Genomic DNA, 229,583 nt, shown 5'->3' on the forward strand with positions numbered 1-229,583 from the left:
ACAAGCGCTCGAACGCCGCACGGCACTCGCCGTAGTTCCGGTACGTCCTCGCGGCCACGGCGACCACCCGCCCGTTCGTGGCAGTGAGCCGCCACGAGTAAGTGCCATCTGCACCTATATCTATTTGGCAGCGCGTGCCCGGTACGGCCGCGCCCCCCATTCTTGCCGCCATCCATCCACACTCCCGTATCCCCATATCAGGAAGCCGCATGAGTCGACGCGGATTCGTCGGTCATGCGGCACACGCAGATTAGTGAGACTAAAGAGAAACTTGATCCACACGTGAAACACATTTCACGCGAAGGTTGCCCCTCGTTCATGCAGTCGACCATCAGGTCACCTCAAGAGAGTGCGAATTCACCGACGCGCCGGCGGGGTGTCGCCCCCCAGGGCGCCCGCCCTCCCGGCCCGCCACGAAGAGGGGCGGTACGCGTAGGTGGCCTCCAGGTCCGCTGAAATTTGAACCGAATTTCCCCTTCGGCTTTCCACGGAAACGGCGCACTCGATACTCGCGCGCATTCCATTCGCCGGGAAATCAGCGACTCACCCAGCCCTCAAACAAACGTTCCGAAATCCCATGGCAACGAGTACGCTGCACACGTCAATTCGGGCCTGCCGGTGTGAAATTCACAGGCCGCGGCATTCACATTGGGGAATTCGCATGCGTATCAGTTCAGCTGTCGCCGCTGCGTGTGGCGTCGTCGCTCTGTCCGCCCTCGCCGTTCCGTCCGCGCACGCGGACGAGAGGTTCGGCGACACCGACATCACCGGCGTGGTCGTCAACGACGGCAACCCCGTCGTCGTCGGCACCGGCGCGAGAACCGTCACCGCCGTGGTCACCGCGACCGACCCGTCCGGTCTCCAGCAGGTCAACGCCACGCTCTACCACGGCCCGTTCGGCACCCCGGACAGCACCGTGGCCTCGACGGCGGCCTGCGGTCCGACGGTCGCCACCACGACCACCTGCACCCTGACCTTCACCCTGACCCCCGGCACCGCCCCGGCCGACGACTCGCAGGCCGGTGACTGGCACCTCAGCGCCTACGCGATCGCTCCCGACAGCGACGCCGTGTTCCTGGACAGCGCCGCCACCGTCACCGTGCTGCGCGACAGCCAGGTGACCGTCGAGGCCACTCCCAAGCCGGTGAAGTGGGGCCGCGTCCTCACCGTCACGGGCGGCGTGCGCAACGCGGACTGGGCGAGCGGCACGTACATCGGCGCCGAGGCCGGCCGGCCCGTGAACCTGCAGTTCCGCCCCAAGGGCAGCAGTACCTACTGCACGCTCAAGACCGTGCCGACCGCTGCCGGCGGCACCCTCTCCACCACCGTCCGCGCCTACACCGACGGCTCCTACCGCTGGTCCTACGCCGGCACGGCCGACACCGCGGCGGCGGTGTCGGCGGGCACCTTCGTCGACGTGGTGGGCTGACCCCGAGCGAGCGGCGCCGGGCACCCCTCGGGGGCGGCCCGGCGCCGAACGGGGCCGGGAACACGGGCGCATGACGGCGTACGGGGTCCGGAACGCGGGCGACCTGGATGCCGAGCGGGGCCCGGAACACGGGCAGCCTGATGCCGTACGGGGCGACAGGTCAGGACCCGCCCCGCGCGACGACGGACACCGGTCCACCGAACCGCCCTGGCGTCACCCCACCGCCAGCAGGATCACCAGGACCACGGCCCCCGCGAGCGCGGGACCCATGACCTCGTACGCCCAGCGCACGCTCACCTCGCCCTGCGCGCCCTCCGTGGCCGCCCGCGCCTCGGCGAGCTCGCGCAGGTCGTCCATGACCTGGTCTGGCTGGGAACGCGTGGAGCCGCTCGCCACCGAGGAGGTGCGGCCGCTGCTGTCGGCGGCGGCGTTGCGCGCCTGCCGTCGGGCCGCGGCCTTGCGGGCACGCAGCGAGACGGGGATCGCCCACAGCTGGTACTTGGCGCCCGAGGTGTCGACCACCTCGTTGGAGTACCCGGAGCGCAGTGAGCCGACCTTGCTCCAGGGCAGCACGACGACGCGGAACGGATTGCGGACGCGCAGCCGGTCCTCGTTGGCGTAGACGGCGGGGCGCAGGGTGAAGGCGGCCACCAGCGGAACCAGGAGGATCAGCGCGGCGAGGGCCAGCCAGGGGGTGCGGCCGTGGCCCGAGACCAGCGCGTCGATGCCGAGCCAGCCCGTGATGGCGAGCAGCAGTACGCCACCCGCGATGCCGGCGTGCGACCGGTAGATCCGGTCCTTCGACTCGGGTCGCGAGGCGTCCGGCACGGGTGGCTGGTCATCCGGGGTCGTCATGCCCCCGATTCTGCCCGACGCCCCCTGAACACTTCCTTCACCCCCGCCCCACGCCGCCGCGTCGCCACGGGGGTCCAGGGGCGGAGCCCCGGCGGGGTCGAAGGGGTGGAGCCCCTGGGGATGGGACGGGTAGGGGCGGCGGGGGCGACGAACCCTCGGCGTGCACTCCCCCACACCCACCCCAGGGGCTGTACAGCCGCTACGCGCGTAGATATGCTCCCCTCGTGACCATGCCCACCACTGCACCCGCACACGCACTCGGCGACGTGACCGCGTCCGACAGCACGCTGCGCCGCTTCCTCCACGGGCTCCCCGGCGTCGACACGGTCGGCCTGGAGGCGCGCGCCGCCTCGCTCGGCACCCGTTCCATCAAGACGACCGCGAAGGCGTACGCCATCGACCTCGCCATCTCGATGGTCGACCTGACGACGCTGGAAGGCGCGGACACCCCGGGCAAGGTCCGGGCGCTCGGCGCCAAGGCGGTCCACCCCGACCCCACGGACCGCACGACGCCCACGACCGCGGCCGTCTGCGTGTACCCCGACATGGTGGCCACCGCCAAGGAGGCCGTCGCCGGCTCCGGCGTGAAGGTCGCCTCGGTCGCCACCGCCTTCCCGGCCGGCCGCGCCGCCCTCGACGTGAAGCTCGCCGACGTCCGCGACGCGGTCGCCGCCGGCGCCGACGAGATCGACATGGTCATCGACCGCGGGGCGTTCCTCGCGGGCAAGTACATGAAGGTGTACGACGAGATCACCGCCGTGAAGGAGACCTGCGGGACCAGCGCCCGTCTGAAGGTCATCTTCGAGACCGGCGAGCTCTCGACGTACGACAACATCCGCCGCGCGAGCTGGCTCGGCATGCTGGCCGGCGCGGACTTCATCAAGACCTCGACCGGCAAGGTCGCCGTCAACGCGACCCCGGCGAACACGCTCCTCATGCTGGAGGCGGTCCGCGACTTCCGCGCCCAGACCGGCGTCCAGGTCGGCGTGAAGCCCGCCGGCGGCATCCGCACCACCAAGGACGCGATCAAGTTCCTGGTCCTGGTGAACGAGACCGCGGGCGAGGACTGGCTGGACAACCACTGGTTCCGCTTCGGCGCGTCCTCGCTCCTGAACGACCTGCTGATGCAGCGTCAGAAGCTGGCCACCGGCCGCTACTCCGGCCCCGACTACGTGACGGTGGACTGATCACCATGGCATCCGCATCCGCATCCGCTTTCGAGTACGCACCGGCGCCCGAGTCCCGCTCCGTCGTCGACATCGCACCCTCCTACGGCCTGTTCATCGACGGCGAGTTCACCGAGGCGGCGGACGGCAAGGTCTTCAAGACCGTCTCCCCGTCCACCGAAGAGGTCCTCTCCGAGGTCGCCCAGGCCGGTCCCGAGGACGTCGACCGCGCCGTGAAGGCCGCCCGCAGGGCCTTCGAGAAGTGGTCGGCGCTGCCGGGCTCCGAGCGCGCCAAGTACCTCTTCCGCATCGCCCGGATCATCCAGGAGCGCTCCCGCGAGCTCGCCGTCCTGGAGACCCTCGACAACGGCAAGCCGATCAAGGAGACGCGCGACGCCGACCTCCCCCTGGTCGCCGCGCACTTCTTCTACTACGCGGGCTGGGCCGACAAGCTCGACCACGCCGGCTTCGGCGCGAACCCCCGCCCCCTGGGCGTCGCGGGCCAGGTCATCCCCTGGAACTTCCCGCTGCTGATGCTGGCGTGGAAGATCGCCCCGGCGCTGGCGACCGGCAACACGGTCGTCCTCAAGCCCGCCGAGACGACCCCCCTGTCCGCCCTGTTCTTCGCGGACATCTGCCGCCAGGCGGGCCTGCCCAAGGGCGTCGTCAACATCCTTCCGGGATACGGCGACGCGGGCGCCGCGCTCGTCGAGCACCCCGACGTGAACAAGGTGGCCTTCACCGGCTCCACCGCCGTCGGCAAGGCGATCGCCCGCCAGGTCGCGGGCACGGACAAGAAGGTCACGCTCGAACTCGGCGGCAAGGGCGCGAACATCGTCTTCGACGACGCCCCCATCGACCAGGCCGTCGAGGGCGTCGTCACCGGCATCTTCTTCAACCAGGGCCAGGTCTGCTGCGCGGGCTCCCGCCTCCTCGTCCAGGAGTCGATCCACGACGAGCTGCTGGACTCGCTCAAGCGCCGTCTGTCGACGCTGCGCCTCGGCGACCCCCTCGACAAGAACACGGACATCGGCGCGATCAACTCCGCCGCACAGCTCTCGCGCATCACCGCGCTCGTCGAACAGGGCGAGGCGGAGGGCGCCGAGCGCTGGTCCCCGGCCTGCGAACTCCCCTCCTCCGGCTACTGGTTCGCCCCGACGCTCTTCACGAACGTCACCCAGGCGCACACCATCGCCCGCGACGAGATCTTCGGCCCGGTCCTGTCCGTCCTCACGTTCCGGACTCCCGACGAGGCCGTCGCCAAGGCCAACAACTCCCAGTACGGCCTCTCCGCCGGCATCTGGACCGAGAAGGGCTCCCGGATCCTCGCCGTCGCGAGCAAGCTGCGCGCGGGCGTCATCTGGTCCAACACGTTCAACAAGTTCGACCCGACCTCGCCGTTCGGCGGTTACAAGGAGTCGGGCTTCGGCCGCGAGGGCGGTCGCCACGGCCTGGAGGCGTACCTCGATGTCTGAGAAGACCGACAAGACCGAGCAGCAGCGACTGAGCGTCTTCAAGACCTACAAGCTGTACGTCGGCGGGAAGTTCCCGCGTTCCGAGAGCGGCCGGGTGTACGAGGTGACGGACTCGAAGGGCAAGTGGCTGGCGAACGCGCCCCTTTCCTCCCGCAAGGACGCCCGTGACGCGGTGGTCGCCGCCCGCAAGGCGTTCGGCGGCTGGTCCGGCGCGACGGCGTACAACCGCGGTCAGGTCCTCTACCGCGTCGCCGAGATGCTGGAGGGCCGCAGGGACCAGTTCGTCCGTGAGGTCGCGGACGCGGAGGGTCTGTCGAAGTCCAAGGCGGCCTCGGTCGTCGACGCGGCCATCGACCGCTGGGTCTGGTACGCGGGCTGGACCGACAAGATCGCCCAGGTCGTGGGCGGCGGCAACCCGGTCGCGGGCCCCTTCTTCAACCTCTCCACCCCGGAGCCGACCGGCGTCGTCACCGTCCTCGCCCCCCAGGAGTCGTCCTTCCTGGGCCTGGTCTCGGTGATCGCCCCGGTGATCGCGACCGGCAACACGGTGATCGTGATCGCCAGCGAGAAGTCCCCGCTCCCGGCGCTGTCGCTGGGCGAGGTACTGGCCACGTCCGACCTGCCGGGCGGCGTCGTCAACGTCCTCTCCGGAAAGACGGCGGAGATCGCCGCTCCCCTCGCCGCACACCAGGACGTCAACGCGATCGACCTCGCGGGCGCGGACGACGTACTGGCGAAGGAGCTGGAGATCGCCGCGGCCGACAACCTGAAGCGGGTCGTCCGTCCACAGCCTGTGGATTATTCACGGACGCCCGGCATCGAGCGCCTGACGGCCTTCTTGGAGACGAAGACGGTCTGGCACCCGACGGGCGCGCTCGGCGCCTCCGGCTCGTCCTACTGAGTAACTTCCCCGCGCCCCGTTTCTTGTTTCGGGGCGCGGGGAGACTCACGAACCCCCCAGCAACCCCAGCGCCTGTCCCACCACCGGCACACTCCCCACCGACGGCGCCTGCGCCAGCGGCCCCGTCAGCGCCCGCGAGGTCAGCGGCTTGAAGTCCGCGAGCTGGGTGCCCACCCCGTTGTCGAGCGGGTCGACCCCGGTGCTGGCGAGCGGGTTGGGCTTGAGGCCCGCGAGCGGACCTGTGGCATATCCCACCGTGCCGGTCAGGGCGCCCAGACCCGCCTGCGGGTCGAGGTTGCCGAGCGAGGTGGGCTGGGTGCGCATCAGATCCACGGCGGGGGCCGCGTCCGCGACGGCCGGGGTCGCCGCGGCGGCCGCACCGGCGGCGACCACCCCGGCCGCGACGGCGATGCGCGCGGTGGTGCGGGCCAGGGCGGTCTGCTGACGTGCGTGTCGCGCCATCGGATGTCCTCTTCGGTGAGCGTGAACGAATTGCGGGCGGAGAGCAACGGGATTCGCACGCAGAGTAGTTGACCCGGATGCCGTTCCGGGCGGCGATGACGGCGGGTTCACCCGTGCGGGTCACGTGCGGGTCAACAGACATACGGACGTAACCCCGATAATCCTCCGGGATAATGTCCCGGAGGCCTGCCGAAGCGCGGCGGGGCCCGGCCGAGTCACAGAAGGTACAGAGAATTGGGTTCCCATCCTCCGATACCCACCCGTGTGGTGCTGCTCTGCGGCCCCTCCGGCTCTGGAAAGTCCCTTCTCGCGGCCGACTCCGGGCTTCCCGTGCTGCGCCTCGACGACTTCTACAAAGAGGGCACCGACCCGACGCTTCCCCAGGTCGAGGGGCCCGACATCGACTGGGACCATCCGCAGTCGTGGGACGCGGACATCGCGGTCGCGGCGATCGAGGAGCTGTGCCGTACGGGACGTACGACCGTTCCCGTCTACGACATCGCGCTGAGCGCCCGTACCGGCGCGGAGGCGCTGCACATCGAGCGGACGCCGCTGTTCATCGCGGAGGGCATCTTCGCCGCCGAGATCGTCGAGCGCTGCCGGGAACTGGGCCTGCTGGCCGACGCGCTGTGTCTGTCCCGCGGGCCGGTGACCACGTTCCGCCGCCGCTTCCTGCGGGATCTGCGAGAGGGCCGCAAATCGGTCCCGTTCCTGCTGCGCCGCGGCTGGCGTCTGATGCGTGCCGAGCGTTCGATCGTGGCCCGGCAGAGCGCGCTGGGCGCCCACCCCTGCGACGAGGCCGAGGCCCTGGGCCGACTGGCCGCGGCGGCCGCCGGACGCTGCACGACACCGGCGTAGTCGCGGGCACCGCACGCGGAAACACAAAAAGAGGCCGGACACGAAAAGAGGCCCAGGCGGACCCCCCGTCCGCCCGGACCTTTTCTCGTTTCCCCCGTGATCCCCCGTACTCCCCCGTACTCCGCAGGGGTCCCCCGACCCCGTTGGTTTCCCCCCGGTACTGCTCCCCCGTACTACCTGTTACCTACTTCCCCCCACAGACCTTCAGGCGACGAGCTCCCCGAAGGACTCCTCCTCGTCACGGCCGAAGCTGAGGACCTCGTCCTCACGCATCCGGCGCAGCGACCGCCAGATGCTCGACTTCACCGTGCCGACACTGATGTCGAGGATCTCCGCGATCTCCGGGTCCGTGCGGCCCTCGTAGTAACGGAGGACCAGCATGGTGCGCTGGAGTTCGGGCAGCCGGGCCAGCGCCTGCCACAGCACGGCGCGCAGCTCGGTGCCGCGCATCGCGTCCGTGTCACCGGCGGTCTCCGGCAGTTCCTCGGTCGGGTATTCGTTCAACTTGCGGCGGCGCCACGCGCTGATGTGCAGATTGGTCATGGTGCGGCGGAGGTAGCCCCCGACCGCGGCCTTGTCACTGATCCGGTCCCAGGCCCGGTACGTCGAGAACAGCGCGCTCTGCAGCAGGTCCTCGGCCTCGAAGCGGTCCCCGGTCAGGTGGTAGGCGGTTGCGTACAGGGAGGCGCGGCGCTCCTGGACGTAGGCGGTGAACTCCGCCTCCGACACCGAGCGACGTTCCCCCGTGGCCTCCCTGTACGCGGCTCCCCCGTGAGCTCCCCCGTTACCGCTCTCCCCCGTGAAGGCGTCAACCACCGTCATGTACGCGGTGTGCTGACGCCCGGCGCCGCGAGCGCACCCCCGCCCGCTCACGGCACCGGACTTCTCCGAACCCCTGACGTCGTGGAGCCGCGTGACAACTGCGCTAGTGCTGGTGCTGTGCAGCGTGTTCATCTCGCGCCCCCCGTCGTGGAGTTCCGGTTCTTCTGTTCGTTCCGTCGTGCTGTCGTGCCGTCTTGCTCTCTTGCTTGTGTCGAAAAGCTTGCCCGGGCCACTTCATGGCCGTGTCCGCCGACTGTCACAGACCTGTCACAGGGCCCCCTCCCCAGGCGCGTCACGGCACGATCACAGCAAGGTCTCAGAGGAGAGCGGTAGGGCTGCGCGGATGCCCTTCGGACGCCCCCCTTCTGTGCGGGAGATGGGCGGGAGCGCTCCAACTGTCGAAAGACTCCCTCACCATGGGCCAGAATGACGTCCGTGCCTTCCCTGTTGCTGATCGAGGACGACGACGCCATCCGTACGGCCCTGGAGCTCTCTTTGACGCGCCAGGGACACCGGGTGGCCACCGCTGCCACCGGCGAGGACGGTCTGAAACTGCTGCGTGAACAGCGGCCGGATCTGATCGTCCTGGACGTGATGCTGCCCGGCATCGACGGGTTCGAGGTGTGCCGGCGCATCCGGCGCACGGACCAGCTGCCGATCATTCTGCTGACCGCGCGCAGCGACGACATCGACATCGTGGTCGGGCTCGAGTCCGGCGCCGACGACTATGTCGTCAAACCTGTGCAGGGGCGGGTGCTCGACGCCCGGATCAGGGCCGTGCTCCGGCGCGGGGAGCGCGAGGCCAACGACTCGGCGACGTTCGGTTCCCTCGTCATCGACCGGTCGGCCATGACGGTCACCAAGAACGGCGAGGATCTGCAGCTGACGCCCACCGAGCTGCGCCTGCTCCTGGAACTGAGCCGCCGGCCCGGACAGGCCCTGTCCCGCCAGCAGTTGCTGCGGCTGGTCTGGGAGCACGACTACCTGGGCGACTCGCGGCTGGTGGACGCGTGTGTCCAGCGGCTGCGGGCGAAGATCGAGGACGTGCCGTCCTCGCCCACCCTGATCCGTACGGTCCGCGGAGTCGGCTACCGACTGGACACCCCTCAGTGACCCCACCGCACGACGAGCTCCGCGGCTGGGCCGCGGCGCGCAGGGCGATCCTGGCGGGGCTGCGCTTCACGAGCCTGCGACTGCGGCTGGTGGTGGTGTTCGGACTCGTCGCGCTCACGGCCGCCGTGTCGGCGTCGGGCATCGCGTACTGGCTCAACCGCGAGGCGGTGCTGACGCGTACGCAGGACGCGGTGCTGCGCGACTTCCAGCAGGAGATGCGCAACCACGCGAGCATGCTGCCGATGCATCCGGCGCAGGACGAACTGCAGCGCACGGCGGGCCAGATGGCCAACAGCAGCCAGCGCTTCAGCGTGCTCCTCGTCGCCCAGGACGACAACGGCAAGACCGTCATCGGCAACTCCGCGCTGGACACGTTCACGCTGGACGACGTACCCAAGTCCCTCCAGAAGGCCGTGAACAAGGAGCAGCCGCTCTCCTCGAACAACAAGTCGGCCTATCACCTGTACTGGCAGCGCATCACCGACCACGACAAGCCGTACCTGGTGGGTGGCGCGAGGGTGATCGACGGGACGACGACCGGCTACATGCTCAAGTCCCTGGAGCCCGAGGCCAAGGACCTCAACTCGCTGGCCTGGTCACTGGGTATCGCGACCGGCCTGGCCCTGATCGGCTCGGCACTGCTCGCCCAGGCCGCCGCGACGACCGTCCTCAAGCCGGTGCACCGTCTCGGTATCGCGGCCCGCCGTCTGGGCGAGGGCAAGCTCGACACCCGGCTGCGCGTCTCGGGCACGGACGAGCTCGCGGACCTCTCCCGCACGTTCAACCACACGGCGGAGGCCCTCGAGAAACGCGTCGCGGACATGAGCGCCCGCGACGAGGCGTCCCGCCGTTTCGTCGCGGACATGTCCCACGAACTCCGTACGCCGCTCACCGCGATCACCGCCGTGACGGAGATCCTGGAAGAGGAACTGGACGCGGAGACCGGCAGCGTCGACCCGATGATCGAACCGGCCGTCCGGCTGGTCGTCAGCGAGACCCGCCGCCTCAACGACCTCGTCGAGAACCTCATGGAGGTCACCCGCTTCGACGCGGGCACCGCCCGGCTGGTCCTCGACGACGTGGACATCGCCGACCAGATCACCGCGTGCATAGACGCACGCGCCTGGCTGGACGCCGTCGACCTGGACGCCGAGCGCGGCATCATGGCCCGTCTCGACCCGCGACGCCTGGACGTGATCCTGGCGAACCTCATCGGCAACGCGCTCAAGCACGGCGGCAGCCCGGTCCGTGTCTCGGTCCGCGAAGAGGCCGACGACCTCCTCATCGAGGTCCAGGACCACGGGCCCGGCATCCCCGAGGACGTCCTCCCGCACGTCTTCGACCGCTTCTACAAGGCGAGCGCCTCCCGCCCCCGCTCCGAGGGCAGCGGTCTCGGCCTCTCCATCGCCCTGGAGAACGCGCACATCCACGGTGGCGAGATCACCGCGGCCAACTCGCCCAAGGGAGGCGCCGTCTTCACGCTCCGCCTCCCGCAGGACGCGTCGGAGCTGCTCGCCGACGACGAGCGAGGGCGGAACGGGAACGGTACGGAGGGCAACGCCGGATGACGACCGCGGTACGAGGCCGAGAGGGGCGCCGACGGACGCCTCTCGCCTCCCTCTCCCTCCTCTCCCTCCCTCTCCTCGCCGTCCTGCTCGCGGGCTGCGGTATCCGCTCCACCCAGGTCCCGACCGACTTCGGCCCCGCGCCGTCCCGGGTCCCGTGCGCGATGTCCGGCCCGGACATCTCCACCCAGACGTCCGGTGGCATCCCGGTCCAGGTCTTCCTGCTCTGCTCCGGGCAACTGGTGACGGTCGACCGGTCGGTGCGGATTCCCGACGGTACGGCGGAGGGGGCGCGGCGGGTTCTGGTGGCGCAGGGGCTTCTCGACGAGCTCGCCGAGACGCCCTCCACGCCCGAGCAGCAGGCCGGCTACACGACCGACGTGCGCGGCGGGATGACGGTGAGCGGGCCCCGGCGCAAGGACCCCGAGGACGCGCTCCGCCTCAGCACTCCGCCCCAGGACCTGACCCCCGCGGCCCTCGCCCAGATCATCTGCACCTTCTCCGACTCCGCCGCCGCGCAGGACGACGGTTCGGTCATCCTCGGCGGCCCCGACACCGCCCCGCTGCGCCGCTACGAGTGCCCCACCGACGTCCGGGCCAACCCCACCGCCAAGTCCCCCCCGTCCACAACGGTCTCCACCACGTAACCGTTCGCGCAACTGTTTCCTCGCCCCCGTTCCGCGCCGCACGTGTGGCGCATCCCTCACCCCCCAGCCCCAAGCTCACCAATAACCCGGAACCGATCCTGCCGACCCCAGCGTCTTGGGAGGCGTGCAACGTCAAGGCGAAGGCGGCGGCAGCGCCGTGACCCGCGTCCGTGCGGCAGGAGCTCTCCTCCTCGTCGCACATCTCGCGCTCGTCGCCTGGATCACCCTGCGCCCTCTGGACGTCCCCTGGGTGAGCCCCGCCAACTTCCGCCCGTTCGCCGGCATCAGAGCCGACCTCGCGCTCGGCCCGGCGGAAGCCGCCCGCCGGATAGGCGAGGGCCTCGGCCTGCTCGCCCCCCTCGGCGTCCTGCTCCCCATGGTCGGCGGCAGGCTGACCGCGTCCCCGCTCGGCTCCCTCGTCCGCACGGTCGCCGCCGGCGCCCTGCTCTCCCTGGGAATCGAACTCCTGCAGACCGGCGTTCCCGGCCAGGTCGTGGACGTGGACTCCCTGCTGCTCAACACGGTCGGTGTCGCCCTGGCCCACCTCGCGATCGTGCCGGTCGCCAGGCCCAGGCTCCGCCGCCGGGCCGAGACCCGGCGCCGCGCGGCCCTCCCCCGGGAGGACACGGTTCAGGGTCGGACCCCGACGATTCCCAGGGTCGGTATCGCCCCGTAGAGCGACGCTTCGCCCGCTTCGTCACCGTAGCGTTGAAGACATCGAGGAAGACCTCGGTGCCCCAACATCCCGGCATCCAGCCACGGTTCACGAAGGAGCCAGCATGACCGCCCTTGCCCGCCCCACCAACGGCCGTATGATCGGCGGAGTGTGCGCAGCGCTGGCGCGGCGCTTCGGCACCTCCGCGACCACGATGCGTGTGATCTTCGTTCTTTCCTGCCTGCTCCCGGGCCCGCAGTTCCTGCTCTACATAGCGCTGTGGATCCTGTTCCCCTCCGAGGACAAGGCCCGCACGGCCTGGTAGGCCCTGACACACGTGTGGGGCGCACCCCCATCGGGGTGCGCCCCACCGGCGTTCGTACAGGCGAAGGCCGAGCCAAGCGGAAGGTGTCAGCCGAGCGGCAGCCCGTTCAGCGGCAGACCGTGCGTCGGCAGGCCCTGCAGCGGCAGTCCGCCGAGCAGTCCGGCCACCGGCGCCGCCGGTCCGTCGGCGAGGAGCTTCGCAACGGCGGGCTGGGCCGCGGCCGCCCCCGCGCCGAGCGCTCCCTGCCCCTGGGTGACCGCTTCCCCCGCACCCGGGAGCGCCGCCGCGACGTTCTGCGCGGGCAGCGTCTGGGTGACGGTGTCCAGCGCCTGGGAGGCGTCCGGCACGGCCGGGGCGGCGTTCGCGGCGCCCGCGCCGACGGCGGCGAATGCGGCACCGAGAGCGGCGACGCCGAGGGTCTTGGCAGCAGACTGCTTCATATTGAATGCGTCCTTGGATCCGTGTGACGGGGATGTGAGCGGTCCAAAAACGTAAACACGCAGAGCCACCGTCCGCAAACATCGAAAAGCAGCCGAGTCATGGAGAACAAGTGAAGACCCGGCCGCTTTTCGCTCCTCCGATCAGCCCTGTTACCCCAAGGAACCACTGGTGGAGGCGGTCTGCTGGAACAGCCATTCGGACTTCAGTTCTGCATATCCGGGCTTGATCACGTCATTGATCATCGCCAGCCGTTCATCGAAAGGAATGAATGCTGACTTCATAGCATTGACAGAGAACCACTGCATGTCGTCGAGCGAATAACCGAACGCGTCGACCAGGTGCTCGAATTCGCGCGACATGCTCGTCCCTGACATGAGCCGATTGTCCGTGTTCACGGTCGCCCGGAAGTGCAGGCGCCGCAGCAGACCGATCGGGTGCTCGGCGTAGGAGTCGGCGGCGCCGGTCTGGAGGTTGGAGCTGGGGCACAGTTCCAGCGGGACGCGCTTGTCACGGACGTACGAGGCCAGCCGTCCGAGCTTCACCGACCCGTCCGCCGCGACCTGGATGTCGTCGATGATCCGCACGCCGTGGCCGAGCCGGTCCGCGCCGCACCACTGGAGCGCCTGCCAGATGGAAGGCAGCCCGAAGGCCTCGCCGGCGTGGATGGTGAAGTGGTTGTTCTCGCGCTTGAGGTACTCGAAGGCGTCGAGGTGACGGGTGGGCGGGAAGCCGGCCTCGGCGCCCGCGATGTCGAAGCCCACCACTCCCAAGTCGCGGTAGCGGTTGGCCAGTTCGGCGATCTCCAGGGCGCGGGCCGCATGCCGCATGGCGGTGAGCAGGGCGCCCACCCTGATGCGGTGGCCGTTCTCCCGGGCGAGCCGCTCGCCTTCCCGGAAGCCCTCGTTGACCGCCTCGACGACCACTTCGAGGGTGAGCCCGGACTCCAGGTGCTGTTCGGGCGCGTAGCGCACCTCGGCGTAGACGACCCCGTCCTCGGCGAGATCCTCGGCGCACTCGGCGGCGACCCGCACCAGCGCCTCACGCGTCTGCATGACGGCACAGGTGTGGGCGAAGGTCTCCAGGTACCGTTCCAGCGACCCGGAGTCGGCAGCCTCGCGGAACCAGACGCCGAGTTTGTCGGGGTCGGTCTCAGGGAGCCCGGAGTAGCCGGATTCCTGGGCGAGTTCGACGATCGTCCCGGGACGCAGGCCCCCGTCGAGGTGATCGTGCAGCAGGACCTTGGGTGCCCGGCGGATCTGTTCCGAGCTCGGGGTGTTCTGGATCTGGCTCGTCATTTTCGCACTGTAGCCCCTACGCGCGTAGATCTCCTGTCGTGCCGCCCGTCGATACGTAACGGTGACCCGGCGGACGGGTGGCGTACACCGTCACTTCTGACACTGTTCTGTCATGGCACAGCAAGCGACGCCGGTTCGCAGGGCCCGGCTGGGGAGGGCGATCGGCCCGGAGCCGACGGGGGTCAGCGGCGTGGTTCTGCTGCTCCCGGGCGGCGACGAGGTCTCCTCGCGCAGACCGTCCCCGATGTTGGCGACCGCCTCCGTACGCGCGCTCGGGCGCCGCCTCATGCGCGCGGGACGTACGGAAGGCCTGGCCACCCACGTCGTGCACTACCGCTTCCGCGGCTGGAACGGCGGCGAGGCGCATCTCGCCGGCGACGCGTCCTGGGCCGCCGACGAGGTGATACGCCGCTACGGAGACGTGCCCGTGTGCCTCGCCGGAGTGGGGATGGGAGGCCGGGCGGCGCTGCGTGCGGCCGGGCACAGCGCCGTCAACTCCGTTCTGGCGCTCGCCCCCTGGCTGCCGGAGGACGACGTGGCGGCGCCACCCGAACCGGTGAAGCAGCTCACCGGGCGGCGCGTGCTGATCGTGCACGGCACCAACGACGAGCGCACCGACCCGGAGTTGTCCTTCCGGCTCGCGGCACGGGCCAAGAAGTCCAACCGGGACATCTGCCGGTTCGAGGTCCACTCCGACGGGCACGGGTTGCACCAGTACCGGTCCGAAGTGCACGCGCTGGCGGAGGACTTCGTGATGGGGGCGTTGTTCGGACACGGGGTGTCGCGCCCTCTGGAGGACGCGTTGGCCGCGCCGCCGCCGTTGGGGTTGCGGATGCCGCTCGCCTCCGGCTTCGGGAAGGCGTTGCGTCGTTAGGTTGGGTTTTGTCTGCGGCGTAGTGGGGGCTGGTCGCGCAGTTCCTCGCGCCCCTAAAAGCGGGGCGCGTCTGCCCCTCAGTCCGGTAGCAGGTGGCCCCTCCTCGACAGTAGGAACTTCTTGAAGGCTGCCACCGGTGACGTGTCCTGATGGCCCTCCAGCCAGGCCACGCCGATCTCGCGGACCGCTCGCGGGGCCGTGACCGTCAGTTCGACGACTCCTGGGCGGGCCACGGCCGGCGGCGGCAGGAGGGCGACTCCGAGGCCGGCGGCCACCAGGCCCCGTAGGGTCTCGGCCTCCTCGCCCTCGAAGGCGATCCGGGGCTTGAAGCCGGCCTCCTGGCAGAGGTCGTCGGTGATGCGGCGCATGCCGTAGCCGGGTTCGAGGGTCACGAAGGTCTCCTCGGCGGCCTCGGCGAGGCGGATGCGTTTGCGGGCGGCGAGGCGGTGGTCGGCCGGGACGACGAGTCTCAGCTTCTGTTCGTCGAGGAGGCGGCCCACCAGGTCGGGCGCGTCCGGCACCGGCGAGGTGAGGCACAGGTCCAGCTCGCCCGAGCGCAGCCCCTCCAGCATCGCCTCGCCGTAGTTCTGCACGAGGCTGAAGCGGACCCGCGGGTGATCGGCGCGGAAGGCGCGGATCAGGCCGGGGACGGTCTCCGACCCCATGGTGTGCAGGAAGCCGAACGCGACCTTGCCGGTGGCCGGGTCGGCGTCCGCGCGCACCTCCTCGGCGGCGCGCTCGATCTCGGCGAGGGCCCGTTCGACCGAGGAGAGGAACGTACGGCCCGCGGGGGTGAGGGAGACCGTGCGGCCCCGGCGTGCGAACAGGTCGACACCCAGGTCCTGTTCGAGCCGGATCATGGCCCGCGAAAGGGTCGACTGGGGGACCCGCATCTCCTGCGCGGCACGCGTGACGTGCTCGGTGCGGGCGACCCCGGCGAAGTACGCGAGGCGTGGGGCGAGCAGCCTGGACATGCCCGCGCTGTCTTCTGTGTCACTGGACGGTGACAGGTGAGCCTGTGACCTCTGCTGATGCGCCATGGGAACGATTATGGCGATTCCATGCATTGGACGGATGAGCGGCGCTTCTTTAGTTTCGAAGCATGCCTTCCGCCAGTACCGGGGCGTCCACCACCGTGGCCGCCACCTCCACCGTCACGTCCTCCGCCGCCACCGTCGACTCCCGTCTCACCCCGGGTGGGCCCGGCTACCGCCGGATGAGCTTCGCACTCTTCCTCGCGGGTGTGGCGACCTTCGCGCTCCTCTATTCCACGCAGGCCCTCCTCCCCCTCGTCTCCACGGACTTCGGGGTCAGCGCGAGCGAGGCGAGCTGGACGGTGTCGGCGGCGACGGGTGCGCTGGCACTGTTCGTCCTCCCCATGAGCGCGCTGTCGGAGCGGTTCGGACGGCGTACGTTGATGACGGCGTCGCTGGCGGTCGCGGTGACGGTCGGGCTCCTGGTCCCCTTCGCCCCGTCGATCGGCGCCCTGGTCGTGCTGCGGGCGGTGCAGGGCGCGGCGCTGGCGGGCCTTCCGGCCTCCGCGACGGCCTATCTGGCGGAGGAGGTCCGCCCCAAGGCCCTGATCACGGCGATCGGTCTCTTCGTGGCGGGCAACAGCGTCGGCGGGATGAGCGGCCGGGTCATCACCGGCTGGGTCGCGCAGGAGTGGGGCTGGCGGGTGGCCGTCGCCACGATCGGGATCATCGCGGTGGCCTGCGCGGTCGCCTTCCGGCTCCTGCTGCCCGCGCCGAAGCACTTCACGCCCGGCTCGCTGCGGCCTGGGGTACTGGCCCGTACGGTCCGTGACCACCTCGCGAACCCGCTGCTGCGTCGACTGTACGCGATCGGCGCGCTGTTCATGATGGTCTTCGGCGGGGTCTACACGGTGATCGGCTATCGCCTGACCGAGGCCCCCTTCTCCCTCCCCCAGGGCATCATCGGCTCGATCTTCCTGGTGTATCTGGTCGGTACGGTGTCGGCGTCCACGGCGGGCAGGCTGGTCGCCCGCCTGGGCCGGCGCGGCTCCCTCTACCTGGCGGGCGGCACCACGACCTCCGGCCTGCTCCTCTCCCTGGTCGACTCCCTGCCCCTCGTCCTGCTCGGCCTGGTGCTGATCACCGCGGGCTTCTTCGCGGGCCACGCGGTGGCGTCCTCGTCGGTCAGCCACACCGCCAAGCAGGGCCGCGCCCAGGCCTCCGCCCTCTACCAGTCCGCGTACTACATCGGCTCCAGCGCGGGCAGCACGCTCGGCGCGATCGCCTTCCACGCGGGCGGTTGGGCCGGAACGGTGACGCTCGGCCTGTTCGCGGTCCTCGGCGTCGTCACGATCACGGTGTTCGGCTCCCACGCGGCCCGCACCCAGGCCCGACGCGAGCCGGCCCTGGCGCACTGAGCGTCCCAGCCGCTCCCCCGTTCCCCCTGGTCGGACCCCGTTGTCAGTGGTGGCACCTAGCCTCCACCCGGTCAACTGGCCCGAACAGGGGGATCTTTCATGGAGTTCCGCGCCGATCGCGACGACCTCGCCGAGGCGGTGGCCTGGACGGCCCGCACCCTGCCCACCCGCTCACCGGTACCGGTGCTGGGTGGGCTGCTTCTGGAGGCCGGGCCGCAGCGGCTGGGCATCTCGGGGTTCGACTTCGAAACGGCGGCGCGGATCGAGATCGATGTCGAGACGGGGGCCGGCGGTCGGATCCTCGTGCTGGGACGCCGGCTGCTGGACATCTGCCGGGTGCTGCCACCGGGTCAGGTGAGCTGCTGGGACCCGGGCGGCGGGCGCTGCTCAGCGGGGCCGGAGCCGAAACGGGCGATGCGTACCGGCATTTGCTCATGTCCGTGAAGCAATTGGTCTGAGCCCCGCTTTTTCCCACTCCGGGGGTCATTGTCAGTGGGCTGCGGTAGCTTCCGAAGTGCCGGCGCAACGAGGCGACGGCGCGACGGGAACGGCCACAGGGGCGGGTTGGCTATGAGCGACGGTGCGACGACCACAGACCTGGACGTGCGGCTGGAGAAGCACCGGGTCGAGCTGACCGGGTACTGCTATCGGATGCTCGGCTCCTCCTTCGAAGCCGAGGACGCGGTGCAGGACACGATGGTCCGCGCCTGGCGGAGCTACGACACGTTCGAGGGCCGTTCCTCGATGCGGTCCTGGCTGTACCGGATCGCCACCAACGTGTGCCTCGACATGCTGAACGCGGGCAACAGGAGGGCTCGTCCGATGGATCTGAGCGGTCCCTCACCCCTGGCCCAGGCGGCGCTCGTCCCGCGCCCGGACAACACCTGGCTGGAGCCGATGCCCGACGCGCGCGTGCTGCCCACGGTCAGTGACCCGGCCGAGGCCGCGGTGGCCAAGGAGTCGGTGCGCCTCGCCTTCATGGCCGCCCTGCAGCAGCTGCCGCCCAAGCAGCGCGCCGTGCTCATCCTGCGCGAGGTCCTCGCCTGGAAGGCGAGCGAGGTCGCCGAACTGCTCGGGACGACGGTCGCCTCGGTCAACAGCGCGCTGCAGCGGGCCCGCGCGACCCTCGCGGAGAGCGACAGCGCCGAGGCCGCCGCCATCTCCGACCCGCTCGACGAGGAGCAGCGGAAGCTGCTCGAGCGCTATGTGGCCGCGTTCGAGGCGTACGACATGACGGCCCTGACCGCGCTGCTCCACGAGGACGCGATCATGACGATGCCGCCGTTCGACCTGTGGCTGCGCGGCACGGGCGACATCACCGGTTTCATGACGACCCTCGGCGCCTCCTGCGCGGGTTCGCGCCTGCTGCCGGTCGCGGTGAACGGTCTGCCGGGATTCGCGCACTACAAGCCGGATCCGGAGGAGGGCGGCTTCAGTGCCTGGGCGATCCAGGCCCTGGAGATCTCAGACGGCCGCATCACCGGTTTCCACTGCTTCCTCGACACCAAGCGCTGGTTCCCGCTCTTCGGCCTCCCCCTCCACCTCGAAGCGGAGTCCGACTAGTTCGAGAAGCTGGAGGAGGGGTGGGGCCGCGGCGCGCAGGCGGATACGGCCCCCGGCCCGGCGGGCGGCGAGCTGCATCCTGGCCAGGACGTCGACGGTGGCCAGGCCGGGCGGGCCGAGCCCCGCGACGTCGCAGACGACGACCCCGGCCGCGGTCGACTCCAACCGGGCTCGCACGTCGTCGCAGAGGCTCGGCACCTGGTCACGGGTGAGGGGGCCGGGCAGCACGAGTACGGCGGGTGTCGTGGCGTCCACGGTCAGTAGACCGGCCGGGGACACGGAACTCATCGGGAAGAGCGGACCCGTTCAAGGCGCGCGCCCGCGCAGGATCACATTGACCTGCACCCCTCCCTGCCCAGAGGGTTGGGTGTATGCCCCATGAATCAGTGCCTCCCGCGATACCCGACGGCCTTCTCCACGCGAAGGGGGCGCCGTGCAGGGGGTGCTGACGGGCTTCGCGGTCATCGCCGTCGTCATCGGGGTCGGGTACGTCATCGGACGGCGCGGCTACCTCGGGGACAACGGGCGGGAGGTGCTGACGAAGCTCGCCTTCCATGTGGCCTCCCCCGCGCTGCTGTTCACCACGCTCGCCCGGGCCGACCTGTCGGTGATCTTCTCCAGCCGGCTCCTGGTGACGGCGATGAGCACGGCCGCGGCGGCCGGCGTCTTCGTCGCGATCGGCGCCCTACGCGGCTGGGGCGTGGGCCGGACGACGATCGGCGCGCTGTGCTCCAGTTACGTCAACTCGGGAAACCTCGGCATCCCGATCGCGGTGTACGTGCTGGGTGACGCCTCGCTCGTCGCGCCCGTGCTGCTCTTCCAGCAGATCATGGTCACGCCCATCGCCCTCACGGTCCTCGATCTGTCGGGGGACGGCGAGAAGGGCCCCCTGTGGCAGCGGCTGATCACTCCCCTGCGCAATCCCATCGCGGTCGGCTCGCTGAGCGGGGTCGCGGTGTCGGCGACCGGTCTGACGTTGCCGGGACCGGTCATGGACCCGCTCACGCTGATCGGCAACATGTCGGTGCCCGCGGTGCTGCTGGCGTTCGGTATCTCGCTGTGCGGCAGCACGCTGCCCGGCCGTGGCCCGGACCGGCACCCGGTGCTGTTGTCCGTCGCGCTGAAGTCGGTGGGCCAGCCGCTGGCGGCCTGGGCGCTGGCCGTCGGCGTGTTCGGGCTGCACGGGGCGCCCCTGCTCGACGTGGTGGTCACCTCGGCGCTGCCCGCCGCCCAGAACCTCTTCACGTACGCCTCGCGCTACCGGGTCGGCGAGACACTGGCCAGGGAGTCGATCCTGCTGTCGACGATCCTGTCCGTGCCGGCGCTGGTGCTGATCGCGGCGGTGCTCGGCTGACGGTGGATGAACCGGCGTACGCGAGCGGTCGGCGCACCAGAACTGGGCGCCGCCCCTCGGATACGTCAGTCGACGGGGAACACGGCGGTGTCGAGGGTGAGGTCGAAGGGTTCCGGCAGGGTGATCACGTCGCCGAACTTTCCGGCGTGCAGGACGCGGTAGACGTCGCCCGTCGGTTCGCCGTACAGCGTCACCGTCGGGCCGCCGGCCGCCCATCGGTCGACGAGCAGGTAGAGGGGGATGCCTCCGGCGGCGTAGGCGGCGGGCTTACTGACGCGGTCATGCACGGCGTTGGACTTCGAGGTGACTTCCACGACGAGTTCCGCCATGCCCGCAGGGATGTGACTGCTCAGGCCTTCCCCGTCGACCACAGGCGCTACGACCAGGTCGGGGATCAACATGCCCCGCCGGGAGGGCACTGCGACGGCCAGGGTTTGAAAGACCTCCCAATCTTCGGGGATGCCGGAGAGCAGGCGGCGGTGGATTCGCGCTGCGATCACGTTGTGGTGGTATGCGGGAGCGGGTGACACGGTGACGATCCCCTCGATGATCTCCACCTTGCTGCCCTCCGGCCACTCCATCTCCTCCCAGAACCGGACGAGGTCGTCCCAGCTCAGCTCGGGGTCGTGGTCGACGGTGAGTGCGGTCATGGCGGTCTCCAATCGGTGCGTCACCGAGTCCAGCATGCCGAACGGGACCGGTGGAGGTCCACCGATCCCGTTCACCCGTACGAGGAAAGCGCAGGTCAGGCGATACGTTCCAGCACCACCGGCGTGGCCTTGAAGTCCGTGCCCGCGGCCGCGATGTCGTAGGAACCCTCGACCGACTCCAGGGCGTACTCGAAGCGCTCGGGGGTATCGGTGTGGAGGGTCAGCAGCGGCTGGCCCGCGATGACGGTGTCGCCGGGCTTGGCGTGGAGTTCGACGCCCGCGGCGGCCTGCACCGGGTCCTCCTTGCGGGCGCGGCCGGCGCCCAGGCGCCAGGCGGCGATGCCGATGTCGTAGGCGTCCAGGCGGGAAAGGACGCCGGAGGACGGGGCCGTCACCACGTGCTGCTCCCGGGAGGTGGGGAGCGCGGCGTCCGGGTCGCCGCCCTGCGCGGCGATCATGCGGCGCCAGACGTCCATCGCGGAGCCGTCCGCGAGGGCCTTCGCCGGGTCGGCGTCCTTGATGCCCGCCGCGTCGAGCATCTCGCGGGCCAGGGCGAGGGTGAGCTCGACGACGTCGGCCGGACCGCCGCCCGCCAGGACCTCCACCGACTCCCGTACTTCCAGCGCGTTGCCCGCCGTCAGGCCCAGCGGGGTCGACATGTCCGTGAGGAGCGCGACCGTCTTCACGCCGTGGTCGGTGCCCAGGCCGACCATCGTGGAGGCGAGTTCGCGGGCGTCCTCGATGGTCTTCATGAAGGCACCGGTGCCGACCTTCACGTCCAGGACCAGCGAGCCCGTGCCCTCCGCGATCTTCTTCGACATGATGGAGGAGGCGATCAGCGGGATCGCCTCGACCGTGCCGGTCACGTCGCGCAGCGCGTACAGCTTCTTGTCGGCGGGGGCCAGGCCGTCGCCCGCCGCGCAGATGACCGCACCGGTCGTGTCGAGGACGTGCAGCATCTCCTCGTTCGACAGCAGGGCGCGCCAGCCGGGGATCGACTCCAGCTTGTCCAGCGTGCCGCCGGTGTGGCCGAGGCCGCGCCCGGACAGCTGCGGGACCGCCGCACCGCAGGCCGCCACCAGCGGCGCCAGCGGGAGCGTGATCTTGTCGCCGACACCGCCCGTGGAGTGCTTGTCGGCGGTCGGGCGGGAGAGGGAGGAGAACTCCATGCGCTCGCCGGAGGCGATCATCGCGGCGGTCCAGCGGGCGATCTCGCGACGGTTCATGCCGTTGAGCAGGATCGCCATGTTGAGGGCGGCCATCTGGTAGTCGGCGACCTCGCCGCGGGTGTACGCGTCGATGACCCAGTCGATCTGCGCGTCGCTGAGCTCGGCGCGGTCCCGCTTGGTGCGGATGACGGAGACGGCGTCCATGGCCATGGCTTTCCTTCCGAAGACTTCCGAAAATCCGCGGCCCCTCCCGACCGGTCGTTCATCGTCCGGTCGTCGGGAGGGGCCGCGCAGGCGTTACTTGGTGAGATTCTCCGGCCCGAAGGCCTGCGGCAGCATCTCGGAGAGCGGCAGGATTCCGGCCGGGGTCTCCAGGAGCAGATCGGACCCGCCGAACTCGTAGAGCAGCTGGCGGCAGCGCCCGCAAGGCACCAGGATCGCGCCGTGTCCGTCGACGCAGGTGAAGTGCGTCAGCCGGCCGCCCCCGGTGTTCTGCAACTGGGAGATCAGACCGCACTCGGCGCACAGGCCGAGCCCGTACGAGGCGTTCTCGACGTTGCAGCCGGTGACGGTCCGGCCGTCGTCGACGAGGGCCGCGACACCGACCGGGTAGCCCGAGTAGGGGGCGTACGCCCGGGACATGGCGTCCCGCGCGAGCTCCCGCAGGGCCTCCCAGTCGACGGCCGTGGACCCGGCGCCGGCGGACGTCACTTGCCCTGTCCTCTCCGGTACGGCATGCCGTCCGCCTTCGGCATCCGCAGATGCTGCGCGGACAGCGAGAGCACGAGCAGCGTCACGATGTACGGCGTCGCGGTCACGACCTGCTTGGGCACCTCGTTGGTGGAGGTGTACCAGACGAACATCAGCGCCGAGATCACGGCGGTGATGACGGCCGGGGTGTAGCGCTTCTTCCACACCAGGTAGGCCGCGCCGAACACCAGCAGGATCGCCAGCAGCAGGATCAGCGCGTGGACGTTCGTACCGCCGCCGCGCAGGTTGAGGCTGTCGGTGTAGCCGAACAGGCCCGCGCCGAGGGCCAGGCCGCCCGGCATCCAGTTGCCGAAGATCATCGCGGCGAGACCGATGTAACCGCGGCCGGCGGTCTGGCCGTCCAGGTACACGTTGGACGCCACGATCGACAGGAACGCGCCGCCGAGGCCGGCGAAGCCGCCCGAGATGATCACGGCGATGTACTTGTACTTGTAGACGTTGACGCCGAGGGACTCGGCGGCCACCGGGTTCTCACCGCAGGAGCGCAGCCGCAGGCCGAAGGCCGTGCGCCACAGCACCCACCAGGTGATCGGTACGAGGGCGACCGCGACGACGGTGAGCGGCGACAGGTCGGTGATCAGACCCGCGAGCAGACCGGCGATGTCCGAGATCAGGAACCAGCCCTTGTGGTTGAGCGTGTCCAGTCCGCTGGACAACCCTGGGATGGAGAACGTGCCGAGCGAGTCGACCGGGGGCGACTGCTTGGAGGAGCCCTGCGGGACGCCCTCGAAGGTGAACTTCGACAGATAGCGCGTGGTGCCGAGCGCCAGGATGTTGACGGCCACACCGGAGACGATGTGGTTGACGTTGAAGGTCACCGTGGCGATGGCGTGCAGGATGCCGCCGAGGCAACCGCCGATGATGCCGAAGGCGACACCGGTCCACGGGCCCCACTGGTAGCCGGCCCAGGCGCCGAACCAGGTGCCGAGGATCATCATGCCCTCGAGGCCGATGTTGACGACGCCCGCGCGCTCGGCCCACAGACCGCCGAGGCCCGCGAGTCCGATCGGCACCGCGAGGCGCAGCGCCGTGGACATCTGTCCGGTCGAGGTGATGCCGTCCGCGCCGGTGATCAGGCGGACGACCGAGGTCAGGATCAGTACGCCCGCGATGATCAGCAGGAGTACGGGGAGCGAGAATCGGCGGCTGCCCTTGCCGGGCTGCTGCGCCTGCGGCTTGGCGACGGTCGCGGTGCTCATCGGGCAGCCACCTCCTTCGGGGAGTTGTTGTTGGCGGCGGCCGCGGCCAGTTCCTCACCGACCCGCTTCTGCTGGCGGCGCAGGCCCCAGACGCGTACGGCCTCGTAGGAGATGACGACCGCGAAGACGATCAGGCCCTGCATGATCGTGGCGATCTCCTTCTCGTACGCCACCGGGGTCGCGTAGTCGAGCGCCGGGGACGCCTTGTCGAGGAAGGCGATCAAGAGGGAGGCGAAGGCGATGCCGACGGGGCTGTTGCGACCGAGCAGGGCGATGGTGATGGCGGTGAAGCCCAGTCCGGTCGGGAAGGTCAGGCTGTAGGTGTGGGCGTCGCCGAGCAGCAGCGGCAGGCCGGAGAGGCCCGCGACCGCGCCGGAGATCAGCATCGCGGTGAGCACCATCCGCTTGGCGTCGACGCCGGAGGCCGCGGCGGCGGTCTCGGAGGCGCCGGTGGCGCGCAGGTCGAAGCCGAAGCGGGTGCGGTTGAGGACGAGCCAGTACAGGACGCCCATGAGGATCGCGAGGAAGACCAGGCCGTAGATCTCGCCGACGTCCGAGCCGAGGTTGATACCGGGGAACCAGCCGGACTTCTTCATGACACCGGTCGTCATGTTGTTGCCGAGCTGCACACCGAACTTGTCGGAGAGGGTGAGGTAGCCGATGACGCTGGTGGCGATCGCGTTCAGCATGATCGTCGCGACGACCTCGCTGACGCCGCGGGTGACCTTGAGAACGCCCGCGATACCGGCCCACATGGCGCCGGTGAGCATGGCGACCAGCAGGAGCACGGGAATCTGCAGGAAGGACGGCAGCGCGAGGTGCGCGCCGACCACCGCGGTCATCATCGCGGCGAGGCGGTACTGGCCGTCGACGCCGATGTTGAACAGGTTCATCCGGAAGCCGATGGCCACCGCGAGCGCGGCGACGTAGTACATCGAGGCCTGGTTGAGGATCAGCACCTGGATGTCGGAGTACGTCGCCTGTTCGAGCATCAGCGAGTACGGCTCGAACGGGCTCTTGCCCGAGGCGAGCAGCACGATCGACGTCAGGGCGACCGCCGCGACGAGCGCGATGACCGGGCCGGCCACCGCGAGGAGCACGCGCTCCTTGTCGAACTTCTTCATCGGGCCTCGTCCTCCGGGGCGGCGCTTTCCGCTACGTGCTCCAGGTGTCCGGAGGCGGCGCCGGTCATGGCCGAGCCGAGTTCCTCCGGGGTGATGGTCGCCGGGTCGGCGTCCGCCACGAGCCTGCCGTTGTAGATCACCCGCAGGGTGTCCGACAGACCGATCAGCTCGTCCAGGTCGGCCGAGATCAGCAGCACGGCCAGGCCCTCGCGGCGGGCCTCGCGGATCTGGTCCCAGATCGCGGCCTGCGCGCCGACGTCCACACCGCGGGTGGGGTGGGCGGCGATCAGGAAGCGCGGCTTGTGGCTCATCTCGCGGCCGACGATCAGCTTCTGCTGGTTGCCGCCGGAGAGCGAGGCGGCGGTGACGTCGATGCCGGGGGTGCGGACGTCGTACTCCTTGACGATCCGCCTGGTGTCCTCCTGGGCGCCCTTGATGTCGAGCCAGAAGCCCTTCGCGTTGGGGGCCTCGGTGACATGGCCGAGGATGCGGTTCTCCCAGAGCGGGGACTCCAGCAGCAGGCCGTGGCGGTGACGGTCCTCGGGGATGTACCCGATGCCCTTCTCACGGCGCTTGCGGGTGGCCCACCCCGTGATCTCGTCGCCGAGGAAGCCGATGGAACCCGAGTCCGCGTTCTTGAGGCCGATCAGCGCGTCGATGAGCTCGGTCTGGCCGTTGCCCTCGACGCCGGCGATGCCCATCACCTCACCGGCGTGGATGGTGAAGGTGACGTCGTCGAGGACGCGTTTGGCGGCGCCGGGGGCGGTGGCCTCGGTGAGCACGTCGGCGCCCGGCGTCGCACCGGCCGAGCCGGGGGTCGCGGTCTCGGGCTGCGCGCCGACCTCGCCGAGGGAGGCGCCGCCGCTGGCGTAGACGGTGAGGTTCTTGACGGTGAGCACGGCCTTGTCGGTGACCGTGGACTCGGCGGTCTCCGGGGTGGGGAGCTCGCTGCCGACCATCATCTCGGCGAGCTGGCGGGGGGTCGTCTCGGCGGGGACGGCCGTGCCGACCGTCGTACCGCGCCGGATGACCGTGATCTCGTCGGCGACCGACAGGACCTCGCCCAGCTTGTGCGAGATGAAGATGACGGCCAGGCCCTCGGACTTGAGCTCGCGCAGGTTGTCGAAGAGTGCGTCGACCTCCTGCGGCACCAGTACGGCGGTGGGCTCGTCCAGGATCAGGATGCGGGCGCCGCGGTAGAGGACCTTGAGGATCTCGATGCGCTGGCGCTCGGCGACACCGAGGCTCTCGACCAGGACGTCCGGGCGCACGTTCAGCCCGTACCGGTCGGAGATCTCCTTGATCTTCTTACGGGCGCCGCCACCGATGCCGTACAGCTTCTCGCTGCCCAGGACGACGTTCTCCAGGACGGTGAGGTTGTCGGCGAGCATGAAGTGCTGGTGGACCATGCCGATGCCGCGCACGATGGCGTCGGCGGGCGACGAGAAGCCGACCTGCTCACCGTCGACGGCGATCGTGCCCTCGTCCGGCTTCTGCATGCCGTAGAGGATCTTCATCAGCGTCGACTTGCCGGCACCGTTCTCGCCGACGAGGGCGTGGACCGTGCCCTTGCGGACCGTCAGGTGGATGTCGTGGTTGGCCACCACACCCGGGAAGCGCTTGGTGATACCCACCAGCTCGACCGCGGTCGACTGCGCGGTGAGCGGAGGGCTGCTGGACGCGTCGATGGCGCACTCTCCTTGAGAAAGGGGCCTATCTACGCGCGTAGCGCCCCTGCTTTAAATAGTGCCCGGACTGGCCGGACTCGATTCGATGTCGATCTCGATCGGGTTCGATCACGTTCTCGATCTGATTCGGCCAGGTCCGGTCCGAGCATTCTGCCGCGCGAACGGGGTGCGGGAAGGTCATCCTCCCCACACCCCGTTCCGTGGCCGTAACGCTGCCATTACAGCGTTGCCTTGGCCATGGTTTCGACGTCCAGTGATGGCGAGTGTTTATCGCCCGGTGATGACGTCTTGACCTTGGCCGGGAGTCATGAGCGCGTTCAGGAGGTCTTGACCGTGATCGAGCCGTCCTTGATGCCCGCCTCGGCCTTCTTCAGCGCGGCCTGCAGGTCGGCGTTGTTCTTGAACACCGGGTTGGAGTCGGCGAGGCTGACACCGCCGGTGGCGAGGCTGGCGCGGACGACACCGGTCTCCGGCTTGCCGTCGTGCACCGACTTCGCCAGGTTGTACACGGCCCCGGCGACGTCCTTCATGGCCGAGGTCAGGATGGCGTCCTTGTACTTCGCCAGCGCGTCCTGCTTGTACTGGTCGGAGTCCACGCCGATGGCCCAGACCTTGTCCTTGGCCGCGGTCTGGATGACACCCTGGCCGGACAGACCCGCGGCGGCGTAGACGACGTCGGCGCCGGCGTCGATCTGGCCCTGCGCGGCGCTCGCACCCTTGTCCGGGCTGGAGAAGCCGCCCTCGGCGGCGGTCTCGGTCAGGTACTGCGACTTGACCTTGACACCCTTCTTGGTGTCGGTGACGCCCTGCTTGAAGCCCGCCTCGAACTTGTGGATCAGCGGCACGTCCACGCCGCCGATGAAGCCGACGGTGTTCGACTTGGTGGTCTTGGCGGCGGCGACACCGGCGAGGTAGGAGGCCTGCTCCTCGTGGAAGACCAGGTCGGCAATGTTGGCCGCCTTGTCCTGCTCGTCGTCGATGATGCCGAAGGTGATCTTCGGGTACTTCGCCGCGACCTCCTTGACGGCCGGCGCGTAGGCGAAGCCGACGCCGATCACCGGGTTGAAGCCCTGCTTGGCGAGCTGCTCGAGGCGCTGCACCTTGTCGGCGTCCGACTCACCGTCGGTCGGCTCGACGGCCTGCGAGGTGTAGCCGAACTCCTTGTCGGCCTTCGTCATGCCGACGGTGGCGGCATCATTGAAGGACTGGTCACCCTTGCCGCCGACGTCGTAGGCGAGGGCGAGACCCTTGGACTTGCCGCCGCTGGAGCTGGAGCTGGTGGCGTCGCTGGACGTTCCGCCACAGGCGGAGAGAGCAACGGCGAGGGTAGCGGTCGCAACGCCCGCAACTGTGATTCGGGACACCCGGCGCATGGAACTTGACTCCTTTGTGCAAGCGCCCAAACCAGGCGCTGGTTCCGCCGCAGCGTAACGCGCGTAGACCAGACGGAAAACCCCTTCTGTCCGGTCCGTTACCGACCTGTGGCCGCAGCTGCCGTCCAGATTACGGAATGCGGCGGGGCGCTTGCGGGAGGCAAAGGGGGAGGGGGCTGGGCGAGGGTATGGGGGTGCGGGAGAGCGGCGGCGCGCAGTGGGCAGAACCTGCGGGACGGGCCCACAGAACGGGCCCTCAGGGATATCCGTAACCCGGCTCTCTCTCCCACGCCCTTACTACGGACACCCGCCCCTCAGGAGTACATCCCGGGGTACGCCGGTCATGGCCGCGTCCGTGTCGTGACAGCGCCCCGCCCCCGGCGTGCCCGTGGGGGCGCGTCCGGGGGCGGGGCGTCGTTGATGTCTGCCTGACCGACGGAGTTGCTCCGCCTGACTGACGGAGTTACTTCGTGTTGACGGTGACCTTGCCGTCGATGATGTCCTGCTTGGCCTTGTCCACGGCCGCGACGACGTCCGTCATGGCCTTGTACTTCGGGTTGGTGTCCGCGAAGCCGACACCGCCGGACTTCAGGTCACCGCGCACGACGCCCGTGAGGGGCTTGCCGTCCACGACCGACTTCACCAGGTTGTAGACCGCGCCGCCGACGTTCTTCAGCGCCGAGCCGAGGATGTAGTCCTTGTACTTGGCGAGCGCCGACTGCGCGTACTGGTCGGAGTCGACGCCGATGGCCCACACCTTCTTGGAGGCGGCCTCGGAGATCACGCCCTGACCGGACAGGCCCGCCGCGTGGTAGACCACGTCGGCGCCCTTCTCGATCTGGCCGGCCGCCGCGTCCTTGCCCTTGTCGGGGCTGGAGAAGCCGCCCTCGGCGGGGGTCTGCGTCAGGTACTGCGACTCGATCTTGATGCTCGGGTTGACCGACTTCGCGCCCTGGTCGAAGCCCGCCTCGAACTTGTGGATGAGAGGGATGTCCACGCCGCCGATGAAGCCGATGTGGTTCTTCTTGGTCGCCTTGGCCGCGGCCACGCCCGCCAGGTAGGAGGACTGCTCCTCGGAGAACACCATGTCGGCGACGTTGGCCGCCTTGTCCTGCTCGTCGTCGATGATGCCGAAGGTGATCTTCGGGTACTTCGCGGCGACCGTCTTGATGGCCGGCGCGTAGGCGAAGCCGACGCCGATCACCGGGTTGTAGCCGGTCTTGGCGAGCTGCTCCAGGCGCTGCACCTTGTCGGCGTCCGACTCGCCGTCGGTCGGCTCGAGGTCCCGGCCGCTGATCTTGAACTCGGTCTCGGCCTTCTGGAACCCGGCGTACGCGGCGTCGTTGAAGGACTGGTCGCCCTTGCCGCCGATGTCGTACGCGAGACCGATGCCCTTGCCGGTGTAGCCCGACGAGCCCTTGGACGAGCTCTTGTTCGAGTCGCTGTTCGCGTCGGTGCTCGACTTGCCACAACCGACCGCCGCGAGGGCGATGACCGAGACGGCCACCGCTGCTTGGGAGAACCTGGTCCTCCGAGACATCAGACGCACAGCAAGCACCCTTCATCCCCACGGCCGTCGCCGGTCCGCTTCCCCAACACGCCGCCGACGCAGCGATTTCGGCGCACAGTAACGCGCGTAGAAGGGGAGGGGAACGGTGTTTCTCGTGGCCGTTATCGAACCGTGCCGCCGCCGGGTTACGTTTGCGCGCCGGCCGTTACGCCCGGGTGACGCAAGCGGACGAAGGGGTGCCGATCGGGGCATCGACCAGGTCGATGACCGTATCGCCCGGGTCGACCTTCGGAGCGCCCCTACGTCACTTGCGCGCCATCTGCGACAGGGCCTAGCGGATCGCGTCCAGCAGGGCCGCCGCGGTGAAGAGCTCGACTCCGGCCGTGATGGCCGACTCGTCCGCGTCGAAGTCGCCGCGGTGCAGGTCACGGGTGGTGCGCTCGCCCGGCGTACGGACGCCGAGGCGGGCCATGGCGCCGGGCACGTGCTCCAGGTACCAGGAGAAGTCCTCGCCGCCGAGGCTCTGCTCGGTGTCCTCGACGGAGTGCGGGCCGCGCCGCGAGGTCATGGCCTCGTGGAGGAGCTCCGTGACGGCCGGGTCGTTGACGACCGGCGGGACGCCCCGGATGTAGTTGATCTCGGACTTGGCGCGGTACAGGTTCGCGATCTCGTCGATGGCCGCGTGCACCAGGTCGGGCGCCTGTCGCCAGGCGTCGAGGTCGAGGCAGCGCACGGTCCCGGAGAGCTCGGCGTGCTGCGGGATGACGTTGCAGGCGTGCCCGGACTCGATCCGTCCCCAGGTCACCGCGAGTCCACTGCGGGCGTCCACACGCCGAGCCACGAGGGACGGCACGTCGGTGACGACACGCGCGGCGGCGGTGACGAGGTCGGTGGTGAGGTGGGGGCGCGCGGTGTGGCCGCCGGCGCCGTCGAGTGAGACTTCCAGCCGGTCGCAGGCGGAGGTGATGGGACCGTGGCGCAGTCCGATCCGCCCGGCGTCGACCTTCGGGTCGCAGTGCACGCCGATGATCCGCCCCACGCCGTCCAGCACTCCGGACTCGATGGCGTCGGGCGCGCCCCCGGGCAGGACCTCTTCGGCGGGCTGGAAGATCAGTCGTACGGGATGCGGCAGCAGCCCCTGGCGGTGCAGCTCGGCGAGGACGAGCCCGGCGCCGAGGACGACGGTCGTGTGCACGTCGTGGCCGCAGGCGTGCGCGCGGCCGGGCACGGTCGAGCGGTATTCGCAGTCACTCTTCGTGTCCGGGATGGGCAGCGCGTCGATGTCGGCGCGCAGGGCGAGCATGCCGCGTCCGCCGTCGACCGCACCGTCCCGTGCGCCCGTCCGCACGCCGGCCCGTTCCCCGTCCCCGTCGCCTTCACCGGCGTCGAGCCCGATGTCACAGATGAGCCCGGTCCCGATGTCGAGCACGCGGGGCTTGAGGCCCGCCTGCTCCAGGCGTGCCTTGAGTGCCGCGGTGGTGCGGAACTCCTGGTTGCCCAGCTCCGGGTGCATGTGCATGTCGCGACGGAACGCGATCAGCTCGGCACGCAGGGCGTCGGACAGGGCGCCGGGGAGCGCTGCTCCCCCGGGGACATCGGCCTCATACTCTCGGGACATCAATTGGTTCACCCTTTGAAGGGTAGGGCGACGGGGTGGCCAACTGACCCACGATCAACAAAACTTCAGCCCGTCAGGGGAAGAAACTTGGCCACGCGACGCATAGGTTTCAGGGGGGATGGGTAAGCTCGCCCGTCTTTCCGGACGATGGGATCTTGAGCCAGACGGTATTCACATCCCGCCCGAGCCGCATCCGGACCGAAGACCGACTGCCACGACCGGGGCGACGGCCGACTACGGTGACGGCCTGTGACGACGGATCGACGCGAGCCCTTGATACGGGCCGCCGACCCTCTCTCGATCCAGTCCGCCGGGGCTGCCCGCGAACTCCCATAGGGGAACGCTCGGGGTGTCCGAGCCCATTCCCGTGCCCTACGGTCCCACAGACCTGAGCAAGATCATGCGCAAGGACGCCTGGACACCACTCCCTGTCGACCCGGCCCCGAGCGGCCGCCGAGGTCCGCGCCCGGAGGGGCGAGGGGACGATCCAGGGACCCTGATCCGTTGACGGGGTCGGACAGCCCCGTGGGCGAGGGCGCACTGCGCCAGCTTGTCGGCGGCCGCGAGGTCATGCGCGTACAACTGGCGCACCTGGCGGAGGCGTCCCGTCTGCCCAATGTCAGGCTTCAGGTGCTCCCCTTTCTCGCCGGTTCCCATCCCGGGATGACCAGTGCCTTCAGTGTCGTCTCGTTCGCCGAGTCCGGCGCGATGGACGTGGTCTACATGGACACCACCTCGTCTACCCTGTGGCTGGAGAGCGAGGCCGACGCCGCGCGCCACAACGCCACATTCGAGCGGATCGCCCGGAGCGGACTCGCTCTTCGCGATTCCACCGCCCTGATCGAACGTATCCGCAAGGAGCTGTGAGCCGTGCCGCACTTCGAGTTCGCCAAGTCCAGCCACAGCAGCGGCAATGGCGAGTGCGTCGAAGTCGCCCGCAACATCCCCGGTACCGTCGCCGTCCGGGACTCGAAAGACGTGACGGGGCCCATGGTCGTGGTCGCCCCGTCCGCCTGGGTGGCGTTCGCGGTGCACGTGGGGCAGCGGGCGAGCCGCGCACCTCACTGACCGGCTCCCTGCCCGTAGTCCGCGCGCGGTGCCGAGAACGGCGGCGGTGGCGAGCCCGGATCGGGCGGTGGGCCGGGCGACGTGCCAGACGGTGCGCCGAGCGCTTCGGCCGCTTCGGTCAAGGTCCCCGGCACCGGCCGCAGCACGACGTCCGACGCGCGAATCACGATCGGCAGCATCATCACGCTGATCGCGAAGCCCGCCGCGAGCGCGACGGCGGCGATCAGCAGGGTGCCGGTGAGTACCTGTGTCCCGCCGGGACCGGGCCGCCGCCGCGCACTCAGTCGTGGAGCCTCTCGATCCTTGCCAGGAGAAGTTCGAGATCCCGCGTGGCACGGATGCAGAAGTCCTGGTCCCCGTGCTTGAGGTCGGACAGGACACCCGGGTACCCCGGAGCGGCTCCGGAGAGTTCGTCCCGCACCCTCCGTGGCTCGAGGTACCAGTTCTCGGCCGAGACGTCCGCGACCCACCCGACGTTTCCCTCGAACGTCTCGACGGCCGGCGGGATCGCCAGGCGTACCCGGTCCTGCGGGTCGGCGTAGCGCCAGACGACCCATGGCGGACGGACGAGGGAATCCAGCGGATCCACCCCGGCCGAGATCCGGAACCACGCAATCGTTCCGTGAGCCCGCAGTGCCCGCAGCACCTCCGCGGAGCCGATCACGAGAACGGCCCGGCGAAGCCTGGAGACCTCGACCTCAAACCCGGATCGATCGACTTCATCAGTCTCCTGTAGTGACTCGCCGGACGGTGCACGGCCTGCCTACGCCGAAGTCACCGCCGACAACCGGTGTACGTCCCGTGCCGTTCCCGTCACCCCGGACAGGAAACCCTGGGCGCGCGGAGAGGCGTTCTCCGTCAGCCAGGCCGGGTCGATGTCACAGACGGCGACGCGGACCTCGGTGCCGACCAGGGCCAGCGGCAGGGTGTGGACGACGGTCGAGGGAAAGCTGAGGATCGTGCGGCCGATGGGGCCACGGCGGGCGATCAGTTCGAGGGGGAGGTCGGGACGGACGATCTCCAGTCCCGTCTCCGCGGCCAGCCGGTGGAGTTTGTCGGCGCTCTCGCGGCGGTGGGCGAAGTAGCGGGTCGCGCCGTGGGTCCTGGCGAGGGCGCGGACCGCCTCCAGGTAGCGGTCCGGGTCGACCACGCCGGTCTCGACCAAGGAGGTGCCGACCAGGTCCGCGCCCTTGGTGATGCGGGGCGGGCCGAAGCGTGCGCGGGTCCAGGAGAAGTCGTTGGCGGTGACTCGCACACCGTCCGGGACGGAGTCGATGGGCATGGAGGAGAAGACCTCGACCGTACGGCCCTTGGCGGGCGTGAGACGGCGGCGGGCCGAGGCGGAGACGGGGGCGAACAGCACGTCCCGGGGACCGGGGCGGCCACCGCGCCGGTGCCAGCGCACCAGGCGTTCGCCCTGGGCGAGCTGGGCGACGAACTCCATCGTCGCCGTTCCGTCGTCGACCACGACCAGGTCGGGGGCGCGGGTGATGGTCAGGAGTAGCTGTACATAGCGGGAGAACGGGTCTCCCATGACGATGCGGCGGGCCCTGCGCAGCAGCGGGGCGAGACCGCCGATGGTGTGGAAGGGCGCCGTGGTGCCACCGCGCGCCTCCTCCCAGCGGACCGAGTGGCCCTCGTCGCGGGCCAGTTCGGCCATGCGGCGCAGTTGGCCACGGGTCATCGGGTCGTTGGGGGACAGGACGACGAGGGTGAGCCCCGCGCCGGGCGCCGTGCCGTGTTGGGCAGACGTGTGTGCCCATTCCAGCACGTTCAGGAGCTGTACCGGACTCTCGACGAAGGCGAGAGTGTGGGGGCCGGTGGATCCGGCGCGGGGGCTCATCGACGTACGACCGTCCTGTCGTAAGGAGTTGTCGTAGGGAGGTGGGAGGTAACGCGTGGGGGGTTCTGGAGGTCAGGACCTCAGACCGTGACGGGCTCGCCCGCGGCCGCGGCGATCTCGGACTCGGCGACGACGCCCGTGACGCGGCGCAGCTTCTTCATGGGGCCGAGCTCGGACTCGTAGACCTTCTTGACACCGTCGCCGAGGGAGGCCTCGATGGTGCGGATGTCGCGGACGAGGCGGGTCAGGCCCTGCGGCTCGACCGAGGCGGCCTGATCCGAGCCCCACATGGCGCGGTCGAGGGTGATGTGACGCTCGACGAAGGTGGCGCCGAGGGCGACCGCGGCGAGGGTGGTCTGCAGGCCCGTCTCGTGGCCGGAGTAGCCGATCGGGACGTTCGGGTACTCGGCCTGGAGGGTGTTGATGACGCGGAGGTTGAGCTCCTCGGCCTTCGCCGGGTACGTGGACGTGGCGTGGCACAGGAGGATGTTGTCCGAGCCCAGCACCTCCACCGCGTGGCGGATCTGCTTCGGGGTCGACATGCCCGTGGAGAGGATGACCGTGCGGCCGGTGGCGCGCAGGGAGCGCAGCAGCTCGTCGTCGGTCAGGGAGGCGGAGGCGACCTTGTGGGCGGGGACGTCGAACTTCTCGAGGAAGGCGACGGCCTCGGTGTCCCACGGGGAGGCGAACCAGTCGATGTTCTTGCTCTTGGCGTACTCGTCGATCTGGCGGTACTCGTCCTCACCGAACTCCACGCGGTGGCGGTAGTCGATGTAGGTCATGCGGCCCCAGGGGGTGTCGCGCTCGATGTCCCACTGGTCGCGCGGGGTGCAGATCTCCGGAGTGCGCTTCTGGAACTTGACGGCGTCGCAGCCGGCCTCGGCGGCGGCGTCGATCAGCTTGAAGGCGTTCTCGAGCTCGCCGTTGTGGTTGATGCCGATCTCGCCGACGACGTAGACGGGGTGGCCGGGGCCGGCGGTCTTCGAACCGAACGTGCGCAGACGGGAGTTGGTGCTCATGGTGGAGAAGTTCCTTACTTGTCGAGGGAGTCGAGAGAAGGGCCGAGGATCCAGCTGGCGATCTCTCGGATCGCGCCGTCGCCGCCGGGGACGGTGGTGACCGCGCGTGCGGCGCCGCGCACGACGTCGTGGGCGCTCGCGACCGCCACGGGCCAGCCCACGAGGGCGAAGCACGGGAGGTCGTTGACGTCGTTGCCGACGTAGAGCACGCGCTCAGGCGCGATGCCCTGCTCCTCGCACCACTGCTTCAGTGCGAGGTCCTTGCGGTCGATGCCGTGCAGGACCGGGATCTTGAGCTTCCGGGCCCGGGCGGCGACCACCGGGTTCTGTTCCGTGGACAGGATGAGCATCGTCAGCCCGCTCTTGCGGAGGGCGGCGATACCGAGGCCGTCCCCGCGGTGTACGGAGACGAACTCCCGTCCGTCGGAGTCGATCAGCACCCTGTCGTCGGTCTGGGTGCCGTCGAAGTCGAGGACGACCGCGTCGATGTCTTCGGCGGTCGGCAGCGAACCGGGTCGGTTCGCGTCGAAGAGGGGGGCCAGCGCGCGGGCGCGGGCGAGGTCGTGCGGGTCGTCGATCTCCAGCACGCGGGCCGGGTCGGTGCGGACGAGCTCCGTGCGGCCGAAGAAGCGGTGCTGGTGCTTGCGCAGGCCCGCGGCGTCCATGGCGTAGGCCGCGCCGGTCTCCAGGAAGTCCTGGGGCCGGTCCTGGCGGCGGGGCCGGAAGGACTTGTCGTGGTTGACGCCGTTGCCGCCCTCGGTGGACTCGTCGGCGGCGTCGCGCCAGATGAAGCCGTGGAAGTTGGCCACCGTCAGCGCGGTGTCCGCACCGTTCTCGGCGACCGCCCCGGCGACCCCGTCGATGTCCTCCCGCGTGATGAACGGGCTGGTGCACTGGACGAGCAGGACGACGTCGACCGGGGAGCCGTGCAGGGCCTCGTGGGCGTCCATGGCGTGCAGGACGGCGGCCTCGGAGGTGGCGGTGTCGCCGGCGATGGCGGCGGGGCGCAGGACGACCTCGGCGCCGGCCTCGCGGGCGGCGGCGGCGATCGCCTGGTCGTCGGTGGAGACCACGACGTCCGTGACGAGCCGCGTCGCCCTGCACTCGCGCACCGCGCGGGCCACCAGTGGCACTCCGCCGACCGGGAGGAGGTTCTTGGCGGGGACGCCCTTGGAGCCGCCGCGCGCGGGGATCACCGCGAGCACCCGGCGCACCGGCGCCGCGTGACCCGCTTCCGAGTTGGTCATGCGCTGTTCTCCTTGACGAGGGACACGGGGAAGGCTTGAGGGGTCGGAGGGAGCGACGGTGGTCACAGCTCCCCCATCCGCCGGATCACGGGAGCCACGCGCTGCACTCCGTGGCGGTAGGCGCCGCGGGCCGCCCGGCGGACGATCTGCCGTACGGGGCTGGGCTCCTTGTCGGCCGCGGGGGCGCCGGGCAGCGGGCTGCCGTCCGGGGCGAGGTGGTGGCGGGCGAGGATCCCGGGGAGGTAGCCGGGGGCGGTGACGGGCGTGTAGTAGGGGGCGAGGGGCAGCAGTCCGGGGGCCGCCAGCAGGCCGGTGATCCGGGCGCGCGCCTCGTCGAAGGCCGTCTCGTACCGGCCGTCGGCAGCGACACCCTGCCGGGCCACCCACGCCGGGTCGGGCGCCGGCTCGTACCCGGCGTCGAGCTGGTCCCAGGAGGCCAGGCAGCCGGAGCCCACGAAGTGGTGGTTGCCGAGCGCCTCGCGCACCCCGAGGTCGCTGAGGACGACGGTGGGGATGCGGCGGTGCAGGGACTCCAGGGCCGCCGTGGAGCTGATGGTGACCAGCAGGTCGGTGCGGTCGAGCACCTCGCCCATGTGGCCGTACACCAGCCGGAAGTTGGCGGGCAGGTCGGTCTTCTGCGCCAGCTTCTGGTAGGGCAGCTCCTCGATGTGCGTGGTGTGTTCGCCCGGCTTGGAGCGCAGCTTCAGCAGCACCTCGCGGTCCGGGTGGAGGCGGGCGTGCTGGATCAGCCGGTTCAGCAGGTACGTACGGTCCTTGCGGTTCTCCGGGACGGAGGGCTGGGCGGCGAAGACGACCGTGTACGGGTCGTGCTTCTCGTAGGCGGCGCCGCCCAGGAAGGGCAGTGCCACCTCCGTCACCGAGGAGGCGTCGGCGCCCACTCCCTCGTACACGGCCCGGAACCGGTCCGCGTCCTGGCGGGAGTTGGCGAGGACGAGGTCCGCGCCGTGCCGCAGCAGCAGGCCGTCGGCGAGCTTCTCGTAGACGACGCCGACATAGCCGGTGACGACCACGGGCCGCTTGCTCCGCCCGTCCCATACGTGGGCGAGGCCGTGCAGGATCGCCTGCACACCGCCGCCCACGAGGGCGACGACGAGGATGTCGTACGACTCCCGTTCCATGGCGCGCAGGAACTCGACGGCGGTGACCTCTTGGAGGGAATCCGCGCGGACGCCGACTTCTTCGAGCTGGCGGGCGGTGGGGGTGGCTCGGCCACGCAGGAGAAAACCGTCGAGGTGAATGTCCGATTCGACCGGTGAAATGCGATTCGCGGTGAGCGAACCCCATTTCCACCGGGTGTCGGAATCCGCGAGAACGGCGACCCGCAGGGACTTCCTGGTACTTGCTGGCACGTCCAAGACGCTAGGAAGCCATTCCGAGTTGCGGCCCAACCTGAATGCAACAAACGGTTAACAGCACATCGACGAATGGCGAATCGGGCCACGATCCAGCCGGAAATCAGCTGGGTTCACGGCTTCGCCACGCGTCGTTCACCTGACATCTCACCAACGGTCAAGACGAATGCCGGGCCGCCGCCTAACGTCACATGGGTGGTCAAGCTCTCCGTCATCGTGCCGTTCTACAACGTGCAGCAATATGCACCCGACACCTTGAAGAGCCTGCGCGCGAACGCGCGTAAGGACTTCGAATTCGTTCTCGTGGACGACTGTTCACGCGACGAGACACCGGACATTCTCGCGCGCGCGGAGCGCGAGCTCCCGGGCGCGGTGTATGTCAGACACGAGAAGAACGGAGGACTGGCGACCGCGCGCAACACGGGCATCGACGCGGCGCACGGCGAATACCTCACGTTCCTCGACGGGGACGACTGGCTCGCCCCCGGCTATTACGAGCAGCTCGTCGCCTCCATCGAGCAGTTGGGCTGCGACTTCGTCCGTACGGACCATGTCCAGTGCACCGCGCGGGCCCGCACCATCCACCGGGTCCCGCACGGCCGGCGCGGAGTCGTACTGAACCCCCGCGACGCGATACTGCCCGCCGACCGCTCCACCTCCGTCGACTACGCCTACGCCTGGGCGGGCATCTACCACCGCCGGCTGGTCGACCGGGGGCTGCTGCACTTCACCGACGGCCTGCGGACGGCCGAGGACCGGCCCTGGATCTGGAAGCTGCACCGGGAGGCGGAATCCTTCGCCACGGTGGGGCTTCTCGGTGTGTTCTACCGGCGTGGTGTGGCCTCCTCTCTCACCCAGATCGGAGACGTGCGCCAGCTCGACTTCATTCGCGCGTTCGACCAGGTGGTGGCGGAAACCGCCGCGGACCGCGACGCGGAAAAACTCCTGCCCAAGGCCGTGCGCACGTATTGCGCGATTATTTCCCATCATCTGGGATCCATCGAAAGGTTCGAGCCGGCAGTGGCACGGAAACTGAAGTCGATGAGTGCCGTCGCCCTGCGGAACATGCCGCAGGACGTGCTCGACGACGCCCTCGACTCGATGGACGTCCAGCGCGCGACACGGCTGCGCCGGCTGCGCCGCCGTCCGGCTCCCACCACGGGGGTGGCCGCGTGACCACCCAGATCTTCATGGCGTCCACGCTGTACGGCACGGCCACGCTCGCCGCGGCCCTGGACAGCGACTGTTTCCGGCCCGCCGACCGGCGCGTCCTGCTCGTCTCCAACAACGCGGCGACGCCCGAGACGACGCCCGGCCTCGACGAGATGCCCGGGTTCGAGCAGCTGCGCGGCCGCTTCGACGACGTGATCTCGTGGAACGAGACCATCTCCCCCTTCCACCCCGGCGGCTGGACCCCGCGGCTCGACGACGTTCCCCTCTGGGAGCGGCATCTGCGGCTCGCCTGGAACCTCGGCGACGACGACATCGAGCTGGCCGTCGAGTCGATCCAGGTCAACCCGGCACTCGGCATCTCGCAGATCTTCATGGGCGCGCCCGTCACCGTGTACGCGGACGGCCTGATGAGCTACGGCCCCACCCGCAACAAGATCGACCCGCTGGTCGGCACGCGGGTGACCCGTCTGCTCCACCTGGACCTCGTCCCCGGCCTCAAGCCGCTGCTGCTCACCGAGTTCGGCGTCGAGCCGGAGATCGTGCCGACGGACGCGTTCTCGAAGGTGCTCGCCGAACTGGTCGACACCGGGGACGAGCTGCCCTTCGTCGACGAACCGGCCCTCCTGCTCGGCCAGTACCTCTCCGCGCTGGACATCCTCACCGCCGAGGAGGAGGAGAACCTCCACGTACGGATGCTGAAGGGCGCCCTCGCGCTCGGCCACACGCGTGTGGTGTTCAAGCCGCACCCCTCGGCTCCGGCCCGCTGGTCGCGCCTGCTGGAGAAGGAGGCCGAGAAGCTCGGCGCCGACCTCACCGTGCTCGACACCCCGGTCCTCGCCGAGGTGCTCTACCAGCGGATGCGCCCCGCCCTGGTGGTCGGCTGCTTCTCCACCGCGCTGCTCACCGCGTCCGCGCTGTACGGCCTGCCGGTCGCCCGCGTCGGCACCGGCCCCCTCCTCGACCGTCTCACGCCGTACGAGAACAGCAACCGCGTCCCCGTCACGATCGTGGACGCTCTGCTGCCCGAACTGACGGACGAGTCCGCGGTCAACGAGCAGCGCCAGGGCATGGAGGTGGCGGAACTGACGGACCTCGTCCGGGCCGTCGGCTTCGCCATGCAGCCGAAGATCTACCCGGATCTGCGCCCGGCCACCGAGGCCTACCTGACCCGGCATCTGAACCACCACACCCGGCGCTACTTCAAGCGCAAGCGCCTCACCTCGCTGGCGCTGCCCGGCGCGGTCCCGGCGCAGCTGGCGTTCATCCCGCGCAACGCCACCGTGCGCCGGGTGGCGCGCCGCGCCCGCTCGCTGAAGCGGGCGGTGGGTCGCTGATCGGGTTCCCGGGCCGGGCCGTCGTGGGCCGGCCCGGGAACCCGAAGCGACGTACAGGTGAACGAGCACCGGCCGTCGGGCGAATCGTCGTTCGGACGGCCAGGTAAACCTTATTAATCGGATTAGTGTGCTGTGGGTCCCATGAGTCCCGCTGAGGGGAAACCTGTGATCGACTCGCGCGAGGCCGTCCAAGTGGCCTCCACGGGCACCGTGGCCCGCACCGTCCTGCCGCCCACGGAGGCACCGCCCCCCGCGAAGCCCGCCAAGCCCCGGGAGACGCGGCTGCGCGCACTGGACGGACTGCGGCTGGTCGCCGCGCTGATGGTGGCCGCGTACCACTACGGCGGGCGTGACGGCGAGGTCGCGAAGGCCTGGGGCACATCGCCGCGCCACCAGTTCCCCGTGCTGCACGGGTACTTCGCGTACGGCTGCCTGGGCGTCCAGGTGTTCTTCGTGATCAGTGGCTTCGTCATCTGCATGAGCGGCTGGGGCCGCCCGCTGCGCTCGTTCTTCGCCTCCCGCGCCTCCCGGCTGCTGCCCGCGTACTGGGCCGCCATCATCCTGGTGACGGTGGTGTTCGCGCTGCCGATGGTCGCGTTCAAGACGGTCTCGCCGAGCGACACCCTGGTCAACATGACGATGCTGCAGTATCCGCTCGGCGTCGACCGGGTGCTGGGCGTGTGCTGGACGCTGTGGGCGGAGGTCCGCTTCTACGCCCTCTTCGCGCTGTGCATCGTGCTGCCCGGCGCGAACCGCCGCCGCGTGATCATGTTCTGCGCCGGCTGGACGCTGGCCTACGCCATCGCCCAGGGCGCCAAGATGCCGCTGCTGGACATCGTCCTGATGCCCGAGTACGCGCCGTACTTCATCGGCGGCGTCGGCCTCTACCTGGTGCACCGCGACCGCAAGGACGTGTACGCCTGGGGCATCGTGGCGGTGAGCTGGCTGATCGGCCAGCACTACGCGGTGCAGGGGCTGTGGCACGCCCCGCAGGCGAACGGCTTCTCCTACCGCACCAGCTACGGCATCGTCCTCGTCGTCACCTTCGGCTACGTCGCCGTCGCCGCGATCGCCCTGGGCTGGCTGCGCTGGGCCAACTGGCGCTGGCTGACGGTCGCGGGCGCGCTGACGTACCCCTTCTACCTCGTCCACGAGCACCTGGGCTGGGTCGTCATCAAGGCCCTCCACCAGGGGCTGCACATCCCGTCGTACGCCACGTTCCTGCTGACGGCGGCGAGCATGCTGCTGCTGGCCTGGCTGCTGAACCGGTACGTCGAGAACTGGCTGACGCCGAAACTGCGCACGGCGCTGGCGAAGCCCCGGCCTCAGCCGATCCCGTAACGCGTCCCGATCCCCGCGATCACCAGGGCCAGCCCTTCTTCGAAGTGCCGGTCGTAGTCCTCGAAGATCTCCGCGCCCGCCGCGGCCGACAGAGGGAAGTCGGCCATCCGGCGGGCGCGGTCGTCCACGTCGTACCCCTCGCGGCGCTCGCCGGGCAGCGGCTGGACGCCCTGTTCCTCGGTGACGAACCCGAGGGTGTAGAGGTAGGCCGTCGTGGCCGCCCGGACCGCCTGGGCGAGGGTGAAGCCCGCGTCCGTGAACAGACGCAGGGTCTTTTCCATCTCGACCGCGTGCAGCGTGCCGGTGAAGCGTGAGCCACTGAAGACCCTGGCGCCGTCGCGGTAGCTCAGCAGCGCGGCGCGCAGCGCGCGGTTGGCCGTCAGGAGCCGCTGCTGCCAGGTGGCGTCGGGGTCCGCCGGCGCCGCCTCGGTCATCCGGCGGTACATCTCCGTCGCCATCTCGTCGAGCAGCGCCTGTTTGTCCTTGAAGTGCCAGTACAGAGCGGGCGCCTTGACGTCCACCTCCTTGGCGATGGCGCGCAGGCTCAGGCCCTCCAGGCCCACCTCGTTCAGGAGTTCCAGGGCGGTGTCCGCGACGCGCTTGCGGTCGAGCGGCGCTCGTCGTTCCGTGCTCACGCTTGACAACTTAACACCGTTAAGGCAACTCTGGAGAACGCCAGCACTTAACAGCGTTAAGGAGAGTGGAGTCATGACGGCCCAGGTGGCGGACACGGGCGTGAGCGCGGGCCGGAACGCGGACGTGGACGTGGACGTCCTGATCGTGGGCGCGGGCCCCGCCGGTCTCGCCCTCGGCGTCGACCTCGCCCGGCGCGGGGTGGACGCGCTCGTGGTGGAGCGGGCCGACGGCCTGTTCCCCGGGTCGCGCGGCAAGGGCATCCAGCCGCGCACGATGGAGGTCTTCGATGACCTCGGCGTACTCGACGCGATCCGTGCGGCCGGTGGCCCCTACCCGGCCGGGATGATCTGGCAGGACGGGAAGCGTCAGGGTGAGCACCGGATGTTCGACCCGGCCGAGGCGAGCGACGACTCGCCCTACGCCGAGCCGTTGATGGTGCCGCAGTGGCGCACGCAGGAGATCCTTTTCGCGCGCCTCGTGGAACTGGGCGGGAGCGTCGCCTTCGGGCGCGAACTGCTGGCGGTCACCCAGGACCGGGACGGGGTGACGGCCGAGTTCGCCTCCGGCGCCCCCGTCCGCGCGCGGTACCTCGTCGGTGCCGACGGCGGCCGCTCGACCGTGCGGCGCGCGCTCGGGATCGCTATGACCGGCGAGACGGTCGACCCGCATCCGGCGCTGGTGGCCGACGTCCGCGTCACCGGCCTGGACCGCGACCACTGGCACGTGTTCCCGCCGCGGGACGGCGACGACGGCTTCCTGGCGATCTGCCCGCTCGCCGGAACCGAGGACTTCCAGCTCGCCGCCCGGTTCCCGGAGGGGACCGACCTCGACCTGTCCCTGGAGGGCGTACGGAAGGTCGTCGCCGCCCGCTCGCACCTCGCCCCCGAGGCCGTGACCGAGGTGCGCTGGGCCTCGGACTTCCGTCCGCGGGCGGCGCTGGCGGACCGCTTCCGCGCGGGGCGGGTCTTCCTCTCCGGGGACGCGGCACACATCCACTCCCCGGCTGGCGGCCAGGGCCTCAACACCAGCGTCCAGGACGCCTACAACCTGGGCTGGAAACTGGGCTCGGTGCTGCGCGGCGGCGCCCCCGAGGCGCTTCTCGACTCCTACGAGGAGGAACGGCGGCCCGTCGCCGCGCGGATGCTCGGCCTGTCCACGGCCATCCACCGCGGCGAGGCCCGGCGCAGCGTGCGGACGACGGGCCAACTCGGCCTGGGCTACCGGGACTCGCCACTTTCGGCGGACCTCCGCGAGGGACTGCCCAAGGACGCCCTCAGGGCCGGCGACCGCGCCCCGGACGGCTCCCTCCCCGACGGAACACGCCTCTTCGGCGCCTTCCGCGGCCCCCACTGGACCCTGGTCGCGGCCGGCCCGGAAACCCAGGCACCGGCACTGCCCGTCCCCACGGCCAGGATCCCGGCACACGAGTCGTACGGCACCGGTCTCTTCCTGATCCGCCCCGACGGTTACGTGGGGTGGGCGGGCGGCACGGCTTCGGGGCTGCGGGAGTACGCGACGCGCCTGGGCGTCCTCGGCCAGGCCCTGTCCCAGGATCTGCCCCAGGACCTGGCCTAGGCGCTGGCCAGGGTGAGCTTCACGGCGAAGCCCAGGAACAGGGCGCCCGCCGCGGTCGTGGCCCCCGCCGACAGCCGCTTGCGCCGCCGGAAGGCCGCCGCCAGCTTCGTCCCGCTGAAGATCAGCGCGGTGAGGTACAGGAAGCTGGCGAGCTGGGCGAAGGCGCCGAGGACGACGAAGGAGAGGGCCGGGTAGGCGTAGCCCGGGTCCACGAACTGCACGAAGAAGGCGACGAAGAACAGGATCGCCTTCGGGTTGAACAGGCTGATCACCAGCGCCCGCCGGAAGGGCCGCTCCTCGGCGGCCAGCCCCGCGGCCGCCTCGTTCTCCGCGACCCGCTCGTGCCGGGTCCGCCACATGCCCCACGCGGCGCGCAGCATCCCGATCGCCAGCCATGTCAGATATCCGGCCCCGGCGTACTTCACGATCCCGAACAGCACGGCGTTGGCCTGCAGCAGCGAGGCGACTCCGGCCGCGGACAGGGTCATCAGTACGGTGTCCCCGCACCAGACACCCGCGGCGGCCGTGTATCCCGTGCGTATGCCCTTGCGGGCGGCGACGGACAGCACGTACAGCGAGTTCGGCCCGGGAAGCAGAACGATCAGCACGAGTCCCGCGAGATAGGTCGGGAGGTCGATAACACCAAGCATGAGGTGGAGTGTCGCACGAGAGTACGACACTCCACCTCGGAGTTTCGTGAGGCGGGACGGTCAGCCGTCGAGGAGGGTGTCCACGTCCAAGGTGACCTTGACACCGATCGAAGGCGGCAGGGCGACGGACTGGCCTCGCTTGAAACGCTCGGGGTCGCCATACGCGCCGTCTGTGGGGTCGGTGTAAAGGAGGACCTCGTCGTGCTTACGGTCCGCGATGAGGTAGACCGGAAGGCCCGCCTGGGCATAGCACTCGACCTTTGGACCGAGGTCGTCGGACCAGTTGGAGGAGGTCACTTCGACGACGAGGCGGAAGACATTGGGCGCGTAGTAGTTCTTCTTCACATGAGCGCCGTCGAAGTCCTCATCCACAACAGAGAGGTCGGGGATCGCGAAATCCTCTGGCATCGTGGGCAGCCAGAGGCCGATGCCCTGGATCCATTCAGCCCCGCTTCCCTCAATGCCTGCGCGCTCCAACGCCCTGCAAAACTTCGTCAATGACCGCCCGTGCGGGCCATCCGGCGGCGGTGTCACAGTGAGCCTCCCCTGGAGAATCTCCACGCGGTGCCCAGGCAGTGCACGGGAGAGCTGTTCGGCGGCTTCGCCCAGCGTCAGCTCGTGTTGCAGTACGGCCACGGCATCCTCCTTTTCAGGGGCTCACTCTTCACGAGAGTAACCGGGGCCGATTGAACTCCGCCCCTGATCACTCATACGGAGTAACCGCCCAGCTCAGAACACATCGCTCGGCACATACGTCCCCCAAACCCCCCGCAACGCGTTGCACACCTCGCCCACCGTCGCGCGGGCGCGCAGGGCGTCCTTCATGGGGTAGAGGACGTTGTCCGTGCCTTCGGCCGCCTTCCTGAGGTCGGCGAGGGCCGCGTCCACCGCCGACCGGTCGCGCTCGGCGCGGAGCCTGGTGAGGCGTTCGGCCTGCTGGGCCTCGATGGCGGGGTCGACGCGGAGGGGCTCGTAGGGCTCCTCCGCGTCGAGCTGGAAGCGGTTGACGCCGACCACGACCCGCTCACCGGAGTCGGTCTCCTGCGCGATCCGGTACGCGCTGCGCTCGATCTCGCCCTTCTGGAAGCCGTGCTCGATGGCGGACACCGCGCCGCCCAGCTCCTCGACCCTCGCCATCAGTTCGACGGTGGCCGCCTCGACGTCGTCGGTCATCTTCTCGACGACGTACGAGCCGGCGAAGGGGTCGACCGTCGCCGTCACGTCCGTCTCGTACGCCAGGACCTGTTGCGTCCGCAGCGCCAGCCGGGCCGACTTGTCCGTCGGGAGCGCGATCGCCTCGTCGAAGGAGTTGGTGTGCAGGGACTGCGTGCCGCCGAGGACCGCGCCCAGGCCCTGGACCGCGACGCGCACCAGGTTCACCTCCGGCTGCTGGGCGGTCAGCTGGACCCCGGCCGTCTGGGTGTGGAAGCGCAGCATCAGCGACTTGGGGTTCTTCGCGCCGAACTCCTCGCGCATCACCCGCGCCCAGATGCGCCTGGCGGCGCGGAACTTGGCGACCTCCTCCAGGATCGTCGTACGAGCGACGAAGAAGAAGGACAGACGGGGGGCGAAGTCGTCGACGTCCATGCCGGCGGCCACGGCCGTGCGGACGTACTCGATGCCGTCGGCGAGGGTGAACGCGATCTCCTGCGCGGGCGAGGCACCGGCCTCGGCCATGTGGTACCCCGAGATCGAGATCGTGTTCCACTTCGGGATCTCGGCCCGGCAGTACTTGAAGATGTCCGCGATCAGCCGGAGGGACGGCTTCGGCGGGAAGATGTACGTGCCGCGCGCGATGTACTCCTTGAGCACGTCGTTCTGGATCGTGCCCGTGAGCTGGTCGGCCGGGACGCCCTGCTCCTCCCCCACCAGCTGGTACATGAGCAGGAGGAGGGCCGCGGGGGCGTTGATCGTCATCGACGTGGAGACCTTGTCCAGCGGGATGCCGCCGAACAGGATCCGCATGTCCTCCACCGAGTCGATGGCCACGCCGACCTTGCCGACCTCGCCGTGCGCGATCGACGCGTCCGAGTCGTGGCCCATCTGGGTGGGCAGGTCGAAGGCGACCGACAGGCCCATCGTGCCGTTCGCGATCAGCTGCTTGTAGCGCGCGTTCGACTCCACCGCCGTGCCGAAGCCCGCGTACTGACGCATGGTCCAGGGGCGGCCCGTGTACATCGACGGGTACACACCACGGGTGAAGGGGTACCCGCCCGGCTCGCCCAGCTTCTCGGCCGGATCCCAGCCCTCCAGAGCCTCGGGCCCGTAGACCGGCTCGATGGGCAGTCCGGACTCCGACTCGCGCGCCATTGCTGTGCCTCCCACTGAAGTTACCGACCGGTAGGACCGACCTCCGCCACGGACTGTAGCGGCGGCCGTGCGCGGGGTGGAGAGAACCGCGCTGGGACCTTGCTCACAGGCTTCATCACCCGCAGGCTTCATCGCCACAGGCTTCATTCCCCAGGATGGCGCCTCGTTCGCAACCGGGCGCGCCTGGGGAGCATCTCAGGGGACACGACGACGCACCGGGGGTTGGAATGCGTACGACTGGTATGGGGAGATCGCTGGCCGCCCTCGTGGCGCTCGCCGCGGTGAGCGGCTGCACGGCTCAGGCCGTGGACGCACACGGGAACACGCAGGGGAGCACCCAGGGCGGCACGCACGGGAGCACGCGGGGGAAGACGCCGCCGTCCGCCTCGAAGACGGACCGTTCGGCCACGCCCGGGGACGACAAGCCGAGCGGCGCATCACCGTCCGCCGCCCCCAAGGTCCTCTGGTCCCGCGGTGACAAGGGGAACGACGTGCGGGAGGTCCAGGCCCGGCTGCACCAGGTGGCCTGGCTCATCCCGGCGCCGACGGGGACGTACGACACCCCCACGGTCGACGCGGTGAAGGGGTTCCAGGGCAAGCGCGGGCTGCCGCGGACCGGCGAGCTGGACGCCGTCACCTGGCAGCGGCTGCGGGGGATGACGCACAAGCCGGCCGCGTGGGAGTTGTACCCGTACGGCGGACAGCCCGCCGCGCGGCCCGACCCGCGCTGTATGACGGGCCGGGTGCTGTGCGTCAGCAAGACGAGCCGCACCCTGCGCTGGATGATCGACGGGAGGACGGTCTCGGAGATGGACGTGCGGTTCGGCTCGCAGTACACGCCGACCCGCGAAGGGGTCTTCAGCGTCTACTTCAAATCGCGCTACCACGTGTCGACGATCTACCACACGTCCATGCCGTACGCGATGTTCTTCAGCGGCGGCCAGGCGGTCCACTACTCCCCCGACTTCGCGGCCCGCGGCTACTACGGCGCCTCGCACGGCTGCGTCAACGTTCGGGACGAGGGGAAGATCGCGGCGCTGTTCGCGCAGGTCCGGGACGGGGACAAGGTCGTCGTCTACTGGTGACGGCCGGCCCGGAGGGCTGATGGGCGCGGGCGGGACCGGGGGAACGTGTCCCGCCCGCGCCGATGTGCACCAGGCCCGGGTACGGGGGGAACCCCGGCTCGGTGCAACGGCCGATGACCAGTCGGCTCACCCATTACTGCGTCGGTGCGGCCGAAAACGTCACACCCGGGCGGAAAAAAATCTGACGGCATAGGAAATCGCAGGTCAGAGCGGGTATGGGAGGGGTTCCGGGAGCCGGTTTGGCTCAGAACGCACCCGGGCCGGTTGGCCGAAAGCTCTCTCAGAGGGCCGTCAGCAGCGGCAGCGCGCTGTACGTCGAGCCGGCGTCCGGCGTCGGAGCGGTCGAGGACGGCGAAGCGTGCGGCCGCAGCGGCGCGAGGACCGCGTGCGGTGACGGGGCGAGGATCCCGTTGCCGCCGTGGTGGCCGCCCTGGCCGCCCGAGCCTGTGTGGCCGTCGCCGTCACCGCCGTTGTCCCCGCCACCGGACCCGGTGCCCGAGCCGCCACCGAGCCCCTGGCCGGAGCCGGAGTCCGAGCCCTTGTCACCCTGCTGGTCCTGGCCGCCCCGGTCGTCGCGCCCGGCGGCGCCCGTCTGGTCCAGGACGCCCTTGCAGTACTTCTTCACGCGCCTGCCGCCGCCCGCCGCGTCCACCAGGACACGTCTGCGGCCGGACTCCAGGTTCTTGCCGCCCAGCACGTCACGGCAGTACGCGCGTGTTCTGGCCCACCACTCGCGGGAGCGGGCCGGCCGGCCCGCGTCGGAGGAGCTGGGCTGTCCGCTCGGCGCGCCGGAACCCTGGGCCTCGTCGTCGCCGGAGCCGGCATCGGCCGGCGCGCTCGTGGTGGCACCCGGGATCGGCGCCTCGGATCCGTAGGCCTTCGACGCTCCCGGCGACGGTGACAGGAGCGGCTGTCGCGGTGTCTGCGCCGCGGAAATCGTCGCCGCCGGATTCGGCGAGTCGTCACGGAACGGAGTCGGCAGCACTCCGGTTCCGGCCGCGACGGCGACCCCGCCGATCATCCCCGCGGCCAGCGCGGCGGCGATCCCCAGGCGCACCGGACGGCCCCAACGGGTCCCCCGGCTGCCCGGCGCCGGACGGCCCAGCCGGACGAGCCCCGCGTCGGCGGAGTGCGCCGCGGCCCCCGGGCGCCCCCGGCGGCCGAGCTGGGCCACCTCGCCGTCACGGCCCGCGCGCGCCTGTCGGAACGCGGCCAACGCGGCCGCCTCGCCGGGGAGTTCGGCACTGCTCGGCGCGGGCTCGGGAGCCAGCGCGCCGAGCGCGTCGGCGAGCCGCTTGGCCCGGCCCTGGGTGTCGGCGTCGACGGCTTCCAGCGGCTCACCACGCAGCAGACGCTCCGCGGCGTCACGGTCCAGCCACTTGTCCTGCTCGTCGGCCATCACATGTCCTTCTGCGTCCGCGAACGCGTATGCGTCACACCCGCGGACGTCACCGCGCGTGTGCGCGACTCTCGTTGTGGGGGAACGGCACCGAGGCCGCCGGCGGATTCCGGATCCGCGCCGAGCAGCTCCGCGAGCCGCTTGAGACCGCGGTGCGCCGCGGTGCGGACGGCTCCGGGGCGCTTGCCGAGCGTCTCGGCCGCGGTCTTGGCGTCGAGGCCGACGACCACGCGCAGCACGACGGCCTCCGCCTGGTCCTGAGGGAGCTGGGCGATCAGCGAGAGGGTGCTGTCGGTGGCCAGCGCCTCGATCGCCTCGCCCGCGGTGTCGGAATCGCCGGCCTTGCCGGTCAGCTCGGTCTCGTCACCGCCGATCGCGGGGCGGCGCCCGCGCATGCGTATGTGGTCGAGGGCGCGGTTGCGCGCGATCCGGGCGGCCCAGCCACGGAAGCGGTCCGCGTCTCCGCTGAACCTCTCCAAATCACGGGCGATCTGCAGCCAGGCCTCGGACGTGACGTCCTCCGCGTCCGGGTCGCCGACCAGCGTGCGTACGTATCCGAGCAGCCTTGGGTGCACCGAGCGGTACACAGTCCGGAACGCGGTCTCGTCCCCGTCCTGTGCCGCAAGCACCGCGGCGGTCAGCTCCGCGTCGTCCCCCAGCACCCGCACCCCTTCTGCGCCTGAACCGGCGCCGCTTTCGCGGACGTGGTTGCTCGCCATCGTGGTCACTCAATTGATGGTTGCGGTCCCAGGGTCCTTGGGTGGGTGACCCTGCTCCGCGGTCCGGCGCGAATGGCACGTTACGGCCTGAAACCACTCCCCGTCCATGTTGGTACAGCATGCAACTAACTCGTGACACAGCGAGGTGTGACAGAAAACGCAGCCGCGGCGCTGTAGAGAGTACGGGTCGCCGCGCGGCCCGTACCGCGCGACGGCCGGGGCCTCTCCTGTGGGGGGTGGCGGCCCCGGCCGTCTCCGCGGTGTACCGGCCCGGGACGATGCGCGCCGTCGCCGACCAATGTGGCCAATACGTGAACAACCGCATGAAATGCCCATTCGGGGCCCCTACTTCTCCTTGAGCTCGCGCCCCGGTCGGCGCCGCCCGTCCCCGGCCGGCCACTTCCTGGCGCTCCCGCCGAATCCCCCGGCGTCCAGTGGCCGTTGGGCGTCACATCCCGGGCTCCCCCTCGGCTCCGAGCTGCTGCGCGAGGCGCTTCAGGCCACGGTGGGCGGCGGTGCGGACCGCGCCCGTGCGTTTGCCCAGGACGCGGGCGGCGGCGGGGCCGTCGAGGCCGACGACGACCCGCAGCAGTACGGCCTCGGCCTGGTCGCGGGGCAGCCGCGCGACCAGTTCCAGGGCGCGCTCCGTGGAGAGGGTCTCCAGCGCCTGGTCGTTGGTGCTGTGGGTGCCGGGCAGTTCCAGGACGTCGTTCTCGAGCCCGGTCGCCCGGGGCCGTACCTTCTGCCTTCGCAGGTGGTCGAGCGCGCGGTGCCGTGCGATGGTCGCGGTCCAGCCGCGGAACCCCGCCCCGTCCCCCCTGAACCTCCCGAGGTCCCGGGCGATTTCCAGCCAGGCGTCGGATGCCACGTCCTCCGCCTCGTCCCCGACGATCCCGCGCACGTACCCGAGCAGTCCGGGCTGCACGATCCGGTACGCCAGCGCGAAGGCCGCCTCGTCCCCCCGCTGTGCCCGCGCCACGGCCGCACCGAGCTCACCGTCGTACGCCTGTACGCGGCGGGGTTCCCCTCCCTGGCCCAACGCTGTCCTCGTTCGCACCGAGTCGGTCAGAATGCGCACCGTGCGACACGGTCGGCCGTGTCGACGCCCACGTGGTCATCAGCGTCGGGTCCCACAGAAATGTCACAGCCCGTCAGGCGCCCCGTGCGCCCCTCGGGACGCGTTCACCGGTGGGCCGGTTCAGCCCTTGGTGTCCACCGGTTCGGGCAGCGGAGCCGGCCGCTCCCGCGGGGCCGGCATCCGGTCCGCGTCCACCACGATCCCGGCGATCAGCGCGGCCAGCAACAGCGCTCCCATCGCCCACCAGGTGGCCACGTTGAAGCCGTGCACGGCGGCCCGGGAGGCGAGGGCGCGACGGTCGACGCCGGGGCCCGCGTGCGCGGTCGCGTACCGGGTCGTCACGCTCGCGGCGATCGTGTTGAGCAGCGCCGTACCGATCGAACCGCCGACCTGCTGGGCGGTGTTGAAGGTGGCGGAGGCCGCGCCCGCGTCCTGGGGGGCGACGCTCGCCGTGGCCAGCGAGATGGAGGTCATCATCGCCGTGCCCATGCCGAGGCCGAGCATCAGCATGCCGGGCAGGATGTGCGAGGCGTACGCGGGTGCCACCCCGACCTGCGCGATGATCGCCATCGCGCCGGCGGCCAGCAGCAGCCCGGGGACGATGAGGGCGCGCGGCGGGACCCGGTTCAGGAGGCGGGCCGCGACCTGCGTGGAGCCGGTGATCATGCCGACGGTGATGGGGAGATAGGCGAGCCCGGTCTTCATCGGCGAGTACCCGAGCACGCGCTGCATGTAGTAGGTGAGGAAGAGGAAGACCCCGAACATCCCGATGGTCACGAAGAGAATGGTGAGGAACGCCCCGACCCGCTGCCGGTCCCTGACCACCGACATCGGCAGCAGCGGCACCCGGGCGCGGGTCTGCCAGAACCCGAACGCGGCGAGCAGCACGACCCCGGCGGCCAGCAGTCCGAGGACCATTCCGTCTCCCCAGCTCCTCGACTCCGCCTCCGAGAAGCCGTAGACCAGCGAGAGCATTCCGGCGGATCCGAGCACCGCGCCCGGCACGTCGAGGCGGGCGTCCTCGTAGCGGCCGCCGCCGCTCAGCACCGCCAGAGCGCCCGCGAACGCGACCAGGGCGATGGGGACGTTGACGTACAGGCACCAGCGCCAGTCCAGGTACTGGGTGAGGAAGCCGCCCGCGAGCAGTCCGAACGCCGCGCCCGCGCCGACGATCGCGCCGAACACACCGAAGGCCTTGCCGCGTTCCCCGGGGTCGCTGAACGTGGTCGTGAGCAGTGACAGGGCGGCGGGGGCGAGCAGCGCCGCGAACACGCCCTGCAGGGCGCGCGCCCCGAACAGCATCCCGGAGTTCACGGCGGCGCCGCCCAGCGCGGACGCGGCGGCGAAGCCCAGCAGCCCGATCATGAAGGTGAGTCGGCGCCCGGCCAGGTCGGCGATCCGGCCGCCGAGCAGCAGCAGTCCGCCGAAGGCGAGGGTGTACGCGGTGATGACCCACTGCCGGTTGCCGTCCGACATGTGCAGGTCGGTCTGGGCGGAGGGCAGGGCGATGTTCACGATGGTCATGTCGAGGACGACCATCAACTGGGCGAGCGCGATGACGACGAGCGCCCACCAACGGCGGTTGTCGGCCACGAGGCCTCCCGGGTCCGGCGGTTGTCCTCATGTTCACTCCGGAGCCCGCCGTTTGGGAACGGTCGCGTACCTTAAGAACGGGCAATCTCGCCGCCCTTCGGCGCGCCGCCGCCGGACCGGCCCTACCTCACGGCCTCGCGGCACAGCAGCCGCAGTGAGCCGTCGCCCTCGTAGCAGCGGCGGGCCTCGTCGACGGGGTCCCACAGGCGCCCGTCGGGGGTGCGCAGCCAGTGCTCGCCGCCCGTCTCCCACCATTCCGCGCCGGCGCACCGGACGATGACCTCACCGGCGTACGCGCCGAAGCCGCGCAGCACGGTGTGGACGGCGGCGTACGGCGCCCCCTCCCGGCGTATCTCCTCGATCAGCCGGTCGACGCGCCACAGGCTCTGCGCCGAGTAGTCCAGGCGCAGCCGGGCGCCCTCGCGCATCGTCGCGACGGTGTCCGCGGCCCAGCGCACGGGCTTGGTCGCGGCGGAGGGCCTGGTCGCCCGGGTCGGGTTCGCACTCGTTGCGTTCACACTCGGAAGAGCGTCTTCCGGGCGGGATTCGTCACGCGTTCCGGACGCCTTCGCGACACCGGCCCAGGACCCCCGTCTCCGGCCCCAGGACAGTCACAGGAACCCCCCAGAGGAACAGGTTTACGACCGGCCGCGCGCCCGGCGCGACACCACCGCGCGCAGGACGCGCCGCCCCTCCGTCGACACCTCCAGGGCCGGGCGCAGTCCGCCCGCGCCGCGGCCCGCGAGCAGTTCCAGGACGGCGACCTGACGGCGCAGTTCGGCCGCGACGAGGGGACCGTCGCCGTCGGCGGCGACATCGAGGAGCCGGTGGATCTGCAGGGCCGCCGCCGAACAGGCGTCGGCCCAGGGGCGCAGGGCGGACGTACAGGGGTCGTCGGGAGCGGCGGCGAGCATACGGCGGGCGAGTAGGGCGGCCTGGTCCTCGTCACCCGCCGCGGCCCCGGCCTCGGGGCCGGATCCGGAGTCGGGCTCGGCGGAGTCCAGTTCCGCCCGCGCCTCGGCCAGCCGTTCGGCCCAGGCACCGCCGCCCGCGCCGCCGTCCGCGAGGCTCGACCAGAGCGGCCGCAGGACCTCGTCGTCGCCGCCCAGCAGGGGCACGCACCGATCCAAACAAGCCAGTCCGCTCGCCGCCAGACCACGCTCGTCGGCCTGAGCGATCAGGTCCACCAGGCTCATCACGCCTCCCTCGACAGCGCGCTCCCGCTTACGGAGCACGCATTTCCCCTTACTGCGTGCTTCGGAGCGGGAGTGTCACAGGGGCACCACCCCGAGCCGGTCGAGGAACCGGAAGAGTAGGTTTTCGGCCAATGGATCGGCGTCCGCGGTCAGCACGGCGAGCAGGGGTTCGGCGACCACGGTGTGCCCTGCCTCCGCGGCCCAGGCGACGGCCCGTGCGGCGGCGTCGGAGGGCTCCAGGAAGTAGTCGTCGACGGTGAGCCCCTCCTCGCTCTGCCCGAGGTGCGCGGCCATCGCCGTCCGCGCCAGACAGGTCGTCCACGCGCCGCTCCCCGGCCCGGCGGCCTCGACGACCACGCAGTCGCTGTCCATGACGTACCCGAAGAGCGCGGGCGATCCGGTCTCCCGGGCGAGCGTGTTCATGCTTGCGACGTCGCCGTCACCGCTCGGGTACTCCCACACCTGCCAGCCGTCGGGCGCCGTGGTCCGCAGCAGCATCCCGTGCGCTCCGCCCAGCGCGTCCAGCTCGGCGAGCGGCCGCTCGCTTCTGCCCACGACGTAGTAGCCCCAGTAGCCCATGCCGGTTTCCCCCCGGTGGTGTTTCGGTTCGGCCGCGCCGAATACACCACAGCGGTAAGGGAGTTGGCCAGGGAATCGGCCGAACCGGCGCGCCACCTGCCTCCAACGGCCCAACGCCGGCTGTCAGCCGTGGTCCCTGACGGGCGCCGGGACCGGCTCACCGGGCGGGACCGGCCCGCGCAGGGCCTTCTCGTTCTGCATCCGGGTCAGCCGCAGGACGACGAATACGGCGAGGACGGCGGCCACGAGGCCGGTGACGTCCGCGAACAACACCTCGCCCGCGGCGCCGTAGAGATCCGCGGCGGTCTCGGCCTCGCGGTAGCTGACGAACCCGGCCCGGCCGACGACCAGCGTGCTGATCCACATCGCCCACCAGGCGTTGACGAGCCCGTGCGAGGTGCGGGAGCCGGCGGGGCGGCTCGCGTCCCAGATGTTCAGCATGATGCGACGCGGGAACCAGAGGTTCACCAGCGGCACGAACCAGCCCCAGCCCGTCCAGGCGCGCCCCATTTCGTGCCCGAACGGGTCGAACACCTCGGCGTTGATCCGCACCCGGTAGAACCAGACGAGGTAGACGACGACCGTGGCGGTCAGGGAGACCAGTTGCACGACGCCGACCGCGGCCATGACCGAGTCCGCGTGAACCGCGTCCCGCTGGAGCGCCTCGCCGGCCCCGTCGTCCAGGATGGTGCCCGTGACGTCGTACACCCTGACGCCCGCCCAGATCGCGAAGAGATCCACGGCGACGACCACGCCGAGCAGCACCGCGACCGCTCGCCCGAGGCCCACCGGCGAGCGCAGCCAGGCAGCCCCGTGCGGCGGCGCCATGGCGCCCCCGGGCACGGGCATGGGCGTACTGGACATGAAAACCCCCCGGATCACCGGCACATGAGACCGCGCCGGCACAAAGAGCCGGGCGCGCCCCTCCCGGAGGCACGCCCGGCACACGAATCAGAGGGAAGATACGCCTCAGCCCAGCCGGTTCGCCAGGCTCTTGAAGTCCGTCCAGGACAGCGTGGGCCGGCCCGGATCCCACAGCTTCTGGATCGTGGCGCGCAGCGGCATCCTGATCCCCGCCGCCACCTGGTCCTGGGTCTGCGCGTTCGCGAGGTCGGACCAGACGGCGAAGCTCCCGCCGAGGATCTGGCCGTCGTACTTCGCGGGGACCGGGGTGGTGCCGCGCAGGACGAGCGGGGTCCACTGCTCGTAGATGCGCTGCCCGGTCGGGTAGACGAAGGTCTGCGGCTCACCGAGGACGTAGTAGAGGTACTCGTCGTTGTAGTTGATGAGCTTGCGTCCCGCGCTCAGGTACTCGACGGGCGGGCGCGCTCCGAGCTCCTTGCCGGTCCAGTACGCGACCTCCAGGCTCTTGTCCGCCTGGACCGTGCCGCCGCGGAAGAACCCGTCGTTCCAGGCCCGCAGGGTCCGGTCGTGTCCACGCATCACCTGGGCGCGGTCGTTGAGCCAGCCGGTGGTGAGGTCCGCGACGGTGGCGCCGGGGCCGAAGGCCTGCTTGGCGGCGGCGGCCAGCTGCGGGAAGGAGGTCGACGGGCTGGCCACGGTCAGCGCCTGGTACTCGTCGCCGCCGAGGTGCCAGTACGGGCCGGGGAAGAGACCGGCGTACTCGTTCAGCAGGTCGTCGACGATGGCCGCCGCGGCGGGCTTGGAGATGTCGACGGTGCCGCGCGGGGCGGTTCCCGAGGCGCTGCGCAGCTGGAGGTCGGGGTGGGCGGCGATCACGGCGCCGAGGTGGCCCGGCGAGTCGATCTCGGGGACGACGTGGATATGGCGGCTCTCCGCGAGGGCGACGATGTTGCGGACGTCCGTCTTGCTGAGGTGGTCCTTCGACACGATCTCCGGGTGGGTGTCCGACTGGATGCGGAAGCCCTGGTCGTCGGAGAAGTGCAGACCCAGCTCGTTGTACTTCAGATCGCCCAGTTCCCGGATCCGGTCCTCTATCCAGGCCGCGGAGTAGGGCTTGCGCGCGATGTCGATCATGAACCCGCGGCGCGGCTTGGCGGGCTGGTCGCGCACGACGCCCTCGGGCGCCGTACCGCCGCCGTGCACCTCCTGCTTGAGGGTGCGGGTGCCGTAGAAGACGCCCGCCTCGCCGGGCGCGGAGATGGTGACCCGGCGGTTCTTGACGGTCAGTGTGTACGACTCCGGGTCGGCGTTCGTGGTGTTCAGACCGAGTTCGACATCCCCGTCCTTGGGCGCCGTCTGTCCGGCGTACGACAGTTTCAGCTCGCCTGCGAGCAGCTTCCCCTCGTCGGCGAGGCCCGCGTCGTCGACGACCACGCGGGCGCCCGCGGCGGGACGCCAGCCGGGGCCGCGCGCCGGGGTGTGCTCACGTACGGCGGGGATGGTGCGAGGGGTCTGGGAGAGGGGGTACGTCCGGGTCGGCGTGGGGGACGGCGGGGGTGTGGCCGAGGCCCGGCCCGGGGTGACGCTCGCCCCGGTCGGCGTGCCCGCGTCGGCGGACGGCCACAGCGCGACGGTCGCCACCACGGCACCCGTCACCACCGCCACGCCGACCGCTATCTGTACCGGCCGCCTCCCGTCCCGCACCGGCGCCCGTCGTCGCCTGCCCGTGCTCACCGCACCACGCCCTTCGCTCGGGTAATCGAGGCCCACACCCTGTCGTACGCATCGGGTGCCTCGTACACCTCACGTCGTACACCCCCGGATGTTCCACGGTCCCCCTCTCCACGTCACCCGTCCACCGCAGGTTCCGAAACTCTCCCGTCCGGGTGAAATTCGGGCATCCGTCGGGCAGGTCCCGTCAATCGTGGATAACGTGGCGGCACAACTATCACTTCTTCCCCCGCCTCACCACACGTGACGGTCACAGGACGTCACGGCATCCCGTCGACATCCCACCGCCGAGGACCCACGCTGCCTTCGCACCGTCTTCCACGCCTCCCCGGCCAGGTCGCCCTACCCGAGCAGAAGAGCGTGCCGTCGTCCCCGGCGCGCCTGGAGCCGTTCAACTCCGCGCCCGCCGACTCCGCCGTGCAGGCGCTCCTGACCTGCTGCCACAGCCTGCGCTGGGCCCACCGGCTGGCCGACCACCGGCCCTACCCGGACTTGGACGCCCTCCTCGCCGCGGCCGACGAGGCGGTGTACGACCTCACCCCGGCCGACCTCGCCGAGGCCCTCGCCGGCGAGTCCCTCACGCCGCTCCCGGACGGCGCGTACTCCGCCGCCCACACGGCCCTGAGCGCGGCTCACGCGGCCTACGAAAGCCGGTTCGGACACGTGTTCGTCGTCTGTCTGGACGACTTCTCCCCGGACGAGGCCCTGGACCACGTACTCGCCGGAATACGGTCACGACTGACACACGATCCCGAAGAGGAACGGCTCATCACGTCGGAGGAGCTGCGCCGCCTGGCCAGGGGCCGCCTGACACGCCTTCTGGGGGAACCGGGTCCCCGACCCGCCCGGAATAGCCCGAACGTGCCTGATTGATTGCCAGTTTGATCACATAGATAGGGCCGCTGTAAACGTTCCGACAACTCGTCGCTACGATGGCCAGGGCCGGTGGACCGTACCCGGCCGGGCCGACCGACACAGAAGCCGGCAGGCCCCAATCCCCGCTCCCGGAGGGTTCTTCCGTGCCGGCTGGAACGCTGTACCGCGGCCGGGAAGGAATGTGGTCCTGGGTGGCTCATCGAGTCACCGGCGTCCTCATCTTCTTCTTCCTGTTCGTACACGTGCTGGACACCGCTCTCGTCCGTGTCTCCCCCGAGGACTACGACAAGGTCGTGTCCACGTACAAGACGCCGATCGTCGCGCTACTGGAGTACGGCCTCGTCGCCGCCATCCTCTTCCACGCGCTCAACGGCCTGCGTGTCATCGCCGTCGACTTCTGGTCGAAGGGCCCGCGCTACCAGAAGCAGATGCTCTGGTCCGTCGTCGGTATCTGGGTCGTGCTGATGGCCGGGGCCCTGTACCCGGTCCTCGGTCACGCATTCCGCGAAGTCTTCGGGAGCTGACGCAGATGTCCACTACTGAGACCGCCGCTTCCGGTATCGGCCCCGTCGAGGGCGCGGGAGAGTTCTCCGCGTACAGCGTCGACAACCCGGCGCCGCTCATCGAGGCCCCGCGCAAGCGCACCAAGAAGACCCCGAAGTCCACCCGCGGCAACTTCGAGATGTACGGCTGGCTCTTCATGCGCCTGTCCGGCATCGTCCTGGTCGTCCTGGTCATCGGCCACCTGCTCATCCAGCTCGTCCTCGACGGCGGTGTCTCCAAGGTCGGCTTCGCGTTCGTCGCGGGTCGCTGGGCTTCCCCGTGGTGGCAGGCCTGGGACCTCGCGATGCTCTGGCTCGCGATGCTGCACGGCGCGAACGGCCTGCGCACGGTCATCAACGACTACGCGGAGCGCGCGAACACCCGCCTGTGGCTCAAGGGCCTGCTCTACACCGCCACGGTGTTCACCATCCTGCTGGGCACGCTGGTGATCTTCACCTTCGACCCGAACATCCGCTAGGCACGGGGCTGAGGTAACCGACTCATGCAGATCCACAAGTACGACACCGTCATCGTGGGCGCCGGCGGCGCCGGCATGCGCGCCGCCATCGAGGCGACGAAGCGCAGCCGCACCGCCGTGCTGACGAAGCTCTACCCCACCCGCTCCCACACGGGCGCCGCGCAGGGCGGCATGGCCGCCGCGCTGGCCAACGTGGAGGAGGACAACTGGGAGTGGCACACCTTCGACACGGTCAAGGGCGGTGACTACCTGGTCGACCAGGACGCCGCCGAGATCCTGGCGAAGGAGGCCATCGACTCGGTCCTCGACCTGGAGAAGATGGGCCTTCCCTTCAACCGGACGCCCGAGGGCAGGATCGACCAGCGCCGCTTCGGTGGTCACTCCCGCAACCACGGCGAGGCCCCGGTCCGCCGGTCCTGCTACGCCGCGGACCGCACCGGCCACATGATCCTCCAGACGCTGTACCAGAACTGCGTCAAGGAGGGCGTGGAGTTCTTCAACGAGTTCTACGTCCTCGACCAGCTGATCACCGAGGTCGACGGCGTCAAGCGGTCCGCCGGTGTGGTCGCCTACGAGCTGGCGACCGGCGAGATCCACGTCTTCCAAGCGAAGTCCGTGATCTACGCGTCCGGCGGCACCGGCAAGTTCTTCAAGGTGACGTCCAACGCGCACACCCTGACGGGTGACGGCCAGGCGGCCGTCTACCGCCGTGGGCTGCCGCTGGAGGACATGGAGTTCTTCCAGTTCCACCCGACCGGCATCTGGCGCATGGGCATCCTGCTGACGGAGGGCGCCCGCGGTGAGGGCGGCATCCTCCGCAACAAGGACGGCGAGCGCTTCATGGAGAAGTACGCGCCGGTCATGAAGGACCTCGCGTCCCGTGACGTCGTCTCGCGCTCCATCTACACGGAGATCCGTGAGGGCCGCGGCTGCGGTCCCGAGGGCGACCACGTCTACCTCGACCTCACGCACCTCCCGCCGGAGCAGCTCGACGCCAAGCTCCCGGACATCACGGAGTTCGCGCGCACCTACCTCGGCATCGAGCCCTACACGGACCCGATCCCGATCCAGCCCACCGCGCACTACGCCATGGGCGGCATCCCGACGAACGTCCAGGGCGAGGTGCTCAGCGACAACACGACCGTCGTCCCGGGCCTGTACGCCGCCGGTGAGGTCGCCTGTGTGTCCGTGCACGGCGCCAACCGCCTCGGCACCAACTCGCTCCTGGACATCAACGTGTTCGGGCGCCGCGCCGGCATCGCCGCCGCCGAGTACTCCGCGAAGGCCGACTACGTCGAGCTGCCCGAGAACCCGGCCTCCCAGGTCGTCTCGCAGGTCGAGCACCTGCGCAACTCCACGGGCACGGAGCGGGTCGCCGCGCTGCGCCTGGAGCTGCAGGAGTGCATGGACGCCAACGTGATGGTGTTCCGCACGGAGCAGACGATCAAGACGGCGGTCGAGAAGATCGCCGAGCTGCGCGAGCGCTACCGGAACGTCTCGATCCAGGACAAGGGCAAGCGGTTCAACACGGACCTGCTCGAGGCCATCGAGCTGGGCAACCTGCTCGACCTGGCCGAGGTCATGGCTGTCTCCGCGCTCGCCCGCAAGGAGTCCCGCGGCGGTCACTACCGCGAGGACTACCCGAACCGAGACGACGTCAACTTCATGCGCCACACCATGGCGTACCGCGAGGTCGGCGACGACGGCACCGAGTCCATCCGTCTCGACTACAAGCCGGTCGTCCAGACCCGCTACCAGCCGATGGAGCGTAAGTACTGATGGCTACCCCGACCCTCGACAAGGCGGACAGCGCCGGCCAGCCCGAGGCGGGCTTCGCCGACTCGCCGTACATCACCGCCACCTTCCGCATCCGCCGCTTCAACCCCGAGGTCTCGGCGGACGCGGTCTGGGAAGACTTCCAGCTGGAGATCGACCCGAAGGAGCGCGTCCTCGACGCCCTCCACAAGATCAAGTGGGACCAGGACGGATCCCTCACCTTCCGTCGCTCCTGCGCGCACGGCATCTGCGGCTCGGACGCCATGCGGATCAACGGCAAGAACCGCCTCGCCTGCAAGACGCTGATCAAGGACATCAACCCTGACAAGCCGATCACGATCGAGGCCATCAAGGGCCTGACGGTCCTCAAGGACCTGGTCGTCGACATGGACCCGTTCTTCCAGGCGTACCGCGATGTGATGCCCTTCCTGATCACGAAGGACACCAACGAGCCGACGCGCGAGCGACTGCAGTCCGCCGAGGACCGCGAGCGCTTCGACGACACCACGAAGTGCATCCTGTGCGCGGCGTGCACGTCGTCCTGCCCGGTCTTCTGGAACGACGGCCAGTACTTCGGCCCGGCGGCCATCGTGAACGCGCACCGCTTCATCTTCGACAGCCGTGACGAAGCGGGCGAGCAGCGCCTCGAGATCCTCAACGACAAGGACGGCGTGTGGCGTTGCCGCACGACGTTCAACTGCACGGACGCCTGCCCGCGCGGTATCGAGGTCACGAAGGCCATCCAGGAAGTGAAGCGCGCACTGATCACCCGCCGCTTCTGACGCTGCTGAGCAGCACTGAGGGCCCTGTTTCCGCTGTGACGCGGAGGCGGGGCCTTCAGTTGTTGTGGCCTGTTTCCGCAGCTACTGAGGAGAGGATTCCGCAGTCACACTCCGCATCAAGGGGCGGTTTACTCAAGGGGGATCATGGGCCTGTTGCAAGCACCTGTGCCGCTGGGCTACGGACCCGCATCAAAAGAAGCCCACTCGGTCGCCGCACCGCTTCTGGTGGGAGCGGCTCTGGCCCTTGCCGGAGTCGTCGCCGGAGCGAACGAGAGAATCTTCCGCTGGCCCGGGATCAGCCTCCTGCTGCTCGTCGCCACATCCATGGCCCTGATCGCCAGCATTCAACTGCACTACTTCGCCCGCCAGTACCTCTACTCGCGCCAGGACATCCACGACTGGTACGGGAGCGACAACGAGGCACAGTTGAAGAGGTTGTACGCATGGCAGGGCGACGACTACGGCGTGTGGGCCCGGTACCAGAACCTTGCCGTCCACTGCTTCAGCATGGGAACCGTCCTGCTGGGGCTGGGCGTCGCCGCCGCTCTGGTTCCACCGGACGGCGGCCAACAAGCCTCATGGCGGTGGGCCGCCGGCGGACTGGTGCTGTTGTGCACCGCCGTCGAGGCGGTCTGGACCATTGCCATCTACCGGAAGAACGTGCACCTGGGCGTCAGTCGCGGGTTCGCGCTCAGCGCGATCGCCAAACCGAGGGAGAACGCATGACCACCCATGCAATGACCCTGCCGGGCAACGGCCTCTCGCATAGGGGTGGCTGCCGAGGCACAGGCTGCGAGGTTGTCATTCGCGCCGAGGACGTGCTCGCGGGGGACACGCTGGACGCCTGGCATGCTGCGATCAAGGTGGGCTCCACAGCGATGGATGCCTACCTGGCCACGTACAACGCCCGGTTCGCGGGCGCGCACGCCGTGACCTGCGAATTCAGCACCCTGCCTCCAATCGTCCATGTGGCGTACCACCACTCCTACGATTCCCTTGAGGCAGAGCTCGAGCTGGCGAACAGCATGCGCTACAACCAGTAGCCGACCCGCCCCAGGAGGCCGCCTCGCCGCCCCACTACGATGGCGCGCGTGGCGGGCACAGGGGGTGGGAGGGAGCAACGCTCCCGCCTGTGGCTCGGCCTGACCGTCCTGGCCGTCGGCAGTTTCACCGTCGGCGACAGCGCGCACCGGGTCCGAGCCGCCGCGGACTGGCTCACCGCCTGGTGGCCCTGGCTCCTGCTGGCCATCGCCCTGCTGAACCTGCTGCGTTCGGTCATCACCCCCGGCTCGCTCATCGCGCCCGGCCTGCTCGGCACCGTGGCCTTCGGCGGGCTGGCGGCAGCCCACGGCATCAGCACCCGCGCCCTCGCCGACTTTGCCGCACCCACCGCCCTGATTCTCGTCGGCCTGGCGCTGCTGCTCTCCTCCCGTGAGGCAGACTCCCACCGGTGGACGCGCGTGCTGGCGACAGGCCGGGTCCGTACGACGGATGCGCTCGGCAGCCGCCGTGACACACCTCAGGTGGTGCTCCGCGCCATAGCCGGTGAGGTGCGTGCCGATCTGACCGGCTCCTTCCTCGACGGCAGCCTGTCCGTCCAGGTGACGGCAGTGGCGGGCCATGTGCACCTGACCGTGCCCAAGGAGTGGCCCGTCACGGTCCGTACGGCCGGCACCGTCCTCACCCGCGTCACCGACACGGGCGCGCGTGAGGGCACCGACGCGGATGCCGCTCGCGAAGTCGGGCTACACCTTCTCGGGCTGTGCGGGGCCATCAGTCTCGTCCGGGCGTGAACTGCCGTGGGCGTACGGCAAGTTCACTCGCTGCCCCGCGAACCGGTCCGAGAGCCGCTGGAAGAGCGCCCACTCGCCGTCGCGGTCCGGCAGCGGGTGGTGCAGGGCCTCAACCAGGTCGAACCGGTGCAGGTCGTACACGACATGCATGAGCCCCGCGTACGACTGTGCCCCGACCACAGCTCCCTTGTACGCCACCGCGGCCATCACCAGCGCGAGTGCGACCAGCCACCACTCCCCAGGTTCGTCGTAGCAGGCGGCCGCCATGACGACAGCACAGGCGAGGAAGGCATGGCAAAGGTTGACCGCCGTGTCCAACATGTCCCGGGCCGAGCTCAGCGCCTGTGCGAGCGGGGCGGACACCTGCGGATAGATGCGCGGCCACGAGGCGAGGGTCGTGAGTCCGTAACGCTCGCCCGCGCTGAGTTCGCCCGCCCTGAGGGCGTTCCCGAGTGCGGTGGGCAAAAGAACGTCCTGAGGCGGTCCGGCCCCCAAGCGTCTGGAGGCGTCTGCCGCGACTCGCCGGGCGTCGGGTCCGGCATCGGCCGCGACGTCGGCTCGATCAGCGAGGGTCTGCCCGCGGCGGCGCTGCCATTCCATCAGCACCCCGGCGAATCCCGCCGTGACCGGCCACCGGTCCCAGTACCCCTCCAGCACCCGCACCGCCCGCACTTGAAAAGGCTGCAACAGCATTCCGAGTAGGGCGGCGCAAGCACCGATCAGAAGAAGGGACCCGGCGGTGACTACCAGGCTCGACGGCAGGACGGCGGTCCAGTCGCTACGACCCGAGAAGCTCCCCGCCCTGACCAACCCGTAGAGGCAGGTGACGAAGAGCGCACACGGCACGAAGTGCACCGCCAACAGCCGTCGCACGAAGCCCACCCTCCCCATACTCACCTGAGCACTCCTCAGTATGACGCTCCGGCAGGCCTTCGGCCCTGGACGTCCCGTCCGGGCCGCCGCACACCGCGGGGCACGGCACGCGTCCGCCGAAAAGCCGGCGCCTGATGCGTACGGGCGGTCCTGGGGCTGGGGAATGGGCAACTCGCACACGGCCGCCGTCCTCACCACGGCCGCAGGAGCCGGAGCCCTCGCCCGCTCTCGGCATCAGGGCCCGTCCCCATGCGTCCGGGCATCATGGTCTGCATGGGACTGGTGTGCTTCGGGCTACTGATGATCGGCACGGACTGCGCGTGCGTGCGGGGCGAGGACTGCCGGGGCCTCAGGGGACGTGCGGTCGGCGTCACTTCGTGCCTCGCCCCGCGGCTCCGCCGCGCCGGGACCGTCGGCGCCGGACCCGCCAGGGTCTCCGCGTTCGCCGTCCTCGCGCCTCGGGACGGGGCTGCCGATGCCTAGGCACGACAGCACCGAAGCGGCCCGCGCCCTGGAGCGCTTCCTGCTGGCCGACCCCGGACAGTGGGGCGAGCTGGCGCCGCGCGTCGTCGACGCCGTGGGCGACCGGCGACTGCACGAAGTGGTCGGGGCGACCCTCGCCCACGTGGGAGACCTGCGCTCGGTCACGGACGGCCCGGACGGGCTGGTGGTCCAGGGAACGGCGGGGCGGACCCTGGCCTTCGCCGCCGCGGACGCCGGCGGACGGCTCACCAACCTCCGCCTCGCCCCCGGCCCCTACCGGCCGCCCCGGCTGCGCGTCCCGGCCGGGGCCCGCGTCGCCGTGGGCTGGACCCTGTGGTGCGTGCTGCTGGCCGTGTGCGTCGCGACGTGCTGGACCGCCTCGTCGGTGGCCGGCTGGTGCGGCAACGTCCTCATCGTGGCCGCCGCGTACCTCCTCACGGAGGGGCTCCTCACACCCGCCCGGCTGCCCTGGTGGCTGCGCCGGGCCATGGAAGCGGGCGGGCCCGTGGCGCTCGTCTCCGCCTGGCGGCTGCCCTCGCTGCCCGCCGGTCACCTCGCTACGGAGCTCGTGACCGGTCTCGTCCTGCTGGGCGGCGTCGCGGGCTACCTGGGGTGGGCGCGACGCCACCGCTGGGGGGCCGAGCTGTCGGCGCCCCTGTGCTTCCCGCTGCGCGACGGCACCTGGCTCATCGCCCAGGGCGGCGGCCCCGGCCTGAACCACCACGCGCCCCACCCCGAACAGCGCGGGGCGATCGACGTCATCGGCGTCGGCGCGCGCGGCGCCCGGCTGCGCTCCGGTGCCTCGCCGGACGCCTACCGGATCTACGGCGCGAAGCTGTACGCCCCGTGCGACGGGAACGTGGTCTCCGCCGCCGACGACTACGCGGACCAGGTCCCCGGCACCATCCGCTACGAGCCCCCCTACGGCAACCACGTGTTCATCGACACCGGCAGTGAACTCGTCAAACTCGCGCATCTGCGGCCGGGCACCGTGACCGTGGCCACCGGTGACCGGGTGCGCGCGGGCCAACTCCTCGGCGAGGTCGGCAACTCGGGCAACACCACCGAGCCCCACCTGCGCCTGCACGCCGAGCGCGACGGACTCGGTCTCGACCTCCGGTTCACCGGCATCACCGGAACGCCGCACCGAGGACGCACGCTGCGTACCTGAAGGACCCGGCGTGCACGGCATGTGCGGCATGTGCGGCTGTCACGCGGCGCGCTCGGCCTTGCACCACCTGGGGGACCCGCGCGGTCAGCCACCGGGCTCCCGGGGTGGCCCGTACCTAATCTGATGGCATGTCAGATGATGTGTCGTACGAGCTGCTCGGTTTCGACAACGTACTGCTGCCCGTCGGGAACCTCGGCGCCGCGGTGGAGTTCTACGGGCGGGCCGGGATTCCGGTGGCCTTCCGGCTGGACGAGGCCGGGATCGCACTGCTGAAGGTGGGCAAGGAGACGCCGGGGCTGCTGCTGCAGCTCGAGGAGGAACTCGGTCCGCGACCGCCGGCGTGGGCCTCGGCGCGGGTGTGGCTCGAGGTCCGGGACGCGCGGGCCACGGCCGACGCGCTGGCCTCGGCGGGCATCCAGCCGCTCGCCCCCGCCTTCCAGGTCGCCACCGGCTGGACCGTCGAGGTCGCCGACCCCTGGGGCAACGTCATCGGCTTCACGGACTACGGCAAGCGGCCCGAGTTGGGCCGCCCCCAGGCGTGACCCCTCTCACTCCACCCTTCACCCCACCCTGACTTGAACATGTTCAAAAGCAGGTCTAGATTCCTTCTCGACAGCGTTTTGAACGCGTTCAAGAAGGGGTGGGGACATGGACCTCACGGTCGTCGCGTACGTCATCTATCTGCTGGTCAGCATCGCGCTGACCATCTGGGTGGCACGCACACTCAGCCACAACGGGCGGATCTTCCTCGCCGACGTGCTGCACGGGAACGAGAAGCTCGCCGACGCCGTCAACCACCTGCTGGTGGTGGGCTTCTACCTCGTCAACCTGGGCTTCGTCGCGCTCTATCTGAACGGCGACGACGACATCGCCAACGCCCGCGGGGTCTTCGAGGCCCTGTCGACCAAGCTCGGCGTCGTCCTGCTCGTCCTCGGGGTCATGCACCTCGGCAACGTGTACGTGCTCAACAAGATCCGGCGGCGGGGCGTCATGGAGCGGGAGCAGCTGCCGCCCGTCGCGCCGACGGACTGGGTCGCGCCGGCGGCCGGGGCGTGAGCACCATGACCGGCCTCGAGGCCGGCCCTGACCGGGACGCCGCGCGCGTCCCGGTCCTCGGGCTCACCGTCCTCTACGACGCGCGGTGCTCGCTGTGCGCCTTCCTGCGCGACTGGCTGGGCAAGCAGCCCCAGCTGGTGCCGCTGCGGCTCGTGCCCGCCGGTTCCGAGCACGCCAGGTCGCTCTTCCCGGCCCTCGACCACCGCACCACCCTCGACGAGATCACCGTCGTCGGGGACGGCGGCCAGGTCTATCGCGGGGCCGCCGCCTGGGTCGTCTGCCTGTGGGCGCTGCGCGAGCACCGGCCGCTCGCCCACCGGCTGAGCACCCCGGCCGGGGCCCTGCTCGCCAAGGGCGCGATGCTCGCCGCCGCGAAGTGGCGCTCCGGGCACACCCAGCAGGGGTGGGGCGGGGGCGCGTACCGGCGGGGGGACGGATGGGTGTACGAGCCGAGCGTCGGGTGGACGTACGAGCCTCCCGGCTGTGACAGCGACTCCTGTTCGACTCGTTAGGCTCTGTTTTCGTGCCAGCACCGACAGACAGCCCCGGCCCGGACGACACGAGCGCGCCCGGAAAGGCCCAGGAAAAGAACCCTGCCAAGAGTGAGCAGACCCGCGCCCTGATCCTGGAGACCGCGCTGCGGCTGTTCCAGGAGCGGGGGTACGACAAGACGACCATGCGGGCCATCGCCCAGGAGGCCGGGGTCTCCGTCGGCAACGCGTACTACTACTTCGCCGGCAAGGAGCACCTCATCCAGGGCTTCTACGACCGGATCGGCGCCGAGCACCAGGTGGCGATCCGGCCGGTCCTGGAACGCGAGAAGGATCTGGAGGCGCGGATCGCGGGCGTGTTGAAGGCGTGGCTGGACGTGGCGGAGCCGTACCACGAGTTCGCGGCGCAGTTCTTCAAGAACGCCGCCGATCCGGAGAGCCCGCTCAGCCCCTTCTCCCCCGAGTCGACGGGGCCGCGCGAGGAGTCCATCGCCATACACCGTGAGGTGCTCGCCGGGTCGAAGGCGAAGGTCCCGGAGGAGCTGAGGGATGTCCTGCCCGAGCTGATGTGGCTGTCGCAGATGGGGCTCGTCCTGTACTGGGTCTTCGACCGCACGGAGGGACGCGAACGCAGCTACCGGCTCGCCGAGCGCGGCGCCCGCCTCACCACCCGGGGCGTCTCACTGGCCCGCTTCCGGGTCCTGCGGCCACTGGTCCACGAGGTGCACGAACTGTTCACGGACTTCCTGCCGGGGATGACGAAGATGCTGCCGGATCCGGGGCGGGGCTCCACGATCGGGTGAAGCAGGTGATACGGGGCATGGGGGAGGGATGCGGCCTACGATGATGTCCTCGACACCAGCCCATGGGAGGCACGTGATGTCCGCAGCAGCTGTCGAGCGACCGCACGAGGACCGGCCGCTGATCGCCGAGGCGAACCGCATCATGGACCGTCTTCCGGGCCGCCGCGTCGAGATCATCGGAGGCCAGATCTTCGTGACGCCCTCTCCTGACGTCGCTCACGCGCGGGCGCTCAAGAAGGTGACTCGCCCCTTCGAATCAGCAGGTCTCGATGAGGGTGAGACCGAGGTGCTCCAAGGCATCGGCATCTGGCTGCCGGGCGGTCCCGAGGATTACGCGATCCCCGACTTCTGCCTCGTCGAAGCCGACATCGACGAGCACCTCATCGAGAACAACGCCTACGACCCCGTGGCGTTCCGCCTCATCCTCGAAGTCACCTCCAGCAACTGGAGGACCGACCTCCGTGCGAAGGTCACCGCCTACGCCGAAGCCAAAGTCCCCGTCTACGTCATCGTCGACCGCGAACACCAACGCCTCCACGTCCTCACCGACCCCGCCGGAGACACGTACGCAACCCATCGCGTGCACGCCCCCGGCGAAATCGTCATCCTTCCCCGCTCCATCGGCGCCGAGGTCACTCTGGACGTCAACGAGATCCTCAAAGCCGGGCAGCCGAAGGCTAGTTGACGGCGTCCACCTCCCCCTTCGTCAACTCCAGGTCGTGCACGAGCGGTTCGTCGGTCACGACGACATGCCGGGCGCGGGCGCCGTACGACGAGGCCGTCGCCGACAGCAGGTAGGTGCCCGGAGTCGGCACCGAGACGATGTACGAGCCGTCCGCCAGTGAGGTCACCCGGTCCAGTTGACGTCCGCCCTTGCTGAGCAAGGTGAGGACCGCCCCGTCGACCGGCGCGCCCTCAGCGTCACGGACGAAGCCGTGGACGACCGACGATCCTCCCGCCGAAGCCCGCGGCAGCGACTCCGCCTCCTCGGCCGGCTCCACCGCCAGGTGCGGCAGCCGCTTCTCCAGACCCGCCGGCAGCCACCAGTTGGACTTGCCCAGCAGATGCATCGCGGCCGGCACCAGCGCCGTACGGAGAATGAACGCGTCCAGCGCGACCGCCGCCGCGAGGCCCACGCCCGCCATCGCCGCCCCCGAGTCTCCGCTGAGGACGAAGGCGAGGAAGACGCAGACCATGATCAGGGCGGCGGAGTTGATGACACGGCTGGTCTCCGCGAGGCCGACCCGGACCGCGCGCGCGTTGTCCTTGGTGTGCACCCACTCCTCGTGCATCCGGCTCACCAGGAACACCTGGTAGTCCATCGAGAGGCCGAAGAGGAGGGAGAGCATGATGACGGGCAGGAAGGCGTTGATCGGGCCCTCCTTGCCGAGGCCCAGCAGGCTCAGTCCCCAGCCCCACTGGAAGATCGCGACGAGGACGCCGAAGGACGCGGCGGCCGCGATCAGGTTCATCAGGGCGGCGGTGAGGGGCACCACCAGGGAGCGGAAGGCGATCATCAGAAGCAGGAAGCCCAGGCCGATGATGGTGGCGATGAAGAGCGGCAGGCGGTCACCCGTGACAGTCGAGAAGTCCTTGGAGATCGCCGTCACGCCACCGACGTGCGCCTGAGCCCCCGCGTCCGGGATCACCTTGTCCCGCAGGGTGTCGATGAGCTGGTCCGTCTTCTCGGACTGCGGTGAGGTGGTCGGTACGACCTGGATCACCGTGACGCCCTGGGCGGGCGGCAGCGCCGCGACCTGGGCGACGCCCGCGGTCGAGCGGATGCCCTGCACCAGCTTGTTCGTGTCGCCGCCGGTGGAGACCACCTGGAGCGGACCGTTGAAGCCGGGGCCGAAGCCCTCCGCGAGGAGGTCGTACGCCTTCCGGGTCGTCGTCGACGCGTCGTCGTTGCCCTGGTCGGTCGCGCCGAGCCGCAGCGACAGCACCGGGATCGCGAGGATCGCCATGACGACGAGGGCCATCACGGCGATCGAGCGCGGGCGCTTCTGGACGCTCGCCGACCAGCGTGCCGCGAAGCCACTGGCCCGCTCCGGCTCGGGGCCTTCGGCGGCCAGCTTGCGCCGCTGGCGGCGGCTGAGCACCCGGGAGCCGAGGAAGCCGAGCAGCGCGGGCAGCAGCGTGACCGCCGCGAGCACGCTGAACACCACGGTGAGGGAGGTGCCGATGACCACGCCGTCCAGGAAGCGCAGGTTGGTCACGAGCATGCCGGCGAGCGCGATGCACACCGTGCCGCCCGCGAACAGCACCGCGCGGCCGGAGGTGTTGAGGGCGATGACCGCCGACTCCTCCGGGTCCATGCCGCGCAGGATGCCGCGCCGGTGCCGGGTGACGATGAACAGCGCGTAGTCGATGCCGACCCCGAGGCCGATCAGCGTGGCGAGCAACGGGGCCAGGTCGGGTACGGACGTGACATGGCTGAGCAGTTGGGTGGAGAACAGGCCCGTGCCCACCCCGAAGATCGCGATGCCGATCGGGAGGAGCATCGCGAACAGCGAGCCGAAGGCGAGGAAGAGGACGACCGCCGCGGCCAGGATGCCGATCATCTCGGCGAGTCCGGTGGGCGGTTCCTGGACCCGCTGGATCGCCTGGCCACCCAACTCGACGTGCAGTCCGCCGCGTTCGGCGCCCTGCGCGGTGTCGACCACGTCCTGCACCAGCTGCTTGGGCACCGCGTTCGCCTGCTCGGCGAAGGTGATCTGGGCATAGGCGATCTTGCCGTTGGCGCTGATCTGCGCCGCGCCCCGGTCGCCCGCGTACGGGCCGGTGACGCCGCCGACCCCCGCCATCTTGCCGATCTTCTCCAGCGCGGGCTGGATCCGGGACTGTACGGACTGGTCCCGGACGGTTCCCGTGTCGACCTTCCACACCACCGTGTCGGTGTCGCCCGCGCGCTCCGGGAAGGCCTTCTCCATCTGGTCGTACGCGCGTTTGGAGTCCGTGTTCGGAAGGGAGAAGACGTTCGCGTAATCCGTGCCCGCGGTCGAGGCGGCGGCCCCGAGCCCGAGCAGCGCCCCCACCCACAGCAACAGGACCACCAGCCGGTGCCGATAGCACCACCGTGCCAATGTCGCCACGCTCAACGCTCCTTAGTCGACCGGCCATCCGGCCGTTCGGTTGTCGGTTGGTCCCCCAGGTCCTGGACCAACCATCAACCGGCGCGCTCGAGCGACGACACAGACCGCCCATGACTCTCAAGGAACTCCAAAGGGCGAGCCGCCCCCTGGCGCGACCCGCGTGCGGATACTGGGGGCATGACCGCTCACGAGGGTGCCACCGTTCTCGTCGTCGAGGACGAGCCGAGCATCGCGGACGTCCTCGCCATAGCCCTGCGCTACCACCGCTTCGAGGTGATGACCGCGGGCACCGTCCGCCAGGCACTCACGCTCGCCGAACGCACCCGCCCCGACGCGGCACTGCTCGACGTGATGCTGCCGGACGGCGACGGACGGGCGCTGGGCCGTGAACTGCGCCTGCGTCGGCCCGACCTGGCGATCGTCTTCCTCACCGCGCGGGACGCGCCCGCCGAGATCGTCGGCGCGCTCGGCTTCGGCGACGACTACATCACCAAGCCGTTCAACATCGACGAGGTCGTCGCCCGGATCACGGCCGTCCTGCGGCGCACCCGCCCCGACGACGTCCTTCCGCAGCGCCCGCCCCTTCGCTACGGCGAACTCGAACTGGACGAGACCACGTACTCCGTACACCGCGGGGACCGCACGGTGGAGCTCACCCCCACCGAGTACGCCCTGCTGCGCTTCCTCGTCCGCAACGGCGGCCGGATCGTGCCCAAGGATCAGCTCCTGCGGCATGTCTGGCAGTACGAGCACTCCGCCGAGTCGACCGTCGTCGAGACGTACATCAGCTATCTGCGCCGCAAGCTCGAACCCCTCGGCCCGCCGGTGATCCAGACCCGCCGGGGCGTCGGATACGGCCTCGCATGACCACCCCGGCACCCCCGGACCGGGGCGAGGTCACGGTGCGTGCGGAGAATCCCGCCCTCCCGGAACCCGTACTCCGGGCCGAGTACGCCGTCTGTGCGGGGATTCCCGCGTATGTGAGTGTGCGGCGGGCCCGGCGTCACCACGGGATCCACTCGTTGCGCGGCAAACTGACGCTCGCGAACGTGGGGTTGCTGGCGCTGGGCATCATCGTGGCGACCGCCGTCAGCCTGATGGGCATGCGGCACTATCTGCTCGACCAGGTCGACACGGAACTGTCCAAGACGCGGGAGTCGCTGACCGGTTCGCGGCTCACCCTCCACCAGGTCGACTCGCTCACCGCGCTCGCCTTCGTGCGCGACCGGATGGCCCCTGGCGCGGACCGGTCCGACAAGCCCGACTCGATCTTCGCGGCGGTGGACGGCCACGGGACCCCCCTCAGTGTCGGCGGTTTCAAGCCCACCGAGATCCAGCGCGCGCTGGTCGCCGCGGTGGACGACCCGAGCGCCCTCGCGCACGACCCCGCCCTGCACGACACCACCGTGCACGGCGCCTCCTACCGGGTCACCGGGGCCCGGCTCGCCGATGGCACGTACGTGCTGCTCGCCGCCTCCACCGACGCCCTGCACAAGGGCATCGCCAAGGCCCTCAAGCTCGACCTGGGCGTCGGAACCCTGCTGTTGGCGCTGCTCGCCGTGCTGACCATGATCAGTGTGAGCCGCCGGATGCGGCCGCTGGAGGACATGGTGGAGACCTCGTCCGCCATCGCCGAGGGAGACCTCACCCGACGCGTGCCCTCCAGCCACCATCCGACCCAGGAGGTCGAACAACTGCGGCTCGCCCTCAACTCCATGCTTCACCAGGTGGAATCGGCGTACCGGACCCGCGAGCGCAGCGCGACGCAGCTGCGCCGGTTCGTCGCGGACGCCTCGCACGAGCTGCGCACCCCGCTGTCGGCGATCCGCGGCTACCTCCAGCTGTACGAGAAGGGCATGCTGCGCGAGCCGGGTGAACGCCGGCGGGCCTGGGACCGGGTGAACGCCGAGGCCGACCGCATGGGACGCCTCGTGGACGAACTGCTCATCCTGGCCCGCCTCGACCAGAGCCCCGAGCTGCGCTTCAAGAACGTCGACCTGAGCCGTCTCGTACGGGACGCGGCCGAGGATCTGCGGGCCCAGCAGCCCGGGCGTCCGGTGACCGTGGGCGCCGACGGGACGCTGCTGGTGCACGCCGACGAGTCGGGGCTGCGGCAGGTGCTGGGCAACCTCGTGGCCAACGTACGCACCCACACGCCCGCCGACGTGCCGGTGCGGCTCGGTCTCGAACGGGAGGACGGGATCGTACGGCTGTGTGTCGCGGACCAGGGGCCCGGGCTGGCGGAGGAGGACGCGGCGCGCATCTTCGACCGGTTCTTCCGGGCGGGCGGTGGCGCGGGGAGCGGGCTGGGGATGGCGATCGTGCAGGGAGTGGTGGCCGCGCACGGGGGCGAAGTGACGGTACGGACGGCGCCGGGAGCGGGGCTCGATGTCACGGTGACGCTTCCGACGCGGTGAGCTGCTTTAACAAGCGCAGTGAGGTGCTTGAACAAGCTCGGTGACTCGCTTGAACATAAGCAAACCCGGATGATTGAACACCGGCCGGTACGACCTCGTACCCAACAGATGAAGGCGGCCCCGACCTCAGCCTGGTCCGCCGCGCCACCACCGGGCTTCGCACGGAAGGACCGCCGGGTTGTCGTTCAACACGAGCTCTCGACAGCTGCCGAAAACGGACGAGGCACCCGAGGACATGCCCTCGCAGGAGGCCACGCCCCTGGACGCCCCCGAGCCGAAAGCCCCGGAAGCGAAGGCCCCGGAAGCCAAGGCCCTAGAAGCGAAGGCCCCGGAGACGGAGACTCCCGAGGCGGAGGCTCCCGAGGCGGAGACACCTGAGACCGGGACAGCTGAGACCGAGACACCTCAGACGGAAGAACCTGACGCGGAAGCCTCGGACGCGGAAGCTCCGGAAGCCTCGGACGCCGAAGCCTCGGACGCCGAAGCCCCGGAAGCCCCGGAAGCCCCGGACGTCGAGGTTCCGGAGCAGGCCGCCGCCGTGTCCGACACCGGCGCCGCCGCGCCCGAAACCGACGGCGACGGCGACGGCGACGGCGGCGGCGGCGACACCCCCGCCGCCGCTCCCCGACCCCGCCGGTGGCGGCGCGTCCTGGGTGGGTGGCGGGAGAAGTACCCGGTCGCGGCCCGCGTCCTCGCGTGGGCCACCACCGCCGTGGCCCTCGCCGTCGTGGTCGTCGCGCTGCTCATGCCGACCCAGGCGGACAAGTTCCGGGTGGCCGCTTTCGTGCGTCTCCCGGTGGAGGCGATCTTCGGCGCCGCCCTGCTGATCGTCCTGCCCCGCAAGCCGCGGATCGCCGTGGCGGTGTTCGCCGGGCTCGGCCTGGGCGCCCTGACCGTCGTGAACTTCCTCGACATCGGTTTCAACGAATACCTCGGGCGAGGCTTCAACGTCGTCCTCGACTGGTCGCTCTTCAGTGATGCGCAGGGATACCTCCAGGACACGTTCGGCAAGGGTGGCGCGCTCGGCATCGCGGCCCTGGCCGTGACGCTCGTGATCGCCGTACTCGCCCTCACGACGATGTCGGTGATCCGACTGGGCAACCTGGCGGCCCGGAACACCGAGACGGCGACCCGCACGACACTGGTGCTGGCCATCGCCTGGGTCACCTGCGCGGCGCTGGGCGTGCAGTACGCCGCGGGGATACCCATCGCTTCGGAGCACACCATGCAGGCCCTCCAGTTCAAGGCGGACCAGGTGCGGCGCACGCTTCGGGACGAGGCCGAGTTCGCCAAGATCGCGAAGAAGGACGACTTCGCCGACACGCCGCCCGACCAGCTGCTCACCGGGTTGCGCGGCAAGGACATGATGATCACCTTCATCGAGAGCTACGGCCGTAGCGCGATCGAGGACCCGGTCATGGCGCCGGGCGTCGACGCGACGCTCACGGCCGAGAACGAGAAGCTGACGCAGGCCGGGTTCGCGGCCAAGAGCGGCTGGCTGACCTCGGCGACGTACGGCGGAAGCAGCTGGCTCGGCCACTCCACCTTCATGTCGGGCCTGTGGATCAGCAACCAGCAGCGCTACCGCACCGTCACCGCGGGCGAGCGCCTGACCCTCCCCGGCGCCTTCAAGAAGACGGGCGCCTGGGACACGGTCGGTGTCATGCCGGGCATCCAGAAGGCCTGGCCGGAGCAGAAGTTCTACGGCATCGACAAGCTCTACGACTCCCACAACCTCGGCTACAAGGGCCCGAAGTTCAGCTGGTCGACCATGCCCGACCAGTACGCCCTGACCGCGTTCGAGCGCCTGGTGCACAGCAAGAAGCACGACAAGCCGCTGATGTCGACGATCATCCTGACCTCCAGCCACCAGCCCTGGGCGCCGATCCCCAAGCTGGTCCCGCAGGACCAGGTCGGCGACGGCTCGATCTACGACTCGATCGAGAAGGCCGGCAAGAAGCCCGCGGACATCATCACCGACTCCACCAAGTCGAAGCAGGAGTACGGCAAGTCCATCCAGTACTCGGTGTCGAGCCTCATCAACTACCTGGTGAAGTACGGCAACAAGAACACCGTGCTGATCTTCCTCGGCGACCACCAGCCCATCGCCCGGGTCAGCGGCAACCACGCCAGCCGTGATGTGCCGGTCTCGATCGTCGCCAAGGACCCGAAGGTCCTGGACAAGATCGCCGACTGGAACTGGGCGGACGGCCTGCAGCCGAAACAGGACACCCCGGTCTGGAAGATGAACGCGTTCCGCGACCGCTTCCTGACGGCGTACGGCTCGACCCCGGCGCCGTGATTCGGGGAGCCGGGGCCGCCACGAGGGACCACACGGTCTCGCCGTGGCGGCCCCGGCTCCACACGGGGTGGGGTGCCGCCCCGTGAGATCGCGTCACGTGTCAGATCCAGTTGAGCCGCCACAGGCGGAAGACACCGGTCCCGTCCGACAGATACTGGCCGCCTCCGACGTCCTCACTGCTGAGCACGTACTCCTTGCGCTGCCACAGGGGAATCAGGGGAACATCGCGGGCCACTCTTTCCTGTAGTGCCCGGAAGTCGTCGGACACTCGGCTGCGGTCCTCATAGTGCTGGCTGTCCTGAATCAGCCGGTCCACGTCCTTGCTGCTGTACCCGTTCTTCATGCTGTTGCCGGTGCCGACGAGCGGGGTGCTGAAGGTGTCCGGGTCGGGGAAGTCGGCGACCCAGCCGACCGCCCAGGCGTCCAACTTGCCCTCGGCGTACCGCTTCTGGAAGTCGGTCCACTCGTAGCCCTCGATGTCCACCTTGAACAGGCCGCCCGCCTCCAGCTGCCGCTTGAGCTCGGCGGCCTCCTCACCGGCGGCGCCCCGCCCCTCGGCGTATCCGTAGGTGAAGCGCACCGGCAGGGACACCCCGGCCTCGGTGAGCAGGGCCTTCGCCTTCTCCGCGTCGGGCTTGGGATAGGCGTCGAAGAACGACGTCGAGTGTCCGGTGATGCCCGCCGGGATCAGCCCGTACAGCGGCTCGGTCGTCCCCTTGTAGGTCTGGCTGACCAGTTGCTCTCGGTTGATCAGAGCGGCGACGGCCTGGCGTACGAGGAGGTTGTGCAGCGGCGAGCTCGCGCGGACGTTGAGGACGAGGTTGCGGGTCTCGGCGCTGTCGGCCTCGGTGACGTGCTGGTCGGGGTCGCTCGGCGAGAGGGCGGCGAGCGTCGCGGGCGTCAGCTGACGCGTCGCGACATCGACCTGCTTCGCCTTCCACGCGCTCTCCAGGGCCGCGGGGGTGGCGTAGTAGCGCAGCACGGTGGGCGTGCCGCTCCCCTTGACGGCGCCTCTGTAGTGCTTGTTGGGCGCGAGAACGGCCCGCTTGTCCTTCGTATACGTCTTCAGTACGTACACCCCGGTGCCGTCGGCGCCCGCGTCCTTGCGCAGGGCGTGCTTCGCGTAGCGGGCGTGGTCGACGATCGACCCGGCTCCGGTGGCCACCTTGAAGGGGAAGGTGGCGTCCGGCGAGGACAGGTGGAAGGTGACCTTGAGGCCCTTGGCGTCCACCGAGCCGAGGGTGGAGAACAGGGACGCGGGCCCCACCTCGGAATTGATGGCCTTGACCCGGTCGAAGGAGAACTTCACGTCCTCGGCGGTCACCTTGCTCCCGCTCGGGAAGGTCAGGTCGTCGCGCAGGGTGCAGGCATAGGTCCGCAGCCCGCTGCCCACGAACCCGCAGCTCTTCGCCGCGTCCGGCACGGGCGCCGCGCCACCGGGCTCGAACGTCAGCAGTGACTGGAACACATTGCTGAACAGGGCCCAGGAGCCGGCGTCGTACGCGCCGGCCGGGTCGAGCGAGGTGACGGCGTCCGTCGTCCCGACCGTGATGGTCCTGTCGTCGTTCATCTTCGACGGCAGTAACTGCCAGCCGCCCACTCCCACGGCCACCAGTACCGCCAGCACCGCGAGAATCCGTATGCGAACCGATCGCATCGGCGCCCCTCCCCAGGCCACGCCCCGTGTCACTCCCCAGTGACGCGGATCACCCAACCACAGGTGTTTCGTCTGAGGGAAGAGGTGTTCGAAGAATCAAACGGGGTATTGGGAGAGGCCGTTTCGCCCCTGTTTCACAGCCGGTTCTCAGGCTTGCGGGGACGCCAGTTCCACGACGGTGATGTCCGACGGCGCGCCCACCCGGGTCGGCGGCCCCCACGCACCCGCGCCCCGGGAGACGTACAGCTGCGTGTCGCCGTACCGCTCCAGCCCCGCGACCGTGGGATTGGCCAGTTCCGCGATGTAGTTGCCGGGCCAGAGCTGTCCGCCGTGGGTGTGCCCGGAGAGCTGAAGGTCGACACCGTGCTTGACCGCGTCGTGGATCTGGACCGGCTGATGGGCGAGCAGCACCACGGCCCGCGAGGTGTCCCGGTCCCCCAGCGCCCTGCCGAAGTCGGGCCCGTGCCCCTCGCTCTCCCCCGCGACGTCATTGACGCCCGCGAGATCGAATCCGGCCATTTCCGTCCGCGCGTTCTCGAGCGGGTGCAGACCCAGTTCCCGTACTTCCCGTACCCATTGCGCGGCGCCGGAGTAGTACTCGTGGTTGCCCGTGACGAAGTACGAGCCGTGCCGCGCCCGAAGCCGCGCGAGGGGCGCCGCGGCGGGTCCGAGGTCCTTCACACTCCCGTCGACCAGGTCCCCGACCACCGCGATCAGGTCGGGCTGCGTCGAGTTGATCGTGTCGACGACCCGCTGACAGAAGTCCCTGCCCAGGACGGGCCCGAGGTGGATGTCGCTCACCACGGCGATCCGGTAGCCATGAGCGGACCGAGGCAGTTTGGCGAGCGGCACGGTGACCCGCTTCACCCGGGGCCCGCGCAGTACCCCGTACGTCCCGTACCCCACGGTCCCCACGGCGACGGCCGCGGCCGCCCCGCCGACGGCGCGCGAGACGAAGAGCCGCCGCGAGGGCGTGGTGACGGGCCGTGACGGTTCGACAGGTGGGAGCTCTTGGGGTTCCTGGGGCTCCCGGGGTGCCGCTCCCGTCGGTACCGACTCCGTGTGCGGTACGGGTGCCGTGTGCGGTGCGGCCGCGGAGGGGGCCCCGCGCCGTTCCACGACCCGGCGCAGCAGCGGTCGTACGACCTCACCCGCCACCGCGCCCAGCAGCAGATAGATCGACAGCGCCATCCACAGGAACCCCGGCCAGGCCAGCACCCGCTGGAGCCAGAAGGGCGCACCGGCGCGCTCCGCGGCGACCGCGGCGATCATCAGCACCGGCCCCGCGACGAAGACCACCGTGCCCGCGCGCCGGGCGAGCCCCGGACCGGACGTCGTGTCGCGCACCAGACGGCGCCACACGTACCAGTACAGCCCCGCGACCGCGGCGAGGGCGAGCAGTCCCACCAGTACGAAGACGATGACCAAGACGCCGTGCCCCCCGTTGCGTTCCGTGGTGTTCGGTTGCCCCCCGTTCGTCCCCTGTTGTTATGACGTCTGGCGCAACGCGCGCAGTCCGCGGAACCCGATGCCCCCGACGACCGTCCCCAAGACAAAGGAGACGACGGCGAGCGTCAGGTGCACCCAGAAGTACGCCGTCGGATCCCCCGCGTCGTTGAACGCGAGCCCGCTGCCGTCCTTCCACAGGTTTTTGACGAAAGTGACCCAAATGACCCAGCTCCACACTCCGAAGGCGAGCAGGAACCAGGAGACGGGGCGGCTGAGTTTCACGCGAAGGGACCTTTCATCACCATGCCGGGCACCCGAAGCCGACCCAACGGGCCGGGGGTCCGGGGGTTGTCCCCCGGGTGGGCACAGCATGGGTCCAGTATCGCCGTCGCCGGCCGGGACCCGGCGCCGGGGTGGCCGGGACCTGGGGACTCCACGGTCCGGTGAGGGGACTTCCCAGCCCACGCCCTGTACTTTCTCGACCGTGCCCGTCACCAAAAAGACCATCCGGCGATCGATGCTGGTCACTTCCGCCACCCTGTTGTCTCTTTCACTGACGACAACCGTCCCCGTCTTCGCGGCCGGCAAGCCGTCGTCGTCGCCGTCACCGACGGCGAGTCCGAGCGCCACTCCACCGGCGAACATGTCGACGGTGGGTGGAGCGCGGCTGGGACAGGCCGGGACCCAGGTGGATCTCGGCGCGGGCGCCCCGGTGCTGCCCAAGGAGGTGACCGCACGCTCCTGGATCGTCACCGACGCCGAGTCGGGTGACGTGCTGGCCGCCCACAACGCGCACTGGCGGCTGCCCCCGGCGAGCACCCTGAAGATGCTCTTCGCCGACACCGTGCTGCCGAAGTTCCCCGGGACCGAGCGGCACAAGGTCGCCGTCACCGACCTCTCGGGCATCGGCGCGGGCTCCAGCATGGTGGGGATAAAGGAGGAGGAGACGTACACCGTGCACGATCTGTGGCTCGGTGTCTTCCTGCGCTCCGGCAACGACGCCGTGCACGTGCTGTCGGCGATGAACGGCGGCGTCGACCAGACGGTCAAGGACATGCAGGCGCACGCCGAGGACCTGCAGGCCCTCGACACACATGTGGTCAGCCCCGACGGCTACGACCAGCCGGGCCAGGTGTCGTCGGCGTACGACCTGACGCTGTTCGCCCGCTCCGGGCTGCAGAAGAAGGACTTCCGGGAGTACTGCTCGACGGTGCGGGCGAAGTTCCCGGGCGAGACGAAGAAGAACGACAAGGGGAAGACGACCCGCGAGACCTTCGAGATCCAGAACACCAACCGCCTGCTGACCGGCGACACCGACGTCTCCACGTACCAGGGCATCGCGGGCGTGAAGAACGGCAACACCACCAACGCGGGCGCCACCTTCACCGGTGTCGCCGAGCGGAACGGCAAGGTGCTCCTGGTCACCGTGATGAATCCGGAGAAGGACGAGCACAACGAGGTCTACAAGGAGGCCGCGCGGCTGCTCGACTGGGGGTTCGGCGCGACCGGCAAGGTCACGCCGGTGGGTGAGCTGGTGCCGCCGAAGGGCGTCGACACCGGCGCGCAGGCGGGTGCGTCCGCGTCCGCCGGATCCGACGCACCGACGTCCACCGGGGGCCGCGGGGACAAGGCCTCCGCCTCACCGGTGGCCGCCTCCGCGGCGTCGAAGGACGGCACCAGCGGGATCGGAACCGCCCTGGCCGTCACGGGCGGCCTGCTCGTCCTGGTCGCCGGCGCCGTCTTCCTCGTCAACCGCCGCTGGCCCCTCCCTGACCTGATGCGCCGCCGCCGCTGACCTTCTCGGGCTCCTCGGGGGCGTCGGGCTCTCCGGGCTCGTAGGGGGCGTCGTCGCGTTGTTTCGGGCCGGAGTCGGCATGTCCCGTGGCCGTCCAGGCGGCGCAGAACAGCACCAGCTTCGCGGTGAAGTTGATCCACAGCAGCAGCGCGACGGGCACCCCGAAGGCGCCGTACATGCTCTTCGACGCCACCCCCCGCATATAGCTGCTGAGCAGCAGCTTGAGCAGCTCGAAGCCGACGGCGCCCATCAGCGCGGCGACGACGAGCCGGTGGCGCGGCGGCTCGACGCCCGGCAGCAGGGTCAGGACGTACAGGAGCACCAGGAAGTCGGCGAGCACGGCGACGGCGAACGCGGCGGACTGCAGCAGCACGCTCCCCCAGTCGTGTTCGCCGATGCCGAGCTGCCGGGCCGTCCAGCCCACCATCGAGGACGCGACCGTGGAGACGGCGATGGTGACGAGTACGGCACCGCCGAGTCCGACGAGGATCCCGGCGTCCAGGAGCTTGCGCAGGAGGGGGTTCTCCTCCCTGTCGGGCAGCTCCCAGACCGCGCGCAGACAGTCCCGCATGGAGCCGACCCAGCCGATGCCGGTGAACAGCAGGACGGCGCCCGCGATGAGCCCGATGGTGCCGGCGTTCTGGACCAGCCCGTTGATGTCGAGCTGGTCGGAGATGCCCGGCACCTGATCGGCGATCTTGTCCTGAAGCTCCTTCTGCCGCTGGCTGGTGAGGGTGGCGGCGGCGATCGCGGCGCCGACGGTCAGCAGCGGGAAGAGCGCCACGAAGCTGATGAAGGTCATCGCGGCGGCGAGCCGCGCCCACTTCACCCGGTCCAGACGCTCGTACGACCGCCACGCGTGCGTGGCCATCAGGCGGGTGACCAACGGCCCCACGCCGGGAAGCTTTTTCAGCCAGTCCATGATCCGACTCTGCCCTCGCCTCGGAAGACCAATGTCCGGGTACCCCAAAAACGCAGGACCGTGGCGAGTGCCATACCGATCCCGGCACCGGAGACCGTGTCGGCGCGCCGCGAGGTGAGCCCGAGGCCATGGTGGCTGACGGCGATGCACAGGAGCTGGACGAGGGCGCCCGCGAGGTTCACGGCGAGGAACACCAGGAAGTCGCGGCACCGCCGGGGCCCCCGCACGGGGTGGTGCCGGTAGGTGCCGAGCGCGTTGCCCGTGTACGCGACCGAGCAGCCCGCCGCGAAGGACAGCGCCTTGGCGGTGAACGGGTCGAGGCCCACGGGGCCGCGCAGCCAGAGGAAGAGGCCGAGGTCGGCGGCGTAGGCGAGGACGCCGACGGTGGCGAAGCCCAGGAGCTCCTGGGTCAGGGGCCGCTGGGCCGGGCTCACCAGTTCACGACCGCGAGCCCGTACATCGCCAGCCACACCACTCCGATCAGGGCGAGCGCGCGGTCGCGCAGGACGACGTCCTCGGGTTCGCCCGCCGTGCCCCGGTCGGCGAAGACGGCGTAGCGCAGGACGGCCAGGATGAAGGCGACCATGGACAGTTGGCGCCAGGGCAGCACCCCGGCGCCGGGCACATCGCCGTCCTCCAGGGCCCACAGGCAGTAGGCGAGGACGGCGACCCCGGCGGCCAGCTGCCAGACGAAGCGCAGATAGCCGGTGGTGTACTCGGTGAGCAGCGCGCGGGTGGCACCGGGGCTCCCGGCCAGCTGGACGGCCTCGGAGTACCGTTTCGCCGCCACCATGAAGAGGGCGCCGAAGCCCGTGGTGATCAGGAACCAGCGGGAGAGCGGGATGCCGAGGGCGAGCCCGCCGATCATCGCCCGCATCAGGAAACCGGTCGTCACGACGGCGAGGTCGACGACCAGGACGTGCTTGAGGCTGACGCAGTACGCCAGTTGCATACCGAGGTAGGCGGTCAGCACTGCCGCGGTGACCGGAGAGGACAACAAGGCGGCGGCGACCGGGGCGAGGACGGCGAGGACGCCCCCCGCGGCATACGCGAGGGAGACGGGGACCTGGCCCGCGGCGACCGGGCGGCGGCGCTTGACCGGGTGGGCGCGGTCGGCGTCGGCGTCCCGGGCGTCGTTGATCAGGTACACGGCGGCGGCGCAGGCGGTGAACAGGACGAAGACGAGCGCGAGTTGGATCACCGCATGCCGGGAGAAGAGCTGGCCCGCCGCCGCCGGGGCCGCCACGACCAGCAGGTTCTTCACCCACTGACGGGGACGGGTGGTCCTGAGGAGCCCCCGGGCGAGGCCGGTGAGAGTCCTCTCGGGCGCCGGGGCGGTCGGCGTGGGCTCCAGGAGCACCGTGCGCTCAGCCATGGCCGGCCTCGATCCAGCGGGCGCCCAGACGCGCCGTCAGGGCGCCCAGGGCGGCGCCCGCGACCACGTCCGAGGGGTAGTGCACGCCGGCCACCAGCCGGGAGAGGCACATCGCGGCGGCGAGCGGGAGCAGCGGGCGGGCCCCGAGCGCGCCGAAGGCCACCGCCGCGGCGGTCGCGGCCGTGGCGTGGGAGCTGGGGAACGAGTGACGTCCGGCCGTGCGCACCAGCGGAACGATGTGCGCGGGGCGTGGACGGCGCACGATCCGCTTCACACCCATGCTGGCGAGGTGCGCGGTGGCGGTGAGTGCCGTGCCGCGCAGCCACGCGCCGCGCCGCTCGCGGTCGACCACCGCCCCCGTGAGCCCGGCCCCGAGCCACAGCGCGCCGTGCTCCCCGGTCCAGGAAAGGGTACGAGCGACGGCCGCCACGCGTGGATCCGTGCCGCGCTCATAAAGGGCCGACAGCAGCCGACGGTCCATGCCGTCCCAGCGTCGGCGGTCCATGTCGTCAAGGTCGTCCATGTGATCTCACTCTTCTAGGGAGTGGCCACAGAATTACGGAAATCTTGTACGACATCCCATTAATCACCCATTTCGGTGAGGAGCCGCGAAGACGGGAGAGGTGAGGGCTTTATGCACCTTTTTCGCCGATACGGTCACGGTCATGCCTTCCGACGCCGTCTCCGACCCGGCCGAGCCCGCCTCGGACCCGGCCGGATCCGCCTCCGACCCGGCCGAGTCCGTCTCCGTCACGGGCTGGGGCCGCACCGCCCCGACCACCGCCCGACTGGTCCACCCGCGCACCTACGAGGAAGCGGCCGCCGCCGTCCGCGCCTGCGGGGCCCGCGGAGGCATCGCACGGGGCCTGGGCCGGGCGTACGGGGACGCGGCACAGAACGCGGGCGGGGCCGTGCTCGACATGACCGGCCTCAACCGCATCCACGCGATCGACGCCGCCGGCGGGACCGTACTCTGCGACGCGGGCGTGAGCCTGCACCGGCTGATGGAAGTCCTGCTCCCGCTCGGCTGGTTCGTGCCGGTCACGCCCGGGACCCGCTATGTGACGGTCGGCGGCGCGATCGGCGCGGACATCCACGGCAAGAACCACCACGTGTCCGGCTCGTTCGGCCGCCACGTCCTCTCCTTCGAGCTGCTGACCGCGGACGGCGCGATCCGCACGGTGCGCCGCGACACCCCTCTGTTCGACGCCACCACGGGCGGCATGGGCCTGACCGGGGTGATCCTCACGGCGACCGTCCGGCTCCGGCCCGTCGCCACCTCACTGATGTCCGTCGACACCGAACGCGCGGCGGACCTGGACGACCTGATGGCCCGTCTCACCGCCACGGACCATCGCTACGGGTACTCGGTCGCCTGGATCGACCTGCTCGCGCGCGGCCGCTCGACAGGACGCTCGGTGCTGACCCGTGGGGAACACGCGCCCCTGGACGCGCTCCCCCCTCGCGCGCGTCGGCGCCCGCTGGCCTTCCGCCCGGCACGGTTCCCGTCCGCGCCCGCCTTCGTACCGGAGGGGCTGCTCGGCCGCGGAACAGTGGGCCTCTTCAATGAGCTCTGGTACCGGAAGGCACCTCGCGCGCGCGCCGGGGAACTGCAGCGGATCTCGGCCTTCTTCCACCCGCTCGACGGGGTGCCGCACTGGAACCGGGTCTACGGGCGCGGCGGCTTCGTGCAGTACCAGTTCGCCGTCGGACACGGGCGCGAGGAGGCCCTGCGGCGCATCGTGCGGCGCATCGCCGAACGCCGGTGCCCGTCCTTCCTCGCCGTCCTGAAGCGCTTCGGCCAGGGCGATCCGGGCTGGCTCTCCTTCCCGATGCCGGGCTGGACCCTCGCCCTGGACATCCCCGCGAGCCTGCCGGGCCTCGGCGCCTTCCTCGACGAGCTGGACGAGGAGGTGGCCGGGGCGGGCGGGCGCGTGTACCTGGCGAAGGACGCGCGACTGCGGCCGGAACTGCTGGCCGGGATGTATCCACGGCTCACCGAATTCCGGCGACTGCGGGCCGAGTTGGACCCACGCGGGGTGTTCACGTCCGACCTGTCCCGCCGCCTCGACCTCTAGAACCGTCCCGCCTCCTCACCCCTCCCCTCTAGGAGTTGTCATGAAGGACGCCTTCGGAGCCCCCCAGTCCCTGCTGGTCCTCGGCGGCACGTCCGAGATCGCGCTGGCCACGGCGCGCCGTCTGATCGCCCGGCGCACCCGCACGGTGTGGCTCGCCGGACGGCCCTCGCCGGCCCTGGAGCGGGACGCCGAGCACCTGCGCGCACTGGGCGCGGACGTCCGTACCTTGTCCTTCGACGCGCTCGACCCCGAGTCCCACGAGACGGTCCTCGGCAAGGTCTTCGCCGAGGGCGACCTCGACATGGTGCTGCTCGCCTTCGGGGTCCTCGGCGACCAGGCCCGGGACGAGCGGGAGCCGGTGGCCGCCGCCCGGATCGCGCAGACCAACTACACGGGCGCGGTGTCGGCCGGGCTGGTGTGCGCGCGAGCCCTCCAGACACAGGGGCACGGTTCCCTGGTGGTGCTCTCCTCGGTCGCGGGCGAGCGGGCCCGCCGCTCCAACTTCATCTACGGGTCCAGCAAGGCGGGCCTGGACGCCTTCGCCCAGGGCCTGGGCGACGCGCTGCACGGCACCGGCGTCCATGTGATGGTCGTACGCCCGGGGTTCGTCCGTACGAAGATGACCGCGGGGCGCACCGAAGCGCCCATGGCCACCACACCGGAAGCGGTCGCGACGGCCATCGAGGTGGGGCTGCGACGGCGCTCGGAGACGGTGTGGGTGCCGGGGGCGCTGCGACTGGTGATGGCGGCGCTGCGGCACGTACCGCGGGCGGTGTTCCGGCGCCTGCCGATCTAGCTCGACCGCCCCTAGCGGCTGGCGATGGTCCCGCGCTCGATGTCCATGTGGCCCGCCTGCGGTGGCACCACGGTTCCCCCGAAGGCGAACTCCCGGAGCTTGCGCCACACCCCGTCGGAGCCCTGCTCGTAGAGCGCGAACCCCATGCAGGACCACTCGGCGTCGTAGTCGGCGAGCTCCTGGAAGGCGCGGTCCATCGCCGCGTCGTCGATGCCGTGCGCCACCGTGACGTGCGGGTGGTACGGGAACTGCAGCTCGCGTGCCACCGGACCGGAGGCGTCGCGGACCCGCTGCTGGAGCCAGGTGCAGGCCTCGACGCCCTGGACGACCTTCACGAACACCACCGGCGACAGGGGCCGGAAGGTGCCGGTGCCGGACAGTCGCATCGGGAAGGGCCGGCCGGCCGCGGCGACCTCGGTCAGGTGCGCCTCGACGGCCGGCAGGTCGGCGGCGTGGACCTCCGTCGGTGGCACCAGGGTGACGTGCGTGGGGATGCCACAAGCCGCGGGGTCGCCGAAGTCCGCGCGCCGCTCCTGGAGCAGGCTGCCGTGAGGCTCCGGGACCGCGATCGACACGCCGATCGTTACGGTCCCCACGTCGTCTCCTGTCGTCGTGTCCGGTGCGTTGTCGGTCGCGTTGCCGGTTGCGTTGTCGTTCGCGTCGCCGGGCGCGTTGTCTGGTTCGTACTCAGCCGTCCGGCTATCGACTGTAAGGCCCCGGCTGTGTTGTGGGCAGGCGCAGCCATAGTGATGTGCGGCGCTCTGCCCAGCGGTACGTGTGTGCGGTCGTACGCCTCAGTGCTTGGCGGGCAGGAAGCCCACCCGGTCGTACGCCTGCGCGAGCGTCTCCGCGGCGACGGCGCGCGCCTTCTCGGCTCCCTTGGCCAGGATCGAGTCGAGCGTCTCCGGGTCGTCCAGGTACTGCTGGGTGCGCTCCCGGAACGGCGTCACGAAGTCGACCATGACCTCGGCCAGGTCCGTCTTGAGCGCACCGTAGCCCTTGCCCGCGTACTTCTCCTCCAGTTCCGCGATACCGGCACCGGTGAGGGTCGAGTAGATGGTCAGCAGATTGCTGATACCCGGTTTGTGCTCGCTGTCATACCTGATGACGGTGTCCGTGTCGGTGACCGCGCTCTTGACCTTCTTGGCGGTGGTCTTCGGCTCGTCGAGCAGGTTGATGAGGCCCTTCGGCGTGGACGCCGACTTGCTCATCTTGATCGACGGATCCTGGAGGTCGTAGATCTTCGCCGTCTCCTTGAGGATGTACGGCTTCGGGATCGTGAAGGTCTCGCCGAAGCGGCCGTTGAACCGCTCGGCGAGGTCGCGGGTCAGCTCGACGTGCTGGCGCTGGTCCTCGCCGACCGGGACCTCGTTCGCCTGGTACAGCAGGATGTCGGCGACCTGGAGGATCGGGTACGTGAACAGGCCGACGGACGCGCGGTCCGAGCCCTGCCTGGCGGACTTGTCCTTGAACTGGGTCATGCGGGAGGCCTCGCCGAAACCGGTCAGGCAGTTCATGATCCAGGCGAGCTGGGCGTGCTCGGGGACATGGCTCTGGACGAAGAGCGTGCAGCGGTCCGGCTCGAGACCGGCGGCGAGCAGCTGCGCGGTGGCGAGCCGGGTGTTCGCCCGCAGGTCCGCCGGGTCCTGCGGCACGGTGATCGCGTGCAGGTCGACGACCATGTAGAAGGCGTCGTGGGACTCCTGCAGGGCCACCCACTGGCGGACGGCGCCGAGGTAGTTGCCGAGGTGGAACGAGCCTGCCGTGGGCTGGATTCCGGAGAGCACGCGGGGACGATCAGAGGCCATGTTCACCATTCTCTCAGGTGCACCCGGGAGCTCGGGAACAGGTGGGAGCAGAGCACTCCCCGGAGGGGGGACCCGGGCGGATACTCGAGGCAGGTGCCGGGCGGACGGGGGACACGCATGGCGGGCCGAGGCAGACGGATGAGATCGGGGATCGTCGTGTTGTCGGGTGTGGTGCTCGCCGTGGCGGCGGCGCACCCGGCGGGGGCTCTCGCACCGGCCGCGGGGCCGAGAGGGCCGGACATGGCCCTGGTCATCGAGGGCGGCACGGGGCGGACGACCGCGCTGCACTCCGGGGAGCGGGACTTCACAAGGCTGTGGAACCTGCTGACTCCCACCTTCACGGGGACCGAGCGGGTGCCGGACGCGTGGGCGGCGGGCGACTTCCCGCCGGTGCGGGCCACCGTGGTGTGGGGGCTGAGCGGGGTCGGGGGCTGGCCGCAGACCGACAGCGCACCGGGGGGCGACATCGCCATGGCCCGCCAGGACCAGCTGTTCGTGGCCGCGGACGGCACGCCCTGGGTACGCACGGACCCCGCGCCCGATGTGGTCGACGACGACATCCGCTGGCATCGCGTGGCGCGCTCGGTGTACGAGCGGGTGGTCGAGCGGGGGAAGCTGCTCGACGCCGCCGCAAGCGCACCGGGCTCGAAACGGGGTGTCGAGGAGCGTGCGCGGTGGGTGCTGCCCGGGCTGGGCGCGGGTCTGCTCCTCGGGGCCGGCGTCGCCTTCCTCGTACGCCGCGCGGCGGCCCGGCGGGAGGGAGCCGGACCGCCGCGGGAACCACGACAGGAGCTGATCGACCTCTGACCCAGGAGGCCTCTGGACCAGGAGGCCTCTGAACCAGGAGGTGGGTCAGCCGAGGTCGATCTCCGGGTAGAGCGGGAACGGGGCCAGCAGGTCGGTGGCGCGGTGGGAGACCTCGTCGGAGATCTTCGCGTCCAGGACGTGCTGGGCCTTGGACGGGGCGCCCTTGGCGGTGGTGCCGGGCTCGGCGGCGGTGAGGACGCGGTCGATGAGACCGGCGATCTCGTCCATCTCGGTGGTGCCCAGACCACGGGTGGTCAGCGCGGGCGTGCCGATGCGGATGCCGGAGGTGTACCAGGCGCCGTTCGGGTCGGCCGGGATGGCGTTGCGGTTGGTGACGATGCCCGAGTCGAGCAGCGCGGACTCGGCCTGGCGGCCGGTGAGGCCGTAGGAGGAGGCGACGTCGATCAGGTTGAGGTGGTTGTCCGTGCCGCCGGTGACCAGGGTGGCGCCGCGCCGCATCAGGCCTTCGGCGAGGGCGCGCGCGTTGTCGACGACGGCCTGGGCGTAGTCGCGGAACTCGGGGCGGCGGGCCTCGGCGAGCGCGACGGCCTTGGCGGCCATGACGTGCGGGAGCGGGCCGCCGAGGACCATCGGGCAGCCGCGGTCGACCTGCTCGGCGAGGCTCTCGTCGCACAGGACCATGCCGCCGCGCGGGCCGCGCAGCGACTTGTGCGTGGTGGTGGTGACGATCTGGGCGTGCGGGACCGGGTCGAAGTCGCCGGTGAGGACCTTGCCCGCGACCAGACCGGCGAAGTGCGCCATGTCGACCATGAGGGTCGCGCCGACCTCGTCGGCGATCTCCCGCATGATCCGGAAGTTCACCAGGCGGGGGTAGGCGGAGTAGCCGGCGACGATGATCAGCGGCTTGAACTCACGGGCCGACGCCCGCAGCGCCTCGTAGTCGATGAGACCGGTGGCGGGGTCGGTGCCGTACGAACGCTGGTCGAACATCTTTCCTGAGATGTTCGGGCGGAAGCCGTGGGTGAGGTGGCCGCCCGCGTCCAGGGACATGCCGAGCATGCGCTGGTTGCCGAAGGCCTGACGCAGCTCGGCCCAGTCGGCCCCGGAGAGGTCGTTGACGTTGCGGACCCCGGCCTTCGCGAGGGCCGGGGCCTCGACACGCTGGGCGAGGACGGCCCAGAAGGCGACCAGGTTGGCGTCGATGCCGGAGTGCGGCTGGGCGTAGGCGTGCTCGGCGCCGAAGAGCTCGCGGGCGTGCTCGGCGGCGAGGGCCTCGACGGTGTCGACGTTGCGGCAGCCGGCGTAGAAGCGGCGGCCGACGGTGCCCTCGGCGTACTTGTCGCTGAACCAGTTGCCCATCGCCAGCAGGGTGGCCGGGGAGGCGTAGTTCTCGGACGCGATCAGTTTGAGCATGTCGCGCTGGTCGGCGATTTCCTGGCCGATGGCGTCGGCGACGCGGGGCTCCACGGCCCGGATCACGTCGAGGGCGCTGCGGAAGGCGGTGGACTCGGTGGAGAGGGGCTCGGGCATGGAAGGCCTCCGGACGTGGCGTTCAGCGTTCACGAGTCGGCCCAGGCGCACGGCACACAGTTCACGAGCCGCTCCCCGATGGTCGATCCCATCCCAGCGCGCCAGTCACGGCCCGCCGCCAGCCTACCGGGCGCGCCGGATCGCCGGGTTCCGGCGTCCACCATGCGAGCGACGATAAGAAGGGGGCCACGAGCCCGCCCCTCCCCGTGCGGCAGCGATCCCCGCGCTGCAGGAAACGGAGATCCCGTGACCACCACCGAACGACTCATCGCCTCCGCCGACGCGCACGGCGCGCACAACTACCACCCGCTGCCGGTCGTCGTGGCGACGGCGGACGGGGCCTGGATGACGGATGTCGAGGGCCGCCGGTTCCTCGACCTGCTGGCCGGCTACTCGGCGCTCAACTTCGGTCATTGCAACCGGCGGCTCATCGACGCGGCCCGGGCGCAGCTGGAGCGGGTGACGCTGACCTCGCGGGCCTTTCACCACGACCGGTTCGCCGACTTCTGCGCGCAGCTCGCGCAGTTGTGCGGCATGGAGATGGTGCTGCCGATGAACACGGGCGCGGAGGCGGTGGAGACCGCCGTGAAGACGGCCCGGAAGTGGGGGTACCGCGTCAAGGGCGTCCCCGACGGCCGGGCGAGGATCGTCGTGGCGAGCGACAACTTCCACGGCCGTACGACGACGCTCATCAGCTTCTCCACGGACGCGGAGGCCCGGACGGACTTCGGGCCGTTCACGCCGGGCTTCGACATCGTGCCGTACGGGGACCTGGCCGCGCTGCGGGCCGCGGTCACCGAGGAGACGGTCGCGGTGTTGCTGGAGCCGATCCAGGGCGAGGCGGGCGTGCTGGTGCCGCCGCCCGGCTACCTCGCCGGGGTGCGGGAGGTGACGCGGGAGCGGAACGTCCTCTTCGTCGCGGACGAGATCCAGTCCGGTCTTGGGCGCACGGGCCGCACCTTCGCGTGCGAGCACGAGGACGTGGTGCCGGACGTGTATGTGCTGGGCAAGGCGCTCGGGGGCGGGGTCGTGCCGGTGTCGGCGGTGGTGTCCAGCAGGGAGGTGCTCGGGGTGTTCCGCCCCGGTGAGCACGGGTCGACGTTCGGCGGGAACCCGCTGGCCTGCGCGGTGGCCCTCGAGGTGATCGCGATGCTGCGGTCGGGCGAGTACCAGCGGCGCGCCACGGAACTGGGTGACCATCTGCACCGGGAGCTGGGGCTGCTGACGAGCACGGGGCATGTCACGGCGGTACGCGGGCGGGGGCTGTGGGCGGGTGTCGACATCGCCCCCGAGTACGGCACGGGGCGCGAGATCTCCGAGCGGCTGATGGACCGGGGCGTCCTGGTCAAGGACACCCACGGGGTCACGGTCCGGATCGCCCCGCCGCTGGTCATCAGCAAGGAGGACCTGGACTGGGGGCTGGCTCAGCTGCGTGCGGTGCTGGGCGCCGAGTGAACGCCTGGAGGATCACGTGGGGTGGGAAACCTGTCCCGGGAAGATCACGTGGGGCAAGAAGCGGGCGTACTCGTCGGTGATCAGCCCGGACGACTCGCGGATGCCGAGCCCCGCCGACTCGTCGTCCACGACCCAGGCGCCCAGGACGACGTGGTTGCCGTCGAACGTCGGCAGCGGAGCCAGCTCCTGGTAGCAGCACGGCTCGTCCTCGCGTACGACGGGAGCGGCGCCCGGCGCGTGCACGGTCACCCCCGCGCCCTCCCGGCCGAGGAGGGGCTTGGCGACGTACCCCTTGGTGGCGGCCAGCTCCCGGGGGCCGTCGAGGTGGGCGGGGAGGAGGTTGGGGTGGCCCGGGTACAGCTCCCAGAGGACGGCGAGGAGGGCCTTGTTGCTGAGGAGCATCTTCCAGGCGGGCTCGATCCACAGGGTGGTGCCCGTACCGCCGCCGTTGTCGAGGGTGTCCAGGACGTGGTCGGCGAAGCGGTCGGTGGTGAGCCACTCCCAGGGGTAGAGCTTGAAGCAGCTGCGGATGAAGCGGAGCTGGTTGTCGACGAAGCGGCCGGAGAGGGGGTCCCAGCCGATCTCCTCCACCGAGATCCAGTCGGTGTCGAGGCCCGCCTGCTCCGCCGTCTCCTTCAGATACGCGACGGTCATGAGGTCCTCGCCGAGTTCGTCGGCGGCGGAGTGCGCGAAGTAGAGGGGGCTGCCCGGTGGGAGGAGGGCGGCCTGCTTCTTCCAGGCGGCGACGAGGCGTTCGTGGAGGGAGTTCCACTGGTCGGCGCCGGGGAAACGGTCCTCCATCCAGAACCACTGGGGGCTCGCCGCCTCGACGAGGGAGGTCGGGGTGTCGGCGTTGTACTCCAGCATCTTGGCGGGGCCCGTGCCGTCGTACCGCAGGTCGAACCGGCCGTAGACGGAGGGGAGTTCGTCGCGGCGCCGCCAGGCCTCGGCGACCGCCCGCACGACGCGCGGGTCGGTGATGCCGAGGTCGGCGAAACGGTTCTCCTTGACGATGTGCTCGGCCGCCGCCAGGCACATGCGGTGCAGTTCCTCGACGACCTCCTCCAGCGCCTCCACCTCCGGGAGCGAGAAGGCGTAGTACGCGCTCTCGTCCCAGTAGGGGCGCAGGGAGTCGTCCGGGTAGCGGGTCAGCGGGTAGATGAGGCCCTGGTGCTCGACGGTCTGCTGCCAGCCGGGGCGGGGCTCGATGGTGCGGCGTTCCATGGCGTACGGGTCCGATCGGTGCGGGGCGCGTCCTACAGGTGTGGTGACGTAGGGGACGCTCAGCCGCCGGAGCTGCCCTTGCCGCTGCCGAAGCCGCCGCGGTCGACGGAGTGATGGCTGCCGCCGCTGGTGCTGCTGCCGGATCCCTTGCTCGCCTTGGTGAACGAACCGCCGTCGACCCAGCCGCTCTTCTTCTTGCCGCCGTAGTACCAGCCGCTGCCGACCGAGGTCTTGGTGGTCTTGCAGTTCTTGTCGGCGACGACCTTGTAGCCCTTGGCCGAGGTGTAGCTGTCGCGGTCGACGCAACGCTTGTCGGGGTCCGAGGAGCAGGCGGTGAGAGCCGCCGCGAGAAGTCCCATGCCGCCGAGTACGACCGTGCCCGAGCGCAGTTGCCGTCGTGTGTCTGCCATCTTCTGTCCCCCGTTGTCCTGACCGTGCGTATTGCTTGGCGCAAGCGATCAGATTAGAGACCCATTGGGCAAGGTGGGTGAGGCCCCCCTTCGATTCGGCGTCCCCTACAGTCACTTCGTGCTCTTTGGAATGGTGTGCGCACTTGGTGCGGCGGTCTGTTTCGGTACGGCGACGGTGTTGCAGGCGATCGCCGCGCGGGCGGCGGCCGACAGCGGCGGCTCGGGCGGGGACGCGGCGCTGCTGCTGCGGGCGCTGCGGCAGTGGCGGTATCTCGCGGGCCTGGCGCTGGACGGGCTGGGCTTCCTGCTGCAGATCGCGGCACTTCGCTCCATCCCCATCTACGCGGTCGGGGCGGCGCTGGCGGCGAGCCTCGCGGTGACGGCGGTGGTCGCCGCGCGGCTGCTGCACGTGCGGTTGAGCGGGATGGAGTGGGCCGCGGTGGGGGTGGTGTGCGCGGGGCTCGGAATGCTCGGGCTGGCGTCCGGCACGGAGGGCGGCGAGGCCGGGTCGACGGCCCTCAAGTACTGGATGCTCGGGACCGCCGTGGTGGTGCTGCTGCTCGGTCTGGTGGGCGGGCGGATGTCCGGGCGGGGGCGGGCGCTGGTCCTCGGACTGGGCGCCGGGTTCGGGTTCGGGGTCGTAGAGGTCTCGGTACGGCTGATCGACGACCTGGCGCTCGGGCCGCTGGTCCGCAATCCGGCGACGTACGCGTTGCTCATCGGCGGAGGAGCCGCGTTCATCCTGCTGACCTCGGCGCTGCAGCGCGGCTCGGTGACGACGGCCACGGCGGGGCTGGTCATCGGCGAGACCATCGGACCGGCGCTCGTGGGCGTGATCTGGCTGGGCGACCGTACGCGCGAGGGCCTGGCCTGGCTGGCCGTGCTGGGATTCGTGGTCGCGGTGGCGGGGGCGTTGGCGCTGGCACGGTTCGGAGAGGCGCCGGTGGAGGAGGGGTGACGGGGCGACGGGGCTGAGCCCGGGAGTGACCGACTCAGGCATCCGGAACAGCCACATCCAGCCATACTCCTCTTCGGAGCAAGGCCCACAACGCACAACCTGGGGAAGTCCGAGCGGCGGAACCGCTGATCACGGCAGCGTCGGCAGCAGCCGCACCTCGGCTTCGGGGAGCTTGGCCCACCAGTGGTGGTAGCGGCTGTAGACCGCCGCTTCGCGCTCTGCGAGCAGCGTCGTCAGGGACCGGGCCTCGGTGGCGAGTCCGTCCCAGACAGCGGGCGGGAGGGGACGGAACGCGGTGGCCTCGATGCCGCCGTCCACCGGCCGCCACACACCGGCGACGTAGCCGTCCACCAGCAAGGTGGGCAGTACGTCGCCGTTGTTCCGGATCACCACGGAGCGGTAGGCGGGGGGTATCACCCGGCTGCGGTCGGCGTAGGCCAGCAGAATGCTGTCCCACATCGCCATGAGCCGGGGCGGCGCGGGGGTGTCCGCGGGCGGCCGAAGGGCTCCTGGCAGGTCGTACAGCGTGACGCCGTCCGGCCCTTGGAGCTGCTCGACGGCGCCGTCCAGAGCGCGGAGCGCCGCACGGACAGGTGCCCGCTGCACCATGGCGAACTGCCCGACGTCCGCCACCGACGCGGGCCCGAACCCCGCGAGATAGCGCAGGATCAGGGTCCGCAGCGCCTCCGGGTCCACCTGCCGCCCCGTGGGCACGGGCCCGGTCCCGGCCGCGACGAAGGACGCTTTGACACCGAACGACCACGGCGCGCCCGTCGGGGCATGGTGCAGCGGCGCGTACGCCTTGAGCCCCCACCACGCCCCGTCCTTCTCCTCGGAGCCGAGTCGCTCCTCGACCCATGCACTCATTTCGGCCGCGGTCCGCGGGCGGGCGGCGAAGGCCAGCAGCTCCGCCATCACCGCCTCCGCGTCCGCCGGCGTGCGCCTCCCCGCAGCGAAGCGGGACCCGAGGCGAGAGCCGTACAGGACCGGTTGCATCGCCGCACGGAACATCTGGTAGTCCTCGGCGTGCACAGCGTGCAGGGTGATCCGCATCAAAGTCGCCTTGACCACCGAGCGCCGGGTGAAGGCGGCATCCAGTTCGGCCGGGTCGAAACCGGAGAGACGATTCCAGAGTGCGAGATACGGCGAGGCCGGTTGCTGCGCCTGAAGCGCGACGATGCGCCGCACTCCGTCGGGGACGGACAACGGCTCCCGCTCCAGCAGTAGTTGGCGGCTGAGGGTGGCTCGGTTGAGCTCGCGCGCGGTCATCTTCACGACGCGGGATTCTGCCGCACCCCGGGCGGGAGAAGCCGGGCGCAGCCCCCTCCCTGGAGACCGTTTCGGCCGCGCACCCCTCCCGAACTCAGGCCATCGCCTCCACGATCCCGTCCCACAGCCTGACCCTCGCCTCGAGGGCCAGCGTCGCTGTCTCCACCGCCTCCTGCCAGCGCGTGTCGTCCGTGCCGCAGAGGTCGGCGACCATCTGCATGGCCATGGGGGTGTGCTCCTCGCCGTCGACCTCGATATGTCGGGCCAGGTAGTCGCAGAAGAGCGGGAAGCGGTCGGTGCCCTCCTTGTTGATGACCTGATCGAACATGTCGGGGATGAGGTCCTCGCGGGAGAAGGCGAACGCGGCGGCCCGACAGTGCAGCGGCCGGTCCGCGATGATCTCGAAGGTCGTGCGGACGAACTCGACCGCTGGGGCTGGGACTTGGGCGACGCGGAGTGCCGAGGGCACGTCGTGGCCCTCGGTGACCAGGGCGAGGAAGGTGTCGATCCTGGTCACGTCGGCGTCCGCCTCGGTCATGCCCGCGCGATACAGCTCGAAGTGGCTGGTGAAGCCGCCGTTCAGCTCGTCGCTCTCCTCGACCAGGACGATGTCGTTGATCAGGCGCCGGCTGACCTCCGTGCCGCGCGGCACCCAGGGGACGTCGACACAGGTCAGTTCCCGTTGGAGGGACTTCAGGAGTGACATGAAGTCCCATACCGCGAACACATGGTGTGCCATGAACGTCGCCATGTCCTCCCGGCTGTTTATCCGCTGGTAAATCGGGTGCGTGGTGACCTCTTTACGGGCGGGTTCGATCACGGAACGCGCCCGCTCGATTCCCTCGTGGTTCACGTTCCAGTCGTACCTGGACATGGGATCTCCTTCTTGGGGACGGATGGGGGGACACCTCGGCGGTGGATGGCGATCGTGCAGCTTTACCGAGGGACCTCGCAAGCACTTTCTAGAATTACGGGAGAGTTACCAGGAGTATCGATCGACAGAAGATGTCAAGATAACTGAAAGGTAAACAAACGGTCACGATCCGGACACTCGAAAAACTTCGTTGAATATTTGAACGCGCTGTATGCGCTTTCCGTACTCGGTAGCGTGACCAGGAATCCCGTAACCGTCACCGTGGCGTATCACGTGATCCCGGGCCGCGAGACCGACTTCCACTCCTGGGGGTGGGCCGTACTGCGGGCGAGCTCGCGCGAACCTGGCTTCCTAGGGGGTGGTGTTCTTGCCGACGGAGAGGCGGAGTGGCATGTGGTCTACCGCTTCGACAGCGAGGGGTCGGCCCTGGCCTGGGAAGACTCGATCATCCGGGCGCAGTGGGCCACCCGCGCGGACCCGTTCGCCCGGGAGACGGGGCGCCGCAGCGTGCGGGGCTCCAAGAGCTGGTTCGACGCCCAGACCGGCGCACCGAAACCGCCGGCCGCGCCGCTCCCGCCCGCGAAATGGAAGCTTTGGTTCGTGAATATGAGCGCGGTCTTCCCGCCGGTTCTCTTATTCAATCTGCTCGTGATTCCGTATCTCGGAGGTCTCAATCCGCTGATCCGTACGCTGCTGCTGTGTCTCTGCGTGACGGCCCTCGTCACGTGGATTCTCATGCCGCGACTTCAGCGATTCTTCAAGAAATGGCTGTACCCACCGCTCCAGGCACTCCGCGGACGTCACAAAAGACGGACCGCGTAGGCCCGAGAACGATCAAAGGGAGGTGGGCGGGTGAAGACCCTGCTCATCGACAATTACGACTCGTACACGTACAACCTGTTCCAGCTGATCGCCGAGGTCAACGGCGAGGAGCCGGTGGTGGTCCTCAACGACGCCGCCCCCGACGGAACAGACGGAAGAATTCCGGATCTCTCGGAATTCGACAATGTGGTGGTGTCGCCAGGACCGGGGCACCCGGCCGAATCCCGTGACTTCGGGATCAGCGCCAGAGTGCTCGCGGAGTCCACGATCCCGGTGCTCGGCGTCTGCCTGGGCCACCAGGGCATCGCGCTCGGGGAGCGGGGCCGGGTGCTGCCCGCCCCGGAGCCCCGGCACGGGCATCTGTCGAGGATCCGGCACGACGAGCGGGACCTGTTCCAGGGGCTGCCGCAGCACTTCACCGCGGTCCGCTACCACTCACTGTCCGTGCACGAGCCGCTGCCCGGGACGCTGGAAGCCACGGCCTGGTCGGAGGACGGCGTCCTGATGGGGCTGCGGCACCGCACCCGGCCGCTGTGGGGCGTGCAGTTCCACCCGGAGTCCGTCCTCACCGAGTACGGCCACCGGATGCTCGTGAACTTCCGCAACCTCACGGCGCGCCGCGCCCGTAAGACCCGTACGAAGAACACCGCGGTCACCCCGTCCGCGGCGGCCTTCCCCGCCCCGGCCCCACCCTCCCGCCCCGCGCGGACCGTCCGCCCCGCCCACCGGCTGCACACGCGCCGCATCGCCACCGCCGTCGACGCGGAGGCCGCCTTCACCCGGATGTACGCCGCCTCCCCGCGGGCGTTCTGGCTGGACAGCGCGCGGGTCGAGGAGGGGCAGTCACGGTTCTCGTTCTTCGGTGACGACTCCGGGCCGCTGTCGGAGTTCGTCCGGTACGACGTCACGAGCGGCCGCTGCGAGATCGAGCGGGCCGGGCGGCCGCCGCGCAAGGTCCGGGCGAGCGTCTTCGACTACCTCAAGCGGCAGTTGGCGAACCGCCACGTGGACGCCACCGGACTGCCCTTCGACTTCACCGGCGGATACGTCGGCTACTTCGGGTACGAGACCAAGGCCGACTGCGGCTCCCCCAACCGCCACCGGGCCGAAACCCCGGACGCCTGCTGGCTGTTCGCCGACCGGCTGATCGCGGTGGACCACCAGGAGGGCTTCACCTACGCCGTCTGCGTGGCCGAGGACACCCCCCAGGCCACCCGGGAGGCCACCGACTGGCTCGACGGCGCGCTCGCCCAGCTCACCTTCGTCGGCGCCGACCCGCAGCCCTTACCGCCCGCGCCCGTGTCGGCCGAGCCGGACCTCGGCGCCGCCGAGCCGTGGCTCGTCCGCGACCGGGACACCTACCTCGCGGACATCGAGGCCTGCGCGCGGGAACTCCACGCGGGCACCAGCTACGAGATCTGTCTGACCAACGCCGCCCGGCTGCCCGCGCCGCCCGACGCGTACGACTTCTACCGGGTGCTGCGCCGCGTCAACCCGGCGCCGTACGCGGCCTTCCTGCGGTTCGGCGACCTCGACGTGGCGAGCGCCTCCCCCGAACGCTTCCTGCGGATCACCCGGGGCGGCGTCGCCGAGGCCCGGCCCATCAAGGGCACCGCTCCCCGGGGCTCCACCCCGCAGGAGGACGCGGCCCTCAGGGACGCGCTCGCCGCCGACGCCAAGACCCGCGCCGAGAACCTGATGATCGTCGATCTGCTCCGCAACGACCTGGGCCGGGTCTGCCGGACCGGGACGGTACGCGTCTCCCGGCTCATGGCCACCGAGACCTACGCCACCGTGCACCAGCTCGTCTCCACCGTCGAGGGCCGGCTGCGCCCGGACACGGAAGCGGTGGACTGCGTCCGCGCCTGCTTCCCCGGCGGCTCGATGACCGGCGCGCCCAAGCTGCGCACCATGGAGATCATCGAGACGCTGGAGACCGAGGCGCGCGGGGTGTACTCCGGGGCCCTCGGCTACCTGGGGTGCAGCGGCGGCGCCGACCTCAACATCGTCATCCGTACCGCCGTACTCGCGGACGGGCTGATGCATCTGGGCGCGGGCGGCGCGATCGTCCTCGACTCCGATCCGGCCGCGGAGTACGACGAGATGCTGCTGAAGACGGCGGCGCAGATGCGAGCCCTGCGGGAGCACCAGGAAGCCACCCCGACAGGGGTGAGCGCCCGTCGGGCGGACACCCCCCGCCGCGCCGCCGTAGAGGAGCCCGCCCGGTGACGATCCCCACCTCCACGCCGACTCCGCAGTCGCCGACCGGCACCCACGCGGACGCCGAAACCCCCGGCAACCTCGCCACCCATCTCGCCGCGCTCGCCGAGCGGCGCGGCTGGGGTGAGCGGGTCGCCTTCCACCAGGGCCACCGGGCCTGGACGCACGGCGAGGTGCACGAGCTCGCGGGCCGTGCGGCCAGTGTGCTCGCCGCGCACGGCGTGGGGGCGGGCGACCGGGTGCTGCTCGCGCTGCCCGACTCGATCGCCTGGGTGGCGGCCTTCCTCGCCACCGCCCGGCTGGGAGCCGTCGCGGTCCTGGTCAACCCCGAACTGCCTCCGGCCGACCACGCGTTCATGGCCGAGGACGCCAAGGCCGTGCTCTGCGTGACCGGGCCGGGCCTGGAGGACCGCTTCACCGACCGCGTGCGTCTCGGCGCCGATCAGCTGATGGCGCTCACCGCCGCGGCCGAGCCGGCCGCCGCCCAGCCGGTCGACGCGCACACCCCGCTCTACGTCCAGTACACCTCCGGCACCACGGGCCGGCCCAAGGGCGTCGTGCACTGTCACGGCGACCCGAAGACGTACCACGACCTCATCGGCCGTCGGCTGCTGCAGATCACTCCCGACGACGTCACCCTGTCGGTGTCGAAGTTGTACTTCGCGTACGGCTTCGGCAACGCCTTCGTCTTCCCGCTCTTCTCCGGCTCGTCCGCCGTCCTGGTGGACCGGCGTCCGAACCCGGCCGCGGTGGACGAGTTGGTCGCCCGGCACCGGGTCACCCTGCTCTACTCCGTGCCCTCCGCGTACGCCGCCCTCGTCGCCGACCGGGGCAGCGGCCACGTGGCCTGCTTCGCCTCCGTACGTGCCGCGGTGTCGGCCGGGGAGGGCCTGCCCGAGGGGCTGGGGAAGCAGGTCACCGATCTGCTGGGCGCGCCGGTCCTGGAGCAGATCGGCTCCACCGAGGCCGGTCACGCGTTCTGCGCCAACAGCCTCGAGCACAACCACCCGGGCACGGTGGGCCGTCCGGTCCCCGGCTTCGAGGTGGAACTGCGCGACGGCGCCGGCGTGCCGGTGGAGGACGGCGCGGAGGGCGAACTCTGGGTGCGCGGGCCGACGCTGACGCCCGGCTATCTGAACCGGCCCGAGGAGACGGAACGCACCCTGGTCGGCGGCTGGCTGGCCACCCACGACCGGGCGCGCCGCGAGGAGGACGGCAGCTACCGGCACCTGGGACGCACCGACGATCTGGAGATGGTCGGCGGGATCACCATCTCCCCGCTGGAGGTGGAGGCCGTACTGCGGGCCCATCCGGCGGTGAAGGAGGTCGCGGTCGCGGCCATGACCGACTGGCGCGGCTTCAGCCGGCTGCGGGCGTTCGTCGTCCCCGTCTCGCCCCTGCCGCCCGGCCTCTCGGGGTTGTCCGGTCCGTCCGGTCTGGAGACCGAACTCGTGGGCCTGGCGCGCGAGCACCTCGCCGCGTTCAAGGTCCCCAGAGTCATCAGCTTCGTCCCGTCACTGCCCCGCACCGCGACCGGAAAGCTCCGCCGCCACCTCGTCCGTCAGGGCGCCTGGTGACCACGGCCACAACCGCAGCTACGGCCATGTCCACAGCTACAACCACAGCCACAGAAGGGAACGGGCACATGCGACAGCAGCAGCCCCTGCTCGCCGACCGCGGTTTCTACCTGGGCCCGATGTTCCGGCACGCGGCGGACCGCCACGGAGCCGTCTTCGTGACCCTGGACCGGCCGCTGGACGTGAACCCGGGTCTTGGGGTCGACCTCAGCTACTCGGTACTGGCCGAGGTGGTCGAGGAGCTCTCCGGACGGCTGTGGGAGGCCGGAGTCCGGCCCTCGGAGGAGGTGGTCGTCCACAAGACGGACAACGTCGACATCGTCCTGCTGACCTGCGCCGTCTCCCGCATCGGGGCCGTGCCCGTCCTTCTGTCCCCCGCGCTGGCCGGTCCGGTGGTGGGCCGGCTTCTCGAACGGCTCCACCGACCGTGGCTGATCACCGACAGAGCCAAGCTGGAAGGCCCGCTGGAGGACGTCGACGTCTCCACCCTCGTACGCCGCACGCTCACCGTGGACGACGCGCCGGGGGCCGAACCCCTGGAGAAGTACGCCGGGGCGGACACCCCCTCTCCCGTCCGGCTGCATCCGCGCGAGCCCGCCCTGATCACCCACAGTTCGGGCACCACCGGTCTGCCCAAGCTCGCCGTGCACTGCGCGAACACCATGTGGAACCGGCTCGTCCCGCAGAAGGCGATGGGCTGGCCCACCCGTGGCGAGACCGCCGCGCTGCACATGTCGTTCGTGCACTCGCGCTTCTACCATCTGCTCGGCGTCCTGCTGCACTTCGGCAGCCCGCTCGTGCTCATCACCGACCCGGACCCGGCCACGGTGGGACCGCTGCTGACCCGGCACCGCCCCGGCATCGTCGAGACCCACCCCAACACTTTCGTGCTGTGGGAGGAGCTGGCCGACGCGCCCGGAGCGCCGCTGTCGCGGGTCCGCTCGTACGGCTCCACGTTCGACGCGATCCATCCGCGCACCGTACGGCGGCTGCTGGGCGCCTCGAAGCGGCGCGCGCCCTGGCTGATCCAGCTGTACGGGCAGAGCGAGACGGGCCCGGTGGCGTTCCAGTGGTTCACCCGGCGCAGTGCCGCCCGCGCGGACGGACGCCGGGTCGGTACCGGGATCCCCGGCTTCACCCGGATCCGGGTCACGGACGACTCCGGCGGGCGGGCCAGGCCCGGCACGCCCGGCCGTATCGAGGCCCGCACCCGGGGCCGGATCCTCACCTACCTCGGTGCCCGGGAGCAGTACCAGCGCCAGCTCGACGGCGACGGCTGGTGGCAGATGGGCGACATGGGGTACCAGAGCCGGCTGGGCGGGCTGTATCTGATCGACCGTGAGATCGATCGGATCGACTCGGTGCACAGCAATCTGGAGGTCGAGGACGCGCTGATGGACCGGCTGGAGGAGCTGCGCGAGGTGGTCATCGTGCCCGGCGCCGACCGCGAACCGGTGCCGGTGGTGTGCGTGCGCGGCGAACAGCCGCTGGACCCGGCGCGCTGGCGGGAGGCCACGGCCGATCTGCCGCCCCTGGCCGAGCCCCGGCAGTGGCGCTTCGAGGAGCTGCCGATGACCGCGACCTGGAAGGTGAAGCGGGTGGAGATCACCCGCATGCTGGCCCAGGGCGCGCGTACGTGAGCGGCGCCCCCGGCCGTCCGGTCCTCGTGGTGGGTGCCGGGCCCGTGGGCATGTCGGCGGCGCTCGGGCTGCGGGCGCACGGGCTGCCGGTCGTGCTCCTGGAGGCGGACCCCGAGGAGCGTGAACGCCCGGGCAGCCGCGCCCTGTTCGTGCACCGGGAGACCCTGCGGCTGCTCGACGGGATGCGCCCGGGGCTGGCCGCCGAGATCACGGCGTACGGGCGCACCTGGCACACCAGACGGACCCTGTACCGGGGCCGCGAGGTGTACGCCCGCACCTTCCCGCCGCCGTCCACGCCCGGCCTTCCGCCCTTCACCAGCCTGCGCCAGGTGGACACCGAGCGCTTCCTGCGCGCCGCGTGCGAGGAAGCCGGGGTGGACTTCGTGTGGGGGGCGCGGGTGGCGGGGGTGCGCGTCTCGTCGTCGGAGGTCGTGCTCACCGGTGCGGACGGCCGGGTCTGGACCGGTACCCACGCCGTCGCCGCGGACGGGGCGCGCTCGGTGGTCCGGGGCGAGCTGGGCATCCCGATGGAGGGGACGCGCGCGGACGGCTTCCACGTCGTCGTGGACGTCGCCGATGTGCCGGGCGCCGAGCTGCCGTTGGAGCGGGTCTTCCACTACGAGCATCCGGGGGTGGGCGGCCGCAGTGTGATGCGGGTGCCGTTCACCGGGGGCTTCCAGGTCGACCTGCAGTGCCGGGACGACGACGCGCAGGACGCGTACGGGACCGAGGAGGCCGTACGGGAATGGCTGCCCGCGGTGGTGGGCGACGGGTACGCCGAGCGGATCCTGTGGGTGTCGACGTACCGCTTCCTGCGCAAGGTCGCCGCCTCGTTCAGCGACCCGCACCGGCGGGTGCTGCTCGTCGGCGAGGCCGCCCACCTGTTCCCGCCGTTCGGCGCGCGCGGGATGAACAGCGGGATCGCGGACGCCGCGGCGGCCGCGCGGGCGATCGCCGACGGGACGGTGGACGCCGTCGCCGATTTCGCCGAGGTCCGGCGGGCGGCGGCCCTGTTCAACAGCGCGGCCGCCGGCAACGCGCTGGACCATCTGCGGCCGCACCGCCGGATCGTCCGGGTCAAGCAGCGGGCGGCCGCGGCGCTCGCGCCCGTGCTGCCGTGGTGCGGTTCCTGGCTGGAGCACGCGCCGTACGGGCCGCGCAACGGTTCGCCCGCTGTCGCGGGCCGCAAGTACTGAGAGCGAGAGGGGAAGGCAGTGACACAACCGGCTGTCGTGGAGGAGCTGTTGGCGTGGGCGCCCGGCCGTGGGCTGGCCTCCGGTCCGGCCCCGGGCGCGTGGCCGGGCGGGCGGCTGCTCGTCGCGGACTCGTGGCTGCTGCGCGACGGCCGGATGCGCGGCCTCGACCGGCACCGGGAGCGCTTCCTGCGGGCCTGCGGCGACTGCGGCGGGCCACCGCTGGAGCGGCTCGTCGCGTTCTGGCGGGACATGACCGCCGCGCTGCCGCGCACCGGCGAGTGGTTCCCCCGGGTCGAACTCGCCTCCGGCTCCATGGAGTTGCGGCTGCTGCTGCGGCACGCGCCGCCGCTCGGCGCGGGCGTTCGGGTCTGGGCGGCGGGGCAGAGCGATCCACGGAGCGTCCCCCGCCGCAAGGGGCCCGACCTGGACACCCTCGCCCGGGTGCGGCGGCGGGCGGCCGGGGAGGGCGCGGAGGAGGCGGTGCTGATCGCGTCCTCCGGTGTGGTGCTGGAGGCGGCCACGGCCAGCCTGCTGTGGTGGGAGGACGACACCCTGTGCCTGCCCTCGCCGCGGCTGCCCGTCCTCGCCGGGGTGACGGCCGGCCTCATCCAGGAGCGGGCCCACCGGTCCGGGATCCGTGTCGCCCACCGCGAGCGGACCGTGGCCGAGCTCGACGGCCGTGAGGTGTGGCTGGTCAACGCGCTGCACGGGATCCGGCCGGTGACGGCCTGGACGGCGCGGCCGATGAGTCCGGCGCCGGCGGTGCGCGCCCCGGAATGGCGGAATTGGCTGGACGACATCATGGAGCCGCTGCCGGTCGACTGAATTCAGGAGTCGACCGGATTCCGGACGGGATCACCGGAACAAAAAGCGCCGGGCCGAATTGAATTCGACCCGGCGCTGCTTCTCGTGCCCGAATTCAGCTTTTCTTCTGGACGGGCTGATAGGCGCCCGGAACCATACGGGTCGCGATCGCGATCCGGTTGTACGCGTTGATGACGGTGGCCGCCCAGATCAGCGCCGCGAGCTGCGCCTCGTCGAAGACCTCCGCCGCCGCGGCATAGACCTCGTCCGGCACGTGTCCGTCGTGGACCAGCGTCACGGCCTCGGTCAACGCCAGTGCGGCACGCTCCCGTCCGGTGAAGAACGGGGTCTCCCGCCAGGCGCTCAGCGCGTAGATCCGCTGCTCGGTCTCGCCCCCGGCGCGGGCGTCCTTGGTGTGCATGTCGAGGCAGAACGCGCAGCCGTTGAGCTGCGAGGCGCGAATCCTGATCAGCTCCAGGAGTTCCGGTTCGACCTTGGCGTCCTGGGCCGCGGAAACGGCGGCACCGTGCAGGGCGCCCATGGCACCGGAAACCTCGGGGGTAATCTTCTTCAGGGCCGCACGGGACAGGGCTTCAGTATTACTCATGAGGCAACTCTATTCCATGAGAAAGACCGCCGCCTCCCTCATTGTGGAAAGTACCGTTGAAAGGCAGTGCCGCGCACAATGCGTCCAGCGCCCCCGACCACCCGTGGTCCGGCGGCGTGCCGTACCCCACCACCAGCGCGTCGGACCGCTCGGCGGTCGACTCCGGGTGGCGGTAGCGGTCGAGGCCGTGCACCGCGAGCCCATGCCAGGCCGCCGCCCGCAGCGTCGCCTGCTCGGTTCCGGGCGGCAGGCGCAGCACCACGTGCAGGCCCGCCGCGATGCCGGTGGCGCTGACCCCGGGGGCCCGTTCGGTGAGCCGTGCCACCAGGGCGTCCCTGCGGCGCCGGTAGCGCAGCCGGGACGCGCGGACATGGCGGTCGTAGGCGCCCGACGTGATGAACTCCGCCAGGGTGAGCTGGTCCAGCACCCCGCACGCCCAGTCCACCCCGCCCTTCGCCGCGACGACCTCCGGGGCGAGCGACGGCGGCAGCACCAGCCAGCCCAGCCGCAGGCCCGGCGCCAGGGACTTGCTGGCCGTACCCACATGGACCACGTGCTCGGGGTCGAGCCCCTGGAGGGCGCCGACCGGCTGGCGGTCGTAGCGGAACTCCCCGTCGTAGTCGTCCTCCAGGATCAGACCGTCGCCGCGCCGCGCCCAGTCCACCACCTGCGCCCGCCGGTCGGGGTGCAGCGACGCGCCCATCGGGAACTGGTGCGCGGGCGTCATCAGCACCGCCCGTACGCCTCCCAGTGCGCCTCCACCCTGCGCACCGGCGGCCAACTCCTCCGTACGCGTACCCAGTTCGTCGAATCCGAGCGGCACCGTCCGCAGCCCGGCCGCCTCCAGCAGCCGCCAGTGGACGTCGAGCCCGTACGACTCCACGGCCAGCGAGGTCAGTCCCCGCCCGCGCAGTACCTGGCCGAGCAGCATCAGGCCGTGCACGAAGCCCGAGCAGATGACGATGTGCTCCGGGTCCGTGCGGACGCCCCGGGCGCGGGCCAGATAGCCGGCGAGCGCGGTGCGCAGTTCCACCCGGCCGCGCGGGTCGCCGTAGTCGAGGGCCTCGGACGGGGCGACGGTCAGCGCGCGACGGGAGGCCTTCAGCCAGGCCGCGCGGGGAAAGGAGGACAGGTCGGGGGTGCCGGGGACCAGGTCGTACGCCGGGCGGGCGCGGGCCGGGCGGCCGGGGGCCGAGGTGGCGGCGGGCGCCGGCACCGGGCTCCCCCACTGCCCGAAAGGCGTGGGAGGTACCCCCGGTGCGACGCTCGTGCCCGAGCCCTGGCGGGCGGTGAGCCAGCCCTCCGCCACCAGGTCCGCGTACGCCTCCGCGACCGTATTGCGGGCGATGCCCAGGTCGGCGGCGAGCGAGCGGGACGAGGGCAGCCGGGTGCCGGAGGCGAGACGGCCGCTGCGGACCGCCTCGCGGAGGGCTTCCGTCAGACCTCTGCGGACGCCGGGTCCGGTCGGCTCGACGTGGAGATCGACTCCGAAAGTGGCCCAGGATTTCGCCATGTAAATGGACCATACTCCTGGGCTGCTTCGCTCATAGAGTCGAGAGCATGACGACGAACGACACCACCACCGCCACGACCCCCACCAGCGCCGCGTACGCCCCCGAGCACAGCCCCCGCCTGAACTGGGCCAAGCACGCTCCCGACGTCTACAAGGCCATGGTCCGGCTGGACATGGCCGCCCAGCAGGGACTCGACCCGAAACTGCGCGAGCTGGTAAAGATCCGTACCTCGCAGCTCAACCACTGCGCGTTCTGCCTCGACATGCACACCAAGGACGCGCTGGCGGCCGGGGAGAGCCTGGAGCGGATCATCCAGCTCAGCGCGTGGGAGGAGTCGAAGCACTTCTACACGGCCAAGGAGCTGGCGGCGATCGAGCTGACCGAGGCCATCACCGTCCTCACCGACGGCTTCGTACCGGACGAGGTGTACGCGAAGGCGGCGCAGCACTTCGAGGACGCCGAGCTGGCCCAGCTGATCGCCGCGATCACGGTGATCAACGCCTGGAACCGGTTCGGCGTGAGCACCCGTATGGTCCCGGGCCACTACCAGGCGGGCCAGCACCACTGACGGAGCACGCCGACACCACGAACGCCCGCTGAGGCCGGGGTCACGGCAGCCACGCGTGCCATGTCGACGCGTGGCTGTCGACCCACTTCTTCGCCGCCTCCTGCGCCGACAGCTTGTCGTTCGCGATCATCAGGGAGACCTCGTTCTGGTCCTCGGTGGTCCACTGGAACTTCTTCAGGAAGGCGGCCGCCTTGCCGCCGCTCCTCGCGAAGTCGGCGTTCAGGTACTTCTGGAGCGGTGTGTGCGGGTAGGCGCAGGCGACCTTGGCCGCGTCGGCGTCGCAGCCCTCCTTGTACGCGGGCAGCTTCACCTCCGTCATGGGGACCTTCTTGAAGAGCCACTGGGGCGAGTACCAGTAGGTGAGGAAGGGCTTCTTCTCCTTGGCGAACTGCTTCATCTGGGTGATCTGCGCGGCCTCCGAACCGGCGAACACCACCTGGTAGTTCAGCTTCAGGTTGGCCACCAGGGCCTTGTCGTTGGTGACGTAGGAGGGCGAGCCGTCCATGAGCTGGCCCTTGCCGCCGCTCTCCGCGGTGCGCATGAGGCCGGCGTACTTGTCGAGGTTCTTCCAGTCGGTCACGTCGGGGTGCTGCTTGGCGAAGTACGTCGGGACGTACCAGCCGATGTGCCCGGTGACACCCAGGTCCCCGCCGGGGGCGATGGTCTTCTTGTCCTCGACGTACCGCTTCTCCTGATCGGGGTGGCCCCAGTCCTCCAGGATGGCGTCGACCCGGCCCTGGCTGAGCGCGTCCCACGCGGGGACCTCGTCGACCTGGACGGTGTCGACGCGATAGCCGAGCTCGTGCTCCAGCAGGTACTGCGCGACGGCCACATTGGCCTGCGCGCCCACCCAGGACTGGACGGAGAGGGTCAGGCTCTTCGCGCCCCGCGCGTTCGCGAAGGGCGAGGCCTGCTTGGTCATGTCGACGGCGCCGCAGCCGGTCAGCGTCAGCAGCGCGGCCGCACCGGCCATCACCGAAGTCGTACGAAGGCGCATGTCACGCTCCCTTCTTCGTGGTCCGTGCGGTCGGCTGGGTCACCCGGTCGAGCATCAGGCCGAGACAGACGATCGCCGCGCCGGCCACGAGACCGGTCGCCAGGTCGCCCTGCGCGAGGCCGAACACGACGTCGTACCCGAGCGCGCCACCGCCGACCAGACCGCCGATGATGACGACGGCGAGGACGAGCACGACGCCCTGGTTCACGGCGAGGAGCAGCGACCGGCGGGCCAGCGGCAGCTGGACCTGGCGCAGTTGCTGGGCGCCGGTGGCGCCGAGCGAGCGGGCCGCCTCCAGCGCGGCCGGGTCGACGGCGCGCAGGCCCTGGGTGGTGATGCGGACGACGGCGGGCAGCGCGTAGACGACCGCGGCGGCCACGGCGGGCGCGCGGCCCACGCCGAACAGCGCCACCACCGGGATCAGGTAGACGAACTGCGGCATCGTCTGGAAGACGTCAAGCACCGGCCGCAGCAGCCGCTCGACGCGCTCGCTGCGCGCCGCCGCGATGCCGGTCGCGAAGCCGAGCACGAGGGTCACGGCGACCGCGGCGAGGACCTGCGACAGCGTGTCCAGGGACGGCTTCCACACGCCGAGCACCCCGATCGCGGCCATCGCGAGGACCGCGGTGAGGGCGGTGCGCCAGGTGCCGATCAGCCAGGCGAGGGCGGCGACGATCAGCAGGACCGACCACCAGGGCAGCCACTGGAGGCCGTCCCGGACGGGGTCCAGGACCCAGGTGGTGAAGTGGCCCGCCCAGTCGGCGGTGCCGTCGATGTAGGGGACGCCGGAGTAGAGGTGGTTGGTCATCCAGTCGACGACGCGGTTCACGGGCTCGGCGATGTGGAGGGTCCAGGAGACGGGCCAGTCGAGACGGCCGGTGAGGCGTCCGGCCAGCGCCACGACGAGGGCCGCGGCGGCGGCGTACACCCAGCGGCGCGGTGCCGTCGCCCCGGAGTCCGAGCCCAGGCGCTCCCCTGCCGCGCCCGTGACCCGGTCCAGGACGACCGCGAGCAGCACGATCGGGATACCGGCGGCGAGGGCGGCGCCCACGTCGACGGAGGCCAGGGCCTGGTAGACGCGGTCACCGAGGCCGCCCGCGCCGATCACGGAGGCGATGACCGCCATGGACAGGGTCATCATGATCGTCTGGTTGAGGCCGAGGAGGAGTTCCTTGCGGGCCAGCGGGAGGCGGGCGGTCAGCAGGCGCTGGCGGGCGGTGGCGCCGAGCGAGGTGACGGCCTCCATCACCCCGGCGTCGGCGTCGCGCAGGCCGAGCGCGGTGAGACGGGCCATGGGCGGGGCGGCGTACACGACGGTGGCGAGGACGGCGGCGGGCACGCCGATGCCGAAGACGAGGACGACGGGCAGGAGGTACGCGAACGCCGGCAGCACCTGCATGGTGTCGAGGACGGGACGCAGCGCGCGGTAGGTGCGGTCGGACAGCCCGGCGGCGAGGCCGAGCAGCGTGCCCAGCAGGACGGACGCGAGGACGGCGACCACCATGAGCGCGAGGGTCTGCATGGTCGGCACCCACATGCCGAGCAGTCCGCAGGCGAGGAACGCGGCGGCCGTGCCGAGCGCGAGCCGTACGCCCGCCGTGCGCCAGGCGACGAGTGCCGCGAGGGCCGTCACCCCGGCCCAGCCCGCCGCGAGCAGCACCACGTAGACGGCGCGCACGGAGAGGACGACGGCGTTGCTGACGTACCCGAAGAAGTACAGGAACAGGGGGTGGCTGTCCCGGTTGTCGATGATCCACTCGCTGGCTCGGCCGAGGGGTGCGGAGAGGTCGACGGTGAGGGCGCCCGGCCAGGTGCCGCTCGCCCAGTGGGAGTCGAGGACCGGGACGATCACGGCCGCCGCGACGGCGAGCAGCAGCAGCTTGCCGACGGTCCGGTGTCTGCCGAGGTTCTTGAGCAGCGCGGCGACGCCGGAGTGACCGACGGTCGCGGTGACGGTGGCCATCAGGCGGCCTCCCCACGGGGGCCGTCCGGCGCCCCGGCGGCTGTCGTGTCCGCTCCGGCGGGTGTGTGCGCTCCGGCGGGTGTGTCCGCGCCGGCCACCACGCCGAGCAGCGCCGCGGAGTCCACGACGCCGACGCAGCGTCCCTGGTCCATCACGCGGGCGGGGTCGCCCGAGCGGGCCACCGCCTCGATGGCCTCGGAGACGGTCGCGTCGGGTGCGAGCGCCGGGCCCCGGCCGGCCTCCCCGGCGGACGCGGCCCGCATGGCCGTACGGACGGTCATGACCTGTTCGCGCGGTACGTCCCGGACGAACTCGCGGACGTAGTCGTCGGCGGGCGAGCCGACGATCTCCTCCGGGGTGCCCAGTTGGACGACGCCGCCGTCGCGCATGAGCGCGATGCGGTCGCCAAGACGCAGCGCCTCGGTGAGGTCGTGCGTGATGAAGACCATCGTGCGGCCCTCGTCGCGGTGCAGCCGGATGACCTCTTCCTGCATGTCGCGCCGGATCAGCGGGTCGAGCGCGCTGAACGGCTCGTCGAACAGCAGGACTTCGGGGTCGACGGCGAGCGCGCGGGCGAGTCCGACGCGCTGCTGCTGGCCACCGGACAGCTGGCCGGGCCTGCGCTGTTCCATGCCCTCCAGGCCGACCTTGGCGACGACCTCGGCGGCCTTCTCGCGGCGCTCCGCCTTGCCGACGCCCTGGATCTCCAGGCCGTACGCCACGTTGTCGAGCACCGAGCGGTGCGGGAGCAGGCCGAAGTGCTGGAAGACCATCGCTGCGCGGTGGCGGCGCAGTTCCCGCAGCCGGTTCTTGTCCATGGCGCGTACGTCCTCGCCGTCGATGACGATCGCGCCCGCGGTCGGCTCGATCAGCCGGGTGAGGCAGCGGACCAGCGTGGACTTGCCGGAGCCGGACAGCCCCATGACGACGAAGACCTCGCCCTTGCGGACGTCGAAGCTCACGTCCCGGACGGCGGCCGTGCAGCCGGTGCGGGAGCGGAGTTCGGCGGGGGTGAGGGCGGCGAGTTCGGGGTCGGCGGGGACGCGCTCGGCCTTCGGTCCGAACACCTTCCACAGGCCGTCGACGGAGAAGACGGAATCAGTACCCATCACGCACCGCCCCCGATCAGCTCGGCGCATTTCTCCCCGACCATGAGCACCCCGATCATCGGGTTCACGGCGGGCATCGTCGGGAAGACGGACGCGTCGGCGATCCGCAGACCGTCGAGGCCGCGCACCCTCAACTCGGGGTCGACGACCGCCAGTTGATCGTCCGTGGCGCCCATACGGCAGGTGCCCGCCGGGTGGTACACGGTGTGCGCGACCTGACGGGCGTACGCGCTCAGCTCCTCGTCGTCGGTGACCTCGGGGCCGGGGCACACCTCGCGCTTGAGCCAGCCGGCGAGCGGTTCGGTGCGGGCGATGCGGCGGGCGATGCGGATGCCGTCGACGAGGGTGCGGCCGTCGTAGTCGTCCTCGTCCGTGAAGTAGCGGAAGTCGAGGGCGGGCTTGACGGAGGGATCGGAGCTGGTCAGGTAGAGGCGGCCGCGGCTGCGCGGCTTGGGGATGTTGGGGGTCATGGAGACGCCGTGCGCCGGACGCTCGTAGCCCAGCCGCTCCGGGTTGTCCGTGAACGGGATCTGATAGAAGTGGAACATCAGGTCGGGGCCCGCGTGTTCGGGGTCCCGGCGCACGAACAGGCCCGCGTCGGAGTCCATCGCCGAGTTCTCCGGGATCGGCCCGTTGGTCTCCCAGACGATGACCGACTCGGGGTGGTCGAGCAGGTTCTCGCCGACGCCGGGCAGGTCGAGGGCGACGGGTATGCCGAGCTCCGCCAGGTCACGGGCGGGCCCGATCCCGGAGTGCAGCAGCAGCCGCGGCGAGTCGACCGCGCCCGCGCACAGCAGGACCTCGCGCCGGGCCCGTACGAGGCTCTCCGTGCCGTCCTTGGCGCGGACGTGCACGCCCGTGGCGCGCGCCCCCTCCAGCTCCAGCCGGTACGCCCAGGTCTCCAGCAGCAGCGTGAGGTTGGGCCGTTCGTCCATCACCGGGTGCAGATACGCGACCGACGCGCTGGAGCGTTTGTTGTTCTCGGGATGGTAGGCGAGGTCGAAGAAGCCGGTGCCCTCGTCGAAGGGCTTCTTGTTGAAGCCCTCGACGCGGGGCACCCCCAGCGCGCCCTGCGCGGCTTCGACGAAGTCGCGGGCGATGGCGTTGCGGTCCTTCTCGTCCACCGGGACGATGTTGTTGAGGAGCCGCGCGAAGTACGCCTCCATCGGCACCGCGCCCCAGCCCTTGGCGCCCGCCGCCTCCCACTCGTCCCAGTCGGACGGCAGCGGCTTGAACGCGATCAGCGTGTTGTGCGACGAACAGCCGCCGAGGACGCGGGCCCGGCTGTGCCGGATGTGCGAGTTGCCGCGCGGCTGCACGGTGGTCGGGTAGTCGTAGTCCAGCTCGCCGCCGAGCAGGCCCATCCAGCGGCGCAGGGTGAGGACGTCCTCGCGGCCGACGTCACTGGGGCCGCCCTCGATGACGGCGACCGTGACGTCGGCGTTCTCGGTGAGACGGGAGGCGATGACGGACCCTGCGGTGCCGCCGCCGATGACGACGTAGTCGTACTCATGGGGGGTCTGGGACATGGGGGTACTACTCCAGGGGGTCGAAGGAGGGTGGGTCAGCCCGCGAACCAGCGGACCGGCTTCGGCGCCAGGTTCTGGTAGACGTGCTTGGTCTCGCGGTACTCGGCGAGGCCCGCCGGGCCCAGTTCGCGCCCCACGCCGCTCTTCCCGAAGCCGCCCCACTCCGCCTGCGGGAGATAGGGATGGAAGTCGTTGATCCAGACGGTGCCGTGCCGCAGTCGGCCGGCGACGCGGCGGGCGCGGCCCGCGTCGGTGGTCCAGACGGCGCCCGCGAGCCCGTACTCGGTGTCGTTGGCGAGCGCGACGGCCTCGTCCTCCGTGCGGAAGGTCTCCACGGTCAGGACGGGCCCGAAGACCTCCTCGCGGACCACCTTCATCTCCCGGTGGCACTGGTCGAGCACGGTCGGCTCGTAGAAGTACCCGGTGGCGGGCCGTTCGGCGGACGGCTCGGGGCGCCGGCCGCCCGCGCGCAGCACCGCGCCCTCCGCGAGCGCGGAGGCGACGTACGCCTCGGTCTTCTCGCGCTGCCCCGCCGACACGAGGGGGCCGCACTCGACGCCGTCCTCGGTGCCGCGGCCGAGCCTGATCCCGCTCGCCCTGCGGGCGAGTTCGGCGACGAAGCGCTCGCGCACGGACTCCTCGACGATGAGCCGCGATCCGGCCGAGCAGACCTGGCCGCTGTGGATGAAGGCGGCGTTGAGGGCCTGGTCGACGGCGGTGTCGAAGTCCTCGTCCGTGGCGCAGGCGTCGGCGAAGACGACGTTGGGGTTCTTGCCGCCGAGTTCCAGGGCGACCTTCTTGACGCTCTCCGCGGCGGCCCGCGCCACCTTGGTACCGCTGACCAGGCCGCCGGTGAAGGAGACGAGGTCGACGTCGGGGTGCTCGGCGAGGCGGGCGCCGACCGTGTGCCCCGGGCCGGTCACCAGGTTGGCCACCCCGGTGGGAAGCCCGGCCTCGGCGAGCAGCCGTATCAGCGCGACCGTCGTCAGCGGGGTGATCTCGCTCGGCTTGACCACGAAGGTGTTCCCGGCGGCGAGGGCCGGCGCGATCTTCCAACTGGCCTGCAGGAGTGGATAGTTCCAGGGGGTGATCAGCGCGCAGACACCGACGGGCTCGTGCACGACGACGCTGTGGATGTCGTCGGACCCGGCGTCGACGACCCGCCCGCCGCCTTCCCCGACGACGAGGTCGGCGAAGTACCGGAAGGCGTCCGCGACACAGTCGATGTCGACCCGTCCCTCTTCGAGGGTCTTGCCCGCGTCGCGGCTCTCCAGGAGTCCCAGCTCCTCGCGGTCGCGGACGAGGAGGTCGGCGACGCGGCGCAGCAGCGCGGCACGCTCGGCGACGGGGGTACGGGGCCACTCCCCCGTGTCGAAAGCGAGGCGGGCGGCGGCGACGGCCGCGTCCGCGTCGCGCCCGTCACCCTCCGCGACCACGGCGAACGGCTTGGCATCCGCGGGATCGAGAATCTCACGGGTGGCACGGGAGACGGCCTCCCGCCACTCTCCGCCCGCGTGAATGGTCTGTTGTTCCTGCTGCTGAGCCTGGTGCGCCTGGTGTCCGGCCATGGTCGGTGTTGCCTTCCGTTCCTGTTCCGTGCCCCTGAGTGCCCGCGCGTCACACGCGTGTCACTCTCGGGGACCGGGAGCGCCTGCCCCTCACCCCGGAATGCATGCACGACCAGTGACCCAAAGTGCGCGGCGTCACTGAGAAAACGGAAGAAATACACCGAAAACGGCAAAGCGTACGCCGAGAGTGATCGGCACCCCGGAGGTGACGGAACTCGCCGACCCCTCGCGGAGCACGACACGGAAGGCCCTGCGGGTCAACACACCTGGCTAGGTGCCGCTCGAGCAGTTCGTGTCGGTGGGGCAGAAGGAGTTCAGGGCCGTGGCGAGCGGGCCGGTCATGTCCACGCCCTCGGGACCGCTCGCGTTGATCGCGTAGAGCGTGCCGTCGGCGGCCCGGAAACGGTGGTCGACCACGTGCGTGGCGCCCTTCTGCGGGCTGTCGTAGCGGTAGGTGACCTGCGTCCAGTCGAAGCCGCTCTGCCGCTCGATGAGCCGGTACCCCGGGAGCTTCTGCGAGATCTCCTCGGCCTGGGACGACGACTCGGCCAGGGAGCTCTCCTTGACCTCGAACAGCATGAGCCGGCTGCTGCCGCCGGGGGCCGTGTACGTGACGACCGGCGCCAGCTTGCCCTGTACCTCCTCGCGCACCCAGCCGTCCGGCACGTCCACCGTGTAGCCGACCGGATCCACCGACCTGCTGTAGCCGGGCGACGGATCCGGGGTGGTGGGCCCCGTCGCCGGGTCGCTGGACTCGCCCGGCCCGGCGTAGGTGTCCGGGCTCCCGGAGGTGTACCCCGTGTCCGGGGAAGGAACGCTCTGGGTGGCCGTGACCGTCACCGCCGGGCCCGTCGGGTCGGCGCCGGTACGCCCGGACGAGTCGTCCTTGGTCAGCGCCCACACCGCGCCTCCGACACCACCCGCGAGGACGGCGACGGCCACGATCACCAGCAGCAGCCGGCGCGAGTCCGTGGGGCCCGGGGTCCGGCCGCCGCCGGGAGTCCCGCCGGGCCCGGACCACGACGGTGGCGGCAGCGGCGTCTCGGGCGGGCGCGGCGGCCCCGCCTGAGTCGTCGCCGAGGCCCACCACTGCTGCTCCGCGTCCGGCGGCACCCCGCCACCGCCGGCCCCGCTCCCGCCCTGTCCGCCGGCACCGTCGTCGTCGACCCACCGCTGGCGGTCCGCGTCCCACCGTTGCGCCACCTCGTCACCCCGTTCCCACTCGACCGATCCCGCGCCGCCGCTATCCGGCCAGCTGCGCGATCACCTGCACCACGGCCGCCGTCGACGCCAGCCCCGCCACGGCCGCGGCGGCGGTCTCCAGCCGCATCCGCAGCCGGCCGAGCCGCGCCGGGTCCGCCTGGCCCGTTCTCTCGATCTCCCCCTGCACCACGGCCAGTTCACCGTCGAGACCGGTCGTGTCGTCGGTCTCCATGAGCAGCCGCAGATGATCGCGCAACGTGCGGACGGCCTCCAGGAGCGCCGCGGTCGTCTCGTCGGCGGCGGCCGCGGGCGGCGCCTCGTGATAGTTCGCGGTGCCGTGGTCGCCGAAGTTCACCGCACTGCGCGTGATCCGGTCGACCCGCCCGCCCGAGCCCTCAGTCATCTCTGCTCCCCTCGTTGTACGACGCGCCCCCGCTGCCCATGGAGACGGCGCTCTTGCTGATCCGGCCCACCGCGGTGCCGCCGCTCATCTGACCGATGAACTGGCCGCCCGCGGCCACGTTGAAGATGTTCTGCTCGAAGCTGCCCGTCTCGCAGCCGCTGCGCCGCAGCGCCTCGCGCACCCCGCTCGCGATGCGGTCCTCGACGGTCTTGATGTAACGGCTGACGTCCATCTCCTGGAACAGCGACAGCCGGTCGGTGCTGCCCATCTCCCGCACGGACACCAACGGGGCGTCCGGCGGGGCCTGTTCGGGCCTGGCCAGCCAGGTGCGCAGGCACTGGACGAGGGTGCGCACCATGGAGAACCCCGCCAGCACGCCTGTCGCCGGGGCGGACAGCACCGTGCGCAGCACCTCGCGCGCCGTCGCGCCCTCCTCGGAGGCCGCGATGAAGTCCACGCGCCGGTACTCCTCGAAGATCGGCCCCAGCACGTGCGGTACGACCTCCAGGACCAGCATCCCGCCCTGCGTGTGGACGCGGACCAGCACCGAGACCACCACCTGCTCGTCCCAGGCACCGACCCTGATGCGCAGGAAGTGACGGCGCGCCTCGCCGCCCTCGTCGACCGCCCCGTCCAGGTGCAGCCGGGCCGACGCCGGCTCGTACACACCCTGGTGCCGCCCCACGCCGTACGGCAGGTAGACGAACTCCTCCACCTCCAGATCCTTGAGCCGGTCCCGGCTGGTGCGCGCGGCGGACTCCCGCAGCGCCTCCAGCTTCGGTACGACCAGGTCGAGGATCTGCCGGTTGGTCAACTGCACCGGAGTGCGGTGCCCGTTCGCCGAACCGTCGCCGGTCTGCTCGGGCAGCTTGCCGTTCAGGCCGTCGAACGGCTTCTTGGCGGGGGTGATCTCCATCGCGAACGACCAGGGCTCGTACGGCTTTCCCGCGCCGACGAACGGCCGGTGGGCGTCGTAGAGTGCCACGGACGCGTGCTGCTCCCAGGTGACGGCCCGCGCGACCCGGAGCTGACGCTCGCTGCCCATGGGCAGTGCCACGGCCGTACGGGCGAAGGCGTCCCGGGAGAGTTCGACGCTCATGACCGCGGCCACCTGGGCGCGATGGGCGCCGATCACGAAGGTGAGCAGAAGCGGGAAGATCACCAGAAAGGGGTCGTGCAGCAACTGGCTGAAGGCGTACGCCCAGTAGCCGATCTCCGCGGCCCGCGCCATGAAGGTGAGCCCCCAGGCGGTCGCCCTGCGCGGCAGACGCAGCCGGGCGGACTCGTCCCGGCTCGCGGCGTACATGCTCGTGCCCCACCCGGACGCGGCCCGCGCGGACCACAGCAGAAAGCAGACGGCGGCGTAGAAGAACACCGCTACGGCGCCGAACAGGCCCTCGAAGCCCTGAACCCCGGAGTCCGAGACGCTGGTGGCCGCCCTAACCATCTCCACCAGGAAGAACACGATCCAGATGGCCAGCAGCCCGAGCCCGGTCAGGGCCTCCCTGCGACGCGCCCGCAGCGCGTGCGCGAGCACGGCGACCACGTCGACACCGAGGGACGGTGCCGCGGGCCGCTCCTCGTGCCCTATGAGTTCGTCGATGACCCGCGCCCGGAACACGGTGTCCAGATGCACTCCGGCACACAACAGCCGTGTCGCCTCGCTGTGCGCGTACCGTCTCTCCGATTCCGTCACTGGGACCACCCCCGTGTGTCTCCCACGGTCGCGCCCCAACTCTCTTGAGCAGCCCTGCGCTCCCCTGGCGGACCGTACGTCACGACGATAGCGAGAGTTACTCCCCGTGCGCCCCCGCATACAGCGAGAAAGCACCTACGTTCGATGCGTACTTTCTGTACGCATGCGTCGGCCCCGCCCGGGACACATCCCGGACGGGGCCGATGAGTTGCGAGTGACTCAGGTGAGTCGGATACGCCAGATCCGATCCGGATCAGATGAGACCGAGACCGCGGACCGCGTCGCGCTCCTCCTCGAGCTCCTTGACGGAGGCGTCGATACGGGCGCGGGAGAACTCGTTGATGTCCAGGCCCTGGACGATCTCGTACTGCCCGTCCTTGGTGGTGACGGGGAAGGAGGAGATGATCCCCTCGGGCACGCCGTAGGAACCGTCCGACGGGATACCCATGGAGGTCCAGTCACCGTCGGCGGTGCCGTTGACCCAGGTGTACACGTGGTCGATGGCGGCGTTCGCGGCGGAGGCGGCGGAGGACGCGCCACGGGCCTCGATGATCGCGGCACCGCGCTTGGCGACGGTCGGGATGAAGTCCTCGGCGAGCCACTTCTCGTCATTCACGACCTCGGCGGCGTTCTTGCCGGCGACCGTGGCGTGGAAGATGTCCGGGTACTGGGTGGCGGAGTGGTTGCCCCAGATGGTGAGGCGCTTGATGTCCGCGACGGTGCTGCCCGTCTTCTTCGCGAGCTGAGTCAGCGCGCGGTTGTGGTCCAGACGGGTCATCGCGGTGAAACGCTCCGCCGGTACGTCCGGAGCGGCGGCCTGGGCGATGAGGGCGTTGGTGTTGGCCGGGTTCCCGACGACGAGGACCTTGATGTCGTCCGCGGCGTGGTCGTTGATGGCCTTGCCCTGCGGCTTGAAGATGCCACCGTTGGCGGAGAGCAGGTCACCGCGCTCCATGCCCTTGGTACGGGGGCGGGCGCCGACGAGCAGCGCGACGTTCGTGCCGTCGAAGGCGACGTTCGGGTCGTCCGTGATGTCGATCCCCGCGAGCAGCGGGAAGGCGCAGTCGTCGAGCTCCATCGCGGTGCCCTCGGCGGCCTTCAGCGCCGGCGTGATCTCCAGGAGGCGCAGCTTGACCGGCACGTCCGCGCCGAGCAACTGGCCGGAGGCGATGCGGAAGAGCAGGGCGTAACCGATCTGGCCGGCCGCGCCGGTGACGGTGACGTTCACGGGAGTGCGGGTCATGGCGTTCTCCGTATGACAGCAGGCGGTGGGGCGTCCCTGCCCCGGGGTGCAGGATCGTCTTCTGCGTCCACCGCAATGATCGATCAAAGGAACCGATGATCGATCTCTCGGCGTCAAGAGAGATCCGCCGTCAGGCTATCGCGCATCCGGGATCGCGGATGGCCGGGTCCCGTGTGGCCCAGCCCACAGACCTCCGACGGGGCGGCCGTCGGGTCCGGGAGAGAACGACCCGACGGCCGCCGTCGGGGTGACCGGCCGGGGCCGGATCCCGTGGGGGTACGGTGCGCCTGCCCCGACGACGCCGGAACATTCCTGGGATTCGGTTTTGGTGGGTGGGTCCGTGGGTGGGTTCTTCGACTGCGGGCGGGGCCCACCCCCCGGCCGACCCGCACCACCAGCCCGTCCGCCGTTCAAGGACGAGACCGAAGGCCGATGCCCCACCCACCCCCGGCCCGCACCATCCAGCCCGTCCGCCGTTCGAGGACGAGACCGAAGGCCGATGACCCACCCACCCCCGGCCCGCACCAGCCCGTCCGCCGTTCGAGGACGAGACCGAAGGCCGATGACCCACCCACCCCGACCAGCCCGCACCATCAGCCCGTCCGGCGTTTGAGGACGAGGCCGTTCAGGCCGATGCGGGGGTCCAGGGGGCGCAGCGCCCCTGGCGGGGTCGAAGGGGCGGAGCCCCTGGGGATGGGACGGGTAGGGGCGGCGGGGGCGAGGAACCATGCCGCGTGTGCCCACCCCCCCAGCCCCCCGCCACGCCCCCTCCCCGCTACTTCACGTCGTGCAGCCCTTCTGGCCCGACTTCAACGTGACGCACGCCTTCGCCTCGGCGGCATCCTTGACGGCGACCATCGGGGTGTACGCATCGGTGGCGTTGTCGACGGTGCCCGTCTGCTTGGCCGCGGTCCCGGCCGTCACCTGCACCGAGTCACCGATCACGGCCTGGGTGATACGGGCCCAGGCCGCGGCGCAGGTCTTGCTGTAGCGCACCTCGACGAGGGTGGTACCGACGGTGATGCTGGTGCTGGTCGTCGCCAGTTGTCCGCCGCACCCCATGTTCTCCGGGTCCTTGCCCGTGCAGTCGGCGCCACTGCACTTCACTCCGGCCGGCAGATCGGGATTGACCGCGGCGGACGTCGAGGGCGTCTTGGGCGCGCTCTGCGTCTTCTTGTCGTCGCCACCCCCGGTGAGGTAGACGGCCACGGCTATCACCACGAGCGCACCCACCACCCCCGCGAGGAACATCGTCACCCGCCGCTTGCGCCGCGCCGCCCCGTCCCCCGAACCCCCCGCGGGCGCGCCCGGCCCGCCGGGACCGACACCGGCGGGCCCGACACCGGCGGGCCCAGCCGCGCCGACAGGTCCGCCGGCCCCCACGGAACCGCCCGGACCCACCGCCCCCGCCGGAGTCGCCGGAGTCGCCGGAGTCGCCGGAGTCGCCGGAGTCGCCGGAGTCGCCGGACCGTACCGCCCCGCGTCACCGGACGGCGTGGCGACGACCCCCCAGCCCCCGCCACGCGAGCCCCCACCGGACGAGGACCCGCCCGAACCGGACCCGCCGTACCCGGCACCCCCGCGCGCCCCACCCCCGAGCGACGACGAAGAGCCGTACGACGAGTCCTCCACCTCCGTGGCGGACGGCTGCGGCGGAACCGTCGGCGACACCCCCGCGGGTCCGGCGATCCCCGGCGTGATCCCGGGCGTCGCGGTCGCGCTGCCGCCCTTGCGGGCCTGCTTGCCGCTGCTCCCCTTCGCCGGGGTCGCCCCGAACTCCCCGAGCGCGGCGCGCGCCTGGGAGATCCGGATCGCTTCCATGGTCATGTCGTGGCGCATCTCCGAGCGGCTCCACGCACGCTCGGCAAGCTCCCACATGGTCGTCAGATGGATGGGATTGGTCCCGGTCACCTCGGCCAGGGCGACGATCGCGCCCTTGGGCGCGAGGAGCCGACCGTTGAGGTACCGCTCCCAGGACGTCTTGCTGTAGCCCGTACGGTCGGCCACCGCGGCGATGCTCAGCCCGCTCCGGTCGACCAGCCGGCGCAGCTGGCTGGCGAACTCCCTGACCTGCGGATCGAGTTCATCCGGCAAGTCCCTCCAACGAGGCATTACTGCTCCCCCCTGCTTCTTTCCCCCCGTACGTGCCTGACTGTTCCCCCGTGTGTTCGGCGCCCTCCGCCGAGTTCCCGCCAGTCCCGTTGGTCCCCGTTCTGGCTACCCACAGGGATGCGATCGGTCAGGATCTCAGTTCCCGGGATGGGGGCGCACGGGAGCATTCGGGCCGGGGCAAGCACCGTTGCACGCCCCGCGGGCCGCGGTCCATTGTCCCATCGACGTCGTACCCGCCGACCGGACCCTCGTCCTCCGCGACAGGACGTCCGGTACCGTCCCGATTGGCCACGCTAACCGGGTTGTTGGGGCGGATCAGGCTAAATCCTCGAACTTGTCAAGACATCGACACAACGGGAACACAGGTGCGACCTCACCCGTCACGAGAACACTCAGCTCACCCGCGGGTGACGGCGCCCACGACGGCGGCGAGGAGGAGGACGACGGCCAGCAGGGCCGCGTAGAGGAGAAGGCGGGGCGTACGGGGCGCGGCGGGCTCCCGGGACGCCCGGGACGACTCCTCGTCGAGCAGGTCCCACCACGGGAGCGTGGGGTCCTCCTCGTAGCCGTCACGGCCGTGCGCGGCGGGGAGGGAGACTTCGGCGCCGGGAGCGGATTCGCCGCCGGGGCCGGGGACGGGGCCGCCCGCCGGTACCCGTACGGGCGGCGCGGGCTCGCGCGGCCAGGCCCGCACCGCCAGTTCCCAGCGCACGCCGAAGCGTTCGGTCTCCTCGCCCGCGAGACCCGCGACCCGGCACAGGGCGACGACCGCCTGCCGGGGCGGCGGCTGGCTCGCGTTGAGGTAGCGCTGCCAGGAGGACTTGCTGTACGCGGTGCGTGTGCCCAGCGCGACCAGGCTCATCCCGGTGCGGTCCTTGAGCAGCCGCAACTGCTCGACGAAGTGCCGTACCTCCGCCGGAAGCTCCTCCGGCAGCGGCTGCCAGGCACCCATCGCTCACCCACCTCCCGCGGGGCTTCCCAGTCGCTCCCGTGTCGTCCCTCGTGAGCGATTGACGAAGCCGGGCGGTGGACGGTTCCCGTCACGCGGAGCGCACACCGTGGCGGAATGGTCACTTCCGTGCCACAGGGAACTGCCGGCTGTTGAACAGGCGGTGCCTGTACAGAAGGGTTGACCCGGGCGGTCCTGCCGCCCGGCCGCGGCCCGTCCTTACTCGGGGGAGGGGACGGGCCGCGCCATGCGCGGAGGTCTCAGCGGACCGTGAAATGCAGCGTGTCGTCCAGGAACGGGATGACCAGCCACGGGTTGGGCTGTGCCATCAGCGAGAGCAGCACGATGGCGACGCCCAGCACGCCGTACGTGAGCATGTCCGTGAAGCGGGAGCGGACCGCGAGCATGCCCACGTCGGGCAGCATCCAGCGCATCACGGCACCGGCCAGCAGCGCGGCGCCGATCAGGATCGTGCCGAGCCGGAACACGTCGAGCGCGGTCAGCAGCAGACCGAGTCCGACGGCCGACAGGACGGCGAGAATGGGCCACTGCCGGGCCGGGGCCGGGGCGTCGCCGCCCGCCGCCCGGCCGCCGCCCTCGGGCCGCGCGGTGTCCCGCGTGAACAGGGGGAAGCGCCGCGTGGTGCGGCGCGGCTTCCCCTCGGCGTCGAGCGCCCCCTCGGCGTCGAGCGCGCTCGGCTCACCCGCGGCCCCCTCCGCCTCCCGCACACCAGCCACCCCGTTCACGGCCGCCGCCTTCCGCGAACCGGCCTCACCTGTCACGGCCCCCACCTTCCGCGAACCGGCCTCACCTGTCACGGATCCCGCCTCCCGCACGACGGACTCATCCTTCACGGCCCGCGCCCTGCGCGCACCCGCCGCACCGTTCGCGGCTCCTACGGCCTCAGTCTTCGGCGCGACGGAGTCGCCCTTCGCGGACCCCGTCCCGCGCGCGGCCGACCCGCCGTTCGCGGACGCGGCCTCCCGTACGGCCGACTCCGCGTCGGTGTCGGTGTCGATGTCGGTGTCGCGGGCCGCGGTGTCCTCGGGCCCGCCGTCAGCCGACACTGCGCTCCGCCGCTTCCACCACGTTGACGAGCAGCTGGGCGCGGGTCATCGGGCCCACTCCGCCGGGGTTCGGGGAGATCCACGCGGCGACCTCGGCGACGTCCGGGTGGACGTCTCCGACGATCTTGCCCTCGGCGCTGCGCGAGACACCCACGTCGAGGACGGCGGCGCCCGGCTTCACGTCCTCGGCGCGGATGAGGTGGGCGGAGCCCGCCGCGGCGACGATGATGTCGGCGCGCTTCAGGTGCGCGGAGAGATCACGGGTGCCGGTGTGGCACTGGGTGACCGTGGCGTTCTCGCTGCGCCGGGTCAGCAGCAGCGGCATGGGCCGCCCGATGGTCACCCCTCGGCCGACGACCACGACCTCGGCGCCCTTGATCTCCACGCCGTAGCGGCGCAGCAGGGTGAGTACGCCGTTGGGGGTACAGGGCAGCGGGGCCGGCTCGTTGAGGACCAGCCGCCCGAGGTTCATCGGGTGCAGGCCGTCGGCGTCCTTGTCCGGGTCCATCAGTTCCAGGATGCGGTTCTCGTCGATGCCCTTGGGGAGCGGGAGCTGGACGATGTAGCCGGTGCAGGTGGGGTCCTCGTTGAGTTCGCGCACCACCGCCTCGATCTCCTCCTGCGTGGCGGTCGCGGGCAGTTCACGCTGGATGGAGGCGATGCCGACCTGGGCGCAGTCGCGGTGCTTGCCCGCGACGTACTTCTGGCTGCCGGGGTCGTCGCCGACCAGGACGGTCCCCAGGCCGGGCGTGACGCCCTTCTCCTTGAGGGCCGCCACGCGGGCGGTCAGATCGGACTTGATCGCGGCTGCGGTGGCCTTGCCATCGAGAATCTGGGCGGTCATGTACCCATCCTCGCGGATGACCCGCTCCCGGTTCCAATCCGGGCGCCTCTTCCGCCCCGCAATCAGCTTCGATCGGCAGCGATCAGCCGTGATCAGCGATGTTGCGCTTACACAACACCTGCACAACACAATCGGAAGGACCCTGGACAAATTAGTAAGGCATTGAGAACGATGAACATCACAGTGCCGCGGACAGTACCGGGGGGACGGACCGCTCTGTAGAACTCTCCTCCGCACCTTGCCGCGCGTCCCCGCACCAGGCAACGGAGGAACACCCGCCATGAGTTTCGGCGACCCGAACAACCCCTACGGTCCCCCGCAGGGCCAGCCGGCCGGCTACCCGTCCCAGGGCCAGCCCGGCTACGGCTACCCCCAGGGCGCCCCGCAGCAGCCCGGTTACGGCTACCCGCAGGCCCCGCCGCTCGGCCAGCAGGCGTACGTCGGCTACCCCGGTGGCCCGATGGAAATGCCCGGCACGGTCAAGGCCGCGCGCGTGATGCTGTTCGTCATCGCCGGCTTCCAGGTGATCGGTGCCGTCCTGATCGCGATCTCGGCGCTCGCCGTCTCCGCCGCGAAGAACAACGCGGACCTCAAGGACGACGTCCAGTTCCAGCAGCTCGCGGACTACTCGGCCGGCGCCCTGTGGGGCGTCGCGGTCGCGGTCCTGGCCTGGGGTGTCTTCGCGATCTGGCTCGGCGTCAAGTGCGCGAACGGCGGCAGCGGCGTCCGCGTCGCCGCGCTCGTGTTCGGCATCCTCACCGCGGTCCTCGGTATCTACCCGTTCATCATCGTCGGTCTGGTGCACACCGTGCTCGCCATCCTCATCGCGGTGTTCGTCGGCAAGGCGGACGGCGCCGCCTGGTTCGACCGCCCGAAGTACGCGGCCTGAGGCCACCGGCGGCACAGCCGTCGCGAGGCCCGGTTCGAGGCCCGGTTCGAGGCCGACCGCCATGCCGGCTGCGAGGCCGACGTCCCAGCGACGACGGCGACTTTCCGCCATTCACTCCGAGGGCCGTGTCACACCCCGCGCAAAGGGGGACACGGCCCCGATGCCTCTGTCTGCCGTCGACCAAGGGATACGGCGGTGGCTTCCGACCCTCCCCCGAGGGGCCGGAAGCCACCGCCGCGCACGTGCACCAGGACTCAGCCGCAGTTACCGGTGATCCACTGGTGCGACCGCACCTTGTACGTACCGGCGAGGTTGCCGCCCTGCTGCTGCCGGGTGCAGCCGATCCGGTCGTTGTAGTTGGTGCTCGCGTAGAAGGCCACGCCGCTGTACGACCCGGTGCCGGCGTTCCACACCGACTTCACGTTCGTCGTGGCGGCCCAGGAACACTTGATGGCGCCGCTCTGCCAGTCGGGGTCGGCGACGCTCCACGAGCACTTGCTGCCGGTGAAGTTGAACCCGGTCCAGAAGCAGACGTTGCCCGACGCGCAGTCCACGGCGGCGGCCGAGGCGGGTGCCGCCGACGCGGAGGCGGGCAGGGCCAGCGTGGTGGCGGCCGCCGCGCCGACGGCGAGGGTCGCGAGCAGCGGGGAGAGGCGGCGCGGACGACGTACGGAAAGGTTCATGGGTCTGTTTCTCCTTGCGATGCGGCTGCTGGTGGTCGGACAGCCAGAAGGTGGCAACGCGGGTCCCGGCCGGGCAAGGAGACCCGACGGGATGGGACGCCGGGACGGCCGGACGCCCGCTACTTGGCGTGTTCTCTAACCTCTGGGACGACCGTGGGACGGCTACTCTGGCCAGCCATTGGAACGTCTGACCAACGTGCCGTATGTGCCAGGGGGGAACAGCGATGCCCGCGTGCCCGGAAACCGAACGGTTCGCCGCATTGTTGCGTTCGCTGAAGAACCGGTCCGGTCTGAGTTACGAGGCCCTCGCCAAGAAGACCGGCACGGCCGGATCCACCCTGCACCGCTACTGCCGCGGCACTTCGGTGCCCCAGGACTACGGAAGCGTGCACCGGTTCGCCACCGCCTGCGGCGCGACCCCGGACGAGCTGCGGACGCTGCACCGGCAGTGGGCCCTGGCCGACGCCGCCCGGACGGAGGCGGGGGCGGAGGCGGGGACGGAGGCCGACGCGGGCCTTGTCGAGGTCGTCGATCCCGTGGCCGGCGACAACGGCAACGGTGCCGAGGAGCCAAGGGTCGAGGAGCCAAAGGTCGGGGAATCGGCGGTCGGGGAATCTGGGGCCGAGGAATCGGAGACCGTGGAGGTCGGGCCCGTTCAGCAGGTCCGTCAGGGTCGGTTCCGTCTTGACCAGTTCCGTCGGGGCCGGACCCGTGTCGTCGTGATCGGCGCCGTGGCCCTGACACTCGGTGTCTCCGCCTGGGCCCTGACGACCGATCACCCGTCGTCCGGCACCGGCAGCGGCAGCGGCAGCGGCAGCGGCAGCGGATCCGTGGCGGACGGCCGTCTGCTCTTCTCGGCCGCCTGTCAGCCCGTGGTGGCCATGGGCCAGCACGACGCGTGCGTGGGGGAGGTACAACGGCTGCTGCACGCCAAGGGCGCGGACATCGACGTCGACTCGGACTTCGGACCGCAGACGCTGCGCCGGGTCACCGCCTTCCAGGTGTTCACCGGCCTCCAGCCCAACGGAGTCGTCGGGGACGCCACCAAGAAGGCGCTCTACACCTCGGACATACGCATGACCGTCTGGTCGCCGGCGAAGGTGCGGCAGCACATCCGCGCGGTCTTCACCGAGGTACCCGACGCGGCGGTCGCCATCGCGGACTGTCAGTCGTTCCTGGACCCGCTGCACATCCTGCCCAACACCAACGGCACCCGTAACTGGGGTCTGTTCCAGATCTCCGACCTGCGCCTGCGTGAACTGGGCGGTACCCCGCGTCAGGCGCTGGACCCGGAGTGGAACATCAGGGCGGCCAAACGCCTCTGGAGCAAGAAGCGCGACTTCCACGACTGGCCGAACTGCGCACGCGCGGTCAAGGGCGCGACCACCACCGCGCCCGCACGCTAGCGGCGGCCCACCGGAACCCCGGTGGACCGCCGCCCACGCATCGACTTGCCGCGGATCAGTGGAAGAAGTGCCGCGTCCCCGTGAAGTACATGGTGACGCCCGCCTTCTTCGCGGCCTCGACCACCAGTTCGTCACGGACCGAACCGCCGGGCTGGACCACGGCCCTGACGCCGGCCTCGGCGAGGATCTCCAGACCGTCGGGGAACGGGAAGAACGCGTCCGAGGCGGCGTACGACCCCCGGGCCCGCTCGGCGCCCGCCCGCTCGACCGCGAGCTTCGCGGAGTCGACACGGTTGACCTGGCCCATGCCGACGCCGACCGAGGCACCGTCCTTGGCGAGCAGGATCGCGTTGGACTTCACCGCGCGGCAGGCCCGCCAGGCGAAGGCCAGCTCGTCGAGCTCGCCCTCGTTCAGGGCGTCACCGGTCGCCAGGGTCCAGCTCGCCGGGTTGTCGCCGTCGGCCTGGAGGCGGTCGGTGACCTGGAGCAGCGCGCCGCCGTCGATCGGCTTGAGCTCGGCCGGGTTCGCGGGCGCCCGGTGGGCGCGCAGCACCCGGATGTTCTTCTTCTTGGTGAGGGCTTCGAGGGCGCCGTCCTCGTACTCGGGCGCCACGATGACCTCGGTGAAGATCTCGGCGACCTGCTCCGCCATCTCCTTCGTCACCGGCCGGTTGACCGCGATCACACCGCCGAACGCGGACAGCGGGTCACAGGCGTGCGCCTTGCGGTGCGCCTCGGCGACGTTCGAGGCGATCGCGATGCCGCACGGGTTGGCGTGCTTGATGATCGCGACGCAGGGGTCCTCGTGGTCGTACGCGGCACGGCGCGCGGCGTCCGTGTCCGTGTAGTTGTTGTACGACATCTCCTTGCCGTGCAGCTGCTCGGCCTCGGCGAGACCGCCGGCGCCCGAGGTGTAGAGGGCGGCGGGCTGGTGCGGGTTCTCGCCGTAGCGCAGGGTGTGCGCGCGCTCCCAGGTGGCGCCCAGGAAGTCGGGGAACCCGGAGGCGTCGACGGGGGCGTACTCGGAGGCGAACCAGGAGGCGACGGCGACGTCGTACGCGGCCGTGTGCTGGAAGGCCTCGGCCGCGAGCCGCTTGCGGGTGGTGAGGTCGAAGCCACCCCTCTTGACGGCGGCGAGGACGTCGCCGTAACGGACGGGGCTGGTCACGACGGCCACGGACGGGTGGTTCTTCGCGGCGGCACGGACCATCGAAGGCCCGCCGATGTCGATCTGCTCGACGCACTCGTCGGGCGTCGCGCCCGAGGCGACGGTCTCACGGAAGGGGTACAGGTTGACGACGACGAGGTCGAACGGCTTGACGCCCAGCTCTTCCAGCTGCCGCTGGTGGTCGGGCAGACGCAGGTCGGCGAGGATGCCGGCGTGGACCTTGGGGTGCAGGGTCTTGACGCGGCCGTCGAGGCACTCCGGGAAGCCGGTCAGGTCCTCGACCTTGACGACGGGGACCCCGGCCGCGGCGATCTTGGCGGCGGTGGAGCCGGTGGAGACGAGCTCGACACCGGCCTCGTGGAGCCCGCGGGCAAGTTCTTCGAGCCCGGTCTTGTCGTAGACGCTGACGAGCGCGCGCCGGATGACCCGCTTGGTGCCCTCGGTGCTCTCGGCCGTGACTGTGCTGTCGGCGGTCACTGGATAACTACCTTTCGTCCCTCAATGCGATAGCCGTTGCGGGCGAGCCGCCCCACGACATCGACGAGCAGCCTTCGCTCGACTTCCTTGATGCGCTCGTGCAGAGCGCTCTCGTCGTCCTCGTCCCGGACCTCGACCACGCCCTGAGCGATGATCGGTCCGGTGTCGACGCCGTCGTCGACGAAGTGGACGGTGCAGCCGGTGACCCTCGCGCCGTACGCGAGCGCGTCGCGTACGCCGTGGGCCCCCGGGAAACTGGGCAACAGGGCGGGATGCGTGTTGACGAACCGTCCGCCGAACCGGGCGAGGAATTCCTTCCCCACGATCTTCATGAACCCCGCGGAGACGACGAGGTCGGGCTCGTGGGCGAAGACGGCCTCGGCGAGAGCGCGGTCCCACTCGTCCCGGGTGTCGTAGTCCTTGACGCGGCGGACGAAGGTCGGGATCCCGGCCCGCTCGGCCCGGGCCAGCCCTTCGATGCCGTCGCGGTCGGCGCCCACGGCCACGATCTCGGCCCCGTAGGCCTCCGGCCCGCCCGCGGCGATGCCGTCGAGCAGTGCCTGCAGATTCGTGCCTGATCCGGAGACCAGCACGACGAGGCGCTTGGTCTTGGCCACGACGGGGCCCTTTCTCGGGGGAGCGTTTGTACGGTCGTACGAATGCTTCGCGCCCCTGGATACAGGGAAGTCTACAAACCGGCCGACCGTCAGCAACGATACCGGCACACCGGGCGGCCCCCACGGGACGGGGGCGTGGCCGGAAGGTAGCGTCTGCGGTGGATCCTCCCGGGAACACCGTTCAGCACGGGGAACGCCCTGTGCGCGTGGGACGTTGACCTGGGACGGGTAGAACGTTCGGGGTACGAGCCCTGGGGGCGAACGTCCGGGGCGCTGACCTCGGGCGGAAGACCCGGAGCACGGACTCCGCGGAGCGGTGCCCGGGGTGCGAACCCCGGGTCCTGATCCTGAAAACGAACGCCTGGGGCGCGAGCCCCGGGCAGGACGCTCGGGGCGCGCGTCGCGAGCACGATGCCGTGTGGACACGCCGCCCGCCAGAACCACCAAGGGGAAGACGCACACCTGATGCCGGACCGCAGTCTCCGACTCCCTCCGCTCCTGCTGCGCGAGCGGCGCCCTTCGCCTACCCCGCCGCGGGAGAGCGGGGACACGCCCGCGGGTGGGAACGGTTCCGCGGACGGACGCGGCCCTGACACCGAATCCGGCTCGGGCACAGGCTCCGGCTCCGGCTCCGACGACAACCCGTTCGCTCCGCCGCCGGAGGGGACGCCGGACCGCCCCTGGCAACCTCGACGTCCCGCGTCCGGCCAGAACCCGAACGAGAACGACGGTTCCGGATCCGACCCCGGACAGTCCCCCTGGGGCAGTCAGTGGAGCGACCGGCAGCCGGGGCGTTCGTCCGGCGGCGGTTTCGGCGACCGCCCCGGGACTCCGCAGGGTCAGGGCGGCCCGGAAGGTCCCGGCGGCGGTCCGGGCTCCGGAATGCGCTGGGACCCGACGGACCCGGTCCAGCGCCGCGCGCGCTTCGCGCTCCTCTCCGGAATGTGGGCGTTCTTCTTCGCCCTGTTCAGCTGGCCGTACGTGGCCCTGCTGCTCGGCGCGCTCGCCCTGTACTGGGGCGGCAGCGCCCTGCGCGCCAAGCCCCGCACGCAGGACCCGGACACCCCGGCTCCCGACCAGAACAACCGCCCCCAGACGACCGCCGCGGTGAGCGGCCTCGTCACCGCGTCCCTGGCCATCCTCATGGTCGCCGCGACCTTCACCGCGCAGCTCGTGTACAGCGACTACTACTCCTGTACGAACGACGCCCTCACCAACGCGGCCAAACAGTCCTGCAACGACCTCCTCCCGAAGGACCTGAGGGGCCTCCTGGGAACGCACGGCTGACCGGCTGGGGGCGGCGGGGACGAGGAACCCCGGGCCCCCTCACTCGCCCCGTTCAGGCAGCTCCGGCAGCTCCGGCAAGGACAACGCCTCCAGAGCCGCATCGGAGGGCAAGAGGTCGTACGGCTCCAGGCTCGGATCCGGATCGGGAGCCCCAGCCGGAGCCGGAGCCGCCACCACGGTCGGAGTCGGCTCCACCTGACCTCCGTCTCCACGCGACCGCCCCGCCGACCCCCACGAGAGCCACGACCGGCCCGCCCCCCACAACCCCCACGAGAACCACGACAACCACCCCGGCCACGAAACCCCACCTCGCCGCCAAAGCCTCCACTCCCGCAACCCCACCCCCACCGGAACCCCCACCCCCACCGTCCAACCAACCACCGCACCCCCCACCTGCCACCACACCGGCCCGAAGCGAGCCAACGCCGCCACCCCCAACGGCCCACCCGCCACCTCGGCGAGCACCGCCATCACCACCCCGCACAACACGGCCGCGAACCCGACCCCCACCACGACGCGCCCCCGCGACCAGACCTCACGGCCCTCCCCCGACTCCCCCGACTCTCCCGCGGTCACCAGGAACCACGCCACCGTCACCCCCGCCGCCACCGGCACGATCACCCCCGCCTCGCTCCATGCTGCTCCCGCCCCCGGCACCGGCACCGCCGCGAGCAGCGGAAACGCCGGAAGCAACGGCTCCGGCCCCGCCGCGGACAACGGCCCGGCGACATGCCCTGCCCCCAGGACGACCCCGGGCCCCAGCCCGTACGCGGCCCCCCACACCGCCGCGTTCGGCACGAGCGCCAGGCAGAGCAGCAGTACCGCGAACCGTCCCGACCAGACCTCGGTGAGCTGCGCGAACGAGTCCCGGGCGGCATCGCCGTGCCACACCAGCGACACCGCCACCAACAGCGAGCCACCCCCGACGAGCACCGCGGCCCCGCCTCCCGCCGCCCGCGCCGAAGCCCCGAGGAGTTCGGGCGAGCAACGGCGCACCCAGGCGGGCAGCCCGGCGAGCCACCGCCGGACCCGCGCGGGCGCGGGGAAGCCGGCGCGGCCGTACGTCACCCACACCCCCACCCCCGCCGCACTCCCGGCGAGCGACGGCAGGCACCCGGCGGTCCACATCCACGAAGGCCGCAGCTCCCCGCCCGAGCAGTACAGCGCGGCCGCCAGTCCGACCGTCAGATAGCCCGCCACGATCCCGGTCCACACCGTGCCCGGCTCCGCCTCGGCCTCGGCGTCCGCCACACCGCGCGCCGCCCGGTACAGCAGCCACACGGGCAGGACGACCAGCAGCAGCGGTGTCACGCCCACCGGCATGGGCAGGTCCGACAGGGTTTCGGTACGGATCAGCTCCACACCGTGCGCGAGCAGCCACAACGCGGCGGCCACGTGCAGCGCTCCGCCCATTCCGCTGTCCGGATAGGGCGAGCTGATCCACAGCATCATGACGAGGACGGCGAACGAGCCGAGTCCGAGCCCCGCCGCGAGGGCGCCACCCAGGAGGCTGGCGCCCAGTCCGGGTGATCGGTGGCGCATCCGGATGAACAAGGGCGACAACGACAGCCTGCGGTCGGTCATTTGGGTCACGTCCGCCATGCTCCCAACGACACGCGCTTTCTCGTCGTAACAGGCGAAGCTCGGATGTGTCGCTCAATATGCAGCTATGTACTTTTTCGTACTGAGGGGCACCCTGTGGGGTCCGACATGACACGCACCCCTGCGACCCCGCTGCCCTCCCCCAAGGAGCGCCGCCGCCTGCGCGAGGCCAAGTCGCTGAGCCAGGACGACGTCGCGGCCGCGGTGGGCGTCACCCGTGCGACGGTGCGCTCGTGGGAGAACGGCCGTACGACGCCGCGCGGCCACAAACGGGAGGCGTACGTGCGGCTGCTGACGGGCACTGAGATGACCGCCCATCAGGAGAACTCGGCTCCCGCCCTGGTCGGCGCCGCCACGGGCCCCGTACAGGCGTCTCCCGACCGCGCCGAACCCGCCCCTGAGCCGCCCCCCGAAGCCCCGTCCACCTCCGAAATCGCCCACGAACCCGAGCCCGAACGCGACCCCGAGCTCCGCCCCGCACTCCGACCCGAGCTCCAACCCCCGCTCGAACCCCTTTCGGCCCCCCTGACACCCGATCAGGCCTTCGACGCCCTCTACGCGTTCTGCGCCCCCGCCCTCGCACGGCAGACCTATCTGCTCACCGGGCGGCGCGAGCTGGCGCGCGAGTCGGTGGAGCGGGCCTTCCAGCTGGCCTGGCACCGCTGGCCCGAGGTGGCCCTGGACCGGGATCCGGCGGGGTGGGTGCGGGCGACGGCGTACGAGTTCGCGCTCTCGCCCTGGCACCGGCTGCGCCCCCGGCACCGCAACCCGGAGCCGCCGCCCACCGCCCCCGCGGACCGCGCGCTGCTCGACGTACTCCTGACGCTGCCGCCCGTGTACCGGCGGACCCTGCTGCTCTACGACGGGGTCGGTCTCGACCTGCCGGAGACCGCGGCCGAGACGGAGGCGAGCACGCCCGCGGCGGCCAACCGGCTGCTGCGCGCGCGAGAGGCCGTGGCCGCGCGGCTGCCGGAACTGGCGGTACCGGAGGAGTTGCACCGGCGGCTCGCCCAGGTCGCCTCCACGCAGCGGCTGCGCCCCGCGAGACCCACCATGGTTCGCTGGGGCGGGGAGCAGCGGGCCCGGCACTGGACCAGCGCCGCCATCGCCTTCACGGTCGTCCTCATCGGCGTCACGACGCTGACGCTGCGCACGGCCCCGGACCACTACGAGCCGCCGCTGGCGCCCGGCACCACGGTGCAAGGAGTACCACCCCGGGTCGCGCCGGGGCCGCTGTCCGCGGAGGAGCTGGCACTGCGCGCCAAGCTCAAGAGTGAGACGGTCAGCGGTCCGCAGCGGCTGGTTCCGGAGCCGGGCTGAGCCGGGTACGACGACGGGCTCGCACCCCCGTGCGGGGATGCGAGCCCGTTCGGCTTGGTGAAGGTCAGCCGGCGAGGATCTCGCGGGCCAGCTTCGCCGTCTCGGTCGGCGTCTTGCCGACCTTGACGCCGGCGGCCTCGAGGGCCTCCTTCTTCGCGGCGGCCGTGCCGGAGGAGCCGGAGACGATGGCGCCGGCGTGGCCCATGGTCTTGCCCTCGGGCGCGGTGAAGCCGGCGACGTAGCCGACGACCGGCTTCGTCACGTTCTTCGCGATGAAGTCCGCCGCACGCTCCTCGGCGTCGCCACCGATCTCGCCGATCATCACGATCAGGTCGGTGTCGGGGTCGGCCTCGAACGCGGCGAGCGCGTCGATGTGCGTCGTGCCGATGACCGGGTCGCCACCGATGCCGACGGCGGACGAGAAGCCGATGTCACGGAGCTCGTACATCATCTGGTACGTCAGCGTGCCGGACTTCGAGACCAGGCCGATGCGGCCCGGCTTCGTGATGTCGCCCGGGATGATGCCGGCGTTCGACTGGCCCGGGGTGATGAGACCGGGGCAGTTCGGGCCGATGATGCGGGTCTTGTTGCCCTTCGACTTCGCGTACGCCCAGAAGGCGGCGGAGTCGTGGACGGCGATGCCCTCGGTGATGACGACCGCGAGGGGGATCTCCGCGTCGATCGCCTCGACGACGGCGGCCTTGGCGAACGCCGGCGGCACGAAGAGGACGGACACGTTGGCGCCCGTCTTCTCCATGGCCTCGGCGACCGTGCCGAAGACCGGGATCTCGGTGCCGTCGATGTCGACGGACGTGCCCGCCTTGCGCGGGTTCACGCCACCGACGATGTTCGTGCCGTCGGCCAGCATGAGCTTGGTGTGCTTCATGCCCGTGGCACCGGTCATGCCCTGGACGATGACCTTGCTGTCCTTGTTGAGGAAGATAGCCATGGCGGTTGTTTCCCTCGTCCCTTACTTCGCAGCCGCGAGCTCGGCGGCCTTGTCGGCCGCGCCGTCCATGGTGTCCACACGCTGGACCAGCGGGTGGTTGGCGTCCGACAGGATCTTGCGACCCAGCTCGGCGTTGTTGCCGTCCAGACGCACGACGAGCGGCTTGGTGACTTCCTCGCCCTTGTCCTTGAGCAGCTGGAGCGCCTGGACGATGCCGTTGGCGACCTCGTCACAGGCGGTGATGCCACCGAAGACGTTGACGAAGACGGACTTGACGTCCGGGTCGCCGAGGATGATCTCCAGGCCGTTCGCCATCACCGCGGCGGAGGCGCCGCCACCGATGTCGAGGAAGTTGGCGGGCTTGACGCCGCCGTGGTTCTCACCGGCGTACGCGACGACGTCCAGGGTGCTCATGACGAGACCCGCGCCGTTGCCGATGATGCCGACCTCGCCGTCGAGCTTGACGTAGTTGAGGTTCTTGGCCTTGGCCGCGGCCTCGAGCGGGTTGGCCGCCGCGTGGTCGACGAGCGCCTCGTGGTCCGGCTGACGGAACTCGGCGTTCTCGTCCAGCGACACCTTGCCGTCGAGCGCGATGACGCGGCCGTCGGCGACCTTGGCGAGCGGGTTCACCTCGACTAGGAGGGCGTCCTCCTTGATGAAGGTGTCCCACAGCGTCACCAGGATCTCGGCGACCTGCTCCGCGACCTCGGCCGGGAACTTCGCCTGGGCGACGATCTCGCGGGCCTTCTCGATCGAGACGCCCTCGTTGGCGTCGACCGGGACCTTCGCGAGGGCCTCGGGGTTCTCCTCCGCGACGACCTCGATCTCCACGCCGCCCTGGACGGACGCCATGGCGAGGAAGGTGCGGTTGGTGCGGTCGAGGAGGTACGAGACGTAGTACTCCTCGGCGATCTCGGGCGCGGTCTCGGCGATCATCACCTTGTGGACCGTGTGGCCCTTGATGTCCATGCCGAGGATGTCCGTCGCGCGGGCGACGGCCTCGTCCGGGGTGGCGGCGAGCTTGACGCCGCCGGCCTTCCCGCGGCCACCGACCTTCACCTGGGCCTTGACGACGGACTTGCCGCCAAGACGCTCGGTCGCCTCGCGGGCTGCCTCAGGCGTGTCAATGACTTCACCGGCCAGCACCGGTACACCGTGCTTGGCGAAGAGGTCCCTCGCCTGGTACTCGAACAGGTCCACGCGCGTCCGTCCCTATCAGTGATCTCGCGGTTCGTTGGATGCGTGGGCGTGCCGCGAAGGGCAACGTGACGTCCGCTGTCACAAGGGTGGCGCACACGGTGTCCGAGCGCGCGGCATGTCCGTCTCGCAGGTTATCGCCGCAGGACGTGGGTCCCTAAATCGCAGGTCACACCTGAGCGGTGATACCTGTCACAGATCCGGCCTTCACAGGACCTCACCGGGCTGGGGTTTGCCTGGTGAGGCCCCTCGAACAGCCCCCCAGGGGCCCGGGGAGGGTGGCCCCCACCCCCATGGGGACCACCCTCCCCGTCCGCGGGGTTTCGGTCGGCCACGGCGGATGGATTTCGGCCGTCCGGGGCCGCGGCCCCGCGGAGTCGGTCGGTCGGCAGCGGACTCGGCCACGCCATAGGCCAAACAGGTGGCACTGCCTCCGACACCCGCCACGACCGACCGGGGCAGGTCCGAACGGCGGAGCAGAGCCGTTCCGCCTCTAAACGTCAGTTCGATATCGAGGACCCGGCGTCCCCACGCCGCACGCCGGGCGCGACGACGAGGGCATGACACTTCCGTCCGCCGCCTGCGCCCGCTCCCCGCATCTCTCCTCACGTCTCCTCGCATCTCCTCACGCGGCGTCCGGTATCGGAAGCGGGCGCTTCTCGATCGCCGCCGCCATCACCTCGGGAAACAGGTCGGGCGTACAGGCGAACGCCGGTGCGTCCAGCGCCGCGAGCGCCGCCGCGTGCTCGCGGTCGTACGCGGGCGCCCCTTCGTCGGACAGCGCCAGCAGCGTCACGAACTGCACTCCCGACGCCTTCATCGCCGCGACCCGCTTGAGCATCTCGTCACGTATGCCCCCTTCGTAGAGGTCGCTGATGAGCACGACCACCGCGTCGGCGGGCCGGGTGATCTGCGACTGGCAGTACGCGAGTGCCCTGTTGATGTCCGTACCGCCGCCCAACTGGGTGCCGAAGAGGACGTCGACCGGGTCGTCGAGCTGGTCGGTCAGGTCGACGACGGCCGTGTCGAAGACGACGAGCCGGGTGGCGATGGACCGCATCGACGCGAGGACGGCACCGAACACGGACGCGTAGACGACGGACGCCGCCATCGATCCCGACTGGTCGACGCAGAGGATGACCTCCTTCTTCACGGACTGTGAAGCACGCCCGTAGCCGATCAGCCGCTCGGGCACGATCGTGCGGTACTCGGGCAGGTAGTGCTTCAGGTTCGCCGCGATCGTGCGGTTCCAGTCGATGTCCTGGTGACGAGGCCTGCTGACACGCGTACTGCGGTCGAGGGCGCCGGTGAGGGTGGCCCGGGTACGGCTGGCGAGCCGCTTCTCCAGATCCTCGACCACCTTGCGCACGACGGCCCGTGCCGTTTCCTTCGTCGTCTCCGGCATGACCTTGTTGAGGGAGAGCAGCGTGCCGACCAGGTGCACATCGGCCTCCACCGCCTCCAGCATCTCGGGCTCAAGGAGCAGGGTGGACAGCCCGAGCCGGTCGATGGCGTCCCGCTGCATCACCTGCACGACGGACGAGGGGAAGTACGTCCGGATGTCACCGAGCCAGCGCGCGACGGACGGTGCCGACGTTCCGAGCCCCGCCGAACGATCCCGCCCCGACCGCCCCTTGCCGTCCTTCCCGTACAACGCGGTGAGCGCCATGTCCATCGCCGCGTCCTGCCCCGCGAGCACGCATCCGGTGCCGTCCGCCTCCTCGCCCCCGAGCACGAGCCGCCACCGCCGCAACCGCTCGTCGGTGATCTCAGTGGCGTCGACGGCGTCAGTGGCGTTGGTGATGTCCTTGGTTCCGGTCGCTTCCCCAGGTGTCGCTGTCATCGGGCCACCCCCGCAAAGGCGTCGTCGTAGGACTCGTCCAGCCCCAGCAGCAGGCTCAGCACCGGCAGGACCGCGTCGGCGCGCTCGGGGTCGAGGTCGGGAGCGAACCCGGGTATGCCGGAGGCGGCGGCCTCGGCGCTCCCCCGCGCCCCCGGGCCGCGCCGGACCAGCTCGCCCAGCGTTCTGCGCACCCCGGCCTCGTACGCCGAGAACGTGCGCCGCAGCAGCGGCAGCACATCGGTGAACGCCTCCGCCGGCACCCCGGTCAGCCACGCGTCCACCAGAGCGAGCAGCCGCTCGTCGTGCACGAGCAGCATCCCGCCCCCGGAGCCACCGCCGACGAACCCCTCGACCCACGCGGCCGCGTCCCCCGGCTCCGTACCCGGCGACAGCACGAGCCCCATGAGCCGCGCGGCCTCGTCCTGCTCCAACTCCCCGTCGTCCAGGAGCAGTCGTACCGCCCGCCCACGGATCACCCCCGGCACGGTGTCCCGTCCGCTCAGCACCCGGAGTACGGAGTGCCAGCGCTCGCGTATCCCTCCGGAGGACACCGTGCCCGGCTCCCCCAGCAAGCCCACCGCGCCGTGCACCGCGTCCACATGGCCTCGCATGTGCTCGGCGGCCTCCGCGTCCAGGGCCGTGCAGGCCGGTGGCAGCCCGACGAAGATCCGCTCGGCGAGGCCCACGGCGACGTCCGTGAGGGCGTGTGTGTCCGTGCCGCGCACATCGCCGTACCGCAGGGAGCGGACGAGCGCGGGCAGGGCCTGGGCGAGGTGGCCGACATCCGCGTCCAGCGCCGCCCGGTCGGCGAGGACCCGCATCACCACGGGCAGCGCGTCCGGGAGTTCGGCTAGCAGACAGCGCTCGGCCAGGGCCGTGACGTCGGCCAGGGCGTGCGCGGCGACGGTGTCGGCCTCGGCCTTGCCGGTCGCCGCCGACAGCACCGTCGTACCCCAGACCCCGGCCTCGGCGACCCGCACGTACAGCTCCGGCTCCCAGCGCAGCCGCCAGGTCTCCCGGAAGGTGCCGGTGCTGCCGCGCGAGGCGGTGGGTTCGCCCCAGGCGATGCCGAGCAGCCGCAGCCGGTGCAGGAGTCTGCTCCGCCCGGCGTCGGTCTCGCCCCGCAGATCCAGCTCCAACTCCCGCTCCAGCGGCTCTGGTTTGAGCCGCAGCCGCTTCTGCACACGCGCGAGGTCGCGCTGCAACGGCACCGCGGGGGCGGCCTGAGGTACCTCGCCCAGCACATCGCCGACAACAAGTCGGTCGTGCACGAGCCCCAGCGGCACGTCCGAGCCCTCGCACATCACGGCCCGTACGGCATCGGTGGCCTCGGTCAGCCCGGGCAGCGGGCGACCTCGCATCGCGGCGAGGGTGTCGGCCAGTCGTACCGCCTCGATGACGTGCGCGGACGACACCATGCGGTCCTCGTCGCGCAGCAGCCGCGCCACCTTCGTCATCCAGCGCTCGACGGGACGGTCCGGGGCGGCGAACAGATGCCCGTACCAACCCGGCGAGTCGATGCCCGCGCCGTACCCACTGACCCGCGACAGCCGTCGGTGCGTCCACGGCACCCACGTCATGTCGACCTTGGCCTTGGGCAGCCCCTTGAGCAGCGCCCGATCGGCGGCCACCGTGGTCCTTCGCCGCAGCGCCGGCACGTGCCAGGCCCCGCACACCACGGCCGCCCCGTCCCCGAACTCCCGCTGTGCCGCCCGCACCTGGAGCCGCATGTACGCCTCGCGCACCAGGTCCCGGTCGTGTCCCCCGACCCCGTAGACCTCTCGCAACGCCCCCATCGCCTCCTCGAGCGCGGTGAACGGCGCGAACGGGTCGGCCCCGCTCCCGGCCCCGCCCCGGTGCTCGACCACGTCCTCCCACCAGCGCTCGGGATCGTCGTAACCCGCCGTCTCCGCGAGTACGGCCAAGGGGTCGATCCGCACATCCGCGCCGACGGGACGGTCGGATGCGCCTACCTCCTTGTCCTCTTCCTTCCCCCAGGCCAGCGTGTGGGTCGCCGGGAGGTCGATGAAGCGGGCCGGGACTCCGTGCTCCAGGGCCCAGCGGACCGCCACCCACTCGGGGGAGAACTCGGCCAGCGGCCAGAAGGCGGAGCGGCCGGGCTCGTCCACGACATGGGCGAGGAGCGCGACGGGAGGACGCATGTCCTTCTCGGCGGCGAGCGGGATGAGCGCGTCCGCCTCCGGGGGTCCCTCGATCAGTACGACCTCGGGCGTCGCCGCCTCCAGTGCGGCCCGCACGGCGCGGGCCGACCCCGGGCCGTGATGCCGCACCCCCAGCAGCAACGGCCCCGCCGTGGAGGTCGTCATGCGCTCACCTCCCGGCAGGCCCGGTAGAAATCCTTCCAGCCGTCCCGCTCGCGGACGACCGCCTCCAGGTACTCCTGCCAGATGACTCGGTCGGCGGCCGGATCGCGGACGACGGCGCCGAGGATGCCGGCCGCCACGTCGGACGCGCGAAGGACACCGTCGCCGAAGTGGGCCGCCAGAGCGAGGCCGCCCGTGACGACGGAGATCGCCTCGGCGGTGGACAGTGTGCCGCTGGGCGACTTCAGCTTCGTCCGCCCGTCCGCCGTGACCCCGTCGCGCAGCTCGCGGAAGACGGTGACGACACGGCGGATCTCGTCGATGCCCTCGGGTACGGCGGGCAGGTCGAGCGAGCGGCCGATCTGGTCGACACGCCGCGAGACGATGTCGACCTCGGCGTCCGCGCTCTCCGGCAGGGGCAGCACCACCGTGTTGAAGCGGCGGCGCAGGGCGCTGGACAGCTCGTTCACCCCGCGGTCGCGGTCGTTGGCGGTGGCGATCACGTTGAAGCCGCGGACGGCCTGCACCTCCTGGCCCAACTCCGGTATCGGCAGCACCTTTTCCGACAGGATCGTGATCAGCGTGTCCTGCACGTCCGCCGGGATGCGGGTCAGCTCCTCGACGCGGGCCGTCATGCCCTCGGCCATGGCCCGCATGACCGGGCTCGGCACGAGCGCGTCCCGGCTGGGGCCGTGCGCGAGCAGCTGCGCGTAGTTCCAGCCGTAGCGGATCGCCTCCTCCGGTGTGCCGGCCGTGCCCTGCACCAGCAGGGTCGAGTCGCCGCTGACCGCCGCGGCCAGGTGCTCGGACACCCAGGTCTTGGCCGTACCGGGCACGCCGAGCAGGAGCAGCGCGCGGTCGGTGGCGAGCGTGGTGACGGCGACCTCAACGATGCGGCGCGGTCCCACGTACTTCGGTGTGATCACCGTGCCGTCCGGCAGTGTGCCGCCCAGCAGATAGGTCGCCACCGCCCATGGCGACAGCCGCCAGCGGGCGGGGCGCGGCCGGTCGTCCTGCGCGGCCAGCGCGGTGAGTTCGGCCGCGAAGGCGTGCTCGGCATGTGGCCGCAGTGCCTCGCCCGCACTCTCGCTCACGCCCTCGCCCATGCCCTCGCTCACGGGCGGACGGACGGTCGTCGGTTCAGCGGACTCAACGGGCACGGACATGGCTCGCTCCCCCTCCAGCTCGGCCGGTTCGGATCTGGTTCCACCGTGCACCACGCCACTGACAATGCGCTCTGAACTGCGCAAATACGCTCGCGAAGGCCGATTGTCAGTGGCGGGACCTACCTTCGATGACATGACTCAGCAGGGGGTGCGCTGGACGGCGGATCAGGTGCTGGCACTGGCGCCTGATGCCGCGTCACGTACGGCGGGCAGCAAGCTCGGCGCGGCCGGGCCGTGGTCGGAGGCAGGCAGTTCTGACGAGGGGACGGTATGGGGACTGTGCAGGGGAAGTGGCAGCAGGCCTTATCAGACGGTCATCGACATCGCGGACTCCACCGGGCCCGCGTACACGTGCAGTTGCCCGAGTCGGAAGTTCCCGTGCAAGCACGCGTTGGGACTGCTGCTGCTCTGGGCGGGCGAGGACGGTTCGGTGTCGCGGGGGCGGGCGCCGGACTGGGCGGAGCGGTGGATAGAGGGGAGACGAGAGCGAGCGGCGGAGAAGGGGACGACGGGCGGGGCATCTGGGACGGCGTCACCGGGCAATCCCGAGGCGGCGCGGCGCAGGGCGGAGCGGCGGGCCGAGCGGATCACCGCGGGGGCGGCGGAGCTGGAGCAGCGGTTGGCGGACCTGCTGCGGGGCGGCCTCGCGTCGGCCGAGCGGGCGGGCTACGGGATGTGGGAGGAGACGGCGGCTCGCATGGTCGACGCGCAGGCGCCCGGACTGGCCGCGCGGGTCAGGGAATTGGGGGCGATTCCCTCCTCCGGGCCCGGCTGGCCGGTGCGGCTGCTGGAGGAGTGCGCGCTGCTCCACCTGCTCGACCAGGGCTGGCTGCGCCGTGAGCGGCTGCCGGACGACCTGGCGGCGACGGTTCGCTCGCGGGTGGGGCTGCCCGGTTCGGCGGACGGGCCGCCGGTGCGTGACCGCTGGCTGGTGCTCGCCCAGTACGACACGGCGGACACCCGGCTCACGACCCGCAGGATCTGGCTGTACGGCGCGCAGACCGACCGCACCGCGCTGCTCCTCTCCTATGGGGCCGCCGGCCGTGCGCCGGAGCTGACGCTCCCGGTGGGACTGGCCTTCGAGGCGGAGGTGACGGCCTACCCGGGCGCCGGACAGCTCCGGGCGGCCCTGGGCGAGCGGTTCACGCCAGCCGCCCCCACGCGCATCCGTCCACCGGGGCTGACCACTCCCGAGGCCGCGGCCCGCTTCGGCGAAGCTCTGCGGGCCGACCCCTGGCTCGACTCCCACCCGGTCACGCTGGCCCGGGTGATACCCACCCCCGACGATGACACCTGGCAACTCGCGGATGCTGACGGCGACTTCGGACTCCCGACCACCCCTTCCCCTCTCTCCCGTCCCGGCCTGTGGCGCCTCGCCGCCCTCTCCGGCGGCGCGCCCGTCACGGTCTTCGGAGAGTGCGGCCACCGCGGCTTCACTCCCCTGACGGCCTGGCCGGAGGGCGACGGAGAGCCGGTGTCGCTGTGCTGACCACCGGCACCATTCGCACTACTCGCACTACTCGCACTACTGGAACCACCGCCACCACCCGCACCACTGGAACCACCCGCACCACCGGCACGGCCCCCGGCGTCACCTCTCCACGGAAAGGACGCTCATGAACACGACCTCCGCTGCCGCGGGCGCGCCCGTCGGGGGTTCCTGGGAGGAGCTCGTCACGACGGCCCTGCTCGGGACCGAGCGGCGCCCCCCTCCGGCCTGGGCCGCCGGGCGTGCGGCACCGGTGGCCCTGCTGGACGCGGCAGCCGTGGAGACCCTGCGGCGGCGGGCCGGGGTGCGGGCCGCTCGGGCGGCCGCCCGGCCCGAGCCCGCCGCACCCGACCCACGCCCCGTCCTCCCGCCCGCCGCGGCGCGCCGACTCGTGACGCTGCTGGCGGACCGGCCCGGCGCGGGAGGCGGCGGCCGCAGAGGCACGGCACCCGACCTCATGGAGCTGCTGCCGCAGTGGCTCGCGCTGGCGAACGCGCGGGGTTTCGCGCCGCCCCCGGAAGCGCTGCCCGCGCTCCTCGACGCGGCCCGGGGCCGTACGGACCTGCGGCCTGCGGCCCTGGCCTTCGCCGGGCCGCGTGCCCTGTGGCTCGCCCGGCTGAATCCGGACTGGCGCTTCGCACTGCGTTCGCTGCCCGGCGGCGGCACCGCGCTGCCCGGCCCCGAGGACCCCGGCCGCGCGCAACAGCTCTGGCAGGAGGGCCTCTTCGCCGAGCGCGTCGCGCTGCTCACGTCGATACGGGCCCAGGACCCCACGGCCGCGCGCGAGCTGCTCGCCACCAGCTGGGCGACCGAGCGGGCCGAGGACCGGCTGATGTTCCTCGACTCCCTGCGCTCCGGGCTGTGCGCGGCGGACGAACCGTTCCTGGAGCGGGCGCTCGCCGACCGGAGCCGCAACGTCCGGGCCACCGCGGCGGAACTGCTGTCCGCGCTGCCCGGTTCGGCGCTCGCCGCGCGGATGGCGGCGCGGGCCGGTTCGTGCGTGGCCGTCGACCGTACGCGGGGCGCGCCCTCGATCGTCGTCGAGGCGCCGCACGAGTGCGACGCGAGCATGGAGCGCGACGGTGTTGTACCGAAGCCTCCGGCGGGACGAGGGGAACGGTCATGGTGGCTGGGACAGTTGGTCGAATCGGCGTCGCTCGGGACCTGGTCGCGGCGGCTCGGCGGACGTACGCCGGAGGAGATCGTGGCGCTTCCGGTGGCAGACGACTGGCAGGGCGAGCTGCATGCCGCGTGGTGCCGGGCGGCGGTGCGGCAGCGGGACCCGGGGTGGTCCCGGGCGCTCCTCGGCGCGCCGTCGGCTCCGGAGGCCGGCGGGCCGGGGGCGGTGTCGCTGGCGGAGCGGTCGAAGCTGCTCGCCACGTTGGGCGCCGCCGAGCGGGCCGAGTGGGTGGCGGGGTTCATCGCCACGCACGGGTTGTCCGAGGCGTTCCAGTTGCTCGGGGTCTGTGCGGTGCCGTGGGCGGGGCCCCTGGGCCGGGCGGTGGTCGACGCGCTCAATATCGCGCGGGACGCGGGGAGTTATCCGTGGAGTTTCAGTGGGGTGATGGGGCTGGCCGAGCGGTGTCTGGATCCTGCGGAGGCGGGTCGGCTGGAGGGACTCACGGCGGTGGCCGACGAGCCGGAGAACGCGGCCCCCGGCGCGGGTGGCTACTGGGCGGAGGCTTTCCAGCGCCTTGTCACCACACTGCGTCTGCGCGCGGTGATGTCCTCGGAGCTGGATGGTACGGGCCCGCGCTGACAGGAGCGCCCCTCGAGGGGCGCGGGGAACTGCGCGACCAGGCCCCACCCAACCGCAGCCGCCCCACGGGCCTTGGGGACCGCTCCCCTGCCGGAGAGGCGCTACGCGCCCGTCGGCTGGCGCACGTTCGCCCGTACCCACTCCACGATCGACGCGGTCGTCGCTCCCGGCGTGAAGATCTCGGCGACGCCCTTCTCCTTGAGCGGCGCGATGTCCGCCTCGGGGATGATCCCGCCGCCGAAGACCTTGATGTCCTCCGCGTCGCGCTCCTTGAGGAGGTCGATGACGGCGGCGAACAGCGTGTTGTGGGCGCCGGAGAGGATCGACAGGCCGATCGCGTCGGCGTCCTCCTGGATCGCGGTGTCGACGATCTGCTCCGGGGTCTGGTGAAGCCCGGTGTAGATGACCTCCATACCGGCGTCGCGCAGCGCCCGCGCGATCACCTTGGCCCCGCGATCGTGGCCGTCGAGCCCCGGCTTGGCCACCACCACGCGGATCGGACCGGCTGCCACACCCATCACTGCCTCCATGAACGGACTACATCGACCGCCCCGCGCCGCACCGGCCGGGGAAGTGAACGAACGTTATCGTCAGATCCGTGCAAACCGCAGTTTCCCGCTGAAGAGCGAGGGGGAAATCACACGGTGGGACACATTCGCCGCGCACCGCTCCGCGACTCTGCGGCACACGCGCCGCAGGGATCTGCGACGCGCGGACCGCGACTGGAGCCTGCGCAAGGAGAGCCGCCAGCAGGTGGCAGTACCACCGTCGCATCAGGGACGCGCGGCGGCGGTGCGGCGCACCGGCGGGAGCACGACGGCAGGGAATCCCGTCGCGTCACCGGCGCACCACGCGCCACGGACGCACCGTCGGCCACCGCCCACGCCATCGCCACCGGCACCACCACCGCGGCTTTCCACGAGGGCACACGGGGGACAGAGCGGTCCCGTCGCGTGCCGACTGGAGGTCGGCCATGAAGGTCACCGGGGCCCAGTTGCCCTTTCTCCCGCTGCGTCAGCGTCTGCTGCCCAGCAGACTGACCGGGCTCTCGGTGGCCCTGTTGAAGGCGACGGCCCTGGAGATCGCCATCCTCGCCGGGCACCTCCTCCTCTATCCGTCCGGCATCGCCCAGGAGCGCCGCGGCACCCCCGCGCTCCCGCTGCCCGACGCGCCCCGGCTGCCCACCGGGACCAAGCCGCCGGTCGTGCTGCTGCACGGCTTCATCGACAACCGTTCGGTCTTCGTGCTGCTGCGCCGCAACCTCGCCCAGCACGGCAGGCAGCACATCGAGTCGCTCAACTACTCGCCGCTGACGAACGACATCCGCACCGCCGCGGAGCTGCTCGGACGGCACATAGAGGACATCTGCGAGCGCACCGGGCACGATCAGGTGGACATAGTGGGCCACAGCCTCGGCGGACTGATAGCCCGCTACTACGTCCAGCGCCTCGGCGGGGACCTGCGCGTCCGCACCCTGGTCACGCTCGGCACTCCGCACGCGGGCACGAAGGTCGTTCCGCTGATGAACGCGCACCCGATCGTCCGTCAGATGCGACCGGGTTCCAAGGTGATCGAGGAGCTGCGCAAGCCGGCGCCGGACTGCCGTACGCAGTTCGTGAGCTTCTGGAGCGACCTCGACCATCTGATGGACCCGCTGGAGACCGCCTCCATCGATCACCCGGACCTGCTCGCTCAGAGCGTCCAAGTGAGCGGTATCGGACATCTCGCCCTGCCGGTCCATCCCGCGGTCGCCGCCGGCATACGGCAGGCACTCGACTTCGAGGAGACGCGGGCCCGTCCCACCGCCGCGCCCGCCGCCGAAACCGGGGGTCTGACAGTGGCGTAACGCCTCCACAGAACGCCCCCGACATCGAACGACAATCGAACGCCAGGCCAAAGCCGTGCCCGCCCTCCCCCGAAACACGGCCGAATGCCCGTTTCCCGAGTGGAGGAAACCTGCCGAAGATTGTCGCGCCCGCGTACCGCCGGGTACAGTCGCCGCACTGCTCTGCCAGCCCCTGTTGTCGAGGCGAAAGAGAAGTTGGTGAACGACCGTCACCCGTCGGGGACCGTAACGCCCCCGGCTCCGGCCTCCGATGCCGCCGAGGCGCCCTATGGGTCGTACGGTGGCCAGGAAGCCCAGTACGGCGACCTCACCACGTACGACGGCTACACCTCCACCGGTACGTATGCGACCGGAAGCTTCGAGACCACTGGTTTCGAGACGTCGACCTTCGCGGCCGACCCCCTCTTCGGCGACATGTCGGGCGGCGACGGCACGGGTTCGTACGACGCCACGCAGTGGAACACCGGCAGCCATCAGACGCCGCACTACGACCCGTACGCCGCACAGCACCAGGCCGCGTACGACACCGGCGCCTACGACACGGCCGCCTGGGCGAGCGGTTACCAGCAGCTCGCCGACATCCCCGCGCAGCACCCGGGCCCCGAGGCCACCGGCCAGTGGGACGCGGCCGCCTGGCAACAGGCCGAACAGACCGGCCAGACCCAGCAGTGGACCGCGCACACCCAGGAGACGGGCTCGTACGACGCCACGCAGTGGAACACCGCGGGCGAACACGACGCGTACGACGGGTACGAGCAGCACCAGCAGGCCGAGTCGTACGAGCAGCAGATCGCCGCCGAGGCCTACGAGCATCAGCAGGCGCCCGAGTCCGACGTCGACGACCAGCCTTTCGACCAGCAGGCGACCTCGGCCTTCGAGCAGGTGTCGTACGAGGAAGTCGGCGCCGCGGAGGGCGAGTTCGAGGACGCCGGTGACGCGCAGGACGCGCCGCTGCTCGAGGACATGGAGGAGGTCGTTCCGGCCCCCCGTGCCGCGAACCGGTCCGCGTCGCGTTCCCGGCGGCGCACCCCGGCGAAGCGTTCCGCCTTGCTGACCGTCGCCGTGCCCTCGGCCTGTGTGATGGGCGTCGCGGGGATCGCCGCCGCCTCCGTGGGCACCATCGGCGGGAGCGACAGCAAGGACAACACGACCCTCAGCGCGTCCGACGGGACCGCGGTGAAGCCGTCGGCCGCCAACAACAAACTGGACACCCAGCTCCAGAGCCTCTCGGCGGGCGCGGACGACTTCGCCGACCGGGCCAGCCGGACGCAGGAACGTATCGACCTCAAGGCTCAGCAGGCTGCCGAGAAGCAGAAGGCGGCGGCGGAGGCGGCCCGCAAGGAGCGGCTGCGGCCGAAATTCGTCCTCCCGGTCACCCAGAAGGGCCTCAGCGCCTACTTCGGCCAGGCCGGCATCAACTGGATGTCCGTACACACGGGCATCGACTTCCCGGTGTCGTACGGCACGCCGGTGATGGCCGCGACGGACGGCACCGTACGGACGCAGTGGAACAGCGCGTACGGGAACATGGCGATCGTCACCGCGATGGACGGCACGGAGACCTGGTACTGCCACCTCTCCAGCTACAAGGTGCCGTCGGGGACGGTCGTGAAGGCCGGTGAGCAGATCGCGTTCTCCGGGAACTCCGGCAACTCGACCGGTCCGCACCTGCACTTCGAGGTCCGCCCCGCGGGCGGTTCGGCGATCGACCCGCTGCCGTGGCTGCGCAGCCACGGCCTGGACCCGACGTAACCCACGGGGCCTCGGACCCGACGTAACCCACCGGTCCCTCACCCGACGACGTGACCGAAACGCCGTCGCCGGGCTTCTCGCTGCCGCCCCGTAGGACTACAGCTTCTCCACCGGCGCGTACCGCAGCAGCAACCGCTTCGGCTTCGCCTCGCCGAAGTCGACCGTCGCCTCCGCGTTCGCACCCGTCCCCTTCACACCGACCACGGTGCCCAGCCCGAACTGGTCGTGGGTGACCCGGTCGCCGACCGCGAGCGAGACCACCGGCTTCTCGGAGATCCCGCGGCGCGTCGCGAAGCCGGAGGCACCGGACGCCGCGGACCGCGAACGCGAGGACGACAGCGAGGCGGCCACACCGGAGACGGGCCCCGAGGACACGGGAGCGGTCGCACCGGTGCGCTTCCACTCCAGGTGCGTCTCCGGGATCTCCTCCAGGAAGCGGGACGGCGGGTTGTACGAGGGCTGGCCCCAGGCGCTGCGCATGGACGAGCGGGTGAGGTACAGCCGCTCCCGCGCGCGCGTGATGCCGACGTACGCGAGCCGCCGCTCCTCCTCCAGCTCCTTGACCTGTCCCAGCGCGCGCATGTGCGGGAAGACGCCGTCCTCCATGCCGGTGAGGAAGACGACGGGGAACTCCAGGCCCTTGGCCGTGTGGAGGGTCATCAGGGTGATGACGCCGTTGCCGTCCTCCTCGTCCGGGATCTGGTCGGAGTCGGCGACGAGCGCGACCCGCTCCAGGAACGCGGAGAGCTCACCCGACGCCGCAGCCGCACCAGCGCCTTCGCCCTCGCCCTCGCCCTCGCCGGTCTCCTGCTCGAACTCCAGGGCCACAGCGGCGAGTTCCTGAAGGTTCTCGATACGGGTCTCGTCCTGCGGATCGGTCGAGGCCTGCAGCTCGGCGAGGTAGCCGGTGCGCTCGAGGACCGCCTCCAGGACGGTCGCCGGGCCCGCGCCGGACTCGACGATCGTGCGGAGGTCCTCCATGAGCGTGTTGAACCGCTTCACGGCGTTCGTCGACCGCGCCGCCATCCCGTACGCCTCGTCGACGCGGCGCAGCGCCTGCGCGAAGCTGATCTTCTCGCGCTGCGAGAGCGCGTCGATCATGGCCTCGGCGCGGTCGCCGATGCCGCGCTTGGGAACGTTCAGAATGCGGCGCAGCGGGACCGAGTCCTCGGGGTTGGCCAGGACCCTGAGGTACGCGAGGACGTCCCGGACCTCCTTGCGCTCGTAGAAGCGGACGCCGCCGACGACCTTGTAGGGCAGGCCGACGCGGATGAAGATCTCTTCGAAGACACGGGACTGGGCGTTCGTCCGGTAGAAGACCGCGACGTCTCCCGCCTTGGCCTCGCCCGCGTCGGTGAGACGGTCTATCTCGTCGGCGACGAACTGGGCCTCGTCGTGCTCGGTGTCCGCGACATAACCGGTGATGTTCGAACCGGCGCCCGCGTTGGTCCACAGGTTCTTGGGGCGGCGGGACTCGTTGCGCTCGATGACCGCGTTGGCGGCGGACAGGATCGTCTGGGTGGAGCGGTAGTTCTGCTCCAGCAGGATCGTCGTCGCGTCCGGGTAGTCCTCCTCGAACTGGAGGATGTTGCGGATGGTCGCGCCGCGGAAGGCGTAGATCGACTGGTCGGCGTCGCCCACGACGCACAGCTCGGCGGGCTCGAGGTCGCCCGCGGCGGCCGACACGTCCGCGGCCCGGTCACCGGCGGCCGGGCCGACGAGCTCCCTGACCAGGGCGTACTGCGCGTGGTTCGTGTCCTGGTACTCGTCGACCAGGACGTGACGGAAGCGGCGGCGGTAGTGCTCGGCGACGTCCGGGAAGGCGCGCAGCAGGTTGACCGTGGTCATGATCAGGTCGTCGAAGTCGAGCGCGTTGGCCTCGCGCAGCCGCGACTGGTACATCGCGTAGGCCTGGGCGAGGGTCTTCTCGAAGCCGTCGGCGGCCTGGGCGGCGAAATCCTCCTCGTCGATCAGCTCGTTCTTCAGGTTCGAGATCTTGGCGCTGAAGGACTTGGGCGGGAATCGCTTGGGATCGAGATCCAGGTCACGGCAGACGAGCGCCATCAGCCGCTTGCTGTCGGCGGCGTCGTAGATCGAGAACGAGGAGGTGAAGCCGAGCTGCTTGCTCTCGCGGCGCAGGATCCGCACACACGCACTGTGGAAGGTCATCACCCACATCGCGTTCGCGCGCGGGCCGACCAGCTGCTCGACGCGCTCCTTCATCTCGCCGGCGGCCTTGTTCGTGAAGGTGATCGCGAGGATCTGGCCGGGGTGGACATGGCGCTCGCCCAGCAGATGGGCGATGCGGTGCGTGAGCACCCGCGTCTTGCCGGAGCCCGCGCCGGCCACGATGAGCAGCGGGGAGCCGGAGTGCACCACGGCCGCGCGCTGGTTCTCGTTCAGCCCGTCCAGCAGGGCCGCCGGGTCCACGGCGGGGCGGTGCGCGCCGTCGCGGTAGTACGTGTCCCGGCTCGCGGGCGCGTCGAAGCGGCCGCCGAACAGGTCGTCCGGAAGCGGCTCCGGCGCCGCGTCCTCGGGCGGCGGCGGGGGCTCTTCCTCGTGGGCCCCGGAAGGCTGGAGGTCCGCCAGAAAGCTGTCATCAAAGAGGCTGCTCATCGCTCTCCGAGTCTAGGCGGCCGCACTGACAACCCGCGGCCACCCCGGAAACCCGACCGGTTTTTCCACGACCGCACATGATCCCTTTCCCGTACGAAGGCGCCGTCACCGTTCAGGATCGATTCAATACGGTCAGCGACGATCAATGGCCCCGAGATCAAGGTCACGAAAATGTATCGGGCATATCGCACATCAAACTTCACAGAACGCTTATGAGTTGGCTAGCGTGCCGGGCAGGCCGCTCGACCCAACCGGCGAACATCGCCGGGCCGTGCGGCCTCCGCCGAGTCCGGTGCGCCCGCGTGGCAGCCGGAGCCGGGGACCCAACCGACCTTGGGGTGAATCGGTCCAACCGCCCTGCGGGGCAAGGACCGTAGGGCAAACCTTCCGGAAGCACCCGCCCGAACCCGACAGCTAACTCGGTAGGCGGATGACGGAAGGAGTCGCCACCCTTGGCGTCGCATCGCAAGTCGAGTCCTACGGGTACGCGCATAGCGGGTATACGGACCCCCGTCCTCGCCACGGCGGCCCTCACCTCCGTGGCCCTGCTCTCCCAGACGGCGAACGCCGCGCCCTCGGCCGATTCCAAGCCGAGCATTGAAGAGGTCGAGAAGAAGGTCGACGACCTCTACCACCAGGCGGAGACGGCGACCGAGAACTACAACGCGACCAGGGAGAAGACCGCCCAGCAGCGCAAGCGCGTCGCCTCCCTCCTCGACGACGTGGCCCAGCGCACCGAGAAGCTCAACACCGCGCGCGAGGAGTTGGGTTCGTTCGCCGCGGCGCAGTACCGCACCGGCGCCGCGGCTCCCGACACCGCGAGCCTCCTGCTGGCCGACAATCCGCAGGACTACTTCGACCAGACCCAGCTGATGGACCGTCTGACCACCCGCCAGAAGGCGGCCGTCGACGACTACGTCACCGAGCAGGCCGCCACCACCAAGAAGCGCACGGAGGCCTCCGAGAGCCTGCGGACGCTCACCACGACGCAGAGCGCGCTGAAGACGTCCAAGGCCGACGTCCAGCGCAAGCTCGCCGAGGCGCGCGACCTGCTCTCGAAGCTGACCGCCGAGGAGAAGACGCGGCTCGCCGCGATCGAGAAGAAGAAGCAGGAAGCGGCCGACCGCAAGGCGGCGGAGCTGGCCCAGCAGCAGGCCGCGGCGGAGAAGAAGGCCCAGGAGGCGGCCGCCCAGCAGCAGACCGGCTCCGGGACCACTGGCTCCACCGCCACCTCCGGGAGTTCGGCCACCGACTCCTCGTACACCGCCAAGGCCGACAAGGCCCTCGCCTTCGCCCGCACCCAGATCGGCAAGCCGTACGTCTGGGGCGCGACCGGGCCCGGCTCCTACGACTGCTCCGGCCTCACCCAGGCCGCCTGGAAGGCCGCCGGCGTCACCCTCCCGCGCGTCACCACCGACCAGGTGAACGCCGGCACAACGGTCTCCCTGACCGATGCCCGGCCCGGCGACCTGGTCTTCTTCTACGACGACGTCAGCCACGTCGGCATCTACATCGGCAACGGCATGATGATCCACGCCCCGAAGCCCGGCGCCTATGTCCGCGAGGAGTCGATCTACTACGGTGGCGCGTCGATCATCCACAGCGTGGTGCGGCCGGCCTGAGCGTTTCCCGAGCTGATCCTCAGCTGATCCTGCGCGGATCCTGAGCCGATTTCTCCGGGTGCACGCGCGCGTGTGGCTGTTTTCGAGCCCTCCGCGCGCGTGCAGGTGTTTTTGAGGCCCACGCGCGCGTGGCCCACCGTCGGCACCGGCACGGCTCCTTAGCATCGGCCCATGTCTCGCACCTCCCCCTTCCGCGCCTGGTGGGCGCAGCGTCCGCCGGCGGCCGGGGCCGTCGTGATGGCGACCGGCATCGTGTCGGTCGCCCTGCGTCTCACGGGGTACGAGGTGCTGTCCGGCATCGCCTTCGCGGTGGCCTGCGCCGTCTGGCTGGGACTGGCCGTGTCCTTCACCGCACGACTGCTGTGGGAGCGGGAGAGGTGGCTCGCGGAGGCGGGGACGCCCGGTTCGCTGACCGCCGTCGCCGCGACCGCCGTGCTCGGGACCCGGTTCTCGGTGGCGGGCCGGCAGACCGTGGCCGAGGCGCTGCTGGCGCTGGCCACGGTGCTGTGGCCGGGGCTGCTCGTGCGGGTCACACGGCAGTGGCGGGGGCGTATGCCGGGGACCGTGTTCCTCGGCTGTGTGGCCACGGAGTCGCTCACCGTGACGGCGGCCACGATCGCTGCGGGCGAGTCGGCGGCCTGGCTCGCGCACGCGGCGCTGGTGTTGTTCTGGCTCGGGCTGGTCCTCTACGGGTTCGCGCTGGCCCGTTTCGAATGGCGGCAGGTGGTCACCGGGGCCGGGGACCACTGGATCGTCGGCGGTGCGCTGTGTCGGCGCGCTGGCCGGGGCGAAGCTGATCTCCGCGGACAGCGCGAGCCTGTACCTGTGGAACTTCGACGACAGGGGCGTCCTGCGTGCCGTGACCGCGGCGCTGCTGGTGCTCGACCTGGCCTGGTGCGTCGTCCTGCTGGCCGCCGAGGCCGTCTGGCCGACGGCTGCGCTTCGACGTGCGCCGCTGGTCGACCGTGTTCCCGTTGGGGATGACGGCGGCGACCACACTGTCCGTGGGCACCGCCATGGACGTCCCGGGGCTCAGGACGCCCGGGCAGGTGATGCTGTGGATCGCGGTGGCGGCGTGGCTGGTGGTCGCCGCGGGGACGGTCCGGTACTACGTCGCCGCCACGGCCGCGATCACGTCCACAGAACCGCGATGAAGATGTTCGCCATGGTGAGCAGCCCCACCACGCCGAACTGGCTCTTGTCGACCTTCTCCTCGTCCCGCTTCACATAGACGAGGCCGAGGATCACGATCAGCAGGGCGAGCTTGACGCCGATCTTGATGGTGTTGACGTGCTGATCGTCGGCCTGGTTGAGGCCGACCAGGATCACGCCGGTGACCAGCATGGTCAGCGCGCCGTGCAGCATGCCGGGGACGAACCGGGCCGTGCCCTGGCCCATCGCCTTCATCTGGGTGAGGAAACCGCCGAGCAGCGCCGCGATGCCGATGATGTGCAGGCCGACGAAGAAATGGATGAGTACGTCCATGGGGCCGGAGCCTAATCGGCGACCCTGACCCCGCTTGTCACCGGCCCACCCCCTGTAGACCCGTACCACCTGGGAGCCACCGATTGTCCCGGAACCGCCCCATCGGTCATCACACCGCGTGAAGTCGACGGCGTCGGGCCGGGATCACGGTCACATGCGGTCGCTCCGCGATCCAGTGGCGTCAGTTCCGTACATAGCGTCTCCGGGGCATCACTCTCAGGTTTAGCGTCCTCCACCAGGTGACCGGCTCCCCACCGCCGCCCTGGCCAGGGGCGGCAGCCGGACACCACCGCCGAGAAAGGTCCGGCGGCGGCCCGCTCCCCCTGTGGGGGCCGCCGCCGGACGTGTCCCCCGCTGACCGCGCTCGTCCCCGGCGGTCGTACGCAAGTCCCCGGGAAGGATGTGGGCCCTCGTGGCAGCGCACCGAAAGCCCAGACAGCGCTCGCTCGGTGGAAACACGGCACGCACAGCCGTGACCATCGCCCTCGCGGGCGCGGCCACGGCAACGGGCTTCGACGGGACGGGGCACGCGGACCCGCAGCTGTCGCCGGCACAGGTGAAGGCCAAGGTGGACAAGTTGTACGAGGAGGCGGAGGTCGCCACCCAGAAGTACGACGGCGCGAAGGACAAGGCCCACAAGGCCGAGCAGCGGCTGAACGCGCTGCGCGACGAGGCGGCGCGCAGGGAGGACCGGCTCAACACGGCGCGCGACGCACTGGGTTCGATCGCCGCCGCCCAGTACCGCAGCGGGGGCCTGGACCCCGCCCTGCAACTCGCGCTCTCCGACAACCCCGACCAGTATCTGGAAGGGGCCGCGTTCGCCGAGCGGGCCGGCAGCAGGCAGGCGGAGGCCGTGGCCCGGGTGCGCAAGCAGTTGCGGGAGATCGAGCAGCTGCGCGGAGCCGCGCATGTCGAGCTGGCCTCGCTCAAGTCGCGTCAGACGGAGCTGAAGAGCGCCAAGAAGACGATCAACGGGAAACTGGACGCGGCGCGGCAACTGCTGTCGCGGCTCACCGACGAGCAGCGCGCGCAGCTCGGGGGCCTGGGAGCGGCCGGGGGCGCCGGAAGCACGGGAAGCGCCGGGCAGCGCGCCTCGCGCTCCGCTCCGCGGGACCTCGGCCCGGTGTCGTCGCCCGGCTCCGTCGCGGCCCCCAACTCCCGTGCGGCGGAGGCCGTCGCGTACGCCTACGGGAAGCTCGGCAGCCCCTACGTCTGGGGCGCCACCGGGCCCGACGCCTTCGACTGCTCGGGCCTGGCCCAGGCCGCCTACCGCGCCGCGGGCATCTCGCTGCCACGCACGACGTACGCCCAGATCAACGCCGGACGCCGGATCTCACGGTCCGAACTCCTCCCCGGTGACCTGGTGTTCTTCTACTCGGGAATCAGCCATGTGGGCATCTACGTGGGAAACGGCCAGATGATCCACGCCCCGAACCCGTCGGCGCCCGTACGCCTGGCGCCGGTCGACGAGATGCCGTTCGCGGGGGCCACCCGAGTGGCGTGAAAGACGCGGGAGCGACCGCGGTGTGGTGCGGACGGAGAAGTGGATCACGGTAGCGTCGACGCGGACGCTGTTTCCCTCGTCGTTCCGCCGCCGTTCCCTCATCGCTCCGCCGTCGTTCCGGCGCCGCTCCGTCGTCCGAGAGGTTCTGATGCCCGGCTCCCTGCTGCCGCCTCCGCCGCCGCCCGCGCACATCAGGACCTGGCCGAACCGCGCCGCGCTGCTGGCCGACCGGGGTCGGGCGCTGGAGGAGCTGCGCAGACGCAGCCTCGGGGTGCACCGGGTGCTGCTGCTCTGGCTGCTCGCGCTCGCGGCGATCATCGGCTGGGCCCTGCTGGTGCTGCCGCTGCGACAGCTCGAGCAGCGCGACCCCACCGGTTTCGTCCTGGGCCCGCTCTTCGCCCTGCTGGGCCTGGCCGCGCTCGCCCCGACCGTCGTCGCCGTCGCCCTCTCCGTCCGCCGGGACCATCACATACACCGACTGCTCGACGCCTGGTCCGCGTTGGACCGGCACCCCGCGACCGACTCCCGGCTCCGCTCCCCCGGCCTCAGCCTCTTCTGGCTGCTCTCCTCGCTCGGCGTCTGCGCGATCGGCGCCTGGACGTCCTTCGCGGCGGCCGCGCGGGCCGAGCCCGGCCACGCCCTGTACAGCGATGTCGTCCAGGGCATGGGTATCGGCCTGATCCTGTGGCTGACCGGCCTCATCGGCATCGTGAAGGCCGTACGCCACTACCGCTGGGCGCTACGCATACTGGGCCGGGCTCCCGACGCGCATCACCGGTAGTCACCGGGCGCCTCCGGCGGGTTCAGCGGACGTCATCCAGTGCGGGCGCGAGGACGTGAATGCGTGCGACGCGATCGGCTAGACCAGCCGGCGAGCCGTCGCCCACCGGGTCAGCTCGTGCCGGTTGGAGAGCTGGAGCTTGCGCAGGACCGCCGAGACGTGCGACTCGACCGTCTTCACCGAGATGAACAGCTGCTTGGCGATCTCCTTGTAGGCGTAACCGCGGGCGATGAGGCGCAGGACCTCGCGCTCGCGCTGGGTGAGGCGGTCGAGGTCCTCGTCGACGGGCGGGGCGTCGGTGGAGGCGAACGCGTCCAGGACGAATCCCGCCAGGCGGGGCGAGAAGACCGCGTCGCCGTCCTGGACTCGGAAGATGGAGTCCACCAGGTCCGTGCCGGTGATGGTCTTGGTGACATACCCTCGGGCGCCGCCGCGGATCACACCGATGACGTCCTCCGCGGCGTCGGACACGGAGAGCGCGAGGAAACGGACCGGCTGCCGGGCGTCGGACATCAACGGGGCACAGCGGCGCAGCACTTCGACACCGCCGCCGCCCGGCAGATGGACGTCGAGCAGGACGACCTCGGGCCGGGTGGCCGTGATGACCGTGACCGCCTGGTCGACGTCCGCGGCCTCGCCGACCACCTCGACGCCGGTCCGCTCCGTCTCTCCGATCTCGGCCTGCACTCCCGTACGGAACATGCGGTGGTCGTCGACGAGCACGACCCGCACACGACGTCCGCCCCCGGCAGAGGCCGCTCCCGCACCGGCGACAGGCTCGGCGGCCGGCCCCGTGGCCGACTCGGCCCCGGCCGTACTCACGGAGGCGTCCTCCGGCCCGTTCGACGCCGGGGTCTGCCCGGTCGGTCCGTTCGCGTCGCTCATGACGTCTTCTCCGCCCTTTCCATCTCCAGCTCGACCTCCGTGCCGCCGTCCGGCACCGCGCGCAGTCGCGCCGTGCCGCCGTTGCGCTCCATGCGGCCGATGATCGATTCTCTAACGCCCATGCGGTCGGCGGGTATCCCCTCGAGGTCGAAGCCGGGACCACGGTCGCGGACGGACACGAAGACCGTCCTGCCCTCGACTTCGGCGTAGACCTGTACGGCGCCGCCCTCGCCACCGTACTTGGCGGCGTTCACCATCGCTTCCCGCGCGGCCTGCATCTGTGCGGTCAGGCCCTCGTCGAGCGGGCAGTCGCCCACGACGACGACCTCGATGGGGACACCGTGCTTGTCCTCCACCTCGGCCGCGTTACGCCGGACCGCCTCGGCCAGGGTCGCGGGCTCGTCCGCCTCGTCCTTGCCGGTGCCCTCCGGTTTGTAGAGCCAGGCGCGCAGGTCGCGCTCCTGGGCGCGGGCGAGCCGTCGCACCTCGTTCGCGTTCTCCGCGTTGCGCTGGATCAGGGTCAGGGTGTGCAGCACCGAGTCGTGGACATGGGCGGCGACCTCGGCCCGCTCCTGCGCGCGGATACGCATCAGGCGCTCCTCGGAGAGGTCCTGGGTCATGCGCACGAGATAGGGGCCTGCGAGGAGCGCCGTGCCGACCAGGACCGCGAGTGCCGCCTGGAGAACGGAACCGAGATGGGCTGCCGAGCCCTGGAGCACGAATATCCCGGAGACGCCCGCGGTGACGAGCAGGACACCGGCCGCGGAGCGCAGCAGCGTGAGCGTACGACGACGACGGCCGACCTCCACCCAACGGGCCCGGCGCGCGTTGTCCGCCTGGCGCCAGACCAGGGCGACGCCCGCGCCGACGAGAACGGTCGGCCAGAGATAGGCCCTCGCCCCACCGCCGAGATTCACATTGCCGACGAAGACCATGGCCACGACGACCATGAGGAGCAGGGCGACGATCTGGCCCCGGTCCGGCTTGCGGGCCACGAGTCTGCGGCGGCCGTCGGAGGCGGTCTCGGTGGTGAAGGCCGGGGTGCGCCCGGAGTCGACGCCGCCGACGCCGAGCGGCACGAAGAACCAGAAGGCGGCATAGAGCAGCGCCCCGAGGCCGTCCGCCATGAACAGGCCGGCGAACACCAGCCGCACCCAGATCACGGGCAGCCCGAGGTGCCCGGCGAGCCCTCGCGCCACGCCCCCGAGCCAGCGTCCGTCGCTGCTGCGGTAGAGCTTGCGCGGGGGCCGCGGGTCGTCGAGGGGCGCTGCTGCGGCTTCCGGCATGCCATCGATGTTCACACGGCCGGAAGGCGGGAGCATCAGGGTCGACCCCCGAGACTCCCCTGATCTTCGGCAGACCGGTGCTCGAACGGCTCCCCCCGCCTCTGTCAGGGCCGATATCAGGGTTCGGCCAGGGTCATCCCGACTGCCGTCGGGGCTTCGCGCCCGTCACCATGGACACATGACAGATCAGCAGCACGCGGCAGCGGAGCCGGATCCCGGCCCCGGCCCGGGCGCCCCGCCATCGGGCGCCGGGCCGCGGGACGCCGCGCCGCCCGCCGCGGGCACCGCCACGGGAGCCGCGGAGGGTGCGGGAGCACCAGGCGCGACAGGTGAGGAACCGCGCGCGCACGGGGAGCCGCCCGCGCCGGAGGGCCCGCGCAGGTTCCGGCGCGACCGGCGGCAGAAGCTGCTGGGCGGGGTGTGCGCCGGGCTGGGGCGGCAGTGCGACATGGACCCGGTGATCTTCCGGATCGTGCTCGCGGTGCTCTCCGCGACGGGGGGCATCGGTCTCATCTTCTATGGCTTCGTCTGGCTGTTCGTTCCGTACGACGACGAGGAGGAGAACGAGGTCCGCAAGCTCCTCACCGGTCGCGTCGACGGCCACGCGCTGGCGGCCGTGCTGTTCGCCCTGGTCGGCTGCGGCGTGTTCCTGTCGATGCTGAACAACGCGAGCGTGCTGACGTTCGCCGTCGTCCTCTCCCTGCTGCTCGCGGGCGCGGGGTACTGGTCGCAGCAGCGCGGCGCCCCCGACCCGGACCCGCTCGCCGCCCAGGCCGTGGCGGACGCCCCGCCGGAGGCCCAGGCCCCGCCCGTCCCCGTCTCCTACCCCTCCTGGTGGCGCGACCCGATCGTCAAGGACGGCTCGCACGTGGGCGGCACGGGCTATCTGTGGGGCCCGGTGGACGCCCGGGACCGGGATGTCGCGGCGGCGCTCAACATCGCCCGCGGCACGCCCCGGCCGGACATACGGGACCTCCGCGCGGCCCGTGAGCCGCAGCCGCGCGGCCCACGCTGGATCGGCGGCTGGGTCTTCCTGCTCGCGCTGGTCGCAGGCGGTCTCGGCACGGGCCTGACATGGAACGACCATCCGCTCGCCACCAGCCTGCAGACCGGTCTGTCCTGCGCGCTCGTCGTTTTCGGTCTGGGCATCGCACTCAGCGCGTTCGTGGGGCGTACGGGCGCGGGGTCGGTCTTCCTCGCGGTGATCACGGCGGCGCTGCTGGCCGGTTCGGTGGCCATGCCGAAGGACATCAGCACCCATTGGATGCGGGTCGAATGGACTCCCCAGACCGCTGCCGCCGTACCGCAGAGATTCGACCTCGGCACAGGTGTGGGCACCCTCGACCTCACCCACCTCGGCCTCACCAAGGGCCAGACGGTGACGACGACCGCCGAGGTGGGCGCGGGCCGGCTGAAGGTGATCGTCCCCAAGGACGCGACCTTGAAGCTGAACATCGACGTGGGCGTCGGGGACATCCAGTTGCCGGGTGACGGCAAGAAGGACGTGGACGTGGAACCGGGCAAGCACAAGCAGGTGACCCTGCCGGCCCCGACCGGCAGCAAGGACGGCGGCACGCTCGACCTGAACCTCCAGGTCGGCGTGGGACAGGCGGAGGTGATCCGTGCCACGTCATGAGTTCCAGCCGGGAAAGCTGGTCGCCGGTCTCTTCCTCACCGCCGCGGGCCTCACCTACGCGGGCGACGCGGGCGGTTGGTGGGACACACCGTGGTTCGCGATCATCCCCGTCGTCACGGGTGGGCTCTGCCTCGCGGGCGCGGTGGCGTTCCTGACCCATGGCATACGTCGACGACGGTTGAGGCGGCGGGGCGCGGGGGTGTCCGGGTAGCGGGAGTGTCCGGGTAACCGGGCATAAACGGACCGTCGGTAGGTGCGGGGCGACCTACGCCCCGCACCTACCGACGTGTGATGCGCTGACCTGACTTGACCTGCGATGCCTAGTAGCTGAGGTCTCCGGACCGTTGCCCGCGCCTCGCGCGCAAGGCCGCGTCGACGGAGAAGACCGATGCGCCCGCGAGGACCAGGGGCAGCCAGGCCATCAGGTAGGCAAGGTCGTTGCCGTAGTAGTACGGGTCGGAGGCCCAGCTCACCGTCAGCCACAGGCTGAGCGAGATGAGCGCGCCGCCGAGCGCCGCGAGGCGGGCCAGTAGGCCGATCAGAGTGCCGATGCCGACGGCCAGTTCGCCGAAGGCGATGGCGTAGCCGAAGCCGACGGGGCTCTTCAAGGCGAGGTCGACGAGGGCCGGGATCGCGGAGGAGTCGCGCACGTTGCGCATCAGGTCGCCGACCGAGCCGGAGCCCGAGGCGGAAAGGAAGGTGCTGTCGGTGAGTTTGTCGAGGCCGGCGTAGATGAAGGTGACGCCCAGGAAGACCCGCAGGGGCAACAGGGCGTAACGGGTGGCGGTGTCCCGCCAGTTTCGTCCGCCGCCGTCGAGATGGGGGGTTTGGGTGTCCGACCGCATACCGTGAGTCATCGCTCTCCGCCGCCTCTCGCCCGCGTGCCGTTGACCCCTCAACAAACCATACGTACGAGAGTGGGTTCCAGCTCAACGCTCGGGGCCACTTTTTTCGCCCCCGCCGCCCCTACCCGTCCCATCCGTATCTGGGGGCTGCGCCCCCAGACCCCCGATCGGCCTGACCGGCCTCGTCCTTGAACGCCGGACGGGCTGGAAGGTGCGGGCCAGGGTGGTGGGGCATCGGCCTTCTTCCTCATCCTAGTCCTCAAGAACGCCGCGACCAGCCCCCACCGTCCGCAGACTCCGGTGTGCACCCGCAACCACCCGCGACCACCCACCCGTAGCTACGGGGCTCAGTCCGTTACCTCGATCAGGCAGCGGTTTGTCTCCACCCCGGCCGCCGTCACCACCTGGACCTCCACCCGGCCCGGTTCCACGTCCACCGGGACCGGGACGGTCAGGACCGCGTCCGTGGGGTTGCTGAAGCCACCGGGGACCGGCACCAGGGGGACATGGACATGCACCGCGCCGATGCGGACGACCATGCGGGACAGACGGTCCGCGCTCTGGGCGCCGGGTGGGACGAATCCGGCGCCCCGGATCTCGATGTCGTCGCCGGTGCGGATCGGCGCGTCGAGGTCGCCGGCCTCACGGGAGCGGACGACGGAGAGGATGACGGGACGGCCGCCCTCGGCGTACTTCCCGGCGAGATAGGTGGCCGCCGAGACGAGGACCAGGAGCGCGAGACCCCAGGGGAGATCGGGGAGTTGCTCCGGACGCCGGGCCAGCCGTACCGCCGCGAAGACCAGGGCGACGGCACCGACGGCGACGTACTGGATGTCGGCGAAGCTGCCCCGGCCCGAGTCGTCCGTGAGGAGGTCGGCGGCGCGCGGCCGGTCCGCGCGTACCTTCTGCAGGCGTTGCCCGAGGACCCGCAGGCCCACGGTCCGGCGTACCAGGACCGCGATCGCGCAGACGACGGCGATGACGGTCACCACACCGGCGCCGCGGGCGAGTTCGAGGCCGGCGATCAGGTCGTCGCGTTTGCCGTGGGCGGAGGCCGCCGCCAGCTGGCCCACCAGGACGAGCACGGCGTAGACGACGAACAGGACCCAGCCGGCGGCCATGGCCCGCGAGGTGGAGAGGCGGTTGTCCTCGCCGATGACCGGGGCGAGGGCCCCGCCCCGCGCCCGGTGCAGATAGCCCGCGCCCGTCAGCCCGCCGGCCACCACGAGGGCGGCGAGCAGGCCTGCCGTGCGCGCCGCCGTCCAGCCCGCGCCGATCGCCGTGAGGGCCTGGACGAGGAGCAGCGTCAGGACGGCTCCCCACACCGCGTACGCCGTACGTCGCCACAGCCGTCCCAGCCATGCCTCGCCGTCGACACGCCCGCGCTCGGCGACCAGGTCGGCGGACTGGGTGAGTTCGTCGGAGACCCACTGCCGGGACGCGGACGCCGAGTGCGCGACAGCGGCGGGCAGCCCCTGCCCGGACGCCAGTTCGTCGCGCCTGGCCAGGAACGCGGCGACGGCGCGCCGGTGCCCCTCGCGCGCCCCGTGCGGACAGTCCCCGCAGGCGCAGCCGCCCGTGTGCGCCGCCCCCTGTCCCGCGCCGAGCCCGCCACCGCGCTCCGCGCCGTGTCTCGCCTCCTGCACCGCCACGCCCGCTGCCGCCTTCCCCGCGCCGAGAGCTGCCTCGCAAGCTACAACTGCCTTGCGATGACAGGGCATTGTGCCGCACGCAACAGTGCTCGCGTCGGGCAGGTCCGGTCAGCGCGGGTGAAGCACCGGACCCCGTGTTGACCCGGCTGCGAGAATTTCCCCATGGCCGAGATCATCCAGCGCGACGGAACCTGGGCCTTCGACGGCAGCACGGTCAGGATCACGCCGGGACTCCACCGCTCCGTGCCGTTGTTCCGGCAGACGTACGGAGAGATCACGGTTCCCCTGGAGGCGGTTTCAGGCATCGTCTACGAGCCCGAACGCAAACGCGGCAGACTGCGCCTCAGGCTCCGTGAGGGCGCCGACCCGCTGCTCCAGGCGACCGGCGGGCGGCTCCCCGACGCGGCGGACCCGTACCGGCTGACCATCGACATCGACCGTACCGGGGTCGCCGAGTACGTCGCCGAGGAGATCCGGCACGCCCTGCTCCTGGACCAGATCCCCAAGGAGCCGGCGAAGGCCTTCCTCCTCGCGGGGCCGCCCGTGCCCGTGTCCGTCCGGTCCAGCGACGGCACAATCTCCTTCGACGGCGCGCAGGTGCGGATCGACTGGGCGGACACCTCGGACCGGGTCAAACGGGCGACGGGGCCGCGGATCATCGCCGTCGGGGACCTGGTGCAGGTGGAGTGGCTGCCCAACTCCGGGTACGAGGACGGGTTTCTGCGGTTCGTGACGCGCGAGACCGTGTTCTCCAAACTGCCGCCGGAGAAGGATCCGTTCGCCCTCGACCTGTGGGGCAGCGCCCGCCGCGATCTGCTCACCGCGCTCGTCGCCGCCGCGGTGACCGCCCGGCTGCCGCATCCGTCCCTCCGGGCGGGCGAGCACGTCGACCGGCCGCCGCAACTCACCGCCTCCGCGGCGGGACCGGTACCGGCGACCGTACCGCCGCAGGCCGACCACCACGACGTACTGCTGCGCCGGCTGCGGGAGCTGGGCGAGCTCCACCGCGACGGCGTCCTCACGGACGAGGAGTTCGCGGCGACCAAGGCGGCGGTACTGCGGGGTTTCTAGGGCCTGTCCGGGCCGAGGCGCTCCGGGATTCAGCTGAGAAGGTCCGGTTCGCTGCGGCTGATGTCCTGCCACAGCGGCTGGTAGTTGATCCACGCCACCAGGTCGCCGCCGAGCTGCTCCCGGGTCGCGACCGCCTGCTTGTGGTCGATGAGGACGGGGCGGCCCGCGGCCCGTGCGGTCAGCTGGACCTGGCTGGAGCGTTCCATCGACAGGAACCACCAGGCCGCCGCGTCCACCGAGTCACCCACGGTCAGCAGCCCGTGGTTGCGCAGCACCAGTGCCTTGCGGGTGCCGAGCGCGGAGGCGATGCGGCGGCCCTCCTCGGTGTCCACGGCGACACCGGTGTACGAGTCGTACAGCGCGATGTCCTCGTAGAAGGCGCAGCTCTCCTGGCTGATCGGGTCGAGCAGGTCACCGAGGGCGGACAGGGCGCGGCCGTACACGGAGTGGCAGTGCGCGACGGCGACGACGTCGGGGCGGGCGGCGTGGACCTGGGCGTGCACGGTGAACGCCGCCTGGTTCACGTGGTAGCGGCCCTCGATCACCTGCCCGTCCTGGTTGGCCATGACCAGGTCGCTCACGGTGACGTGCTTGAAGGGCATCCCGAAGGGGTTCACCCAGAAGCAGTCGCTGTACTCCGGGTCACGCGCGGTGATGTGCCCGGAGACCCCGTCCTCGAAGCCGAGCCGCCCGAAGATCCGCAGCGCCCCGGCCAGCCGTTCTTTCCGGTGGCGTCGCTCGTCGTCCAACGAGTCGTGCATCGGCGGCATGGCGAACCGCAGCTGGTCGGTGGGCAGGGGCAGGGGCGGAGTGGGCCCTTGCATAGGTCCTCCAGCACTGGCGTGTTCGATACGGAGCGGAAGTTACCTCTGGTAGGCGCAGGAGAACAGAGCCGTTCGGTGAAGAGAGTGCGCAACCGTTACGAGACTGCCGGGGCCACCGTCCGAGGGCGCCCATCGACCGCCCATCGACCGCCCGCCAATACCCGACAGAAGGTGTCGGGTATTGGCGCGACACTCACCGTATGAGCGCTACCAAGAGCCCTGCCGAACACGCGAACCCCGCCCGCTGGGGCACCTTCGCCGCCGCCGAACCCTCACTCGCCCGCTCGGCCGAAGAGCGCTTCGGGGCCTTCACGCACCACGTCCTCGCGACCCTCCGCAAGGACGGTTCGCCCCGGACCACCGGCCTTGAGGTGCGTTTCCTGCGCGGCGAGCTGTGGCTCGGCATGATGCCGGACTCGCTCAAGGCGCTCGACCTGCGCCGCGACCCGCGCTTCGCGCTCCAGGCGAACCCGGGTCCGGGCACGGCGATGGGGGGCGGGGACGTCCGGATCAGCGGACGGGCCGTCGAGGTCGACGACGGGGCGGTCAAGGCCGCGTACGTGAAAGAGGTGGAACCGCCGGAGCCGTTCCACCTCTTCCGCACCGAGCTGACGGAGGTCGCATGGACCTACGTCGAGGACGACACGTATCTCGTCGTCCAGGTCTGGACGCCCGGAGAGCCGGTGCGGACTCTCAGGCGGACCTGAGGGGTGGGACTACTCCCACTCGATCGTGCCCGGGGGCTTGCTCGTGACGTCGAGGACGACTCGGTTGACGTCCGCGACCTCGTTGGTGATGCGGGTCGAGATCTTGGCGAGGACCTCGTACGGGAGGCGCGACCAGTCGGCGGTCATCGCGTCCTCGGAGGAGACGGGGCGCAGCACGATCGGGTGACCGTACGTGCGGCCGTCGCCCTGGACGCCCACGCTGCGGACGTCCGCGAGCAGGACCACCGGGCACTGCCAGATGTCACGGTCCAGGCCGGCCGCCGTGAGCTCCTCGCGGGCGATGGCGTCGGCCTCGCGGAGCAGGTCCAGGCGCTCCTTGGTGACCTCGCCGACGATCCGGATGCCGAGGCCCGGGCCCGGGAAGGGCTGGCGCTGGACGATCTCGTCGGGGAGACCGAGCTCCTGCCCGACCATCCGGACCTCGTCCTTGAACAGCTTGCGCAGCGGCTCGACGAGCTCGAACTCGAGGTCCTCGGGGAGGCCACCCACGTTGTGGTGGGACTTGATGTTGGCCGTGCCGGTGCCGCCACCGGACTCGACCACGTCCGGGTAGAGCGTGCCCTGGACGAGGAACGCGACGTCCTCGCCCTCCGCGGCCTCGGCGATGATCTCCGCCTGGGCCTGCTCGAAGACCCGGATGAACTCCCGGCCGATGATCTTCCGCTTCTCCTCGGGGTCCGAGACACCCTTGAGCGCGGTGAGGAACCGCTCCTGCGCGTCCACGACCTTCAGCTGTACGCCGGTCGCGGCCACGAAGTCCTTCTCGACCTGCTCGGTCTCGCCCTTGCGCATCAGGCCGTGGTCGACGTAGACGCAGGTCAGCTGGGAGCCGATGGCCTTCTGTACGAGAGCGGCGGCGACGGCGGAGTCCACACCGCCGGAGAGGCCGCAGATGGCGCGCTTGTCGCCGACCTGCTCGCGGATGAGGGCGACCTGCTCGTCGATGACGTTGCCGGTCGTCCAGCTCGGCGTGAGGCCCGCGCCGCGGTACAGGAAGTGCTCGAGCACCTGCTGGCCGTGCGTGGAGTGCATGACCTCGGGGTGGTGCTGGACGCCGTACAGCTTCTTCTCGTCGTTCTCGAAGGCCGCGACCGGGACGACGTCAGTGGACGCCGTGACCGTGAAGCCCTCGGGGGCGGCGCTGCACGCGTCGCCGTGCGACATCCACACCGACTGCTCGTCCGGGGTGCCCTCGAAGAGGGTCGATCCGGACTTGGAGACGTGCAGGGGCGTACGGCCGTACTCGCGGGCGCCGGTGTTGTCGACCGTGCCGCCGAGGGTCGTCGCCATCAGCTGGAAGCCGTAGCACATGCCGAAGACGGGGACGCCGGACTCGAAGATCGCTCGGTCGAGGCGGGGGGCGCCCTCGGCGTACACCGACGAGGGGCCTCCGGAGAGGATGATCGCCGCCGGGTTCTTGGCGAGCATCTCCTGGACCGGCATGGTGCTCGGCGCGATCTCGCTGTAGACCCGGGCCTCGCGGACGCGGCGGGCGATGAGCTGGGCGTACTGCGCACCGAAGTCGACGACCAGGACGGTGTCGGGGGCGGCGGGGGACGCTTCTGGCACGGTTTGCCTTCCGGCGGTGAGCAGGGGGTGTGGGGTATCGAGTCTACCGGGGGTCCGTGGGGGCGTGCCTGCGCCGGGTTTCTCCGCCCCCGCACCCCGCCAGGGGCTGCGCCCCCGCATCGCCCGAAGGGCCCGTCCTCAAACGCCGGACGGGCTGAAGGTGCGGGGATGGGCCTGGGGCGCCCCGTCCGAATCCCGGTTCCGCATCTCAGTATCCGAAGCCGCTTGGACTTGGCACGGGCCTGTGGGCATACTGCTTCCATGCTCACGCAGACGACCTTCCTGTTTACCTATGGCAACCGGCCCACCGGCTGCCATGGTCGTGCTGCTTGAGCAACTGACAAGCGACTTCCCAGGCGCCCCGGGCCGACAAGGCCCGGGGCGTCTGTCGTTTCCGGGTCCTGCCGATCCGGGGCACCTCAGCCCAAAGAGGAGCCCACCATGGCCGACGTACTCGACAAGACCGGCGCCCGTACCGACGAGGCCGCAGGCGTGATCACCGGCGCCCGTGAACGCATCGACGCCCTCGACGACCGGATCATCGGTCTCGTCCAGGAACGGATGGCCGTGTCGGCGGTGATCCAGGAGGCCCGGATCGACTCCGGCGGCCGCCGGGTGAACCTCTCCCGCGAGATGGAGATCCTCGCCCACTACAGGGACGCGCTCGGCAAGCCCGGCACCTCGCTCGCCATGACGCTGCTGGAACTGTGCCGCGGCCGCGTCTGAACCCCGTACGCGACGTACGCACGTACGCCTGCCCTCTCACCCGTACGGCGCGTGACCGGGGCGCCGCGGGGTTCGTTGGTCCTGGTGTCCGTGCCAGCCAGGGGCGGGCCCGAAAGAACCACGCGTGGCTCCACTGGGGCGATGAGACGTACGGATCGTGCCGTACGTCGTGGGACCTCGTCCCAGGGGTGTGACCGGACGGCAGGGGACAGCAGCCCGGTCACTCAAGAGAACGGTCGGCTCCGGGGACGCCCGGGGCCGTCCGACGGCGGTCCCAGTCCCGTACCCCCATGTTCGAACCCCGTATCCGTACCCCGTTGTCCGTACCGAGACCCGCGGCGCGCCCCCCGGCGCCGCTCCTCAGGCACCGGCGCTGCCCTGACGTCGGTGCTGGCGAAGAAGGGCCCCGCGGTTTCCGTCCCGCGGGGCCCTTCGCACGCCTGTCAGATCCCGCCTGCCCGCCTGTCAGCTCCCGTCAGGTGCGGGACACCGTGCCGCACGTCTCCGTGCCGGAGTGCTGGAGGTCCCGGCTGCGGTCGTACGGATCGGTCGTGGGCCCCGTGGGAGGCGCGCCGGTGGGGGTCGACGAGTCGAAGTGGGGGTGCAGGAAACCGTCGTAGACATCGCAGGCCGTATTGCCGAAGTCCTGCTCGTACCGGAGGATCGACAGCTTGCCGGGGGTGGCCTGGTACTTCCTCGGGTCGAGGAGTTCGAGGTCGAGGACGCGGCGCACGATGGTGCGGGCCACTTCGGTCGAGCCCCCGCCGGAACCCTCGTTCGACGCCCCCGGCGTCTCCGTGGCTCCCGACGCCCCCGACGCCTGGTCGGCCTGGATCAGGGGGTAGACGAACGTGTAGTCCATGTGGATGGCGACGGACGCGTGTGCGCCCGCCTTGAACGTCATCCGGCCACGGACCTTGACCACATCCCCGGCCGGCCGCACCTCGCCCGGGTCGAACCGGCTGAAGAGCGTCAGCGGATCGTGCTTCTTCCCCGGCGCGCGCAGCCAGCTGTTCGCGTCGTCCAGCATGCGGGGCTGCTTCGGGTCGAGGAGCGCGAGCACGCTCTCGGGGCGCTCGCCACGCAGGGTCCCCGGGTTCAGGTTCGCACCGACGAGCAGGGCCTTCGCCTGCTTCAGGGCCGTGGCCACCTGCGCGCGGGTGAACGTACCGATCGACGTGGCCTTCGGTACGTCGATGGCGGCGGCACCGTCGGCCCAGCGCTCGGCGGGCGATCCGGCGAACGGCCTGTCGAGGGTCGGGGTGTCGGGCGGGGCGCTGGAGGGAGCGGCGGTCGGGGCCGCGGTTTCGGCGGGCAGCGTGGCGGCGGCCGCGCCGCCGGACGACGTACCGGACGACGTGCCGAACGGGTCGCCGGGCAGCAGCGACGGCTTGACCGCCACCAGCGCCACGGCGATCGCGACGGGCACGCCGAGGATCGCCCACAGCCGGCGCCGACGGGTCGCGCGCCCGTTCATCTCCCGCCAGGCCGGACCCGTCCGCCACCCCTCCGGCTGAGCGCCCTGGGCGTCCTTCTGCCGGAGCCGCTCGGTCACCATGCGCGCCCGGGCGGACGGCTCCTTCGGCGCCGAACCGCGGATGTCACGTTCGGTGTCGCGGGCGAACCGCTCCCACACCTCGTCGGGGATGGAGGGTTGCTCGAACTCCCCGGACTCTCCCGCCCCTTCGGGCTGCTTATCAGACACGAGGATCAGTTGTAAGTGGATCGAAAGGCCGCACACAAGGCGCACCCGTGTGTGACACAGCCCACATAAGAATTCTGTGAACGGAGACACAACCGTTTACAGGTTTCGCGGGTCACACCTGCTGAACCAACGGCCACACCCGCGCCCCACACGCGGAGGCCTCATCCCATACGAGTACCGCGACAACGTGGTACACCGGACTTTCCGAGGTCTTCATGAAGCTTCGCCGTGCCATGGCCGTTGCGGCCGCGACGGCAGCAATAGCCCCACTGGCGCTGCTTTCGGCGCCGGCCGCGTTCGCGACGGACGGGAGCCCCACCCCCAGCGCGACGGTGTCCGAGACCGCGAGCGAGACCGCGTCGGCGACCCCGACCGAGACCACTCCCGCGCCCTCCGAGACCCCGTCCGCGTCGGCGACCGAGACCACTCCGGCTCCGAGCGCCTCCGCCACGGCCACCGCCACCACCTCGACCTCCGCGACCCCCGCGCCGAGCACCACGTCGCCGGAGCCGTCCGACACGCCGGAGCCCGAGCCGTCCGAGTGCCAGGACTCCAAGGTCGACGTCTCCATCTCCGGCCTGCCCGGCAAGATCGCGGCGGGCAGCGGTTGGCACAAGTTCTCCCTGAACGTGCTCAACAACTCCAAGTCCACGCTCAACGAGCTCGGCTTCTTCGCCGGCGCGTCCTCCGACAAGGCGGGCGACAACCTCTTCCAGAGCAAGAAGGTCCAGCTCCAGGCGTACAACGAGGACACCAAGGCGTGGGAGGACGTCGACTCCGAGGGCTACGCGGTCGGTTACGTCGGTTACACCGACGAGCTCAAGCCCGACTACGAGGTCGACATCCCGCTCCGTATCAACGTGAAGTCCAGCGCCCCGGTCGGCGCCGGCTTCTCGCTCGGCGCCAGCATCTACGGCGACACGGACGGCGAGTGCACGGGCTTCGGCGAGGTCGCGTACAAGTTCCAGATCGTCTCCTCGGGTACCGACACCGACGGCACCAAGCCGCAGGAAGGCGGCAAGGTTCCGGTCTCGGACAAGCCGGCCGACAAGGGCAACACCCCTGAGGTCAACGGCAGCCTCGCCGAGACCGGCTCCAGCTCCGCCCTGCCGATGATCGCGCTCTCCGGTGGCATCGCCGTCGTCGCCGGTGCGGGTGCGGTGTTCGTGGTGCGGCGTCGCAAGTCGGGTGCCGCGACCGCGTAAGCACGCTTCACAAAAGAAGCGTAAGCACGCTTCACAAAAGAAGAAGGACCTGGGCTCGGAGGGGGGCACAGGTCCTTCTTCGCGTTTCCTTCTTCGCGTTCACATGAGCCGTCCGCCCCCACGTGCCGCCTACGGCTTCGGGGGCACCGTCGGCATCCCCAGGAACGGCAGCCGCAGCGCGCCGAAGGCGTCCGCGGGCACCGCCGGGTCGCGGGGCTCCACCGGCTTCAGACGTTCGTACGCCGCTCCCGACGCCGGACGCGGGTCCGCCTCGCCCTTGTTGGGCCAGTACGACATCGCTCGCTCGGCCTGGGCGGTGATGGTGAGCGACGGGTTCACCCCGAGGTTCGCGGAGACCGCGGCGCCGTCGACGACAGAGATGCCCGGGTGGCCGTAGAGCCGGTGGTACGGGTCGATCACGCCGGTCTCGCGGGAGTCGCCGATCGGGCAGCCGCCCAGGAAGTGCGCGGTGAGCGGGGTTCCCATCAGCTCGCCCACGTTGCTGCCCGCGAAGCCGTTGATCTCCGCGGCGACGGCCGACGCGGCCTCGGACGCGGCCCTGATCTGCTTGGGGTTGGGCGCGCCGTGCCCCTGCCGGGCCGTCAGCAGCCCCTTCCCCGCGCCCTTCGGCTTCAGATACGTCGTCAAGGAGTTGTCCAGCGACTGCATCACCAACCCGATGATGGTCCGCTCGGACCAGCGTCGGTTGGAGAGCGAGCGGAGCACGAGGAGGGGGTGCTTCGCGGCGTTCGCCAGCCATCCCGCCACCCGCGACGAGCCCTCCGCGTACGGGACCTGGAGGATGGACAGGCCGCCCATGGCGTTCGAGCCCTTGCCGTAGCGGACGGGCTCGATGTGGGTGTTCTCGTCCGGGTGGATCGACGACGTGATGGCGACACCCCGGGTGAAGTCGGCCTTGGGCGTGCCGTGCGCCTTGCGGTAGCGGCGGTTGTCGGTCTGGGCGCCCACCAGCGCCTCCGAGTTGGTGCGGGTCAGCTCGCCCAGCCTCGGGGAGAGGTAGGGCAGCTGGCCGCCCGCCTTCATCCGGTGCAGCAGTGTCTGCGTGCCGTAGGTACCCGCGGCGATGACGACCCTGCGCGCCTTGAACGTCCGCCCTTCGCCCTTGCGCCTCTCGACCGTGGGCAGGGTGGCGACGGCGTACCCGCCCTGCGAATCGTCGGTGACGGACACGACGGTCGTCATCGGGTGCACGACCGCGCCCGCCTTCTCCGCCAGGTACAGGTAGTTCTCGTTGAGGGTGTTCTTCGCCCCGTGCCGGCAGCCGGTCATGCACTCGCCGCACTCGGTGCACGCCTTGCGGGCGGGTCCGGCGCCCCCGAAGTAGGGGTCCTCCACCTCACCGCCGGGCCCGGCCTTCGCCGTACCGTCCGCGTCCTGCCCGTCGCCGAAGAAGACGCCGACCGGCGCCATGTGGAAGGTGTCGCCGACGCCCATCCGCTGCGCGGCCGCCTTGAGATGGACGTCGGACGGGGTCATCGTCGGGTTGAGCCGTACGCCGAGCATGCGGCGCGCCTGGTCGTAGTACGGCTTCAGCTCCTCCCGCCAGTCGGTGATGTCCTTCCACTGCGGGTCGTCGAAGAACGCCTTCGGCGGTACGTAGAGGGTGTTGGCGTAGTTCAGGGAGCCGCCGCCGACTCCGGCGCCCGCCAGCACCATGACGTTGCCCAGCAGATGGATGCGCTGGATGCCGTACATGCCGAGGGCCGGCGCCCACAGATAGTTCTTGATGTCCCAGGAGTTCTTGGGCAGCGCGTCGCGGGTGAAGCGACGGCCGGCTTCCAGCACGCCTACGCGGTAGCCCTTTTCGGTGAGCCTGAGGGCCGTGACCGAGCCACCGAAGCCGGAGCCGACGACGAGGACGTCGTAGTCGTAAGCGGTGTCGTCCGGGGTGTGGACGGAGTTCTCCTGTGACACGTGCTGCTCTCCTCATCGAGAACGTGGTGCGGCCTGACGGAGCCCTTGCCGGAGCCCTCTGCGGGGCCCTCGGCGGAGCCCTTATCGCAGCCGGAGCGCCTTCATCACCCTCAGGCTGCGGCTCATGAACTCCGCGTACTTCTCGTCGTCCATGCCGAGCGAGGGCGCCATCGGCAGCAGCCGCTGCTGGGCGACGGTCTGCGCCTCGGTGTACTTGAGGATGCCCTCGGAGCCGTGCCGGCGGCCGAGGCCGGAGTCCTTCATGCCGCCCATCGGCGACTGGACACTGCCGTACGCGGGCGCGTACCCCTCGTTGACGTTCACCGTGCCGGTGCGCAGCCGCGCCGCGACCGCGCGTCCGCGCCGCCCGTCCTTCGTCCAGACGGACGAGTTGAGGCCGTACGGCGTGGAGTTGGCGAGTTCGACGACCTCGTCGTCCGTCTTGAAGCGGTAGAGGGAGACGACGGGCCCGAAGGTCTCCTCGTTGCAGACGGCCATGGGGGCCTCCACGCCGTCGAGGATGGTGGGCTCGTAGAAGTAGGGGCCGATGTCGGGACGGGCCACGCCACCGGCGACGACCTTGGCGCCCTTCGCGACCGCCTCCTCGACATGCCGGGTCACGGTCTCCAGCTGCCGCTCCCCCACCAGCGAGCCCATGTCGGCGCCGTAGGCGAGGGAGGTGCCGAGCCGCATGGCCTTGGTCCGGGCGGCGAAGCGCTCCGCGAACGCGTCGGCGACGGACTCGTGGACGTACAACCGCTCGATGGAGATGCAGAGCTGACCGGCGGAGGAGAAGCAGGCGCGGACGGCGCCCGCGGCGGCCTTGTCGATGTCGGCGTCCTCGAGAACCACCATGGCGTTCTTGCCGCCGAGCTCGAGGGAGACGCCGACGAGCCGGGCGGCGGCGCCCTGGGCGACCTCGCGGCCGGTCCTGGTGGACCCGGTGAAGGAGACGTAGTCGGCGTGCTTGACGACCTCCGGCCCGACGACCGGCCCGTCCCCGATGACGACCTGGAACACCTCGGCGGGCAGCCCGGCCTCGACGAGCAGGTCACGCGCCCACAGGGCGGTGAGGCAGGTCTCGGTGTCCGGCTTCATGACGACCGCGTTGCCCGCGACGAAGGCCGGGAGCGCGTCGCCGACGGAGAGTTCGAGGGGGTAGTTCCAGGGCGCGATCTGGCCCACGACTCCGCGCGGGTGGCGCAGTTCGGTGACCTTGGTGAGGGTGGGCATGGCCCCGGCGTGCCGCTTGGGGCGGAGGTAGGCGGGAGCCTTCCTGCCGTAGTGGCGGGCGGCCACGACGACGGCCTGCACCTCCTCGTGCGCGTGCAGCCGGGCCTTGCCTGTCTCCAGCTGGATGAGGTCGAGCACCTCCGCCTGCCGGGCGAGCACCAGGTCGTGGAAGCGGAGGAGGACCGCGGCGCGCTGCCGTACGGGCGTGGCGCCCCAGGCGACCTGCGCCCTACGGGCCCGCTCGAAGGCCTCCTGTACGTCCTCGGGGGTGGACTCGGGCAGGTCGGCCAGCTTCTCGCCGGTGAACGGGGTGTGGTTGGCGGTCCGTCCCGAGCCGACGACACCCTTGGTGAGCTGCGCGACCAGCTCGGGCGTGACCACGTCGGCGGCGGTGCGGGCGCCCACGGGGGCGGGGGCGAGGGGGTTGGTGCCGGTCGTTTCCGACTTGACCGTGCCGGTGATTTCCGAGGCCTGCGAGTCCGTCATGAGCCGCAGCGTATGACGGAGCGGGGGCTTTGGGTACCCGTTGGTAACCCGCTTTCACCGACTGCACACACCGCGCCAGTGGGCACTGGCAGTAAACGCCCTGATCAGGGCGTTGTTCAAGCGGTCGGTGTCGATTCGGGGCCGACCGGGTCGGTCAGCTCTCCACGTCCGCTCCGGCCGCGAACTCCGAGGTGTCGAGGCCGAAGTCGAAGGGCGGGGGAACGTGCAGGGACGTACCGAAGGTGACCGTGGTCCGCGACCGATAGCCCTTCGGGGAAGGATCCCAGAACGCGGTGATCTCCCCCACCTGCATGTCCAGCACCAGATACACGGGGACGACACGCCCGTACGTGTCCAGCTTGTCGAGCCAGTCGGCGTCCTTGGTGGATGCGGAGGTCAACTCCGCGACGAGGGAGAGCGCGGCACCGTCGGCGTGGCGGCCTTCGGCTTCGAAGGCGGATTCGTCGGCCACGTGGAGGTCGGGGCCGAATCCGCGCTCGGAGTGGGGGAACGTGAAGAGAAACGGCGCCACATCCACGTCGTACCCCTCCGGCGCATGCGGCTCGAGCTGGAGCCGCAACGACTTCATCACCTTCTTGTAGCGCAACTTCGACCACGGCGACACGACGATCTTCCCCCGGATGAGTTCAGCCTTGTAGCCCTCAGGCGTGTCCAGCTCCTCGACGGTCCGGAGCATGTCCTCGAAGGCTCCGGCCGAAGGAGCGTCTATGGCCGCCGGACGCTCGCTCATGATGGTCACCGCGGTCCTCCACCGATTACAGGGCGTGTCGCTGCCTCCACGGTAGCGCCGCGCGGACTACGCCGCTCGCAACCGTGGGCCCTCACGCCGCGGCCACCCGGCTCGGATCGCAGCCCCAGTTCGCACCACAGCACCTTTCCGCTTCGCCCGAAGAGGTCGTCGCCGAGCGGGCAGCCGCCCCATGCGTCCGCGTAGTGACATACGAGGAACAACCCGCGTCCGCCGTCCGCCTCGGCGGGGACGGGGTGGAACGGACCGGAACCCTTGTCGAAGGGGGGCGGGATGTGGGGGTCGGCGTCCCAGACACTGACCCGGAGGCGGGTATCGCCGAGGGCACGGAGGCGGAGGGTCGCGGGGCCGGTGGAGTGGCGGTAGGAGTTCGTGACGAGTTCCGAGGTCAGGAGTTCTGCGGCGTCGGTGAACTCGGGCATGCCAAGGAAACCTGAGGAGAGGCACCCCATGACCGAACTCAATTGGCAGAAGTCCACCTACAGCGAGGCGGCCTCCTCCTGCGTCTACCTCGCCGCCACCCCCGCCGGAACGATCCTCCTCCGCGAAAGCGACGAACCGGAGGTCGTCCTCACCACCGGTCCGGGCCAACTCTGCGCCCTGATAGCCATCCTGCGGTCCCGGAACCACGCTCGACCCGCCTGAACGCGAAGTGGCCCCACCAGCACTCCTACTGGTCGGGCCACTCCCGTCCGGTGGACGCCCTGGACCGATGGACCGTCAGAAAGGCGTCATCGACCCGCTTTGAACCTCTACTCGCCGAGCCGTCCGGCCGAGTTCAGCTTCGTCGATAGGGTTCCTCAGAGGACTTCGGAAATGAATCCAGCCTCTCGATCATGCCGGAAATTCCGCTCCGCCCCGCAGGAGGGACTGGCACATATTTCACGAAACCCTCCATCTCTTCCGGCGTCGACGTCTTGGTGCCGTTGAGCGTGACCGACGTCGGGCGGTCCATCTCGTCGTAGGTGAGCGTTGAGGTACCGGTGTCGGGGTCGACGGCCGTCTTCTGCCGCCCCAGCTGGTCGTACTCGTACGACCAGACGTTCCCCGCGTCGTCCGTCACTTTCGACAGCTGGCCCGAGGGCGTGTAGCCGCCGTAGGACTTGGTGACCGCGTCACCCCCTGTCGGGTACTCGATCCGCGTCGTCGCCTGTCCCCGCGCGTCGGAAACGACCGTGGTGGCCGGCTGCCCGGCCGGCGGGTTCGCCGTGACCCGATCACCACCGTACGCGTACGTGGTCCGGCACTTCTCCGTGCCCGCGACCTTGAAGATCGATGCCGTGGCGCGGCTCGCGCCGTCGCACTCCGCGACCGTCTGCGCATCCACGTCCGAGTTGACCGGCAGGAAGAGAGTGGAGGACGGGGCACCAGAGGCGTAATAGGTGTCGTTGACCTTGGCGACGCGGTTGGAGCCGTCGTAGATGATGTCGGCGACCATGCGGCCGCCGCCGTCACCCTCGGTCTGTTGCTGGCGCGGGTGGAGCAGACCGTCGTACAGCGTCCGCTCGCTGCCATACGAGGTGCCGTCGTTCTCGATCTTCTGGGTGTGGACGGCGGTTGGGCCGGAGTCGCCGCGGATCAGGTAGTCGTACTTGATCGGCAGGGTCAGGGATTGGTCCCGATCACGTTCGTCGGGGCCCCGTCTCGACCTCGCCGCTCAGCCCCGCCACAACCCTGCCTCTCGAGTGCGCCCCGGGCGGAACCCGCTCTACCCGCCCCGCGAAAGTCACAGAACCGACTGGATTTCTGGGCTAAACACAGCAGAAACCCCTGCTTTACCTGCACTTTGTTGCCGCGAGTAGCGAAACCGGAGGGGCGCATTCTTGAACGAGAGCGGGCAAATCGACTGACGCGGGGGTGATCCGAACCACGGGCCGAGCTGGCACTTCATCAATCATTCATGTTGAACGCACTGGCAACTCACGGTATATTCACAACTCTGTCGGCACCTTCTCCTCTGCCAATGAACCTCGCTCACATGGTTTCTAAAGCGGCCGAAGAACGAGGCGTGCCCCTTTCTGTCCAGGAGAATGTGACGATGGCTGTGCCCACAGTGTCGGTGATCATCGCTGCCTACAACGCGATGCCCTACGTGACGCGCAGCGTTTCCTCTCTCGCCGAGCAAAGCATCGGCCAAGAGCAGATGGAAGTCATCATCGTCGACGACGGTTCGACCGATGGCACCTCGGCCGAGCTGGAGCGTCTGACCAGCGTGTACCCGGGGCTGTTGCAGGTCATCCGACAGGAGAACTCCGGGGGTCCCGGCGCCCCGCGAAATCGTGGACTCGAGCTCGCGCGCGGGCGGTACGTATTCTTTCTCGACGCCGACGACTACGTGGGGCCGGAGACCCTGGACCGCATGGTCGCCATGGCGGAGAAGAACAACACGGACATCGTCCTCGGCAAAATGGTGGGCGTGGGCGGACGCGGAATGCCCGCTTCCATGTTCAAGCGCAATCAGCCGAAGACCGATGTCTTCAACTCCCGCATCTACTGGACCCTCAGCCCGTTGAAGCTGTTCCGGCGCGAGCTGCTGGAGAAGCACAAGCTGCGTTTCACATCCGGCCTGCCCGTCGGAGAGGACCAGCCGTTCACGGCCCTGGCGTACCTGAACGCGTCGGGCGTCTCCGTCATCGCCGACTACGACTGCCTGTTCTGCACACTGCGGGACGACGGGGGCAACGTCACCACACGCACCGTGGGCGCCGAGCCCCGACTGCAGTTCCTCTCCGCCATGATCGACCTGCTGCTGGAGAACGTGCCGTCCGGCCCCGGCCGCGACCACCTGGCACACCGTCACCTGACCATCGAGGTGCAGGTGCTCCTCAAGGGCCACCTGGTGCACGAGGCCCGCGGCGAGCAAGAGAAGACCCTCGCCCGGATGGCCGAGATCATCGACCGGGTGTGGCACGACGGGATCAACGACCAGCTCTCGGCCATGGCCCGGCTGCGGGTGTACCTCATCCGCCATCGGATGCTCGACGAGATCCTCGAACTGATCGAGTTCGAGAAGAGTCTGGGCAAGAGCGGCATCTCCACCCCCCTCCTCCTCGAGGACGGCCGGGCCTACGCCCGCTACCCCTTCCTCCGCGACCCCGCCCGCGCCGTCCCCGACATCTGCTACGACGTCACCGACAAGGTCGGCGTCCGGCACCACGTCTCCCGGGCCGAGCTGCGCGGCACCACACTCCACCTCGCCGGGCACGCGTACCTCCACCGTGTGGCGACCGAGAACGTGACCACCGAACTCGTACTGCGCGAGCGCGACAACGGGACCGAGTACCGCCTCCCGGTCCTGCACACCCCCACCCCCGGCCTCGGCGCGGACGAGGACGAGGGCCACTACGCCTATGAGAAGGCCGGGTTCGCGGCCGCCATCGACATCGACACCGCCGCCGCCGGCGCGCCGCTCGGCGACGGGCTGTGGGACATCTCCCTGGCGGTCGGCGCTCAAGGGCTGTCGCGCGAGGTGCGGATCGGCGGCAAGCGGGCCGAGGACGTGTCCGGCAAGGCCGACACCCGTGTCATCGCCACCACACAGGGCGTCCGCCCCGTCACCGTGTACACCACCAACCCGCACGGCAACTTCACGATCGACCTCGGCGAGCAAAAGCACCGGGTGCTGTCCCACCTGAAGATCGGCGCCGTGCGCTGGAACGCCAGCACCCCCACCGAACTGCAGATCACCGGACGGTGGACGCTTGGCGCGTACCCCGACGGACCGATGACCCTGGCGCTCAGCAGCGACAGCGGCAAGACGGCCGCCTTCCCGGTTACCGGGACCGCGCACAGCGACACCTTCACCGCCCGGGTGCCCGTGTCCGACCTCCCCGAGGGCACCTGGAGCGGCGAACTGCGGCTCTCCGGCTGGTCTACTCGCCTTCCCCGGCTCCCGAAGGATCTGGCACCGGCCAAGTGGCGCCGCCGGGGCCTGCCCTGGTACGCGAAGCCGGCGTCCGTCACCGGAAGCAGCTTCGCACTGCGCGTGGCGAAGGCGGACCTGCTCAAAGCTGTCGCGGGCAAGCTGAAGCCGTGACCGACGGGGCGTTGGCGGTCCCTTTACTCGCTTGACGTTTACTTGACTCTTACTTCATAGTCCTTTCACCTCATGTACACGGCAGGTATCGGCCACGTTCCCCAACGCGGCCGGTCATGTCCGCACACCGAAGGACTTCCCCAGAATGAAGAGATCCGTGCTGTCGCGCCCGGGCGTCGCAGTGGTCGCGTCGGCACTCTCGCTCGCCCTGGCCACAGGCTGTTCCGACTCCGGTTCGGACTCCGGCTCCGGTGACAAGGCGACCGGCGGCAAGGGGGCGACGGCCACGGTCAAGGCCCTGAGCGGCGCCGAGTTGAAGAAGCGGCTCGTCGGCAAGGGTGACCTCGGCGGGTACCGCTTCGCGGCGGCCGACCAGTCCGAGCGGTTCGCCTCCTCCAAGGAGGAGATCACCGTAGTCGACGACAAGTGCGCGCCGCTCGCCTATGTCCTCACCGGCTTCGCGCCGGGCGACTCGACCGCGTACGTCAACACCATGGCCACGCCGGTGGAGGCCAAGCCCAGCGCGTCCTCCACCAAGAGCATGGAGGACATGACGGAGGAGGAGCTCGACGACGCGCTGAACTCGATCACCGACACCCTGGGCGGGACGGTCACCATCGTCTCGCTCTCCTCGTACGAGGGCGACGGCGCCCAGAAGGCCATGTCCTCGGTCTCCGACGCGGTCAAGGGCTGCGCGGGCGGGTTCACGGCCACGGCGAAGGGCGCGAAGGACGACGCCGAGAAGTTCACCAAGGTCGAGGCCGAGAAGGCCTCGGGCAGCGGCGACGAGTCGGTCGCCTTCGCCGTGACCGGCGTCGCGGACGGTGACAAGATCGTCGTACACGGCGAGGCGGTACGCCACGGCAGCACGGTGGCCACGTACTACTCGATGAACCTGGCCGCGTTCCTCGCCGACGGGAAGCCCAAGGAGTACGGCATCCCCGCCGAGCTCATCAAGGCCCAGGCCGGCAAGCTCGCCTGACCGCTCGTCGCCCCTCTACAACTGGTCGATGCCCAGGTTCGCGATCGCCGTCCTGGCGACTTCACGGCCACGTGCCGTGAAGTCGCCCTTGCCCGGATAGCCGACCGTGAGCTTGTACATGTCGCCCTTGGACGACTTGTAGTAGAAGATCTTCACCTCGCGCGGGCGCGGGTTCTGGCTGTCGGTGGTCGTGTAGGCGACGGTGTTCTCGGCGGCCTGCCTGCCGTGGTATTCCGCGCCCTCCGGGTCCGTCCGCGGGGCCTTGGGCATGCTCAGCTCGTACGCGCCGCTGTCCTTGAAGTCGTCGTTGTCGGCGTACATCTCGGCGGCCGAGGAGTCCTTGATCCGATGGCTCGTGTCCTCGGACTTCTTGACCAGGGTCAGGCCGATCCAGATGCTGCCGCTCCAGTCGGTGTACGTGACCCAGTGCCCTTTGTCCGACGTCCGGTCCGGCGTCGATCTCTGGTAGCCCGCGGGCGCCGCCAGCGTCGCGGCGACGTCGTTCTCGTGGTGCTTCTTCCAGTCGTCGGAGCGGCCCCGCGAAGGGATTCGCGAGCACCAGGTACGCCGCCACCGCCGCCGCGACGACCGCCGCGCCGAGGCCGATGAACAGGGGCTTGCGGCGCACGCGCAGACCCTTGCCGCCCGGACCCGCGATCTGCGCCACCCGCGTCGGCTCCGGGACGGGCGGCGCGGCGGCCTCCTCCAGCAGCCGGCGGAGCCGGTCCGCGCCCGGGCGGCGGGACGGGTCCTTGTCCAGCAGTCCGTTGATCGCCTCCGCCAGCGGCCCGCCTGCCGAAGCGGGCGCCGCCGGGGTGGAGTTGAGGACGGACTGGAGCGTCGCGGGCGTGTTGCTGCGGCGGAAGGGCGACACGCCCTCCGTGACCGCGTACAGGACGACACCGAGCGACCAGAGGTCGGAGGCCGGGCCCGGGCGCTGGCCCAGCACCCGCTCCGGGGCGATGTACTCGGGCGACCCGACGAAGCCGCCCGTGGCCGTCAGATTCGTCTCGCCCTCGATCTGCGCGATGCCGAAGTCGGTGAGGACGACCCTGCCGTGCGGGCCGAGCAGCACGTTGTCGGGCTTGACGTCCCGGTGCAGGATGCCCGCCGCGTGCGCGGCCTCCAGCGCGCCGAGCACCTCCAGACCGATACGCGCCGCCTCACGCACCCCGATCGTGCCCTCCTGGAGGGCGGCGCCCAGCGAGCGGCCCCGCACCAGCTCCATGACGATCCAGGGCTGTCCGTCCACGACCGCGACGTCATGGACGTTCACCACCGCCGGGTGGTCGAGCCGGGCCGCGGCGCGCGCCTCGCGGCGCATCCGCTCGAAGACATTGGCGCGTTCACGCTCGGGAAGATGGTCCGGGACGCGCGGCTCCTTGACGGCGACCTCTCGGTCCACGGTCTCGTCCTTGGCCCGCCAGACCGTCCCCATCCCACCGTGCCCGAGCTTGCCCAGCAGCCGGTAGCGGCCCGCGATGAGCCGCCCGGTGCCGGGCTCGGGGTCAGGGGCGGGCGCGGACTCGACCGTCGGCACCGGGGCGACCCGGGCCGGCGGTTGCAGAACGAAACTCGTCGGCTCGTCGGACCCGTAAGGGACTCCCCCGTTGTTGCTCATGGGTCCATCCCTATCGCGGCACGCTCTCCGGCAGCCAGGCCCGTCGCACACCGGTCACAGACCCGTGACGCGGGCCGCCCCTTATCTCCTGTTTATCTCCCGCCTACGAGGCCACGAAGGTGTCCAGCGCCACGTCGAAGTACTCCTTCGCCTCCGTCATCTTGCCGACCGGCGCCGACACCCACACGTCGTACATCCGGCCGCCCCGCTCCCAGCAGAGGTCGTACGTGTGCCGCGCGCCCTCCGCCTCGGTGAACCCGTTCCAGGTGAACTCCCAGAGCGCGGCGGGCTGTCCGTCGTACGTGGTCGAGGTGACGGTGCCGTCGTGGTAGCCCGGGTTCGTGGACGGCCCGTCGGCGTCGGCTCGCCGCATCACCCCGAGCGGACCGCCCGCCTCGGGGTCGGTCGCCTTGATGCCGAGGCGGAAGGTCTGGCCCGGCGACATGTAGAAGATGCGCTCGCCCTCCGGGTCGCGTGTGAAGCCGTCCGGCACGGCGAGCGAGAACCCGTCCGGGTCATGGACCGTCTGGTAGCCCGAGGGCGCCGTGCTGGAGGCGGCGGTCGGCGTCTGCCGCCGGGTGACGGTGACCGTGGGGGCGGGGCTCGGTGAGGCCGAGGACCCCGGCGCTCCGGGCGCGCTCGGGGAGTGCGACGCGCTCACGGACGTCCCCGGCGCCGAACTGGCGGACGGAGTCGACGTACCGCCCCCACCGCCGCCTCCGCCGTGGTTCACCAGCAGCACCGCCGACACGCCCGCCCCGGCCGCAGCGGCGACCAGCGCCGCGACGACGAGCACGGTCCGCGCCGAGCGCTTCGGCGCACGGCCGGGCGTGGCGGCAGGACGAGGAACCGGCGGAGCGGAGGGGTGCGCGGTCTGCTGGACGGGCGACTTCCGCTTCGGTACGTCCCGCTGGGTGGGCGTGTAACCGGCGGACGCGGCCCGCGGCGTACGGCCCGTCTCCAGGAACGCCTTGAGCAGCCGCTCCGCCTCCACCGCGTCGAGCCGCCGCTCCGGATCGCGCTCCAGCAGCCCCCGTACGACGGGCAGCAGGGGCGCGGCCTGCGCGGGCGGACGGATCTCGTCCATGACGACGGCGTGCAGGATGCCGCCCAACGAGTCACGACGGAAGGGCGATTCGCCGCTCAGGACCGTGCAGAGCAGCGCGCCGAGCGACCACAGGTCGGACTCGGGGCCCGTCCTGACCCCGGACATCCGCTCGGGCGCGGTGTACTCGGGCGAGCCGACGAACGACCCGCTCTCGGTGAGCGTCGTGGCGCCCGCGACCTGGGCGATGCCGAAGTCGGTGAGCACGACACGGTCGGTGCCGGCTTCCATCAGGACGTTGGCGGGCTTGAGGTCGCGGTGCAGGACACCCGCGTCGTGCGCGCGGCGCAGCGCGCCGAGGAGGGCCAGGCCGATCCGGGCGGCCTCGCGCACGTCGACCGGACCGCCGGCGGAGATCCGTTCGGCGAGCGAGCCGCCGTCGATCAACTCCATGACGATGTACGGCCGCTCGGCCTCCTCGACCACATCGTGCACGACGATGATGTGCGGGTGGTGCAGCTGGGCGACCGCGCGGGCCTCGCGCAGGGTGCGGTCGCGCTGCGTCCGGGCCTCGTCGTCGGAGAGCGAGTCGTCGAGGGCGAGTTCCTTCACCGCGACCTGCCGGCCGAGCAGTTGGTCGGTGGCGCGCCAGACGACGCCCATGCCGCCCCGCCCGATCCTGGCCTCCAGCCGGTAACGGCCGGCGATCACGCGGACGTTCTCCCCCTCGGTCCCCATGCGCCCCATCATGCCGCACCGGACGGATCCGCTCCGGGTCCCTGCTCCCGCGATGGCTGTTATCCGGCCTCGTCAGACCAGTTGCGACCAGTTCACGCCCGTACTGCTCCTCCGGCCCGTCAGGTCTTGGGGAGCCAGCCGCGCAGTATCACGTCGAACTGCTGCCGTGCGGTGTCCCAGTCCGCCGCCGGCGCGGACATGTAGATCGCGTACTCGACACCCTCGCGGCTGAGGTACGTCTCCTCGATCGCCCGCCGCTTGCCGGGGAACGGTGTCTGATTCGGCAGCGCGGTCCAGGTGAAGTCCCACAGGGAGCCCGGGCAGTCGCGGAACGTGTTGGACTGCAGAAGCACCTTGCGGTAGTCGGCCAGCTTGGTCAACTGCTGTTCCAGGTCCTGCTGGTGTGCGTACGGAGTGGGGAAGTCCGGCGAGTCGTCGATGGCGATGCGGACGAAGTGCTCGCCGCCGTCGGGCGTGTAGTCGACCTGGCTGCCGTTGGCCTGCCGCTGCCAGGTCTTGTCGGGCAGGGAGATGGTGAAGCCCTCGGCGTCGTCCCGCCGCACCCAGGAGTCCGGTACGGCGCCGGACGGCTCCTGAGTGCCCGAAGTCGCGGTCGGGGTGCTCCCGGGCTTGGTGGTGCTGGGCTTCGCGGTGCCGGACGAGGCGCTGTCGTGCGTGTCTGCGGTCCGTGCGCTGTTCAGATAGTTCATGGCCACGGCGCCGCCACCGCCGATCAGGGTGGTGAGTACGACGGCGAGGGCGATCGTACGACCGCGGCGCCGCCTCCCGGACGCACCCCGGGTGCCGGTACCGGTGCCGGTGCCGTCGCCCATGGCCCCGGGCGCCGGCGCGTGAAGCGTCGGCGTCGCCCCGTGCGCGCCCGATCCGTGCGCCACGGACCCGTGCGACGCCGTCTCGTGCGCCCCCGGTCCCTGCGCCCCCGGTCCATGGGGCGCCGTGCCGTGCGCCCCCGTCCCGTGGGCCGTCCCGTAGGGCGCCATCCGCTGCGCGCCCATCCCCATGGTGCCCGTATCCACGTGCTGCTGCGTCGGCACATACGCCTGCGCCGCGCTCGGCCGGCGCCCCTCCGCGGCCTCGGCGAGCATCTGCTCGGCCTCCTCCGCACCGGGCCGTACGGCGGGGTCCTTGTGGAGCAGCGCGGTGATGACGGGGCCGAGTGGACCGGCGTGCTGCGGCGGCGCGGGCTCCTCGTCGACCACGGCCTGCATGGTGGTCAGCGGCGAGGTCCGCCGGAACGGCGACCGCCCCTCCACCGCCGTGTACAGCGTCGCGCCGAGCGCCCACAGGTCGGCGGACGGACCGGGGTCGTGGCCGCGCACCCGCTCGGGTGCCAGATAGTCGACCGAGCCGACGATCTCGCCGGTGCGCGTGATGGTCGTGTCGCCCTCGACCTGCGCGATCCCGAAGTCGGTCAGCAACACCCGTCGGTCGGAGGACAGCAGTACGTTCCCGGGCTTCACGTCACGGTGCAGTACACCCGCGGAGTGCGCGGCGCGCAGGGCGCGCAGCACCCACACACCGATCCGCGCCGCCTCGGTCGGTTCTATGCGTCCCTGCTCCTTGACCGCGTCGGCCAGCGAGTTGCCCTCGACCAGCTCCATGACGATCCAGGGCCGGTTGTCGTGGTCCAGGACGTCGTGCACGGTGACGACGGCCGAGTGGTTGATCCGGGCGGCGGCCCGCGCCTCGGCGTGGGTACGCGCCAGCAGCACGGCCCGGTCGCTCTCCGTCACGTACAGCGCGGCCGTCAACTCCTTGACCGCGACGGCGCGGTGCAGCACCTCGTCGTGCGCACGCCACACCCGGCCCATGCCACCACTGCCGATGGATTCGACGAGCCGGTAGCGGCCCGCGAGGAGCAGGCCCTGCATCTGATTCACGTTGCCCCGCAATGGTCTTGACAGGGTCAGACTAAAGAGCGGTCCCCGCACAGGGAACCAGCGGGGTCGTACGGAGACCGCACTGTGACGGTTCTCCCTTCCGGGTACGGGCGGGAACTATTCGGCGTTCAGCGATTCATCGGTACGGAATCGAGCCCGCGGAGCGGGTGGGAGGCGTGGCTACGAGGGGCGGCCGCGAGGGTCGGGTACCGGGGCGAAATCGCCGGCCGAGTACGAGACTTGCTCAGCCGGTGACCTGGTACGTCGCCGACGCCTGCTCGTACAGCCTCGTGACCTCGTCCCGTTCGGCCTCCGGGCCACGCACCTGCACCACGTGGTAGTGCCCGCCGACGACGATCGCGAGATTGCGGACGTACAGTGACTGCCCGGCGGAGCTCTGCCAGGTGAACTGGCCCTCGGCCATGGTCCGTCCGCCCACGTCGATCCGTCGCATCCCGCTGGACGTGGCCCAGGTCGAGTCGCGGAACGGCTGCAGCTCGCTCTCGGTCTCCCGCTGGTACGTCAGTGGATCGCTGCCGTACTTGCTGGTGCTGTCCCGTCCGGGTACGACGATGAGCTCGAAGTCGCCATGGGAGTAGACGACCTGGCCACGCCCGTTCTCGGGCGTGCGGTTCCAGCCGTTGGCCACGGCGATCTGGAAGCCCTCGGAGTCCTTGCGCAGGGTGAAGCCCTGGGCGACCGTGGGGTCGTTGGACTGCGAGGTCGTCGAACCGGCGCCGCCCGAAGGGGTCGTGTCCGTGCCGGGAGAGGTCTGGTCGGGGCGCGGCCGGCTGCTGGCGCTGCCGTCGGCTCCCGTGCCCGCGGTGTTCCCTGGTGCCGGGCTCACCTGCCCGGCGGAGCCCGTCCGTTCGCCGTTCGCGTCGCTGTTCGCGTCGGTCTTCTTCGGCATGAAGACCATCGCGTACGCGACCGCCGCGACCAGCAGGAGCAGGACCAGCAGAAGCAGGTTCCGGCCCAGCTTGCGGGGCTTGGCCGGGCCCGTCGACCTGGCCGGCCTCGGCTGCCGGTCGGGCCGGTCGTGTTTGGCGCGCTTGTGGCGGGCGTGCGCGCTGGTCGCGGGCAGTCGGGCCCGGCGCCTGCGGACGAGCTCACCCCTGCGCCGTACGATCGGCAGCCTGCTGGGGTCGACGGGCGGCGCGGCGACGACGTGCGCACCCGCCTCGGGCTCCGGCGCGGACCGTACGAGCGAGCGCAGCCAGCCGCTCAGCTCCTCGAAGTCCAGCCGCTCTGTGGGGTCCTGACGCAGCAGCGACTCCACGACGGGCCGCAGCGGCCCGCACTCCTCGGCGAACGCGGGCGGCTCCGCGCACACCAGCTGTACCAGCTCCGCGGTGTTGTCCTCCGGGTAGGGCGCGTGCCCCTGCACGGCCCGGAAGAGCAGTGCGCCCAGCGCCCACAGATCCGTCTGAGGGCCGATCGGCGCCGCCAGCTGCCAGTTCTCGTGCACCGGACCCGCCTGCTCGGGCGCCCATCGCTCGGTCACCGGACCGACGACGGCCATCCGCGCCTGCCGGGCCCGCTCCGCGGCGAGCGCGGTGGCGGGACCGCGCCGCGGGGGCTCACCGGCGACCAGCTCGTCCCAACGGCCGTTGGGGGGCGGGGCGGGGGTGGACTGCTGTCCGGGCACGAGGGCGGGGGTGCCGTGGTTCTGGAGGCCCTGGGTGCCGTGGGGGACCGGGGGGACCGGGGTGCCACGGTGGCCGCCGCCGTGTCCGGCCGCGGGGCCGGGGAGCGCCGGACGCCCCTGACCGCCGTTACCGCCAGGACCGGGGCCACCGAATCCGGGGCCGTCGACGCCAGGGCCGGTGCCGGTACCACTGCCGGTTCCGGGGTGGGGCTGCGTGCCGGGCCACGCGCCGGGGCGCCCGGCACCGTACGGGTCTGCGATCTGACCGGGGGGCGGGGTCTGGGGCCGCTGCTCCGCACCCGGCCCGGAGCCCTGGGCCCCCGGCGCGGAGCCGTCGGCCGGTGGGGCGGGACGGGGCGCGGGCAGTGCCGCCGGGCCACCCCGCTGCTGTTCGTGCACGCGGGCCGCGGCCCGCGCTCCGGCCCGGTAGGCGGCGATGGCCCCGGCCCGGGCTGCCCGGGCGTCGCCTCCGGCCTCCAGCGCCCTGCGCGCCAGGGCCGCCCCGCCGTCGGCGGGCGGCTCTCCTACGGGAGTGGCGTTCTCGGCCCGCGCCTCGATCGCGGCCCGCCGCGCGGCCTCGGCATCGGCCCCCTGCGCACTGGCGACCACCGCGCCGAACGAGGCTCCGGAACCCGTGCCGGACGCACCACCGGCTCCCACGCCGGGCGGACCTCCGGCCACTCCACCGGGCGCGGCACCGGGCGTACGAGCGGCACCACGCGGGACGCCGACAACCGGGCCGGGACCCGTACCCGCTCGTGAATCCGCACCGGCACCCGCGTGGGGTGAGCCAGCGCCCGCGCCCGTCTCACCCCCGGGATCCTCGAAGTCCCGTACCGGCACCGGGTCGTACCCGCACAGGGCCTCCTCCGCGGCGCCGGCCGCCAGGCCGGTCAGCATCACACGGCCGTCGTCGCAGACGAGCACCGTGCGCACGGTGATGTTCCGGTGCACCCATCCGTGTGCGTGCAGCACCCGCAGCGCGGTCAGGACGTCCGCGGCGACCTCGGCCGCCCGATAGGGGCTCAGCGGCTTCTCGGCGAGCAGCGCGGCCAGCGGCCGCGCGGGCACCAACTCACTCACTATCCACAACGACCCGCCTTCGGCGAACACGTCGAAGACCTGGTCCAGCCGGGGATGGTCGGGAATCTGCGCGGCGGCCTGCGCCGCCTCGATCGCGCGCCGTACCGCGGGTTCGGTGGGCCTGCGTGTGGTTCGTGCGGAGGCGCGCCGCGCCCCGCCGTCCCGCGCGACGAACCCCTCGGGGAGCCCGTCCGCGTCGAGCATCTCCGCCTCGACGACCTCCGGCAACGGCACCTGCCGGACGAGGACTTCCTGTCCGCTGTAGGTGTCGAAGGCCCGGCTCTCGGCGAGTTCGTACTCGTCGGAGGGCGGCAGCGGCAGGCGGTAGCGGTCGGCGAGTACCCGTCCCGCATAGTCGTCCACGATGCCTCCCCCGGCCGCCCGGTGGTCAATTCCGTTCGCTTCGCGGCCCGTTACGGCTTCGTACGGTCCGCAACCACTCACGATACGTGCCGGAGGCAACCCGCAAAGTCGGGATGCGAGATGTCATCGCCCCGTGACCGACCCCTACAACAGACACCCCGGGCGAACCGGCCCGAACCTCACGACATGGGCACGTGCCTCATGCGATGGGTTCGGGCCCATGCCTCACGACTTCGGCTGGAACGTCGCCGTCAGCGTCTTCCAGGTGTCCTTGCGCAGCTGGCTGTCCCAGTCGGAGGCCTTCGCCGTGTACATCAGCCCGTACCCGAGGTGATCGTTCACGACGAACCCGCGGTCGATCGACCGGTACTTCGTGCCACCGTCCTGATAGGTGAACTCCCAGTCGGCCGTGTTCCAACCGCGATAGTTCACCTTCTCTATGCGCACCCGCTTGTACTGCGAGCGCACCATGTACCCCTCTTGGTTCTTCCAGTCCGCCACGGGGTCGCTCTTGGGCGTGGTCGTCCAGCCGACGAGGAGCTTCTGCCCGTCGGGACCGGTGAACCGGGCTCCCGCGTCATCCGTCGACTGGTACTTCCACCCCGCGGGCAGCCCGATCTTGAACCCCTGGCCGGCCGTGTACGTCTTCACGTCCGTGGAGCCCGAGGAGCCCGACTCCTTGCCGTCGCCGCTGGTCCCGTTGGTCCCGCTGGTCCCGTTCGTGGTGGCGGCGTCGCCCGACGCGTCGGTGTCCGGCGTGCTGCCCGAACTCCCGTCCGCGGCCGACCCCGTGGCACCGTCGTTCTTGTCGCCGCTGTCGGTGTGAGAACCGGTGGTCGCGCCCTTGCCGCCGCTGCCCGCGGTCACCCCGCTGGACGCGGCCGCCTTGGTGTCGCTGCCCTTGCCGCTCTTCGAGCCGTTGTCGTCACCGCCACCGAGGGTCAGGGCCAGCACGGTCCCGATCACGGCGAGCGCCACGACCACCGCGATGATCACCAGGGTCCGCCGCGGCACCACATCGGTGAGCGGCGCCCGCGGCACGGGCCGCGGCGGCCGCTCGGGCGCCACGGGCCACCCGGAGGCAGGCTTGGCCGTACTGGTGGTGGAACCCGCGGAACCTGTGGAGCCCGCGCCACCCGAACCCGCTGCCGCGCCGTCACGCACGCCCGGCTTCGGGGAACCCCCGGCCGCCTTGGCACCCTGACCGGGCGCGAGCGCCCCGGACTTCCCCGGGGCCGCGGCGGGCTTCGACACATCCGCGCGCGGCGGAGCCGGGGGAGCCGCCGGATCCTTCGGAGCGACCGAAGCGGCCCCCGCCACTCCCACCGAACCGGAAGCCGCGCTACCGCCGGCGCCTCCCGTATCGCCCGTCCCGCCCGCGGTACCGGACTTCGCACGGGCCGTCGCCGCCGCGGTGGCCGCCGCCGTGGCCGCACCCGCGGCTGAGGCAACCTTCCGCACCGAACGCAGCGCCCCGCGCAACCGCTCCCCGGCCTCTTCGCCCCGCTTGGCCCCGGAACCGCCCGAGCCGCCCGCACTCTGCTTGCCCGCGCCCTCGTCCGGCACCGGCGGCAGCGTCACGACCTTCGTCGCGTCCACCGGCTCCGGCACGGTCTCCTTGGGCTCGGGGGCGTAGACCACCTCGCTGAGCATCGCCCGGGCGCGCTCGTTGTCGAGCCGCTGCTCGGGGTCCTTCGCGAGCAGCCCGTAGATCACGCTCTCCAGCGGGCCCGCGTTCTTCGGCTGCTCCACCGGCTCGGTCATCACCGCGGTGAGCGTCGCGATCGCGGAACCCTTGTCGTAGGGCGGCACACCCTCGACCGACGCGTACAGCAGCCCGCCCAGCGACCAGAGGTCGGCCGCGGGGCCGGGCTTGTGCCCGCGCGCCCGCTCCGGCGAGATGTATGAGGGCGCGCCCACGAGCATGCCCGTCGAGGTGATGGACGGGTCGCCCTCGACCTGCGCGATACCGAAGTCGGTCAGCACGACCCGGCCGTCGGTGGAGATCAGCACGTTCGACGGCTTCACATCGCGGTGCAGGATGCCCTCGCGGTGCGCGGAACGCAGCACGTCGAGTATCGCGATCCCGACCTCGGCGGCGCGCTTCGGCGTAAGCACGCCGTCCTCGCGGATGACCTCGGCGAGGGACTTGCCCTCGACGAGCTCCATCACGATCCACGGCCGGTTGTCCTCGTCGACCACGTCGAAGACCGTCACCGCGCCGTTGTTGCGAATCCGCGCGATCGCCTTGGCCTCACGCAGGGTGCGTGTGATCAGCCGCCGCTTCTCGTCCTCGTCGATGCTCGACGGGAACCGCAGCTCCTTGACGGCGACCGTGCGGCCCAGCGTTTCGTCCTGGGCCCGCCACACCGTGCCCATGCCGCCGCGGCCGAGAACATCTCCCAGCCGGTACCGCCCGGCGAGGAGACGTTCGCTCTTGTCCTGACGGGATGCTCCCGCCCGCTCCGCCTCCGACATGCGTCCCCTCATGCAACCCGCCCTGACAGAGCCTTCATTGTCCCTCACCCGACAAGCGCTCAGCGCCCAGGGGGCCCTTCGGCCGACAACCACTCGGCAACCGGCACGCCCCTCACCTGCGAACCCCCCTCTCATACGCACAGGTCCGTCCCCCATGATGTGCCGCAACAAGGAAGGAACGCCGATGCCTGCGCGCCGGACACCTCGGACACTCCTGGTCATACCCGTGTCCCTGGCCGTCCTGGTCCTGGCCCCGATCGGTCTGCTGCGCCTGCTGCCGACCGCCGCTCCTTCCCCCTCCGCCATGTCCCCCGCCCAACACACGCTCCGGTCCGCGGCCCCGACGGGCTCACGCTCCCCCACCGCCCCGGCAACGGACGCCACCCGTGCCTTCCGCCGTCTGCTCCCCCTCCTCGTCACCCGCGGCAAGGTTCCCGCCGCCGCGCTGCTCGCCAGTGACGCCTCCGGCTCACGCTTCGCACGCGCCGGCGACGGCATCGCCCGCGGCGACCACTTCCGCGCGGGCAGCATCACCAAGACGTTCATCGCGACCGTGGTGCTACAGCTCTCCGCCGAGCACCGGCTGTCCCTGTCCGACTCCCTGGACGCTCACCTCCCGGGGCTGGTGCGCGGCGCGGGCAACGACGGCCGACGTCTGACACTCCGCTCCCTGCTCACCCACACCAGCGGTCTGTACGACTTCACCGACGACACCAAAGGCGCCGTCCCCCTCACCCCGCTCCAGGCCGTCCGCATCGCACTCGCCCACCCCCCGACCGCCCGCGGCCGCTTCGCCTACTCGAACACCAACTTCATCCTGCTGGGCATGGTCATCCGCCAGGTCACCGGCCACTCGTACGCCACCGAGGCCGAGCGCCGCATCATCAACCCCCTTCGTCTGACGGGCACCTCCTTCCCCGGCGCCCGCACCTCGCTGCCCTCCCCGCACGGCCGCGCCTACTCCGCCGACGGCTCCGACGTGACCGCGCTCGACCCGCGCGTGGCCGGCGCGGCGGGTGAGCTGGTCACCACGCTCGCCGACCTGAACCGCTTCTACGCGGCCCTGCTCGCGGGCGACCTGCTCCCGCCCCGCCAACTGCGCGAGATGCTCGACACCCGCACCGCACACGGCCAGTACGGCATGGGGCTGTATCCGGTGAAACTGTCGTGCGGCACCACGGTGTGGGGGCACGACGGCCATATCTCCGGCAGCTACGTGCGTACCGCGGCCACCGTCGACGGGCGTCGTGTCCTCACCTTCCGGGTGAACACGGACGGGATCCAGGACCCCGATCTCGAACCCTCCCTGCTCGCCGCCGAGTTCTGCCCCCGCACCCAGTAGAACGGGCAGGTTTCGAGCAAAGATCCCAGGTCACTACACCCGTTCGAGTGACATTCACGGGACCGGGCAGGCCCCGCCGCCAGCGGAACCCGGTCGGCGCCCGCCCGATGTCCGATCGGCGCGACGCCCGATGAGCGCGGCACACGGCCCCCGATCAGCGCGGCACGATGTCCGGCGCCCCCAGCCGCGCCGCGTCCGCCGTCAGATCGTCGGGCTGACGCTGAGACTCCCGCTCCGCCTCCACCCGCTTCTCGTAGTGCTCGACCTCGCGCTCGATCTGGTCCTTGTCCCAGCCGAGGACCGGCGCCATCAGCTCGGCGGCCTCGCGGGCACTGCGCGTACCCCGGTCGAAGGTCTCGATGGAGATGCGGGTGCGCCGGGTGAGCACGTCGTCCAGGTGCCGGGCGCCCTCGTGCGAGGCGGCGTAGACGACCTCGGCCTTGAGGTAGTCCTCGGCGGCCGGAAGGGGTTCGCCCAGCGCGGGGTCGGCGGCGATGAGCTCGAGGATCTCCTCGGCCAGCACACCGAACCGATTCAGCAGGTGCTCCACACGGACCACATGGAGCCCGGTGCGCTGCGCGATCCGCGCCCGCGCGTTCCACAGCGCCCGGTATCCGTCGGCCCCGAGCAGGGGGATGTCCTCGGTGACGCATTCGGCGACCCGCTGGTCGAGGCCGTGCACCGCCTCGTCGACCGCGTCCTTGGCCATCACCCGGTAGGTCGTGTACTTGCCGCCCGCCACGACCACCAGTCCCGGCACCGGGTGGGCCACGGTGTGCTCGCGCGAGAGCTTGCTGGTGGCGTCCGACTCGCCCGCGAGCAGCGGACGCAGTCCCGCGTACACGCCCTCCACGTCGTCACGGGTCAGGGGCACCGAGAGCACCGAGTTCACATGCTCCAGCAGATAGTCGATGTCGGCGCTGGATGCCGCGGGGTGGGCCTTGTCCAGGTTCCAATCGGTGTCCGTGGTGCCGACGATCCAGTGCCGCCCCCAGGGGATCACGAAGAGGACGGACTTCTCCGTGCGCAGGATCAGGCCCGTCGCGGCGTTGATCCGGTCCTTCGGCACGACCAGGTGGATGCCCTTGGAGGCCCGTACGTGGAACTGGCCTCTCTCGCCCACCATGGCCTGGGTGTCGTCGGTCCACACGCCCGTGGCGTTGACGATCTGCCGGGCGCGGATCTCGTACTCCCCGCCGCCCTCGACGTCCTGCACCCTGGCGCCGACCACACGCTCACCCTCGCGCAGGAAAGCGGTCACACGGGCGCGGTTGGCGACCTTCGCGCCGTACGCCGCCGCCGTGCGCACCAACGTGGCCACATAGCGGGCGTCGTCCACCTGCGCGTCGTAGTACTGCAACGCGCCGACCAGCGCGTCCTTCTTCAAGGCGGGTGCTATGCGCAGGGCGTGGCGGCGCGTCAGATGGCGGTGGGTGGGCAGTCCGCGTCCGTATCCGCTCGTCACCGACATGGCGTCGTACAGCGCGACGCCCGTCCCCGCGTATATCCGCTCCCAGCCCTTGTGCTGGAGCGGGTAGAGGAAGGGCACCGGCTTCACCAGGTGCGGTGCGAGGCGCCCCAGGAGGAGTCCGCGCTCCTTCAGGGCCTCGCGCACGAGGGCGAAGTCGAGCATCTCGAGGTAGCGCAGGCCGCCGTGGATCAGCTTGCTGGACCTGCTGGAGGTGCCCGACGCCCAGTCGCGCGCCTCGACCAGGCCCGTGGACAGGCCACGCGTCACGGCGTCGAGCGCCGTCCCCGCGCCGACCACACCCGCGCCCACCACCAGCACATCCAGCTCACGCTCGGCCATTCCCGCCAGGGACTCGGCGCGCTCCGCCGGCCCCAGTTTCGCTGTCCTCACCGCTGCCTCCCGCTGTCTGTCGCGCTGGCCGCACCTGTCCGGCGACGCCCGGCTCACGTCCCCCTGTCCCAAAGTCTGACGGCGATGTCCGTCATCGGCCACCACGCGTCCTCAGCCTGTGGACAACACTCCCGGAAACTCGCCCGCCCAATACCGCAAGTCGGTCATATTTACTCCTAGTCTGACATTGCGCTCGTCCGTTCTATCCACAGGGCTTGCGCACCTGTCCCGCTTCGGTTACTGGGAAGGACGGCCCACGCCATGCCCGCAGATCTCGCCGTCATCGGACTCGGACATCTCGGCCTGCCCCTGGCCCAGGCCGCCGTCGCCGCCGGCATCCCCACGCTCGGCTACAAAACCGGGCCGGAAGGCGGCTCACTCACCCCCGCCGAACTGCGCCGGATGCTCTCGGGGGGCTTCCGGCCGACCACCAACCCCGCCGAGCTCGGCCGCGTCCGCACCGCCGTCATCTGCGCCCCGACCCCACCCGGCCCGGACGGCGCCCCCGACCTGGGCCAAGTGGCCTCGGCCGCCCGCACCCTGGCCGAACGGCTGCGCCCGCACACCACCGTGATCCTGGAGTCGCCGGTCCACCCCGGCACCACCGAGGACTTCCTGCGCCCGCTCCTCGAAGAGGGCTCGGGCCTGCGCGCGGGGCGCGACTTCCACCTCGCGTACTCGCCCAGCCGCGTCGATCCCGGCAACCGCGACTTCACCCCCGCCAACACCCCCAAGGTCATCGGCGGCCTCACCCCCGCCTGCACCGAGTCGGCGGCCACCTTCTACGGGCGCCTCACCGACAAGGTCGTACGCGCGCGTGGCCCCCGCGAGGCGGAGACCGTGCAACTCCTGGAGACCAACTACCGGCACGTCAACATCGCCCTGGTCAACGAGATGGCCGTGCTCTGCCACGACCTGAACGTCGACCTGTGGGACGTCATCCGCTGCGCCGAGACCAAGCCGTTCGGATTCCAGGCGTTCCGGCCGGGACCGGGCGTCGGCGGCCACGGCATCGCCCAGGACCTCACGGGCCACTCGGGCCGCACCCTCCGGATGGTCGAACTGGCCCAGCACGTCAACAGCCACATGCCGCAGTACGTCATCCAGCGTGCCGCCACGCTCCTCAACGAGCACGGGAAGTCGGCCCGCGCCGCGCGCGTGCTCCTCCTCGGCGTCACCTACAAGCCCGACCTCGCCGACCAACAGAACTCGCCCGCCCGCGAGATCGCCCTGCGCCTGATGGAGCTCGGCGCGACCGTCAGCTACCACGACCCGCACGTCCCGGCCTGGAACGTGCTCGGCCGCCCCGTCCCGCGCGCGGACTCCCTCTACGAGGCCGCCGCCGACGCCGACCTCACGATCCTGCTCCAGCAGCACCGCACGTACGACCTGCAGGGACTGTCGGTGAAAGCACAACTGCTGCTGGACACCCGCGGCGCCACGCCCACGGGGGCGGCGCACCGGCTGTGAGCCTTCTCCGCGAGATCTCCACGCGGGAATCCCACCATGCCGAAACGGCCCACCGGTTGAACCGGCGGGCCGTTTGAACGAGCATTTGAACGAGCAACTGAATTACCTGGCCGAGTGCTCGTAGCGGTAACCGATCGCCTTACGAGCCGTCCCCTTACCCACGTCCTTGCCGGTAATCTTGCTGTACACGCTGAAGGAGTAATCCTCGTAGAGCGGGTACGCCTTCAAGGTCCCGAACTTGCCCCTGGGGACATTCCAGCTACCCGCCATGCTCTTCGGGGCTCGGACCGGGCGGGAACCGGACCGAGCCCCTCGGCTCACTCGGCGGCCCTAGCGCTTGTGCTGGGAGTCCGCGACCGTCACCTCGACGCGCTGGAACTCCTTGAGCTCGCTGTAGCCGGTGGTGGCCATGGCGCGGCGGAGGGCGCCGAAGATGTTCATGGAACCGTCGGGGATGTGCGAGGGCCCGGTGAGGATCTCCTCGATGGTGCCGACGGTGCCGAGGTCGACCTTCTTGCCGCGCGGCAACTCCTCGTTGACCGCCTCCATGCCCCAGTGATGGCCCTTGCCGGGCGCGTCGGTGGCGCGGGCCAGCGGAGAGCCCATCATCACCGAGTCGGCGCCGCACGCGATCGCCTTGGGAAGGTCACCGGACCAGCCGACACCGCCGTCCGCGATCACGTGCACATAGCGACCGCCGGACTCGTCCATGTAGTCGCGGCGGGCCGCGGCCACGTCGGCGACGGCGGTCGCCATCGGGACCTGGATGCCCAGCACGTTGCGCGTGGTGTGCGCGGCGCCGCCGCCGAAGCCGACCAGGACACCGGCCGCGCCCGTGCGCATCAGGTGCAGCGCCGCCGTGTACGTGGCGCAGCCGCCGACGATCACCGGGACGTCGAGCTCGTAGATGAACTGCTTCAGGTTCAGCGGCTCGGCGGCACCGGAGACGTGCTCCGCCGAAACCGTCGTACCGCGGATGACGAAGATGTCCACGCCCGCGTCGACGACGGCCTTGGAGAACTGGGCCGTGCGCTGCGGCGACAGGGCGGCCGCGGTGACGACGCCGGAGTCGCGCACCTCCTTGATGCGCTGCCCGATCAGCTCCTCCTTGATGGGAGCGGCGTAGATCTCCTGGAGGCGGCGGGTCGCGGTGTCCGCGTCCAGCTCGGCGATCTCGTCGAGCAGCGGCTGCGGGTCCTCGTACCGCGTCCACAGTCCTTCGAGGTTCAGTACGCCCAGGCCGCCCAGCTCGCCGATGCGGATCGCGGTGGCCGGGGAGACGACCGAGTCCATCGGGGCGGCCAGGAACGGCAGCTCGAAGCGGTAGGCGTCGATCTGCCAGGCGATCGAGACCTCCTTCGGGTCTCGCGTACGGCGGCTCGGGACGACGGCGATGTCGTCGAAGGCGTACGCCCGGCGGCCGCGCTTGCCGCGCCCGATCTCGATCTCAGTCACGTGTGTGGCCTTTCCCTCTTCGTTTCTGCGCCTCCCAGTATCCCCGACACCTACGACAAGGGCGGCCCCGGAACCTCCGGGACCGCCCTCATGTGCGTGTACGGCTAGTCGTTACGGCTGTAGTTCGGCGCCTCGACCGTCATCTGGATGTCGTGCGGGTGGCTCTCCTTGAGGCCCGCCGAGGTGATCCGGACGAACCGGCCCTTGGACTCCATCTCGTCGATGGTGGCGGCGCCCACGTACCCCATGGTCTGGCGCAGACCGCCGACGAGCTGGTGCAGCACGTTGGCCAGGGGGCCGCGGTAGGGCACCTGGCCCTCGATGCCCTCGGGTACGAGCTTGTCGTCGGAGGCCACGTCCGCCTGGAAGTAGCGGTCCTTCGAGTACGACCTGCCCTGGCCCCGGGACTGCATGGCGCCGAGGGAGCCCATGCCGCGGTACGACTTGAACTGCTTGCCGTTGATGAAGAGCAGCTCGCCGGGCGACTCCTCACAGCCCGCCAGGAGGCTGCCGAGCATCACCGTGTCGGCACCGGCGGCCAGCGCCTTGCCGATGTCGCCGGAGTACTGCAGACCACCGTCGCCGATCACCGGGACACCCGCGGCACGGGCCGCGAGGGCCGCTTCGTAGATGGCGGTGACCTGCGGGACGCCGATGCCGGCGACCACACGGGTCGTACAGATCGAGCCGGGACCCACGCCCACCTTGACGCCGTCGACGCCGGCGTCGATCAGGGCCTGGGCACCGTCACGGGTGGCGACGTTGCCGCCGATCACGTCGACGTGCACGCTCGACTTGATCTTCGCCATCCAGTTGAGCGCGTTGCTGTTGTGCCCGTGCGAGGTGTCGACGATCAGGAAGTCCACCCCGGCCTCGGCCAGCGCCTGAGCACGCTCCAGTGCCTCGGGGCTGGCGCCGACGGCGGCACCCACCAGCAGGCGGCCCTCGGCGTCCTTCGCGGCGTTCGGGTACTTCTCGGCCTTCACGAAGTCCTTGACCGTGATGAGGCCCTTGAGAACGCCCGCGTCGTCGACCAGCGGAAGCTTCTCGATCTTGTGGCGACGCAGCAGCTCCATGGCGTCGGTGCCGGAGATGCCGACCTTGCCGGTGACCAGGGGCATCGGCGTCATGACCTCGCGCACCTGGCGCGACCGGTCGGTCTCGAAGGCCATGTCGCGGTTGGTGACGATGCCGAGCAGCTTGCCGCTGCCGTCGGTGACGGGGACACCGCTGATGCGGAACTTCGCACACAGCGCGTCGGCCTCGTTCAGCGTCGCGTCCGGGTGCACCGTGATCGGGTCGGTGACCATGCCGGACTCGGAGCGCTTCACGAGGTCGACCTGGTTGACCTGGTCCTCGATGGAGAGGTTGCGGTGCAGTACGCCGACGCCTCCCTGCCGGGCCATGGCGATCGCCATGCGCGACTCGGTCACCTTGTCCATCGCCGCGGAGAGCAGCGGGATGTTCACACGTACGTTGCGGGAGATACGAGACGAGGTGTCGACCGCGTTGGGCAGCACCTCGGAGGCGCCCGGCAGCAGCAGCACGTCGTCGTAGGTCAGCCCGAGTGTCGCGAATTTGGCGGGCACTCCGTCGACGTTGGCAGTCATGACACCTTCCCCAAATGGCCTTGATCGGTGCGGATGTCCATGCTAACGGGAAGCAAGGCTCTCTCATTCCATGGTTCGGATCGCCCTCGGGCTTCGTAGGTTCGTACGGGCCGGGTGGCGACGCCGTTCAGTTGTGGGCCGGGCCCGGTCCCTGGGGGCCTTTTCAGGGGCGGCGAGGGAATCCATGGTGTCCGTTCTCACCCTTACGGAAAGGGTCTCACCTCCACGGCGAGGGACAGCCATCGCGGCCCAGCAAGGACCGCGGACCCCGTCCGTCGGACGAAAGCCCTCACCCGAACCGGCCCGCCGTCCCCGAAACCCTCACCGGAACCGGCCCGCCGTCGGGCCGCATCCCTCATGCGAAGCACCCCGCGCTCCGGGCCGAGCCCTCGATGCGAGGCAACCCGCCCTCCGGGCCGAGCCCTCGATACGGGGCGCCCGAGCCCCGGGCGAAACCCTGGACCGGGGGAACCCGGCGCCCGGACGAAGCCCCGGGCCTGGGGGATTCCGGCGTCCGAACGAAGCTCTCTGGGCTCGGGGATCCCGGCGTCCGAACGAAAGCCTGGCCCCGGGAAACCCGGCGCCCGGACGAAGCCCCGGGCCTGGGGGATTCCGGCGTCCGAACGAAGCTCTCTGGGCTCGGGGATCCCGGCGTCCGAACGAAAGCCTGGCCCCGGGAAACCCGGCGCCCGGACAAAACCCTGGCCCCGGGGAACCCAACGCCCGAACGAAAACCTGGCTCCGGGAGACCCAACGCCCGAACGAAAACCTGGCTCCGGGAGACCCAACGCCCGAACGAAACCCCGGCCGGGGAAATCTCGGCGCCCGGGGCAAGTTCTCCGCCCGCGGGAGCCGTCCCTGGGCGAAGCCGCCGCCCGGAGAGACCCGGTAACGGCGCTCGAAGCCCCGACCGCCGGCCCGATCACCGCCCCGTCGACCAGCTCGTCTACTGCTCCGCCAGTGCCCGCAACCGGCTCAGCGCGCGGTGCTGGGCCACCCGTACGGCGCCTGGTGACATTCCCAACATCTGGCCCGTCTCCTCGGCCGTGAGGCCCACCGCGATGCGGAGCAGAAGCAGCTCGCGCTGGTTCTCGGGGAGGTTGGCCAGGAGTTTCTTGGCCCACTCGGCGTCGCTGCTGAGGAGGGCGCGCTCCTCCGGGCCGAGGGAGTCGTCGGGGCGCTCGGGCATCTCGTCCGAGGGAACCGCCGTCGAACCGGGGTGGCGCATCGCGGCGCGCTGCAGGTCAGCGACCTTGTGCGCGGCGATGGCGAAGACGAACGCCTCGAAGGGGCGCCCGGTGTCCTTGTAGCGCGGCAGTGCGAGGAGCACCGCTACGCAGACCTCCTGGGCCAGGTCCTCGACGAAGTGCCGCGCATCGCCCGGAAGCCGGGAGAGGCGGGTGCGGCAGTAGCGCAACGCCAAGGGATGTACACGCGCGAGCAGGTCGTGCGTGGCCTGCTCGTCGCCGTCGACCGCGCGATGGACGAGCGCACCGATCACCGTCGTCTCGTCGTCGCGCATCGGTCCATGGTGCCTTGGCGTCGTCTTGTCCGTGGCACCGCGTCCATAGTTGTGCACCGAAGCGTTATGAGCAGGTGCGCCGGAACTCATCTCCGTCGCCCTCCCCTTCCGCTCGACCGACTCGTCCCCGAGGAACTCCACACCTCAAGCATGCGGCATCCGCGGCGAAACGAGCAGCGGGCACTCGGCGGGCCCTGTTGTCGGCCCCGCCCACCATGAGGTAGGCGGGGTGCGTCGTACCCCCGCGACGGCTCACCTAACGAACCAGACCCCACCGGAAACCGAGCGCCACGGCGTGCGCGCGGTCCGAGGCGCCGAGCTTCTTGAAGAGCCGCCGGGCGTGCGTCTTCACGGTGTCCTCGGAGAGGAACAGCTCGCGGCCGATCTCGGCGTTGGAGCGGCCGTGACTCATGCCTTCCAGCACCTGGATCTCACGCGCCGTGAGCGTCGGCGCCGCGCCCATCTCGGCCGACCGCAGTCTGCGCGGGGCGAGCCGCCAGGTGGGGTCGGCGAGCGCCTGGGTCACGGTCGCACGCAGCTCCGCGCGGGAGGCGTCCTTGTGCAGATAGCCGCGGGCCCCGGCGGCGACGGCGAGTGCCACTCCGTCCAGGTCCTCGGCCACGGTGAGCATGATGATGCGCGCACCGGGGTCGGCGGACAGCAGCCGCCGAACGGTCTCGACGCCGCCCAGTCCGGGCATGCGTACGTCCATCAGAATCAGGTCCGAGCGGTCGGCACCCCAGCGGCGGAGGACTTCCTCGCCGTTGGCTGCCGTCGTCACGCGCTCGACGCCGGGCACGGTCGCCACCGCGCGGCGGAGCGCCTCTCGGGCAAGCGGGGAGTCGTCGCAGACGAGGACGGATGTCATGGCCGCCCTCCGCAGCTGATGCGCGTCACCTTGAGCCTCCAGGCTGGTACGAATCGTCATCTGTGCGGTCGACACTCGCCGACGGAACTGCCGTCTGCCCGAGCGCTTGTTCCTTCAACCGCCTCCGCCCTCTCAACGATGGTCACTCGAAAGAGTTACGGGGCAGTCGGTCGTCTTCGGCACTCTACGTGAGGGCGTGGACACGGCGCAGACATGCACAACGGACCCTCAACGTTTCATCACAACCTATGCCCCATTCAGCCTGTTTTCTTCCCATTTACTGGTGTCTGCGGCTAGATTCGCAATGAGTCATATTTTCATCTCCTTAGATCGTAGATGTACGGTCGGTGGGCACAGAGCAGCCCAGAACGGCGACAAGGGGACATGTAATGGCAGATTTCTCCCGCCTTCCCGGTCCGAACGCGGACCTATGGGACTGGCAGCTCCTCGCGGCCTGCCGCGGGGTCGACAGCTCGCTCTTCTTCCACCCGGAGGGCGAGCGCGGTGCGGCACGGAGCGCTCGCGAGAACTCGGCCAAAGAGGTCTGCATGAGATGCCCGGTACGCGCCCAGTGCGCGGCACACGCCCTGGCGGTGCGCGAACCGTACGGCGTGTGGGGCGGTCTGACCGAGGACGAGCGCGAGGAACTCATGGGGCGGGCGCGCAACCGGCTGGTGGCAGCGTCGACCACCGGGAGCGGCGATCCCGCTTCGAACAACTGAAGGAACGTTTCTTCAGTCGAGTCTGCAGCCGGGCACGCGCATGCGTGCCCCTACTTTTTCCGGCTCAGCCGACTTTTCCCAGCTCAGTCGGCTTTTCCAGCTCAGCCGGCCCTTCCCGGCGTCAGCGGGCCGCCGCCCGCGCCAGCTGGTCCAGCGTCGCCGCCACCGCCGGCACCTGCGCCAGGTCCGGCAGCGTGAGCGCGACGATCTCCCGCCGCACCGGCGGCTCCACCGTCACGGTGCGTGCACCCTTGGGGCGTACGGACTCGATCGCGAGCTCCGGCAGGACCGCGACTCCGAGGCCCGCGCCGACCAGCCCGACCACGGCCGGGTAGTCGTCGGTGGCGAAGTCGATGCGGGGCACGAAGCCCGCGGCGCGGCAGACCTCGACCAGTTGTCCGCGGCAGCGCGGACAGCCCGCGATCCACGGCTCCCCGGCGAGTTCGGCGATCGCGACCGACCCGGCCCGCGCGAGCCGGTGCCTCTCGGGGACCAGCCCGACGAGTCGGTCCCGCAGCAGGGGCCGTACGACCAGGTCGTCCCACTCCTCGGCACCGGCGGCGCCCTCGTAGCGGAACGCGAGGGCGATGTCGCAGTCGCCGGCCCGGAGCTTCTCGACGGACTCGGGCGGCTCGGCCTCCTCCAGGGAGACCCGGGTGCCGGGATGCGCGGCGCGCAGGGCGGCGAGGGCCGTGGGGACGAGCGTGGAACTGCCGCTGGGGAAGGAGACGAGCCGCACCCGGCCCGCGCGCAGGCCCGCGATCGCGGCGACCTCCTCCTCGGCGGCGGTCAGGCCCGCGATGATGCCCGCCGCGTGTCGGACCAGCGCCTCACCCGCCTGGGTGAGGCGCATCTCGCGGCCCGTGCGGACGAGGAGCGGGGTGCCGACGGACGATTCGAGCGCCTTCATCTGCTGGCTGACGGCGGGCTGGGTGCAGCCCAGTTCACGTCCCGCCGCCGAGAAGGAGCCGGTGGCGGCGACGGCGCGCAGGACACGGAGATGACGGGCCTCGATCACCCTCCGAGGATAAGTGATCCTTGGGTACGGCCGCGAATATTGCGTCGCCGCTTTGGGCCTCATCACCTAGCGTGCTGTCATGAAGCTTCTGTCTCTGAACGTCGGCCACCCGCGGGCCGTCCCGTACACGGACCATCCCAGGGGTGTGACCGGCATCGACAAGCGGCCGGTGGACGGGCCGGTGCGGGTGGCGGCGCCCGGGCCCAAAGGGGTCGGAGCGAGCGGCCTCGCCGGGGACGCGGTGTGCGACCTGCGCCATCACGGCGGGAACGACCAGGCGGTGTACGCGGTCGCCCGCGAGGACCTCGACGACTGGGGACGCGAGCTCGGCCGGCCGCTGGCGAGCGGCTCGTTCGGCGAGAACCTGACGACCGAGGGGCTCGACGTGTCCGGCGCACGGATCGGCGAGCGCTGGCGCGTCGGCTCCGAGGTGGTCCTCGAAGTCACCTGCGGACGCATTCCCTGCCGTACGTTCCAGGGGCACCTCGGCGAGCAGCGCTGGGTGAAGCGGTTCACCCAGAAGGGCGCGCCCGGTGCCTATCTACGGGTGATCGAGCCCGGCGAGATCCGGGCGGGCGACCCGATCGAGATCGTGCACCGGCCCGACCACGAGGTGACGGTCGCCCTCGCCTTCCGCGCCGGGACGACCGAACGGACGCTGTTGCCCAGGGTGTTGGCCGCGGGCGACGCGCTGCACCCGGAGTTGCTGGAGATGGCGGAGAAGTACGTGGCGCGGCAGGGCGGTTAGCGGCCGGTTCGACCCTGGGGCGGACCGGCCTGCTGGTACCGTGAAGGTTGGATGGCGCGTCGCGAGAACCAAGCACGTGGCGTCCCCTTGTTCCTGTTTTGCATCCGGGCTGGTTTCAACCCGGCTGGTGTTGATCGCAGAAGACCTGTTGAGCCGCTGGCCCACAGGCAGCGTGAGCCAGGAATCTCCTCCCTTCAAGGAGGAGAGGATTCAATAGCCTTGGGTCATGACAACGGCTCTGATTACGGGATCGACCGCGGGTATCGGCGCCGCCTTCGCACGGCGGCTGGCGGCTGACGGGCACAACCTCGTGCTGGTGGCGCGCGACACCAAGCGGCTGGGCGAGCAGGCGACCGAACTGCACGACCGGCACGGCATCGAGGCGGAGGTGCTGACCGCCGACCTGGCGACGGACGAGGGCATCGAGGCGGTGGCCGCCCGTCTCTCCGACCGCAAGAACCCGGTCGACCTGCTGATCAACAATGCGGGCTTCGGCAACAAGGGCCGCTATCTCGAGGTGTCGATGGCCGACGAGCTGACCATGCTCAAGGTGCACTGCGAGGCCGTTCTGCGGTTGACGTCGGCGGCGACCGAGGCCATGCGGGAGCGCGGCCGGGGCGGGGTCGTCAACGTCGCGTCGGTGGCCGCGTTCGTGCCGCGGGGCACGTACGGGGCGTCCAAGGCGTGGGTCGTGCAGTTCACGCAGGGCGCGGCGCGGGATCTGGCGGGCAGCGGCGTGCGGCTGATGGCGCTGGCCCCCGGTTTCGTCCGCACCGAGTTCCACCAGCGGGCCGGGATGGGCACGGACAACATCCCGAACTGGATGTGGCTGGACGCGGACAAGCTGGTCGCGGCGGCGCTCGCGGACCTGGCCCGCGGCAAGTCGCTCTCCGTCCCCGACCCTCGCTACAAGGCGCTGATGGGCCTGGTGAAGGTGGCACCGCGGGGACTGCTGGGCGGGATCACGTCGAAGACGGGCCGGAAGTACGGTCCCCAGTAAGGACCGCCGTGCAGTGGGTGGTGTCGTCCCTCCGGTGGGAAACTGAGAGTGTTCAACCGGACCCAGGGGGCCGGAGGCGACGCCATGACATTCGTACAGCTCATCGACTGCAGAACCAGCCGGTTCGACGAGATGAACCAGCTGATGGACACATGGGTCGAAAGGACCAAGGGCAAGCGGGCCGCGACACACAATGTGATCGGCAAGGACCGCTCCGACGCGAGCCACTTCATAGAGATCGTGGAGTTCCCCTCGTTCGAGGAGGCGATGCGGATCTCGAACCTCCCCGAGACCGACACGGTCTTCCGCGAGATGGTGGCGCTCTGCGACGAGCTGCCGACGTTCACCGACCTGGACGTGGTGCGGGACGAGCAGTTGTACGCGGCCAACGTCCGCCGGTTCCTGGAGACGCTCGCCACCCGGGGTGAACTGCCGCCGCTCAACAGCCTGATGGCGGAGAACTACCACGACCACGATCCGGCCAACGAGCAGGACACGATCGGCCTCGACGCGATGCGGCGCGAGATCGAGATGTGGCGCGGCGGGTTCGACTTCACGTTCACCGTCGAGGACCAGCTCACCGAGGGCGACCGGGTCTGCACCCGGTGGACCTGGAACGGCGCCCACAAGGGCGACTTCATGGGGATCCCGGCGACCGGGAATCAGGTCACCATGACCGGGACGACCGTCTTCCGCTGCAGGGAGGACGGGAAGATCGTCGAGGGCTGGTGGCAGTACGACCGGCTGGGGCTGATGAGTCAGCTCGGGGCGTTGGACGCGCTGGAGCAATAGTGCGGTGGTCGGTGGTCAGTAGGCGCTGGGCAGTAGTCGGAAAGTGGGTAGTCGGTATTCGGTAGTAGTCGGTAGTGCCGAGTACGGGAGAAGCCCCCGTTCCATGCGGAACGGGGGCTTCTTCGGGAGTACGAGACTCAGTGGGAGTGCCCGTGGCCGTGGCCGTGGCCGGCGTCGGCCTCCTCCTCGGCCGGCTTCTCGACGACCAGGGTCTCGGTCGTGAGGAGCAGGGAGGCGATGGAGGCGGCGTTCTCCAGGGCGGAGCGGGTGACCTTGACCGGGTCGATGACACCGGACTTGACCAGGTCGCCGTACTCGCCGGTGGCGGCGTTGAAGCCCTGGCCCTTGTCGAGGTCGGCGACCTTGGAGGTGATGACGTAACCCTCCAGGCCGGCGTTCTCGGCGATCCAGCGCAGCGGCTCGACGGCGGCCTTGCGGACGACCGCGACACCCGTGGCCTCGTCGCCGGTCTTGCCGAGGTTGCCCTCGAGGATCTTGACGGCGTGGACGAGCGCGGAGCCACCACCGGAGACGATGCCTTCCTCGACCGCGGCGCGGGTCGCGGAGATGGCGTCCTCCAGACGGTGCTTCTTCTCCTTGAGCTCGACCTCGGTGGCTGCGCCGACCTTGATCACGCACACGCCGCCGGCCAGCTTCGCGAGGCGCTCCTGGAGCTTCTCGCGGTCCCAGTCGGAGTCGGTGTTCTCGATCTCGGCCTTGATCTGGTTGATCCGGCCGGCGACCTCGTCGTGGCTGCCGCCGCCGTCGACGACGGTGGTGTCGTCCTTGGTGACGGTGACGCGGCGGGCGGTGCCGAGCACGTCCAGACCGACCTGGTCGAGCTTGAGGCCGACCTCCTCGGCGATGACCTGACCACCGGTGAGGGTGGCGATGTCGCCGAGCATGGCCTTGCGGCGGTCACCGAAGCCGGGGGCCTTCACGGCGACGGCGTTGAACGTGCCGCGGATCTTGTTCACGACCAGGGTCGACAGGGCCTCGCCCTCGACGTCCTCGGCGATGATCAGCAGCGGCTTGGAGGCGTTGGACTGGATGACCTTCTCCAGCAGCGGCAGCAGGTCCTGGATGGAGCTGATCTTGCCCTGGTGGATGAGGATGTACGGGTCGTCGAGGACGGCCTCCATACGCTCCTGGTCGGACACCATGTACGGCGACAGGTAGCCCTTGTCGAAGGCCATGCCCTCGGTGAAGTCCAGCTCCAGGCCGAAGGTGTTGGACTCCTCGACGGTGATGACACCGTCCTTGCCGACCTTGTCCATCGCCTCGGCGATGAGCTCGCCGACCTGCGGGTCCTGGGCGGACAGCGCGGCGACGGCGGCGATGTCGGACTTCTCGTCGATCGGGCGCGCGGTGGCGAGGAGCTCGTCCGAGACCGCCTTGACGGCCGCGTCGATGCCCTTCTTCAGCAGCGCCGGAGAGGCACCCGCGGCGACGTTCTTCAGGCCCTCGCGGACGAGCGCCTGGGCCAGCACGGTGGCGGTGGTCGTACCGTCACCCGCGATGTCGTTGGTCTTGGTCGCCACCTCCTTCACCAGCTGGGCGCCGAGGTTCTCGTACGGGTCGTCGAGCTCGACCTCGCGGGCGATGGTGACACCGTCGTTGGTGATGGTGGGTGCGCCGAACTTCTTGTCGATGACGACGTTGCGGCCCTTGGGGCCGATCGTCACCTTGACGGTGTCGGCAAGCTTGTTGACGCCGCGCTCGAGGGCGCGACGGGCGTCCTCGTCGAACTTCAGGATCTTCGCCATGGGAGCGATTCAGCCCTCTCGGAAAACTGGGGTGAACGAACCGCGCCCCCGACGCCCGGCTGGTTATGGTCGCGGGGGCCAGGGGCGCAGTTCACTGCAAAACTGGGTGAAACGGTGAAGCTCGGTGAACTACTTCTCGATGATCGCGAGCACGTCGCGAGCCGAGAGGACGAGGTACTCCTCGCCGTTGTACTTCACCTCGGTGCCGCCGTACTTGCTGTACAGCACGATGTCGCCGGTGCTGACGTCGAGCGGCAGGCGCTCGCCGTTCTCGAAGCGGCCCGGGCCCACGGCGAGGACGACGCCCTCCTGGGGCTTCTCCTTCGCGGTGTCCGGGATGACCAGGCCGGAAGCCGTGGTCTGCTCGGCGTCCAGCGGCTGGACCACAACACGGTCCTCGAGCGGCTTGATGGCAACCTTGGAGCTGGTGGTCGTCACGATCCGACCTCCCCCTTCGGAGATCTCACGGGGTTAACTGTCTGAGGTGGCGACCAGGTGGATCCGTCGTCGCGGGTGCCGGACCTGCCCGTCGCTATTGGCACTCTCCAGGGGGGAGTGCCAGGGCCGAGACTATGACCGCGATTAGCACTCGGTCAAGCGGAGTGCCAAAGCCTCCGGCGTGGCGTGGGGTTTTGGCACCCGGCGTGGGCGTCGGCGCGCCCGGGGGCTGCCGCCCCCCAGACCCCCGCTGTCGGCCTGAACGGCCTCGTCCTCAAGCGCCGGACGGGCTGATTGATGCCCCCCCGAGCCGATTGGTCAGAGGTAGTTCTCCAGGCGCGCCGGCGTGAAGCCCTCCGCCTGGATGCGTCGCAGGAGTCTGACCGTCGCCTCCGTGAGGTTGGGCTCCTCGAAGCCGGAGAGGATGTCACCCGGTCGCAGGCGGCGGGCGTCGGGCTCCCGGCCGAGGACGACGGCCGCGACCCCGCAGTCGGCGGCGGCGTGCAGCGTGGTGGTGTCGTACGTGCCGTAGGGGGGACGGAAGAGCCGGGGGCGGACGCCGAAGCGGGCCTTGAGCTTGTCCTGCTGGCCGCAGATCTCGGCCCGCTGGCCCGCGTACGGCAGCCCGCGCAGCGAGGCGTGATGGAGGGTGTGGTTCTGCACGCTCGCGCCGACCGTCCGCAGCTGGGCGAAGTGCCCGTACCCCGGCCCGACGACACTGTCCGTGAGGAACATGCTGACCGGCAGCCGCAGTTCACGGACCATGTCGACGAACCGCGGATCGCGCTCGGCACCGTCGTCGTAGGTCAGGAAGACCACCTTGTCGCGGGTGGGTACGCGGTCCACGACGGGGGCCAGCCCCGGCCCCGCGCCGCGGAGGGCGTGCCGGGCGGGCGGGCGCGGCGCGGGGGCGAGCGGGGCGGGCAGCCCCCAGTGGCGGTACGCCGCCGGGGTCGGCCCGTTCGGCTTGGACCTGCGCACCTCCTGCGCGGCCTTCTTGCCCAGCCGTTCGATCGGGTCGACGGACTGGGCACAGCCGGTGCAGCCGGTCAGGAGCGCGGCGGTGAGCGCCCCCGCGACCAGCACCCGAGTTCTCACAGGTAGTCCTCCAGCCGTGCCACCGCGTACCCCTTGTCGGTGACCTTCTTCAGGAAGCGGCGGACCATGTCGGGCATGGTGCCGTCCCAGTCCTCCTTGCCGCGGAAGTGGGTGAGGACGATGTCGCCGGGGTGCAGGTCGCGGTCCCAGTCGCGGTACTCCCAGTGGTCGACGAAGACCTCCTCGTCCCAGATGGGGGCGTACTTGATGCCGCAGGACTTGGCGGCGCGCAGGGTGTCCTGGTTGTAGTTGCCGTAGGGCGGCCTGAGGACCTTCGGGCGTTTGCCGAACCGCTTCTCCATGATGTCCTGCATGCCGCAGATCTCGTGCCTCTGCTCCTCGTAGGAGAGGCCGGGCAGGTAGGGGTGGGTGAGGGTGTGGTTGTTGAGCGTGACGCCCTGGTCGCGCATCTTCCGGAAGTACCCGTAGTCGTCCTTGATCAGGTAGTTGCTCAGGAAGGCGGTGTACGGGATCTTCAGGTCGCTCATCATCCTGAGGAACGCCGGGTCCTTCTCGGAGCCGTCGTCGATGGTGAGGAAGACGACCTTGTCCTTGGTGGGGACGGTCGTGAAGACCGGCGGCAGGCCCAGCTCGTCCTGATCGGTGACCTCGAAGCCGTCGCGGGGCCGGATGACCGGCTTCCTCGCCGGGGCCGGCGGCGCGGCCAGCGGGACCTTCGCGAGCCCCCAGCGCTTGGCGGCGACGACCCGGGCGGCCTGCTGCTCGCGGAGTCTGGCGGCGTAGGAGTCGAGGGCGCGGGCCGGGGGCGCGTGCAGCGCCTCGGGTCCCCCGGCCACGCGGGCGCCGTTGGTGTCGTCGTCGGCGCAACCGGACGCGAGGGCGGCGACGGCGAGGACGGCGACCCCGCCCCATACGCGCGCCCTCTTTGCGTTGTTTTTGTACTTTTGTCGTACTGATCGCATGGTGTCGGATCCTCGCAGGCCACCACCCGCCCGCGGCTCCGACACCGCGACCGGGGGCCCACCGTCCACCGACTGGCCCACACCCACCCGCGCTGACCGACAATGGGCCGGTGAACGACGTCTCCTTCGCCTCCCTGCTCACCCCCGAGGGCCGTGCCCTGCTCGACGAGGTGCGCGGCACCGAACCGGCCCAGGAGCTGGCCGTCGCCACCCGGCTGCGCCGCGACCACCCGGCCGAACTGGTCTCGGCCGCGCTCGGGCAGGCGCGGCTGCGGCAGCGGGCGGCGGCGAAGTTCGGCGCCGAGGACGCGGAGCGCATGTACTTCACCCCGAACGGGGTCGAGCAGTCGACGCGCACCACGGTCGCCACCCATCGCGCGCGGCGGCTGCGGTCCCTGGGCGTGCGCTCGGTGGCCGACCTGTGCTCCGGCATCGGCGGCGACGCGATCGCGCTGGCCCGCGCCGGGATTCGCGTCCTCGCCGTGGACCGCGACCCGCTGACGGCGGCGGTGGCGAGCGCGAACGCCGAGGCGCTCGCGCTCGCCGACCTGATCGAGGTGCGCGAGGCCGATGTCACGGAGATCGACACGGCCGCGTACGACGCGGTCTTCGTGGATCCGGCGCGGCGCGGCGGACGCGGCCGCATCTTCGATCCGGAGGCGTACTCGCCCCCGCTCTCCTGGGCGGTCGCGACGGCTCTGAAGGCCCCGCTCGCCGCCCTGAAGATCGCCCCGGGCATCCCCCACGAGGCGGTCCCCGCCGAGGCCGAGGCCGAGTGGATCTCGGACGCCGGTGACGTGAAGGAGGCGGTGCTGTGGTTCGGCACCGAGCCGGGACTCGTGCGGGCCACCCTGCTGCCCGGTCCGCGCGAGCTGCGCGGCCGCGGCCTGCCCGACCCCGCGGTGCGTGAGGTCGGGCGCTACCTGTACGAGCCCGACGGCGCCGTCATCCGCGCCCATCTGGTCGCCGAGGTCGCCGAGGAGGTCGGCGGCGGGCTGGTCGACGAGACGATCGCGTACATCACGGCGGACGAACTGCGCCCGACGCCGTACGCCTCCGCCTACGAGATCACCGACCGACTCCCCTTCAACGTGAAGAAGTTGAAGGCGCTGCTGCGGGAGCGGGGGGTCGGGGTGCTGACGGTGAAGAAGCGGGGGTCGGCGGTCGAACCGGAGGAACTCCGCAAGAAGGCCCTGCCCAAGTCGCACGGCCCCCATTCAGCGACCGTCTTCCTGACCAGGGTCGCGGGGGCACCGACGATGCTGCTCGGCCACCCGGCCGAGCGTCGCACCGCCTAGCGGCACGTCGCCTAGCGGCAGTCCCGGGCTCGCGCCTCCAGCAACTCGCGCTCCCGTTCGTTGCGGGCCAGGCCCGCGGCTCGTTCGAACTGCGCGCGGGCCTCCGTCGTACGGCCGAGGCGGGCCAGCAGGTCGCCGCGGACGCTGGGCAGCAGGTGGTAGTCGCGCAGGGTCGGTTCGCCGGCCAGCCGGTCGACGATCTCCAGCGCCGGGGCGGGGCCCTCGGCCATGGAGACGGCGACCGCGCGGTTCAACTCGACCACGGGGGACGGGGAACAGGTCGCCAGCAGCCCGTACAGGGTGGCGATCTGCCGCCAGTCGGTGTCCTCGTAGGTGTACGCCTGGGCGTGACAGGCGGCGATGGCCGCCTGGAGTGCGTACGGGCCGGGGGGTCCGGTGGTGACGGCGTTGGCCCGGGCGAGGGCGGCGAAGCCGCGGCGGATCAGCAGACGGTTCCAGCGGCGCCGGCTCTGGTCCTTGAGCAGGACGGGCTCGCCCGAGGGGCCGGTGCGGGTGGCGGCGCGGGACTCCTGGAGCTCCAGGAGGGACACCAGCCCGTGCACTTCGGGCTCCTGGGGCATCAACTCGGCCAGCACGCGGGCCAGTCGCAGCGCGTCCTCGCACAGGGCGGGGCGCAGCAGGTCGTCGCCCGCCGTGGCGGCGTACCCCTCGTTGAAGACCAGGTAGATGACCTCGAGTACGGACCCGAGGCGGGCCTCGCGGTCCGGGCCGTAGGGGACCTCGAAGGGGACGCCCTTCGTCGCCAGGGTCCGCTTGGCGCGCACGATGCGCTGGGCGACGGTCGCCTCCGGGGCGAGGAAGGCGCGGGCGATCTCCGGGGTGGTCAGACCGCCGACCAGGCGCAGGGTGAGGGCGATACGGGCCTCGGCGGAGAGGACCGGGTGGCAGGCGGTGAAGACGAGCCGCAGCAGGTCGTCGTCGATGTCGTCCGGGTCGGAGGGTTCGTCGAGGTGGTGCGGGGCGGTCACCGAGAGGTCCCGCCCCACCTCCTCCAGCTTGCGGACGTACTGCTCCCGGCGGCGTACGAGGTCGATCGCCCGCCGCTTGGCCGTGGTCGTCAGCCAGGCGCCCGGGTTGTCCGGGACGCCGTCCCGCGGCCACTGCTCCAGCGCCGCGACCAGGGCGTCCTGCGCGAGCTCCTCGGCGATGCCGACGTCGCGGACGATGCGCGAGGCGCCGGCGATGATGCGGGGCGACTCGATCCGGAAGATCGTCTCGACGGCTTCGACGGCACCTCGGGTGGCCCCGGACGCGACGGGCTGCGCAACGGGCGTGACGGTGGGCTGTTGCTCTTCCACAACCCACCATCAGACACCCGCGGCGGCCGGAGGCCAAGGAGCCGCTCAGCCCTCGGCGATCTCCCGCACCTCGCAGGTCACCGTCCAGTGCTCCTCGTGCACCTTCAGGAACCGCTTGGTCCACTCCAGGGCCTCGGCCATGTCCTTGCACTGCATGAGCGCGTAGCCGCCGACGACCTCCTTGGACTCGGTGAAGGGCCCGTCGGTGACGGACAGCTGCCCGCCCGACCAGTGCACCCGCTTGCCCTGGGCGGACGGCGTCAGCCCGGCGGTGTCGAGCATGACCCCGGCCTTGGTGATCTCCTCGATCAGCTCGCCCATCCGCTGCATCAGCTCCGGGCTCGGGCCCTCGGCGGGCGCGGTGTTCTCGTCGATCTGGACCAGCGACAGATAGCGCGGCATGGTGACTCCTCGTGTCCGTGGTGCCTCGGAGGCGGGGCTTCTCCCTGCCTCTCACCCGTGCGTCGAACGGGAGACACCGGTTTCGACACCGTCCCCGAAATTCTTTGAACTTTCTCGCCGGGCGCTGCCGCGGGGTTCCTGTGGGCAGGGTCCTCGTATGCCCTTCGACCACAACGACCACTATCACCGGCTGCTGCTGCGGAAGCTGCCCAAGCAGGGGCACACCGCCCTCGACGTCGGCTGTGGCACCGGCCGGTTCGCCCGGCGGCTGGCGGCGCGGGGCTATGAGGTCGATGCCGTCGATCCGTCGGCCGAGGTGATCGCCGCGGCGCGGCGGATCGGGGGCGGCCCCCGGTTCCGGCGGACGGACGTCGCCTCCGCCGGGCTGCCGAAGGGGCACTACGACGTCATCACCTGTCTGGCGAGCCTGCACCACATGCCGTTCGGCACGGTGACCAGGTTCCGGGAGGCGCTCGCGCCCGGCGGGGTGCTGCTGGTGCTGGGCTGCTACGCCGGGATCACCTGGTGGGATCTCGCGGCCGTGCCCGCCAATGCCGTGGCACGGGCGGGGGTGGCGATGGGTGAGCGGCTGCGCGGAAGCGAAGCCGTGCCCCTGCGGGCGCCGGTGCGCGAGCCGCGGATGTCGCTGGCGGACGTCCGGAGCGAGGCGGACCGGCTGCTGCCCGGCTCCCGCGTCCGCCAACTCCTCTACTGGCGTTACCTGTTGACGTACCGGGTCGCCGACGTCACTTGAGCGAGGCCCACAGGTCGCTCGCCTCCGGCTCGTCGGCCACCACCCGGTTGGGGTTCGACGGGGCCGTCACCACCGGCATGGTGACCGTCTTGACCTTGTCGGAGGAGAGGGACTTCAGGCTCTGGCCGAGCTTCATCAGTTCGCCCAGCGAGTCGAGTCCCGTGTCCGTCGTCAGGCTGCCGGTGACGGCGTCGGCGACCTTGTAGAGCTTGGTGGGGTCGGTGAGCAGGGACGTCGACGCCATCTGTTCCAGCAGCGCCTTGACCAGCTTCTGCTGGAGGCCGATGCGGCCGAGGTCGCTGCCGTCGCCTATGCCGTGCCGGGTGCGGGCCAGCGCCAGGGCCTGGGTGCCGCCCAGGTGGTGGGTGCCCGCCTTCAGGTGCAGATGGCTCTTGTCGTCGTCGATGTCCTGGTCCGTCGTGACCGTGACGCCGCCGAGCGCGTCCACCAGCTTCGCGAAGCCGGAGAAGTCGATCTCGATGTAGTGGTCCATGCGGACGTCGGTGAGTGACTCGACGGTCTTCACCGCGCAGACCGGACCGCCCACCGAGTAGGCGCTGTTGAACATCGCGTTGTACGCCGCCGAGGTCGTCCCGCCGGACGAGGTCGGGCACGACGGGCGGGTCACCAGGGTGTCCCGGGGGATGCTCACCACCGTCGCCTTGGTGCGGCCCTCGTCGATGTGGACGACCATCGCCGTGTCGGAGCGGGCGCCCGAGCTGTCGCCGCCCCCGAGCGCGGCGTTCGCCTTTCCGCTGCGCGAGTCGGAGCCGAGGACCAGGATGTTCAGGGCGCCGCTCGGCAGCGGGGCGGCCGAGGCGGACGCGGACGCCGACGGGGCCGACACCGCCTTCGCCGGACGGTCGTCGCCCAGCGCGCTGTTGATGTCCACGCTCTTGATGTTGTGGTTCAGATGCCAGTAGGCCCAGCCCGCGCCCGCCATGGAGAGCACGAGGACGCCGGCGAGCGTGATACCGGCGGCTTTCAGCACATTTCTCCGCCGTCCGGCACGTCTCGCGGCGCCCTCGTTCCCGTCTCCGCTCTCGTCCCCGTTCCCGTCCCCGCGTCCGGCCCCACGTTCGCCCCCGCGCTCCTCTTCTGCAGTCACGCGGAGGAACGTAAGTCCGAATTATTACGAGCAGGAACCTCTTCTGGGCTTTCCTTCGGAAAATCTAAGACTTCTCACGCCGCCCTCAGCCCAGCGTCACCGTGGGCACCGGATTGCTCCCGCTCCATGACGCGTTGAACCCGAACGTCACTGATCCACCGTTCGATACCGTTCCGTTGTAGGAGGCGTTCGCGCACGTCACCGCCGCACCGGACTGGGTGCAGTCGGCGTTCCAGGCCTGGGTGATCCGCTGGCCCGCGCCGTACGTCCAGTTCACCTTCCACGACGACAGCGCGGCCCCGGAACAGGCGATCCTCACCTGCCCCGTGAAGCCCGTGTTCCACTGGCTCTGGACGCTGTACGTCGCCGTGCACGCACCCGTGGGCGGTGGTGTCGAGGTACCGCCCAGGGAGCTCGCGATCGCGTAGTACGCCGGTTTCGGCGCGTAGTTCTCGTCGTACGGGGTCGCCGCGCCGTACCCGGAGAAGACGTCCGGGATCCAGGAGTCGGAGTCGGTGAAGCCCCAGACGGTGACGCCGTAGCACCGGGACACCGCCACGCACGCGTCGAACACGGCCTTGTAGTCGGCGGCCTGCTGCGTCAGCTTCGTGCTGTCGGAGGGGACCTGCATACGGATGTCCAGCTCCGTGATCGCCACGTCGACGCCGAGGTCGGCGAAGCGCTGGATGTTCTGCTGGAGCGTGGACGGCACCTGGCCGAGAATGAGGTGGGCCTGGAGACCGACCCCGTCGATCGGGACGCCCCGCTCCTTCAGCGACTTGACCAGGTTGTAGAGGGCGGTGCTCTTCGCGTTGACGCCCTCGACGTTGTAGTCGTTGATGTAGAGCTTGGCGCTCGGGTCGGCCGCGTGCGCCCAGGTCAGGGCCTGGGCGATGTAGTCGGAGCCGAGGCCGTTGTACCAGAGGGTCGAGCGGTAGGTGCCGTCCTCGTTGAAGGGTTCGTTCACCACGTCCCAGGCGGCCAGCTTGCCCTTGTAGCGGGTGACCTCGGTGGTGATGTGGTCCTGGAGCAGCGAACCGAGCTGCGCGGACGTCCAGGTGCCGTTCGTCAGCCAGCTCGGGTTCTGGCTGTGCCAGACCAGGGTGTGCCCGCGCACCTGCTGGTTGTGGGCCTGCGCGAAGGCCACGATCTGGTCGGCCTCGGCCCAGTTGTAGGTGCCCCGGGTGGGCTCGACGGTCTCCCACTTCATGGCGTTGCCAGGAGTGAGCGAGCTGAACTGGGCCCCGGCGATGTCCCCGTACGTCCCCGTGAGCTTGGACCCGGTGACAGCGGTGCCGATGACCTTGCCCTTGGCGGCGGCGAGGTCGCGCAGCGGGGTGTCGGCCGCGTGGGCGGCGGGGGCCGCGACCAGCAGGGCGCCGAGGGCGGCGATGCCGGTGAGGACGGACCCCAGGGATAAGCCTGTTCTCAGAGATCTCATGCGGGTGCCTCCGAAAGTTTCGGTCTTGCAACCGATTGGCTTCGGAGGAGTGTGGAGCGGGATGCCCCACTCGTCAATACGTCCACTTCACGCCAGGCCGACCGCCGGAGCCGCCCCCGTACTGCTGCGCACCACCAGACTCGTCGCCAGCTCCACCCTGGTCCCCGCGGCCGGCCGCTCCTCGCGCCCCAGCTCCAGCACCAGCCTGGCCGCCGCCTCCGCCATCTCCGTCAGCGGCTGCCGTACGGTCGTCAGCGGCGGCCCGACCCAGCGCGCCACCGGCAGATCGTCGAACCCCACGACGCTCAGGTCCTCCGGAATGCGCAGCCCCAGCTCGCGGGCGGCCTCGTACAGGCCGAGCGCCTGGAGGTCGTTGCCGGTGAAGACGGCCGTCGGGCGGTCGGGGCGGCGCAGCAGGTCGAGGCCCAGCCGGTAGCCGTCCTCGTGGTGGAAGTTCCCGGTCCTGATCAGCTCCGGGTCCACCGGCAGCCCCGCCGTCTCCAGCGCCGCCCGGTATCCGTCGACGCGCGCGCGGCTGCACATCATGCGTGAGGGCCCGCTGATGGCGCCGATCCGCCGGTGCCCCAGGTCGACGAGATGGCGGGTCGCGGCCAGCCCGCCGTGCCAGTTGGTGGCGCCGATGGACGGCACGTCGTCGCCCGGGTCGCCCGCCGGGTCCATCACCACGAACGGGATGGACCTGCTGGTCAGCAGCGCGCGCTGGGACTCGTCCAGCCGGGACAGGACGAGGATGACGCCGTGCGGGCGGCGGGCGGCGACCTGGTCGGCCCAGGTCCGCCCGGGGGTCAGCCGTCCCGCGCTCTCGGAGAGGACGACGCTCAGTCCCTCGTCCCGCGCCACGTTCTCGACGCCCCGGATGACCTCCATCGCCCAGGCGCTCTCCAGCTCGTGGAAGACCAGGTCGATGAGGGGCGAGCGGGTCGCCTCGGCGCGGCGGCGCCGGTAGCCGTACGCGCGCAGCAGTTCCTCGACGCGGGTGCGGGTGGCCGGGGCGACATCGGCCCGGCCGTTGAGCACCTTCGAAACAGTCGGAGCGGAGACGCCGGCCTCCCGGGCGATCTCGGCAAGCGTCGCGGTCCCCGAGGACCGGTCCGCCCTCCGCTTCTCCACGGGCTTCGCGGGATCCATGGGCGCGATGGTATCCCCGGGTGCACGCCGGGTGCCCCCTCTCCGACCTCAGGAAGGTCCGTAACATTCGAGGACTGGCAGGAAACATTCGGTCACCCAGGATGACGACGAGAACCGACGGCTCACTTCACGCGCACCTCGCACCGCATCCGCCGCTCCCGGCCCACCACCCGCTCGGGCCCGGTCAGCGTCACCGGCACCGCGTACCGCACCTCGCCCTCGGCGCTGGACGCCCCCAACCGCAGCTCCAGCTCCCCCGGTTCGACGATCCGGTCGCCGTCCGGGCCGGTGTACGCGGCCAGGTCCGCCGGGACGGTGAAGTGGACCTCCGCCGACGCGCCCGCCTCCAGCGGCACCCGCGCGTAGCCCACCAGGCGGGCGACCGGACGCGCCACCTTGCCGACCGGGTCGTGGAGATAGAGCTGCACGACCTCGGTACCGGACCGCTCCCCCGTGTTGCGGACGGTCAGCCGCAGGGTCGTCTCGCCGTCCGTCGGGAACGCCGTGTCGTCGACCGACGGCGCCTGCCAGTCGTACGTCGTGTAGGACAGCCCGTGTCCGAAGGGGAACAGCGGCGTCGGGTCGAGGTTGCTGGCCTCGCCGCGCTGTCCGAGCGGCGGCGCGAGATACGTCCACGGCTGTCCGGCCCGCTCCCGCGGCACGCTCACCGGGAGCCGCCCCGAGGGGTTCACCCGCCCGGACAGCACCCCGGCCACCGCGGGACCTCCCTCCTGTCCCGCGAAGAACGCCTGCACCACCGCCGCGCACCGGTCCGCCCAGCGCCCGAGCGCGTACGGCCGCCCCGAGAGCAGCACCAGCACGACCGGTGTCCCGGAGGCCAGCGCCTTGTCCACCACCTCCCCCTGTTCTTCGGGCAGTTCGAGATCGGCCGCGTCGCAGCCCTCGCCCGACGTGCCCCGCCCGAACAGCCCCGAACGGTCGCCGACCGCGACCACACACAGGTCGGCGGCCACCGGATCGTCGGTGAACTCCACGTCCGGCAGCTCCGTGCGCAGCGCCTCCAACAGCGTCGGCACATCCACCCCCATCGCGACCTCGGGGTGGTCGAGGAGGACATGGCGGGGGAAGGTGTAGCAACCGAGCATGGCGGCCGGGTCGTCGGCCAGCGGACCGAGAACCGCGATCCGCCGCACCCCGGACGCCAGCGGCAGCGTCCCCCCGTTGGCCAGCAGGACGACCGACTCCTCCGCCAACTGCCGGGCCAGCGCCCGCATGTGCGGCGGATCGAGATCGGCGGAAGCGGAGTCGGCGGGCGGTGCCCAGTCGGGGTCCAGCAGCCCCAGTTCGCACTTCTGCGTCAGTACCCGCAGCGCGGCCCGGTCCACGGACTCCTCGTCGAGGGGCCCGGCGCCGTAGCAGCGCACGGCGGGCAGCTCGACGTCGACGCCCGCCGCGAGCGCGAGCGCTGCCGCCCCCGCCGGCGAGTCGGTGAGCCCGTGCGCGGTCTCCAGGAAGGACACCCCGAAGTAGTCGGCGACGACCGTGCCGGTGAACTGCCACTCCTCCCGCAGGAGTTCGGTGAGCAGTCGGCGGTGGGCGTGGGCGGGCAGTCCGTCGAGGTCGTTGTACGCGGCCATCACCGAGCGCGCCCCGCCCTCCCGTACGGCCATCTCGAACGGCGGCAGGATGACGTCCGCCAGTTCGCGCGGGCCGAGCGAGGCGGGCGCGTGGTTGCGGGCACCGCGCGAGGCCGAGTAGCCGGCGAAGTGCTTGAGCGTGGCGACGACGCCCGCCGACTCCAGGCCCTGGACATAGGCGGTGCCGACGGTCGCCACGAGGTAGGGGTCCTCGCCGATGGACTCCTCCGTACGGCCCCAGCGGGGATCCCGTACGACGTCGAGGACCGGGGCGAGGCCCTGGTGGACGCCGACCGAGCGCATCGAGGCGCCGATCGCCGCCGCCATCTCCTTCACCAGGGCCGGGTCGAAGCTGGCGCCCCAGGCGAGCGGGGTCGGGAAGACGGTCGCCCGCCAGGCCGTGAACCCGGTGAGGCACTCCTCGTGGGCGAGCGCCGGGAGCCGGAAGCGGTTCGCGGAGCGGATGCGTTCCTGGAGGGAGGCGAGGCGGGCGGCGCCCTCGGCCGGGTCGACCGGTGCGGTGCCGAAGGGGCGGGTGAGCTGGCCGAGCCCGTGCGGGAGCAGCCGTGCCAGGTCGATGTCCTCGGACAGGGCGTGCTGCAGCGGCGCCATGTCCCCGCCCGGGGTCTGGTTCGAGCCGGGCCACACGCTGTAGAGCTGGGCGACCTTCTCTTCCGTGGTCATACGGGCGAGCAGGTCGGCGGCGCGGACGCCTGCGGGCAGAGCGGGGTCCTGCCAGGGGTCGGTCATGTAACTCCTCACATCCACAGAGGCATCTGGAGGGGACTGGTGTTCAGCCCTTGGTCGCGCCGAGCGTGATGCCGCCGATCAGCTGTCGTTCGGCGACCGCGTAGAAGGCGAGGGCGGGCACCATGGCGAGCACCAGGTAGGCGAAGATGCGAGCCACGTCGGAGGCGTACTGGCCCTGGAACTGCTGGATGCCGACCGGGATCGTCCACCAGGTGGGTTCGCTGAAGACCAGGAGCGGCAGCAGGAACTGGTTCCAGCTGCTCACGATCGCGAGGACGGAGACCGTGCCCAGCGCGGGCCGGGCCAGCGGCAGCAGGATGCGCCAGAAGAACCCGAAGCGGGTGCAGCCGTCGAGGGTCGCCGCCTCCTCCAACTCCCCCGGGATCTCCCGGAAGAAGCCGCGCAGGATGATGATCGTCACCGGCAGTCCGAAGGCCGCCTCGGGCAGGATCACACCCCACGGGTTGTCCAGCAGCCCGAAGGTGCGCAGCAGGATGAACAGCGGCAGGATCGCCACCGCGAACGGGAACATCAGCCCCATCGTGAACAGGGTGAACATCAACTCCCGCCCACGGAAGGCGAACCGGGCGAGCGCGAACGCCGCCAGGGCGGCCGTCGCCACCGTCAGCGCGGTGGCGCCCACCGCGATGACCGTGCTGCTGCCGATGGACCGCCAGAACGAGCCCGAGCCGAGCAGCGAGGTGTAGTTCGAGGTCACCCACGGCGAGGGCAGCCCGAACGGGTTGGAGGAGAGCTGGTCGGTGGACTTGAAGCCGGAGATCAGGGCGTAGAGCAGTGGGGTGACCATGAAGACGCCGACCACCCAGAGGGTCACGTACACGGGGAGGCTGCGCAGCCGTCGCCGCCGCAGCCTGCTCTTCCGCAGCTCCGCCGCGGCGCCCTCCCGCGTCTCCGTCTCCGTCGTGGCGCTCATCGTTTTCCTCGCATGGTGGTGATGGCTCCTTCGGTGTCCCGGCGCAGCACGAAGCGCTGGTAGGCGAGGGCGAAGACCAGGCTGATCAAGAACATCACGACGCTGAGGGCGCTCGCGTAGCCCATCTGATAGCGCTTGAAGCCGTACTGGACCATGCTGATCGCCATGGTCTCTGAGGCGTGGTCAGGGCCGCCGGTGGTGATGACCCAGACCAGGTCGAAGAGCTGGATGGAGTAGACAACGGAGAGGAACGCGCTGATCCGGAGGGTCGGCGCGAGCAGCGGCAGCGTGATGTGGCGGAAGCGCTGCCAGGTGCCGGCGCCGTCGATGCGCGCCGCCTCCTGCAGTTCGGCCGGGATACCCTGCAGGCCCGCCAGGTAGAGCATCATGTGGAAGCCGAAGTACTTCCAGGTCATGACGATGAAGAGGGTCGGCAGGACGCTGTGCTGACCGGCGAACCAGTCGCCGCCCAGCCCTCCGAGCCCGAGCTTGTCTAGGACCTTGTCGGCGAGCCCCTCCCCCGGCGCGAAGATCATGCTGAACAGCACGCCGGTGATGACCTCGGACAGGATGTACGGGGCGAAGAACAGCATCCGGTACACGGCCCGGCCGCGCAGCTTCTGGTTGAGCAGCACGGCCATGGCGAGCGCGAACGGCAGCTGTACGAGGATGGAGAAGCCGATGAGCAGCGCGCCGCGCCCCAAGTCCCCCAGGAACACCGGGTCCTTGAAGAGCCGCGTGTAGTTGTTGAGTCCGACGCTGTCCGAGGGCGAGCCGAACCCGCCCCAGTTGAAGAAGCTGACGTAGATCGCGTAGCCCATCGGCACCAGCACGAGCATGCCGAACAGGACGAGGGCTGGGACCGTGAACACGACGGCCGACAGCCAGTCGCGCACCCGGCGCAGCGGCGACCTGCGGCGCCCCGGGCCGTCGGCGGCGAAGTCCTGGTCGTCGTACTTGCCGGCCTCGGGCACATACGGCGCCGAGCCCGCCGAAGAGGTCGCGGAGGTCGAAGTCGAGTGGGTCATCGGTGGCGCTAGCTCTTCTCGCTCTTGGCGACCTGGGTGACCGAACGCGTCACCTGCTCGGGCGACTTGGAGCCCGCGATGAGCGCGGCGACGCTGTCGTTGATCTCCTGGCCGACGGCGGGGGCGTACGCCTGGTCGAGGTAGAGCTGGAAGCCGGTGGCGTTGTTCAGCATCTCGGAGACGGCGGTGAGGTTGGGGTCGGTGAGCGCGCCGGCCGTGTCCTTGGACACCGGTATCAGGCCGGTCTGCTTGATGAGCTTCTCCGCGAACTCCTTCTCGGCGAAGAACTTCAGGAAGTCCAGCGCCTCCTGCGGCGCACCCTTGCGCAATGCGTGGCCGCCGCCTCCGCCGAACACCTCGGTGAGCGCGCCCTTTCCCCCCTCGACCGCGGGGAAGGAGAAGAAGCCGAGATCCTTGCCGATGCCCTTGCCGGAGTCGGCCTCGACGATCGGCGCCCACTGACCCATCAGCTCCATGGCCGCCTTGCCGTTGCCCATCAGGGCCGCCTCACCGTTGGGGTCGGAGTAGGCACCGCCGAGGAACCCCTTCTGGAAGGGCTGCAGCGCGACGAGGTCCTTGAGGTGCTGGCCGGCCTTGACGAAGTCGTCGCCGGTGAAGTCGGCATCGTCGGAGGCCTTCTGCATCGCGTCGAGACCGGCGACGCGCATCGAGAGGTACGCCCAGTAGTACATGCCGGGCCACTTCTCCTTGCCGGCCAGGGCGATGGGCGTGATGCCCGCCTTCTTGAGGGCCCTGATGGCGTCGAGGTAGCCGGACCAGGTGGTGGGCGGTGCGGTGATGTCGGCCTTCTTGAAGAGCGCCTTGTTGTACCAGAAGCCGACCGCGCCGATGTCGAAGGGGACGGCGTACAGCTTGTCGTCGAACTTGTAGGCCGCCATCGAGGCGGGTACGTAGTTGCCGGTCCACGAGGCGACCCGGTCCGTCAGGTCCTCGACCAGTCCCGCGTCGAGCTGCTGCTTGAGGACGCCGCCGCCCCAGGTGTGGAAGATGTCCGGCAGCTTGCCCGAGGCGATCTGCGCGGTCATCTTCGACTTGTACGCCTCGTTCTCCAGCGTCACGACCTTGATCTTCACATCCGGATGCGCGGCCTCGAACTCCTTGGCGCGCTGGGCCCACAGCTTCTTCGCGGGCTGGGTCGTGGTGATGTTCCACCACTCGATCGTCTTCTTGCCCGAGCCGCTGTCATCCGAGGAGCCGCACGCGCTCAGTCCGGCCGCGCCGAGGCCGGTCGCCGCGGAGGCCGCCAGGAACCCACGGCGAGAAAAGTTGGAGGTCGTACCGAACGGTCGCATCGCATACCTTCCGGAAGAGAGCCGAACATTATCGGTTAAGTGCGCACGGAAGTTACGGCCCAATGATGGGTATGTCAACGCTCCTGACAAATGCGGGAGGCAGAGAGATCCACGCGACGGCGACCGGACGGCGAAAGGAAAGGTGGGGCGCGTAAGCAGCGCCCGGGCGTCAGACGAGCGGAGCCGTACTCGCCCGCACGACCAACTCGGTGGCGAGCTCGATCCGGGGGGAGGCGGGCTCCTCGCCGAGCGCGAGGCGCAGCACCGTACGCGTGGCCAGTTTGCCCATGTCCGCCAGGGGCTGGCGCACGGTCGTCAGCGGCGGGGCCGACCAGCGGACCTCGGGCAGATCATCGAAGCCGACGACGCTCAGGTCCTCCGGCACCCTGAGGCCCCGGCGGCGCAGCGCCTCGATCGCCCCCAGCGCCATCTGGTCGCTGGCGGCGAACAGTGCGGTCGGCGGTTCGGCCAGGTCGAGCAGGGTGTTGCAGCCGTCGAAGCCGGCGGAGTGGTAGAAGTCGCCGGGCACGACCAGCGCGTCGTCGACGGCGATGTCCGCGCCTTCCAGCGCCGCCCGGTAGCCGTCGAGCCGCGCCCGTGAGCACAGCAGCCGGGGCGGCCCCGCGATGAACCCGATCCGCCGGTGCCCGAGGCCGAGCAGGTGCTCCGTCGCGGCCATGCCACCGGCCCAGTTGGTGGCGCCGACGGTCGGCATGTCGAGGGCAGGCGAGCCCGCCGGATCGACCACGACGAGCGGCACACCGAGCCGCCGCAGCTCGTCATGCAGCCGAGGTTCCAGGACGGACGTCACCAGGATGACGCCGTCCGAGGCGCGCGCCCTCAGATTGGTCATCCACTGCCGGGCCGACCCCGAGGCCCCATGAATGGCCGACACGACCGTGCCCACACCGGAGGCGTGCGCGACCTCCTCGACCCCGCGGATGATCTCCACGGCCCACGGGCTGTCGAGATCGTTGAAGACCAGGTCGATCAGGGCGGCCCGGTCGCCCGGAGCGTTCGGCTTCCGCTGGTAGCCGTGGTGGCGCAGCAGGTCCTCGATCCGGGCCCGGGTCTCCGGCGACACGTCGGAGCGGCCGTTGACGACACGGGACACGGTGGGCACCGAGACCCCGGCCTGCCGGGCGATCTCGGTGATCGTCACCTTGTTCTTGATGCTCTCCCGGGCCACTGCGCCCACCTCCGTTGCCGAAACCTTGCAGGAGCCTTCCGGAAAACCGGGGCTCGCGTGAAGGCTACAGGGAGAGGGCGGGGGTGATTTCAGTTCACCTGAGCCGCGGCGTGCGCGACGAAGGCGGTCCAGGCGGAGGGGGTGAGACCGAGGTGGGGGCGGGTGATGTCTTTGGAGTCGCGGATGTGGATGGTGGTGGGGGTGGGGGCGACTTCGATGCAGCTGTCGCCTTGAGGGCTGCTGTAGCTGCTTTTGAACCAGTCGAGTTCGGCGGCAGTGCTCATAACGCTCCTCGGATCTGCTTGAGCAGGTCCTTGGAGTCCCCTGGCGGCAAGGCCTGCGAGCGCAGTGTTGCATAACGCTGGCCAACGATGACGACCTCTTTCACGTCGGTGATCAGCCAACCGTGCTGCTGCCCTTCCGCGTAGGCGAACCGCCTCCCGTCCTCGGTTTCCAGGAGCTGGAGCGGCCCCGCGAGACACGCGTGCTCCTTGTAGTTCATCGCCATGATCTGCACCTGTACGTTGCGTGCGTCCATGCAGGTCAGAATGTGGTCCAGCGCCCCCCGCATGACCTCCGGACCGCCAAGAAGACTGCGCAGGACCGCCTCGTCAATGATGAAGCTGAACGAGGTGTTGGCGCGCTCACGCAGAAGTCCTTGCCGTTCCATGCGCGCCTGGAGCTGTGCTTCCATCTCCTCCTCGTTGAGCAATGGAATGTTGTTGGAGAACGCGGCGCGAGCGTACGCCTCCGTCTGCAACAGACCTGGCAGGATGCGGCACTCGTATGTGTCGAGACTCGCCGCCTCCCGCTCCAGCCGCGCCCACATCCGGAACCACGCCGCCAGGCCCGGCTGACGCGCCATGAACCGAAACGCCCTCCGCAACGCCCCCGTATCCCCCAACACCCCCTCCGCCAGCTCCACGAACCGTTCGTCCGCCAGCCTCCGCCCCAACTCGATGGAAGCGACCGAGTGCTTGGACAGATGAACCCGCGCCCCGAACTCCTCCCGGCTCAGCCCCGCATGCTCCCGAAGCCCCTGGACGAACCCCCCGAACGTCTTCATGCTGTCGGACGACCCGGGCTCACCAGTCATCCACCCACCGTCATGCACCATGCACTTAGAGTCACGAAACTGTCGCCGTACTGTCCGCCCCACGATCGCGTACTCCGCGCACAGTACGTCCGCAACAGGTCAGCGGTTCAGCGCGAGGAAACGACCTGCCGGAAGAGGCGTATCGGACCGACTGCCCCACCGCCCAATCTCCCTACGGGCGTGCCCAAAGGGAGGGCGACACCGTCACCGAGCGCACAGCCGAACAGGGCCAGCCCCACCCCCAGTGCGCTGACGCCGGGCAGGACTCCCGTCTGTATGGAAAAGACGAGAATCGGCAGGCAATTGGTGAGGGCGAGCAAGGTGAGCCTCTTGCGTGAAAGCCTGAAAACCCACACGAAAAACATTCCCGCAAAGCCCGCCACCTGCAGGGCGATCACCACGCCGCTGAAGTCGTTCGACGTGCCGTATCCGAGCTCTTCTCGCGGAGTGAAGACACCGGCCAGGACGAGCAACGAGGCCGCGAGGTAGGACGCATCACCGTAACCGGCCCTGCTGACGCACACCGTCCCGACAATTGCTCCGCAGAGCGAAATTGCCAGTGAGTACGGAAGAATCGGTAGATCCTCGCTGATTAAAGTGACGAAGACCGGCACGACGAACAGGCAGGCGACCGCATCGCGCCCGACGCGTACACGTCGAACATAGGGACGGCCAAGCATTTCGAGAAATTCTCTGCGCGACTGCGCCGTCCGGGCATACTTCCGCGCGATGAGAAGCTCCCAGAGTGACCCCACGGCCAGCAGTACGGAAAGGGAAATCAGCACCGCACAATACAGGAGGTACAAATCCGGATCCATCAAGCGACCACTGTAGGTGTCGGAATATTCGTATTCCTGATAGAGCAGGTTTTCCTCGTTGGTGGCCATGCCCACCGCCAACAGCGCGATCACCAGGGACAGGACGAAGTACATCAGCCCCGAGATGCTGTCCCCGTACGAGTAGTCCTTCCGCCGCCGCGGGGCGAGATTGGCCAGGTGAGCGCCTAGGGTGACCCGTTCCGCGTCCGGATTCCCGGGGGCGGCAGCGGGCGCGGGGTCCGCCACCCGATCCTGCGGGTCCGCACTCCGCCAGCCTTCCTGCTCGGGGCGAACGCGTCTCGCGAGGACCAGGTCGCCGGATCCGTCGAACTTGCGCCGAGGCGGGGAGTGTCTGCCGGAGAGCCGGGTGCTCATGTGCCTGAACACCTCGTCCAGGCTGACTTCACCCGAATCGTCGAGGCCCGCTGTCCCCGCTTCAAGCGCGTCCGCCAAGGCCTGGGTGAAGGGGCTGGCCGCTCCTGGGGATTCCGCATCGGCAGCCACATCGATCGCGCTGGACGCGGTGATGACGTATCTCCCCTTCCCTGCGAGGGAATCCGGGGTAACTTGGGGCCTCCCCTTGAAGGCCCCGCTGTGGCAGCAGTCGAGAACAACGATCACGGTGCTTGCCGGCGTCTTCTTCATGATCTTGTTGAGCGAGTCCGCCGAAACCGCGGTGGAGACCATCCTGTTCTGCACCGAGTCCCTGCCGCAGAGAAAAAGCTCCTGCTGTTCTCGAAAACCGTGCCCACTGTAGTAGAAGAGCAGGGTGTCCCCCGTCTTCCCCTTGGCGAAGAAGTCCTCGGCCAGCGCCATGATCTCTTTCGAGGACCGTTCGTAGAAAACTTCCACGTCTTCCGAACGGAACTTTCCCGTTCGAGGGTTCGTGAGCGACGACCAGAGAATCAACCCGTCTTTCCGTGGTCCTTCCAGCCCGGGAAAACGGGAAGGGTCCTCAGGGAAGATGGAGTTGCAGATCACCAATGCGCGGTACACCGCCACCCCCGTTCCGCTATGTTGCCCGTCAAGCAACAAGTAGATCGCCCGTATCGTACTCGGCGATCTCCGTACAGGAGGTTGGGATGACTGAATCGGTGAAGATCAGAATCCAGGCGGAGGTCGCCGGGCTGGCAGCGGACCACCCGGTCGCGCAAGAGGCACTCGATGATTTCGCGAGTGACGCCCGGGAGGTGCCGGGCCTCTCCGTGGAGGAGGGAGGCGTGCCCGTCCCGGGTGAGAAGGGCGGCGTTTCCGCACTCCTCCTTGCGCCCGGAGCGCCGTCCGTCGCATGGGCCGTGGTCAAACTCGTAGAACTCTGGCTGCGGCGTGACCGCTCGCGCTCCATGACGATCACGGTCCAACGAGACGGCAGCGACGAGCTCACGGTAAACGTCTCCGGTGAACAGATCTCCACCCAGGCGCTGGAGGCGGGCATCGCCAAGGCCTTCGGGGATACCGAGGACGCAGAGACCTCCGAGGCCACAAAGACCTCCGAAGAGGAAGACGCCTCGGAAGACACGACGAACGAGACGTAGACAAGCCCCGGTGACAACGGAATCGGGGACGGAAGAACCCCGTCAGCCCCCGTCAACCGATTCGAACCGCCATCGATGAACCGCCCGGGTCACCAACTCCCCGTCGGGCTCAGGCAGTTCGGGCAACTCGGCCTCGTACGCCGCGTCCCACCAGGTGATGACGAGCACCCGGTCCTGCGGCGCGCGCAGGACCTCCCGCCGCAGCGGCTCCGCCGGCAGCTCCTGCGCCCGCACCCAGGCGAGCAGTTCCTCGCCCCGCCCGGGAACGGCCCGCGCCTCCCACATCAGCGCGACGGTCACGAGTAGAGGTTCGCCTTCGAGACCTCGTGCACGTGATCATGGTCGTGGGTGTGGGCATGCTCGTGCGAACGACCGGGCACATGCGGGTCCGTCACCGGCAGCGAGGAGTCGGCCGACAGGTCCCAGTCGGAGGCGGCCCGGTTCCGGGAGACCATCTCCGCGCCCAGCGCGGCCACCATCGCCCCGTTGTCCGTGCACAGCTTCGGCCGCGGCACCCGCAGCCGGATCCCCGCGGCCTCGCAGCGCTCCTGGGCGAGCACCCGCAGCCGGGAGTTCGCGGCCACACCGCCACCGATCATGAGGTGGTCGACGCCCTGGTCCTTGCAGGCCCGTACGGCCTTGCGGGTCAGCACGTCCACCACCGCCTCCTGGAAGGACGCGGCCACATCGCGCACCGGCACCTCCTCCCCCGCCGCCCGCTTGGCCTCGATCCAGCGGGCCACGGCGGTCTTCAGACCGGAGAAGGAGAAGTCGTACGCCGCGTCGCGCGGCCCGGTGAGCCCGCGCGGGAAGGCGATCGCGGCGGGGTCGCCCTCCTTCGCATACCGGTCGATGACCGGACCGCCGGGGAAACCGAGGTCGAGCACGCGGGCGATCTTGTCGAAGGCCTCGCCCGCGGCGTCGTCGATGGTCGCGCCCATGGGCCGCACATCGGAGGTGATGTCGGTCGAGAGCAGCAGGGACGAGTGGCCGCCCGACACGAGCAGGGCCATCGTCGGCTCCGGCAGCGGGCCGTGCTCCAGCTGGTCCACGCAGATGTGGGAGGCGAGGTGGTTGACGCCGTACAGGGGCTTGCCCAGCGCATACGCGTACGCCTTCGCCGCCGAGACCCCGACGAGCAGCGCGCCGGCCAGCCCGGGCCCCGCGGTGACGGCGATGCCGTCCAGGTCCCTGGCGCTCACCCCCGCGTCCTTGAGCGCCCGGTCGATGGTCGGCACCATCGCCTCCAGGTGGGCGCGGGAGGCGACCTCGGGCACGACGCCGCCGAAGCGGGCGTGCTCGTCGACGCTGGACGCGATGGCGTCCGCGAGCAGGGTGGTACCGCGGACGATGCCGACGCCGGTCTCGTCGCAGGACGTCTCGATACCCAGGACCAGCGGTTCGTCAGCCATTGCTCTCTGTTCCTTGTACGCCGTTTACTGAGGGTGAACCCGCGGCTGGGCCGCTGTCGGACGCGGTGTGCAGCCGCATGACCAGGGCGTCGACGTTGCCCGGCTGGTAATAGCCGCGGCGGAAGCCGATGGGCTCGAAGCCGAAGCGCTCGTACAGCTTCTGTGCGCGGACGTTGTCCACCCGGCACTCGAGCATGACCTCGGCGCACTCGAACGCGGTCGCGGCCCGCAGCAGCTCGGTCAGCAGCCGGCTGCCGAGGCCGGTACTCCACTGATCACGCCGTACGGCGATGGTCTGTACGTCGCCCAGGTCGCCGGAGGCGGCGAGCCCGGCGTATCCGACGAGCTGCCCGCCCTCGACCGCGACCACATACCGGCGCGTCGCCTCGGACCCGCGGGCGTGGGCCAGCTCGGACCAGAACATCCCCCGCGACCAGGCGTCCTCGGGGAAGAGGTCCTTCTCCAGTTCCAGTACGGGATCGATGTCCCACCAGCGCATCTCGCGCAGCTCGGCCGTCACTTGGGGGTGACCACCTTGTAGTTCTTGGGCACCTGGGCGTCCGGGCGGCGCAGGTAGAGCGGCCGGGGCGCCGCGAGCTCCTCGCCCGCCGCGAGCCGCTCCGCCGCCAGGGACGCGAGCGCGGCCGCCGAGACGTGCTCGGGCGCGCGGGCGTCCGGGAAGGTGTCGGGGTAGAGCAGCGCGCCCGCACCCACGGCGGGCAGTCCCGCCACGGCCTCGGCGATCTCGGCGGGCCGGTCGACGGCGGGCTCCGAGACGCGCGTACGGGGGTCGTCGTACCTGGCCCAGTACACCTCCTTGCGCCGGGCGTCCGTCGCGACGACGAACGGCCCCTCGACGCCGGTGCCGTCGGCGGCGTAGGCGAGCCCGTCGAGGGTGCACAGGCCGTGCACGGGCACGCCGAGCACGAGGCCGAAGGTGTCCGCGGTCATGAGGCCGACGCGCAGCCCCGTGTACGGGCCGGGGCCGACGCCCACGACGATGCCGGTGACGGCGTCGAGCTTGAGGTCTGCCTCGGCGAGCACCCGGTCGACGGCCGGCAGCAGCAGCTCTCCGTGCCGGCGCGCGTCCACCTGGCTCGACGAGGCGATGACGGACGTGCCGTCGTGCAGGGCGACGGTCACGGCGGGGGTGGCGGTATCCAGAGCGAGCAAGAGCACGCAAACAGCCTACGGCGCCGGAGCGGGACGCACCGCCGCCCCGGTCTGCGGGGTGGCGGCTGCTACCGTCACCACAAAGGACGTAATGGACACGAACGTGGTACGAGAGGCGGGTACACAAGGTGGCTGGGAGCAGCTCGGGATTCGTGGCCGGGCTCACCGCGGCGGCTGTCGCGGTGGTCGGCTTCCTCGCCTACCAGGCGTCCGCGAACGTACCGGACACCCTGGGCAAGCCCCTCGCGGGCGCGTCCCCCAAGGCTCCTGCCACGAAGGCACCCCGGGACAAGAAGAACCCGGTGGCGCTGCCCGTCGGCTCCGGCAGGGGTGAGCGGGTCGTCTACTCGGTCGAC

At 70.7% G+C, this 229,583-nt stretch carries 203 protein-coding genes, 4 pseudogenes and 2 riboswitches (2 of these 209 cut by a window edge); of the genes and pseudogenes, 84 read left to right on the forward strand and 123 right to left on the reverse strand.

All coding sequences use genetic code 11. The features are described 5' to 3' along the window. Window positions 1-58: the 5' end (the start) of a hypothetical protein gene (locus OG568_RS20755; RefSeq protein WP_329532669.1), read on the reverse strand. 215 nt of this gene lie to the left of the window's left edge; only the first 58 of its 273 coding nucleotides appear in the window; its start codon is at window positions 56-58; the stop codon falls past the left edge of the window. Window positions 59-661: 603 nt separating this feature from the next. Between OG568_RS20755 and OG568_RS20760 the strand changes: the two genes are divergently transcribed. After that, window positions 662-1,429, forward strand: coding sequence for a calcium-binding protein (locus OG568_RS20760; RefSeq protein ID WP_329532670.1), 768 nt, complete (start codon window positions 662-664; stop codon window positions 1,427-1,429). Window positions 1,430-1,642: 213 nt separating this feature from the next. On the opposite strand, the gene OG568_RS20765 is transcribed toward OG568_RS20760, so the two are convergent. Next, window positions 1,643-2,284 carry a PH domain-containing protein gene (locus tag OG568_RS20765; RefSeq protein WP_266585199.1) on the reverse strand — a complete coding sequence of 214 codons (642 nt, stop codon included), beginning with the start codon at window positions 2,282-2,284 and terminating at the stop codon, window positions 1,643-1,645. A 230-nt stretch (window positions 2,285-2,514) separates the two neighbouring features. Between OG568_RS20765 and deoC the strand changes: the two genes are divergently transcribed. From deoC to OG568_RS20780, 3 genes are read left to right on the forward strand one after another with little or no spacing between them, the layout of a single operon-like run. Continuing rightward, window positions 2,515-3,471, forward strand: a complete 957-nt coding sequence (gene deoC, locus OG568_RS20770) for a deoxyribose-phosphate aldolase (RefSeq protein ID WP_329532671.1) — start codon at window positions 2,515-2,517, stop codon at window positions 3,469-3,471. A 5-nt stretch (window positions 3,472-3,476) separates the two neighbouring features. After that, window positions 3,477-4,925, forward strand: a complete 1,449-nt coding sequence (locus OG568_RS20775; protein ID WP_329532672.1) for an aldehyde dehydrogenase family protein — start codon at window positions 3,477-3,479, stop codon at window positions 4,923-4,925. Beyond that, window positions 4,918-5,826 (forward strand): aldehyde dehydrogenase family protein, encoded by a 909-nt coding sequence (locus tag OG568_RS20780; protein ID WP_329532673.1) that lies wholly within the window; start codon window positions 4,918-4,920, stop codon window positions 5,824-5,826. The genes OG568_RS20775 and OG568_RS20780 overlap by 8 nt, the downstream gene beginning before the upstream one ends. Before the next feature lie 45 nt (window positions 5,827-5,871). Here OG568_RS20780 and OG568_RS20785 read toward each other — a convergent pair whose 3' ends face one another. Further along, on the reverse strand, window positions 5,872-6,288 hold the full coding sequence (locus OG568_RS20785; RefSeq protein WP_329532674.1) for a hypothetical protein: 417 nt from the start codon (window positions 6,286-6,288) through the stop codon (window positions 5,872-5,874). Between the two features lie 234 nt (window positions 6,289-6,522). On the opposite strand from OG568_RS20785, the gene OG568_RS20790 reads away from it, so the two are divergent. Further along, window positions 6,523-7,146, forward strand: coding sequence for a uridine kinase family protein (locus OG568_RS20790; protein ID WP_329532675.1), 624 nt, complete (start codon window positions 6,523-6,525; stop codon window positions 7,144-7,146). 204 nt (window positions 7,147-7,350) lie between these two features. Here OG568_RS20790 and OG568_RS20795 read toward each other — a convergent pair whose 3' ends face one another. Next, window positions 7,351-8,100 (reverse strand): SigE family RNA polymerase sigma factor, encoded by a 750-nt coding sequence (locus OG568_RS20795; protein ID WP_266436665.1) that lies wholly within the window; start codon window positions 8,098-8,100, stop codon window positions 7,351-7,353. 303 nt (window positions 8,101-8,403) lie between these two features. Here OG568_RS20795 and afsQ1 point away from each other — a divergent pair, with 303 nt between their 5' ends. The 5 genes from afsQ1 (at window position 8,404) to OG568_RS20820 (ending at window position 12,273) form a co-directional block, all read left to right on the forward strand. Beyond that, window positions 8,404-9,081: a two-component system response regulator AfsQ1 gene (afsQ1, locus tag OG568_RS20800; RefSeq protein WP_266436667.1), complete on the forward strand. Its 678-nt coding sequence runs from the start codon at window positions 8,404-8,406 to the stop codon at window positions 9,079-9,081. Beyond that, a complete protein-coding gene (locus OG568_RS20805) occupies window positions 8,979-10,649 on the forward strand; it encodes a sensor histidine kinase (RefSeq protein ID WP_385065073.1) in 1,671 nt (556 codons plus the stop codon). The genes afsQ1 and OG568_RS20805 overlap by 103 nt, the downstream gene beginning before the upstream one ends. Beyond that, window positions 10,646-11,293, forward strand: a complete 648-nt coding sequence (locus OG568_RS20810; RefSeq protein ID WP_329532676.1) for a hypothetical protein — start codon at window positions 10,646-10,648, stop codon at window positions 11,291-11,293. The genes OG568_RS20805 and OG568_RS20810 overlap by 4 nt, the downstream gene beginning before the upstream one ends. A gap of 124 nt (window positions 11,294-11,417) precedes the next feature. Next, window positions 11,418-11,969, forward strand: coding sequence for a VanZ family protein (locus OG568_RS20815; protein ID WP_329532677.1), 552 nt, complete (start codon window positions 11,418-11,420; stop codon window positions 11,967-11,969). 103 nt (window positions 11,970-12,072) lie between these two features. Continuing rightward, on the forward strand, window positions 12,073-12,273 hold the full coding sequence (locus OG568_RS20820; protein ID WP_054233643.1) for a PspC domain-containing protein: 201 nt from the start codon (window positions 12,073-12,075) through the stop codon (window positions 12,271-12,273). A gap of 86 nt (window positions 12,274-12,359) precedes the next feature. On the opposite strand, the gene OG568_RS20825 is transcribed toward OG568_RS20820, so the two are convergent. Next, window positions 12,360-12,713 (reverse strand): ATP-binding protein, encoded by a 354-nt coding sequence (locus OG568_RS20825; protein WP_266585186.1) that lies wholly within the window; start codon window positions 12,711-12,713, stop codon window positions 12,360-12,362. A gap of 150 nt (window positions 12,714-12,863) precedes the next feature. After that, entirely contained in the window at window positions 12,864-14,009 is a 1,146-nt protein-coding gene (locus OG568_RS20830) for an adenosine deaminase (RefSeq protein ID WP_329532678.1), read from the reverse strand. A 112-nt stretch (window positions 14,010-14,121) separates the two neighbouring features. On the opposite strand from OG568_RS20830, the gene OG568_RS20835 reads away from it, so the two are divergent. Then, the gene (locus OG568_RS20835) at window positions 14,122-14,883 is read left to right on the forward strand and encodes an alpha/beta hydrolase (protein WP_266436677.1); all 762 of its coding nucleotides are present in this window, start codon (window positions 14,122-14,124) and stop codon (window positions 14,881-14,883) included. 77 nt (window positions 14,884-14,960) lie between these two features. On the opposite strand, the gene OG568_RS20840 is transcribed toward OG568_RS20835, so the two are convergent. After that, window positions 14,961-15,923, reverse strand: a complete 963-nt coding sequence (locus tag OG568_RS20840) for a LysR family transcriptional regulator (protein ID WP_329532679.1) — start codon at window positions 15,921-15,923, stop codon at window positions 14,961-14,963. A gap of 62 nt (window positions 15,924-15,985) precedes the next feature. Between OG568_RS20840 and OG568_RS20845 the strand changes: the two genes are divergently transcribed. The 3 genes and pseudogenes from OG568_RS20845 (at window position 15,986) to OG568_RS20855 (ending at window position 18,838) form a co-directional block, all read left to right on the forward strand. Then, window positions 15,986-17,275, forward strand: a complete 1,290-nt coding sequence (locus tag OG568_RS20845) for an MFS transporter (protein ID WP_329532680.1) — start codon at window positions 15,986-15,988, stop codon at window positions 17,273-17,275. A 99-nt stretch (window positions 17,276-17,374) separates the two neighbouring features. After that, window positions 17,375-17,638: pseudogene (locus OG568_RS20850) on the forward strand (DNA polymerase III subunit beta); the annotation flags it as partial. A gap of 207 nt (window positions 17,639-17,845) precedes the next feature. Further along, entirely contained in the window at window positions 17,846-18,838 is a 993-nt protein-coding gene (locus tag OG568_RS20855; protein WP_329532681.1) for a sigma-70 family RNA polymerase sigma factor, read from the forward strand. Here the strand turns inward: OG568_RS20855 and OG568_RS20860 are convergent. Next, a complete protein-coding gene (locus tag OG568_RS20860) occupies window positions 18,740-19,126 on the reverse strand; it encodes an STAS domain-containing protein (RefSeq protein ID WP_329532682.1) in 387 nt (128 codons plus the stop codon). The two genes, OG568_RS20855 and OG568_RS20860, sit on opposite strands and share 99 nt — an antisense overlap. A 145-nt stretch (window positions 19,127-19,271) precedes the next feature. On the opposite strand from OG568_RS20860, the gene OG568_RS20865 reads away from it, so the two are divergent. Beyond that, on the forward strand, window positions 19,272-20,192 hold the full coding sequence (locus OG568_RS20865; protein ID WP_329532683.1) for an AEC family transporter: 921 nt from the start codon (window positions 19,272-19,274) through the stop codon (window positions 20,190-20,192). A gap of 65 nt (window positions 20,193-20,257) precedes the next feature. Here OG568_RS20865 and OG568_RS20870 read toward each other — a convergent pair whose 3' ends face one another. From OG568_RS20870 to OG568_RS20910, 9 genes are all read right to left on the reverse strand, one after another. After that, window positions 20,258-20,842 carry a Uma2 family endonuclease gene (locus tag OG568_RS20870; RefSeq protein ID WP_329532684.1) on the reverse strand — a complete coding sequence of 195 codons (585 nt, stop codon included), beginning with the start codon at window positions 20,840-20,842 and terminating at the stop codon, window positions 20,258-20,260. Between the two features lie 95 nt (window positions 20,843-20,937). After that, window positions 20,938-22,221: a thymidine phosphorylase gene (locus OG568_RS20875; RefSeq protein ID WP_329532685.1), complete on the reverse strand. Its 1,284-nt coding sequence runs from the start codon at window positions 22,219-22,221 to the stop codon at window positions 20,938-20,940. A gap of 87 nt (window positions 22,222-22,308) precedes the next feature. Continuing rightward, entirely contained in the window at window positions 22,309-22,722 is a 414-nt protein-coding gene (locus tag OG568_RS20880) for a cytidine deaminase (RefSeq protein WP_266436692.1), read from the reverse strand. Next, on the reverse strand, window positions 22,719-23,981 hold the full coding sequence (locus OG568_RS20885; RefSeq protein WP_266585170.1) for an ABC transporter permease: 1,263 nt from the start codon (window positions 23,979-23,981) through the stop codon (window positions 22,719-22,721). The genes OG568_RS20880 and OG568_RS20885 overlap by 4 nt, the downstream gene beginning before the upstream one ends. Next, on the reverse strand, window positions 23,978-25,105 hold the full coding sequence (locus OG568_RS20890; RefSeq protein ID WP_266436696.1) for an ABC transporter permease: 1,128 nt from the start codon (window positions 25,103-25,105) through the stop codon (window positions 23,978-23,980). Before OG568_RS20890 ends, OG568_RS20885 begins: the two co-directional genes overlap by 4 nt. After that, a complete protein-coding gene (locus OG568_RS20895; protein WP_329536401.1) occupies window positions 25,102-26,793 on the reverse strand; it encodes an ABC transporter ATP-binding protein in 1,692 nt (563 codons plus the stop codon). The genes OG568_RS20890 and OG568_RS20895 overlap by 4 nt, the downstream gene beginning before the upstream one ends. A gap of 317 nt (window positions 26,794-27,110) precedes the next feature. Continuing rightward, complete coding sequence (locus OG568_RS20900) at window positions 27,111-28,166, reverse strand: BMP family lipoprotein (RefSeq protein ID WP_329532686.1); 1,056 nt, start codon at window positions 28,164-28,166, stop codon at window positions 27,111-27,113. 463 nt (window positions 28,167-28,629) lie between these two features. Continuing rightward, entirely contained in the window at window positions 28,630-29,706 is a 1,077-nt protein-coding gene (locus OG568_RS20905) for a BMP family lipoprotein (protein ID WP_329532687.1), read from the reverse strand. A 301-nt stretch (window positions 29,707-30,007) separates the two neighbouring features. Further along, window positions 30,008-31,294, reverse strand: a complete 1,287-nt coding sequence (locus OG568_RS20910; protein WP_329532688.1) for an amidohydrolase — start codon at window positions 31,292-31,294, stop codon at window positions 30,008-30,010. Window positions 31,295-31,798: 504 nt separating this feature from the next. Here OG568_RS20910 and OG568_RS20915 point away from each other — a divergent pair. After that, complete coding sequence (locus OG568_RS20915) at window positions 31,799-32,161, forward strand: DUF5753 domain-containing protein (protein ID WP_329532690.1); 363 nt, start codon at window positions 31,799-31,801, stop codon at window positions 32,159-32,161. Between the two features lie 3 nt (window positions 32,162-32,164). Next, a complete protein-coding gene (locus OG568_RS20920; RefSeq protein ID WP_329532691.1) occupies window positions 32,165-32,362 on the forward strand; it encodes a DUF397 domain-containing protein in 198 nt (65 codons plus the stop codon). On the opposite strand, the gene OG568_RS20925 is transcribed toward OG568_RS20920, so the two are convergent. The 6 genes from OG568_RS20925 to OG568_RS20950 all read right to left on the reverse strand — a co-directional run bounded on the left by OG568_RS20925 (window position 32,356) and on the right by OG568_RS20950 (window position 37,841). After that, on the reverse strand, window positions 32,356-32,544 hold the full coding sequence (locus OG568_RS20925; protein WP_329532692.1) for a hypothetical protein: 189 nt from the start codon (window positions 32,542-32,544) through the stop codon (window positions 32,356-32,358). The two genes, OG568_RS20920 and OG568_RS20925, sit on opposite strands and share 7 nt — an antisense overlap. Window positions 32,545-32,642: 98 nt before the next feature. Beyond that, window positions 32,643-33,026: a hypothetical protein gene (locus OG568_RS20930; protein ID WP_329532693.1), complete on the reverse strand. Its 384-nt coding sequence runs from the start codon at window positions 33,024-33,026 to the stop codon at window positions 32,643-32,645. Between the two features lie 99 nt (window positions 33,027-33,125). After that, on the reverse strand, window positions 33,126-34,205 hold the full coding sequence (locus OG568_RS20935) for a hypothetical protein (RefSeq protein ID WP_266585157.1): 1,080 nt from the start codon (window positions 34,203-34,205) through the stop codon (window positions 33,126-33,128). A gap of 80 nt (window positions 34,206-34,285) precedes the next feature. Next, window positions 34,286-35,224 carry an N-acetylneuraminate synthase family protein gene (locus OG568_RS20940; RefSeq protein WP_266585155.1) on the reverse strand — a complete coding sequence of 313 codons (939 nt, stop codon included), beginning with the start codon at window positions 35,222-35,224 and terminating at the stop codon, window positions 34,286-34,288. Window positions 35,225-35,238: 14 nt separating this feature from the next. Beyond that, window positions 35,239-36,471, reverse strand: a complete 1,233-nt coding sequence (locus tag OG568_RS20945) for an N-acylneuraminate cytidylyltransferase (protein ID WP_266436706.1) — start codon at window positions 36,469-36,471, stop codon at window positions 35,239-35,241. 62 nt (window positions 36,472-36,533) lie between these two features. Next, entirely contained in the window at window positions 36,534-37,841 is a 1,308-nt protein-coding gene (locus OG568_RS20950; RefSeq protein WP_329532695.1) for a DUF6716 putative glycosyltransferase, read from the reverse strand. Between the two features lie 198 nt (window positions 37,842-38,039). Here OG568_RS20950 and OG568_RS20955 point away from each other — a divergent pair, with 198 nt between their 5' ends. The 3 genes from OG568_RS20955 (at window position 38,040) to OG568_RS20965 (ending at window position 41,692) form a co-directional block, all read left to right on the forward strand. After that, a complete protein-coding gene (locus OG568_RS20955) occupies window positions 38,040-39,020 on the forward strand; it encodes a glycosyltransferase family 2 protein (RefSeq protein ID WP_266436710.1) in 981 nt (326 codons plus the stop codon). After that, window positions 39,017-40,351 carry an alpha-2,8-polysialyltransferase family protein gene (locus tag OG568_RS20960; protein WP_329532697.1) on the forward strand — a complete coding sequence of 445 codons (1,335 nt, stop codon included), beginning with the start codon at window positions 39,017-39,019 and terminating at the stop codon, window positions 40,349-40,351. The genes OG568_RS20955 and OG568_RS20960 overlap by 4 nt, the downstream gene beginning before the upstream one ends. A 141-nt stretch (window positions 40,352-40,492) precedes the next feature. Then, complete coding sequence (locus OG568_RS20965) at window positions 40,493-41,692, forward strand: acyltransferase family protein (RefSeq protein WP_434481846.1); 1,200 nt, start codon at window positions 40,493-40,495, stop codon at window positions 41,690-41,692. Here OG568_RS20965 and OG568_RS20970 read toward each other — a convergent pair. Then, window positions 41,677-42,327, reverse strand: a complete 651-nt coding sequence (locus tag OG568_RS20970) for a TetR/AcrR family transcriptional regulator (protein WP_329532698.1) — start codon at window positions 42,325-42,327, stop codon at window positions 41,677-41,679. The genes OG568_RS20965 and OG568_RS20970 overlap by 16 nt on opposite strands. 73 nt (window positions 42,328-42,400) lie before the next feature. Here OG568_RS20970 and OG568_RS20975 point away from each other — a divergent pair, with 73 nt between their 5' ends. After that, complete coding sequence (locus tag OG568_RS20975; protein ID WP_329532699.1) at window positions 42,401-43,903, forward strand: FAD-dependent oxidoreductase; 1,503 nt, start codon at window positions 42,401-42,403, stop codon at window positions 43,901-43,903. Here OG568_RS20975 and leuE read toward each other — a convergent pair. The 3 genes from leuE to OG568_RS20990 form a co-directional block, all read right to left on the reverse strand. After that, window positions 43,900-44,553 carry a leucine efflux protein LeuE gene (leuE, locus tag OG568_RS20980; RefSeq protein WP_329532700.1) on the reverse strand — a complete coding sequence of 218 codons (654 nt, stop codon included), beginning with the start codon at window positions 44,551-44,553 and terminating at the stop codon, window positions 43,900-43,902. The genes OG568_RS20975 and leuE overlap by 4 nt on opposite strands. A gap of 60 nt (window positions 44,554-44,613) precedes the next feature. Then, the gene (locus OG568_RS20985) at window positions 44,614-45,189 is read right to left on the reverse strand and encodes a Uma2 family endonuclease (protein WP_329532701.1); all 576 of its coding nucleotides are present in this window, start codon (window positions 45,187-45,189) and stop codon (window positions 44,614-44,616) included. Between the two features lie 93 nt (window positions 45,190-45,282). Continuing rightward, entirely contained in the window at window positions 45,283-46,863 is a 1,581-nt protein-coding gene (locus tag OG568_RS20990) for an acyl-CoA mutase large subunit family protein (RefSeq protein ID WP_329532702.1), read from the reverse strand. Between the two features lie 227 nt (window positions 46,864-47,090). On the opposite strand from OG568_RS20990, the gene OG568_RS20995 reads away from it, so the two are divergent. After that, a complete protein-coding gene (locus OG568_RS20995) occupies window positions 47,091-47,948 on the forward strand; it encodes a L,D-transpeptidase family protein (RefSeq protein WP_329532703.1) in 858 nt (285 codons plus the stop codon). A 280-nt stretch (window positions 47,949-48,228) separates the two neighbouring features. On the opposite strand, the gene OG568_RS21000 is transcribed toward OG568_RS20995, so the two are convergent. The 9 genes from OG568_RS21000 to OG568_RS21040 form a co-directional block, all read right to left on the reverse strand. Continuing rightward, window positions 48,229-49,347 carry a hypothetical protein gene (locus OG568_RS21000; RefSeq protein WP_329532704.1) on the reverse strand — a complete coding sequence of 373 codons (1,119 nt, stop codon included), beginning with the start codon at window positions 49,345-49,347 and terminating at the stop codon, window positions 48,229-48,231. Next, on the reverse strand, window positions 49,347-50,009 hold the full coding sequence (locus tag OG568_RS21005) for an RNA polymerase sigma factor (RefSeq protein WP_266438086.1): 663 nt from the start codon (window positions 50,007-50,009) through the stop codon (window positions 49,347-49,349). The genes OG568_RS21000 and OG568_RS21005 overlap by 1 nt, the downstream gene beginning before the upstream one ends. A 505-nt stretch (window positions 50,010-50,514) precedes the next feature. Then, a complete protein-coding gene (locus OG568_RS21010) occupies window positions 50,515-51,105 on the reverse strand; it encodes an RNA polymerase sigma factor (protein WP_329536402.1) in 591 nt (196 codons plus the stop codon). 159 nt (window positions 51,106-51,264) lie between these two features. Then, window positions 51,265-52,737: an MFS transporter gene (locus tag OG568_RS21015; RefSeq protein ID WP_329532705.1), complete on the reverse strand. Its 1,473-nt coding sequence runs from the start codon at window positions 52,735-52,737 to the stop codon at window positions 51,265-51,267. 122 nt (window positions 52,738-52,859) lie between these two features. Beyond that, window positions 52,860-53,255, reverse strand: a complete 396-nt coding sequence (locus OG568_RS21020) for a hypothetical protein (RefSeq protein ID WP_329532706.1) — start codon at window positions 53,253-53,255, stop codon at window positions 52,860-52,862. 120 nt (window positions 53,256-53,375) lie between these two features. Continuing rightward, entirely contained in the window at window positions 53,376-53,933 is a 558-nt protein-coding gene (locus OG568_RS21025; protein WP_329532707.1) for a hypothetical protein, read from the reverse strand. Window positions 53,934-54,008: 75 nt separating this feature from the next. Continuing rightward, window positions 54,009-54,512, reverse strand: coding sequence for a hypothetical protein (locus OG568_RS21030; protein ID WP_329532708.1), 504 nt, complete (start codon window positions 54,510-54,512; stop codon window positions 54,009-54,011). Window positions 54,513-54,635: 123 nt separating this feature from the next. Then, window positions 54,636-55,376: a DUF4328 domain-containing protein gene (locus OG568_RS21035; RefSeq protein ID WP_329532709.1), complete on the reverse strand. Its 741-nt coding sequence runs from the start codon at window positions 55,374-55,376 to the stop codon at window positions 54,636-54,638. Window positions 55,377-55,481: 105 nt separating this feature from the next. Continuing rightward, window positions 55,482-57,110 carry a beta-N-acetylhexosaminidase gene (locus OG568_RS21040; RefSeq protein WP_329532710.1) on the reverse strand — a complete coding sequence of 543 codons (1,629 nt, stop codon included), beginning with the start codon at window positions 57,108-57,110 and terminating at the stop codon, window positions 55,482-55,484. Window positions 57,111-57,467: 357 nt separating this feature from the next. Here OG568_RS21040 and OG568_RS21045 point away from each other — a divergent pair, with 357 nt between their 5' ends. From OG568_RS21045 to OG568_RS21080, 8 genes are all read left to right on the forward strand, one after another. Beyond that, on the forward strand, window positions 57,468-57,980 hold the full coding sequence (locus OG568_RS21045) for a 2-oxo-4-hydroxy-4-carboxy-5-ureidoimidazoline decarboxylase (RefSeq protein WP_329532711.1): 513 nt from the start codon (window positions 57,468-57,470) through the stop codon (window positions 57,978-57,980). Window positions 57,981-58,126: 146 nt separating this feature from the next. After that, a complete protein-coding gene (gene sdhC / locus OG568_RS21050; protein ID WP_121405616.1) occupies window positions 58,127-58,507 on the forward strand; it encodes a succinate dehydrogenase, cytochrome b556 subunit in 381 nt (126 codons plus the stop codon). Between the two features lie 5 nt (window positions 58,508-58,512). Further along, window positions 58,513-59,004 (forward strand): succinate dehydrogenase hydrophobic membrane anchor subunit, encoded by a 492-nt coding sequence (locus tag OG568_RS21055; protein WP_266436789.1) that lies wholly within the window; start codon window positions 58,513-58,515, stop codon window positions 59,002-59,004. 24 nt (window positions 59,005-59,028) lie between these two features. Then, window positions 59,029-60,783, forward strand: coding sequence for a succinate dehydrogenase flavoprotein subunit (sdhA, locus tag OG568_RS21060; RefSeq protein WP_266436792.1), 1,755 nt, complete (start codon window positions 59,029-59,031; stop codon window positions 60,781-60,783). Next, window positions 60,783-61,562 carry a succinate dehydrogenase iron-sulfur subunit gene (locus OG568_RS21065; protein ID WP_266436794.1) on the forward strand — a complete coding sequence of 260 codons (780 nt, stop codon included), beginning with the start codon at window positions 60,783-60,785 and terminating at the stop codon, window positions 61,560-61,562. The genes sdhA and OG568_RS21065 overlap by 1 nt, the downstream gene beginning before the upstream one ends. Before the next feature lie 153 nt (window positions 61,563-61,715). Continuing rightward, complete coding sequence (locus tag OG568_RS21070) at window positions 61,716-62,288, forward strand: hypothetical protein (protein WP_329532712.1); 573 nt, start codon at window positions 61,716-61,718, stop codon at window positions 62,286-62,288. After that, the gene (locus OG568_RS21075) at window positions 62,285-62,605 is read left to right on the forward strand and encodes a hypothetical protein (RefSeq protein ID WP_329532713.1); all 321 of its coding nucleotides are present in this window, start codon (window positions 62,285-62,287) and stop codon (window positions 62,603-62,605) included. Before OG568_RS21070 ends, OG568_RS21075 begins: the two co-directional genes overlap by 4 nt. Window positions 62,606-62,653: 48 nt before the next feature. Next, a complete protein-coding gene (locus tag OG568_RS21080) occupies window positions 62,654-63,355 on the forward strand; it encodes a hypothetical protein (protein WP_329532714.1) in 702 nt (233 codons plus the stop codon). Here the strand turns inward: OG568_RS21080 and OG568_RS21085 are convergent. After that, window positions 63,308-64,246 (reverse strand): hypothetical protein, encoded by a 939-nt coding sequence (locus OG568_RS21085; protein ID WP_329536403.1) that lies wholly within the window; start codon window positions 64,244-64,246, stop codon window positions 63,308-63,310. The genes OG568_RS21080 and OG568_RS21085 overlap by 48 nt on opposite strands. Before the next feature lie 255 nt (window positions 64,247-64,501). Between OG568_RS21085 and OG568_RS21090 the strand changes: the two genes are divergently transcribed. The 7 genes from OG568_RS21090 to OG568_RS21120 all read left to right on the forward strand — a co-directional run bounded on the left by OG568_RS21090 (window position 64,502) and on the right by OG568_RS21120 (window position 68,917). Further along, window positions 64,502-64,711: a hypothetical protein gene (locus OG568_RS21090; RefSeq protein WP_329532715.1), complete on the forward strand. Its 210-nt coding sequence runs from the start codon at window positions 64,502-64,504 to the stop codon at window positions 64,709-64,711. Further along, window positions 64,704-65,882 (forward strand): M23 family metallopeptidase, encoded by a 1,179-nt coding sequence (locus OG568_RS21095; protein WP_329532716.1) that lies wholly within the window; start codon window positions 64,704-64,706, stop codon window positions 65,880-65,882. The genes OG568_RS21090 and OG568_RS21095 overlap by 8 nt, the downstream gene beginning before the upstream one ends. Window positions 65,883-66,010: 128 nt before the next feature. Beyond that, window positions 66,011-66,424, forward strand: coding sequence for a VOC family protein (locus OG568_RS21100; RefSeq protein WP_266585077.1), 414 nt, complete (start codon window positions 66,011-66,013; stop codon window positions 66,422-66,424). Window positions 66,425-66,530: 106 nt separating this feature from the next. After that, a complete protein-coding gene (locus OG568_RS21105) occupies window positions 66,531-66,938 on the forward strand; it encodes a hypothetical protein (protein WP_266585075.1) in 408 nt (135 codons plus the stop codon). 5 nt (window positions 66,939-66,943) lie between these two features. Next, window positions 66,944-67,450, forward strand: coding sequence for a thiol-disulfide oxidoreductase DCC family protein (locus tag OG568_RS21110; protein ID WP_329536404.1), 507 nt, complete (start codon window positions 66,944-66,946; stop codon window positions 67,448-67,450). Window positions 67,451-67,461: 11 nt separating this feature from the next. Next, window positions 67,462-68,232, forward strand: a complete 771-nt coding sequence (locus tag OG568_RS21115) for a TetR/AcrR family transcriptional regulator (RefSeq protein ID WP_266436812.1) — start codon at window positions 67,462-67,464, stop codon at window positions 68,230-68,232. Window positions 68,233-68,308: 76 nt separating this feature from the next. Continuing rightward, window positions 68,309-68,917, forward strand: a complete 609-nt coding sequence (locus OG568_RS21120; RefSeq protein WP_329532717.1) for a Uma2 family endonuclease — start codon at window positions 68,309-68,311, stop codon at window positions 68,915-68,917. Here OG568_RS21120 and OG568_RS21125 read toward each other — a convergent pair. After that, window positions 68,910-71,318, reverse strand: coding sequence for an MMPL family transporter (locus OG568_RS21125; protein ID WP_329536405.1), 2,409 nt, complete (start codon window positions 71,316-71,318; stop codon window positions 68,910-68,912). The genes OG568_RS21120 and OG568_RS21125 overlap by 8 nt on opposite strands. Before the next feature lie 186 nt (window positions 71,319-71,504). On the opposite strand from OG568_RS21125, the gene OG568_RS21130 reads away from it, so the two are divergent. The 3 genes from OG568_RS21130 to OG568_RS21140 all read left to right on the forward strand — a co-directional run bounded on the left by OG568_RS21130 (window position 71,505) and on the right by OG568_RS21140 (window position 76,046). Further along, the gene (locus tag OG568_RS21130) at window positions 71,505-72,194 is read left to right on the forward strand and encodes a response regulator transcription factor (RefSeq protein ID WP_266585067.1); all 690 of its coding nucleotides are present in this window, start codon (window positions 71,505-71,507) and stop codon (window positions 72,192-72,194) included. Next, window positions 72,191-73,744, forward strand: a complete 1,554-nt coding sequence (locus OG568_RS21135; protein ID WP_443077711.1) for an ATP-binding protein — start codon at window positions 72,191-72,193, stop codon at window positions 73,742-73,744. Before OG568_RS21130 ends, OG568_RS21135 begins: the two co-directional genes overlap by 4 nt. 235 nt (window positions 73,745-73,979) lie before the next feature. After that, entirely contained in the window at window positions 73,980-76,046 is a 2,067-nt protein-coding gene (locus tag OG568_RS21140; RefSeq protein WP_443077875.1) for a sulfatase-like hydrolase/transferase, read from the forward strand. A 100-nt stretch (window positions 76,047-76,146) separates the two neighbouring features. Here the strand turns inward: OG568_RS21140 and OG568_RS21145 are convergent, their stop codons facing one another. From OG568_RS21145 to OG568_RS21155, 3 genes are all read right to left on the reverse strand, one after another. Beyond that, a complete protein-coding gene (locus OG568_RS21145; RefSeq protein WP_329532719.1) occupies window positions 76,147-77,703 on the reverse strand; it encodes an ABC transporter substrate-binding protein in 1,557 nt (518 codons plus the stop codon). Between the two features lie 147 nt (window positions 77,704-77,850). Beyond that, window positions 77,851-79,131, reverse strand: coding sequence for a metallophosphoesterase (locus OG568_RS21150; protein ID WP_329532720.1), 1,281 nt, complete (start codon window positions 79,129-79,131; stop codon window positions 77,851-77,853). A 60-nt stretch (window positions 79,132-79,191) separates the two neighbouring features. Continuing rightward, a complete protein-coding gene (locus OG568_RS21155) occupies window positions 79,192-79,434 on the reverse strand; it encodes an SCO4848 family membrane protein (protein ID WP_266436832.1) in 243 nt (80 codons plus the stop codon). Window positions 79,435-79,636: 202 nt separating this feature from the next. On the opposite strand from OG568_RS21155, the gene OG568_RS21160 reads away from it, so the two are divergent. After that, entirely contained in the window at window positions 79,637-80,947 is a 1,311-nt protein-coding gene (locus OG568_RS21160; RefSeq protein ID WP_329532721.1) for a D-alanyl-D-alanine carboxypeptidase family protein, read from the forward strand. Here OG568_RS21160 and OG568_RS21165 read toward each other — a convergent pair. From OG568_RS21165 to OG568_RS21180, 4 genes are read right to left on the reverse strand one after another with little or no spacing between them, the layout of a single operon-like run. Beyond that, window positions 80,901-81,869 (reverse strand): YihY/virulence factor BrkB family protein, encoded by a 969-nt coding sequence (locus OG568_RS21165; RefSeq protein ID WP_329532722.1) that lies wholly within the window; start codon window positions 81,867-81,869, stop codon window positions 80,901-80,903. The genes OG568_RS21160 and OG568_RS21165 overlap by 47 nt on opposite strands. Continuing rightward, the gene (locus OG568_RS21170) at window positions 81,857-82,303 is read right to left on the reverse strand and encodes a GtrA family protein (RefSeq protein WP_266436838.1); all 447 of its coding nucleotides are present in this window, start codon (window positions 82,301-82,303) and stop codon (window positions 81,857-81,859) included. The genes OG568_RS21165 and OG568_RS21170 overlap by 13 nt, the downstream gene beginning before the upstream one ends. Beyond that, window positions 82,300-83,244, reverse strand: a complete 945-nt coding sequence (locus OG568_RS21175; protein WP_329532723.1) for a decaprenyl-phosphate phosphoribosyltransferase — start codon at window positions 83,242-83,244, stop codon at window positions 82,300-82,302. The genes OG568_RS21170 and OG568_RS21175 overlap by 4 nt, the downstream gene beginning before the upstream one ends. Beyond that, window positions 83,237-83,767: a phosphatase PAP2 family protein gene (locus OG568_RS21180; RefSeq protein WP_329532724.1), complete on the reverse strand. Its 531-nt coding sequence runs from the start codon at window positions 83,765-83,767 to the stop codon at window positions 83,237-83,239. The genes OG568_RS21175 and OG568_RS21180 overlap by 8 nt, the downstream gene beginning before the upstream one ends. A 142-nt stretch (window positions 83,768-83,909) precedes the next feature. Here OG568_RS21180 and OG568_RS21185 point away from each other — a divergent pair, with 142 nt between their 5' ends. Next, a complete protein-coding gene (locus OG568_RS21185; RefSeq protein WP_329532725.1) occupies window positions 83,910-85,322 on the forward strand; it encodes an FAD-binding oxidoreductase in 1,413 nt (470 codons plus the stop codon). A 40-nt stretch (window positions 85,323-85,362) separates the two neighbouring features. Continuing rightward, a complete protein-coding gene (locus OG568_RS21190) occupies window positions 85,363-86,118 on the forward strand; it encodes a decaprenylphospho-beta-D-erythro-pentofuranosid-2-ulose 2-reductase (protein WP_329532726.1) in 756 nt (251 codons plus the stop codon). A gap of 11 nt (window positions 86,119-86,129) precedes the next feature. Here the strand turns inward: OG568_RS21190 and OG568_RS21195 are convergent, their stop codons facing one another. Next, complete coding sequence (locus OG568_RS21195; protein ID WP_329532727.1) at window positions 86,130-86,714, reverse strand: 2'-5' RNA ligase family protein; 585 nt, start codon at window positions 86,712-86,714, stop codon at window positions 86,130-86,132. Between the two features lie 198 nt (window positions 86,715-86,912). Further along, on the reverse strand, window positions 86,913-87,926 hold the full coding sequence (gene trpS / locus OG568_RS21200; RefSeq protein WP_266436850.1) for a tryptophan--tRNA ligase: 1,014 nt from the start codon (window positions 87,924-87,926) through the stop codon (window positions 86,913-86,915). Between the two features lie 138 nt (window positions 87,927-88,064). Between trpS and OG568_RS21205 the strand changes: the two genes are divergently transcribed. Further along, entirely contained in the window at window positions 88,065-88,733 is a 669-nt protein-coding gene (locus OG568_RS21205) for a hypothetical protein (RefSeq protein WP_329532728.1), read from the forward strand. Between the two features lie 45 nt (window positions 88,734-88,778). Here OG568_RS21205 and OG568_RS21210 read toward each other — a convergent pair whose 3' ends face one another. Continuing rightward, window positions 88,779-90,275 (reverse strand): glycine hydroxymethyltransferase, encoded by a 1,497-nt coding sequence (locus tag OG568_RS21210; RefSeq protein WP_443077712.1) that lies wholly within the window; start codon window positions 90,273-90,275, stop codon window positions 88,779-88,781. After that, a riboswitch (ZMP/ZTP riboswitch) is annotated at window positions 90,257-90,343 on the reverse strand. (Overlaps the previous gene by 19 nt.) Before the next feature lie 127 nt (window positions 90,344-90,470). On the opposite strand from OG568_RS21210, the gene rocD reads away from it, so the two are divergent. Further along, window positions 90,471-91,679 carry an ornithine--oxo-acid transaminase gene (gene rocD, locus OG568_RS21215; RefSeq protein ID WP_266585038.1) on the forward strand — a complete coding sequence of 403 codons (1,209 nt, stop codon included), beginning with the start codon at window positions 90,471-90,473 and terminating at the stop codon, window positions 91,677-91,679. A gap of 12 nt (window positions 91,680-91,691) precedes the next feature. Here rocD and OG568_RS21220 read toward each other — a convergent pair whose 3' ends face one another. Next, window positions 91,692-92,903: a glutathionylspermidine synthase family protein gene (locus tag OG568_RS21220; protein ID WP_329532730.1), complete on the reverse strand. Its 1,212-nt coding sequence runs from the start codon at window positions 92,901-92,903 to the stop codon at window positions 91,692-91,694. A 59-nt stretch (window positions 92,904-92,962) separates the two neighbouring features. Next, entirely contained in the window at window positions 92,963-93,313 is a 351-nt protein-coding gene (locus tag OG568_RS21225) for a hypothetical protein (protein ID WP_266436865.1), read from the reverse strand. A 130-nt stretch (window positions 93,314-93,443) separates the two neighbouring features. On the opposite strand from OG568_RS21225, the gene OG568_RS21230 reads away from it, so the two are divergent. Continuing rightward, window positions 93,444-94,271, forward strand: a complete 828-nt coding sequence (locus tag OG568_RS21230) for a DMT family transporter (RefSeq protein ID WP_329536407.1) — start codon at window positions 93,444-93,446, stop codon at window positions 94,269-94,271. Between the two features lie 129 nt (window positions 94,272-94,400). Here the strand turns inward: OG568_RS21230 and OG568_RS21235 are convergent, their stop codons facing one another. Then, complete coding sequence (locus tag OG568_RS21235) at window positions 94,401-95,546, reverse strand: winged helix DNA-binding domain-containing protein (protein WP_329532731.1); 1,146 nt, start codon at window positions 95,544-95,546, stop codon at window positions 94,401-94,403. A gap of 88 nt (window positions 95,547-95,634) precedes the next feature. Further along, entirely contained in the window at window positions 95,635-96,414 is a 780-nt protein-coding gene (locus OG568_RS21240) for a DUF3050 domain-containing protein (RefSeq protein WP_329532732.1), read from the reverse strand. A 207-nt stretch (window positions 96,415-96,621) separates the two neighbouring features. On the opposite strand from OG568_RS21240, the gene OG568_RS21245 reads away from it, so the two are divergent. The 6 genes from OG568_RS21245 to OG568_RS21270 all read left to right on the forward strand — a co-directional run bounded on the left by OG568_RS21245 (window position 96,622) and on the right by OG568_RS21270 (window position 104,694). Then, window positions 96,622-97,236, forward strand: coding sequence for a hypothetical protein (locus tag OG568_RS21245; RefSeq protein ID WP_385065097.1), 615 nt, complete (start codon window positions 96,622-96,624; stop codon window positions 97,234-97,236). Window positions 97,237-97,266: 30 nt separating this feature from the next. Continuing rightward, the gene (gene pabB / locus OG568_RS21250) at window positions 97,267-99,465 is read left to right on the forward strand and encodes an aminodeoxychorismate synthase component I (RefSeq protein ID WP_329532733.1); all 2,199 of its coding nucleotides are present in this window, start codon (window positions 97,267-97,269) and stop codon (window positions 99,463-99,465) included. After that, window positions 99,462-101,033 (forward strand): AMP-binding protein, encoded by a 1,572-nt coding sequence (locus OG568_RS21255; RefSeq protein WP_443077714.1) that lies wholly within the window; start codon window positions 99,462-99,464, stop codon window positions 101,031-101,033. Before pabB ends, OG568_RS21255 begins: the two co-directional genes overlap by 4 nt. A gap of 68 nt (window positions 101,034-101,101) precedes the next feature. After that, entirely contained in the window at window positions 101,102-102,673 is a 1,572-nt protein-coding gene (locus OG568_RS21260; protein ID WP_329532734.1) for a class I adenylate-forming enzyme family protein, read from the forward strand. Continuing rightward, window positions 102,670-103,869, forward strand: a complete 1,200-nt coding sequence (locus OG568_RS21265; RefSeq protein ID WP_329532735.1) for an FAD-dependent monooxygenase — start codon at window positions 102,670-102,672, stop codon at window positions 103,867-103,869. Before OG568_RS21260 ends, OG568_RS21265 begins: the two co-directional genes overlap by 4 nt. 18 nt (window positions 103,870-103,887) lie before the next feature. Beyond that, on the forward strand, window positions 103,888-104,694 hold the full coding sequence (locus tag OG568_RS21270) for an aminotransferase class IV (protein ID WP_329532736.1): 807 nt from the start codon (window positions 103,888-103,890) through the stop codon (window positions 104,692-104,694). Window positions 104,695-104,788: 94 nt separating this feature from the next. Here the strand turns inward: OG568_RS21270 and OG568_RS21275 are convergent, their stop codons facing one another. After that, complete coding sequence (locus tag OG568_RS21275) at window positions 104,789-105,280, reverse strand: carboxymuconolactone decarboxylase family protein (protein ID WP_329532737.1); 492 nt, start codon at window positions 105,278-105,280, stop codon at window positions 104,789-104,791. Further along, window positions 105,273-106,793 carry a MocR-like pyridoxine biosynthesis transcription factor PdxR gene (pdxR, locus tag OG568_RS21280; protein WP_329532738.1) on the reverse strand — a complete coding sequence of 507 codons (1,521 nt, stop codon included), beginning with the start codon at window positions 106,791-106,793 and terminating at the stop codon, window positions 105,273-105,275. The genes OG568_RS21275 and pdxR overlap by 8 nt, the downstream gene beginning before the upstream one ends. A gap of 47 nt (window positions 106,794-106,840) precedes the next feature. Between pdxR and OG568_RS21285 the strand changes: the two genes are divergently transcribed. Further along, complete coding sequence (locus OG568_RS21285; RefSeq protein ID WP_329532739.1) at window positions 106,841-107,362, forward strand: carboxymuconolactone decarboxylase family protein; 522 nt, start codon at window positions 106,841-106,843, stop codon at window positions 107,360-107,362. A gap of 40 nt (window positions 107,363-107,402) precedes the next feature. Here the strand turns inward: OG568_RS21285 and OG568_RS21290 are convergent, their stop codons facing one another. The 13 genes from OG568_RS21290 to OG568_RS21350 all read right to left on the reverse strand — a co-directional run bounded on the left by OG568_RS21290 (window position 107,403) and on the right by OG568_RS21350 (window position 124,045). Further along, window positions 107,403-108,359: an ABC transporter substrate-binding protein gene (locus tag OG568_RS21290; protein WP_329532740.1), complete on the reverse strand. Its 957-nt coding sequence runs from the start codon at window positions 108,357-108,359 to the stop codon at window positions 107,403-107,405. A gap of 1 nt (window position 108,360) precedes the next feature. Next, the gene (locus OG568_RS21295; RefSeq protein ID WP_329532741.1) at window positions 108,361-110,322 is read right to left on the reverse strand and encodes an ABC transporter permease; all 1,962 of its coding nucleotides are present in this window, start codon (window positions 110,320-110,322) and stop codon (window positions 108,361-108,363) included. Then, a complete protein-coding gene (locus OG568_RS21300; protein WP_329532742.1) occupies window positions 110,322-111,431 on the reverse strand; it encodes a quaternary amine ABC transporter ATP-binding protein in 1,110 nt (369 codons plus the stop codon). Before OG568_RS21300 ends, OG568_RS21295 begins: the two co-directional genes overlap by 1 nt. After that, a complete protein-coding gene (locus OG568_RS21305) occupies window positions 111,431-112,960 on the reverse strand; it encodes a GMC family oxidoreductase (protein ID WP_329532743.1) in 1,530 nt (509 codons plus the stop codon). Before OG568_RS21305 ends, OG568_RS21300 begins: the two co-directional genes overlap by 1 nt. 35 nt (window positions 112,961-112,995) lie before the next feature. After that, complete coding sequence (locus OG568_RS21310; RefSeq protein ID WP_329532744.1) at window positions 112,996-114,528, reverse strand: aldehyde dehydrogenase family protein; 1,533 nt, start codon at window positions 114,526-114,528, stop codon at window positions 112,996-112,998. A 270-nt stretch (window positions 114,529-114,798) separates the two neighbouring features. Beyond that, the gene (locus tag OG568_RS21315; protein ID WP_329532745.1) at window positions 114,799-115,731 is read right to left on the reverse strand and encodes a hypothetical protein; all 933 of its coding nucleotides are present in this window, start codon (window positions 115,729-115,731) and stop codon (window positions 114,799-114,801) included. Between the two features lie 40 nt (window positions 115,732-115,771). Continuing rightward, window positions 115,772-116,134, reverse strand: a complete 363-nt coding sequence (locus OG568_RS21320; RefSeq protein ID WP_329532746.1) for a hypothetical protein — start codon at window positions 116,132-116,134, stop codon at window positions 115,772-115,774. After that, a complete protein-coding gene (locus OG568_RS21325; RefSeq protein ID WP_329532747.1) occupies window positions 116,127-117,830 on the reverse strand; it encodes a hypothetical protein in 1,704 nt (567 codons plus the stop codon). The genes OG568_RS21320 and OG568_RS21325 overlap by 8 nt, the downstream gene beginning before the upstream one ends. A gap of 253 nt (window positions 117,831-118,083) precedes the next feature. Further along, window positions 118,084-119,073 (reverse strand): malate dehydrogenase, encoded by a 990-nt coding sequence (locus OG568_RS21330; RefSeq protein WP_266584999.1) that lies wholly within the window; start codon window positions 119,071-119,073, stop codon window positions 118,084-118,086. Window positions 119,074-119,853: 780 nt separating this feature from the next. Beyond that, a complete protein-coding gene (locus tag OG568_RS21335; RefSeq protein ID WP_329532748.1) occupies window positions 119,854-121,185 on the reverse strand; it encodes an XRE family transcriptional regulator in 1,332 nt (443 codons plus the stop codon). Between the two features lie 397 nt (window positions 121,186-121,582). After that, window positions 121,583-122,137: a helix-turn-helix domain-containing protein gene (locus OG568_RS21340; RefSeq protein ID WP_329532749.1), complete on the reverse strand. Its 555-nt coding sequence runs from the start codon at window positions 122,135-122,137 to the stop codon at window positions 121,583-121,585. Between the two features lie 257 nt (window positions 122,138-122,394). After that, window positions 122,395-122,862, reverse strand: coding sequence for a DUF3017 domain-containing protein (locus OG568_RS21345; protein ID WP_329536409.1), 468 nt, complete (start codon window positions 122,860-122,862; stop codon window positions 122,395-122,397). A gap of 328 nt (window positions 122,863-123,190) precedes the next feature. Continuing rightward, window positions 123,191-124,045: a bifunctional methylenetetrahydrofolate dehydrogenase/methenyltetrahydrofolate cyclohydrolase gene (locus tag OG568_RS21350; RefSeq protein ID WP_054233749.1), complete on the reverse strand. Its 855-nt coding sequence runs from the start codon at window positions 124,043-124,045 to the stop codon at window positions 123,191-123,193. 280 nt (window positions 124,046-124,325) lie between these two features. Here OG568_RS21350 and OG568_RS21355 point away from each other — a divergent pair, with 280 nt between their 5' ends. Next, the gene (locus OG568_RS21355; protein ID WP_329532750.1) at window positions 124,326-124,934 is read left to right on the forward strand and encodes a proline-rich domain-containing protein; all 609 of its coding nucleotides are present in this window, start codon (window positions 124,326-124,328) and stop codon (window positions 124,932-124,934) included. 254 nt (window positions 124,935-125,188) lie between these two features. On the opposite strand, the gene OG568_RS21360 is transcribed toward OG568_RS21355, so the two are convergent. Further along, window positions 125,189-125,617 (reverse strand): peptidase inhibitor family I36 protein, encoded by a 429-nt coding sequence (locus OG568_RS21360; protein ID WP_266584991.1) that lies wholly within the window; start codon window positions 125,615-125,617, stop codon window positions 125,189-125,191. Window positions 125,618-125,841: 224 nt separating this feature from the next. Between OG568_RS21360 and OG568_RS21365 the strand changes: the two genes are divergently transcribed. Further along, window positions 125,842-127,023 carry a helix-turn-helix domain-containing protein gene (locus tag OG568_RS21365; protein WP_329532751.1) on the forward strand — a complete coding sequence of 394 codons (1,182 nt, stop codon included), beginning with the start codon at window positions 125,842-125,844 and terminating at the stop codon, window positions 127,021-127,023. Between the two features lie 55 nt (window positions 127,024-127,078). Here the strand turns inward: OG568_RS21365 and purH are convergent, their stop codons facing one another. Together purH and purN are read right to left on the reverse strand one after the other, a co-directional pair. Further along, entirely contained in the window at window positions 127,079-128,668 is a 1,590-nt protein-coding gene (purH, locus tag OG568_RS21370; RefSeq protein WP_266627757.1) for a bifunctional phosphoribosylaminoimidazolecarboxamide formyltransferase/IMP cyclohydrolase, read from the reverse strand. After that, on the reverse strand, window positions 128,665-129,285 hold the full coding sequence (gene purN, locus OG568_RS21375) for a phosphoribosylglycinamide formyltransferase (RefSeq protein WP_266584986.1): 621 nt from the start codon (window positions 129,283-129,285) through the stop codon (window positions 128,665-128,667). The genes purH and purN overlap by 4 nt, the downstream gene beginning before the upstream one ends. Window positions 129,286-129,750: 465 nt before the next feature. Between purN and OG568_RS21380 the strand changes: the two genes are divergently transcribed. Further along, window positions 129,751-130,572: a hypothetical protein gene (locus tag OG568_RS21380; protein WP_329532752.1), complete on the forward strand. Its 822-nt coding sequence runs from the start codon at window positions 129,751-129,753 to the stop codon at window positions 130,570-130,572. A 39-nt stretch (window positions 130,573-130,611) separates the two neighbouring features. On the opposite strand, the gene OG568_RS21385 is transcribed toward OG568_RS21380, so the two are convergent. Continuing rightward, window positions 130,612-132,174: a cell division protein PerM gene (locus tag OG568_RS21385; RefSeq protein ID WP_329532753.1), complete on the reverse strand. Its 1,563-nt coding sequence runs from the start codon at window positions 132,172-132,174 to the stop codon at window positions 130,612-130,614. Between the two features lie 108 nt (window positions 132,175-132,282). Here OG568_RS21385 and OG568_RS21390 point away from each other — a divergent pair, with 108 nt between their 5' ends. Beyond that, a complete protein-coding gene (locus OG568_RS21390; RefSeq protein ID WP_329532754.1) occupies window positions 132,283-133,494 on the forward strand; it encodes a sigma factor-like helix-turn-helix DNA-binding protein in 1,212 nt (403 codons plus the stop codon). Window positions 133,495-133,558: 64 nt separating this feature from the next. Here OG568_RS21390 and sucD read toward each other — a convergent pair whose 3' ends face one another. The 5 genes from sucD to OG568_RS21415 all read right to left on the reverse strand — a co-directional run bounded on the left by sucD (window position 133,559) and on the right by OG568_RS21415 (window position 140,973). Then, window positions 133,559-134,443, reverse strand: a complete 885-nt coding sequence (gene sucD / locus OG568_RS21395) for a succinate--CoA ligase subunit alpha (protein WP_060901445.1) — start codon at window positions 134,441-134,443, stop codon at window positions 133,559-133,561. A 21-nt stretch (window positions 134,444-134,464) separates the two neighbouring features. After that, window positions 134,465-135,643 carry an ADP-forming succinate--CoA ligase subunit beta gene (gene sucC / locus OG568_RS21400; RefSeq protein WP_266436951.1) on the reverse strand — a complete coding sequence of 393 codons (1,179 nt, stop codon included), beginning with the start codon at window positions 135,641-135,643 and terminating at the stop codon, window positions 134,465-134,467. 622 nt (window positions 135,644-136,265) lie between these two features. Next, window positions 136,266-137,483, reverse strand: coding sequence for a VWA domain-containing protein (locus OG568_RS21405; RefSeq protein ID WP_329532755.1), 1,218 nt, complete (start codon window positions 137,481-137,483; stop codon window positions 136,266-136,268). Then, on the reverse strand, window positions 137,480-139,810 hold the full coding sequence (locus OG568_RS21410; RefSeq protein ID WP_329532756.1) for a DUF5682 family protein: 2,331 nt from the start codon (window positions 139,808-139,810) through the stop codon (window positions 137,480-137,482). Before OG568_RS21410 ends, OG568_RS21405 begins: the two co-directional genes overlap by 4 nt. Beyond that, window positions 139,807-140,973: an ATP-binding protein gene (locus OG568_RS21415; RefSeq protein WP_266584973.1), complete on the reverse strand. Its 1,167-nt coding sequence runs from the start codon at window positions 140,971-140,973 to the stop codon at window positions 139,807-139,809. Before OG568_RS21415 ends, OG568_RS21410 begins: the two co-directional genes overlap by 4 nt. A gap of 133 nt (window positions 140,974-141,106) precedes the next feature. Between OG568_RS21415 and OG568_RS21420 the strand changes: the two genes are divergently transcribed. Together OG568_RS21420 and OG568_RS21425 are read left to right on the forward strand one after the other, a co-directional pair. Beyond that, a complete protein-coding gene (locus OG568_RS21420; RefSeq protein ID WP_329532757.1) occupies window positions 141,107-142,462 on the forward strand; it encodes an SWIM zinc finger family protein in 1,356 nt (451 codons plus the stop codon). Between the two features lie 127 nt (window positions 142,463-142,589). Then, window positions 142,590-144,221 (forward strand): DUF5691 domain-containing protein, encoded by a 1,632-nt coding sequence (locus OG568_RS21425; RefSeq protein ID WP_329532758.1) that lies wholly within the window; start codon window positions 142,590-142,592, stop codon window positions 144,219-144,221. A 101-nt stretch (window positions 144,222-144,322) separates the two neighbouring features. Here OG568_RS21425 and OG568_RS21430 read toward each other — a convergent pair whose 3' ends face one another. Beyond that, window positions 144,323-144,739: a cobalamin B12-binding domain-containing protein gene (locus OG568_RS21430; protein WP_266436968.1), complete on the reverse strand. Its 417-nt coding sequence runs from the start codon at window positions 144,737-144,739 to the stop codon at window positions 144,323-144,325. 455 nt (window positions 144,740-145,194) lie between these two features. Between OG568_RS21430 and OG568_RS21435 the strand changes: the two genes are divergently transcribed. Together OG568_RS21435 and OG568_RS21440 are read left to right on the forward strand one after the other, a co-directional pair. After that, window positions 145,195-146,067 (forward strand): esterase/lipase family protein, encoded by an 873-nt coding sequence (locus OG568_RS21435; RefSeq protein WP_329532759.1) that lies wholly within the window; start codon window positions 145,195-145,197, stop codon window positions 146,065-146,067. An 84-nt stretch (window positions 146,068-146,151) separates the two neighbouring features. Beyond that, the gene (locus tag OG568_RS21440) at window positions 146,152-147,819 is read left to right on the forward strand and encodes a M23 family metallopeptidase (RefSeq protein ID WP_443077715.1); all 1,668 of its coding nucleotides are present in this window, start codon (window positions 146,152-146,154) and stop codon (window positions 147,817-147,819) included. A gap of 96 nt (window positions 147,820-147,915) precedes the next feature. On the opposite strand, the gene pcrA is transcribed toward OG568_RS21440, so the two are convergent. After that, a complete protein-coding gene (gene pcrA, locus OG568_RS21445) occupies window positions 147,916-150,435 on the reverse strand; it encodes a DNA helicase PcrA (RefSeq protein WP_329532761.1) in 2,520 nt (839 codons plus the stop codon). Window positions 150,436-150,706: 271 nt separating this feature from the next. Continuing rightward, window positions 150,707-150,879: riboswitch (cyclic di-AMP (ydaO/yuaA leader) on the forward strand. Between the two features lie 8 nt (window positions 150,880-150,887). On the opposite strand from pcrA, the gene OG568_RS21450 reads away from it, so the two are divergent. Both OG568_RS21450 and OG568_RS21455 read left to right on the forward strand, forming a co-directional pair. Then, window positions 150,888-152,057, forward strand: a complete 1,170-nt coding sequence (locus OG568_RS21450) for a C40 family peptidase (RefSeq protein ID WP_329532762.1) — start codon at window positions 150,888-150,890, stop codon at window positions 152,055-152,057. Window positions 152,058-152,228: 171 nt separating this feature from the next. Then, window positions 152,229-153,211: pseudogene (locus OG568_RS21455) on the forward strand (tellurite resistance/C4-dicarboxylate transporter family protein). Here OG568_RS21455 and OG568_RS21460 read toward each other — a convergent pair. After that, entirely contained in the window at window positions 153,189-153,542 is a 354-nt protein-coding gene (locus tag OG568_RS21460) for a hypothetical protein (RefSeq protein WP_266436984.1), read from the reverse strand. The pseudogene OG568_RS21455 and the gene OG568_RS21460 overlap by 23 nt on opposite strands. Before the next feature lie 412 nt (window positions 153,543-153,954). On the opposite strand from OG568_RS21460, the gene OG568_RS21465 reads away from it, so the two are divergent. Then, entirely contained in the window at window positions 153,955-155,046 is a 1,092-nt protein-coding gene (locus OG568_RS21465) for a C40 family peptidase (RefSeq protein WP_329532763.1), read from the forward strand. A 148-nt stretch (window positions 155,047-155,194) separates the two neighbouring features. Further along, window positions 155,195-155,827: a hypothetical protein gene (locus OG568_RS21470; protein ID WP_329532764.1), complete on the forward strand. Its 633-nt coding sequence runs from the start codon at window positions 155,195-155,197 to the stop codon at window positions 155,825-155,827. Between the two features lie 78 nt (window positions 155,828-155,905). Here the strand turns inward: OG568_RS21470 and OG568_RS21475 are convergent, their stop codons facing one another. Together OG568_RS21475 and OG568_RS21480 are read right to left on the reverse strand one after the other, a co-directional pair. Beyond that, window positions 155,906-156,712 carry a response regulator transcription factor gene (locus OG568_RS21475; RefSeq protein ID WP_329532765.1) on the reverse strand — a complete coding sequence of 269 codons (807 nt, stop codon included), beginning with the start codon at window positions 156,710-156,712 and terminating at the stop codon, window positions 155,906-155,908. Next, the gene (locus OG568_RS21480; RefSeq protein ID WP_443077716.1) at window positions 156,709-157,998 is read right to left on the reverse strand and encodes an ATP-binding protein; all 1,290 of its coding nucleotides are present in this window, start codon (window positions 157,996-157,998) and stop codon (window positions 156,709-156,711) included. Before OG568_RS21480 ends, OG568_RS21475 begins: the two co-directional genes overlap by 4 nt. A gap of 178 nt (window positions 157,999-158,176) precedes the next feature. Here OG568_RS21480 and OG568_RS21485 point away from each other — a divergent pair, with 178 nt between their 5' ends. Both OG568_RS21485 and OG568_RS21490 read left to right on the forward strand, forming a co-directional pair. After that, a complete protein-coding gene (locus OG568_RS21485) occupies window positions 158,177-159,634 on the forward strand; it encodes a PspC domain-containing protein (RefSeq protein ID WP_329532767.1) in 1,458 nt (485 codons plus the stop codon). Continuing rightward, on the forward strand, window positions 159,621-159,845 hold the full coding sequence (locus OG568_RS21490; protein ID WP_266436998.1) for a hypothetical protein: 225 nt from the start codon (window positions 159,621-159,623) through the stop codon (window positions 159,843-159,845). Before OG568_RS21485 ends, OG568_RS21490 begins: the two co-directional genes overlap by 14 nt. Window positions 159,846-159,954: 109 nt before the next feature. Here OG568_RS21490 and OG568_RS21495 read toward each other — a convergent pair whose 3' ends face one another. Together OG568_RS21495 and OG568_RS21500 are read right to left on the reverse strand one after the other, a co-directional pair. Then, window positions 159,955-160,491, reverse strand: coding sequence for a DoxX family protein (locus OG568_RS21495; protein ID WP_266437000.1), 537 nt, complete (start codon window positions 160,489-160,491; stop codon window positions 159,955-159,957). A gap of 335 nt (window positions 160,492-160,826) precedes the next feature. After that, a complete protein-coding gene (locus tag OG568_RS21500; protein WP_329532768.1) occupies window positions 160,827-162,131 on the reverse strand; it encodes a hypothetical protein in 1,305 nt (434 codons plus the stop codon). 162 nt (window positions 162,132-162,293) lie between these two features. On the opposite strand from OG568_RS21500, the gene OG568_RS21505 reads away from it, so the two are divergent. Continuing rightward, window positions 162,294-163,202, forward strand: coding sequence for a DUF4429 domain-containing protein (locus OG568_RS21505; RefSeq protein ID WP_329532769.1), 909 nt, complete (start codon window positions 162,294-162,296; stop codon window positions 163,200-163,202). 29 nt (window positions 163,203-163,231) lie between these two features. Here OG568_RS21505 and OG568_RS21510 read toward each other — a convergent pair whose 3' ends face one another. Next, window positions 163,232-164,026, reverse strand: coding sequence for a class II aldolase/adducin family protein (locus OG568_RS21510; protein WP_266437009.1), 795 nt, complete (start codon window positions 164,024-164,026; stop codon window positions 163,232-163,234). A gap of 200 nt (window positions 164,027-164,226) precedes the next feature. Between OG568_RS21510 and OG568_RS21515 the strand changes: the two genes are divergently transcribed. Then, window positions 164,227-164,733, forward strand: a complete 507-nt coding sequence (locus OG568_RS21515) for a pyridoxamine 5'-phosphate oxidase family protein (RefSeq protein ID WP_329532770.1) — start codon at window positions 164,227-164,229, stop codon at window positions 164,731-164,733. Window positions 164,734-164,742: 9 nt separating this feature from the next. Here OG568_RS21515 and guaA read toward each other — a convergent pair whose 3' ends face one another. Continuing rightward, on the reverse strand, window positions 164,743-166,323 hold the full coding sequence (gene guaA / locus OG568_RS21520) for a glutamine-hydrolyzing GMP synthase (protein ID WP_329532771.1): 1,581 nt from the start codon (window positions 166,321-166,323) through the stop codon (window positions 164,743-164,745). 435 nt (window positions 166,324-166,758) lie between these two features. Between guaA and OG568_RS21525 the strand changes: the two are divergent. Continuing rightward, window positions 166,759-167,049: pseudogene (locus tag OG568_RS21525) on the forward strand (chorismate mutase); the annotation flags it as partial. Window positions 167,050-167,524: 475 nt separating this feature from the next. Here OG568_RS21525 and OG568_RS21530 read toward each other — a convergent pair. Then, a complete protein-coding gene (locus OG568_RS21530) occupies window positions 167,525-168,754 on the reverse strand; it encodes a hypothetical protein (protein WP_329532772.1) in 1,230 nt (409 codons plus the stop codon). A 215-nt stretch (window positions 168,755-168,969) separates the two neighbouring features. Between OG568_RS21530 and OG568_RS21535 the strand changes: the two genes are divergently transcribed. After that, on the forward strand, window positions 168,970-169,959 hold the full coding sequence (locus tag OG568_RS21535; RefSeq protein ID WP_329532773.1) for an LAETG motif-containing sortase-dependent surface protein: 990 nt from the start codon (window positions 168,970-168,972) through the stop codon (window positions 169,957-169,959). A 129-nt stretch (window positions 169,960-170,088) separates the two neighbouring features. Here OG568_RS21535 and OG568_RS21540 read toward each other — a convergent pair whose 3' ends face one another. From OG568_RS21540 to OG568_RS21555, 4 genes are all read right to left on the reverse strand, one after another. Beyond that, window positions 170,089-171,894 (reverse strand): GMC family oxidoreductase, encoded by a 1,806-nt coding sequence (locus OG568_RS21540; protein WP_329532774.1) that lies wholly within the window; start codon window positions 171,892-171,894, stop codon window positions 170,089-170,091. An 81-nt stretch (window positions 171,895-171,975) separates the two neighbouring features. After that, window positions 171,976-173,613 (reverse strand): succinic semialdehyde dehydrogenase, encoded by a 1,638-nt coding sequence (locus OG568_RS21545; protein WP_329532775.1) that lies wholly within the window; start codon window positions 173,611-173,613, stop codon window positions 171,976-171,978. A 154-nt stretch (window positions 173,614-173,767) separates the two neighbouring features. After that, window positions 173,768-174,364, reverse strand: coding sequence for a Uma2 family endonuclease (locus OG568_RS21550; RefSeq protein WP_329532776.1), 597 nt, complete (start codon window positions 174,362-174,364; stop codon window positions 173,768-173,770). A gap of 5 nt (window positions 174,365-174,369) precedes the next feature. Then, window positions 174,370-174,804, reverse strand: coding sequence for an ATP-binding protein (locus OG568_RS21555; protein WP_329532777.1), 435 nt, complete (start codon window positions 174,802-174,804; stop codon window positions 174,370-174,372). 28 nt (window positions 174,805-174,832) lie between these two features. On the opposite strand from OG568_RS21555, the gene OG568_RS21560 reads away from it, so the two are divergent. Next, window positions 174,833-175,027 (forward strand): DUF397 domain-containing protein, encoded by a 195-nt coding sequence (locus OG568_RS21560; RefSeq protein ID WP_329532778.1) that lies wholly within the window; start codon window positions 174,833-174,835, stop codon window positions 175,025-175,027. Between the two features lie 133 nt (window positions 175,028-175,160). Here OG568_RS21560 and OG568_RS21565 read toward each other — a convergent pair whose 3' ends face one another. Next, the gene (locus tag OG568_RS21565) at window positions 175,161-175,820 is read right to left on the reverse strand and encodes a hypothetical protein (RefSeq protein ID WP_329532779.1); all 660 of its coding nucleotides are present in this window, start codon (window positions 175,818-175,820) and stop codon (window positions 175,161-175,163) included. 600 nt (window positions 175,821-176,420) lie between these two features. On the opposite strand from OG568_RS21565, the gene OG568_RS21570 reads away from it, so the two are divergent. Together OG568_RS21570 and OG568_RS21575 are read left to right on the forward strand one after the other, a co-directional pair. After that, window positions 176,421-178,418, forward strand: coding sequence for a glycosyltransferase family 2 protein (locus OG568_RS21570; protein WP_329532780.1), 1,998 nt, complete (start codon window positions 176,421-176,423; stop codon window positions 178,416-178,418). A gap of 145 nt (window positions 178,419-178,563) precedes the next feature. Then, window positions 178,564-179,400 (forward strand): hypothetical protein, encoded by an 837-nt coding sequence (locus tag OG568_RS21575; protein ID WP_329532781.1) that lies wholly within the window; start codon window positions 178,564-178,566, stop codon window positions 179,398-179,400. A 15-nt stretch (window positions 179,401-179,415) separates the two neighbouring features. On the opposite strand, the pseudogene OG568_RS21580 reads toward OG568_RS21575, so the two are convergent. From OG568_RS21580 to OG568_RS21600, 5 genes and pseudogenes are all read right to left on the reverse strand, one after another. After that, window positions 179,416-181,021 (reverse strand): annotated as a pseudogene (locus OG568_RS21580) (serine/threonine-protein kinase). Window positions 181,022-181,124: 103 nt separating this feature from the next. After that, window positions 181,125-182,804, reverse strand: a complete 1,680-nt coding sequence (locus OG568_RS21585) for a serine/threonine-protein kinase (protein ID WP_329532782.1) — start codon at window positions 182,802-182,804, stop codon at window positions 181,125-181,127. A gap of 119 nt (window positions 182,805-182,923) precedes the next feature. Continuing rightward, the gene (locus tag OG568_RS21590) at window positions 182,924-184,696 is read right to left on the reverse strand and encodes a serine/threonine-protein kinase (RefSeq protein ID WP_329532783.1); all 1,773 of its coding nucleotides are present in this window, start codon (window positions 184,694-184,696) and stop codon (window positions 182,924-182,926) included. Window positions 184,697-184,949: 253 nt separating this feature from the next. After that, complete coding sequence (locus OG568_RS21595) at window positions 184,950-187,799, reverse strand: protein kinase (RefSeq protein ID WP_329532784.1); 2,850 nt, start codon at window positions 187,797-187,799, stop codon at window positions 184,950-184,952. 225 nt (window positions 187,800-188,024) lie between these two features. Then, the gene (locus tag OG568_RS21600; protein WP_329532785.1) at window positions 188,025-190,277 is read right to left on the reverse strand and encodes a protein kinase domain-containing protein; all 2,253 of its coding nucleotides are present in this window, start codon (window positions 190,275-190,277) and stop codon (window positions 188,025-188,027) included. Between the two features lie 184 nt (window positions 190,278-190,461). Between OG568_RS21600 and OG568_RS21605 the strand changes: the two genes are divergently transcribed. Further along, complete coding sequence (locus OG568_RS21605) at window positions 190,462-191,619, forward strand: serine hydrolase domain-containing protein (RefSeq protein ID WP_329532786.1); 1,158 nt, start codon at window positions 190,462-190,464, stop codon at window positions 191,617-191,619. 154 nt (window positions 191,620-191,773) lie between these two features. Here the strand turns inward: OG568_RS21605 and OG568_RS21610 are convergent, their stop codons facing one another. Beyond that, a complete protein-coding gene (locus tag OG568_RS21610) occupies window positions 191,774-193,480 on the reverse strand; it encodes a glycerol-3-phosphate dehydrogenase/oxidase (protein ID WP_266437068.1) in 1,707 nt (568 codons plus the stop codon). A gap of 261 nt (window positions 193,481-193,741) precedes the next feature. Here OG568_RS21610 and OG568_RS21615 point away from each other — a divergent pair, with 261 nt between their 5' ends. After that, window positions 193,742-194,950, forward strand: a complete 1,209-nt coding sequence (locus OG568_RS21615) for a nucleotide sugar dehydrogenase (RefSeq protein WP_266627649.1) — start codon at window positions 193,742-193,744, stop codon at window positions 194,948-194,950. Between the two features lie 330 nt (window positions 194,951-195,280). Here OG568_RS21615 and OG568_RS21620 read toward each other — a convergent pair whose 3' ends face one another. From OG568_RS21620 to OG568_RS21635, 4 genes are all read right to left on the reverse strand, one after another. Next, on the reverse strand, window positions 195,281-196,405 hold the full coding sequence (locus tag OG568_RS21620) for a GuaB3 family IMP dehydrogenase-related protein (RefSeq protein ID WP_168529730.1): 1,125 nt from the start codon (window positions 196,403-196,405) through the stop codon (window positions 195,281-195,283). 104 nt (window positions 196,406-196,509) lie between these two features. Further along, complete coding sequence (gene guaB / locus OG568_RS21625; protein WP_266584907.1) at window positions 196,510-198,015, reverse strand: IMP dehydrogenase; 1,506 nt, start codon at window positions 198,013-198,015, stop codon at window positions 196,510-196,512. A gap of 946 nt (window positions 198,016-198,961) precedes the next feature. Continuing rightward, window positions 198,962-199,537 carry a sigma-70 family RNA polymerase sigma factor gene (locus OG568_RS21630; protein WP_030571403.1) on the reverse strand — a complete coding sequence of 192 codons (576 nt, stop codon included), beginning with the start codon at window positions 199,535-199,537 and terminating at the stop codon, window positions 198,962-198,964. 256 nt (window positions 199,538-199,793) lie between these two features. Then, window positions 199,794-200,405 (reverse strand): response regulator transcription factor, encoded by a 612-nt coding sequence (locus tag OG568_RS21635; RefSeq protein WP_003948568.1) that lies wholly within the window; start codon window positions 200,403-200,405, stop codon window positions 199,794-199,796. 389 nt (window positions 200,406-200,794) lie between these two features. Between OG568_RS21635 and OG568_RS21640 the strand changes: the two genes are divergently transcribed. Further along, window positions 200,795-201,127: a WhiB family transcriptional regulator gene (locus tag OG568_RS21640; RefSeq protein WP_060901471.1), complete on the forward strand. Its 333-nt coding sequence runs from the start codon at window positions 200,795-200,797 to the stop codon at window positions 201,125-201,127. 121 nt (window positions 201,128-201,248) lie between these two features. Here OG568_RS21640 and OG568_RS21645 read toward each other — a convergent pair whose 3' ends face one another. After that, window positions 201,249-202,145, reverse strand: a complete 897-nt coding sequence (locus OG568_RS21645; RefSeq protein WP_266584905.1) for a LysR family transcriptional regulator — start codon at window positions 202,143-202,145, stop codon at window positions 201,249-201,251. Window positions 202,146-202,224: 79 nt separating this feature from the next. On the opposite strand from OG568_RS21645, the gene OG568_RS21650 reads away from it, so the two are divergent. From OG568_RS21650 to OG568_RS21660, 3 genes are all read left to right on the forward strand, one after another. Beyond that, complete coding sequence (locus tag OG568_RS21650; protein ID WP_329532787.1) at window positions 202,225-202,893, forward strand: MOSC domain-containing protein; 669 nt, start codon at window positions 202,225-202,227, stop codon at window positions 202,891-202,893. A 226-nt stretch (window positions 202,894-203,119) separates the two neighbouring features. After that, window positions 203,120-203,893 (forward strand): SDR family NAD(P)-dependent oxidoreductase, encoded by a 774-nt coding sequence (locus OG568_RS21655; protein ID WP_266437092.1) that lies wholly within the window; start codon window positions 203,120-203,122, stop codon window positions 203,891-203,893. An 84-nt stretch (window positions 203,894-203,977) separates the two neighbouring features. After that, window positions 203,978-204,685 carry an ester cyclase gene (locus OG568_RS21660; RefSeq protein WP_329532788.1) on the forward strand — a complete coding sequence of 236 codons (708 nt, stop codon included), beginning with the start codon at window positions 203,978-203,980 and terminating at the stop codon, window positions 204,683-204,685. A 137-nt stretch (window positions 204,686-204,822) separates the two neighbouring features. On the opposite strand, the gene groL is transcribed toward OG568_RS21660, so the two are convergent. The 4 genes from groL to OG568_RS21680 form a co-directional block, all read right to left on the reverse strand. Beyond that, window positions 204,823-206,451, reverse strand: coding sequence for a chaperonin GroEL (gene groL / locus OG568_RS21665; protein ID WP_266437097.1), 1,629 nt, complete (start codon window positions 206,449-206,451; stop codon window positions 204,823-204,825). Between the two features lie 129 nt (window positions 206,452-206,580). Further along, window positions 206,581-206,889, reverse strand: coding sequence for a co-chaperone GroES (gene groES, locus OG568_RS21670; RefSeq protein WP_060901476.1), 309 nt, complete (start codon window positions 206,887-206,889; stop codon window positions 206,581-206,583). A 318-nt stretch (window positions 206,890-207,207) separates the two neighbouring features. Next, complete coding sequence (locus OG568_RS21675) at window positions 207,208-207,987, reverse strand: polysaccharide deacetylase family protein (RefSeq protein WP_266584899.1); 780 nt, start codon at window positions 207,985-207,987, stop codon at window positions 207,208-207,210. Next, on the reverse strand, window positions 207,984-208,910 hold the full coding sequence (locus tag OG568_RS21680) for a polysaccharide deacetylase family protein (protein WP_329532789.1): 927 nt from the start codon (window positions 208,908-208,910) through the stop codon (window positions 207,984-207,986). The genes OG568_RS21675 and OG568_RS21680 overlap by 4 nt, the downstream gene beginning before the upstream one ends. A gap of 110 nt (window positions 208,911-209,020) precedes the next feature. Between OG568_RS21680 and OG568_RS21685 the strand changes: the two genes are divergently transcribed. Next, a complete protein-coding gene (locus OG568_RS21685; RefSeq protein ID WP_329532790.1) occupies window positions 209,021-210,208 on the forward strand; it encodes a class I SAM-dependent methyltransferase in 1,188 nt (395 codons plus the stop codon). A gap of 11 nt (window positions 210,209-210,219) precedes the next feature. Here the strand turns inward: OG568_RS21685 and OG568_RS21690 are convergent, their stop codons facing one another. Both OG568_RS21690 and OG568_RS21695 read right to left on the reverse strand, forming a co-directional pair. Next, the gene (locus OG568_RS21690) at window positions 210,220-211,527 is read right to left on the reverse strand and encodes an RNA polymerase sigma factor (RefSeq protein ID WP_329532791.1); all 1,308 of its coding nucleotides are present in this window, start codon (window positions 211,525-211,527) and stop codon (window positions 210,220-210,222) included. Window positions 211,528-211,572: 45 nt separating this feature from the next. Next, window positions 211,573-211,929, reverse strand: coding sequence for a YciI family protein (locus OG568_RS21695; protein WP_329532792.1), 357 nt, complete (start codon window positions 211,927-211,929; stop codon window positions 211,573-211,575). Window positions 211,930-212,086: 157 nt separating this feature from the next. On the opposite strand from OG568_RS21695, the gene OG568_RS21700 reads away from it, so the two are divergent. Next, window positions 212,087-212,683, forward strand: a complete 597-nt coding sequence (locus tag OG568_RS21700; RefSeq protein WP_329532793.1) for a class I SAM-dependent methyltransferase — start codon at window positions 212,087-212,089, stop codon at window positions 212,681-212,683. Here the strand turns inward: OG568_RS21700 and OG568_RS21705 are convergent. From OG568_RS21705 to OG568_RS21755, 11 genes are all read right to left on the reverse strand, one after another. Continuing rightward, window positions 212,676-213,674: an LCP family protein gene (locus tag OG568_RS21705; protein ID WP_266437118.1), complete on the reverse strand. Its 999-nt coding sequence runs from the start codon at window positions 213,672-213,674 to the stop codon at window positions 212,676-212,678. The two genes, OG568_RS21700 and OG568_RS21705, sit on opposite strands and share 8 nt — an antisense overlap. Before the next feature lie 202 nt (window positions 213,675-213,876). Continuing rightward, the gene (locus OG568_RS21710; RefSeq protein ID WP_329532794.1) at window positions 213,877-215,232 is read right to left on the reverse strand and encodes an endo-1,4-beta-xylanase; all 1,356 of its coding nucleotides are present in this window, start codon (window positions 215,230-215,232) and stop codon (window positions 213,877-213,879) included. A gap of 87 nt (window positions 215,233-215,319) precedes the next feature. Then, entirely contained in the window at window positions 215,320-216,381 is a 1,062-nt protein-coding gene (locus OG568_RS21715) for a LacI family DNA-binding transcriptional regulator (RefSeq protein WP_329532795.1), read from the reverse strand. A 122-nt stretch (window positions 216,382-216,503) separates the two neighbouring features. Next, on the reverse strand, window positions 216,504-218,729 hold the full coding sequence (locus tag OG568_RS21720) for a beta-glucosidase (RefSeq protein ID WP_329532796.1): 2,226 nt from the start codon (window positions 218,727-218,729) through the stop codon (window positions 216,504-216,506). Between the two features lie 43 nt (window positions 218,730-218,772). Then, window positions 218,773-219,663, reverse strand: a complete 891-nt coding sequence (locus OG568_RS21725) for a carbohydrate ABC transporter permease (RefSeq protein ID WP_443077719.1) — start codon at window positions 219,661-219,663, stop codon at window positions 218,773-218,775. Beyond that, window positions 219,660-220,691, reverse strand: a complete 1,032-nt coding sequence (locus OG568_RS21730; RefSeq protein ID WP_329532797.1) for a carbohydrate ABC transporter permease — start codon at window positions 220,689-220,691, stop codon at window positions 219,660-219,662. Before OG568_RS21730 ends, OG568_RS21725 begins: the two co-directional genes overlap by 4 nt. An 8-nt stretch (window positions 220,692-220,699) precedes the next feature. Then, window positions 220,700-222,004 carry an extracellular solute-binding protein gene (locus tag OG568_RS21735; protein WP_329532798.1) on the reverse strand — a complete coding sequence of 435 codons (1,305 nt, stop codon included), beginning with the start codon at window positions 222,002-222,004 and terminating at the stop codon, window positions 220,700-220,702. A gap of 169 nt (window positions 222,005-222,173) precedes the next feature. After that, complete coding sequence (locus OG568_RS21740; RefSeq protein WP_329532799.1) at window positions 222,174-223,193, reverse strand: LacI family DNA-binding transcriptional regulator; 1,020 nt, start codon at window positions 223,191-223,193, stop codon at window positions 222,174-222,176. A gap of 89 nt (window positions 223,194-223,282) precedes the next feature. Then, window positions 223,283-223,477 (reverse strand): DUF397 domain-containing protein, encoded by a 195-nt coding sequence (locus OG568_RS21745; RefSeq protein ID WP_329532800.1) that lies wholly within the window; start codon window positions 223,475-223,477, stop codon window positions 223,283-223,285. After that, window positions 223,474-224,289 (reverse strand): helix-turn-helix domain-containing protein, encoded by an 816-nt coding sequence (locus OG568_RS21750; RefSeq protein ID WP_329532801.1) that lies wholly within the window; start codon window positions 224,287-224,289, stop codon window positions 223,474-223,476. Before OG568_RS21750 ends, OG568_RS21745 begins: the two co-directional genes overlap by 4 nt. A gap of 107 nt (window positions 224,290-224,396) precedes the next feature. Beyond that, on the reverse strand, window positions 224,397-226,109 hold the full coding sequence (locus OG568_RS21755; RefSeq protein ID WP_329532802.1) for a caspase family protein: 1,713 nt from the start codon (window positions 226,107-226,109) through the stop codon (window positions 224,397-224,399). A gap of 80 nt (window positions 226,110-226,189) precedes the next feature. On the opposite strand from OG568_RS21755, the gene OG568_RS21760 reads away from it, so the two are divergent. After that, window positions 226,190-226,642, forward strand: a complete 453-nt coding sequence (locus OG568_RS21760; protein WP_329532803.1) for an effector-associated constant component EACC1 — start codon at window positions 226,190-226,192, stop codon at window positions 226,640-226,642. 42 nt (window positions 226,643-226,684) lie between these two features. Here OG568_RS21760 and OG568_RS21765 read toward each other — a convergent pair whose 3' ends face one another. Genes OG568_RS21765 through tsaB form a run of 4 tightly spaced genes read right to left on the reverse strand, consistent with a single transcriptional unit; the run spans window position 226,685 to window position 229,233 of the window. Continuing rightward, window positions 226,685-226,942, reverse strand: coding sequence for a hypothetical protein (locus tag OG568_RS21765; RefSeq protein ID WP_329532804.1), 258 nt, complete (start codon window positions 226,940-226,942; stop codon window positions 226,685-226,687). Next, entirely contained in the window at window positions 226,939-228,054 is a 1,116-nt protein-coding gene (gene tsaD / locus OG568_RS21770) for a tRNA (adenosine(37)-N6)-threonylcarbamoyltransferase complex transferase subunit TsaD (protein ID WP_329532805.1), read from the reverse strand. The genes OG568_RS21765 and tsaD overlap by 4 nt, the downstream gene beginning before the upstream one ends. After that, a complete protein-coding gene (gene rimI, locus OG568_RS21775) occupies window positions 228,047-228,553 on the reverse strand; it encodes a ribosomal protein S18-alanine N-acetyltransferase (RefSeq protein ID WP_266591357.1) in 507 nt (168 codons plus the stop codon). Before rimI ends, tsaD begins: the two co-directional genes overlap by 8 nt. A 17-nt stretch (window positions 228,554-228,570) precedes the next feature. Continuing rightward, window positions 228,571-229,233 carry a tRNA (adenosine(37)-N6)-threonylcarbamoyltransferase complex dimerization subunit type 1 TsaB gene (gene tsaB / locus OG568_RS21780; RefSeq protein WP_266437152.1) on the reverse strand — a complete coding sequence of 221 codons (663 nt, stop codon included), beginning with the start codon at window positions 229,231-229,233 and terminating at the stop codon, window positions 228,571-228,573. Between the two features lie 122 nt (window positions 229,234-229,355). Here tsaB and OG568_RS21785 point away from each other — a divergent pair, with 122 nt between their 5' ends. Then, window positions 229,356-229,583 carry the beginning of a hypothetical protein gene (locus OG568_RS21785; protein ID WP_329532806.1) on the forward strand. 327 nt of this gene lie beyond the right edge of the window, so the window shows 228 of its 555 coding nt (coding positions 1-228); its start codon is at window positions 229,356-229,358; its stop codon lies off the right edge, out of view.

The organism is Streptomyces sp. NBC_01450, from assembly GCF_036227505.1.
Classification (GTDB): Bacteria; Actinomycetota; Actinomycetes; order Streptomycetales; family Streptomycetaceae; genus Streptomyces.

Excerpts from the sequence above, each read along its gene's own strand:
- OG568_RS20760 (WP_329532670.1), top strand. The coding sequence starts at position 662 with ATGCGTATCAGTTCAGCTGTCGCCGCTGCGTGTGGCGTCGTCGCTCTG.
- OG568_RS20765 (WP_266585199.1), bottom strand. The coding sequence starts at position 2,284 with ATGACGACCCCGGATGACCAGCCACCCGTGCCGGACGCCTCGCGACCC.
- deoC (WP_329532671.1), top strand. The coding sequence starts at position 2,515 with ATGCCCACCACTGCACCCGCACACGCACTCGGCGACGTGACCGCGTCC.
- OG568_RS20775 (WP_329532672.1), top strand. The coding sequence starts at position 3,477 with ATGGCATCCGCATCCGCATCCGCTTTCGAGTACGCACCGGCGCCCGAG.
- OG568_RS20780 (WP_329532673.1), top strand. The coding sequence starts at position 4,918 with ATGTCTGAGAAGACCGACAAGACCGAGCAGCAGCGACTGAGCGTCTTC.
- OG568_RS20785 (WP_329532674.1), bottom strand. The coding sequence starts at position 6,288 with ATGGCGCGACACGCACGTCAGCAGACCGCCCTGGCCCGCACCACCGCG.
- OG568_RS20795 (WP_266436665.1), bottom strand. The coding sequence starts at position 8,100 with ATGAACACGCTGCACAGCACCAGCACTAGCGCAGTTGTCACGCGGCTC.
- OG568_RS20810 (WP_329532676.1), top strand. The coding sequence starts at position 10,646 with ATGACGACCGCGGTACGAGGCCGAGAGGGGCGCCGACGGACGCCTCTC.
- OG568_RS20820 (WP_054233643.1), top strand. The coding sequence starts at position 12,073 with ATGACCGCCCTTGCCCGCCCCACCAACGGCCGTATGATCGGCGGAGTG.
- OG568_RS20825 (WP_266585186.1), bottom strand. The coding sequence starts at position 12,713 with ATGAAGCAGTCTGCTGCCAAGACCCTCGGCGTCGCCGCTCTCGGTGCC.
- OG568_RS20830 (WP_329532678.1), bottom strand. The coding sequence starts at position 14,009 with ATGACGAGCCAGATCCAGAACACCCCGAGCTCGGAACAGATCCGCCGG.
- OG568_RS20835 (WP_266436677.1), top strand. The coding sequence starts at position 14,122 with ATGGCACAGCAAGCGACGCCGGTTCGCAGGGCCCGGCTGGGGAGGGCG.
- OG568_RS20840 (WP_329532679.1), bottom strand. The coding sequence starts at position 15,923 with ATGGCGCATCAGCAGAGGTCACAGGCTCACCTGTCACCGTCCAGTGAC.
- OG568_RS20845 (WP_329532680.1), top strand. The coding sequence starts at position 15,986 with ATGCCTTCCGCCAGTACCGGGGCGTCCACCACCGTGGCCGCCACCTCC.
- OG568_RS20855 (WP_329532681.1), top strand. The coding sequence starts at position 17,846 with ATGAGCGACGGTGCGACGACCACAGACCTGGACGTGCGGCTGGAGAAG.
- OG568_RS20860 (WP_329532682.1), bottom strand. The coding sequence starts at position 19,126 with ATGAGTTCCGTGTCCCCGGCCGGTCTACTGACCGTGGACGCCACGACA.
- OG568_RS20870 (WP_329532684.1), bottom strand. The coding sequence starts at position 20,842 with ATGACCGCACTCACCGTCGACCACGACCCCGAGCTGAGCTGGGACGAC.
- OG568_RS20875 (WP_329532685.1), bottom strand. The coding sequence starts at position 22,221 with ATGGCCATGGACGCCGTCTCCGTCATCCGCACCAAGCGGGACCGCGCC.
- OG568_RS20885 (WP_266585170.1), bottom strand. The coding sequence starts at position 23,981 with ATGAGCACCGCGACCGTCGCCAAGCCGCAGGCGCAGCAGCCCGGCAAG.
- OG568_RS20890 (WP_266436696.1), bottom strand. The coding sequence starts at position 25,105 with ATGAAGAAGTTCGACAAGGAGCGCGTGCTCCTCGCGGTGGCCGGCCCG.
- OG568_RS20900 (WP_329532686.1), bottom strand. The coding sequence starts at position 28,166 with ATGCGCCGGGTGTCCCGAATCACAGTTGCGGGCGTTGCGACCGCTACC.
- OG568_RS20905 (WP_329532687.1), bottom strand. The coding sequence starts at position 29,706 with ATGTCTCGGAGGACCAGGTTCTCCCAAGCAGCGGTGGCCGTCTCGGTC.
- OG568_RS20910 (WP_329532688.1), bottom strand. The coding sequence starts at position 31,294 with ATGTCCCGAGAGTATGAGGCCGATGTCCCCGGGGGAGCAGCGCTCCCC.
- OG568_RS20925 (WP_329532692.1), bottom strand. The coding sequence starts at position 32,544 with ATGATGCTGCCGATCGTGATTCGCGCGTCGGACGTCGTGCTGCGGCCG.
- OG568_RS20935 (WP_266585157.1), bottom strand. The coding sequence starts at position 34,205 with ATGAGCCCCCGCGCCGGATCCACCGGCCCCCACACTCTCGCCTTCGTC.
- OG568_RS20940 (WP_266585155.1), bottom strand. The coding sequence starts at position 35,224 with ATGAGCACCAACTCCCGTCTGCGCACGTTCGGTTCGAAGACCGCCGGC.
- OG568_RS20945 (WP_266436706.1), bottom strand. The coding sequence starts at position 36,471 with ATGACCAACTCGGAAGCGGGTCACGCGGCGCCGGTGCGCCGGGTGCTC.
- OG568_RS20965 (WP_434481846.1), top strand. The coding sequence starts at position 40,493 with ATGAGTCCCGCTGAGGGGAAACCTGTGATCGACTCGCGCGAGGCCGTC.
- OG568_RS20975 (WP_329532699.1), top strand. The coding sequence starts at position 42,401 with ATGACGGCCCAGGTGGCGGACACGGGCGTGAGCGCGGGCCGGAACGCG.
- leuE (WP_329532700.1), bottom strand. The coding sequence starts at position 44,553 with ATGCTTGGTGTTATCGACCTCCCGACCTATCTCGCGGGACTCGTGCTG.
- OG568_RS20990 (WP_329532702.1), bottom strand. The coding sequence starts at position 46,863 with ATGGCGCGCGAGTCGGAGTCCGGACTGCCCATCGAGCCGGTCTACGGG.
- OG568_RS20995 (WP_329532703.1), top strand. The coding sequence starts at position 47,091 with ATGCGTACGACTGGTATGGGGAGATCGCTGGCCGCCCTCGTGGCGCTC.
- OG568_RS21000 (WP_329532704.1), bottom strand. The coding sequence starts at position 49,347 with ATGGCCGACGAGCAGGACAAGTGGCTGGACCGTGACGCCGCGGAGCGT.
- OG568_RS21025 (WP_329532707.1), bottom strand. The coding sequence starts at position 53,933 with ATGAGCCTGGTGGACCTGATCGCTCAGGCCGACGAGCGTGGTCTGGCG.
- OG568_RS21030 (WP_329532708.1), bottom strand. The coding sequence starts at position 54,512 with ATGGGCTACTGGGGCTACTACGTCGTGGGCAGAAGCGAGCGGCCGCTC.
- OG568_RS21035 (WP_329532709.1), bottom strand. The coding sequence starts at position 55,376 with ATGTCCAGTACGCCCATGCCCGTGCCCGGGGGCGCCATGGCGCCGCCG.
- OG568_RS21055 (WP_266436789.1), top strand. The coding sequence starts at position 58,513 with ATGTCCACTACTGAGACCGCCGCTTCCGGTATCGGCCCCGTCGAGGGC.
- sdhA (WP_266436792.1), top strand. The coding sequence starts at position 59,029 with ATGCAGATCCACAAGTACGACACCGTCATCGTGGGCGCCGGCGGCGCC.
- OG568_RS21065 (WP_266436794.1), top strand. The coding sequence starts at position 60,783 with ATGGCTACCCCGACCCTCGACAAGGCGGACAGCGCCGGCCAGCCCGAG.
- OG568_RS21075 (WP_329532713.1), top strand. The coding sequence starts at position 62,285 with ATGACCACCCATGCAATGACCCTGCCGGGCAACGGCCTCTCGCATAGG.
- OG568_RS21085 (WP_329536403.1), bottom strand. The coding sequence starts at position 64,246 with ATGGGGAGGGTGGGCTTCGTGCGACGGCTGTTGGCGGTGCACTTCGTG.
- OG568_RS21090 (WP_329532715.1), top strand. The coding sequence starts at position 64,502 with ATGGGACTGGTGTGCTTCGGGCTACTGATGATCGGCACGGACTGCGCG.
- OG568_RS21095 (WP_329532716.1), top strand. The coding sequence starts at position 64,704 with ATGCCTAGGCACGACAGCACCGAAGCGGCCCGCGCCCTGGAGCGCTTC.
- OG568_RS21100 (WP_266585077.1), top strand. The coding sequence starts at position 66,011 with ATGTCAGATGATGTGTCGTACGAGCTGCTCGGTTTCGACAACGTACTG.
- OG568_RS21105 (WP_266585075.1), top strand. The coding sequence starts at position 66,531 with ATGGACCTCACGGTCGTCGCGTACGTCATCTATCTGCTGGTCAGCATC.
- OG568_RS21110 (WP_329536404.1), top strand. The coding sequence starts at position 66,944 with ATGACCGGCCTCGAGGCCGGCCCTGACCGGGACGCCGCGCGCGTCCCG.
- OG568_RS21120 (WP_329532717.1), top strand. The coding sequence starts at position 68,309 with ATGTCCGCAGCAGCTGTCGAGCGACCGCACGAGGACCGGCCGCTGATC.
- OG568_RS21130 (WP_266585067.1), top strand. The coding sequence starts at position 71,505 with ATGACCGCTCACGAGGGTGCCACCGTTCTCGTCGTCGAGGACGAGCCG.
- OG568_RS21135 (WP_443077711.1), top strand. The coding sequence starts at position 72,191 with ATGACCACCCCGGCACCCCCGGACCGGGGCGAGGTCACGGTGCGTGCG.
- OG568_RS21140 (WP_443077875.1), top strand. The coding sequence starts at position 73,980 with ATGCCCTCGCAGGAGGCCACGCCCCTGGACGCCCCCGAGCCGAAAGCC.
- OG568_RS21145 (WP_329532719.1), bottom strand. The coding sequence starts at position 77,703 with ATGCGATCGGTTCGCATACGGATTCTCGCGGTGCTGGCGGTACTGGTG.
- OG568_RS21165 (WP_329532722.1), bottom strand. The coding sequence starts at position 81,869 with ATGGACTGGCTGAAAAAGCTTCCCGGCGTGGGGCCGTTGGTCACCCGC.
- OG568_RS21175 (WP_329532723.1), bottom strand. The coding sequence starts at position 83,244 with ATGGCTGAGCGCACGGTGCTCCTGGAGCCCACGCCGACCGCCCCGGCG.
- OG568_RS21180 (WP_329532724.1), bottom strand. The coding sequence starts at position 83,767 with ATGGACGACCTTGACGACATGGACCGCCGACGCTGGGACGGCATGGAC.
- OG568_RS21185 (WP_329532725.1), top strand. The coding sequence starts at position 83,910 with ATGCCTTCCGACGCCGTCTCCGACCCGGCCGAGCCCGCCTCGGACCCG.
- OG568_RS21190 (WP_329532726.1), top strand. The coding sequence starts at position 85,363 with ATGAAGGACGCCTTCGGAGCCCCCCAGTCCCTGCTGGTCCTCGGCGGC.
- trpS (WP_266436850.1), bottom strand. The coding sequence starts at position 87,926 with ATGGCCTCTGATCGTCCCCGCGTGCTCTCCGGAATCCAGCCCACGGCA.
- OG568_RS21205 (WP_329532728.1), top strand. The coding sequence starts at position 88,065 with ATGAGATCGGGGATCGTCGTGTTGTCGGGTGTGGTGCTCGCCGTGGCG.
- OG568_RS21220 (WP_329532730.1), bottom strand. The coding sequence starts at position 92,903 with ATGGAACGCCGCACCATCGAGCCCCGCCCCGGCTGGCAGCAGACCGTC.
- OG568_RS21225 (WP_266436865.1), bottom strand. The coding sequence starts at position 93,313 with ATGGCAGACACACGACGGCAACTGCGCTCGGGCACGGTCGTACTCGGC.
- OG568_RS21230 (WP_329536407.1), top strand. The coding sequence starts at position 93,444 with ATGGTGTGCGCACTTGGTGCGGCGGTCTGTTTCGGTACGGCGACGGTG.
- OG568_RS21240 (WP_329532732.1), bottom strand. The coding sequence starts at position 96,414 with ATGTCCAGGTACGACTGGAACGTGAACCACGAGGGAATCGAGCGGGCG.
- OG568_RS21260 (WP_329532734.1), top strand. The coding sequence starts at position 101,102 with ATGCGACAGCAGCAGCCCCTGCTCGCCGACCGCGGTTTCTACCTGGGC.
- OG568_RS21275 (WP_329532737.1), bottom strand. The coding sequence starts at position 105,280 with ATGAGTAATACTGAAGCCCTGTCCCGTGCGGCCCTGAAGAAGATTACC.
- pdxR (WP_329532738.1), bottom strand. The coding sequence starts at position 106,793 with ATGGCGAAATCCTGGGCCACTTTCGGAGTCGATCTCCACGTCGAGCCG.
- OG568_RS21285 (WP_329532739.1), top strand. The coding sequence starts at position 106,841 with ATGACGACGAACGACACCACCACCGCCACGACCCCCACCAGCGCCGCG.
- OG568_RS21290 (WP_329532740.1), bottom strand. The coding sequence starts at position 108,359 with ATGCGCCTTCGTACGACTTCGGTGATGGCCGGTGCGGCCGCGCTGCTG.
- OG568_RS21295 (WP_329532741.1), bottom strand. The coding sequence starts at position 110,322 with ATGGCCACCGTCACCGCGACCGTCGGTCACTCCGGCGTCGCCGCGCTG.
- OG568_RS21300 (WP_329532742.1), bottom strand. The coding sequence starts at position 111,431 with ATGGGTACTGATTCCGTCTTCTCCGTCGACGGCCTGTGGAAGGTGTTC.
- OG568_RS21305 (WP_329532743.1), bottom strand. The coding sequence starts at position 112,960 with ATGTCCCAGACCCCCCATGAGTACGACTACGTCGTCATCGGCGGCGGC.
- OG568_RS21310 (WP_329532744.1), bottom strand. The coding sequence starts at position 114,528 with ATGGCCGGACACCAGGCGCACCAGGCTCAGCAGCAGGAACAACAGACC.
- OG568_RS21320 (WP_329532746.1), bottom strand. The coding sequence starts at position 116,134 with ATGACTGAGGGCTCGGGCGGGCGGGTCGACCGGATCACGCGCAGTGCG.
- OG568_RS21330 (WP_266584999.1), bottom strand. The coding sequence starts at position 119,073 with ATGACCCGCACTCCCGTGAACGTCACCGTCACCGGCGCGGCCGGCCAG.
- OG568_RS21335 (WP_329532748.1), bottom strand. The coding sequence starts at position 121,185 with ATGCCTCGTTGGAGGGACTTGCCGGATGAACTCGATCCGCAGGTCAGG.
- OG568_RS21340 (WP_329532749.1), bottom strand. The coding sequence starts at position 122,137 with ATGGGTGCCTGGCAGCCGCTGCCGGAGGAGCTTCCGGCGGAGGTACGG.
- OG568_RS21350 (WP_054233749.1), bottom strand. The coding sequence starts at position 124,045 with ATGACCGCCCAGATTCTCGATGGCAAGGCCACCGCAGCCGCGATCAAG.
- OG568_RS21355 (WP_329532750.1), top strand. The coding sequence starts at position 124,326 with ATGAGTTTCGGCGACCCGAACAACCCCTACGGTCCCCCGCAGGGCCAG.
- OG568_RS21360 (WP_266584991.1), bottom strand. The coding sequence starts at position 125,617 with ATGAACCTTTCCGTACGTCGTCCGCGCCGCCTCTCCCCGCTGCTCGCG.
- OG568_RS21365 (WP_329532751.1), top strand. The coding sequence starts at position 125,842 with ATGCCCGCGTGCCCGGAAACCGAACGGTTCGCCGCATTGTTGCGTTCG.
- OG568_RS21380 (WP_329532752.1), top strand. The coding sequence starts at position 129,751 with ATGCCGGACCGCAGTCTCCGACTCCCTCCGCTCCTGCTGCGCGAGCGG.
- OG568_RS21385 (WP_329532753.1), bottom strand. The coding sequence starts at position 132,174 with ATGGCGGACGTGACCCAAATGACCGACCGCAGGCTGTCGTTGTCGCCC.
- OG568_RS21390 (WP_329532754.1), top strand. The coding sequence starts at position 132,283 with ATGACACGCACCCCTGCGACCCCGCTGCCCTCCCCCAAGGAGCGCCGC.
- sucD (WP_060901445.1), bottom strand. The coding sequence starts at position 134,443 with ATGGCTATCTTCCTCAACAAGGACAGCAAGGTCATCGTCCAGGGCATG.
- OG568_RS21405 (WP_329532755.1), bottom strand. The coding sequence starts at position 137,483 with ATGACAGCGACACCTGGGGAAGCGACCGGAACCAAGGACATCACCAAC.
- OG568_RS21410 (WP_329532756.1), bottom strand. The coding sequence starts at position 139,810 with ATGACGACCTCCACGGCGGGGCCGTTGCTGCTGGGGGTGCGGCATCAC.
- OG568_RS21415 (WP_266584973.1), bottom strand. The coding sequence starts at position 140,973 with ATGTCCGTGCCCGTTGAGTCCGCTGAACCGACGACCGTCCGTCCGCCC.
- OG568_RS21420 (WP_329532757.1), top strand. The coding sequence starts at position 141,107 with ATGACTCAGCAGGGGGTGCGCTGGACGGCGGATCAGGTGCTGGCACTG.
- OG568_RS21425 (WP_329532758.1), top strand. The coding sequence starts at position 142,590 with ATGAACACGACCTCCGCTGCCGCGGGCGCGCCCGTCGGGGGTTCCTGG.
- OG568_RS21430 (WP_266436968.1), bottom strand. The coding sequence starts at position 144,739 with ATGGGTGTGGCAGCCGGTCCGATCCGCGTGGTGGTGGCCAAGCCGGGG.
- OG568_RS21435 (WP_329532759.1), top strand. The coding sequence starts at position 145,195 with ATGAAGGTCACCGGGGCCCAGTTGCCCTTTCTCCCGCTGCGTCAGCGT.
- OG568_RS21440 (WP_443077715.1), top strand. The coding sequence starts at position 146,152 with ATGCCCGTTTCCCGAGTGGAGGAAACCTGCCGAAGATTGTCGCGCCCG.
- pcrA (WP_329532761.1), bottom strand. The coding sequence starts at position 150,435 with ATGAGCAGCCTCTTTGATGACAGCTTTCTGGCGGACCTCCAGCCTTCC.
- OG568_RS21460 (WP_266436984.1), bottom strand. The coding sequence starts at position 153,542 with ATGGACGTACTCATCCATTTCTTCGTCGGCCTGCACATCATCGGCATC.
- OG568_RS21470 (WP_329532764.1), top strand. The coding sequence starts at position 155,195 with ATGCCCGGCTCCCTGCTGCCGCCTCCGCCGCCGCCCGCGCACATCAGG.
- OG568_RS21475 (WP_329532765.1), bottom strand. The coding sequence starts at position 156,712 with ATGAGCGACGCGAACGGACCGACCGGGCAGACCCCGGCGTCGAACGGG.
- OG568_RS21480 (WP_443077716.1), bottom strand. The coding sequence starts at position 157,998 with ATGCCGGAAGCCGCAGCAGCGCCCCTCGACGACCCGCGGCCCCCGCGC.
- OG568_RS21485 (WP_329532767.1), top strand. The coding sequence starts at position 158,177 with ATGACAGATCAGCAGCACGCGGCAGCGGAGCCGGATCCCGGCCCCGGC.
- OG568_RS21495 (WP_266437000.1), bottom strand. The coding sequence starts at position 160,491 with ATGACTCACGGTATGCGGTCGGACACCCAAACCCCCCATCTCGACGGC.
- OG568_RS21505 (WP_329532769.1), top strand. The coding sequence starts at position 162,294 with ATGGCCGAGATCATCCAGCGCGACGGAACCTGGGCCTTCGACGGCAGC.
- OG568_RS21510 (WP_266437009.1), bottom strand. The coding sequence starts at position 164,026 with ATGCAAGGGCCCACTCCGCCCCTGCCCCTGCCCACCGACCAGCTGCGG.
- OG568_RS21515 (WP_329532770.1), top strand. The coding sequence starts at position 164,227 with ATGAGCGCTACCAAGAGCCCTGCCGAACACGCGAACCCCGCCCGCTGG.
- OG568_RS21535 (WP_329532773.1), top strand. The coding sequence starts at position 168,970 with ATGAAGCTTCGCCGTGCCATGGCCGTTGCGGCCGCGACGGCAGCAATA.
- OG568_RS21545 (WP_329532775.1), bottom strand. The coding sequence starts at position 173,613 with ATGACGGACTCGCAGGCCTCGGAAATCACCGGCACGGTCAAGTCGGAA.
- OG568_RS21550 (WP_329532776.1), bottom strand. The coding sequence starts at position 174,364 with ATGAGCGAGCGTCCGGCGGCCATAGACGCTCCTTCGGCCGGAGCCTTC.
- OG568_RS21555 (WP_329532777.1), bottom strand. The coding sequence starts at position 174,804 with ATGCCCGAGTTCACCGACGCCGCAGAACTCCTGACCTCGGAACTCGTC.
- OG568_RS21560 (WP_329532778.1), top strand. The coding sequence starts at position 174,833 with ATGACCGAACTCAATTGGCAGAAGTCCACCTACAGCGAGGCGGCCTCC.
- OG568_RS21565 (WP_329532779.1), bottom strand. The coding sequence starts at position 175,820 with ATGGTCGCCGACATCATCTACGACGGCTCCAACCGCGTCGCCAAGGTC.
- OG568_RS21570 (WP_329532780.1), top strand. The coding sequence starts at position 176,421 with ATGGCTGTGCCCACAGTGTCGGTGATCATCGCTGCCTACAACGCGATG.
- OG568_RS21575 (WP_329532781.1), top strand. The coding sequence starts at position 178,564 with ATGAAGAGATCCGTGCTGTCGCGCCCGGGCGTCGCAGTGGTCGCGTCG.
- OG568_RS21585 (WP_329532782.1), bottom strand. The coding sequence starts at position 182,804 with ATGGGGACCGAGGGGGAGAACGTCCGCGTGATCGCCGGCCGTTACCGG.
- OG568_RS21590 (WP_329532783.1), bottom strand. The coding sequence starts at position 184,696 with ATGCAGGGCCTGCTCCTCGCGGGCCGCTACCGGCTCGTCGAATCCATC.
- OG568_RS21600 (WP_329532785.1), bottom strand. The coding sequence starts at position 190,277 with ATGTCGGAGGCGGAGCGGGCGGGAGCATCCCGTCAGGACAAGAGCGAA.
- OG568_RS21605 (WP_329532786.1), top strand. The coding sequence starts at position 190,462 with ATGCCTGCGCGCCGGACACCTCGGACACTCCTGGTCATACCCGTGTCC.
- OG568_RS21615 (WP_266627649.1), top strand. The coding sequence starts at position 193,742 with ATGCCCGCAGATCTCGCCGTCATCGGACTCGGACATCTCGGCCTGCCC.
- guaB (WP_266584907.1), bottom strand. The coding sequence starts at position 198,015 with ATGACTGCCAACGTCGACGGAGTGCCCGCCAAATTCGCGACACTCGGG.
- OG568_RS21630 (WP_030571403.1), bottom strand. The coding sequence starts at position 199,537 with ATGCGCGACGACGAGACGACGGTGATCGGTGCGCTCGTCCATCGCGCG.
- OG568_RS21635 (WP_003948568.1), bottom strand. The coding sequence starts at position 200,405 with ATGACATCCGTCCTCGTCTGCGACGACTCCCCGCTTGCCCGAGAGGCG.
- OG568_RS21640 (WP_060901471.1), top strand. The coding sequence starts at position 200,795 with ATGGCAGATTTCTCCCGCCTTCCCGGTCCGAACGCGGACCTATGGGAC.
- OG568_RS21650 (WP_329532787.1), top strand. The coding sequence starts at position 202,225 with ATGAAGCTTCTGTCTCTGAACGTCGGCCACCCGCGGGCCGTCCCGTAC.
- OG568_RS21655 (WP_266437092.1), top strand. The coding sequence starts at position 203,120 with ATGACAACGGCTCTGATTACGGGATCGACCGCGGGTATCGGCGCCGCC.
- OG568_RS21660 (WP_329532788.1), top strand. The coding sequence starts at position 203,978 with ATGACATTCGTACAGCTCATCGACTGCAGAACCAGCCGGTTCGACGAG.
- groL (WP_266437097.1), bottom strand. The coding sequence starts at position 206,451 with ATGGCGAAGATCCTGAAGTTCGACGAGGACGCCCGTCGCGCCCTCGAG.
- OG568_RS21680 (WP_329532789.1), bottom strand. The coding sequence starts at position 208,910 with ATGCGATCAGTACGACAAAAGTACAAAAACAACGCAAAGAGGGCGCGC.
- OG568_RS21695 (WP_329532792.1), bottom strand. The coding sequence starts at position 211,929 with ATGCCGCGCTATCTGTCGCTGGTCCAGATCGACGAGAACACCGCGCCC.
- OG568_RS21700 (WP_329532793.1), top strand. The coding sequence starts at position 212,087 with ATGCCCTTCGACCACAACGACCACTATCACCGGCTGCTGCTGCGGAAG.
- OG568_RS21710 (WP_329532794.1), bottom strand. The coding sequence starts at position 215,232 with ATGAGATCTCTGAGAACAGGCTTATCCCTGGGGTCCGTCCTCACCGGC.
- OG568_RS21715 (WP_329532795.1), bottom strand. The coding sequence starts at position 216,381 with ATGGATCCCGCGAAGCCCGTGGAGAAGCGGAGGGCGGACCGGTCCTCG.
- OG568_RS21720 (WP_329532796.1), bottom strand. The coding sequence starts at position 218,729 with ATGACCGACCCCTGGCAGGACCCCGCTCTGCCCGCAGGCGTCCGCGCC.
- OG568_RS21725 (WP_443077719.1), bottom strand. The coding sequence starts at position 219,663 with ATGAGCGCCACGACGGAGACGGAGACGCGGGAGGGCGCCGCGGCGGAG.
- OG568_RS21730 (WP_329532797.1), bottom strand. The coding sequence starts at position 220,691 with ATGACCCACTCGACTTCGACCTCCGCGACCTCTTCGGCGGGCTCGGCG.
- OG568_RS21735 (WP_329532798.1), bottom strand. The coding sequence starts at position 222,004 with ATGCGACCGTTCGGTACGACCTCCAACTTTTCTCGCCGTGGGTTCCTG.
- OG568_RS21745 (WP_329532800.1), bottom strand. The coding sequence starts at position 223,477 with ATGAGCACTGCCGCCGAACTCGACTGGTTCAAAAGCAGCTACAGCAGC.
- OG568_RS21750 (WP_329532801.1), bottom strand. The coding sequence starts at position 224,289 with ATGACTGGTGAGCCCGGGTCGTCCGACAGCATGAAGACGTTCGGGGGG.
- OG568_RS21760 (WP_329532803.1), top strand. The coding sequence starts at position 226,190 with ATGACTGAATCGGTGAAGATCAGAATCCAGGCGGAGGTCGCCGGGCTG.
- tsaD (WP_329532805.1), bottom strand. The coding sequence starts at position 228,054 with ATGGCTGACGAACCGCTGGTCCTGGGTATCGAGACGTCCTGCGACGAG.
- rimI (WP_266591357.1), bottom strand. The coding sequence starts at position 228,553 with ATGCGCTGGTGGGACATCGATCCCGTACTGGAACTGGAGAAGGACCTC.